The 230686-nt window shown below is 55.5% G+C and carries 205 protein-coding genes, 4 tRNA genes and 4 pseudogenes (2 of these 213 cut by a window edge); 130 read left to right on the top strand and 83 right to left on the bottom strand.

All coding sequences use genetic code 11. The features are described 5' to 3' along the window. Nucleotides 1-539 carry the 5' portion of a DUF4942 domain-containing protein gene (locus P349_RS11955; protein ID WP_032648611.1) on the bottom strand. Its footprint begins 295 nt before the window's first position, so 539 of the gene's 834 nt are visible here — the first part of the coding sequence; its start codon is at nucleotides 537-539; its stop codon lies beyond the left edge, outside the window. 521 nt (nucleotides 540-1060) lie between these two features. Here P349_RS11955 and P349_RS11960 point away from each other — a divergent pair. Beyond that, a complete protein-coding gene (locus tag P349_RS11960) occupies nucleotides 1061-2038 on the top strand; it encodes a glycosyltransferase (protein WP_050597499.1) in 978 nt (325 codons plus the stop codon). A 49-nt stretch (nucleotides 2039-2087) separates the two neighbouring features. Here the strand turns inward: P349_RS11960 and P349_RS11965 are convergent, their stop codons facing one another. From P349_RS11965 to P349_RS12020, 13 genes are all read right to left on the bottom strand, one after another. Further along, nucleotides 2088-2291, bottom strand: coding sequence for a DUF957 domain-containing protein (locus tag P349_RS11965; protein WP_032648613.1), 204 nt, complete (start codon nucleotides 2289-2291; stop codon nucleotides 2088-2090). Between the two features lie 29 nt (nucleotides 2292-2320). Next, nucleotides 2321-2812 carry a DUF5983 family protein gene (locus tag P349_RS11970; RefSeq protein ID WP_032648614.1) on the bottom strand — a complete coding sequence of 164 codons (492 nt, stop codon included), beginning with the start codon at nucleotides 2810-2812 and terminating at the stop codon, nucleotides 2321-2323. Then, nucleotides 2809-3186: a TA system toxin CbtA family protein gene (locus P349_RS11975; RefSeq protein ID WP_032648616.1), complete on the bottom strand. Its 378-nt coding sequence runs from the start codon at nucleotides 3184-3186 to the stop codon at nucleotides 2809-2811. Before P349_RS11975 ends, P349_RS11970 begins: the two co-directional genes overlap by 4 nt. A 51-nt stretch (nucleotides 3187-3237) precedes the next feature. Further along, the gene (locus tag P349_RS11980; RefSeq protein WP_032648618.1) at nucleotides 3238-3597 is read right to left on the bottom strand and encodes a type IV toxin-antitoxin system YeeU family antitoxin; all 360 of its coding nucleotides are present in this window, start codon (nucleotides 3595-3597) and stop codon (nucleotides 3238-3240) included. A gap of 22 nt (nucleotides 3598-3619) precedes the next feature. Further along, on the bottom strand, nucleotides 3620-3841 hold the full coding sequence (locus tag P349_RS11985) for a DUF987 domain-containing protein (protein ID WP_032648619.1): 222 nt from the start codon (nucleotides 3839-3841) through the stop codon (nucleotides 3620-3622). Nucleotides 3842-3855: 14 nt separating this feature from the next. Beyond that, nucleotides 3856-4335, bottom strand: a complete 480-nt coding sequence (radC, locus tag P349_RS11990) for a RadC family protein (RefSeq protein ID WP_032648621.1) — start codon at nucleotides 4333-4335, stop codon at nucleotides 3856-3858. Between the two features lie 11 nt (nucleotides 4336-4346). Next, on the bottom strand, nucleotides 4347-4826 hold the full coding sequence (locus P349_RS11995) for an antirestriction protein (protein WP_050597496.1): 480 nt from the start codon (nucleotides 4824-4826) through the stop codon (nucleotides 4347-4349). 90 nt (nucleotides 4827-4916) lie between these two features. Beyond that, nucleotides 4917-5177, bottom strand: coding sequence for a hypothetical protein (locus P349_RS25440; RefSeq protein ID WP_071995300.1), 261 nt, complete (start codon nucleotides 5175-5177; stop codon nucleotides 4917-4919). Then, nucleotides 5177-5995 (bottom strand): DUF932 domain-containing protein, encoded by an 819-nt coding sequence (locus P349_RS12000; protein WP_032648623.1) that lies wholly within the window; start codon nucleotides 5993-5995, stop codon nucleotides 5177-5179. The genes P349_RS25440 and P349_RS12000 overlap by 1 nt, the downstream gene beginning before the upstream one ends. Before the next feature lie 96 nt (nucleotides 5996-6091). Then, a complete protein-coding gene (locus tag P349_RS12005) occupies nucleotides 6092-6304 on the bottom strand; it encodes a hypothetical protein (RefSeq protein WP_032648625.1) in 213 nt (70 codons plus the stop codon). A gap of 84 nt (nucleotides 6305-6388) precedes the next feature. Further along, nucleotides 6389-6748 carry a hypothetical protein gene (locus tag P349_RS12010; RefSeq protein WP_032648627.1) on the bottom strand — a complete coding sequence of 120 codons (360 nt, stop codon included), beginning with the start codon at nucleotides 6746-6748 and terminating at the stop codon, nucleotides 6389-6391. A gap of 94 nt (nucleotides 6749-6842) precedes the next feature. Next, the gene (locus P349_RS12015; RefSeq protein ID WP_032648629.1) at nucleotides 6843-7355 is read right to left on the bottom strand and encodes a DUF4234 domain-containing protein; all 513 of its coding nucleotides are present in this window, start codon (nucleotides 7353-7355) and stop codon (nucleotides 6843-6845) included. A gap of 58 nt (nucleotides 7356-7413) precedes the next feature. Beyond that, nucleotides 7414-7881 carry a hypothetical protein gene (locus P349_RS12020; protein ID WP_032648631.1) on the bottom strand — a complete coding sequence of 156 codons (468 nt, stop codon included), beginning with the start codon at nucleotides 7879-7881 and terminating at the stop codon, nucleotides 7414-7416. A gap of 866 nt (nucleotides 7882-8747) precedes the next feature. Between P349_RS12020 and P349_RS12025 the strand changes: the two genes are divergently transcribed. Together P349_RS12025 and P349_RS12030 are read left to right on the top strand one after the other, a co-directional pair. Then, on the top strand, nucleotides 8748-9365 hold the full coding sequence (locus P349_RS12025; protein WP_032648632.1) for an inovirus Gp2 family protein: 618 nt from the start codon (nucleotides 8748-8750) through the stop codon (nucleotides 9363-9365). A 109-nt stretch (nucleotides 9366-9474) separates the two neighbouring features. Further along, entirely contained in the window at nucleotides 9475-9693 is a 219-nt protein-coding gene (locus P349_RS12030) for a helix-turn-helix transcriptional regulator (protein ID WP_032648634.1), read from the top strand. 390 nt (nucleotides 9694-10083) lie between these two features. On the opposite strand, the gene P349_RS12035 is transcribed toward P349_RS12030, so the two are convergent. Continuing rightward, a complete protein-coding gene (locus tag P349_RS12035) occupies nucleotides 10084-11682 on the bottom strand; it encodes a YfjI family protein (RefSeq protein WP_193745663.1) in 1599 nt (532 codons plus the stop codon). A gap of 154 nt (nucleotides 11683-11836) precedes the next feature. Here P349_RS12035 and P349_RS26815 point away from each other — a divergent pair, with 154 nt between their 5' ends. Then, nucleotides 11837-12397 carry a hypothetical protein gene (locus P349_RS26815; protein ID WP_238550737.1) on the top strand — a complete coding sequence of 187 codons (561 nt, stop codon included), beginning with the start codon at nucleotides 11837-11839 and terminating at the stop codon, nucleotides 12395-12397. 659 nt (nucleotides 12398-13056) lie between these two features. Here the strand turns inward: P349_RS26815 and P349_RS12040 are convergent. Next, nucleotides 13057-15783, bottom strand: a pseudogene (locus P349_RS12040) (hypothetical protein); the annotation flags it as partial. Between the two features lie 258 nt (nucleotides 15784-16041). On the opposite strand from P349_RS12040, the gene P349_RS12045 reads away from it, so the two are divergent. The 38 genes and pseudogenes from P349_RS12045 to P349_RS12215 all read left to right on the top strand — a co-directional run bounded on the left by P349_RS12045 (nucleotide 16042) and on the right by P349_RS12215 (nucleotide 66489). After that, complete coding sequence (locus P349_RS12045; RefSeq protein ID WP_032648640.1) at nucleotides 16042-16653, top strand: DUF2913 family protein; 612 nt, start codon at nucleotides 16042-16044, stop codon at nucleotides 16651-16653. Between the two features lie 681 nt (nucleotides 16654-17334). Next, nucleotides 17335-17835 carry a type VI secretion system contractile sheath small subunit gene (gene tssB, locus P349_RS12050; RefSeq protein WP_032664111.1) on the top strand — a complete coding sequence of 167 codons (501 nt, stop codon included), beginning with the start codon at nucleotides 17335-17337 and terminating at the stop codon, nucleotides 17833-17835. A gap of 33 nt (nucleotides 17836-17868) precedes the next feature. Continuing rightward, on the top strand, nucleotides 17869-19416 hold the full coding sequence (gene tssC, locus P349_RS12055) for a type VI secretion system contractile sheath large subunit (protein WP_032651245.1): 1548 nt from the start codon (nucleotides 17869-17871) through the stop codon (nucleotides 19414-19416). Between the two features lie 18 nt (nucleotides 19417-19434). Continuing rightward, entirely contained in the window at nucleotides 19435-20784 is a 1350-nt protein-coding gene (gene tssK, locus P349_RS12060) for a type VI secretion system baseplate subunit TssK (RefSeq protein ID WP_032651247.1), read from the top strand. Next, complete coding sequence (tssL, locus tag P349_RS12065) at nucleotides 20781-21518, top strand: type VI secretion system protein TssL, short form (RefSeq protein WP_032651250.1); 738 nt, start codon at nucleotides 20781-20783, stop codon at nucleotides 21516-21518. Before tssK ends, tssL begins: the two co-directional genes overlap by 4 nt. After that, nucleotides 21518-23200: an OmpA family protein gene (locus P349_RS12070; protein ID WP_032651253.1), complete on the top strand. Its 1683-nt coding sequence runs from the start codon at nucleotides 21518-21520 to the stop codon at nucleotides 23198-23200. Before tssL ends, P349_RS12070 begins: the two co-directional genes overlap by 1 nt. A gap of 4 nt (nucleotides 23201-23204) precedes the next feature. Continuing rightward, on the top strand, nucleotides 23205-23696 hold the full coding sequence (hcp, locus tag P349_RS12075; protein ID WP_032651254.1) for a type VI secretion system effector Hcp: 492 nt from the start codon (nucleotides 23205-23207) through the stop codon (nucleotides 23694-23696). Nucleotides 23697-23858: 162 nt separating this feature from the next. Then, complete coding sequence (gene tssH, locus P349_RS12080) at nucleotides 23859-26537, top strand: type VI secretion system ATPase TssH (RefSeq protein ID WP_032651522.1); 2679 nt, start codon at nucleotides 23859-23861, stop codon at nucleotides 26535-26537. After that, the gene (locus P349_RS12085; protein WP_032651256.1) at nucleotides 26530-28881 is read left to right on the top strand and encodes a type VI secretion system Vgr family protein; all 2352 of its coding nucleotides are present in this window, start codon (nucleotides 26530-26532) and stop codon (nucleotides 28879-28881) included. The genes tssH and P349_RS12085 overlap by 8 nt, the downstream gene beginning before the upstream one ends. A gap of 11 nt (nucleotides 28882-28892) precedes the next feature. Next, the gene (locus tag P349_RS12090; protein ID WP_032651258.1) at nucleotides 28893-31154 is read left to right on the top strand and encodes a pesticin C-terminus-like muramidase; all 2262 of its coding nucleotides are present in this window, start codon (nucleotides 28893-28895) and stop codon (nucleotides 31152-31154) included. 1 nt (nucleotide 31155) lies between these two features. Beyond that, nucleotides 31156-31689, top strand: a complete 534-nt coding sequence (locus P349_RS12095) for a hypothetical protein (protein ID WP_032651260.1) — start codon at nucleotides 31156-31158, stop codon at nucleotides 31687-31689. Nucleotides 31690-31752: 63 nt separating this feature from the next. Then, complete coding sequence (locus tag P349_RS12100) at nucleotides 31753-32127, top strand: lysozyme inhibitor LprI family protein (protein ID WP_032651263.1); 375 nt, start codon at nucleotides 31753-31755, stop codon at nucleotides 32125-32127. A 176-nt stretch (nucleotides 32128-32303) separates the two neighbouring features. Then, nucleotides 32304-32795, top strand: coding sequence for a hypothetical protein (locus tag P349_RS12105; RefSeq protein ID WP_032651265.1), 492 nt, complete (start codon nucleotides 32304-32306; stop codon nucleotides 32793-32795). A 121-nt stretch (nucleotides 32796-32916) separates the two neighbouring features. Next, the gene (locus P349_RS12110; RefSeq protein WP_032651267.1) at nucleotides 32917-33174 is read left to right on the top strand and encodes a PAAR domain-containing protein; all 258 of its coding nucleotides are present in this window, start codon (nucleotides 32917-32919) and stop codon (nucleotides 33172-33174) included. Nucleotides 33175-33176: 2 nt separating this feature from the next. Then, nucleotides 33177-34337, top strand: a complete 1161-nt coding sequence (locus P349_RS12115) for a hypothetical protein (protein WP_032651269.1) — start codon at nucleotides 33177-33179, stop codon at nucleotides 34335-34337. 27 nt (nucleotides 34338-34364) lie between these two features. Beyond that, entirely contained in the window at nucleotides 34365-37736 is a 3372-nt protein-coding gene (locus P349_RS12120; protein ID WP_032651271.1) for an ImcF-related family protein, read from the top strand. After that, complete coding sequence (gene tssA, locus P349_RS12125; protein WP_032651273.1) at nucleotides 37737-39356, top strand: type VI secretion system protein TssA; 1620 nt, start codon at nucleotides 37737-37739, stop codon at nucleotides 39354-39356. It abuts the gene before it with no gap. Nucleotides 39357-39439: 83 nt separating this feature from the next. Then, nucleotides 39440-41209, top strand: a complete 1770-nt coding sequence (gene tssF, locus P349_RS12130; protein WP_032651276.1) for a type VI secretion system baseplate subunit TssF — start codon at nucleotides 39440-39442, stop codon at nucleotides 41207-41209. Further along, the gene (tssG, locus tag P349_RS12135; RefSeq protein WP_032651278.1) at nucleotides 41173-42252 is read left to right on the top strand and encodes a type VI secretion system baseplate subunit TssG; all 1080 of its coding nucleotides are present in this window, start codon (nucleotides 41173-41175) and stop codon (nucleotides 42250-42252) included. Before tssF ends, tssG begins: the two co-directional genes overlap by 37 nt. 76 nt (nucleotides 42253-42328) lie before the next feature. Continuing rightward, complete coding sequence (tssJ, locus tag P349_RS12140; RefSeq protein WP_032651280.1) at nucleotides 42329-42856, top strand: type VI secretion system lipoprotein TssJ; 528 nt, start codon at nucleotides 42329-42331, stop codon at nucleotides 42854-42856. A gap of 4 nt (nucleotides 42857-42860) precedes the next feature. Beyond that, complete coding sequence (locus P349_RS12145; protein ID WP_032651281.1) at nucleotides 42861-45392, top strand: type VI secretion system Vgr family protein; 2532 nt, start codon at nucleotides 42861-42863, stop codon at nucleotides 45390-45392. After that, on the top strand, nucleotides 45392-46675 hold the full coding sequence (locus P349_RS12150) for a VRR-NUC domain-containing protein (RefSeq protein ID WP_032651283.1): 1284 nt from the start codon (nucleotides 45392-45394) through the stop codon (nucleotides 46673-46675). The genes P349_RS12145 and P349_RS12150 overlap by 1 nt, the downstream gene beginning before the upstream one ends. 9 nt (nucleotides 46676-46684) lie before the next feature. After that, a complete protein-coding gene (locus P349_RS12155; RefSeq protein WP_032651286.1) occupies nucleotides 46685-47911 on the top strand; it encodes a DUF3396 domain-containing protein in 1227 nt (408 codons plus the stop codon). A gap of 3 nt (nucleotides 47912-47914) precedes the next feature. Beyond that, nucleotides 47915-48097, top strand: a pseudogene (locus P349_RS25435) (type VI secretion system baseplate subunit TssE); the annotation flags it as partial. A gap of 2 nt (nucleotides 48098-48099) precedes the next feature. Then, nucleotides 48100-49491, top strand: a pseudogene (locus P349_RS12160) (DUF2345 domain-containing protein); the annotation flags it as partial. 1 nt (nucleotide 49492) lies between these two features. Beyond that, entirely contained in the window at nucleotides 49493-50950 is a 1458-nt protein-coding gene (locus tag P349_RS26630) for a hypothetical protein (RefSeq protein ID WP_238550762.1), read from the top strand. Next, nucleotides 50950-52029: a hypothetical protein gene (locus P349_RS12165; protein ID WP_032651288.1), complete on the top strand. Its 1080-nt coding sequence runs from the start codon at nucleotides 50950-50952 to the stop codon at nucleotides 52027-52029. Before P349_RS26630 ends, P349_RS12165 begins: the two co-directional genes overlap by 1 nt. Beyond that, the gene (gene tssE, locus P349_RS12170) at nucleotides 52029-52481 is read left to right on the top strand and encodes a type VI secretion system baseplate subunit TssE (RefSeq protein WP_032651290.1); all 453 of its coding nucleotides are present in this window, start codon (nucleotides 52029-52031) and stop codon (nucleotides 52479-52481) included. The genes P349_RS12165 and tssE overlap by 1 nt, the downstream gene beginning before the upstream one ends. Nucleotides 52482-52495: 14 nt before the next feature. Beyond that, the gene (locus P349_RS12175; RefSeq protein WP_032651293.1) at nucleotides 52496-52966 is read left to right on the top strand and encodes a hypothetical protein; all 471 of its coding nucleotides are present in this window, start codon (nucleotides 52496-52498) and stop codon (nucleotides 52964-52966) included. Nucleotides 52967-53068: 102 nt separating this feature from the next. Then, on the top strand, nucleotides 53069-54448 hold the full coding sequence (locus P349_RS12180) for a VasL domain-containing protein (RefSeq protein ID WP_032651295.1): 1380 nt from the start codon (nucleotides 53069-53071) through the stop codon (nucleotides 54446-54448). Between the two features lie 17 nt (nucleotides 54449-54465). Then, entirely contained in the window at nucleotides 54466-55254 is a 789-nt protein-coding gene (locus P349_RS26810; protein ID WP_238550763.1) for a hypothetical protein, read from the top strand. Beyond that, nucleotides 55238-55531 carry a PerC family transcriptional regulator gene (locus tag P349_RS12185; protein WP_071995299.1) on the top strand — a complete coding sequence of 98 codons (294 nt, stop codon included), beginning with the start codon at nucleotides 55238-55240 and terminating at the stop codon, nucleotides 55529-55531. Before P349_RS26810 ends, P349_RS12185 begins: the two co-directional genes overlap by 17 nt. A gap of 56 nt (nucleotides 55532-55587) precedes the next feature. Continuing rightward, a complete protein-coding gene (locus P349_RS12190; protein WP_032651298.1) occupies nucleotides 55588-56820 on the top strand; it encodes an ABC-three component system protein in 1233 nt (410 codons plus the stop codon). Further along, on the top strand, nucleotides 56801-57466 hold the full coding sequence (locus tag P349_RS12195) for an ABC-three component system middle component 1 (RefSeq protein ID WP_032651301.1): 666 nt from the start codon (nucleotides 56801-56803) through the stop codon (nucleotides 57464-57466). Before P349_RS12190 ends, P349_RS12195 begins: the two co-directional genes overlap by 20 nt. Then, nucleotides 57441-59774: an AAA family ATPase gene (locus tag P349_RS12200; protein ID WP_032651303.1), complete on the top strand. Its 2334-nt coding sequence runs from the start codon at nucleotides 57441-57443 to the stop codon at nucleotides 59772-59774. Before P349_RS12195 ends, P349_RS12200 begins: the two co-directional genes overlap by 26 nt. 443 nt (nucleotides 59775-60217) lie before the next feature. After that, nucleotides 60218-61597, top strand: coding sequence for a hypothetical protein (locus tag P349_RS12205; RefSeq protein WP_032664109.1), 1380 nt, complete (start codon nucleotides 60218-60220; stop codon nucleotides 61595-61597). A gap of 214 nt (nucleotides 61598-61811) precedes the next feature. Further along, nucleotides 61812-65150 (top strand): hypothetical protein, encoded by a 3339-nt coding sequence (locus tag P349_RS12210; RefSeq protein ID WP_152540102.1) that lies wholly within the window; start codon nucleotides 61812-61814, stop codon nucleotides 65148-65150. Nucleotides 65151-65499: 349 nt separating this feature from the next. Then, nucleotides 65500-66489 (top strand): hypothetical protein, encoded by a 990-nt coding sequence (locus P349_RS12215; protein ID WP_032651310.1) that lies wholly within the window; start codon nucleotides 65500-65502, stop codon nucleotides 66487-66489. 52 nt (nucleotides 66490-66541) lie between these two features. On the opposite strand, the gene P349_RS12220 is transcribed toward P349_RS12215, so the two are convergent. From P349_RS12220 to aspA, 7 genes are all read right to left on the bottom strand, one after another. Next, nucleotides 66542-67732 carry a tyrosine-type recombinase/integrase gene (locus P349_RS12220; protein ID WP_032651312.1) on the bottom strand — a complete coding sequence of 397 codons (1191 nt, stop codon included), beginning with the start codon at nucleotides 67730-67732 and terminating at the stop codon, nucleotides 66542-66544. A gap of 175 nt (nucleotides 67733-67907) precedes the next feature. Continuing rightward, a tRNA-Phe gene (locus P349_RS12225) sits at nucleotides 67908-67983 on the bottom strand. Between the two features lie 127 nt (nucleotides 67984-68110). Further along, complete coding sequence (locus tag P349_RS12230) at nucleotides 68111-68686, bottom strand: transcriptional regulator (protein WP_032651314.1); 576 nt, start codon at nucleotides 68684-68686, stop codon at nucleotides 68111-68113. 49 nt (nucleotides 68687-68735) lie between these two features. Further along, nucleotides 68736-70433, bottom strand: a complete 1698-nt coding sequence (locus P349_RS12235) for a protein-disulfide reductase DsbD (RefSeq protein WP_032651316.1) — start codon at nucleotides 70431-70433, stop codon at nucleotides 68736-68738. Then, nucleotides 70409-70732: a divalent cation tolerance protein CutA gene (gene cutA / locus P349_RS12240; RefSeq protein WP_014168278.1), complete on the bottom strand. Its 324-nt coding sequence runs from the start codon at nucleotides 70730-70732 to the stop codon at nucleotides 70409-70411. The genes P349_RS12235 and cutA overlap by 25 nt, the downstream gene beginning before the upstream one ends. A gap of 113 nt (nucleotides 70733-70845) precedes the next feature. Continuing rightward, nucleotides 70846-72147, bottom strand: a complete 1302-nt coding sequence (locus P349_RS12245) for an anaerobic C4-dicarboxylate transporter (protein ID WP_024907357.1) — start codon at nucleotides 72145-72147, stop codon at nucleotides 70846-70848. 115 nt (nucleotides 72148-72262) lie between these two features. Next, nucleotides 72263-73699: an aspartate ammonia-lyase gene (aspA, locus tag P349_RS12250; RefSeq protein WP_003855923.1), complete on the bottom strand. Its 1437-nt coding sequence runs from the start codon at nucleotides 73697-73699 to the stop codon at nucleotides 72263-72265. Nucleotides 73700-74034: 335 nt separating this feature from the next. Between aspA and P349_RS12255 the strand changes: the two genes are divergently transcribed. Next, nucleotides 74035-74499, top strand: a complete 465-nt coding sequence (locus P349_RS12255) for an FxsA family protein (protein WP_032651318.1) — start codon at nucleotides 74035-74037, stop codon at nucleotides 74497-74499. Between the two features lie 34 nt (nucleotides 74500-74533). Here the strand turns inward: P349_RS12255 and yjeH are convergent, their stop codons facing one another. Next, entirely contained in the window at nucleotides 74534-75775 is a 1242-nt protein-coding gene (gene yjeH, locus P349_RS12260) for an L-methionine/branched-chain amino acid transporter (RefSeq protein ID WP_032651320.1), read from the bottom strand. 179 nt (nucleotides 75776-75954) lie between these two features. On the opposite strand from yjeH, the gene P349_RS12265 reads away from it, so the two are divergent. The 3 genes from P349_RS12265 to P349_RS12275 all read left to right on the top strand — a co-directional run bounded on the left by P349_RS12265 (nucleotide 75955) and on the right by P349_RS12275 (nucleotide 78411). Further along, nucleotides 75955-76248: a co-chaperone GroES gene (locus P349_RS12265; RefSeq protein WP_003855929.1), complete on the top strand. Its 294-nt coding sequence runs from the start codon at nucleotides 75955-75957 to the stop codon at nucleotides 76246-76248. 31 nt (nucleotides 76249-76279) lie between these two features. Then, nucleotides 76280-77923 carry a chaperonin GroEL gene (gene groL, locus P349_RS12270; protein WP_023310114.1) on the top strand — a complete coding sequence of 548 codons (1644 nt, stop codon included), beginning with the start codon at nucleotides 76280-76282 and terminating at the stop codon, nucleotides 77921-77923. A 134-nt stretch (nucleotides 77924-78057) separates the two neighbouring features. Further along, complete coding sequence (locus P349_RS12275) at nucleotides 78058-78411, top strand: DUF4156 domain-containing protein (protein ID WP_024907354.1); 354 nt, start codon at nucleotides 78058-78060, stop codon at nucleotides 78409-78411. Nucleotides 78412-78477: 66 nt separating this feature from the next. Here P349_RS12275 and epmB read toward each other — a convergent pair whose 3' ends face one another. Further along, nucleotides 78478-79506 carry an EF-P beta-lysylation protein EpmB gene (gene epmB / locus P349_RS12280; protein ID WP_032651323.1) on the bottom strand — a complete coding sequence of 343 codons (1029 nt, stop codon included), beginning with the start codon at nucleotides 79504-79506 and terminating at the stop codon, nucleotides 78478-78480. A gap of 40 nt (nucleotides 79507-79546) precedes the next feature. Between epmB and efp the strand changes: the two genes are divergently transcribed. The 3 genes from efp to ecnB all read left to right on the top strand — a co-directional run bounded on the left by efp (nucleotide 79547) and on the right by ecnB (nucleotide 80557). Beyond that, nucleotides 79547-80113, top strand: coding sequence for an elongation factor P (gene efp, locus P349_RS12285; RefSeq protein WP_010427766.1), 567 nt, complete (start codon nucleotides 79547-79549; stop codon nucleotides 80111-80113). A 57-nt stretch (nucleotides 80114-80170) separates the two neighbouring features. Next, entirely contained in the window at nucleotides 80171-80302 is a 132-nt protein-coding gene (locus P349_RS0124385; RefSeq protein WP_024907352.1) for an entericidin A/B family lipoprotein, read from the top strand. Nucleotides 80303-80410: 108 nt separating this feature from the next. Continuing rightward, nucleotides 80411-80557 (top strand): lipoprotein toxin entericidin B, encoded by a 147-nt coding sequence (ecnB, locus tag P349_RS0124380; RefSeq protein ID WP_003025482.1) that lies wholly within the window; start codon nucleotides 80411-80413, stop codon nucleotides 80555-80557. Between the two features lie 37 nt (nucleotides 80558-80594). On the opposite strand, the gene P349_RS12290 is transcribed toward ecnB, so the two are convergent. Then, complete coding sequence (locus P349_RS12290; RefSeq protein WP_024907351.1) at nucleotides 80595-81194, bottom strand: helix-turn-helix transcriptional regulator; 600 nt, start codon at nucleotides 81192-81194, stop codon at nucleotides 80595-80597. Between the two features lie 261 nt (nucleotides 81195-81455). On the opposite strand from P349_RS12290, the gene sugE reads away from it, so the two are divergent. After that, entirely contained in the window at nucleotides 81456-81773 is a 318-nt protein-coding gene (sugE, locus tag P349_RS12295) for a quaternary ammonium compound efflux SMR transporter SugE (protein WP_008502938.1), read from the top strand. Here sugE and P349_RS12300 read toward each other — a convergent pair. Together P349_RS12300 and blaACT are read right to left on the bottom strand one after the other, a co-directional pair. Continuing rightward, entirely contained in the window at nucleotides 81770-82300 is a 531-nt protein-coding gene (locus tag P349_RS12300; protein ID WP_032651326.1) for a lipocalin family protein, read from the bottom strand. The two genes, sugE and P349_RS12300, sit on opposite strands and share 4 nt — an antisense overlap. Nucleotides 82301-82421: 121 nt before the next feature. Further along, nucleotides 82422-83567, bottom strand: coding sequence for an ACT family cephalosporin-hydrolyzing class C beta-lactamase (blaACT, locus tag P349_RS12305; protein WP_032651328.1), 1146 nt, complete (start codon nucleotides 83565-83567; stop codon nucleotides 82422-82424). Between the two features lie 132 nt (nucleotides 83568-83699). Here blaACT and ampR point away from each other — a divergent pair, with 132 nt between their 5' ends. Next, nucleotides 83700-84575, top strand: coding sequence for a LysR family transcriptional regulator AmpR (ampR, locus tag P349_RS12310; protein WP_024907348.1), 876 nt, complete (start codon nucleotides 83700-83702; stop codon nucleotides 84573-84575). A 29-nt stretch (nucleotides 84576-84604) separates the two neighbouring features. Here ampR and frdD read toward each other — a convergent pair whose 3' ends face one another. Genes frdD through frdA form a run of 4 tightly spaced genes read right to left on the bottom strand, consistent with a single transcriptional unit; the run spans nucleotide 84605 to nucleotide 87898 of the window. Next, on the bottom strand, nucleotides 84605-84964 hold the full coding sequence (frdD, locus tag P349_RS12315; RefSeq protein WP_032651329.1) for a fumarate reductase subunit FrdD: 360 nt from the start codon (nucleotides 84962-84964) through the stop codon (nucleotides 84605-84607). 10 nt (nucleotides 84965-84974) lie between these two features. Continuing rightward, nucleotides 84975-85370: a fumarate reductase subunit FrdC gene (frdC, locus tag P349_RS12320; protein ID WP_024907347.1), complete on the bottom strand. Its 396-nt coding sequence runs from the start codon at nucleotides 85368-85370 to the stop codon at nucleotides 84975-84977. Nucleotides 85371-85380: 10 nt separating this feature from the next. After that, nucleotides 85381-86115, bottom strand: a complete 735-nt coding sequence (locus P349_RS12325; RefSeq protein WP_023310124.1) for a succinate dehydrogenase/fumarate reductase iron-sulfur subunit — start codon at nucleotides 86113-86115, stop codon at nucleotides 85381-85383. After that, complete coding sequence (frdA, locus tag P349_RS12330) at nucleotides 86108-87898, bottom strand: fumarate reductase (quinol) flavoprotein subunit (protein ID WP_024907346.1); 1791 nt, start codon at nucleotides 87896-87898, stop codon at nucleotides 86108-86110. The genes P349_RS12325 and frdA overlap by 8 nt, the downstream gene beginning before the upstream one ends. A 310-nt stretch (nucleotides 87899-88208) precedes the next feature. Between frdA and epmA the strand changes: the two genes are divergently transcribed. After that, on the top strand, nucleotides 88209-89186 hold the full coding sequence (gene epmA, locus P349_RS12335; protein ID WP_023310126.1) for an elongation factor P--(R)-beta-lysine ligase: 978 nt from the start codon (nucleotides 88209-88211) through the stop codon (nucleotides 89184-89186). A gap of 195 nt (nucleotides 89187-89381) precedes the next feature. After that, a complete protein-coding gene (gene yjeM, locus P349_RS12340; protein WP_032651332.1) occupies nucleotides 89382-90881 on the top strand; it encodes a glutamate/gamma-aminobutyrate family transporter YjeM in 1500 nt (499 codons plus the stop codon). Nucleotides 90882-90918: 37 nt separating this feature from the next. Here yjeM and mscM read toward each other — a convergent pair whose 3' ends face one another. From mscM to rsgA, 3 genes are all read right to left on the bottom strand, one after another. Further along, nucleotides 90919-94242 (bottom strand): miniconductance mechanosensitive channel MscM, encoded by a 3324-nt coding sequence (gene mscM / locus P349_RS12345; protein ID WP_032651334.1) that lies wholly within the window; start codon nucleotides 94240-94242, stop codon nucleotides 90919-90921. Between the two features lie 19 nt (nucleotides 94243-94261). Further along, nucleotides 94262-95230, bottom strand: coding sequence for an archaetidylserine decarboxylase (gene asd / locus P349_RS12350; protein WP_024907342.1), 969 nt, complete (start codon nucleotides 95228-95230; stop codon nucleotides 94262-94264). Nucleotides 95231-95327: 97 nt separating this feature from the next. Continuing rightward, entirely contained in the window at nucleotides 95328-96380 is a 1053-nt protein-coding gene (rsgA, locus tag P349_RS12355) for a small ribosomal subunit biogenesis GTPase RsgA (protein WP_008502927.1), read from the bottom strand. Between the two features lie 107 nt (nucleotides 96381-96487). On the opposite strand from rsgA, the gene orn reads away from it, so the two are divergent. The 4 genes from orn to P349_RS12375 all read left to right on the top strand — a co-directional run bounded on the left by orn (nucleotide 96488) and on the right by P349_RS12375 (nucleotide 97529). Continuing rightward, complete coding sequence (gene orn / locus P349_RS12360; protein WP_008502926.1) at nucleotides 96488-97033, top strand: oligoribonuclease; 546 nt, start codon at nucleotides 96488-96490, stop codon at nucleotides 97031-97033. A 196-nt stretch (nucleotides 97034-97229) separates the two neighbouring features. Then, nucleotides 97230-97305: transfer RNA gene (locus P349_RS12365), tRNA-Gly, on the top strand. Between the two features lie 36 nt (nucleotides 97306-97341). Beyond that, a tRNA-Gly gene (locus tag P349_RS12370) sits at nucleotides 97342-97417 on the top strand. A gap of 36 nt (nucleotides 97418-97453) precedes the next feature. Next, nucleotides 97454-97529, top strand: a tRNA-Gly gene (locus P349_RS12375). 270 nt (nucleotides 97530-97799) lie between these two features. Here P349_RS12375 and queG read toward each other — a convergent pair. Beyond that, nucleotides 97800-98939: a tRNA epoxyqueuosine(34) reductase QueG gene (gene queG, locus P349_RS12380; protein WP_032651336.1), complete on the bottom strand. Its 1140-nt coding sequence runs from the start codon at nucleotides 98937-98939 to the stop codon at nucleotides 97800-97802. Here queG and nnr point away from each other — a divergent pair. The 14 genes from nnr to rlmB all read left to right on the top strand — a co-directional run bounded on the left by nnr (nucleotide 98938) and on the right by rlmB (nucleotide 114719). Next, entirely contained in the window at nucleotides 98938-100461 is a 1524-nt protein-coding gene (gene nnr, locus P349_RS12385) for a bifunctional ADP-dependent NAD(P)H-hydrate dehydratase/NAD(P)H-hydrate epimerase (RefSeq protein WP_032651338.1), read from the top strand. The two genes, queG and nnr, sit on opposite strands and share 2 nt — an antisense overlap. After that, a complete protein-coding gene (gene tsaE / locus P349_RS12390) occupies nucleotides 100454-100915 on the top strand; it encodes a tRNA (adenosine(37)-N6)-threonylcarbamoyltransferase complex ATPase subunit type 1 TsaE (protein ID WP_013095283.1) in 462 nt (153 codons plus the stop codon). Before nnr ends, tsaE begins: the two co-directional genes overlap by 8 nt. Before the next feature lie 16 nt (nucleotides 100916-100931). Beyond that, nucleotides 100932-102272: an N-acetylmuramoyl-L-alanine amidase AmiB gene (amiB, locus tag P349_RS12395; RefSeq protein ID WP_032651342.1), complete on the top strand. Its 1341-nt coding sequence runs from the start codon at nucleotides 100932-100934 to the stop codon at nucleotides 102270-102272. A 9-nt stretch (nucleotides 102273-102281) separates the two neighbouring features. After that, the gene (gene mutL, locus P349_RS12400; RefSeq protein WP_032651344.1) at nucleotides 102282-104126 is read left to right on the top strand and encodes a DNA mismatch repair endonuclease MutL; all 1845 of its coding nucleotides are present in this window, start codon (nucleotides 102282-102284) and stop codon (nucleotides 104124-104126) included. Next, nucleotides 104119-105069 carry a tRNA (adenosine(37)-N6)-dimethylallyltransferase MiaA gene (gene miaA, locus P349_RS12405; protein ID WP_032651346.1) on the top strand — a complete coding sequence of 317 codons (951 nt, stop codon included), beginning with the start codon at nucleotides 104119-104121 and terminating at the stop codon, nucleotides 105067-105069. The genes mutL and miaA overlap by 8 nt, the downstream gene beginning before the upstream one ends. 85 nt (nucleotides 105070-105154) lie before the next feature. Beyond that, a complete protein-coding gene (gene hfq, locus P349_RS12410) occupies nucleotides 105155-105466 on the top strand; it encodes an RNA chaperone Hfq (RefSeq protein WP_023334248.1) in 312 nt (103 codons plus the stop codon). 74 nt (nucleotides 105467-105540) lie between these two features. Further along, entirely contained in the window at nucleotides 105541-106821 is a 1281-nt protein-coding gene (hflX, locus tag P349_RS12415; RefSeq protein WP_023310136.1) for a ribosome rescue GTPase HflX, read from the top strand. A gap of 56 nt (nucleotides 106822-106877) precedes the next feature. Then, nucleotides 106878-108137, top strand: a complete 1260-nt coding sequence (hflK, locus tag P349_RS12420; protein ID WP_032651348.1) for an FtsH protease activity modulator HflK — start codon at nucleotides 106878-106880, stop codon at nucleotides 108135-108137. A 2-nt stretch (nucleotides 108138-108139) separates the two neighbouring features. Beyond that, complete coding sequence (gene hflC / locus P349_RS12425; RefSeq protein WP_024907333.1) at nucleotides 108140-109144, top strand: protease modulator HflC; 1005 nt, start codon at nucleotides 108140-108142, stop codon at nucleotides 109142-109144. A 71-nt stretch (nucleotides 109145-109215) separates the two neighbouring features. Next, nucleotides 109216-109413 carry a DUF2065 domain-containing protein gene (locus tag P349_RS12430; protein WP_003855996.1) on the top strand — a complete coding sequence of 66 codons (198 nt, stop codon included), beginning with the start codon at nucleotides 109216-109218 and terminating at the stop codon, nucleotides 109411-109413. 104 nt (nucleotides 109414-109517) lie between these two features. Beyond that, entirely contained in the window at nucleotides 109518-110816 is a 1299-nt protein-coding gene (locus P349_RS12435) for an adenylosuccinate synthase (RefSeq protein ID WP_024907332.1), read from the top strand. Between the two features lie 193 nt (nucleotides 110817-111009). Beyond that, the gene (nsrR, locus tag P349_RS12440) at nucleotides 111010-111435 is read left to right on the top strand and encodes a nitric oxide-sensing transcriptional repressor NsrR (protein WP_023334253.1); all 426 of its coding nucleotides are present in this window, start codon (nucleotides 111010-111012) and stop codon (nucleotides 111433-111435) included. A 38-nt stretch (nucleotides 111436-111473) separates the two neighbouring features. Continuing rightward, nucleotides 111474-113918, top strand: a complete 2445-nt coding sequence (rnr, locus tag P349_RS12445) for a ribonuclease R (protein WP_032651351.1) — start codon at nucleotides 111474-111476, stop codon at nucleotides 113916-113918. Nucleotides 113919-113984: 66 nt separating this feature from the next. Next, nucleotides 113985-114719 carry a 23S rRNA (guanosine(2251)-2'-O)-methyltransferase RlmB gene (rlmB, locus tag P349_RS12450; RefSeq protein WP_010427468.1) on the top strand — a complete coding sequence of 245 codons (735 nt, stop codon included), beginning with the start codon at nucleotides 113985-113987 and terminating at the stop codon, nucleotides 114717-114719. A 90-nt stretch (nucleotides 114720-114809) separates the two neighbouring features. On the opposite strand, the gene P349_RS12455 is transcribed toward rlmB, so the two are convergent. Then, nucleotides 114810-116084, bottom strand: coding sequence for an MFS transporter (locus P349_RS12455; RefSeq protein ID WP_032651353.1), 1275 nt, complete (start codon nucleotides 116082-116084; stop codon nucleotides 114810-114812). Between the two features lie 193 nt (nucleotides 116085-116277). Between P349_RS12455 and P349_RS12460 the strand changes: the two genes are divergently transcribed. Next, the gene (locus P349_RS12460) at nucleotides 116278-117900 is read left to right on the top strand and encodes an isovaleryl-CoA dehydrogenase (RefSeq protein WP_032651356.1); all 1623 of its coding nucleotides are present in this window, start codon (nucleotides 116278-116280) and stop codon (nucleotides 117898-117900) included. Here P349_RS12460 and P349_RS12465 read toward each other — a convergent pair. The 3 genes from P349_RS12465 to bsmA all read right to left on the bottom strand — a co-directional run bounded on the left by P349_RS12465 (nucleotide 117897) and on the right by bsmA (nucleotide 120754). Continuing rightward, entirely contained in the window at nucleotides 117897-119828 is a 1932-nt protein-coding gene (locus P349_RS12465) for a methyl-accepting chemotaxis protein (protein WP_032651358.1), read from the bottom strand. The genes P349_RS12460 and P349_RS12465 overlap by 4 nt on opposite strands. Before the next feature lie 172 nt (nucleotides 119829-120000). Beyond that, a complete protein-coding gene (gene yjfN, locus P349_RS12470) occupies nucleotides 120001-120288 on the bottom strand; it encodes a DUF1471 family protease activator YjfN (RefSeq protein WP_032645202.1) in 288 nt (95 codons plus the stop codon). Nucleotides 120289-120424: 136 nt separating this feature from the next. After that, nucleotides 120425-120754, bottom strand: coding sequence for a biofilm peroxide resistance protein BsmA (gene bsmA / locus P349_RS12475; RefSeq protein WP_024907326.1), 330 nt, complete (start codon nucleotides 120752-120754; stop codon nucleotides 120425-120427). Between the two features lie 137 nt (nucleotides 120755-120891). Here bsmA and yjfP point away from each other — a divergent pair, with 137 nt between their 5' ends. Next, nucleotides 120892-121614 carry an esterase gene (gene yjfP, locus P349_RS12480; RefSeq protein ID WP_032651360.1) on the top strand — a complete coding sequence of 241 codons (723 nt, stop codon included), beginning with the start codon at nucleotides 120892-120894 and terminating at the stop codon, nucleotides 121612-121614. Here yjfP and ulaR read toward each other — a convergent pair. Then, the gene (gene ulaR / locus P349_RS12485; RefSeq protein ID WP_024907324.1) at nucleotides 121611-122366 is read right to left on the bottom strand and encodes an HTH-type transcriptional regulator UlaR; all 756 of its coding nucleotides are present in this window, start codon (nucleotides 122364-122366) and stop codon (nucleotides 121611-121613) included. The two genes, yjfP and ulaR, sit on opposite strands and share 4 nt — an antisense overlap. A gap of 110 nt (nucleotides 122367-122476) precedes the next feature. Beyond that, entirely contained in the window at nucleotides 122477-123541 is a 1065-nt protein-coding gene (gene ulaG, locus P349_RS12490) for an L-ascorbate 6-phosphate lactonase (RefSeq protein ID WP_024907323.1), read from the bottom strand. Between the two features lie 358 nt (nucleotides 123542-123899). On the opposite strand from ulaG, the gene ulaA reads away from it, so the two are divergent. From ulaA to P349_RS12520, 6 genes are read left to right on the top strand one after another with little or no spacing between them, the layout of a single operon-like run. Then, nucleotides 123900-125300 carry a PTS ascorbate transporter subunit IIC gene (gene ulaA / locus P349_RS12495; RefSeq protein ID WP_024907322.1) on the top strand — a complete coding sequence of 467 codons (1401 nt, stop codon included), beginning with the start codon at nucleotides 123900-123902 and terminating at the stop codon, nucleotides 125298-125300. A 12-nt stretch (nucleotides 125301-125312) separates the two neighbouring features. Beyond that, nucleotides 125313-125618: a PTS ascorbate transporter subunit IIB gene (ulaB, locus tag P349_RS12500; protein WP_003856022.1), complete on the top strand. Its 306-nt coding sequence runs from the start codon at nucleotides 125313-125315 to the stop codon at nucleotides 125616-125618. A gap of 9 nt (nucleotides 125619-125627) precedes the next feature. Beyond that, nucleotides 125628-126095: a PTS ascorbate transporter subunit IIA gene (gene ulaC, locus P349_RS12505; RefSeq protein WP_024907321.1), complete on the top strand. Its 468-nt coding sequence runs from the start codon at nucleotides 125628-125630 to the stop codon at nucleotides 126093-126095. A 12-nt stretch (nucleotides 126096-126107) separates the two neighbouring features. Continuing rightward, nucleotides 126108-126758 (top strand): 3-keto-L-gulonate-6-phosphate decarboxylase UlaD, encoded by a 651-nt coding sequence (ulaD, locus tag P349_RS12510; protein ID WP_008502901.1) that lies wholly within the window; start codon nucleotides 126108-126110, stop codon nucleotides 126756-126758. A 9-nt stretch (nucleotides 126759-126767) separates the two neighbouring features. Continuing rightward, the gene (locus tag P349_RS12515) at nucleotides 126768-127628 is read left to right on the top strand and encodes an L-ribulose-5-phosphate 3-epimerase (RefSeq protein WP_032651370.1); all 861 of its coding nucleotides are present in this window, start codon (nucleotides 126768-126770) and stop codon (nucleotides 127626-127628) included. After that, nucleotides 127621-128307, top strand: coding sequence for an L-ribulose-5-phosphate 4-epimerase (locus P349_RS12520; protein ID WP_024907319.1), 687 nt, complete (start codon nucleotides 127621-127623; stop codon nucleotides 128305-128307). Before P349_RS12515 ends, P349_RS12520 begins: the two co-directional genes overlap by 8 nt. 141 nt (nucleotides 128308-128448) lie before the next feature. Here the strand turns inward: P349_RS12520 and yjfY are convergent, their stop codons facing one another. Continuing rightward, the gene (yjfY, locus tag P349_RS12525; RefSeq protein ID WP_010427445.1) at nucleotides 128449-128724 is read right to left on the bottom strand and encodes a DUF1471 family protein YjfY; all 276 of its coding nucleotides are present in this window, start codon (nucleotides 128722-128724) and stop codon (nucleotides 128449-128451) included. 341 nt (nucleotides 128725-129065) lie between these two features. Between yjfY and rpsF the strand changes: the two genes are divergently transcribed. Genes rpsF through rplI form a run of 4 tightly spaced genes read left to right on the top strand, consistent with a single transcriptional unit; the run spans nucleotide 129066 to nucleotide 130505 of the window. Beyond that, nucleotides 129066-129461, top strand: coding sequence for a 30S ribosomal protein S6 (gene rpsF, locus P349_RS12530; RefSeq protein WP_014068637.1), 396 nt, complete (start codon nucleotides 129066-129068; stop codon nucleotides 129459-129461). A gap of 6 nt (nucleotides 129462-129467) precedes the next feature. Beyond that, a complete protein-coding gene (priB, locus tag P349_RS12535; protein ID WP_008502895.1) occupies nucleotides 129468-129782 on the top strand; it encodes a primosomal replication protein N in 315 nt (104 codons plus the stop codon). A 4-nt stretch (nucleotides 129783-129786) separates the two neighbouring features. Next, complete coding sequence (rpsR, locus tag P349_RS12540; RefSeq protein WP_000135199.1) at nucleotides 129787-130014, top strand: 30S ribosomal protein S18; 228 nt, start codon at nucleotides 129787-129789, stop codon at nucleotides 130012-130014. A gap of 41 nt (nucleotides 130015-130055) precedes the next feature. Then, complete coding sequence (rplI, locus tag P349_RS12545) at nucleotides 130056-130505, top strand: 50S ribosomal protein L9 (protein WP_023310148.1); 450 nt, start codon at nucleotides 130056-130058, stop codon at nucleotides 130503-130505. Between the two features lie 68 nt (nucleotides 130506-130573). Here rplI and P349_RS12550 read toward each other — a convergent pair whose 3' ends face one another. Next, nucleotides 130574-131218 (bottom strand): OapA family protein, encoded by a 645-nt coding sequence (locus tag P349_RS12550; RefSeq protein WP_024907317.1) that lies wholly within the window; start codon nucleotides 131216-131218, stop codon nucleotides 130574-130576. A gap of 233 nt (nucleotides 131219-131451) precedes the next feature. Here P349_RS12550 and fklB point away from each other — a divergent pair, with 233 nt between their 5' ends. Beyond that, on the top strand, nucleotides 131452-132072 hold the full coding sequence (gene fklB, locus P349_RS12555; RefSeq protein WP_032651374.1) for an FKBP-type peptidyl-prolyl cis-trans isomerase: 621 nt from the start codon (nucleotides 131452-131454) through the stop codon (nucleotides 132070-132072). Nucleotides 132073-132383: 311 nt separating this feature from the next. Next, entirely contained in the window at nucleotides 132384-133793 is a 1410-nt protein-coding gene (gene cycA, locus P349_RS12560; protein WP_024907315.1) for a D-serine/D-alanine/glycine transporter, read from the top strand. 96 nt (nucleotides 133794-133889) lie between these two features. Here the strand turns inward: cycA and ytfE are convergent, their stop codons facing one another. Continuing rightward, nucleotides 133890-134552 carry an iron-sulfur cluster repair protein YtfE gene (ytfE, locus tag P349_RS12565; protein WP_032651377.1) on the bottom strand — a complete coding sequence of 221 codons (663 nt, stop codon included), beginning with the start codon at nucleotides 134550-134552 and terminating at the stop codon, nucleotides 133890-133892. 244 nt (nucleotides 134553-134796) lie between these two features. On the opposite strand from ytfE, the gene P349_RS12570 reads away from it, so the two are divergent. Then, a complete protein-coding gene (locus P349_RS12570) occupies nucleotides 134797-136446 on the top strand; it encodes a methyl-accepting chemotaxis protein (protein ID WP_032651379.1) in 1650 nt (549 codons plus the stop codon). Nucleotides 136447-136531: 85 nt separating this feature from the next. Here the strand turns inward: P349_RS12570 and P349_RS12575 are convergent, their stop codons facing one another. The 3 genes from P349_RS12575 to P349_RS12585 all read right to left on the bottom strand — a co-directional run bounded on the left by P349_RS12575 (nucleotide 136532) and on the right by P349_RS12585 (nucleotide 139490). Then, nucleotides 136532-137497, bottom strand: a complete 966-nt coding sequence (locus P349_RS12575) for a DMT family transporter (protein WP_032651381.1) — start codon at nucleotides 137495-137497, stop codon at nucleotides 136532-136534. Nucleotides 137498-137572: 75 nt separating this feature from the next. Further along, nucleotides 137573-138397, bottom strand: coding sequence for an AraC family transcriptional regulator (locus P349_RS12580; RefSeq protein WP_024907311.1), 825 nt, complete (start codon nucleotides 138395-138397; stop codon nucleotides 137573-137575). Between the two features lie 49 nt (nucleotides 138398-138446). Continuing rightward, complete coding sequence (locus P349_RS12585; RefSeq protein WP_238550764.1) at nucleotides 138447-139490, bottom strand: GlxA family transcriptional regulator; 1044 nt, start codon at nucleotides 139488-139490, stop codon at nucleotides 138447-138449. 176 nt (nucleotides 139491-139666) lie between these two features. On the opposite strand from P349_RS12585, the gene P349_RS12590 reads away from it, so the two are divergent. From P349_RS12590 to P349_RS12625, 8 genes are all read left to right on the top strand, one after another. Beyond that, on the top strand, nucleotides 139667-141565 hold the full coding sequence (locus P349_RS12590) for a beta-ketoacyl synthase (RefSeq protein ID WP_032651383.1): 1899 nt from the start codon (nucleotides 139667-139669) through the stop codon (nucleotides 141563-141565). A gap of 91 nt (nucleotides 141566-141656) precedes the next feature. Next, the gene (locus P349_RS12595; protein WP_024907308.1) at nucleotides 141657-142067 is read left to right on the top strand and encodes a membrane protein; all 411 of its coding nucleotides are present in this window, start codon (nucleotides 141657-141659) and stop codon (nucleotides 142065-142067) included. A gap of 25 nt (nucleotides 142068-142092) precedes the next feature. Then, complete coding sequence (locus tag P349_RS12600) at nucleotides 142093-142920, top strand: hypothetical protein (RefSeq protein WP_032651384.1); 828 nt, start codon at nucleotides 142093-142095, stop codon at nucleotides 142918-142920. Nucleotides 142921-142963: 43 nt separating this feature from the next. Then, nucleotides 142964-150697, top strand: a complete 7734-nt coding sequence (locus P349_RS12605; RefSeq protein WP_050597498.1) for a type I polyketide synthase — start codon at nucleotides 142964-142966, stop codon at nucleotides 150695-150697. Then, nucleotides 150694-151710, top strand: coding sequence for an arylesterase (locus P349_RS12610; protein ID WP_032651388.1), 1017 nt, complete (start codon nucleotides 150694-150696; stop codon nucleotides 151708-151710). Before P349_RS12605 ends, P349_RS12610 begins: the two co-directional genes overlap by 4 nt. Before the next feature lies 1 nt (nucleotide 151711). Beyond that, nucleotides 151712-152767 (top strand): 2Fe-2S iron-sulfur cluster binding domain-containing protein, encoded by a 1056-nt coding sequence (locus P349_RS12615; protein ID WP_032651391.1) that lies wholly within the window; start codon nucleotides 151712-151714, stop codon nucleotides 152765-152767. Next, a complete protein-coding gene (locus P349_RS12620) occupies nucleotides 152761-153930 on the top strand; it encodes an alkane 1-monooxygenase (protein WP_032651392.1) in 1170 nt (389 codons plus the stop codon). The genes P349_RS12615 and P349_RS12620 overlap by 7 nt, the downstream gene beginning before the upstream one ends. After that, on the top strand, nucleotides 153923-154870 hold the full coding sequence (locus P349_RS12625) for an alpha/beta fold hydrolase (protein WP_032651394.1): 948 nt from the start codon (nucleotides 153923-153925) through the stop codon (nucleotides 154868-154870). The genes P349_RS12620 and P349_RS12625 overlap by 8 nt, the downstream gene beginning before the upstream one ends. Here the strand turns inward: P349_RS12625 and P349_RS12630 are convergent. Together P349_RS12630 and P349_RS12635 are read right to left on the bottom strand one after the other, a co-directional pair. Continuing rightward, nucleotides 154838-155551: a 4'-phosphopantetheinyl transferase family protein gene (locus tag P349_RS12630; protein WP_032651395.1), complete on the bottom strand. Its 714-nt coding sequence runs from the start codon at nucleotides 155549-155551 to the stop codon at nucleotides 154838-154840. The genes P349_RS12625 and P349_RS12630 overlap by 33 nt on opposite strands. A gap of 96 nt (nucleotides 155552-155647) precedes the next feature. Beyond that, nucleotides 155648-156496, bottom strand: coding sequence for an SDR family oxidoreductase (locus P349_RS12635; RefSeq protein ID WP_032651398.1), 849 nt, complete (start codon nucleotides 156494-156496; stop codon nucleotides 155648-155650). Between the two features lie 84 nt (nucleotides 156497-156580). On the opposite strand from P349_RS12635, the gene P349_RS12640 reads away from it, so the two are divergent. After that, nucleotides 156581-156967, top strand: a complete 387-nt coding sequence (locus P349_RS12640; RefSeq protein ID WP_032651400.1) for a winged helix-turn-helix transcriptional regulator — start codon at nucleotides 156581-156583, stop codon at nucleotides 156965-156967. Between the two features lie 91 nt (nucleotides 156968-157058). Here P349_RS12640 and P349_RS12645 read toward each other — a convergent pair whose 3' ends face one another. Next, the gene (locus P349_RS12645) at nucleotides 157059-159002 is read right to left on the bottom strand and encodes a bifunctional 2',3'-cyclic-nucleotide 2'-phosphodiesterase/3'-nucleotidase (protein ID WP_032651401.1); all 1944 of its coding nucleotides are present in this window, start codon (nucleotides 159000-159002) and stop codon (nucleotides 157059-157061) included. Nucleotides 159003-159192: 190 nt separating this feature from the next. Between P349_RS12645 and cysQ the strand changes: the two genes are divergently transcribed. Continuing rightward, nucleotides 159193-159933 carry a 3'(2'),5'-bisphosphate nucleotidase CysQ gene (gene cysQ / locus P349_RS12650; protein WP_024907298.1) on the top strand — a complete coding sequence of 247 codons (741 nt, stop codon included), beginning with the start codon at nucleotides 159193-159195 and terminating at the stop codon, nucleotides 159931-159933. Here cysQ and P349_RS12655 read toward each other — a convergent pair. Beyond that, on the bottom strand, nucleotides 159927-160484 hold the full coding sequence (locus tag P349_RS12655) for a YtfJ family protein (protein WP_032651402.1): 558 nt from the start codon (nucleotides 160482-160484) through the stop codon (nucleotides 159927-159929). The genes cysQ and P349_RS12655 overlap by 7 nt on opposite strands. A 324-nt stretch (nucleotides 160485-160808) precedes the next feature. Here P349_RS12655 and P349_RS12660 point away from each other — a divergent pair, with 324 nt between their 5' ends. Then, nucleotides 160809-161015, top strand: a complete 207-nt coding sequence (locus P349_RS12660) for a DUF1107 domain-containing protein (protein ID WP_008501430.1) — start codon at nucleotides 160809-160811, stop codon at nucleotides 161013-161015. Between the two features lie 71 nt (nucleotides 161016-161086). On the opposite strand, the gene P349_RS12665 is transcribed toward P349_RS12660, so the two are convergent. The 6 genes from P349_RS12665 to P349_RS12690 all read right to left on the bottom strand — a co-directional run bounded on the left by P349_RS12665 (nucleotide 161087) and on the right by P349_RS12690 (nucleotide 168697). Beyond that, the gene (locus P349_RS12665; protein WP_023310162.1) at nucleotides 161087-162424 is read right to left on the bottom strand and encodes a hemolysin family protein; all 1338 of its coding nucleotides are present in this window, start codon (nucleotides 162422-162424) and stop codon (nucleotides 161087-161089) included. A 194-nt stretch (nucleotides 162425-162618) separates the two neighbouring features. After that, entirely contained in the window at nucleotides 162619-164166 is a 1548-nt protein-coding gene (locus tag P349_RS12670) for an MFS transporter (protein WP_032651405.1), read from the bottom strand. A 79-nt stretch (nucleotides 164167-164245) separates the two neighbouring features. Next, a complete protein-coding gene (locus P349_RS12675; RefSeq protein WP_032651406.1) occupies nucleotides 164246-165268 on the bottom strand; it encodes a Gfo/Idh/MocA family protein in 1023 nt (340 codons plus the stop codon). A 12-nt stretch (nucleotides 165269-165280) separates the two neighbouring features. Continuing rightward, nucleotides 165281-166348, bottom strand: a complete 1068-nt coding sequence (locus P349_RS12680; protein ID WP_032651407.1) for a Gfo/Idh/MocA family protein — start codon at nucleotides 166346-166348, stop codon at nucleotides 165281-165283. Between the two features lie 11 nt (nucleotides 166349-166359). Next, complete coding sequence (locus P349_RS12685; RefSeq protein WP_032651408.1) at nucleotides 166360-167529, bottom strand: Gfo/Idh/MocA family protein; 1170 nt, start codon at nucleotides 167527-167529, stop codon at nucleotides 166360-166362. A gap of 16 nt (nucleotides 167530-167545) precedes the next feature. Further along, nucleotides 167546-168697, bottom strand: a complete 1152-nt coding sequence (locus tag P349_RS12690) for a Gfo/Idh/MocA family protein (RefSeq protein WP_032651410.1) — start codon at nucleotides 168695-168697, stop codon at nucleotides 167546-167548. A 192-nt stretch (nucleotides 168698-168889) separates the two neighbouring features. On the opposite strand from P349_RS12690, the gene P349_RS12695 reads away from it, so the two are divergent. Further along, nucleotides 168890-169948, top strand: a complete 1059-nt coding sequence (locus P349_RS12695) for a LacI family DNA-binding transcriptional regulator (RefSeq protein ID WP_032651415.1) — start codon at nucleotides 168890-168892, stop codon at nucleotides 169946-169948. Here the strand turns inward: P349_RS12695 and msrA are convergent, their stop codons facing one another. Next, on the bottom strand, nucleotides 169949-170590 hold the full coding sequence (gene msrA / locus P349_RS12700; protein ID WP_032651418.1) for a peptide-methionine (S)-S-oxide reductase MsrA: 642 nt from the start codon (nucleotides 170588-170590) through the stop codon (nucleotides 169949-169951). Nucleotides 170591-170814: 224 nt separating this feature from the next. On the opposite strand from msrA, the gene tamA reads away from it, so the two are divergent. Genes tamA through P349_RS12715 form a run of 3 tightly spaced genes read left to right on the top strand, consistent with a single transcriptional unit; the run spans nucleotide 170815 to nucleotide 176668 of the window. Then, nucleotides 170815-172548 carry an autotransporter assembly complex protein TamA gene (gene tamA / locus P349_RS12705; RefSeq protein WP_032651421.1) on the top strand — a complete coding sequence of 578 codons (1734 nt, stop codon included), beginning with the start codon at nucleotides 170815-170817 and terminating at the stop codon, nucleotides 172546-172548. Then, nucleotides 172545-176321 carry an autotransporter assembly complex protein TamB gene (gene tamB / locus P349_RS12710; RefSeq protein ID WP_032651424.1) on the top strand — a complete coding sequence of 1259 codons (3777 nt, stop codon included), beginning with the start codon at nucleotides 172545-172547 and terminating at the stop codon, nucleotides 176319-176321. The genes tamA and tamB overlap by 4 nt, the downstream gene beginning before the upstream one ends. Before the next feature lie 2 nt (nucleotides 176322-176323). Further along, entirely contained in the window at nucleotides 176324-176668 is a 345-nt protein-coding gene (locus P349_RS12715) for a gamma-glutamylcyclotransferase family protein (protein ID WP_024907288.1), read from the top strand. Between the two features lie 317 nt (nucleotides 176669-176985). Here P349_RS12715 and P349_RS12725 read toward each other — a convergent pair whose 3' ends face one another. From P349_RS12725 to ppa, 3 genes are all read right to left on the bottom strand, one after another. After that, nucleotides 176986-177456, bottom strand: coding sequence for a hypothetical protein (locus P349_RS12725; protein ID WP_032651426.1), 471 nt, complete (start codon nucleotides 177454-177456; stop codon nucleotides 176986-176988). After that, nucleotides 177453-178037: a hypothetical protein gene (locus P349_RS12730; protein ID WP_023334293.1), complete on the bottom strand. Its 585-nt coding sequence runs from the start codon at nucleotides 178035-178037 to the stop codon at nucleotides 177453-177455. Before P349_RS12730 ends, P349_RS12725 begins: the two co-directional genes overlap by 4 nt. Nucleotides 178038-178262: 225 nt before the next feature. After that, the gene (gene ppa, locus P349_RS12735; RefSeq protein WP_010427397.1) at nucleotides 178263-178793 is read right to left on the bottom strand and encodes an inorganic diphosphatase; all 531 of its coding nucleotides are present in this window, start codon (nucleotides 178791-178793) and stop codon (nucleotides 178263-178265) included. 309 nt (nucleotides 178794-179102) lie between these two features. Between ppa and ytfQ the strand changes: the two genes are divergently transcribed. From ytfQ to P349_RS12760, 5 genes are all read left to right on the top strand, one after another. After that, nucleotides 179103-180059, top strand: coding sequence for a galactofuranose ABC transporter substrate-binding protein YtfQ (ytfQ, locus tag P349_RS12740; protein ID WP_014882271.1), 957 nt, complete (start codon nucleotides 179103-179105; stop codon nucleotides 180057-180059). A 132-nt stretch (nucleotides 180060-180191) separates the two neighbouring features. Then, a complete protein-coding gene (gene ytfR, locus P349_RS12745; RefSeq protein WP_032651429.1) occupies nucleotides 180192-181694 on the top strand; it encodes a galactofuranose ABC transporter, ATP-binding protein YtfR in 1503 nt (500 codons plus the stop codon). Nucleotides 181695-181704: 10 nt separating this feature from the next. Beyond that, nucleotides 181705-182730, top strand: a complete 1026-nt coding sequence (gene ytfT / locus P349_RS12750) for a galactofuranose ABC transporter, ATP-binding protein YtfT (RefSeq protein ID WP_193745662.1) — start codon at nucleotides 181705-181707, stop codon at nucleotides 182728-182730. After that, on the top strand, nucleotides 182717-183718 hold the full coding sequence (gene yjfF, locus P349_RS12755) for a galactofuranose ABC transporter, permease protein YjfF (protein ID WP_023334296.1): 1002 nt from the start codon (nucleotides 182717-182719) through the stop codon (nucleotides 183716-183718). The genes ytfT and yjfF overlap by 14 nt, the downstream gene beginning before the upstream one ends. A gap of 93 nt (nucleotides 183719-183811) precedes the next feature. Then, the gene (locus P349_RS12760; protein WP_032651435.1) at nucleotides 183812-185383 is read left to right on the top strand and encodes a methyl-accepting chemotaxis protein; all 1572 of its coding nucleotides are present in this window, start codon (nucleotides 183812-183814) and stop codon (nucleotides 185381-185383) included. Here P349_RS12760 and P349_RS12765 read toward each other — a convergent pair. Next, nucleotides 185355-185711, bottom strand: a complete 357-nt coding sequence (locus tag P349_RS12765; protein ID WP_024907284.1) for a helix-turn-helix domain-containing protein — start codon at nucleotides 185709-185711, stop codon at nucleotides 185355-185357. The two genes, P349_RS12760 and P349_RS12765, sit on opposite strands and share 29 nt — an antisense overlap. 150 nt (nucleotides 185712-185861) lie before the next feature. After that, the gene (gene fbp / locus P349_RS12770; RefSeq protein ID WP_024907283.1) at nucleotides 185862-186860 is read right to left on the bottom strand and encodes a class 1 fructose-bisphosphatase; all 999 of its coding nucleotides are present in this window, start codon (nucleotides 186858-186860) and stop codon (nucleotides 185862-185864) included. A 197-nt stretch (nucleotides 186861-187057) separates the two neighbouring features. Here fbp and mpl point away from each other — a divergent pair, with 197 nt between their 5' ends. Next, nucleotides 187058-188437, top strand: a complete 1380-nt coding sequence (gene mpl, locus P349_RS12775; RefSeq protein ID WP_024907282.1) for a UDP-N-acetylmuramate:L-alanyl-gamma-D-glutamyl-meso-diaminopimelate ligase — start codon at nucleotides 187058-187060, stop codon at nucleotides 188435-188437. A gap of 73 nt (nucleotides 188438-188510) precedes the next feature. Here the strand turns inward: mpl and yjgA are convergent, their stop codons facing one another. Then, nucleotides 188511-189062: a ribosome biogenesis factor YjgA gene (gene yjgA / locus P349_RS12780; RefSeq protein WP_024907281.1), complete on the bottom strand. Its 552-nt coding sequence runs from the start codon at nucleotides 189060-189062 to the stop codon at nucleotides 188511-188513. A 95-nt stretch (nucleotides 189063-189157) separates the two neighbouring features. On the opposite strand from yjgA, the gene pmbA reads away from it, so the two are divergent. From pmbA to P349_RS12850, 15 genes are all read left to right on the top strand, one after another. Continuing rightward, the gene (gene pmbA, locus P349_RS12785; protein WP_032651440.1) at nucleotides 189158-190510 is read left to right on the top strand and encodes a metalloprotease PmbA; all 1353 of its coding nucleotides are present in this window, start codon (nucleotides 189158-189160) and stop codon (nucleotides 190508-190510) included. 41 nt (nucleotides 190511-190551) lie between these two features. After that, the gene (gene cybC, locus P349_RS12790) at nucleotides 190552-190938 is read left to right on the top strand and encodes a cytochrome b562 (RefSeq protein ID WP_032651443.1); all 387 of its coding nucleotides are present in this window, start codon (nucleotides 190552-190554) and stop codon (nucleotides 190936-190938) included. A 44-nt stretch (nucleotides 190939-190982) separates the two neighbouring features. Next, entirely contained in the window at nucleotides 190983-191183 is a 201-nt protein-coding gene (locus tag P349_RS27045) for a hypothetical protein (protein ID WP_032664104.1), read from the top strand. Between the two features lie 397 nt (nucleotides 191184-191580). Next, nucleotides 191581-191919: a glycine dehydrogenase gene (locus P349_RS12795; protein WP_152540103.1), complete on the top strand. Its 339-nt coding sequence runs from the start codon at nucleotides 191581-191583 to the stop codon at nucleotides 191917-191919. Nucleotides 191920-191929: 10 nt separating this feature from the next. Continuing rightward, nucleotides 191930-192292, top strand: a complete 363-nt coding sequence (locus P349_RS12800) for an SFCGS family glycine-rich protein (protein WP_010427372.1) — start codon at nucleotides 191930-191932, stop codon at nucleotides 192290-192292. A 2-nt stretch (nucleotides 192293-192294) separates the two neighbouring features. Beyond that, complete coding sequence (locus P349_RS12805) at nucleotides 192295-192594, top strand: DUF4312 family protein (RefSeq protein WP_006810338.1); 300 nt, start codon at nucleotides 192295-192297, stop codon at nucleotides 192592-192594. Between the two features lie 22 nt (nucleotides 192595-192616). Further along, the gene (locus tag P349_RS12810; protein WP_008501408.1) at nucleotides 192617-193393 is read left to right on the top strand and encodes a DUF4311 domain-containing protein; all 777 of its coding nucleotides are present in this window, start codon (nucleotides 192617-192619) and stop codon (nucleotides 193391-193393) included. Nucleotides 193394-193406: 13 nt separating this feature from the next. After that, a complete protein-coding gene (locus tag P349_RS12815; protein WP_024907276.1) occupies nucleotides 193407-194048 on the top strand; it encodes a DUF4310 family protein in 642 nt (213 codons plus the stop codon). Nucleotides 194049-194090: 42 nt separating this feature from the next. After that, on the top strand, nucleotides 194091-195224 hold the full coding sequence (locus tag P349_RS12820) for an amidohydrolase/deacetylase family metallohydrolase (protein ID WP_032651452.1): 1134 nt from the start codon (nucleotides 194091-194093) through the stop codon (nucleotides 195222-195224). Continuing rightward, nucleotides 195208-196326 (top strand): DgaE family pyridoxal phosphate-dependent ammonia lyase, encoded by a 1119-nt coding sequence (locus tag P349_RS12825; RefSeq protein ID WP_032651454.1) that lies wholly within the window; start codon nucleotides 195208-195210, stop codon nucleotides 196324-196326. The genes P349_RS12820 and P349_RS12825 overlap by 17 nt, the downstream gene beginning before the upstream one ends. After that, nucleotides 196323-197063, top strand: a complete 741-nt coding sequence (gene dagF, locus P349_RS12830) for a 2-dehydro-3-deoxy-phosphogluconate aldolase (protein WP_024907273.1) — start codon at nucleotides 196323-196325, stop codon at nucleotides 197061-197063. Before P349_RS12825 ends, dagF begins: the two co-directional genes overlap by 4 nt. Nucleotides 197064-197088: 25 nt before the next feature. Then, on the top strand, nucleotides 197089-198225 hold the full coding sequence (locus tag P349_RS12835; RefSeq protein ID WP_032651456.1) for a lactonase family protein: 1137 nt from the start codon (nucleotides 197089-197091) through the stop codon (nucleotides 198223-198225). A 19-nt stretch (nucleotides 198226-198244) separates the two neighbouring features. Further along, a complete protein-coding gene (locus P349_RS12840) occupies nucleotides 198245-200155 on the top strand; it encodes a BglG family transcription antiterminator (protein ID WP_032651458.1) in 1911 nt (636 codons plus the stop codon). 77 nt (nucleotides 200156-200232) lie between these two features. Continuing rightward, nucleotides 200233-200475 (top strand): type II toxin-antitoxin system RelB/DinJ family antitoxin, encoded by a 243-nt coding sequence (locus tag P349_RS12845; RefSeq protein WP_032651460.1) that lies wholly within the window; start codon nucleotides 200233-200235, stop codon nucleotides 200473-200475. After that, nucleotides 200465-200749, top strand: coding sequence for a type II toxin-antitoxin system RelE family toxin (locus tag P349_RS12850; protein WP_032651462.1), 285 nt, complete (start codon nucleotides 200465-200467; stop codon nucleotides 200747-200749). Before P349_RS12845 ends, P349_RS12850 begins: the two co-directional genes overlap by 11 nt. A 3-nt stretch (nucleotides 200750-200752) precedes the next feature. Here the strand turns inward: P349_RS12850 and nrdG are convergent, their stop codons facing one another. From nrdG to treR, 5 genes are all read right to left on the bottom strand, one after another. Next, the gene (gene nrdG / locus P349_RS12855) at nucleotides 200753-201217 is read right to left on the bottom strand and encodes an anaerobic ribonucleoside-triphosphate reductase-activating protein (protein ID WP_032651464.1); all 465 of its coding nucleotides are present in this window, start codon (nucleotides 201215-201217) and stop codon (nucleotides 200753-200755) included. Nucleotides 201218-201322: 105 nt separating this feature from the next. Next, nucleotides 201323-203461, bottom strand: coding sequence for an anaerobic ribonucleoside-triphosphate reductase (gene nrdD / locus P349_RS12860; RefSeq protein ID WP_023334309.1), 2139 nt, complete (start codon nucleotides 203459-203461; stop codon nucleotides 201323-201325). A gap of 374 nt (nucleotides 203462-203835) precedes the next feature. Then, entirely contained in the window at nucleotides 203836-205479 is a 1644-nt protein-coding gene (gene treC, locus P349_RS12865; protein ID WP_032651466.1) for an alpha,alpha-phosphotrehalase, read from the bottom strand. A 52-nt stretch (nucleotides 205480-205531) separates the two neighbouring features. Further along, complete coding sequence (treB, locus tag P349_RS12870; RefSeq protein ID WP_023310193.1) at nucleotides 205532-206950, bottom strand: PTS trehalose transporter subunit IIBC; 1419 nt, start codon at nucleotides 206948-206950, stop codon at nucleotides 205532-205534. Nucleotides 206951-207078: 128 nt separating this feature from the next. After that, entirely contained in the window at nucleotides 207079-208026 is a 948-nt protein-coding gene (treR, locus tag P349_RS12875) for a trehalose operon repressor TreR (RefSeq protein ID WP_032651468.1), read from the bottom strand. A 391-nt stretch (nucleotides 208027-208417) separates the two neighbouring features. Between treR and mgtA the strand changes: the two genes are divergently transcribed. Next, entirely contained in the window at nucleotides 208418-211126 is a 2709-nt protein-coding gene (gene mgtA / locus P349_RS12880; RefSeq protein ID WP_024907265.1) for a magnesium-translocating P-type ATPase, read from the top strand. 222 nt (nucleotides 211127-211348) lie between these two features. Continuing rightward, nucleotides 211349-213733 carry a beta-N-acetylhexosaminidase gene (locus P349_RS12885; protein WP_032651470.1) on the top strand — a complete coding sequence of 795 codons (2385 nt, stop codon included), beginning with the start codon at nucleotides 211349-211351 and terminating at the stop codon, nucleotides 213731-213733. A gap of 50 nt (nucleotides 213734-213783) precedes the next feature. On the opposite strand, the gene ridA is transcribed toward P349_RS12885, so the two are convergent. The 4 genes from ridA to P349_RS25410 all read right to left on the bottom strand — a co-directional run bounded on the left by ridA (nucleotide 213784) and on the right by P349_RS25410 (nucleotide 215789). Further along, on the bottom strand, nucleotides 213784-214170 hold the full coding sequence (ridA, locus tag P349_RS12890) for a 2-iminobutanoate/2-iminopropanoate deaminase (protein WP_024907263.1): 387 nt from the start codon (nucleotides 214168-214170) through the stop codon (nucleotides 213784-213786). Between the two features lie 73 nt (nucleotides 214171-214243). Beyond that, the gene (gene pyrI, locus P349_RS12895; protein WP_023310197.1) at nucleotides 214244-214705 is read right to left on the bottom strand and encodes an aspartate carbamoyltransferase regulatory subunit; all 462 of its coding nucleotides are present in this window, start codon (nucleotides 214703-214705) and stop codon (nucleotides 214244-214246) included. 12 nt (nucleotides 214706-214717) lie between these two features. Next, nucleotides 214718-215650 (bottom strand): aspartate carbamoyltransferase, encoded by a 933-nt coding sequence (pyrB, locus tag P349_RS12900; RefSeq protein ID WP_032651472.1) that lies wholly within the window; start codon nucleotides 215648-215650, stop codon nucleotides 214718-214720. 34 nt (nucleotides 215651-215684) lie between these two features. After that, nucleotides 215685-215789: a pyrBI operon leader peptide gene (locus P349_RS25410; RefSeq protein ID WP_022646880.1), complete on the bottom strand. Its 105-nt coding sequence runs from the start codon at nucleotides 215787-215789 to the stop codon at nucleotides 215685-215687. Between P349_RS25410 and P349_RS26340 the strand changes: the two are divergent. Then, nucleotides 215769-215886 (top strand): annotated as a pseudogene (locus P349_RS26340) (hypothetical protein). The gene P349_RS25410 and the pseudogene P349_RS26340 sit on opposite strands and share 21 nt — an antisense overlap. A 3-nt stretch (nucleotides 215887-215889) precedes the next feature. On the opposite strand, the gene P349_RS12905 reads toward P349_RS26340, so the two are convergent. From P349_RS12905 to arcA, 5 genes are all read right to left on the bottom strand, one after another. Then, entirely contained in the window at nucleotides 215890-216369 is a 480-nt protein-coding gene (locus P349_RS12905) for an arginine repressor (protein WP_024907261.1), read from the bottom strand. Between the two features lie 80 nt (nucleotides 216370-216449). Beyond that, the gene (locus tag P349_RS12910) at nucleotides 216450-217853 is read right to left on the bottom strand and encodes a YfcC family protein (protein ID WP_032651474.1); all 1404 of its coding nucleotides are present in this window, start codon (nucleotides 217851-217853) and stop codon (nucleotides 216450-216452) included. Nucleotides 217854-217900: 47 nt separating this feature from the next. Then, complete coding sequence (gene argF / locus P349_RS12915) at nucleotides 217901-218905, bottom strand: ornithine carbamoyltransferase (RefSeq protein ID WP_032651476.1); 1005 nt, start codon at nucleotides 218903-218905, stop codon at nucleotides 217901-217903. Nucleotides 218906-218931: 26 nt separating this feature from the next. Further along, nucleotides 218932-219843: a carbamate kinase gene (gene arcC / locus P349_RS12920; protein ID WP_032651478.1), complete on the bottom strand. Its 912-nt coding sequence runs from the start codon at nucleotides 219841-219843 to the stop codon at nucleotides 218932-218934. A 10-nt stretch (nucleotides 219844-219853) separates the two neighbouring features. Further along, nucleotides 219854-221074: an arginine deiminase gene (gene arcA, locus P349_RS12925; RefSeq protein ID WP_008501384.1), complete on the bottom strand. Its 1221-nt coding sequence runs from the start codon at nucleotides 221072-221074 to the stop codon at nucleotides 219854-219856. A 675-nt stretch (nucleotides 221075-221749) separates the two neighbouring features. On the opposite strand from arcA, the gene P349_RS12930 reads away from it, so the two are divergent. The 5 genes from P349_RS12930 to P349_RS12950 all read left to right on the top strand — a co-directional run bounded on the left by P349_RS12930 (nucleotide 221750) and on the right by P349_RS12950 (nucleotide 228560). Continuing rightward, the gene (locus tag P349_RS12930) at nucleotides 221750-222202 is read left to right on the top strand and encodes a YhcH/YjgK/YiaL family protein (protein ID WP_032651480.1); all 453 of its coding nucleotides are present in this window, start codon (nucleotides 221750-221752) and stop codon (nucleotides 222200-222202) included. A gap of 236 nt (nucleotides 222203-222438) precedes the next feature. Next, nucleotides 222439-223347: a 2-keto-3-deoxygluconate aldolase gene (gene yagE, locus P349_RS12935; RefSeq protein ID WP_032651481.1), complete on the top strand. Its 909-nt coding sequence runs from the start codon at nucleotides 222439-222441 to the stop codon at nucleotides 223345-223347. A gap of 14 nt (nucleotides 223348-223361) precedes the next feature. Continuing rightward, the gene (gene yagF / locus P349_RS12940) at nucleotides 223362-225329 is read left to right on the top strand and encodes a xylonate dehydratase YagF (RefSeq protein ID WP_032651483.1); all 1968 of its coding nucleotides are present in this window, start codon (nucleotides 223362-223364) and stop codon (nucleotides 225327-225329) included. Between the two features lie 226 nt (nucleotides 225330-225555). After that, a complete protein-coding gene (locus P349_RS12945) occupies nucleotides 225556-226938 on the top strand; it encodes an MFS transporter (protein WP_032651486.1) in 1383 nt (460 codons plus the stop codon). An 11-nt stretch (nucleotides 226939-226949) separates the two neighbouring features. Next, nucleotides 226950-228560, top strand: a complete 1611-nt coding sequence (locus P349_RS12950; RefSeq protein WP_032651488.1) for a glycoside hydrolase family 43 protein — start codon at nucleotides 226950-226952, stop codon at nucleotides 228558-228560. 4 nt (nucleotides 228561-228564) lie between these two features. Here the strand turns inward: P349_RS12950 and xynR are convergent, their stop codons facing one another. From xynR to argF (P349_RS12970), 4 genes are all read right to left on the bottom strand, one after another. Further along, nucleotides 228565-229323, bottom strand: a complete 759-nt coding sequence (gene xynR / locus P349_RS12955; RefSeq protein WP_032651489.1) for a DNA-binding transcriptional repressor XynR — start codon at nucleotides 229321-229323, stop codon at nucleotides 228565-228567. 222 nt (nucleotides 229324-229545) lie between these two features. Beyond that, nucleotides 229546-229980: a DUF3828 domain-containing protein gene (locus tag P349_RS12960; protein ID WP_032651492.1), complete on the bottom strand. Its 435-nt coding sequence runs from the start codon at nucleotides 229978-229980 to the stop codon at nucleotides 229546-229548. Between the two features lies 1 nt (nucleotide 229981). Further along, nucleotides 229982-230344, bottom strand: a complete 363-nt coding sequence (locus P349_RS12965; RefSeq protein WP_032651494.1) for a CHAP domain-containing protein — start codon at nucleotides 230342-230344, stop codon at nucleotides 229982-229984. A gap of 277 nt (nucleotides 230345-230621) precedes the next feature. After that, nucleotides 230622-230686: the 3' portion of an ornithine carbamoyltransferase gene (argF, locus tag P349_RS12970; RefSeq protein ID WP_032651496.1), read on the bottom strand. 940 nt of this gene lie beyond the right edge of the window; 65 of the gene's 1005 nt are visible here — the last part of the coding sequence; its start codon lies off the right edge, out of view; the stop codon is at nucleotides 230622-230624.

Genomic DNA, 230686 nt, shown 5'->3' with positions numbered 1-230686 from the left:
CGGTCATGTTTCACGAGACCATTGACGATGATCTTTCTCCCAAACCGACACGGCGAGTTCGATTTGTAATCCCAGCTCAGCCCCTTAAACACGTTAATCACGCCACGTTCAAAGACTTCACCTTTATTCAGATGTAATTGTTTAAAAGTGCTAAGGATATTTTCTTCACTGATAGCAGGAATATCGTCTTTCTCCAGGCTGTTGTACCACTCGTTGCGGGCCTGCGCGTCCATGAGCGCCAGCATTCCAGACTTATTCATCAGGTCTTTCCAGATGCTGCGATCGATGTTGCGGGTAATGGCCTTCATCGCTGTTTCAGGTTTCTCCATCAACCAGCAGTCGTAACGGTATTGCCGTACTCCCCATTCATTGGCTTTACCGCCGCCGATGCTGCCGGTCAGTGTCGATATTTCGTCCAGTTTGCTGATAAGCGCTTCAATCTGTGCCAGCGCAGCGTTACGCCCGCTGACGATGCGTTCAATACTGGTGGAGCAAATCACGTCGGTATGGTCGGTTAATACTTCGGCTTCTGTCTGCATGTTAAATTCTCCATAAATAGAAAAGGCCCGTAATGAATGCGGGCCAGGTGTTGTGTGTCAGTGGGTTCAACGGGATAGCAGGTAAAACAGAAGCGGAATTATCGATCGATGATTCCGATCGATTTTCGAATATTGATCTGCAAAATGAATTATCCCGCTTGGTTGTCCCTGTGCCACAATCCCGAAAACGAATTTAATTGATTGTTTATCAATCCATTTCCTGTCTTAACGAGGGGCTGCCGCCTTTTGTTCTGCGAACACGGAAGCGAAATAACGTAACGGAGATGTGATGAAAAGATGCACGCGCTGTAATAAGAAAAGGGGTGTCCTGGACCGGATTTTTGGACTCGATAAAGATTACTGCGACGACTGCCTGATGACGGTTAACAAGGAAATCAGAGAAAAGCGCACCGTATCTGAGCCAGTCCCTAAATCGCCGGAACGATCTTCCTGACAATGGCGGCCATACGCCAGTGACTGACAGCGCTGACCACTTCATTTTAATAAAATTTACTTACCAGATGAAAAACACTATTAATATCAGCGTTATTATCCCTGTCTTCAATGCGGCTGGCAGTATTGGTACTCTTGTTCATACCTTGCTGAGTGAAACCACCATTCGCACGGAGGTGATAGCCGTGGATGACGGCTCTACCGACGGGACGTGGGATATTCTCAGTGCTATCACCGATGAGCGGTTGATTCTTATCCATCAGGAAAATCAGGGCGTGTATGCCGCACGTAACGCTGCGCTGGAAATGCACCGTGGTGAGTGGGTGGTGTTTCTGGACGCCGATGATCAGGTAGCCGACGGATTTTTGCAGGAACGATTGCACGCGGCTCATGAAGCTCAGGCCGATGTTGCCGTGTTCAATGGCTGGCGGGCCGACGGTACCGGTCACCAACTCGCCCCCGTACACCGCAAACAACCTTACGGTCAGACGCTCACCGGCCATGAGTGGATACGCCATTGCGTGAAACAGCGCGAATGGCCGCACTACCTGTGGCTACAGCTCGCTCGTTCGGCGTATATCCGCAAGCATGACCTGCGATTCCAGGAAGGTAAAAGCCACAAAGATATTCTCTGGACAATCCACCTCGCAGCCGGAAACGGCCGGTTTTATTTCGCAGATCGCAGGGACTACACCTACATAAGCAATCCCGCATCCATTACCCATCGTCAGGATTATTACGATATCCGCGCGGCCAGCTATATTGATGTGATCGCGGAGATTCTCGCTCTCAGTACGCAACAGCAACACAGTGCTACACGACGCGCCCTGGTCAGGCATGCTCTGGTAGAGTGCCGCCATTTTCTCGGACTCTACCGTCGCAGAGTCAGTAACCAGCAAGCGCTGCGTATCAGCTTTTACGCACGGATAACCTTTCGCCAGTTACTGCCCGGCATAAGCAGCCTGAGCGATGCTTTTTTCCTCCTGAAGCTGGCTCGTAAAATTTATTACTCTCCCGTTTCGTCAGGACAGCAACGATCGATATAAATCAAAGCGCCAGCCGTTGAGCTGTCGCGCTCAAAGTATAGTTTGCTGGCTAATCTGTCCTGGACTGTTGCAGAAGCTGAAGATGACGGAGATCGCGAACATCTTTGAGCGCCTGTTCAATCCAGGGCAACAGGGCTACTGAGTCGGTGTTATCTTCGTCGTTGTCGAAGATGATCTCCGTATCGCAATCGATATTGTCCCGCAGCCAGCCAATCAGAATGTTGAGAGCGGCTTCAGTGGTTAATTCTGGCATTAGAACTCCATGTGGTGATTGAGGCTGGGTTACCAGTCAAAGGTAGCAACGCCGGGCAACACTTCGCCACAGGCATCAAGGTGAATAATGCCAGCGGAGTAACGGCGCATCAGCGTTACCACCAGGCGACGACAGGCTTTCGACAGGCCGAGACGTTTGAGGCGTAATACCGGAAACGACCACGCCCCCAGGTGGAGCAGATAGCCCGACCCGGTGTACAGAATCCACTCGCTGTCGCCAAAGTCTTCGTTCTGGTGTGAAAGGGAAAACAGCAGAGTGTTATCGGCTTCGGTGATATGCGCGGTACTGCACTGGATACCGTTAACGCGGGCTATGGGCGGAAGCGGATCTTCAACGACCAGCTTTCCTGGAGCATCAGCAACACGAAGTGAATAACCGTTGTCACAGACCACATTGATCAGGTCAGCCAGTTCAATCCCATCGATATCCACGACGATCCGGCCTATGTTGAGGGCCAGTACATTGATGCTATCGGCCTCCACGGTGAAGGACAGCTTCATTGAGTCGCCCCGCTGTATTTGCCGGTAGTGATATCGGTCACTACTTTGTAATCGTTGCGGGTCATCAGCCCGGTGGCTTTGCGGGCGCGGAGAATATCGATACTGGTGAGAAGTGGCGACTGGGTTTCTGTGTTAAAACCACTGCGATCGGTACGTACCAGATCGTACTTTTCCACGATAAAATTCACGGCGTCGCACAGTGAGATACCGGCTTCGATATGTTCCTTGATCACACCATCATTGCCGAAAGGCGTGTCGTTGAGCGTCAGGCCGTAGTGACGATCCAGCAGGTGGCTCAGAAGCCGTTGCCAGATCTCCACCGGTGACGGGCGTGGTGAGGTCTCCCCCGTTGAGGATAGTTGTTGAGTTTGCATAGCTGGATCTCTTTGTTGATGGGTTAAAACGAAGATAAGTAGCAAGAAGATTTACGCGGTTGTTGCAGGTGTTGGGTAAAGCGCAATATAGACATAGCCGAAACTACCCAGGGTGTTGGCATCGCATGTCAGCCCTTTTGCGTAGAGCGTGACACCGTGCTGATGGCGGGGATTGAGTTCACCGGAAACCAGCATCAGTTCAAGCTGTTTAAGCAGCAGCGGAAATGTCTGGTCGAGATGGCGTAAATCCGCGTCACTAAAGGTGCCGGTGATACTGGCGCGGTCAGCCAGGTAATGCAGGTGGTTGTTCTCCTGCACCAGGCGGGCGCCAAAACAGGGCGTTATACTGCGTTTAAGCCCCCACCAGGGTTCAGGGATATCGTGGTTTACGGTTGTTATTGTATTCGACAATTTAGCTCTCCTTAAATTTGAGTTAATTCAGCGTGACGCTGCGTAATACGACATAGGGGCCGTTGCGGTCCTGACGACGTTCTGCGAAGACCGCGAGTACACCGCTGATATCCTGCACTTCCCGACCGGCGTAGTGGCAGATGCTGCCGGACCACGTGTATTTCCCGGTACAGAAGCGAAACAGTCGGGACTTAGGGTGCTGGCGGTATATCGCCATTGCCTGGCGTTTACTGATAATCTTCATCGCTATTTTCCACCTTAAAGCCAGCCTCTCTCAGAAAACGAGACGATTTCCATACCCCCCACCACCAGGTGGTCCAGCAGGCGAATATCGACCAGATCCAGCGCTTGCTGAATATGCGTAGTGACCTGACGATCAGCATTGCTGGGCTCAGCGTGCCCTGACGGATGGCAGTGAGCGACAATAATCGCCGCCGCGTTATGCTTCAGACCAGCCTTAACCACTTCGCGGGGATGGACCTGCGTATGGCTGATGGTGCCGGTGAACAGCGTTTCGTGAGCAATGAGGCGATGCTGGTTATCGAGGAAGAGCACGGTAAACTCTTCGCGCTCCAGTGAGGCAAGCTGCAGACGCAGCCAGTCACGGACGGCATGACTTGAGGTAAATGACGCGCCGGGTTCGCGTAACTGGCGCTCCAGCAGGGCCAAGGCTTCCCTGACTGTCTGCTGGTCGGCAGGGGCTAATTCACGGGCAAACAGTGGTAACTGTTGTTCCATAGCAGCTGACCTCAGTCGATGATGTGCATGATAGCGCTGCATTCCGCGTGGTTGAGCGCGTAGTCCCGCAGACGGTAATAGTGCTCCGTCATGGCGTCGCATTCGGTGCGCATGGCGTGGTGGCTGTAAGTCATCAGACAGACGGCTATTCCGGCGGCCTCACTGCTGAGTTCGCCACCGTTGCCATTCATGGTGTTGAACAGTGACCATTTATCATCGGCTTCCTCATTTGCTTCCGGGGCCATAAATGCGCCGCCGTTGCTCAGCGTATAAAAATTCCAGATGCCGCCGCTGTAGTCCGCGCAGAAGCGGTCCATCCAGGCAAAGACGGTGGGTTCAAGGATTATCCACTGCGGTATGTTGCCGAAGTGCTGTGGCCAGAAGCCAACACGCTGTTCGTCCTGTACGAGGGTGGCGGTCAGTGTGGAGACTTCACTGGCAGATTTCTGGCGTAACAGGTTGTTATCGTTAAGGTTGATAATGTCGGTCATGTCAGTTGTTCCTTTTGTAACGGTCATAAGCGCACTCCCGCTGAGCAGGAGCGTGTAAGTCGCTTGATTTTTGGTAACAGGCGCGCCGTTTTACCGGCTGGTGATATCTGCAGGTAGTGCGTTCAGGCGTAACTGTGGGCAGGATTGTGCATAGCCATCGGCATCGCACTGTGAGGGCCAGATGCCGTCAGCCACAGACAATCGGCACAAGCTGAGTTCGCCAGGCCGGTAGCAGAGATTCCTGCACCAGGCGCAGAGGTCATCGTCGGAGATGGAACGGCTGCCGGGCTGGTTTTGCAGGGAGACAGGCCAGATTTCTGCCTGGTGAGCATTAGCAGGAATGTGCTGCATCAGCTCAGGGCCTGCTGCAGTTCTTCCGCCATCACCCAGAGCGCACGGTTGAGCTTAACGTCGCCATCAATCCCGTTTACTGCGCGGGTGTGAGTACGTTTACCCTTTGCGGTGCGTCCGCTCAGTCCGCCTTTCAGCAATGATTCCTGAATACGGTTATAAACGGTCCACAGGTCGTCCTGACGATCTTCATATCTGCGGGGTGTCAGTATCTGCGTGGCGGTGACCGGCTGGTGTTCTTCACCAAAGCGGTAGGTCAGTGCGGCGTTTGCCAGGGCGTGTTGTGCAGGTGGTGGTAACAGCAGCGACTGCATGGCATCGCGTTTCTCTTCCACTCGATCAAAGACGCCGAGTACTTCATACGCACCTTCAATCACTTTCCCGGCCACATCGCCACGATGCGGTACACGAATTTCACCGAACGACTGTCCGCAGACGAGCCCGTTGGTGCAGATGGCCCTGAACAGCCCCGGCAGCATCTGGTATGAACTGCTGCCATCGTGTGAGTTAAGCAAAATGATTTCGGGAACCTGCTGACCGGTTATCTGGCCGGTACGACGCAGGCGCAGCAGGTGTTTGGTGTGCTCCCGGCGGCCCGGGTCTCGAACGCGTGACTGGCAGGCGAAGAAGGGTTCAAAGCCTTCGCGCTGAAGGTTTTCGAGCAGGGTAATGGTGGGTATATAAGCGTATTTTTCGCTCCTGGATCCGTGGCAATTTTCACTGAAGACGCTGGGAACGACCTGCATCAGTTCTTCACGGGTTAACGGACGATCGCGGCGGATCTGATTTGTTCGCCCAAAGTGGCTGGCTAAACGCATAGTTAATTCCTTATGGTTGATTTAACGGCATAAAAGCAAAAGCCCCTGCTCCGTGAGGAGGCAGGGGCGGTGTACATTATGGAAAACAGCTAAAATTCAGAGAGGGTCGAGAAGCTGTAGTATCTGCGTCATCAGTGCGGTTATCAGTGCGCTAACCAGAAGCGTCACGGCTTCCCTGGCGGCATCAATGCTGTCGTCATCGTAACCGGCCTGACGAAAGCGGATTTCAATATATTGTCGGGCCTGATGCCCGCCACACCAGGTCAGTGCCTGACCCAGGGCGGTCACCAGCATTTTCAGAAAGGTCATAGGATTGGCTCCGGACTGCGCAGAGGCAGCCCGTGGGTGATGTGACATTTTTTAACAGGTGATTTTAAATCAGAGCTGGAAGGCTCAGTGGTAGGTGTAACGCCATCCTCCCTTATCAGTAGTCACGATGACTTCTGAAGCCACGCAGTTATTATAAAAATTCACTTTGACTGACTGACCGTAGTGCAGGGTGGCAGGCAGAATAGTTTCTTTGTTCACGGAGGACATAAACTTTTTGTTATCGATGCGACAATTACCCCGGTTCACGTCTATGTTTTCAACTTTGATACTGTCATCCAGGGAGGTGACCACTACAGTGACGTAGCGCGTTCCGGCGGGGTGAACCTGATTACTGGTCTCCACTTTTATCGGAGGCGTCGGAGCGGCCATCACCGATGCCGGCAGTAAAAGTAAAGCGGGTATCAACCCGTATTTGATATTCATAATGTATTCCTTAGAGGAGCCACGCCAGAGCGCTGATACCCGTCTTTTGGGTTAAAGCTGATATAAGCGCAGCTGCGTGACAATGTGCTGAGGGTTACGGTTGAGGTGGGGTATCGGACGTCGTCTGAACCTGCTGATGAATAATGCGGTGCTTTGCCAGGGCCTGCGGCATATCGTTGATGCAGTAGTTGATGTAGAAAACGTTGAAAACCACGGTGTAGAACGCGTTCATCTTCAGGTCAAAGCGGAAGGTGTTCAGCGCATAGTGACGCAGTGCAGTACGGGCTTTGAAAGCCCAGACGACGTACATGACGGCACAGGCAAGTGACAGCACCGCACTTAACCCCAGCAGGGCATCGCTGGTCGGGTCGTAGCCTGCGAGGTCCGGAGAGGCCATTGCCGCCATCTGTCGCCCGACGCCAAAGCAGACGGCCAGCCAGATGATGAACAGATTGCCGTAAAGCGGATATCCCGTTGTCTCGCTGATAATCTCCTGCTTTTTGTACAGCCAGAGCAGCGGCCAGACACCGAAGGTGACGATGCTGAGCAGAACAAAATGCAGGGTGGGTGTTGCCAGTCGCTGGCTGAGGAGAGAAATATCGTTCATACAACATGTATCCTTACTGGTTTTAGTGATAAGTCAGACGATTGCCTGACATTCAGGGTCAGAGTGCGAATTTTGATACGCACCCGTGAGTGTTAAAGGCGGGCAGGACTTTACCGGCACCATTCAGTGTGAACAGGGCAGGGCGGACGCCATCACCGATGACCAGCACCTGCTTACCGGTGCGCAGTGCGTTCCAGGCAAACGTGAGGCCGTTATCGCCTGCATGATTGTCAGAGTCGCTGATGTCAATGGGTTCACCGCCGTCAACCCGGACCTGAAGCGTTTTGCCGCTGTCCATGCTGACCTGTAGTCCCGTGGCGTCCGTGAATATGACGCTGGCAGGCTGAGAGCCGTAATCATCGCAGGCCAGATACAGCTGTGACTGCCCCTTACCCAGAATCACAAACTCAGACGTCCCCTGGGCCCAGCCCTTGCTCCACGTCTCATGATTACCAAAGGCCTGTACCATGGTGGGCACCAGCGCACAGGTCAGCATTAAAGCGGTGTTTATTAGTTTTCTTTTCATTTCTTTATCTCCTTACCGGGAACCCGAAAGCACAGCTTCCGTACCGGGATTTTTATTTATCTGTATGATTTTTAATGAAACTCAGGTCGCTACAGAAAGCCCCTGAGGATTCTATAGCCACAAAAGTGCGGTGGATAACGATGAAATTCGATCGAACCGATCGACAAAATCGATCGTGGTTGAGCAAAATGCTTATCGAAAAGCAGGCAGATTTAACGATTACCTGGCCCTGTTGCAGAAGGGTGATGTGTATCTGAAAATTTGCTGGAAAGTGTGGGGCCTACAGGAAGGTGTGCTCAGTGGCATTTACGTTAAGCGGCCTTCGTCGCTGTGTGGATCCGGGGCATTATCTGTCGAATATCAGGTATTTTGCATGGCGTAAATGTTGCCTGTTAGACGGTTAAATTATGATCATATAGGTTGTTATATTATATGAGTGATTAACGTTAACTTGAGAGTAAAATAATCGATTTGTTTATCCTGAAATAACGTTGATTGATATTTTCTTCTTCTATTGTAGTTTTGTCGATATTAAGCTTTTGCCTGTCGGGTTGGTAATATACCTATATAGAAGGATATCACTGTATGGATGTTATTATCAGACTGTTGTTATTGAAATAAGAAGTGCAATTGACAGGGGGTTATTCTAAAGATTTCATTATAAGAATATCCTTATTCAACAAGTATTAAACACACTGTTTGCTGTGTCCAACTGAAGGGCATTACACCCACAGCATACTCCTGACAGTCATACAGTACGCAGGTGGTCTGGTCACAGACCTGCTATATCTCCTCATCATTCTTTAAAAGTAATTTATTACTCCAGTATTGTATCTTATTGAACAACTAACTTAAGGACATCACTTATGAGTTTCAATACGCACTACCACTACCCACTGAATCGGAACCATGTTAAACGTATTCAGGATACACTGAATAAATCACTTGATGAATATTCCCGTACATTAGTCCTGAGGGTCGATTTACGCCTGCCTGATTTCAATACTGCCTGTTATAACGCTGATTCATCGTTAATTACCCGATTCATTTCCTCCCTGAACGCTCAGGTTAATGCAAATTTACTGAACAGACAGAATGCAGGTAAGCGGGTTCACCCCCGCAGGATCCGTTATATCTGGACCCGTGAGTTCAGTAACTGTGGTAAGAAACACTATCATGTTGCACTGCTCCTTAATCGCGAAAATTATGCGTATCCGGGGAATTATCGGTCAGTGAACGGTGAGTATTCACACAATCTGGCCTTCATGATTATGGAAGCCTGGGTACGGGCACTGGAGCTTAACCATTCGCAGTATTACTCACTGGTGGAGTTTCCTGACAACGGTTATTACCACCTCAGTAAAAACAGTCCTGATTTTACTACGCAGTATGCTGTAGTGACGACTCGTATCAATTACCTGGCTAAAGAATACAGCAAGGACTATTCAGACGGTCAGCGTAATTTTGGCTGCAGTCAATACTAATTACGTATAAGTATTTTTTTATCCGTACCGCAGATGTTATGACAGAGTGCCGGATTAACATTTACCGGTGCTCCTGTCTTCCCTTTCCTTAAGACAGAGAGAAAACGTCATGACAACTGCTAACACTAATACCAGTCTGCTGAGTGATAAACTCGTGGATATGGCTTTTATCACTGAGTTCACCGGGTTAAGTGATAAATGGTTCTACAAATTAATACAGGAAGGACTGTTTCCTAAGCCGATTAAACTCGGACGTAGTTCACGCTGGCTTAAAAGTGAAATCGAAGCTTGGGTGCTGGAGCGTATTACAATCTCTCGCGATTTATAGCGGTGCTAACGCCTGTCGCAACCCGGTATAATGTTGCCAGAATACCGTTGTATATTCTTATAAAATAAATGGCATATTTATTTAAATATAATTTTACAGAGGTGTAGGGGATGGGAGTTGCACTCCTTCACCGCATTCTTGTGCTTTCGAATTTGAGAGTGTGGCGCATATCTTACAGAGAACGATTCTAAGGCGCGAAAGTAGAACGGCTGTTTTTTGAGCGTTTGTGTGTAATTTTTATAATTCAAACATATAAAAACCCGCTAAAACGTATGAAATAGCGGGTTTTAAGAATAAATAATACAGTAAAAGATAAATAATTGTTCGTTTATTGTACTGTCATGGCTGTGGTGCCCAGCCTTCATATGAAGGTGTTTTTGGTTTTGTAAATTATTTTTCTTTTAATCTGATATCTGATAAGTCGATGTGGAAACAGGGTCTGAAAGCTGTAGAGTCTGCCGCACGTATATTATGGGCGGGAGTGTTTCTTGGTTGCGGGTAGAGACCATCATGATTAAGTGCTGAAATATAAATGGTGTCGTTGGGTATTGAATTGTAGAGTATAACATCTCCCTGGCCAACGAGGTGATTCAGGACTGGCGTCAGCTTCTCCACCTTTCTTAGCTTATTTGGTCCATACTGTTCAATCTCACCTGTTGTTATGGCTCCGTTCTCTTTTTTAGAGCGGGACAGTATAAACTGGTACAGTTTAAGGACGTCCTGTGTAAATTCAATACGCTCAGGGGTGTCAAAGAAAATACGGTTAGTTGCATTCAGGTACCAGTCAGTGATTTCAATACAGTTATCCATGATATCTTCACTGATTTCATTTGCGCTCTCGTTGCAGATGTACTGAAAGATGGCAGCCATTCTTAGTGTATTTGTGCTGGATTTAACTGCATATTCGCGAATGTAATAAAGCTCGTTACCTGGTTTTATTTTATTTAATAATGACTCTCTGTGTTTCTTCCAGATATTAAGTGCATTATCTGACAGTGTTAACTGCGTTTTTGCTGTTTCATTATTATCAATGCGTTCTTTTTGTTTGCTAAGCAGTAAATCCAGCCTTTCATGAAATTCTCTGATTTCTGACCAGTGCTCTCCATGTGCTAATGCCTCAGCACCGTAGTGTTCAAGGTTATCCGTTCTGATGAATAAAAAACGGGATAAAAAGCCACTTTCTTTGAATATTTTACCGTGTACTTCCATAAAGCTTTCAAACACCCCGGGTTGTGTCATGAGTGACGCTGTTAAACAGGGCGTAAAATGACAGTCTATTGTTCCACCCCGACGGAAGTGATAGGAACTACCATCCCAGGCATTATTTAAAAAACCTATCTTGTTCTTGGGGCGATTACCAAAATAAGTTATCGCCTCATCGGTAATGAGCCCGGCATTGGGATATCGGCTGAGGCCATAAATCAGATCGGTTGCTGCAGTATCATTATAGATAATCTGAGGCGGTACTGGCTCCCAGGGTTTTGACCTGGTGTGCTCAACAATTTTTCTGGATTCGAATTCTCCATTGAAATTTTTGTCAATGGCCTTGCGGAGATTTCTAATGAGTGTTTTGTTCTTTATTTTCCACACCTCTATTTTTGCATCATAATCCGCTTTTTTATCACTGTATTCGTGCCGCATTCTTTCATCAAAATCATAGAAAGGTTTCATAATGATATTTTTGACAGTGGATTTCCCTGCACCAGATTCTGCAATTGAAAAAAAGTAGAGAGAGCAGGGTGTTGGTGTATTTGTGTGTGGCTGGATCACTTCAATGAGCGGCTGACAGGCAAGCGAAGCTGCGGTGAGTACGGTATTTGCGATTAACTCAACAGGGATTTGAGTGCCATGATGTAAGGCACCAAGAGGCTTCGATAATATTTCCGGGAAAAGATAGACCGGATAAGGAGGCAATGACCGTTCACTCGGATAGTCGGAAAGGTCAGGACGGGGGGCTCTGTCCACCCAGGTTAAATCATTTTTATTCACGTTGTACCCCTTGTTTATTTTCCTTTAAGCATAAAACAAAGGGCGGGTAAAATGCGATAGTGCTGTCTTTTAAGCGACCTGGATATCATCACGAATGTTCTCGTCGAAGGAAACTACTTTCATACTGGTTGCACTGGAGCGGGAGTTAACGGTTATGACCGTCATACTGACGGTACATGACGAAGTGCTGACCGAAGCCCCCGGCTATTTCCACGAATACCTGAGTACTCCGCCCGTCACTAGCCTCGCATGGACATTAGATCTGCCACTGTCTTCTGGTGAGTTCGGGGCTTACCATCACAAAAATAATCGATCTTTACATGCGCATGATTGGTGTGTATTGTTGTTTGTATACACACAAAACGGATGGGGTTCAGGTTGTATGAAAACACGTTCAAATATTATGCTGGATGATCAAATTAAACGCATCCTCAGCGAAATCGCTAAACAACAGGGCGACAGTCTGAGTGATCAGATTAATCGACGCTTATCGGCTTCTCTTACGTTAGAAGAGCGTATAGGGGAAAAACCAGAATGGATGAAACATATGGGACCCTATATTGCTACGCATTTTGCCAATATGGAGATCCCACTCCCACCTGAACTGCAGATTATCCAGGATCAAATGGATAACGCCGATAGTGCGATTTCGCAGATATTGCGGGTAAAAGACTACTTACGAGAGAAATTCAATGAAGTAGCTAAAACTATCTAACAATCACACTGTCGGGCAAGGATGTCTGTCTGTCCGTTGGTATAAGGGAAGTGGTCAGTGCACCGGAATGCAAAATAGTGCTGATGATGAACATGGATACGCCGGGCGTGGCGCAAAACGAATCATCCACTGATGGTGTGCAGCAGGAGGTGTATGCCATTATCGTCTTCAACGCTGGCCGATAATAACGCGTACTACAGGGCTGAGGGTAATGCGTTTCTCTGCAAAGAGGCCATATGCCGGTAAGACCAGCACATCGTCCTGCCAGTCCTGGTAGCAGATGCGCGATGTTAACCTGCGTCAGGTTAACCTCCCCAGCGTGGTGCTCCAGGTTCCTGCGTATCCCGCTGAATTCCACTGGTGTTATCCGCCTCCCCATAACATGCGCCCCCGCAACAGACTGAATCAACATCAGTATCAGCACGGGAGGTCGGGGCAGGGGGGCAGCGATTTTCGTCGGTATGCTGGTCATTCTGGCGGGCAGATGCCCGTGACCCGCCGCAACGAAAATTTCAGCGAGAGCGGTATTACCTGCTTTGACCCTGGTTTTTGCTGGCCTTGTTAATGACCCCGGTCCAGTAGGTTATTATGTTCCCAATGCGTTCGTGGTAAATGTTTTTGGCCGTGCGGGTATCGTCCAGGCTTCCCGGGAAACCATGAAGAAGAGCCTGCAGGTCCGCCGTCATATCGTCCAGAGACAGTTGCTGATAGACCGGCACCCATTCTTCTCCCTGCCGGATTTTTAGTGCCGGATTAAGAATATACTGCCCATGCAGCAGCCTCAGAAACAGCTTTTTGCCGTACGCATTTTTACTGCTGGCTTCGTGCTGTGAGAGCAGGCTGCTGATGTAACTCTGGCGTTTGCGGTTGGCGGGGAGAATGTCGTCCGGTAAATGGGCCACCCATTTTGCCAGCTGGGCGGCACTAAAGGCGAAATTGTGGATCAGCGCATTCCCCAGATGGGTATAGAACAGCGCCTGCATCAGCGTCACCAGGAACGTTTCCATATGCCGGTCGTCCAGTTTGATGAGCCGCTCGTTCACCTGCAGCGAGAGACTCTCTGGTTTCAGCAGCGCATACAACTGAGCGCTTTTTTGTTGTGCGTAACGCGGGGAGTGGATGGCGGTGGACAGAACGTGATGATAAGCCGCTAACCCGTCGTTGCCGGTTAAGCCAGGGTTGGCCCCCTTGTCAATGAGCTGCTGAACCAGCCCGGTGTTACCTACCCGGGCGGCGACCATCAGCGGGGTCAGGTTAAACGACGTGCGGTGATCGATGCCATAACGTTCAACATCCCGCAGTACGGCTGCCGGGTTGTTCATCGTGTACGTCCGGAAATACTTCTGCTCCAGCAATTGCAGGCTTTTTTCCCGTGGCTGCAGGGCGGGCTTAAAATCCGAGCGGTACAGGGCATTGAACATCGGGAACGCAGAATATATCAGGCTGTACTCCAGCGCCTGTAGCTGCGTGGCTTTGCTGGCGGTGCCGGTCAGTATCTGCGGCGTCCACTGGCGGGCTTCAGAAGGTTCAGTGATGTGCCAGGGCACGGGGCGCTGCTGGAGTATCTGCTCGCGGATTGCATCGGCCTGCTCCTGTTTCCCCTGCTTTTCCAGAAGATGGGCGGTTTTTTGCCATTCCTCAAGGCTTGACGCGGTTTCCTGAATATTCAGTTGCGCTTCCTCACGGGAGAGTGCCAGCAATGACCACAGGGGATGCTCCACATGCTGCTCGACGAGATACACGTTATGGGTGGCGCGGGTGAGCGCCACATACAGCGCGTTGGTGAAAAATTTATAAATTTCAGCCGAGCGGTCCTGTTTGTCGCGCGGGCGGGTATAACGCGGCGCTTCATCTTCAAGCGCCGCCGGGGTTATGCCCTCACAGATATCGTCAAACGCCTGGCGGGCATGGCTGACCATGTTGAATAAAATCACCGTTTCGTATTCCAGCCCCTTGGCTTCCTGGACCGAGAATATCAGCGGGGTGTTAAACCAGCGACGGGCCTGTTCTTTTTGTTCCTGATACATGACCACCACCGCTACGCGGTTTGAGCGTGCGGTTCTGGCGTTCAGTTCCTGTTTTATTGCCTCACGGTCTTCCAGCAGTCTGACGACGCCTTCCGCCTGACCGCAGCTTTTGACGAAGTGATGGCTTTCCCGGTCAATGGCGCTGAATCTCGCCTGCTTGAGTCGTAACAGACGGTTGGCAAGTGCGGTGACGTGCGGTGCGTTGCGGTAGTTTGCCTGTAAGATATTAATGGCGGCTTCATTGCCGCGATGCTGGTGGAAGAAAAGACTTTTGAGCGTACTCCAGGCAAAAAAGTTGGGGTGAACAATCTGATTGGCATCGCCGCAGAGCAAAAACTGGCCCGGGTGGCGTAAGGTTTTCAGGACCAGCAACAGCTGAACGGGGGTCATATCCTGGATTTCATCGATGAAAATAACATCGTAGCGGGGCGTTGCCAGCGGCAGGTACTGATGGCTGAGCAGGTTAGTATCAAAGTGCCGGGATTGTTTCAGCCAGGCAACGTAGCGCTCAAACAGCGAGTAGACCGTCTCTCGGTCATCGGCAGGGTAGAGCGACTGCCGGATACCCAGCGCCAGATAGTCCTCCCGGCGCAGCGGACCCGTATCAGACACGGTTGCCCCAATCACTCCCCGAAACTCTTCGTATAACGTATGGGCAGACCCCAGGGATGCCGTCGTCTTATTACGAGGCAACCAGTCGCTGAAAGCGCGGAAGGTCACCTCTTTGCCTTCCGGGATACGCAGGGTTTCCAGAAACTCACTCAGCGAGAGGAAGTCGATATTCTGTGCGCTATTTTCCTCGTGGCTGGTGGTATAGAGCGTACGGGCTTTTTCCACCAGAAAGGCGGAGAGGCTGAGATACAGAATGTCGCCGACGGCCTGCTTCATTTTCTCCAGTACCAGCGCTGTTTTGCCGCTGCCGGCCGAGCCGACAATCACCAGCGGCAGCGGGTGTTCGTACAACGCCTGCTGGTCATCATCAAACGACAGCATCTTATCCAGCCGGTGGAAGCGGCCATGCGACGGGTTAATGTACGTCAGGGGCTCAGCGTCAATATCATCAGGAGCCAGCACCGGCTGCAGTCGTTCTTCATCAATGACCACATTTTTGCGAATAAAACGCGACGTGTGGTAGGCATGGTTACGCAGATACTCCAGCACCAGGCAGACGGTTTCACCACGATAGCGGTAGAAGGAAAACAGCAGCCGGTCCCGGATGCTGAGGCGTGCCCGGTAAAGGTTAGTGTCAATTTTACGCACATCGGCCTGAATGAAATTATCCGCCGCGATGGCCTGCGCAAATTTTTTGTAGCCCGGAATACCTTCCGGATTGACGGTGTGGTAGAGGCAAATTTTCATGGCCGGTGACTCCGTGGCGAAAAAAAGAGCATTGATTTTACGGGGGAATAATCAGGTAAACAACCTCGTAAAGGTGCAGTATCCTGTTGCTTCGGCATCCCCGACATCAGCAGATTGACCACCGGAAGGTTCGTTCAGAAGGCTGCTTCTGAGCCACGTTCTCTCCCGTAGCCACGTCACATTCTCATCGACAGGCGGTTATTCCTCTCAGTCGCAACAGGTCTTCCCCGATCTCTGCTGCGCCGATATAATTTCTGAATGAAAAAAGTTCACGATACCTTACCCCCGGAACAAACCGTCACGGCACTGGCACATTTTGCATGGTGCGCCCTTGTCGCCTTACGTACCGCTCAGCAGGATGGTCAGGCGCTGTCGCCACTCAGCACGCACGCATTTTTGCTGCGCTGGCTTGCGACGGCACAGAAGCAAAAACGGTTTCCGCGTGCAATCGCATCCGATATTGAGCGTCTGGTGGTACTGGGGCGCCAGAAAGGTCCTGCCGCAAGCTTATTCAGCCGTCTGGAATATCTCTGGTCTTCGTGCTACGGACCGGTGTCTGCGCAGTCGGATTTGTACTGGTTGACGTATGCAATTGAACAGCTTAAATCGCAGGGCTGGGTCAATGCAGCGGTGAGTGACGGTGACTGGGACAATGAAGCGCTTCTGGTCCAGGAATACCGCGATACGGATGCACTGCTGGTAAGGAAGTCAGCACTGACCTGTGGATTTTCGGATGAGGGCAAACTGGTTGCACCGTTGGAATTTCTGGTGACGGGCAACCTGTCAGCATGTACAGAGGTTTTTCAGGCCCATGCCCTCCCGTCGGTCATGGTGGCGTTGAACCGGATCGTATTACAACCCGAGAAATAGAGCAAAAAACCTCAACGTATTACTCAATCTGATCACTGTCCATTCCCTGAATGGCAGGTATCCAGATCGTGCTCACCCCCTGGTATTAAGGTATGTGTTAAGGGCTGTCGTGAAATTTCCTTTCTTCTGACGAAAACAAATAAGCCCCGTTTAAATGAATAATAAGAAATGATGAAAACCTGAAAATGTCGTCAATTTTTCACTTGCTCAGTCACGTCTGTTTCTCATTTTTGATAAAAGTACAAAATCAGATATTTCACGTGATTGGTGGTATTTCGCACAGATATGTCCCCTAAGTTAAACTGATCATTTGCTGCACACCCTTATCCCATAAGGCTTGAAGGGGTTACGCAGGAAAATTATTATAAATCAGAAAGATGATCTTTTATTGTTAAAACATTAGAAACGTAAAGCTTTGTTACATTTTTTCATTTCCGATCTGGCAGGGAACGTTCCTACACTCCGGCTATTGGGTCTTATCCGAAATTTTCCATTTCAGACAAATGCTCAAAAATACAGTGTCGGCATGCTGGTGGATGGAATGCGCCCGCTTTTTAGTTCCGGGAATTTTATTTACGTCGGATGACGCGAACCGGAAAGTTGTTCTGGCAGGGTAATTTTTTCTTATTTATTTCTCACTGGCATTGACCGTTTCTATTACTCCATAGAACAGGGACAGCCATGTCTAACTCTTCCTTTCAGTCCGAAATCCCTAAAGCGCGTATTAATTTAAAACTTGATTTGCACACTGGTGGTGCGAGCAAGAAAACGGAGCTCCCCCTGAAATTGCTGGTGGCGGGCGACTTCAGTAATGGTCAGGAGTCTGCCCCCCTGTCTGAGCGCAAAAAAGTTGATTTGAATAAAAATAATTTCGACTCAGTGTTGTCCGAATATTCCCCGAACGTCAGTCTGACCGTTAAAAACACACTGGCTGATGACGGCAGCGAAGACAACATCAGCCTGACTTTCCGGAGCATGAAGGATTTCACCCCGGAGCAGGTCTCCCGTCAAATACCTCAGCTGAAAGCGATGCTGTCCATGCGCAATCTGCTTCGCGATTTAAAAGCGAACCTGCTGGACAACCAGGCTTTCCGTAAGGAGCTGGAAAAAATTCTGCTCGACCCGGCGTTAAGCGCAGAACTCCGCTCAGAGCTGTCTGCTCTCGCACCTAAACAGCCATAACGGTCACGATGATTTAACGGATTAAAAAGGAAGATGCTGATGTCTGTAAAAAATGAGAATGCGGCTGGTGGCGAAAGCGTGGTGCTGGAACGTCCTGCTGCGGACGGGGTTTATGCGTCCCTGTTTGAAAAAATCAACCTGAACCCGGTCTCTGAGCTGAGCGCGCTGGATATCTGGCAGGACGCGCAGGCGATGTCGGATGCGACTGCGGATGAACGTCTGACGGCGGGGATGCAGGTGTTCCTGGAATGCCTGACAAAATCGGGTTCAAAAGTTGAAAAACTCGACAAAAACCTGATTGACCACCATATCGCGGAGCTGGACTACCAGATTAGCCGTCAGCTGGATGCGGTCATGCACAGCGAAGAGTTCCAGGCGGTAGAGAGCCTGTGGCGCGGCGTTAAGTCGCTGATTGATAAAACCGATTTCCGTCAGAACGTGAAGGTTGAGTTGCTGGATATGTCAAAAGAAGACCTGCGTCAGGACTTCGAAGACAGTCCGGAAATCATTCAGAGTGGACTGTATAAACATACATATATCGATGAGTATGACACCCCGGGCGGTGAGCCGATTGCCGCGCTGATTTCTGCCTACGAGTTTGATGCGTCTGCGCAGGATGTTGCCCTGCTGCGCAATATTTCAAAAGTGTCTGCCGCTGCCCACATGCCGTTTATCGGCTCCGCCGGCCCGAAATTCTTCCTGAAAGACAGCATGGAGGAAGTGGCAGCCATCAAAGATATTGGTAACTACTTCGACCGTGCGGAGTACATCAAGTGGAAATCCTTCCGCGAGACGGACGATGCCCGCTATATCGGCCTCGTGATGCCGCGCGTGCTGGGTCGCCTGCCGTATGGCCCGGACACCGTGCCGGTGCGCAGCTTCAACTACGTTGAAGAAGTGAAGGGTCCGGATCATGACAAATACCTGTGGACCAACGCCTCGTTTGCCTTTGCATCCAACATGGTTCGCAGCTTTATTAATAACGGCTGGTGTGTACAAATTCGTGGCCCGCAGGCGGGTGGTGCCGTCCAGGACTTACCAATCCATCTGTATGACCTGGGCACCGGCAATCAGGTCAAGATCCCGTCAGAAGTGATGATCCCGGAAACCCGCGAATTTGAATTTGCCAACCTCGGTTTCATTCCGCTGTCCTACTACAAGAATCGCGATTACAGCTGCTTCTTCAGCGCTAACTCTACCCAGAAGCCGGCACTGTATGACACCGCGGATGCCACGGCCAACAGCCGTATCAACGCCCGTCTGCCGTACATTTTCCTGCTGTCCCGTATTGCGCATTACCTGAAGCTTATCCAGCGCGAAAATATTGGCACCACCAAAGACCGCCGTCTGCTGGAGCTCGAGCTCAACACTTGGGTGCGCAGCCTGGTGACCGAAATGACCGACCCTGGCGACGAGCTTCAGGCTTCCCACCCGCTGCGCGATGCGAAAGTGGTGGTGGAAGACATCGAAGACAACCCGGGTTTCTTCCGCGTGAAGCTGTATGCCGTGCCGCACTTCCAGGTGGAAGGGATGGACGTCAACCTGTCACTGGTTTCCCAGATGCCGAAAGCCAAATCGTAAGGCGAGGGGAAATCAGGGATGAAAATTCATCGTCCGTTATGGAACGAAGGGGCCCTGCTGGCCCCGCAGCAGTTCCAGCAGCAGTCTGAGTGGGACGCACTTTCCCTGGCCGGTGTTGCCGCCCGTGGCAGTGCGTTCCCCTGGGGCGTCGGTCAGATAGAGCTGGATGAGGCGATGCTGGCCTCCGGTCGGGTCCAGGCGCAGTCGCTGCGTCTGTGGCTTCCGGATGACACGCTGGTTGATACCCGGTTCAGCGACCTGCCACCGGAGCCGCGGGAAATCGAGGCTCCGGCTTCTGCCGGTAATGGCCCGGTGACGGTGTATGTGGCGTTGCCGGTTATGCAGGCCGGGATCGTGAATGTGCAGTCTGACACGGTGCCGGCAGAGCGTCCGCTGCGCTATCGGGAAGCCTGGGAGACGATCGCCGATCGTTTCGGCCAGGAAGAAGAGTCGATGGCGGTGGCCCGCTTTAATCTGGCCTTTCGTTTCGGACATGAAGACAACGGCGCATGGGATACCTGCGCCGTTGCCCGTCTGTTACGGGACGGGCAGGGGGGCTGGCGTCAGGATCCGGATTTTATCCCGCCAATGGCGCTGTTCTCGGCCAGCCGTGGATTGTGTGAGCGACTGGCGCTGTTAAACCGTCAGCTGCGCTCACGCCGTCAGCGTCTGATGTCCATGCGCCGCGAGAGTAATGACCGGATGGCCGATTTTGCGGTCGCCGACGTGTCGCTGTTCTGGCTGCTCAATGCCCTGAACTCTCATGCCCGTGTGCTCTCGGAATATGAGCGCTTCCCGGACCGACATCCTGAGCAGGTCTGGGCGGAGCTGGCGCGTCTTGCCGGCAGTATGCTGACCTTCTCGCTGGAGCATGACCTGGATGCCATTCCGGGGTATGACCACCGCCTGCCTGAAAACACCTTCCCGCCATTGTTTGATCTCATCAGCGAACTGCTGGAAGCAAGCCTGCCGTCACGCGTGGTGGCAGTCAGAATGGACCGGATGGATCCGGAAACCTGGAAAGCGGTACTGCACGATATCCGTCTGCGTGATGAAGCCGATTTCTATCTGTCAGTTCGTTCTAACCAGCCCGCCTGGCAGATTGCCGAACGTTTTGCGGAAGTCTGTATTGCCGGAGCCCCGGCAAATGTAGGTGAGGTCTCGGGCGTGGCCGTGGAAGGGATCGGCCTGATTGCGCTCAGCCGCGTACCAGCTGCACTGCCGGTACGTCTGGAGAATCAGTATTTTGTGCTGGATATGGAGAGCGATGCCGCGCGTGAAATGCTCGATCAGGGGGTTTGTGTGTTCTACGTTCCGTCCGTGCTTGGTGAGCTGGAGCTGGAACTGTTTGCGGTGCTGCGCTCATGAAAAAAGACACCGATATTGATGCCCTGATGGCTGAAACCTGGCTCACCGTGGCGCAGTTGCGTCACGGTGGTGAGGTCACCGATGGCCCGGCGCTTTACGCTGCCTGTAAAGGGCAGGTGGACAGCGTGCGGGAAGCGCTGGAGCGTGCCGGGTATGACAGTGAAAGCATTGATCACATCACCTATGCCCAGTGCGCCCTGCTGGATGAAACCGTCCTGAACCGCAAGCCTGTAGATAAGTCGCCTGCATTCGGGGCCGGTAAGCTGCCGTCGCCAGTGGCTGAAGAAGCAGACACCACTCCGGTCGTCACGCTGGATGCGGCCCAGAAAGCCTGGCGTTCAGCGCCGTTACAGACCGTCTACTTTGGCACCCTGCGTGCCGGTGGTGCGCTGTACGACCGTATCGCAGAAGTGTTGCGCCAGCCAGCTCCGGAGCCTGCGGTGCTGACGTGCTACCAGCGGGTACTGGCGCTGGGCTTCCAGGGGCAGTACAGCCTGTCCGGGGTGGGGCAATCCCGTCGTGATGAGGTGATCGCTGCACTTAATGAACGCGTCCCGGCGCTGGAAATTGCTGCCTCCCTGGTGGTGCACAAAACCGGACGACGTCGCTACAACCTGCTGCGCTCGGTTTGGTTCTGGATTGTGCTGGCCGTCGTGCTGACCGGTGCGGTGTGGCTGGGTGGTCATCTCTGGCTGCAGGACCTGCTGCACCAGCAACTGCCGGAGCTGCGCTGATGGGAGGACGAACGCTTGCCCGTGCGGCGTTACCGGTGCTGGTTTGTCTGGCTGCCGTGCTGTGGCTGGTATGGGGCTTTCTGGCCTGGGGGGGAACAGGTAAATCACTGCTGACGCTGGCGGCGCTGCTGGTTTGCGGGTGGATAATCCTCCGACGTTACCGTCACCTGCAGCCGGCTCAGCAGGTGGAGAATGCCGGTGACTTTCCACCGGAAGATCATACCGGACCGGTGGTGCTGGTCTGCGGGGATGTGGATGACAACATGTTCGCGCCGGGACCTTTCCGACGCACGACCCAGGGCTGGTACCTCCGGGTGGCAGAGCTGACTGAGCTGATGACGCTGGCCACCCGTTTGCTGGCTCGCTCCCCGGTAATGGCTGGTCAGCTGTCGGTGATGTACCGCTGCCTGCCGGACTGCCATGACGACGAGGCGCAGCTGCGGGCGTCCCTGAAAGCACTGCGCCTGCAGGTGAAGCAGCTTCGCGGACTGACCGGGTATGACGTTCCGGTGGTGCTGAATGCAGAATTCAGTGGCCCGGAGACGCCGTGGATAGTGGTACGGGGTACGACGTCTCTGGTGTGCCCGGAAGACGAACCGGCGATGACGCTCAGTGAGTGGCAGCGTACGGCACAGACTGCCACCGTTCAGCCGTTTCTCACCCAGGCCACCGCGATGCTTCACTCGGTCATGCTGGATGAACTGGGCAAATCCGACCGACTGTGTCCGGCGATACGCCCGTTTGCCGTCACACTGCGTCTGGGGCTGATACAGACTGCTGCCAGCGCTCTGTGGTCGCAGTGGCTGTTCCGCCTGACCCGCATTTCTCCTGCGATCCGTGTCTGTGCGCATGAGCAGCGCTGGCATTTTGCCGATCCGGTGTTGCCGCTGCTGATACCGTACACCACACCGTTACAGGGCGGTAAAACCGGACGTCTGGTGGTGGTGGTCCTGATGCTGTGCGCACTCGGTGCCCTCGCGCTGTCTGTTATGCATAACCAGACCCTCATCCGCCGGGTGGCTGCCGATCTGCACCGCTGGCAGGCCATTCCGATGGATCACTACGCGCCGAAAGCCCGGTCGCTGCACGCCCTGCAGCAGGATGCATTGCTACTGGAGCGCTGGCAGCGTCAGGGGGTTCCGCAACGCTATGGTCTGGGGCTGTATCCGGGCGAACGCCTGTGGCTCGCGGTTCAGCAGACGATTGATACGTATGTGCCACCGCCGCCGCCACCGAAGCCGAAACCCAGACCGGTACCGAAGATTATTCGTCTCGACAGCATGTCGCTGTTCGATTCCGGCAAGTCCGTGTTGAAGAGCGGTTCGACCAAAATGCTGGTCAATTCCCTGGTGGGGATCAAGGCCAAACCGGGCTGGCTGATTGTGGTCAGTGGTTACACCGACAACACCGGTAACCCGGAACTGAATCAGACGCTGTCTCTGAAGCGTGCTGAGTCGGTACGTAACTGGATGCGGGATACCGGTGATGTGCCGGAAAGCTGTTTTGCGGTGCAGGGCTATGGCGAAAGCCGTCCCGTCGCAACCAATGACACCCCGGAAGGGCGTACGCTCAACCGTCGTGTCGAAATCAGTCTGGTACCGCAGGCCGACGCCTGCCAGATACCGGGCAAACCCTCAGCGTCATCGCAGGATGATGACGCATCACAACACAATGGAGAGTAATTCCATGGCAATTCCTGTTTATCTCTGGCTGAAAGACGATGGCGGCGCGGACATTAAAGGGTCTGTTGACGTTCAGGATCGTGACGGCAGCATCGAAGTGGTGGCGCAGGATCATAACCTGTATATCCCGACCGATAACAACACTGGCAAGCTGACCGGTACGCGTATCCACACGCCGTTCAAATTCACCAAAGAAATCGACTCCTCCAGCCCGTACCTTTACAAGGCGGTGACCACCGGTCAGACCCTGAAGTCTGCGGAATTCAAGTGGTACAAAATCAACGACGCAGGTCAGGAAGTCGAGTACTTCAACACGAAGTTAGAAAACGTGAAAGTGGTGAAAGTGAATCCGGTCATGCATGACATCAAGGATCCTTCTTACGAGAAGCACAACCACCTTGAGCAGATCGAGCTGCGCTACGAAAAAATCACCTGGACCTACAAAGACGGCAACATTATTCATTCCGATTCCTGGAACGAACGCGCCACCGCGTAAGTCACGAGCGGACGGAGTCTCTCTGTCCGCTTTTTTGTTTTGCATAACGCCTGCCTCGCGGACGTTCTGCAAAGCAGCCATACATTTTATCAGCACTGACCTTATGGGCATCGGTTAACGGCCAGGGGCGGTAGCGTGTCAAAAAGAGAGGGAATGAAATCCATGGAAAATCCAGCCGTTCTGTTACGCCGCCTGAATCCTTACTGTGCCCGTGCGATGGAAGGGGCGGCCTCGCTCTGCCAGACCCGTGCGCATGCGGAAATCCTGCCTGAGCACTGGCTGCTGAAGCTGCTTGAGCAGGGTGAAGGTGACCTGACGGTGCTCGCCCGTCGCTACGAGTGGGATATGGATGCGCTGTGGCAGGATTTGCTCGGCTGGCTGGATAATCAACCGCGCTCGGTGCGCCACCGCCCACAACTCTCGGAAAACATTCAGATGCTGATGCAGGAAGCCTGGCTGCTGGCCTCTCTCAATGGTGAGGAGCACATTCGCGGCATTCATCTGCTGATGGCCCTGACCGGTAAACCGAAACTGCTGCGTTGTGACGGTCTGTGGCCGATGCTGACGCTGGGCCAGAGTCAGCTGGAGCGCTTGCGTCCACTGCTGGATGCGCAGTCGGACGAACGTCCGGAAGTGCAGCAGGAAGCGGAACTGGCCCACACGGGGGGCGATGTGGAAATGGTCGGCCGTCCGGTCGGTGCCAGTGATAACACAACCATAAAGGACGGTGAACTGTCACCGGCCCTGCAGAACGCGCTGGATAAGTTCACTCTCGACGTCACCGCCAAAGCGAAAGACGGCAAAATCGACCCGGTGTTTGGTCGCGACACCGAAATCCGCCAGATGGTGGATATTCTTTCGCGCCGTCGCAAAAATAACCCGATTCTGGTCGGCGAGCCTGGCGTGGGGAAAACGGCGCTCGTGGAAGGGCTGGCGCTGCGTATCTCCGAAGGTAACGTGCCGGAAAGCCTGAAAACAGTCGTTCTGCGTACCCTGGACCTCGGTCTGCTGCAGGCAGGCGCTGGCGTAAAGGGCGAGTTCGAACAGCGCCTGAAAAACGTGATTGATGCCGTGCAGCAGTCACCTGTGCCGATTTTGCTGTTTATCGACGAAGCGCACACCATTATCGGGGCGGGCAACCAGGCGGGCGGCGCAGATGCGGCCAACCTGCTGAAACCTGCTCTTGCACGTGGTGAACTGCGTACCATTGCCGCCACCACCTGGTCTGAATACAAGCAGTACTTCGAGCGTGATGCTGCGCTGGAGCGTCGCTTCCAGATGGTGAAGGTGGACGAGCCGGACGATGATACCGCCTGCCTGATGCTGCGCGGCCTGAAATCCCGCTACGCCGAACACCACGGCGTGCACATCACCGATGATGCAGTCCGTGCCGCGGTCACGCTGTCCCGCCGCTACTTGACGGGCCGCCAGTTGCCGGACAAAGCCGTTGATCTGCTCGACACCGCCAGCGCACGCGTGCGCATGAGCCTTGACACCGTGCCGGAAGCGCTGACGCAGTACCGCGCTCAGCTCACCGCGCTGGACATTGAGAAGCAGGCGCTGCTGGAAGACATCGCGCTGGGCAACAACCAGCACGGCGAACGTCTGGCGGCGATTGAACAGCAGCGGAACGACCTGATTGTCGAACTCGATATTCTGGAGAGTCAGTATGGTCGCGAGCTGAGCCTGACGGAACAGCTGCTCGAAGTGCGCCAGGACATCAGCCGTCAGACTGATATCAATCAGCTGCAAAATCAGCTTTCTGTACTGCAGGGCAATACGCCGCTGCTGTCACTGGATGTGGACACCCGCACCGTGGCAAACGTGATTGCCGACTGGACCGGGGTGCCGCTCTCCTCACTGATGAAAGATGAACAGACCGAACTGCTGGTGCTGGAAAATGAAATCGGCAAACGCGTGGTCGGCCAGGATGTGGCGCTGAATGCCATCGCCCAGCGCCTGCGTGCGGCCAAAACCGGCCTGACGTCTGAGAACGGTCCGCAGGGCGTGTTCCTGCTGGTCGGCCCGAGCGGTGTCGGTAAAACGGAGAGCGCGCTGGCGCTGGCGGATGTGCTGTACGGCGGCGAAAAATCCCTGATTACCATCAACCTGTCTGAATATCAGGAGCCGCACACCGTTTCGCAGCTCAAAGGTTCCCCTCCGGGCTATGTCGGTTACGGACAGGGCGGCATTCTGACCGAGGCGGTACGAAAACGTCCGTACAGCGTGGTGCTGCTTGATGAGGTGGAAAAAGCGCACCGCGACGTGATAAACCTGTTCTATCAGGTTTTCGACCGCGGCTTTATGCGCGACGGCGAAGGGCGTGAAATCGACTTCCGTAATACCGTTATTCTGATGACCTCTAACCTCGGCAGCGACCACCTCATGCAACTGCTGGATGAACAGCCGGATGCCAGTGAAAGCGACCTGCATGAACTGCTGCGCCCAATCCTGCGCGATCACTTCCAGCCCGCGCTGCTCGCCCGCTTCCAGACGGTGATTTATCGTCCGCTGAATGAGCCCGCTATGCGCACCATTGTGGAAATGAAGCTCAATCAGGTCAGCAAGCGCTTACAACATCATTACGGCCTGATCACCCATATCGGCGATAGCCTGTACTACACGCTTACTGCCGCCTGCCTGTTGCCGGATACCGGGGCACGTAATGTTGACAGCCTGCTCAACCAGCAAATCCTGCCGGTGCTGAGCCAGCAACTGCTCACACATATGGCTGCGAAGCAAAAACCGCACAGTCTGACACTTGGCTGGGATGAAGAAGAGGGCATCGTGCTGGAGTTTGATGCCGAGCAGAATACCCAACAGGAGGTGAACGATGACTGAACGCTTAAGCAGCCTGGCGCAGAAGGCGATTGATGAAGCCCTGGGTCTGTCACGCTACCGGGTGGATGTGCATGAGTGTCCGCATTTCCTGGACGTGCTGCGCTTTCGGGCCAGCGAATCACTCAGCCAGCCGTGGCGTTACGAGGTCACCGTTACCTGTGCGGCAAGTATTGCCAGCACTGAAGTCATGTTGAAACCGGCATCCTTCACCTTCCAGACACCTTTGTTTGATGGTACGCCAGCGGTGCCGGTACGCACAGTATACGGCGTGGTGGATATATTCCGTCGGATCTCGATGTCAGGGGATGAAATCACCTATGCCCTGCGCATCGTGCCGCGTATAGCCCTGATGCAGCACACTCATCGCAGCGAAGTGTATCTGAATCAGTCGGTGCCGGAAGTGGTGGAGCAAATTCTCCGCTCCCACGGTCTCGAAGGGGCGGACTTTGAGTTTCGCCTGTCGCAGCATTATCCGGTCCGTGAACTGATCACCCAGTGGCGCGAGACGGATCTCGAATTTATCCAGCGCCTGCTGGCGGAAGTGGGCATTTTCTGGCGTTTTGAGATGGACAGCCGCATTGAACAGGATGTGGTGATTTTCCAGGACAGCCAGATGCAGTATCAGTTTGGCGTAAAACTCCCGGTGATCCCGCCCTCACGCACCAGTGATAACGGTCAGGAGAGTGTCTGGGATATCAGCCCGGAAGACCATGTGGTCACCGGCAGCGTTTCGACCCGCGATTACAACTACCGTGAAGCGCTGACGCCGCAGGACAGTTCGGCGACCGTCCGTCAGGAAGGCGGGGCCACCACCGGCGAGACCTACCACTACGCAGAGCCGTTTTTGAGTGAGGGCGATGCTGACACCCCGGAAGGCGGTGCCTGGTTTGCCCGTCTCCGTCATGAGCGCGCACTCAATGCGCAACAGATTGTCACCGGGCGTTCCAGTAGTCCGGTTCTGGCCCCCGGCGAAGTGCTGGAAGCCCAGGGCAATGTCCCTGAATCGCTGAAAGATGGCATTGTCATCACCGGTGTTCATACCTCCGGGGCACGCGATAAAGGTTTTCAGCTGCGCTTCACGGGGATCCCTTACAGCGAAACCGTCTGCTATCGCCCGGCACTGTTGAAGCGTCCGGTTGTCGCCGGTACGTTACCTGCCCGGGTGGAAAGCGACGAGAAGGGCGACACTTATGCGTATCTGGACAACCAGGGCCGTTACCGGGTTCGTCTTGATTTTGACCGCAGTGAGACGGAGCAGGGATACGCCTACCTGTGGCTGCGAATGGCCAAACCCTATGCCGGAGACACCTACGGCTTTCACTCACCGCTGCTCGACGGGACTGAAGTCTCCGTGATGTTTGACAGCGGTGATCCGGACAGGCCCTACATCGCCCACGCCCAGCATGATTCTGAACACCCGGATCACGTCACCCGCGACAATTACACGCGAAACGTCTGGCGCACGGCGGGGGATAACAAACTTCGCCTGGAAGATAAGCGTCAGGAAGAGCATTTCAAGCTCGCCACCCCGTTTGGTAAGACCCAATTAAATGGTGGTCACGTCGTGGACAACCAGCGTGAGCAGCGCGGGACCGGTTTTGAGCTGCGTACCGATGAATTCGGGGCGCTGCGTGCAGGACGGGGAATGTTCCTGACCGCAGATGCACAGCCGGCAGCGCAGGGAAAAGTGCTGGACATGGCACCGGCTATTGAACGCCTGAACCAGTCAGCAGCAGAAATGAAGCGGCTCAATCTTCTCGCGCAGCAGGCTCAGGCGCTCACCTGTGACCTGGAAAGCCAGAACAGCCTGCTGGAAAACCGTCTGAGAGACCTCCAGTCAGCTGCACTGTTGGGGAGTGCGCCGCAGGGCGTTGCTTTCACATCGGGTGAGCACCTTCAGATGACCAGTAAACAGAACACTATCCTGAGTGCGGGTCAGCATCTCAATATGGGGGCGATGAAGAACATTACGCTGTCCGCCAGCGAGTCTGTCGGGCTTTTTGCCCATCAGTCCGGGGCAAAGCTGATTGCCAGTCAGGGAGATGTTGAGGTTCGTGCAGAGGCGAGCTCCATGGAGATGACCTCAGAGCTGCTGTTTACCATTAGCAGTAACAAGGATGAGCTGCTCATCAGTGCCCCTAAACTACGACTCAACGGCGGCGGCTCCAGTATCACACTTGACAACGGCGGCATTGTGGAAGAAACCCTGGGGGATTACCTGGTGAAATCTGCGCATTACCGCTCGCCGATGGCCGGGGGCAGCATGGACATTACTCCGCCTCAGTTCAGCCAGACAAACGCCAGCGTGACGCCTCCCAAAACACGTAATATCCCTTCACGTTAAGGATGACCGGAATGAAAATCTGTTTTCCTGCCCGAAAAGCGAATGGCGAGCAGTACGCCACAGTGGATGAAATGATGCAGCCGCTCTGTCAGGAGCCACACGGCTCCTGGCTGGCCGGAACAAATAACATGTGGCACGGCGGGATCCACATCACCCGTAAGAGCGCCCCGGGTTCCGTGCTGACAAGCGAGACGGCAGACACGGCGGTGCCGCTTCAGTTTATGGCGGGCGGCGAAGTGGTGGCCTGGCGTATTGATCAGGACTATCTGACCGGTAAATACATCAATAACCCGCTGCAGTATTCCAGTACGTTTGTGCTGGTCAAATCCACCTGTACCCCCGAGCCCGAAAAGAAGGATAACAGCCTTGATTTTTACTCGCTGTATATCGGGCTTGCTCCGCTGTCTGCTTTTCCGGAGCACAAGCTGTATCAGGTTACTGAGAGGGGTGATGGGCTGAGTCAGCGTGAATATACCGGCCAGGAAAAAGACGGAGATAAGGCACCGGTTGCGAAGGATAAACTGAAAGCGGGTAACTGCGTCATTGTGCTGCGTGAGATCTCTTTCGATCTGAAGGGGCAGACGCAGACGTTCGGGCTTGCCCGGATGCTGAACAGCAAATCCGAAATGACCGGCGGGGCGTTCTGGATGTCGCTCGATTCGCAATTTGTGACCCCCGTGGGTGAGCAGAGGGCACACCTGCCGGCCTGGATGCAGCAGGCGGTTACGCAGGGCACATTTGATACCGTCGTTAAACCGGCAACCAAAATGGAGGTTGCAGCAGGTGATGCCGTGGGGTACCTGGCGGAAGACATTGCCCCCTGCGACTTACACGGTGTGGAAAAAAGTGCTTTTGTGCATATTGAAGTACTCAGCACCGACAGCCGGATGATCGATTTTCTGAGCAATAAGGCACAGGTGAAGAGCGGTCCGAAATACGTTTATATCCACCCGGAAAGCTTCATTTATAGCCGTTCCGGCGATAACTTCACCCAAACCAGGGGGAAGGTGAAGAAAGATATTCACAAAATTATGCCGCAGGACAAATGCCATCCGTTCAAAGACAGCAACGGTAAGCGCTGGTTTGATATCGGGGACGGTGCATGGGTCAGTGATGCTGATGCGGACGCAGATATCGGCCAGTACGACCTGGATAAACAGGGCTTTAAAGCATTTGAAGAGCCGTCCACATCCGATATGACGAAATCCCTGCATGAAGGCTGGGTCAAAGATGGGTTCACCAGAATGGCGGAGTGGGTACGCCCTGAGCGCGGTATCCGGGAAAAGCAGGTGTCTGATTACTACAAAGCCCTGCTGCAGAAAATGGACAGCGATAACAGTGGCGACCTTTCCGGTGAAGAGCTGCGTCATGCGGTTAATTACGCGGAGCTGGATGTCAGGGATATTGCAGCAAGAATGGTGGTCAGACACGACAGTGAGTGGTTCGGTGGCAGTAGCCATCACCGCTGGAGAACATTTTTAAAGCAGATGGATCCGCTGTGTGTCAGCTATGTCAGACAGTGGTTTGACGACATGGAATGGATGAGCAAGGTGGAGGGATTCAGCAGTGGGGAACCTGTCTGGCATATGCATCCTATAGTGTTTTTAAATGCGATTGCTGAAAAATATGGCGATACTATTGATTTCAATACAACTTTAGGTATTTATCGGATATCAAAAAAATCAGCCGAATTCATTTTATCTTGGGAAGCATATGCTCCCAAACCCTATGTACCTGGTGGGGATCAGTCAAGTGGAGTGACTGTCGGATATGGTTATGATTTAGGGCAGCAGACAACATCATCAGCTCGCGAATTATTAAGTGTTTATTACTCAAATGCGCAAGTTGAAAGGTTGCTGACAGCAATCGGGAAGAAAGGTGATAATGCCAGAGCAATCGTTCATGGGTTGGCAGATATAATAATAAGTAAAGATAAAGCTTTAGATATGGCAATGGTTCTAAAGCAAAGGTATTGTCAGAAAGTTGTGGATGCTTATCCACAGGCCATTAATCTTCCACCTGATAGTGCGGGAGCAATGCTATCGCTAATTTATAATCGCGGGCCATCATTAGCACTCCCTAAACCAAATGATCCAATAGATAGCCGACGAGAAATGAGAGAGATTAGAGATGATTTCGCTCAAGGAAATGAAGTTAAAATACCAAGTCGTCTACGAAGTATGAAACGCTTATGGTCAAATCAGCGAGGTCTGATAAGACGACGTGAAGGCGAAGCCCAGATGATCGAGAACGAGTTAGGTAAAGGTGATTAAAATGAAAGGTGTTATAATTAAAGTCATAGCCTTAAGTATGCTTTTAGTATCATCATTGGTTTATGCTTGTGGTGATAATCCCAATGCAATGGTTCAGGGCCCATTCAAAGATAGCGCATTTAATAATGGGGTCATTTGTTTTCAAAACTCTCCAGATAAAAGAGATGTTGATTTTTATCAAAGTTATTCATCCGTTAACGGGAATGTTAACAACATAATTGATACATTTAGTTATTCTGATGCTCCCGTTGAGGTTTCCTCCGTATTCTTTACGACAATTGCTGGCAAGCGGAATGTGGTTGTTCTTCTGCGCTGGAATGTTAATTATTTCACTGATGGTGTCCAGTATTCATATCACTATGAAGTAAAAGCATATAATTTTAATAAAGACTCAGGTTATGAGTTATTCTTGGATTCAGATAGGGACCCAAATTTATCAGGCTTTCAAACAAAAGACGATGAAAAGGTATCTAACTATAAATTAGATAATGCGAGAAAGATAAAAAAATATTTACACAGTAAATATGGTGATTGATGTCACTATGCTAAGTGTCGGCTCGAATTGGGTGCTAATGATTAATTGATAAGGTGAATGTTTATGAAGAATAAGTATATTTCTTTAGCGCTCGCTGTGCTTATATCATCTCCAATTGCAAAGGCTGATTCTGCAAGTGAGCCAATTAATTACCAGAAAATAAAAGAAGCATATTCCAAGGCAGATGCTGAGCTAAACTCTGTATATAAACAGCAAATTCAGGAGTATAAGAAGGAGGGGGCGGAATTTTATGGGCAGAGTGAATCGCGTGATATATACCTTAAAAAATCCCAATTGGCATGGATAAAAATGCGTGACGCTAGTTGTGATTATGAAACTTATGAATCCAAAGCAGGGACTGCATTCTCTAGTATATATGAAAAATGCTTGTTGGATAAAACAAATGAGCGGATTGAATATCTCAAGAAATACAACTGAATTGTGTTGGGTCCGCATTTTCGTTTTGGGTAAGCAAAGAATTAAATGTATCTGCCAAAAACTTAAGTGTTTATGATGTGACATTTAAAGTAAATGGTGGGTATAACGGATATGATGATCGTCGGATTAGGTTTAACAAGGTTGCAGAACTGCTGAATATTAACAAGGACTAAGATATGTTTTCTAAGATACTTTTCAGCTTTTTATTTGCATTCTGCTCATTGCCTTCATATGGACAGGGGGAGGTGGTTCAGGGGCCGTTCAAAATTGACGGCGAAAAATCAATCTACTTTCAGAGAGAGCCAAACTCTGATTTCCCCCTTGGTTTGTACTACGATTCCGGAGCAAAAAAAACGCAAGTTGATAAATATGAAGTGGATGGGGATACCCCAAATATTGATACTGTGTTTTTTATGAAGATTCATAATGTAAAAAACGTTATTGTTTTAATCTCCTGGCACCAATTGCATCAAGCTGAGTCCATCAATGGGAATACTTATCAAGTCCATGCTTATAAATACAGTAATGACTCGTTATTTATAAATGACATGATCACAAAAGACCCTGCGCTAAACGGTATGGATGGTGAGTTTAATGGTGATGAGGTGCATTTTAACTATAAAAACGCAGCATCTATTAAACAATACATTAAAAATGAATATAACTAATTTGATTTGATAGGTTCGGTTATAATCCCATTTATTTAAAATTAGAAGATGATAAATTAAATTGTTACTTTGGAAGTAATGCCCGTGAATAATGAATTAAAGTCATTTCCTGGAGATGAATATGCAAGGAATAATCCGTCTCGGTGACAAAACCACACACGGTGGAGCTGTGTTGTCCTGCTCAACAACCATGTTCTTCGGTGATATCGGCGTGGCCCGTAAAGGTGATCGTGTTTCCTGCCCTGAGCATGGTGACACCACTATCGTCGAAGGTCACCCAAATTATCGCGATCGGGGTGTCCCTGTGGCGTTCCACGGCCACAAGTGTGGCTGCGGCTGCACGCTTATCAGCTCACTGCCCAATGCTCTGGTGGGGTAAACGTGCCGGTTGAACTTGAGCGCATTCCCGCGCAGGAGAAACTACCTCCTCGACCACGTTTTAAACGCTGGCTGCTCCTGGGCATTGTGATGCTGCTGGCAGGGACAGCGGCCACCTTCCTTTTATGGAAAGGCGAGCGTGCTGGTGCTGCTTTCTGGGGGCTGGCAACTGGACTACCTGTCGTGTTATGGGGCCTTTTGGTTGTCGGGCGCTATTTTGGCTACACACTCCTCCATGGGCGTTGTGAAAGAAAAAACGCCATAACCGCCGCCCGATACCGGGCAGACGTTGCGCGCGGACAGCGCTTTGCCTGGCTTATCGGTGAAGGCCTGATTAACGGGCTGGGGTCTGCCAGTCTGATGACGCATGAGGCTGTGTTAGCCAAAAAGCCCCTGATGATGCCCTGCGAACCCGTTAATGGTGGCAACCCGGTTCGTCACCGGGCGCTGGCCGCTACCGGAGAGATGGCTGACCGGGAAGCGCATTATTTTCAGGAGGTAATCGCCCATGTCCGGAATCTGGTGGCGTTGCTCCCTCCGACGCTGACCTGCTATCTGGCAGTGGATACCGGTGAACAGTTTTCGACACTGCCGTCGCTCCTGCAAAAAAGCGTTACTCATCCACTGGTGCGCATTCGCGACCTGACGGGGCTGGAAATCCTCGACTACTGGCTGGACTGCCATTATGACCGTGCTGCTGCGTTACTGGTGGTCAGCGCTCAGCTTTACGAACACCCGCCAGAGGACAGTGGCGAGGCTATTTCCGTGTTACTGCTGACCAACTGCCGTCTGAAGGATATCCCGGATGTGTCAGTCAAAGTTCACCGGCCGCAGATATGTCGCGATGGCAATCTGAATCTGGCATTTGAGCGCGTCATGATGTGGTCAGGACTGGAAAAAACTGCACTGAAGCAGGCCTGGACCAGCGGCGGCCAGATGGCCTCCGGCGATATCTTCAGCAAGGCCCGGGAGGCCCATGCCCCGGGGCTTAAAGCCGATAAAATTACCCATATTGATACGGTTGTCGGGTTTGCGGGCGTTGCCGCTCCCTGGCAGGCGTTACAGCTGGCAGCCCGTCAGTGTTTGAGCGGTAGCGAAGCCCAGCTAATTGTCACCGAACTTTCAGAAGACAACCGACAACTCTGTATTGTCACCCCGGAATAACTCTCAAGGGATTGCTCTCCTCTATCTATGAAAATCGCATCCACTTTTCTGCTTACGCTGCTCCTGGGCGCATTATCTGTCTGCCTCACTGGCGGCGCACTCTTGTTATGGCCGGAGTGGGTTAAGGACACCTTCAATATCGGGCCATTCAGTACGACCGGCATAGTGATTATCAGCCTGCTGCAGATGCTGGCAGCATTGATTATCGGCTGGGTGCTTGAAACCGTATTCACCAGGAATGGTGAGAAACAGGGAAAGCTGGATGTGGTAGCCTCCGGACAGCAGGCTACGGCATCCCAGCCTGAAGCAAAACATACCGACGCGGACACCTCCCGGTTTGTGGCAGAGACTCTGGTCGATCACCTGCGTCTGCGCTACCGTCGCCGCTGGAAAGCCAGAGTGCGTCTGCTGCTGGTACAGGGTACCGACAGCGATATAGAAAAGGTGGTACCGGGTCTTAAGCGCGATCACTGGCAGGAGAGTGACGGTGTGGTGCTTATTCACGGCGGTCTGGCGGAAAGCGTGCCGGATGACGAGTTCCTGTTCGTCCTGAAAGCGGTGCGAACACAGCGTCCGCTGGATGGCGTGGTGCAGGTGATGAATGCGGCTGCACTGCCCGATACGGCGAAGCAGGACACGCTGGTGCGTGTACGTCAGAAAACCGATACTCAGCTGGGCTGGCAACTGCCTGTCTGGCTGTGGCTTGTCCGGGAAGGCACCTGGGCCCATGACGGGGATGGTGTGCCCCCAACCGGCGCGTTATTTGGTCCAGGTGCGACAACGGAAGAGGTCCGTTCGACATTGACCTCACTCTCGTCAGACCTGCAAACCCCAGGCGTGTCGGCGCTGCTGGAGAACTCTCAGCACCACTGGCTGTTGAGCCTGTCAAAAGCCCTGCGCGGCTCGTTGCGACGCTCTCTGGTCCCGCTGCTGGCCACGCTGATGTCGGGGCCGGCCCCTTACCGTCTGCGTGGGGTGATGTTCAGTCCGGCATTGCCGGTAACCGAAACAGTACCGCATGCGCGCCTTTCACCGCAGGTCTGGCAGGAACTTGAGAATGACAGTCTGCAGGTGCATGCCCGTAAAATCGGTTTCCACTGGCAAAAGGTGCTGCGCCTGGTGCTGCTCGGTCTGGTACTGCTCTGGGGGGCGGGTACGCTACTGTCCCTGTCCGTCAACCGCACCCAAATCTGGCTGGCCCAGGATACGTCCCGGGTTGCCGCTGACACTAAACAGTCTCTGCCGGAGCGCCTGCGTAACCAGTTAGAACTACAGCAGACCATTGCCCGCCTGCAGAACCGCGAAGTGCATGGTGCGCCGTGGTACACCCGCTTTGGCCTGAACCAGGACAGCGACACGCTGAAGATGCTCTGGCCACTGTACGCCCGTAACAACCAGACGCTGATGCGTGATGCACTGGCCGAAGAGCTTCACCGCCAGCTCAATGCCTTTGTGCAGTTGCCGCCGGCAAGCGATGCGCGTACGTCTGCGACCCAAAAAACCTATAACCTGCTGAAAGGTTATCTGATGCTGGCGCGCCCGGACAAAGCAGATGCGAACTGGCTGGCCGGTAGTATGCTGAAGGCCTGGCCGCACCGCAGCGGGGTGCCGGACAGCGTGTGGCAGACCCAGGCCCCGAAGCTGCTCGGCTTCTGGGCGCAGAACTTACCGGCACACCCTGAGTGGAAAATTACCCCCGACCGCGAACTTGTGGGTACGGTACGCCAGATTTTGCTCAAACAAATTGGTCAGCGTAATGCCGAATCCGGTCTGTATCAGGAGATGCTCGGGCGCATTGCGCGCAACTGGCCGGATTTAACCCTGGCGGATATGACCGGCGATACGGATGCGTCAACCCTGTTCTCTTCTGAAGAAGTGGTGCCGGGGATGTTCACCCGCCAGGCGTGGGAAGAGCAGGTTGAGGACGCGATTGATGAAGTCGTGAAGACCCGCCGTGATGAAATTGACTGGGTGCTCACTGATAAAACCCATCAGCCGGGCAGTGATGTCTCACCGGAGGCGCTGAAACAGCGCCTGACCGGGCGTTACTTCACCGATTTTGGCAACGCCTGGCTCAACATGGCCAACAGCATTCAGTGGCACGAAGCGTCATCGCTTTCGGAAGCGATTGCGCAGCTGAACCTGCTGGCAGATGTGCGTCAGTCCCCTCTGGTGGCACTGATGAATACGCTTGCCTGGCAGGGACAGACCGGGGCGAAAGGAGAGGCGCTTGCAGACTCTCTGGTGGACTCGGCGAAAAAACTGGTGGGGCGTCAGAAGAGTGCAAAACAGTTTATTGAACAGGCGCAGGGGCCGAAAGGCCCGCTGGACGGCGTCTTTGGTCCGCTCACGGGCCTGATGGCCGGCAAGGACGGGACCGGCTCAAACGGTAACCTCAGCTTCCAGTCCTGGCTTGCCCGCGTGACTCAGGTACGTCTCAAGCTTCAGCAGGTGACCAGTGCCCCTGATCCGCAGGCGATGGCGCAGATGCTGGCCCAGACCGTCTTCCAGGGCAAAGCCATTGACCTGACCGACACCCGTGATTATGGCTCTCTGGTGGCGGCAAGCCTCGGGCAGGAGTGGAACGGCTTCGGGCAGGCGCTGTTTGTGCAGCCACTCGATCTGGCCTGGCGTCAGGTGTTGGCGCCAGCTGCAGGTAGCCTTAACGCCCGCTGGCAGAGCACCATTGTGTCACAGTGGAACACCGCCTTCGCCGGACGCTATCCGTTTAAGGCCACCGGCAGCGATGCTTCACTGCCACTGCTGGCCCAGTTCCTGCGCAGCGACTCCGGGCGTATCGCGGCATTTATCAAAACCAACCTCGGCGGCATGCTGCATCAGGAAGGCAGCCACTGGGTGGTGGATCCGGCTGCCAGCCAGGGAATGAGCATCAACCCGGCGTTCCTTACTGCCATCAATAAGCTTGCTGATATCTCCGATATTGTTTTTGCCCAGGGCGATGCCGGGGTTCACTTTGAACTGATGGCCCGACCGTCGCGCGATGTGGCCCGCACCCAGCTGACGCTGGATGGTCAGAAACTGGATTACTTCAACCAGATGGAAAGCTGGCAGAGTTTCACCTGGCCGGGTAATACGTATTACCCCGGTGTGGACCTGAGCTGGCGTTCAGTGAACACCGAAATGCGCCTGTATGAAAGCAACCAGGGGAACTGGGGCTTCATCCGCCTGCTGGATAAGGCGCTGCTCACTCCGCTCGACAGCAGCCGCACCCAGCTGGTGTGGATCACCCCGGACGGTAATCCGCTGAAATTTATCCTGCGCAGCGAGCTCGGTGACGGGCCGCTGGCGCTGCTCAAACTGCAGGGCTTCAGCCTGCCGCAGACTATTTTTTCCGTGGGCGCGACTGACGGCTCACTCACCCTTGCCGGAGACGAATAAATGGCGACTGCAGAAACGCTCCTGACCCTGTGTCTTCCGGATGCGTGCCAGCGTGCCGCACTGCTCGCTAAGAGCCGGGAATGCCTCTCTCTGTGGTCGCCGTGGCTGACACCACTCCCGACCGGTCATGGAGCCGGGGATGACCCGACCTATGAGGATGATTTCCAACTGATGCGCGAGGAGATCAACAAGCTTTCCGGCACTGATATCGACGTACTCAGCCGCCTGGCGGAAAGCATTCTGACCCGACATGCCCGCGATATCCGGGTGGCGACCTGGTATGCCTTTGCCCGCCTGCAGCGTGACGGCGATACCGGGCTGACGGAGGGCGTTCTGCTGCTGACGGCCATGCTGGAGCAGGCGGGGCAGCACAGCCACCCACAGCGCAGCACCGCCCGTTTAGCGGCACTCGACTGGCTGAACAGTGAGAAAGTGCTGGATGCGTTAGCACGCTGGCCGGATGCGACGCGGGAAGAGACCGCCAGAACGGCGGCGGCCCTGTGCCTGCTGGAAACAGCACTGGAACAGTTGCCGGAGACGGAACGTCCGATGTTTACCGGTCTGCTGCGCACGCTGGAAACCCGCCTGGCCGGTAACGGCGGGCTGGATACACCGGTGGCAACATCCGGCCAGGATCATGCAGGTGACAGCAACCACAGCACACCGACGTCAGGCGCAGCTGTACCGGAAACCGCAGCCGTCAAATCGGAAGTGGAGCTGGTCCGTCAGCTGCGCGTCCTGTCCGGCTGGGTGGTGGAGCAGCCGCAGGGCTGGCTGGCGGCTCACCGGATGATGAAGGCCGCCCGCTGGGATCTGGTGACGCAGTTACCGGCGCTCGATGCGAGCGGCCTGACTCGTCTACTGCCCCCGAAACCGGACTACCGTGCGCAGCTGAAACGCCTGTACCTGCAGCAGAGCTGGACCGAACTGATTGAACAGGTGGATGTGATGTTCACCGAAGGCGGCAACCGCTTCTGGCTCGATTTGCAGTGGTATCTGTGGCAGGGGCTGAGCCGCGCAGGGAACCCCTGGGAGCAATGGGCCGACTATATTCTGAGCGACCTGAAGCTGATGCTCAAACGTCTTCCCGGCCTGGAGACACTTGCCTGGAACGACGGCTCGCCGCTTGCCGATGAGGTGACGCTGAACTGGATAGCCGAAAAGGTCAACGATGACATGCCGGGATTCAGTGACGAGCCGGCAGTGGCCACCGCCGCTCAGGCAGATGACATTCTGGCACTGGAAGCGGAGGCGATGGAGAAGGGCGACAGTGAGGGGCCGGAGGCGGCACTTAGCTGGCTGCAGAATCGCCCGGACATGGCCTCACCCCGCAGCCGCTGGCTGCTCCGTCTGCTGATGGCAAAGGTGGCAGAGCAGTACGGACGTAATGAACTCGCCCTCCATTTGCTGGGTGAACTGACCGACAGCGCCCCGCAGCTGACCCTCAGCGAGTGGGAGCCTGGACTGCTGTTCGATGTACAGGCCCGCCGTCTTCGTCTGCTGCGCATGAAAGCCGGTCGCTGTGAAAGCGACAGAGCCCGTTTCGCCCCTGAAATGGACAGCCTGCTGGCCGGGTTGATTGCCCTCGATCCGGCGCGTGCGATGGTGTTGTGCGGTTAATCGTTCCCTGATATTGCTGGTCATCACCTCTGATGACGCTTTCTGTTTTTTTTTGATATTTTCTACACTCAGGAACTCCGTCCATGGATGATTTAACCCTGCGTTATTACGAAGCCGAAATGCGCTACCTGCGCGAAGCCGGTAAAGAGTTTGCCCGCGCCCACCCTGATCGGGCAGCCATGCTCAATCTGGATAAGACCGGGGCGCGTGACCCTTATGTTGAGCGCCTGTTTGAGGGCTTTGCCTTCCTGATGGGCCGCCTGCGTGAAAAGCTCGATGATGACCTGCCGGAACTGACGGAAGGGCTGGTGAGCCTGCTGTGGCCGCATTACATGCGCACCATTCCGTCGCTCTCCGTGGTGGCCTTTAGTCCGGAGTGGCAGCAGCTTCGCAAAATGGAAGTGCTGGAAAACGGCTTTTCCGTTCTGTCGCGTCCGGTCGGTCCCGATAACACGGTCTGTCAGTACCGCACCACCCGTGACGTACCGCTGCAGCCGCTGCATCTGAGTGAGGCCCGCCTGCAAACAGAGCCCGATGGACGCGCTGCCATTCGTCTGCGTTTCGAATGCCCCGACAAAGTGGACTGGTCAAAAGCCGGTATCGAGAAGGTAGCCATCTACCTCGATGCCGACAGCCCGGTGGCCTCGGCCCTGCACCTGGCGCTGACACGCCGGGTGCAGGCAATGTATGTCCGCCACGCTGAAACCCGCACCGAACGGGTCCGCTTCGACGGCTGGTGCAAACCAATGGGCTTTGACGATAGTGACCGCCTGTGGCCAAAGGGCGATTCTGCGTTCAGTGGTTACCAGTTGCTGCTGGAGTATTTCAGCTTCCGCGAGAAGTTTATGTTCGTGGAGCTTAAGGGGCTGGAGCATGCCGGGCTGAGTCAGAAAACCACCTGGTTTGAGACCGATATCGTGCTCGACGGCGGCTGGCCGTCAGACCTGCCGTTTGAGACCGAAAATTTCCGCCTGCACTGTGCGCCGGTGATTAATCTGTTCTCACTGGAAGCGGACCCGCTGACGCCTGACCCGCTGCAGAACGAATACCTGCTGCGCCCGATGCGTGTGCAGGACGGGCATACGGAAATCTACAGTGTGGATGCCATTCACGGGGCGGTGAAAAACGGCAAACACCCGTATGTGCCGTTCACCAGTTTCCGCCACCGTGGCGGCATGATGCGCCATGACGCGCCGGAGCGTTACTTCCACACCCGTGTAAAGCGCGGCCCTTCGGGGCTGTATGACACCTGGCTTATCCTTGGCGGTAAGTCATTCGAACTGGAGCAACTGTCACAGGCCCCGGAGTCGCTCTCCATCCGCATCACCGGTACCAACGGTCAGCTGCCGCGCCGATCGCTGGAGAGCACGCTGCTGGACAGGGTGGTGAAAGCGGGCAAAGTGCCGGTTCGGGTCATGAACCTGAAGGTGCCGACTTTGCCGCTTTATCCGCCTGCCAGTGACCGTTTCCACTGGCGGGTCATGAGCCATCTGGGCTCCAGTTTCTTAAGCATGATGGATAACCCGGAGGTGCTGCGCGGCACCCTGGCGCTGTATGACTGGACCGATGACGAGATGAACCGCCGCCGGCTGGATGCGATTGTGGCGGTAAAGCACACCCTAATCCGCCGCTTCGAGCGGGGCTTTATGCTGCGCGGGGTCGACATTGAAATTACCCTGAATGCCGATAATTTTGCCGGGGAAGGGGATGTCACGCTGTTTGGTGAAATGCTGCATCGCTTCTTTGCCCTTTATGCCGATGTGCACCTCTTCAATCAGCTCACACTGGTACTGCAACCCACAGGGAAACGACTGCGATGGAAAGAGAATTACAGCCAGCACATTCCGGGCTGACAGAAGCGCTTCGCGACGACATCTGGCGGGTTAATTTCTACCGCTTCTGTCAGCTGCTGGAGCAGGAAAACCCGGATGCGCCGAAACTGGGCAGTACCGAGAAACTGTCCGGCGACCCGGTGCGCTTTCGTCCGTGGCCGGGGATGGGCTTCCCGGTCAGCGAACTTAAAGCGGTTGAAACCGATGAAGATTACCCGGACCTGTCGCCTACGGTGCGTACCACGTTCCTTGGGATGTACGGCGTGGATTCACCGCTACCGACGGCGTACCTCGATGATATTGCGCAGCGCCGGGAAGGACACGAAGCCACCACCGCGTTTCTCGATATCTTCAGCCACCGCATCCACACCCAGTATTACCGTATCTGGCGTAAATACGCTTACCCGGCGACCTTCGAAGCTGGTGGTACCGATGACACCTCCCGGTGCCTGCTGGGGCTGGTCGGTCTTGGCATCCCGGGGACGGCGGAGCAGATTGCCACGCCGGTCTCCCGCTTCCTGGCGCTACTGGGGACCATGCGGCTGCCCACCCGCAACGCCGAAGGCATCCGCCAGCTGGTGAGTCTGCTGGCCCCGGACACCCGGACCACGGTTATCAGCCCGGACCCGGTGAAAGTTCCTGTGGAGAATCGCAGCGGGCTCGGTAAAGACAACCGCGTGTCGCTGTCACAGCGGGCCACACTTGGCAAAACAGGGAAAGAGGCCTGCAGCCGTATCCTGCTGATGCTGGCAACCGACAACCCACAGGAGGCACAGGGCTGGTTGCCCGGCGGTCAGTTGCACACTGACATGATGGTGCTGCTGCGGGTGTACATGGGGTACCGCTCCGATGTGCGTCTTCGCCTCATGGTGCCGGTGAGTTGCCTGCCTGAACCCCGTCTGGGTAAGGCAGGTCGTGTACAGCTGGGCCGCACCGGCGTGCTGGGCCTGAAGCGGGACAAACCTGCAACCCGCACGCACCTGACCGTGAGTCTGGGCACTTATGAAGGCCTGACCTGTGAGAGCCTGCGACCGGCACAACCCGGCGGCTACCGTTTCGACTGATATTCCGGAACGCAATACCCAACACCAGACACATTCAACACGCCCCTGTTTCTGAAGGCTGAAAAGGACTCCCCGAATGACTTTCGCTTCCCTGTCGCGCAGCGTCGCACTGATGCTGCTCTGTTTCCTGTTGACCGCATGTGGCCTGACTCAGGCCGTGTCGGACGGCACCGTCAGCGCCACTAAAGCCATCTTCTACAAAAAAATAAAGGTGCTGCACCTGGATTTCGAGCCGCGTGCCGCCGCCAATGCTGATGAAAGCCAGACGCCGCTTGCCACCATGGTGCAGGTGTACCAGCTCAAAGATCGGCAGAAAATAGATGCCGCCGACTACCAGAAACTGCTGCGTGATGCAGATAACACCCTCAAAGAAGAGATCGTCGCCAGCAAATCGCTGCTGGTGATGCCCAAAGGCAGCATGACCCTCAATATGCCGATGAACGAAGAGGCCAGTTTTGTGGCGGTGGTGGGGCTGTTTAATCGGCCGGATATCAAAAACAACACCTGGAAGCTGGTACTGAGCCGCGACGACCTCGACCCGGACAAGCCGCGCACTATCCAGCTCAACAGCACCGGGCTGACCCTGGTGCCGGTAAAGGAGTAAGTTCATGGACACCCTGCAGGATAACTGGCTGGCCCTGTTTGGCGGGCAGACCCGCTATACGCTTGAGATAAATGACAGCATCCTGAAGCCGGATGTGCTGAGCTTCCACGGGCGCGAAGCGCTGAATGCGCCGTCCGAATGGCGGATTGAGTTCACCACACCCCAGAAAGGCATTGCCCGTCAGGATGTGATGCTGAAGTATGCCACGCTCAGCATGCGCTCTGGCCGTGTGGTGCGGGGCATCATTACCGGCTTTAAGCATCTGAAAGACACCGCAGACCAGACGCATTTTGCGGTAACGCTCTCCTCGCGCCTGGCGTTACTCAGCCACACTCGCCGCTGTGCGGTTTACCAGAATGTCTCCGTACCGGAACTGGTGGAGCAGGTCCTGCGCAGCCACGGGCTGGAAGGAGCGGATTTTGAATTCCGGCTGGAACGCACTTACCCGGTCCGCGAACTGATTACCCAGTGGCGGGAAACCGACCTGCAGTTTATTCAGCGAATACTGGCCGAAGACGGCATCTGGTTCCGCACCGGGGTGAACACCACCACCGGGCTGGACACGGTGACCTTTGGCGACAGCCAGCTGCAATATCAGTTTGATGTGCAGTTACCGTACCGTGAACCTTCAGCGCTGCATGACGGCGCAGTCGAGGCCGTGTGGGATGCCAGAGTGTGGCACCACACGGTGACCGGTAGCGTTGTCTTCCGTGACTACAACTACCGTACGGCCACCACGCCGATGGATGCGCGCGTCAGCGTCAGAAACGAGGTCGCCACCACCGGTGAGCACTACCGCTACGCCGCGCCGTATCGTGAAGCGGGCGACACCACCACCTCCGAACCGGAAACCGAAAGCGGCGCGTTTTACGCCCGCATTAATCATGAACACGCCCTCAATAACGCCATCCGTCTGCATCTCTTTAGTAACGCCAGCCACCTGACGCCGGGCATGGTGCTGGAGACCGGCGACAGTGGCGTGCCGGAGCTGAAAGAGGGGATGGTGATTACACTCACCACCTTCCGCGCGGCCCGGGATACCCGTCTGCACGTTTCGGTATGGGGCATGCCCTACAGCGAGCAGTTTTGCTTCAGACCTGAGCCTGTACCACGCCCGCTGATTACCGGGACGCTGCCGGCCCGAGTGGAAAGCGACGAGAAGAATGACCAGTATGCGCACCTGGACAGCCAGGGCCGCTATCGGGTGAAACTGGATTTCAGCCGCGAAGATGCAGAGCCCGGTTATAACTACCTCTGGGTACGCCAGGCCAAACCGTACGCCGGGGATACGTACGGCTGGCACACGCCGCTGATAAATGGCACTGAAGTGGGGATTGCTTTTGACGGCGGCGACCCGGACCGTCCGTACATCGCCCATGCCTTTCATGACTCTGAACACCCGGACGTGGTCACCCGCGATAACCGCAGCCAGAACATCCTGCGCACCGCGGGTCAGAACGAACTGCGGATGGAAGATCAGCGCAAGAGTGAACATATCGCACTCAGCACGCCGTTCGGGGCCACGGCGCTGAACCAGGGGCATATCGTCGACACGGAAAACGAGCCACGGGGCACCGGGTTCGAGCTGCGCACCGATGAGTCCGGGGTTATCCGTGTGGCCAAAGGCTTACTGGTGACCGCCGACGGGAAAATGCGTGGAGAAGGTGAGGTGCTGGATATGGACGCGGCGCTGAAAGAAATTGAGGCGGTGAACCAGCAAATCGCGGCACTGGCCAGCGCCACCCGTCAGGCGAAAGCCCTGGAAGCGGACATCGCCAGTCAACAGGCGATGTTCAGCACCCGCCTGAAAACCCTCCATGAGATGATCCACTTCTCTGCACCTGAAGGGATAGCGTTCACCAGTGCTGAGCATCTGCATCTGGCGGCCGCGAAGAATGTCTCCCTTAATGCCGGTGGTGATATCAGTATTGGGACCCAGGGGCATATCACCGGACTGGCTGGTGACAGCGTGGGAATGTTTTCCCGGCACGGTAAGCTGAGCCTGATTTCGGCTCAGGGACCCGTACAGTTTCAGGCCCAGAACGGGATGATGCACCTGAGCGCGGAGCAGAAACTGACCCTTATCTCTGCCAGAGAGATGCTGCTGGCCGGGAAGAAGCGAATACGCCTGGTGGGTGGCGGAAGCTCCATCCTCATTGAGCAGGGACAAATCAAGTACGAGACTGCAGGTACCTATACCCGCAAGGCCAGCCGACTGGATACGGAAGGTGGGGGCAGCCAGCCACTCGTTTTCCCTGAGATGGGGATTTCACATGCTTATTCTGCTGTTTATCAGTTGCAGGATGAGCAGGGCAGGATCCTTGCAGGAAGACCTTATTACCTGAAGACTCCATCCGGGCAGGAGGCAAGCGGATTCTCTGATTCAGAGGGCCGGACCGTAGCGATATATACCCGTGAGCAGGAGGCTGTAGACCTGCATGTTGTACCGGACAAGCCGCAGCCGGAAGAATCCATGTGGTTTATCGGTGATGGAGACCAACAGCAACTGACAACCGAATACAGGGAGGATGTGTAATGGAGCTGCCCGATTTACCCGATACCCCGGGTGCTGACATCCCCACCGGGACCAATAATCAGCCGTGGGACTGTACGACAACCGGCGTTGAAATGGTGGAGAAACAGTCGCGCTTACCGACGACCAACAGCCGCCAGTATTTGCATATCAAGGTGGAGTACGCGATGCGTTTTCCACGGTTGTCTGCAGAAATCCGTCGCAACGGCAAAAGCTATCAAATGAGCCTGAAGCAACTGATGCTGAGTGGACTTATTCGCGTGGATGAGATCAAACGCGATTACCGGTGGTGGTATAAAGCCGAAGTCCCGTTTGATATGCGCACCACTCCGCCACGTCCGTTTCTCAGCAGCGCGTTACTGGGCGAAGGCGCTGGCAGGCGGCACACCACCAATCCTTTCCCGGTGCCGGGCAAGGGAATTTACCGCCGTCCGGATGTCATTATTGTCAAAAATATGAATGACCGCTGGCCGGGGCTCGCGGGGCCGGACACGGAAGGTCAGATGCACGCTGATAATCTGGAGCGCCTCGTGGAGGTCAAGTTTCCGGGGGATGTACTTAAGGACAGCCAATATAGAGATTACATGATCATCGTGGGTAGAGATCGTAATCGCATGACTATCCTAGAGATCCATGACTGTCGCACGGAAGAACAACAGTGGAGCGATCAGGTGGTGAACGTGACGATGAAAGCTTGGAAGACCAGCGGAGCTAAGTACTGGCCTCTATTCCTCTACCCGCCGATATTCACTCCTCGTCCACCGGCGACACCTACGCCAGCGAGAGTAGAGCCGTGGACCTGGGCCGGGAAAGCCGTAGCTGACCTCAGCGAAGGAGCTGTCAACAATATCGCCGCCGGCTGGCATGCGCTGTCAGAAGAGATGCAGCAAAAGCTCAGTCAGGCTGCGGGCTGGCTGAACGACAGTGGGGAATGGGTATATTCTCAGGGGAGCCAGGCATGGCGCTGGGTCAGTCAGACGGGACGCGCAGTGGCTTCTTGGACGGATGAACAGCTTCGGGCTGCATGGCTTAAAATCCAGAAAACCACCGATATGACACTGGATATGCTGAAACAGGTCGACTGGGTGCAGGTACTGACGGATGTGGCAATAACTGTCGGTGTGGTGCTGGTTGCTGTCGGCGTGGGTGTTCTGGTGGTCACACTCGGTATCCCGGAATCCTTACTGGCGGCATTTTTACTAATTGTGCGTCTGGCAATCACTGCCTGGGAAGCGCTGGCGTTGGCTCTCAGTGGTACCGCTGTTGGTACACTGGCAATCCAATAAGGAAAGATAATGGAACAGCAGGATTTTGATCTGAGTTATATCGAGAAGTGGCTGCCGGAAGCATCGGTAAAATACAAGGATGGTAGCCAGGCGGTGAATCTGGGGTTGATTATCACCGTTTTTTTTAAAGACGGTCATACAGCCGAGGTTCGTCGTAAAATGGTGGAGTGCGTAGATCGCTATTACGATGAATTTAAGCCACATCTCAAAAAAACACTTGCCCCTAAATGGGTATCTATAACAGACAAAAATTACAAAAGAAATCGCCTGGAATTTTTAGAACTGACAGAAGAAGAGACCGATTCGTGGTATTTGGGGAGTGCTGAGAAAGATTATTTGTCTCCTGATTACAGCATCTTGGTTATGAACACTCGGATTTTCCATAACGATAATGACCGCTCTGTCATTAAGCTGGTGTTCCCGTTAACACTGCTGAAAGAGCCTGAGGGTAAGGAACGTTATCAATCTTGGTTGATGTGGCTTTGTAATACCTTCAACGTTGAAAGCGGTTATGCGGGGTTGTCATTTATTCTTCCTTACGCTTTTGAGCGAATGTTTCCATACGAATACAAACTGGCTCAGCGCTTTCCGGGCGTGATGGTGGATTCTCTGGGAACCCTGGAAGGCGGTGAGGCAGTGGAGGGAGTAAAAGGCCCTTGTTGGTACACCATTCTCGGTAATCCCTGGCAGGAAAAGCTCGGTGGTACAGACACGTTGGCTCACCGTCTGAAGAAGACTCCTGAGATTGAACTGCTGTCCTATAACGGCGGCATTATCCTTAAGGCTGGAGCAATGCCGCCAGCGCTCGGAGAAACTAAAACCGAAGCTTTACCGCCATTACTGGTAAAAGTGAATCAGTTAATTAAACCTATTAGATACGACGGGCATAACGGCCTGCATTTCTACTCCGAACATGAAAATTTCCAGTTTGAGGAAGAATCCTCCATGGCATGGTTTGCTCGCTTCGATGGAGCCAGTGCTGCGCTGGATAAAGAAGATGAAGGTAAGTCCTGGGAGCCGGTCAGGATCACCTGCTGGAGTGGTGAAAAATCTCAGTTTGAAGGTCGATGGGCCACCATTGTTAACGGGACGACGCAGTACACCCAAACCCGCGACGGGCAGATTATGCCGGAGTTTGAAGATAAGCATGGTAAGAAGCACCCGGCCCGTTGGTCGCTGCTGGAAAGAGATGATGGTGGCAGCGTATTTGCTGTGACTCCAGATGAGGGAGATTGATTCATGTCGCGTAATTCGCCCTCATTATGCGAGATGCTTTACGGTAATTTTGTTGGCGATCTCGACCTTCAGCATATCAGTGAAGAAAATCAGGTCATCCTGTCGGTGCTGGATAATATGCAACGGATCCTTAACTGCCGTGCCGGCACACTGGCGCATCTAACGGACTACGGCCTGCCAGATTTGCCGGGACGCTGCCGGCCCGCGTTGAGAGCGACGAGAAGAATGACCCGTATGCGCACCTGGACAGCCAGGGCCGTTACCGGGTGAAACTGGACTTCAGTCGTGAGGATGCAGAGCAGGGCTATCACTACCTGTGGATACGTCAGGCCAAACCCTATGCCGGGGATACGTACGGCTGGCATACCCCGCTTATCACCGGTACGGAAGTGGGTATTGCCTTTGACGGTGGTGACCCGGACCGCCCGTATATCGCCCATGCCTTCCATGACTCAGAGCATGCCGATGTGGTCACCCGCGACAACCGTAGCCAGAACATCCTGCGCACCGCCAGGGATAATGAACTGCGAATGGAAGACCAGCGTCAGGCTGAGCATATCGCGCTGAATACGCCGTTTGGTGCCACCGCCCTGAATCAGGGGCATATCGTGGACACGCAGAACGACGTTCGCGGCACCGGGTTTGAGCTGCGCACCGATGAGTTCGGGGTTATCCGTGTGGCAAAAGGGCTGCTGGTCACCGCCGACGGGAAAACGCGCGGGGAAGGTGAGGTGCTGGATATGGACGCGGCGCTGAAAGAAATTGAGGCGGTGAACCAGCAAATCGCGGCACTGGCCAGCGCCACCCGCCAGGCGAAAGCCCTGGAAGCGGACATCGCCAGTCAACAGGCGATGTTCAGCTCCCGCCTGAAAACCCTCCATGAGATGATCCACTTCTCAGCACCGGAAGGGATAGCGTTCACCAGTGCTGAGCATCTGCATCTGGCGGCCGCTGACAATATCGCCCTGAATGCGGGCGGTGACATCAGTATTGGAGCTGAAGGGCATATCACCGGACTGGCAGGCGACAGCGTGGGAATATTTGCTCAACACGGCAAGCTGAGTCTGATTTCGGCTCAGGGACCCGTACAGCTTCAGGCCCAGAATGGAATGATGCACCTGAGCGCGGAGCAGAAACTGACCCTTATCTCTGCCAGAGAGATGCTGCTGGCCGGGAAGAAGCGAATACGGCTGGTTGGTGGCGGGAGCTCCATCCTCATCGAGCAGGGACAAATCAAATACGAGACTGCAGGTACCTATACCCGCAAGGCCAGCCGGCTTGACACAGAGGGTGGGGCTTCGCAGACGGTAAAAGTGCCCTATCTACCGGGGAAGGGAGAGAGCGACCTCGCTCTGAACTTCTTTGACGGGCAGGAGGCTATCCCGAAAGCACCTTATACCCTTCGTTTCGAAGGGGGAAGCGAACTGGCTGGCGTACTGGATGAGCAGGGATATGCCCTGCACAAAAATGTGCCGTTTGAGTCAGCAACCGTGACTTACCAGCTTCCACCACCTGAACCGGAAAAGCCGTGGACGCCGTGGGATTTACTGCTGGAAAAAACCAGCGTCAGGGAGGGATAAAATGATCGATCAGGAACTTCAGCACGCACTGGCTTTCTACCAGCCCCCGCCACAAAGCTGGTATGACGAACTGGCCGATAAAGCCAAAGCATCCGGAGAGTGGTTGTGGGAAACACTTCAGGGCGACTTTAACGAACAGCAGACGACCGGGCAGATTGTGACCGGAACGGTTATCTCAATGATCCCTCTGGTGGATCAGGTCTGCGACGTTCGCGACCTTATCGCCAACTGCAAAAAAATAAAGGAAAATGACACTGAGATATGGCCGTGGGTGTGTCTTGGTCTGACGCTGGTTGGCTGCTTTCCGACGCTGGGGTCTCTGGTGAAAGGCAGTGCGAAGGTGATGTTTTTGTCAGTCCGTAAAGCCCACTTCAATGAACTGAGCAAGGCCGGTAATTACAACCGTCTGCTTGACGGGAGTGTTACGCAACTTAACCGTTTTCTGGATACCCCTGCGGTTCGCGGCACGTTACGAACACTTCGTATCTACAATCCCTATCACTATCTGGCAGGCAAAATTGATGAACTGAAAGGCATGCTCAGTACATCTGCGCTGCTTGAGGTGATGGACAAACTGATGAAGGTGACGCGCAGTCTGTTCGATACAGTAACCAACTGGGGGCCATCCAGCCTGCAACGTCCGGTTGCTGAAGTCTGGGACACGCTGGTTGCGGTACGCAGTAAGGCGAACACTATGCTGGCGAAAGCCCTGAAGCCGCTGAACGACATTCTGGAGCGGCTGGCAAATCGTCTCAGAGTCGAAGGGGATAATGCTTTTCGTGCTCATGTGGGTGATAACGCTCACCATTATGGCGCGAAGCGAGCCAGTGAAGAAGTGGAGTATTTCAAGCGTGATAAGCCTGATTGGGTGGATGTAGGGGCAAAGGAACGTGCTTACCCAACGTTAGAAAAGTTTAATGGGCAAGAAGCTATCTCAGATGGCTGGCCCGATATCAGTGAGACCAGTAGAAATCCTGTACTAAAAGGGAAATTTAGCACCTTCGATAAATCCATGCAGCCAAAAGAAATTCCGCCTGGCACGGTTATTTATCGAGTCATTGACCCAAGCTCGAATGATAACAGCATCTGCTGGATGAATAAGGCTGAATTCGACATGCTGACCAGTAAAAGTGACTGGCGGCGGCGCTTTGCAGTCTGGAAAAGCTGGAATGAAAATGGTGAGTATGTGACCTACACTATCCCGCCGGGAAAACCACTGAAAGTCTGGGAAGGAAGAGCTGGAACGCAAGTTAATGAAAATGCGGAAGAATTTTCACTGAAAGGAGGGGCGGTGCAGATTGTACTCGACCCGTCACAACTGAAGAAAGAATACACCGGTCCCCGGCAGAAAACTGGCTGGGGATATGGCGATGCTGCCAATGACCCTGTTTATCCGTATCAGGGATTGCCAAAATTGGAAAATACTCATAACTGGTACGAATCAAAGGACAAAAAATAATGGCTGTCTTACATCCCCAGGAATGCTATCTGCTGGAGAAATTTATTTCCCCTGAGCATTACGCAGCCACGCGTGATGCCATTATTGCTTATATTGATGCCCATGAGGCAGCCTTTGCACGCTATCTGCGAGAAATGCCATTAAATAATCGCAATCTCCCTCTCTGGCAGCAGGCTGATATGGTATGGGGAAATCGCGTTCTGCCAAACATTCGACCGATGAAAGAACGTTATATCAATGCCTATATTCTGCGCACACACAATGATATTCAGGCATTTAATATCGGACATGCCATGAGCAATATTCGCAAAGGTATTACCGAATTCTGGGATGGGTGGATGACACAAGATGAAATCGAAACAATATCTGAACTGGGAAGTATAGCCGCAATTCTGGATAGGAGGTTATCAGCGACCCTGGGTGCAACTTGGGACGAGGGGGATTTAACTTATGACGGTTTTGGGCATGATAGCAATGGAGTTTATACAAAAAATGATATCCCCTCTAAGGTTCCTCTCTACGAACTCGACTCATCGGTGCGAATAGAATTAGGTGAGAATCCTGTGCAAACAGGTATTTATTTACCTGATATTGATTTTGCTCCAGCCCGATTTATACCTGCTGATTATGGGCAGCCTGTATCGGCACGACAAGGAGTGCAGCGAAGCGATTATATTACTAAGGACGGCGAGAGGATCTATAGCTGGGATGACTCTGAATGGGCTAAAACAGGCTGGACGCTGATTCGTCGTATCGAAGGCGAATTTATTGATGTTCCACCAGAAGGTTTTTTCCCTGAAGGCAAGCCTGAAGAATTATACAACTGGCCGCAGAGAGAAAAAGATCTACTGAAGGAAACAGGAGTACGCATCACGTGCTGGAGTGGCGATGTTTCACCATTCGATGGTCGCTGGGCGACTATCGTTAACGGCACAACACAGTATACCCGTACCCACACCGGACAGGTCATGCCGGAGTTTGAAGATAAGGACGGCAAAATGCATCGTGCCCGTTGGTCACTTCTGGAGAGGGATGACAACGGCAGCGTCTTTGTAATCAAGCCGGATGGGGCAAACTGATGACGTCAAGAAATACGCCTTCTTTGTACGAGATGCTTTGCGGTAACTTTGCTGGTGATCTCGATCTCTATCAGGTCAGTGAAGAAAACCAGGTCATCCTGTCTGTACTCGATAACATGCAGCGCATTCTTAACTGCCGTGCCGGCACGCTGGCACATTTACCCGATTACGGGCTGCCGGATATGACCACTATTCTGCAGGGCCTGCCCGGCACAGCACATAAACTGATGTCCACGCTCTCCGACGTGCTGCTGAAATATGAACCGCGCCTGAAATCGATTGACGTGGTGCTGCTTGATCAGAATATCCCCGGCGAGCTGTGTTATGCCATTGATGCTGAGCTGAAGGGCATTGGCCTCGTGTGTTATGGAACCGAGTTTATGCCGGAAGGGCGGGTTCTCCTGCGACATCTTAAGCAACAGCAGTATCTTGACACGACAACCCGTCTGTAAGGCCAGAGAACACGATGTCAGTAAAATCACAGTTCCTCAAAAAACTGCAGGCCAGACAGTCTGCCCCGGTCTCGTTTGTCAGCAAGACTCAGGCCGATATTGTGGAGTTTTGTCTGCGAATAGCCCGGCTTCAGAAGCAGATGGACGCCTGGCTGACGGGTACCGGACTGCATGTGGAGGCATTCACGGTATCCGTTACAGACCTGCTGGTGGAGGGCGGGACTTTTGAGATTTCTGGTATCGTTCTCCGTTACGACGACCGGGCCGTAAAGTTTACGCCGATATTTCTGTACGGTCAGGGTGTGACCGGGTGCGTGGAGGCGACCTTCCATAACGGTGAGAATGTCACTTCACTGGGGCGTTTATTCATGCGGCCAGGTATCGTGAGTGACTGGACCTTTACTCCGCCTGGCGCTTTATCCCGCCTCGCGCAGGGGTTTGATGAAAATACTTTTTTTGGTCTGATTTTAGCGCTTCTGCCATAGCGGCGAGTATTGCAGTACTCGACCCCTCTGAATATGCAGAAAGCGAAGCTGCATAAACGACAACCTTCAATAGTTCCTGATACGCCAAATGGACGACTGGTCATGAATGACATCAACCCACGAAAAATTAAAACCGGTGGCGACCCCAGGGCGCTGCCGGATTATGCCGCCCTGCGTGATGAGCTGAGTAAGTTGACACATCCGGCTCGCCCGGATGTGAACTGGCGTTATGCCGAAAAACTCTGTCTCTCACTGTTTGAGCAGAACGGTGTGGAATTGCAAACGGCGGCCTGGTATACGCTTGCGCGTACGCAGCTGGCCGGCTTATTCGGGCTCAATGAAGGGCTTACGATACTGGAGGCACTGATAAGCCATCAGTGGGGGGCGCTGTGGCCGCAGCCAGTCCATGCCCGCATGGAAATCCTCAGCAGTCTGAGTCAGCGCCTGCAGCAACGGATGCGTTCGCTGCCTCTGAATTACAGTGACCTTAGCCAGCTGTACCGTGCGGAGCAACTGCTTACAGGTCTGGGAGAGGTATTGCAGCGCCTGGAGCTAAAACATCTCAGCCAGCTCGATACGTTGCGTACCCTGATGCACAACAGTGCTGTCCGGCTGGAAAACAGTGATAACACAACCAGCACCGGGCCAAACATTCAGTCGGGTATCGTATTGCCTGCCACCATGATGAATGCTTCGACAGCATCCACGAGAGACTTTGCTGGTGGTCCGGATGAAGATACGCCAGCGAGTGCAGTGAAGTGGGTTTATGTTGCGCAACTGGAACCGCAGCCGAATGTGGAAGTACTGTCGACAATGCCTGCTCCGGTTAAAAAGTGGAAATTCTTCGCCGCCGGGATGTGTACCATGCTGGTGATAAGCATAGTCTCAGTGTGGAGCTGGCATTTTCTTCACCGTCCAGACCCTCTGCAGACTCAGCTTGCAGCTTCACTGGCTCCGTTCCCTTCACCTCTCACGTCTGAACAACTGGATATGTTGCGCCAGCAATCTCCGTCAGCACAAACTGTGATAGCACAGACACAACAGCAGATTGCCCGACTGGACAAGCTTCCTCCTGACTGGAATCTTGCTTACAGCCGAAAACTCACAGAACAGGCTCAGGCGCTGTGGCCGGAACAGGCTAAACCTCTGGCACAGCAGTGGCAGCAACAGATTAATATCTCAGTACTTCCTGTCGATACAATTAACGGCTGGCATGAAGGGATGACACAGCTTCAGGCACTTGCCGATAAACTGAATGCGCTAGATGGTCAGAGAGGAAAATACATTACCGTCAGTGAACTTAAATCGCAGGTCTTTGGCATGCTGACAAGCTTCCGGCAGACCGTGCCGGTGGAAGAACAGCTTCGGCAGTTGAAGCTACTCCCTGAAGATTCGCTGCAGCGTCAGCAGCAGGTCCAACAGGCTGAGCAGCACCTCCGGGCTCAAATCTCTACGCTGGCGCAGGAAAAACAACGCGACTGATACTAGGGAGGTCTGACATGGTGGATAAAACGCAGCGTCACCGTAATCACTGGACACCGTGGTCGGTTGCCGAAATTACGTTTGTGGAACAACACTATGGTCAGCTGTCTGCCCGTGAAATCGGGGAACGGCTTGGCAGGTCTACCAATGGGGTGGCCCGGATTGTTCAGCTTTCAGGTCTGTCCCGTGGCGTGACTCCACCCTGGTCGGAAGAGGAGCTGGCATTGCTCCGGACCCACTATACAGAAGGTATAGAGTATGTAATGTCATTGTTACCCGGGCGTTCACGCAAGGCTATCTGCCAGCAGGCATCCCTTGCAGGGCTCACTGGTCGCAGTAGCTGGAGCCTTGAAGATAAGTCCTTTCTGGAAAAGCATTACGGCAATCTGCCAACAAAAGAAATTGCCGCCAGACTGGGCAGAAGCGTCAGTGCGGTGAGGGCTGCAGTGGTCAAATTTGGCCTTGGAACATGGAAAAACAGACCCTGGACGGAAAGCGAGCTGATGTTGATGCAGGCACATTACAGTAAAGGGATTGATAAATTAAAAGCGTTGCTGCCAGCCCGTACCCGGGAGGCCATTTTTGCCCAGGCCGGAAAAATGGGGCTGACAGAGGCCCGGCTTTGGCTGCCTGATGAAGACAGCCTGTTAAGAGCCATATATCCTGAGTCTGGTGCCCGTGGGGTAAAGGAGAAGCTTCCCCACAGGACGATCCCGGCGATAAAACACAGGGTAACCAGTCTGGGGCTGAGGTCCTTCAAAAGGAAAAAACGGTTATCAAGGGTAAGACATGATGGTGGAGGATGAGGTTGCACAAAAGCTGGAGGCTGCTGGTCTCTGGCGCAGGGCTGCCAGTCGCTGGCTTGATGTGATGCAGCACCATGGGCTGACGGATCAGCAACGTGACCGGATACGTCAGCACAGAAAATATTGTTTTTCCTGCGCGAAGCCCATCAACTCCCCGGAGAAACTGGATGTGATGGAAATCGCGAGGGCTGCAAAGACTACTCAGGAGCGGATAGGACTGAGTCAGCCAGAAGGGGTCAATAAACGGTCTGATGTTAGAAATACGCATACGTCTTGAAAAGAAGTAATATCATTATACTAACTGGCTGCTCGCTAACGATAAAAGGAGATCATGTGAGCCAAGAAGATGATGAGAAGTATCCTGCCAGCGCCATCTCCTCGTGGAGCGGCTTCGTTTATCAAGGGAAAATTGCACTATATCATTCCCTTAAACTGATTCATGATGGCGACCTAGACTTCGAGCTTCAACTGGATAGTAGTGACGACTTCGCTATTTATAAAAACGAAAAACTACACACTGCCCATCAAGTCAAAGCTAAGATAAGTAAATATCGAAGTGGTTACACCAAAGCGCTGGAACAGTCTACATTAATCGAACACGACAAAACCAAGGGGACAACGCGTTACTTCCATGTATCTGTCCCACTAGATGAGACTGGCGATTACAGAGGCACTAATGGAGAAACAGTAAAATTCTACCGCTATGGAGACAACTACTATTGTGGCCTGGGTGAAATTGAAGGACTGACCAAAGAACTCATAAAAAAATTATGTGAGAAACAGTCCATCACTGTCAGTGATAACCTTATCAATTTTAACTACTGCCTACTGTCAGAAAAAATTAATTCTAAGGCAATACACAGCCATAAATTAAATCAAGTTGACGGGATCTCAGAAGACAAAGCCGCATACGAGGGTCGTATCATGGCCAGGAGTATTTTAGAGGAACTGCTGGCTGAAAACCCCTATCAGAATAGGGATTACTATGCAGTTGAATTAAAGGCCAGGCTCCAAACCCATTTAGAAGAAAGATTGGATCAGGAGTTACCAACAATGAGCGATGCGACTTATGAGAGAGCCAGACTTCTGAGTGAGCATATTCGCAAAACGCACTTCAACGAATTAAAAACCCTATGCCAGATGATGAAACCATCCGAGCGGTTTCAAGACGTTCAGAAGAACGACATCAGGCGATACACCAAGCTGATACAGGCTATTTCGATGGAACCTATATTCAACCATCTTCCGCACTATCTTGACAGCCAAAATCGGTTCTACGTACCTACCGCTCTTGACGTGGATGAAAGCGAAGAGTGTGAATTTGATATGATCCATGAAATGAAAAACAACGGGGATCTGCTGAGACTGCTTTTTGAGTACAACCATTTAATCGCCAGTAAAGCGGAAGCTTCATTCACCTTTAATACAAAATTCACGAACTCGAATAACTTCGACAACAAGAAGACCTCTGAAAAGATTGAGAGCAATATCACTAAGTCGCTATGCATTAGCGTCATAACAAAAGACGACGCGGAGGAACGACTGAATGATAAAACAACTCATTAATGAAGCACTTGTGGCCCATGACTTTGTCTGTAAACTCGACCTGGACAACACAAGTTTTTATATTCGCGAGTCTGGATCTGCTATCAGGTTCGCAGTCCTACATAATTTTGATGATCTCCCTGATCCTGCCGAACTGAATAACAGAATCAATCATCTTGCTCCTGACGAATTTATCAGAAACCCAAGCTTTAAGAAAAACTGCGATTTGATTTGTATTTATCGTCTTGATGTTCTTGCCAGGTTTAAGGATCACGAGGAAGAAATCTTCGCAATTGAGGAAGATCCGCACTTTTATAAAAAATATGTCCTCTATTACAGTGTTGCGGAGGAAAGTGCACTTACCAATTTCACCTACGAGAAACTGGTATCTGTAATTACTGACAAAAAGGAATTTCTTGAATATAAAGAAAACCCTCTTGTTGCAACACAATACAGTTTTGCTGCGAAGACCTTTATCAAGCTTCCATTCTTAGAGCTACCTAGTCATCAAGGGAACCTTGTGTCCTTGAGGTTGCAGGCAACTGAAGCTGTAGCCGAAGCCGACCTAAACGATATATATTCGACTATCCAGCAATTCACAGATAAAAATGCTGACGATTTTATCAAGGAAATGATTCGTAATGAAATGGCAAATATCCAGGATTGAAGTCTCTAGTTTCAAAGCATTCAAACATATTTTGCTGGATCTTGGCGGGGCGTCATTACTAACTCTTGACGGCCCAAATGGTTATGGCAAAACAAGTATTTTCGATGCCATCGAGCTGTTGCTTACTGGCCAGATCAATCGAATACAAAACCTATTCAATACATTATTAACCAGAAACAAGAGAGACTATGCAGACAATCTTTTCTGGAACAGTCGTTCTGGATATAACGATCTCTGCATCAAGATTGAATTCATTAATGATGGTCGAAAACTTGTTTTAGCCAGACATTGCCCTGCAGAGATATTCAAAAAACCAGCAAACAATCGTGCAGACAAATATGGAAACTTCAGGCTTTACGAGCTACCAGAATTCGAATCATCTGAATTCACTAAGAACAATTTCCGCGATAATAGTTTCCTTGACGAAATTTTCGGAAAAAATTTCAGGGAAAACTTCTCTTTTCTTAACTATCTCGAGCAAGGCCAAAACCGGCTTTTACACACTCGGGTAGACGATCGTAAGGAGAAACTTGGAAACCTCTTTAACATCAGCGATATCGAAGCCGAGATCGAAAGCTGCAACACTATATACACTAAACTTACAAGGTACATCAACAATGCAGAACGCACGGCAAAAGCTGTATCACTTAAAGAAGAGATAGTCACCCTAAAAGACACTTTGCAGGCAGAGGCTGGGATCATTGAGTACAAGAAGCTCTCGACGACTGATGTCCAACCTGGGTGGGACAAAGAGATACTGTTCTCATCGTATTCTGCGGTAGACCATGCTGCCTACCTGGAATCAGTTCGTAAGCTTATTGCCCTTCTGCCACTCAAAGCCACGATAAAAACCAGGATTCACAACGAGACAATCGATGCAGCCATCGAGCGTAATGAGGAATCACTGAGAAACCTGGCTAGGTTCGGTAATGACCTTGGCAAGCTTGATGGGCTTGAAGCTATCAAGCAGGAGATTGATGAATTAGAGCGTTCAGCAAACGTCATCAAACGCGGTGCTAAGGTCATCAAGGTCGAAGAAGCCCGATCACTACCAAACTGGAACGATGGGCGCCTTGAGTGGTTTGAGTTACAAATTGAATCCCGAAACAGACTAGCGGAAAAAAGCAGCACCAACGCGAATGTCGTAGCCGAATTGGAACATCTGAAAAAGCAACTGCTTGAGGAACATAAAAAGTCCTATCCCGACGATAAGATGTGCCCCCTCTGTGGCGCTGACTGGGAAGATCACAAATCAATGGTAGATGCCATTGAAGCAAAAACTAAGCAGATCTCTGATTCGCTAGGGCAGGACGGTAAAAACTTAGTTATCCTTATCGCTGCTATGGACGCTGAGCTGAAACTCATCAACACCCATATACAAGACCGCCTGAAACTTCTTACGCCTACCTTTGAACCAAATCTTCATGTGGCGCTGAGCAGAATTAAGCTTCGGCTCCCGGCAATTATCCAGCTACTGGAGAAGCTGCAAAGCGAAAAGATTCAATTTACTTATGCATTCACGGAAATTGATGACGTAGTAGATGAACGATTTGAAAAGCTTAAGGAAATTCTAAGAAACAAAAAACAGGTTGAAGCTGATGCCTTAGCGCTGCCGGAGGACTGGCGAGAAACCATAAATCGCGCTTTCAAAGACTTACAGGACTTCTATATAGTCACGGTTGAAGATCTGAAGGACAAAGAGAAGTTCATATCGATTAAAGCTAATGAGGCTCAAAATTCCAGGCTCCAAACCTGTATTACCGAGCTTAAAGTTATCGAAAAGGAAACTAAGGCAGCCCAAAAAGCACAAGATAAAATCGAAAAGCTCCGCAGTACACTGAAGAAGACAGAGCAAAGTTATACCGACCAGACAATTTCGGCTATTGAGTTCATATTCCACATCTACAGTGGCCGTCTGATCCAAAACTACCAGCGTGGCCTGGGCCTGTTTATCGAGAGCCGAGAAGGTACGCAATTAAGGTTCCTGACTGCCGAGAAGTCTGAGCACGATGCAGTGATGTCCATGAGTTCTGGGCAAGTGTCCGCCCTCAGCCTTGCCTTCTTCCTCTCGCTCAACAAAGTCTATTCACAGGTGCCTCTAATCCTGATTGATGACCCGTCTCAATCCCTGGATGAAGTCAACGTTGCATCCCTGACCGATCTACTCCGTTGTGAGCTCAAGCATTGTCAGTTGGTTGTCTCCTCCCACGAGGACGATATTTCAGCTTATATGCGCTACCGGTTCGACAGAGCAGGTTTGGCAACAAGTTCGCTCAACATGCAGCTTTTGGCGAAAGAAGCTTTGTAAATGCGACACATGACCACTTGGTAGAGCCTGGCGTCGCTACAAAGATCTTCTGACAGCCCTCGTAGTGAGGATAGAATTTGTCTATCTGGATCTTTACCGTCGACGCTGACATGAGGACGAAAACCGTATCCAGTAGAAATATTACGTGAATGAAGGCCCTCGTGTTGCCAGAAGACTGACCGGACGGACGAAATCTGCTGTTGTAAACCAGAGTTATGCTCTTGGTCTCCGCCGTCCGGTGAAGGTCAGGTGGTATGAGGATGAGCGGGATACTCAGCGAGGCATGGCGCACGGTGACGGGTACTGATAGCAACGTCACCAGTATGGCGTCTTTCATTATCAGTCGCAAAGAAAGGTGTTCATTATTCATGTTTTATCGCATGAAAATATAAAGCCGTCTGGCATATCGATATGTCCGTCAACTTCAATACAGGTGAGTCATAATGTCGTTGTATCAGCGAGTTCACTATTTTACTGTTCAGACATGCAAACGTGTTTTCCGACACCCTGAGTACGGAATCGTGCGGTTTGATGACATGATTGCAAACGCAGATGAGTATGGTTTTGAAGTTGTGTATGTTGCCGGCATTTCGTTTGAAAATTTACCCCTTCATTATCGCCATTTCTTCATTCCGGAAAGCATGTTTTCAGCTACCGGGTTTCTTTGCGATTTCTGGTCCCGCAGTTATTCAAACAAGTATGTAAAGGAAATAACCGGGAAGCCGGATGTACTGATTATTGATCGGCGACTTGAAGTATGTCTGGATGCTGCATTTTTCGACTGGCTGGAAAGGGAAGATATTGCGTATCAATATCCCGCCGGGGGAGATAAAAAATTTTCCTCAACGGTAAGGCATCATCAGAGTTATCCGCATATTTTTGCTCATGGGGAAGGCGTTCCGGAACTGGTGGGCGGAGTGAGGGAGCCCTGGCCACTTTCGCTAGAAAGGCTGAATGCTCAGGACGAAAAACGGACCCGCCTTAGCGATAATATGTCACCCGCGATCCGGGAGGCTATTGTGAGGTTATATCCGACAGGATATCGACCTGAATGGCCGCTAAGCCAGCCGATTCCTGATGATTTCCAGATAAACGAAACTTGTCTCTGCGTGGCATCCTCTAATGACGTCGCACTCAACTCTGCTGGCTGGCGTCCTGCCAGGCAAACGGCTTATGGTTTTGAATACGGGTATGCGGTTAATAACATTGAGGTACCGGATGATGATCCTGTCTCCGGCGTCTGGCAGAAGGAAATACTGATTGCGTTACGTTGCCTTGAGTCACAGTTTGACCGGCTGGCACGGGAACTAACCCGTCAATTTAAAGGTAATCATTATTCTGTCATTTTAAATCAGATTAAAAAGAATAAATACCGGACACTATTTCCCCTCAGCAGGGCTGAACAGAATGTACTCTTCGGACTGGTGGGACTGGTGGGACTGGTGGGACTGGTTACGGGCGATCCAACAGGGAATATTGTCTATGATCTGTCGAAAACTGGTGTAGCTGATACCGTTTCGTTATGGGAACATATTACTAATGGTGGCGATCAATACCAGTCTTTTGAAGTAAGGCCGAAATCGGGGATTGATGATCCGGCATACCGGTTATTTGCCGTTATCGGGCATTGTGCCTGGTATTATCTGATATCTCATCGGACTAGTCGCTCCTGCCACGCACTGGATAATGGCCGTTGTATCAACTATGAGCCAAATCAGTCTCTGAATGTTCGCAGCATGGATTACAGAAAATTGCTGAATATGGCGCTGAAGGGAGAGTCGGAGAAAATGGTTTCTATATTAAATGAGTACCTTGAATACTGATTTTTTCATTTATTAGATATCGCGTGAGAGTAATGTGGCGTGGGAATGAAAACACGTTTCTGAGTGCAACCGAACGAGAGAAGAGGCTTTCTGACAGGAATATAACTATGGTGGAAAAGTATCAGATAATTAAGGTTTAATGGGTAATTTAACTTCTTACCTCACATAGAATTTTATTTTTATTTGTCTGTATTGAATATAAGTGGGATATACATTGATAGACGCTAACGAAGAGCAGGAAACTTATCGCGATTTCCGGACCCGTCTCCTGAAATATTGTAAGTTGAATACAACAAGTTGTGGTCATCAGGTTTCATTTGATGGAACTATACCTCCTCATCCTTACGGGAGACTTCGAAAGCTGATTATTGAATTTCGCGAGCAAGTTTCTTTTCGCTACCTGAGAAACTCTGATGAAATAGGGTGTGAGCACCATGTTCGACGTGCTTTGGGGATCCCGCTATCTACTTCTCTGTATCCAAAACGTTGGTCACTGCTAAGACATATCGCGCAAATATTTGTCCCGCTACGTTTCACTATGCGTCAGATGCACTCAATTTTGCTTCAGGTGCGCACTTATGAGGGGCGGGAATATATATTCAATAAATATTTTTCGCGGATGTTTCCTCTGGAATCAGTGAGATTCACCGCTGGCATTGATTTCGCCTTAAGGCGTTTAGACCTCCCTTCTACATGGGAAGAATTTCAGGCGCTACAGCGTCTCGATCCTGACTGGATAAAGGCGACTTATGATGTAGGGATTCGTAATGTCAGCGACATCGTACCCTATGGTCAATATGGTCACTTTAAGTTGAGGGGGTATTTTGCCCGGATACTCGTCAAAGAGAAAATTGTGGCTACCCGGGAAGAGCTTGAATGGCTAAATTACAAGGGGGACGATTATTGTCGATACTATATTGACGATGTGGAGATTTATCCTCGTGCAAAGAATGTAATTCAATTATTGCTCAGCAGCGGTATTGATAGGGAATATATTGCAGGTGTGTTTCGTTATCCGTTAACTTCCTTTAACCCACCTCAACTTATTACAAACCTGAGCATCATGCATAAAAATGGCCAGGTTGATATAAGCGCTTTATTTGCTGAGGCTGGAGATATGTTCTGGCGCACCTCACCAGAAAATTGGTTCTTTGTTCTGAATATACTGGGTGCTGTATCAGCAACAGACGTTATGAAATTCAGAAGGTTACTCAATTCTCATCGTACGCTTTCTGTAGATTTTGCCGAAGAATTAAAAAAACTTGGCGCTGATATTAGTGGGTTGGCTCAATGCCAGTCGCTGATACTGACTGTTAGCGGTCAGGAAAATAGTCTAATTCCTGTAGAACAACTTTACATGCTTGCGGCAGAACCACATTTGATGAGTATTGAACAGATCTCGCTATGCGGTGATTATCTCTCTGAGCCAGAAAAATTATCGGACTTTCTGACCGTACTGACTAAATATGGATATGGGGCTGCCTCCGCCATACTTGCCTTCCAGGTTTGTTATAAAAACTCATCAGGTGACTTGCTGGATGTATGGTTAAGTATATTAGATGGTCGAGGAAAAGGTCAGGAGTTTGAAGTTATAGCCGATTGGGTGGCAAAGGCCCTGAGAGGGGGACATTCAGCAGGGTACATATATTTATTAGGTGTGGTTCCTGTTTCCGATTTTAAGCAATTACAGCAGATATCACCTGTTGTTACCCTCGGACCCAGTATGTTGACTTTTCTCGTTGAGAATTGTGGTTTATGCAGTGTTCAGGCGCTCAGAAACTGGTACTTCCATGCTCGTGGTATTCACGGGCTCGATCGTTGGTGGCGAATTGATGATGTCTATTATCTGCTGCTTGAAGATGCTTTTAATCGAAACAATTTCAGCTTCGTCAAGGGCAACCGACATTGTATTGTTGATGCTGTCACTACCCGCGTCAGAGGCGTTTTGGGGAGCCGGCCTTACCGCGCCGATGAAGAAATGAAGGCATCGTACGACAAAGCCTATGAGGCACAGTCTGCAAGTGAGTTACAGGCATTGCTTCCCGTTTTACCGCTGGTGCTTCAACAGACAGGCGGTATTCTCCTGAAGAGCGTTGTGGGTAGTGCATGGGATGCTCCTGAGATACTCAATGCTAAACTGACCGCGCTGACTCCCCTGATTAATGACTTACTTTGTGGTAAGGGGCCTTCATCACCCGTACTGGATGCGCTTGAGGTGGATGCAATAGCGCTATTGTACCGTTCTTCCATTGAATCGATTGGCATGCACTGGGCAAAACTAGTTGGATATGAGACTCACCTGGCAGGGATGAGACTTCGCAGCCATTATCCGATGGTGTGGCAGGGTTCAGTCCGTCAGTTGAAAAATTCGCTTGAACGAAAAAGCTTACTTGCGATGGCTGCAGCTGCGGCGTATAGCACGAAGTTCAGAAACGAGGAATATGGTGATATTTTTGTGGCATGTAAGCACCTGAAAGCAAGAAGATTATATCACGCCGCCAGTGACCCATGGGCTCTGGCGGCCCATCTGGGAGTGTTACTTTCAGCCGCGCAAGCCGATTCTGTAGTCGCTGAGTGGATTTCCAGAGATCTGGAGATTGTTGCTCATATGGCCGAAGAAGGGGAGCAAACGTTCGAACGGATTGAGCAACTGGAGAAGCTTTTTTACAGTACCCTGCCTGATGCCCTCAGTGAACATTCTGCCAGATTTCTCCGGCAATTCGACGACTCAGACGCTGCATTTCTTGCAGAGAGGCTTGCCGGAAATAGAGTATGTTCAGCGGGTGGTGGAGCAGAACAGTTGCTTGAAGGATTCCGGCTGGCTCAGGAGACAGTTTTGACAGTATGTCAGCGCTGGATAATCAGAGAGAAAAGCAAATTCATGCAGGATAAATCCGGGGAGCTTACAACAATGTTGTCTGCCTTTTTATCCAAACATCCTGCGGCCTTCTTTGCTAAACAGACAGTCGGTCTGTGTACGCGTAACAATACTCTAATGTGGGAAGAGCCCCGGCATGCCCATTTGGTAGTTTTTAACCAAAAGCAACGATGTGTGGCGGGTATGGCCCTAATCTACATTGAACCGATTAAGGCACTGCATTCAGATAAAAACTGCCTCATCATTCGGGCCATTAACCCAACTGACGAGATGCTGGCCACACACACGAGTTCGTCTATTGTTGATGCCTTTTTCGATGTGGCTATCCAGATTGCAAAAGATAACGCATTAGCGGCTGTGGCATTTCCATACCATAACGGTGTACACCTGCTATCGAATCATCCCGCCATCGAGAAGGATATTGATAAGCGCTATATTAAGCCTTCGGTAAGACAATTCTATGGACAACCTGATAATGAATATGTGGAATGGCGAATAAAACCACGTGCGATTGGTTCCACATTTTTTGCCTACGAACTGGGTGATGAAAAAGTCAGTGAGCTTTACGCTATTTGGTCCGGGGAAGTTAAAGAGGATAGCGCCAAGGGAGCACTTCTTCATAGGAATCATGTTGTTTCCGACCGCATTTCCGAAAAAGCATCTGAACGAAAATGAAGGTTATGAGCTGTTCGGTGGTGGCTAATCATCTGTTGTGAGCCTGCCATTCATTCTGTGTCATTGCCGTCGTATTGGGGGGAGTGCGTTCAGGCAATCACCGAATCCGATAACAAAACGATTAATTACCAGCCGTCAGTTTATGCATCTATGCGCGCTGCAGCCAACGTGGTGCCCGTATCCGCGCCTTTCGGGTTATCACTTGGCTTTTAGCGCTTACCCTGAATATCTCCTGTACTCTTCATTGCGTTACATGACGTAGTGTTGTTTTTATCGCCAATCGAGTGTATATTTAACCAGTGCTGTATACGATCCCAGTGTCAGAGTTTAATCCAGGACAGGAGAACTAATGACCACATGCTCTGAGCGTTTTTTAAGCTACGATGATATTTGTAAACGTCCTGCTTTTGATCAAAATTATGAGATCAGCCCTGATAATTTTCATAAACTCATTGGTAAATATTCTTTTAAGGAAAGGCATATTTGTCAGGTACGTACAAATAAAGGTATTTGTCGTCAGAAACACAATAATGGTTGGCTGGGTGTTTCTCTGGAAGGTGTTGAAGCACTGATTGGTTGTGATTGTGCGGTAAACTATTTTTCAGCCCATGATGACTTCATCCGGGAAAAGAATCGTGTTAATGATGAACTTGACCGGAAAGAAGCACTTGAGAAAATGTCATTATTACTCGAAAAAAAACTGGAAACGGCGAGTTTTATTGTGGACCTTGAAAAAACAGTCAAAAAGGTTGAAGGTAAACTAAGCGAAATTTATAATACCTTCCCCAATGAGGTTTTGCGTTTTTTCTATGATGCTCAGAGAACAAATAACTGGGATGTGTTTGTTGATGTGCAAAAATTCAAAACAGTTGAAGATGAAAATGGAGAAACATTCCCCCAGGAGAGCTGGATTAAAAGTAAACTGGGAAAAGTTAGTGCCATCTCTCCATCAATGGATTTAAAACGTCTTTTAGATAACGTGACAGATCTCAGGAAATTTTACAACTCATTCGCCACGGTCAGGCCTGATGATTTAGCTGATATAAAAACACCGAAACTTAAAAAACATGTTAAGCGACTTGGTCTGAAGGATGAATATGCACAGTTGATAGTGAAATATAATGAGGAAGTTAGCGCGTTTTTAAAAGAATCCAATATGGAACTTCTAATATATGTCTGTGATAGTAATAAAGAACAATTCTTAACTACGCAGGCGTTGATGAGATTGTCTGGTTTAAAAGCCACTCATAGTATCTATATTGATAAACGTTTGAAAAGTATTAAGGATAAAATGGAAAAATTATTCGGTGGCGATTACATACGGAAGAGTGTGCGCTAATTACTAAAAAAAGAATAACACGCTAAAGCTCAGCCCTTTATGGGCTGAGCTTTTATGCTGAGGTATTTGTACCTTCCAGCCTATCAATATAATCAGCGTACCATTGCATCATTTCACGGCGATTCTCAAGATATTGCGCGTGGTTGTAGGTTCCACGAATTGAGTTTTTATCCACATGAGCCAGTTGCATCTCGATCCAGGCTGTATTAAACCCCTGCTCATGCAAAATGGTACTCATGGTGTGGCGAAAGCCGTGTCCTGTAGCTTTACCATCGTAGCCGATACGTTTGATCACCATGTTAATACTAGCTTCACTCATTGGCTTGTTGATGTTGCATCGACCAGGAAATACCAGTTGATACTGACCGGTATAAGCACGGAGCTCCTGCAGGATCGACAGAACCTGGTCTGACAAAGGTACCAGATGCTTACGGCGCTTCTTCATGCGGCTTTCAGGGATTGTCCATAACGCGTTCTCCAGATCAAACTCATGCCATTCCGCAGCGCGTAGCTCAATAGTACGTACACCCGTCAGTAGCAACAGGCTGGTTGCCATACGTGTAATGCAACTGCCATGGTAATCAGCCAGACTGGCAAGAAATGCCGGTAATTCAGATGCCTGGAGGTGAGGGAAGTGTTCTGTCTTTGGTGCAGTCAGCGTACCGGTGAGTTCCGCTGCCGGATTAATCGTTGCACGCCCTATTGCGATGGCATAACGGAAGATCTGATTGCAGTACTGCCTGACCTTACGGAGTTTCTCCAGCGAACCACGCTTTTCAATCAGACGTAAAACCTCCAGCATCTCCAGAGGCAGGATCTCCGCGACAGGACGTTTGCCCACATACGGGAAAATATCCTTCTCCAGAGCCTCCTGAACGCTCTCTGCATAGCTTTCCGACCATGAGATACATTTATGCTTATGCCACTCCATGGCGAGCGCCCTGAAGGTATTTACGACGGATATCTTTTTGGCGAGTTTTTCGAGCTGTTTTTTCTCACTCGGATCGCCACCCTCAGCAATCACTTTTCTGGCTTCATCGCGTTTTACACGCGCATCAGCCAGAGAGACTTCAGGATAAACGCCGATAGATAACTTTTTCTCTTTGCCGGCGATACGGTATTTCATTCGCCAGTATCGTTTTCCTGTGGTGGTTACCAGGAGAAAAAGGCCACGTTCGTCAGAGAGTTTATAGTCTTTCTCTTTAGGCTTAGCGGTCTCGACCTGCCGGGCTGTCAGTGCCATATGGGGGCCTCAAATTTCATTGAACAAGAAGAGCCCCCTGAAAAGCCCCCAGATGCAACTTGATTTAGAGAGAGTTGAGTTGAGGTCAGTGGAGTTCGAAATGTCAGAAAGTGATGTATGGCAGTGATTATACTTGAGTTTTGTGGAGTTTGGGAGACGTACATAGAAGTGAAAGTGGTGCCCGGACTCGGAATCGAACCAAGGACACGGGGATTTTCAATCCCCTGCTCTACCGACTGAGCTATCCGGGCAACGGAGCGCATTAAACCGCAATCACGCTCTAGCGTCAACATTATTTCGGGAAAAGCTGTTCAACTGCTTAAGTTTGCGGCAATCTGGCGGTTTACGCGCCGAATACGTCGAATTTAACAGATTCGCTTACGTCAATGCCCCGCCCATACGGCACTGAGCAAAGCGCAGAATATCTTCCGCCAGTCGGTGCGCCGTATCTACGTCGGCCTGGCTACGGTTCACCAGCATGCGGCTCAGGCAGCCCTCCAGCACCAGCTCCATCTGTTTCGCCACCATTGCCGGGTCATCCACTTCCAGCGTGGTCAGTAGCTCGTGGGTGAAGTCATGTGCCGCCCGTTTTTGCTGATCCGCCAGCTGATGGACAGGATGGCCTGGGTCGGGAAAATAAGTGCAGGCGGCGATGAACAGACAACCCGGGTACCGGTTGTTGCTGACACATTCCGTCAGGGCGGTATAGCGCGCCAGCAGCTTTTGTTCCGCAGTCAGTTCTTCATTCAGCATCAGCTGCCTGCGCCAGACATCAACCTGCTGGCTGAGATAGCGCAGGGCATCATAAACGAGCGCCTCTTTATCCGGCCAGAAGCGCTTAAGATCATCCAAGGGGTAATCGATACGGTCGGCTACCATCTCAAGCGTGGTGCTGGCGATCCCTTGAATCTCAAGTAATTGCAGGGCTTGTCCCAGTACGTCTTCACGTTGCACGGTTATCTCCTCCGCTATTCCCAACGGTTTGTCCCGTTTAAAGTGTTGTTTACGGTTGGCGATCGCGCAAATGCGCGTTAAATGCCGCTGCATCCATAAACCCGGTTACACGCTTTTCTGGCTGCTCCTGGCCCTGCTGATTGAAGAACAGAATGGTTGGCAGCCCGAGCACGTTAAGCTGCTTCAGCAGAGCCTTATCCTGCGCATTATTGGCGGTCACGTTCGCCTGAAGCAAAACGGTCTCTTTCAGGGCGCTTTGCACCTGCGGATCGCTAAAGGTATATTTCTCAAACTCTTTGCAGGCAACGCACCAGTCGGCATAGAGATCGAGCATCACCGGTTTGCCTTTTGCCTGTGCGAGCGCGCTGTTGAGCTCATCAACGTTCTTAATCTGGATGAAGTTCAGATGCGCCTGCGTCTGGCCTACCGGCGAGCCGAACGCCCAGTCCTGAAGAGGACGCACGCTCACCAGCGCGGCGGCGAGCAGGAGGATTTGCACCAGGCGCATCCACGCTTTTTTCGCCCCCAGACTGACGATAAACGCCCAGGAGAAGAATGCTACGCCGAGCATCGCCCACAGACGCAAACCCCAGACGTCGCCGATGATACGCTCGAGGAGGAACACCGGCAGCGCCAGAATCACAAAGCCAAACGCGGTTTTCACCGTCTCCATCCACGGGCCGCTCTTCGGCAGAAGTCGATTGCCGAAAACCGTGACCAGAATCAGCGGCAGGCCCATGCCCAGCGCGTAAAGGTACAACGTACCGCCGCCAAGCCACAGATTCCCGCTCTGGGCAATATAGAGCAGGATGGCGCTCAGCGGTGCGGTGGTGCAAGGGGAACAAATTAAACCAGCGATGGCTCCCATCGCGAATACCCCACCCGCCGAGCCACCCTGCTGGCGATTACTCATTAGCGTTAAGCGAGTTTGCAGAGATGACGGTAACTGCAGGGTAAACAGGCCGAACATCGACAGAGCCAGCAGGATAAACACCACCGACAAGCCAATAAGGACGTAAGGATGCTGCAGTGCGGCCTGGAACTGTAACCCGGCAGCGGCAACCACAAGGCCAAGGGCTGTGTAGGTCAACGCCATGCCCTGCACATAAATAAAGGCCAACAGCAGGGCGCGGGCGGTGGAAAGCCGTTGCTTACCGCCCAGCACGATGCCAGAGATGAGCGGATACATCGGCAGCACGCACGGCGTAAAGGCAATGCCGATACCGATCAGCAAGGCCCACAGCGCGGAGAACGGAAGGTCTGACGCGGCTTCACTTTTACCGCTCTCCCCAGAGGGGAGAGGGGAGAAAGCGGCGGCAGCCTTAACTTCGCTGAGCGGAACGACCTTCGTTTCAGGCGGATAGCAGAATCCCGCGTCCGCGCACCCCTGATAGGTCACCGTCAGGGTCGCACCTTTATCCGCCTGATTCACCGTAACAGGCACGCTCAGGCGCTGGCGGTAGATTTCACTCTTGCCGTAGAACTCGTCCTCATGCCACTCACCAGAGGGCATCTGTAAAGCGCCCACGCTGGCCTGAGCAGGCGTAATGCTTACCTGCTTGCGATAGAGGTAATAACCCTCTTTCACCTGCCAGTTGAGCGTAAGGTCATGCTGGTTTTGCTGAAAATCGAAAACGAAAGCCTGGTCGGCAGGGATGAAGTTCGAACGGCCGGGCGCGTCAAACAACCCGGCAAAAGCTGACGTGCTGCACAGCAGCAGGATCAGCGTAAGGAAGCGTTGAGCCATGAGAGATAGTCGTTATCGCCATGAACCACTGGCAGGACCAGCAGCTCCGGGGTTTGGTAAGGATGATGAGATTTGAGGCAGTCCAGGAGAGCCTGCTGATTCGCCAGATTAGTTTTGAGCAACATCTGAACTTCGTACTCTTGCTCCAGCTTGCCTTCCCAGTAATAAAGGGAGGTGGCACCGGGGAGGAGCGTCACGCAGGCTGCCAGTTTTTCGGCCAGCACTTTGGCGGCGAGATCCTGGGCAGAGGCTTCATCAGGGGCGGTACACAGTACGACAACAGCATCAGGCGTGTTCACAAGTCGACCTCCTCATCACGAAAGTCTTCACTATATCACGCAAGGCGATTGGTCATTAATGAAACGGGCCGCAGAGCGGCCCGATTTTAACTATTTTTACAACTACTCACCGTTTACAGCACCACGCCGCCAATGATAAAGCCGAGGATCACGCAAAGCGAAATGGCAACCACGCCCGGGATCAGGAACGCATGGTTAAACACATACTTACCGATACGGGTTGAGCCTGTGTCGTCCATCTCCACCGCCGCCAGCAGGGTTGGGTAGGTTGGCAGAACGAACAGGGCAGAAACCGCCGCGAAAGAGGCAATCGCCGTCAGCGGGGTAACGCCCAGCATCAGTGCCGCAGGCATCAGCGCTTTGGTGGTCGCCGCCTGGGAGTAAAGCAGGGTAGCGGCAAAGAACAGCACCACCGCCAGCAGCCACGGATAGTTGTGCAGCAGGTCGCCTGCTACGGTCTGAATGTCGCTGATGTGCGCTTTCACGAAAGTATCACCGAGCCACGCCACACCCAGCACGCACACGCAGGCGCTCATACCGGATTTGAAGGTGCTGGCGTTCAGCACTTCGCTGGTGTCGATTTTACAGGTGATGCTAATCAGCGTCGCGATGGTCAGCATGAACACCACAATCGCTTCGTTACGCGGCAGGACCGGGTTCTGGATCAGGCCCACGGTATCGCTGATAGCCGTCGCATAGAACATGACGGCGACGATACCGATCAGGAACAGCAGCACGGAGCGTTTCGCATGTGGCTTCAGTTCGAAGACCTGGCTGCCGCGCAGGCTCACTTCACCTTTTGCCAGACGCTCCTGATAAACCGGATCGTCTTTCAGTTCAGCGCCGAGGAAGTTACACAGCACGGCAGTGATCATCACCGCAATCAGCGTCACCGGGATACAGATCGCCAGCAGCGTCAGGTAGCTCACGCCCATCGGCTCAAGGATACCGGCGAAGAAGACCACCGCAGCGGAAATCGGCGAGGCGGTAATCGCAATCTGGGACGCGACGACGGCAATAGAGAGCGGACGAGACGGACGGATACCCTGCTCTTTCGCCACTTCGGTAATCACCGGCAGCGTGGAGAAGGCGGTGTGGCCCGTACCGGCGAGAATGGTCATAAACCAGGTCACCAGCGGGGCAAGGAAGGTAATGTATTTTGGATGGCGGCGCAGCATACGCTCCGCCAGGCTCACCAGGTAGTCCATACCGCCTGCCACCTGCATGGCGGCGATAGCGGCAATAACTGCCATGATGATTTCGATAACGTCAAACGGGATTGCGCCGGGTTTAATCTGAAAGATAAGGGTAAGAACGAGCACCCCGAGACCACCAGCAAAACCGATGCCGATACCCCCGAGTCTTGCTCCCAAATAAATCGCCAACAAGACGATGACGAGTTCTGCTCCAAACATAAGGACCTTCCTTGCTTATTAACAAGTTGATATTGAATTGTTGTATTTCGGTAACGCCTAAAAAGAAAAAAGGCACGTCACAAGTGACGTGCCTTAAGAAGCCTAGCCTGAACGGTTACTGTTCGCTTTCATCGGTATATCGTTTTGCTTTATATGCCGGGTGCATCAGGTTCTGGGCCGAGAAGATATCGTCCAGCTCCGCTTCGGTCAACAGCCCGCGCTCCAGCACCACTTCACGTACGCTCTTACCGGTTTCGGCGCAAATCTTACCGACGATGTCACCGTTGTGGTGACCGATGAACGGGTTGAGGTAGGTGACGATCCCGATGGAGTTATAGACATAACCCTCACAGACTTCTTTATTCGCTGTGATGCCGTTAATGCATTTTTCCAGCAGGTTGTAGCAGGCGTTGGTCAGGATGTGGATAGATTCAAACATCGCCTGGCCAATCACTGGCTCCATCACGTTCAGCTGCAGCTGACCCGCTTCAGAGGCCATGGTCACGGTTGTATCGTTACCGATGACTTTGAAGCAAACCTGATTCACCACTTCTGGCACAACCGGGTTCACCTTGGCCGGCATGATGGACGAACCCGCCTGCAGCTCTGGCAGGTTGATTTCGTTCAGGCCAGCGCGCGGACCGGAGGAAAGCAGGCGCAGGTCGTTACAGATTTTGGACAGTTTCACTGCCAGACGTTTCAGCGCGCTGTGTACCATGACGTAGGCGCCGCAGTCGGAGGTCGCTTCAATCAGGTCTTCTGCAGGCACAACCGGCAGGTTAGAGACTTCAGCCAGCTTCTGTACCGCCAGCTGCTGATAGCCATCCGGGGTGTTCAGACGTGTACCGATGGCGGTTGCGCCAAGGTTCACTTCCAGCAGCAGCTCGGAGGTGCGCAGCAGGTTTTTGGTCTCTTCGTTAAGCAGCACGTTAAACGCGTGGAATTCCTGGCCGAGGGTCATCGGCACCGCGTCCTGCAGCTGGGTACGACCCATTTTCAGGATGTCCTGGAACTCAACCGCTTTACGCTGGAAGCCATCACCCAGTTGGTTGATCGCATCCACCAGTTTCACTACAGAGGCATACACCGCGATACGGAAGCCGGTAGGGTAAGCGTCGTTGGTGGACTGGCATTTGTTAACGTGGTCGTTCGGGTTAAGGTACTGGTATTCACCTTTCTGGTGACCCATCAGCTCCAGGCCAATGTTTGCCAGTACTTCGTTGGTATTCATGTTGACGGAGGTGCCCGCGCCGCCCTGATAGACGTCAACCGGGAACTGGTCCATGCATTTGCCGTTGTTCAGCACTTCATCGCAGGCTGCGATAATCGCATTTGCCGCGCTTTTAGGAATGGTTTGCAGCTCTTTGTTGGCCAGGGCTGCGGCTTTCTTCACCATCACCATGCCACGGACAAACTCAGGGATGTCGCTGATTTTGCTGTTGCTGATGTAGAAGTTTTCAATCGCTCTCAGAGTGTGAACACCGTAGTAGGCATCCGCTGGAACTTCCCTGGTACCCAACAAGTCTTCTTCGATACGAATGTTGTTTAACATGTGAACCTTCTTTTCAAGCTGCCGATGGATTGTACTAAACACACAGTATTTATGTGGTTTTGAATATTTTCTGGCCGACGATTATTCCCTCAATCAGCCAGATGTTCGAGATCATATGCTGATGATAGCGAATTGCCGTAAGCTGGATCACTTATTATCGAGCCGATTCCATGATAATTATTAATCTGTGAAATGGGTCACCGCTTTAATATTTCCAAAAAAAATATCCGTGCAAACTGATTGAATTTTCGCTAACCGTCACCATCTCATACAAACGCGCGTCGCGAACACATTCAGACAGGGGCCCGTCGGCCCTTGCCACACAGGAGATGCCAGTGCGCTGGATACCGTTTATTGCTTTCTTTCTCTATGTTTACATTGAGATTTCCATTTTTATCCAGGTTGCCCATGTGCTGGGCGTCCTGCTGACGCTGATTCTGGTGATTTTCACCTCCGTCATCGGCATGTCGCTGGTGCGTAATCAGGGTTTCAAAAATTTCCTGTTAATGCAGGAGAAGATGGCCGCAGGCGAAAGCCCGGCAGCGGAGATGATCAAAAGCGTATCGCTGATTATTGCGGGGCTGCTGCTGATCCTGCCGGGGTTCTTCACCGACTTCCTCGGCCTTCTGCTGCTTCTGCCGCCGGTGCAAAAGCACCTGACCATGAAGCTGCTGCCGCATCTGCGCTTTAGCCGTATGCCCGGCGGTGGGTTCAGCACCGGGCCAGGCGATACCTTTGAAGGGGAATATCAGCGTAAAGATGAACAGCACGACCGTTTAGACCATAAAGACGATCGGTGATAGATTTGCCCGGTGGCGCTTCGCTTACCGGGCGCTACTGGTGCGCATCGCGCTTCGGTAAAAACAGCCACAGTCCTGCCAGCATGACAATCGCGTACAGACTCTTCCATCCCACCATCGCCAGCAACAGCAGGCAAAGCCCACCCCCGATGACCGCCAGTGTTTTATAGCGACCTTGCAGCAAACGACATCCCGCCAGCATGCACAGCAGGTAGATCATAATAAAAATACCGTTGGCGTAGACGATCAGCGCGTCCAGATTGATCTTCAGTGCGTAAATACACAGCGTGCTCAACACGCAGCAGCCCAGCACGGCATTCAGGGCATTCAGCGGAAGCTGGCGTTTAGACAGGCGAGCGAGGCGATTCTCAGTTTTGTCGAGCGCCTGCGACCACACCAGCCGGGCAAAGCTCTGGATATAAATATTCAGGCTGGCAAAACAGGCCAGATAGCCGATGACGCAGGCGATCCACAGCGCCTTCACACCAAACAGATTAACCACGATACCCGGCAGCGATGCCGCGGCGGCGAGATCCGCGCCGAACGCGTGGAAGTGCAACACCAGCACGGTACACGCCCAGTAGACCGTGCCTGCCAGCAACAGGCCTATCATCAGCGCCCGGGGGAAATCGCGCTCAGGCTGCTTAAATTCAGAGGCAAGATGGGCAAAGGCTTCCAGACCCACAAAACACCAGAACATGACGGAGAGCGCGGCGAAAAGCTGTGAATGATCGACGTCTGTCACTGCCGGGAAGGGAATTTCCTTGATCGTGATATCGCCCGCCCACCAGATAGCGGCAATGAGCGCGACAATCAGCACCGCAACCAGCGTCTGCAGGTTGGCGCTGGAGCGGGCTCCGCGAGAGCCCACCCACCAGACGATAGCCAGCGTGCCCAACTCGGCCAGCAATAACTGCTCGTTATGCCAGCCAAACAGCGCCTGACCAAAGCCGGTCGCAATATGCAATGCCGCAGGAAGGCCAACCGGAATGACGGAGAGAAACAGCCAGCCGGTGACACGCTGCAGCCGCGGCCCAAAGGCCAGGCCGACAAAGTGTGCCACGCCGCCCGCGCTGGGGAAATGCCGCCCCAGGATGGCAAACACAATGGCTATCGGGAAAACCAGTACAATCAGCGCAGGCCACGCCCACAGGCTATTATTTCCCGCGACCAGCGCCGCCAGTGCGGGCACGGCAAACACGCCCGTACCTAACAAGGAGGTTGAGAGCAGCCCAACGCCCTGCGCCAGCCCTAACTCCTGCTTGAGTCCACTCATTGACATCGCCCTGCCAGTACCAAAAGAGAGGCGATGGTAACACTTTCGCAAATTTTTTTTTCAACTCCCCCTTGAAGGGGTAAAAAGCTATCCCCATCTCTCAGGGCACTAGTCGGAAAACCGCTTGCGGGCCGGCGTCATCCATAACTGATAATGACTTTCTCAAAGGAGAGCTATCAATGAGTATTCGTCCGTTACATGATCGTGTGATCGTCAAACGTAAAGAAGTTGAAACCAAGTCTGCTGGCGGCATCGTTCTGACCGGTTCTGCAGCAGCCAAATCAACGCGTGGCGAAATCATCGCTGTCGGTAAGGGCCGCATCCTGGAAAACGGAACTGTGCAGCCGCTGGACGTTAAAGTTGGTGACATCGTAATTTTCAACGATGGCTACGGCGTGAAATCCGAGAAGATCGACAATGAAGAAGTGTTGATCATGTCCGAGAGCGACATTCTGGCAATTGTTGAAGCGTAATTTACGCACGAGAATTTGAGGAAATAAGAACATGGCAGCTAAAGACGTAAAATTCGGTAACGACGCTCGTGTAAAAATGCTCCGCGGCGTAAACGTACTGGCAGATGCAGTTAAAGTGACCCTGGGCCCGAAAGGCCGTAACGTAGTGCTGGATAAATCCTTCGGCGCGCCAACCATCACCAAAGATGGTGTTTCTGTAGCACGTGAAATCGAGCTGGAAGACAAGTTCGAAAACATGGGCGCGCAGATGGTGAAAGAAGTTGCCTCTAAAGCGAACGACGCTGCAGGCGACGGTACCACCACCGCGACCGTTCTGGCGCAGGCTATCATCACTGAAGGTCTGAAAGCCGTTGCTGCGGGCATGAACCCAATGGATCTGAAACGTGGTATCGACAAAGCTGTCGCCTCCGCTGTTGAAGAACTGAAAGCGCTGTCCGTACCGTGCTCTGACTCTAAAGCCATTGCTCAGGTTGGTACCATCTCCGCTAACTCCGACGAAACCGTAGGTAAACTGATCGCAGAAGCGATGGATAAAGTCGGTAAAGAAGGCGTGATCACCGTTGAAGACGGTACCGGTCTGGAAGACGAACTGGACGTGGTTGAAGGTATGCAGTTCGACCGCGGTTACCTGTCCCCATACTTCATCAACAAGCCAGAGACTGGCGCTGTTGAGCTGGAAAGCCCGTTCATCCTGCTGGCTGACAAGAAAATCTCCAACATCCGCGAAATGCTGCCAGTGCTGGAAGCCGTTGCTAAAGCAGGCAAACCGCTGGTTATCATCGCTGAAGACGTTGAAGGCGAAGCGCTGGCAACTCTGGTGGTTAACACCATGCGCGGCATCGTGAAAGTCGCTGCGGTTAAAGCACCTGGCTTCGGCGATCGCCGTAAAGCGATGCTGCAGGATATCGCTACCCTGACCGGCGGTACCGTGATCTCTGAAGAGATCGGTATGGAGCTGGAAAAAGCGACCCTGGAAGACCTGGGCCAGGCGAAACGCGTTGTGATCAACAAAGACACCACCACCATCATCGATGGCGTGGGTGAAGAAGCTGCTATTCAGGGCCGCGTTGGTCAGATCCGTAAGCAGATCGAAGAAGCGACTTCCGATTACGACCGTGAAAAACTGCAGGAGCGCGTAGCGAAACTGGCTGGCGGCGTTGCGGTAATTAAAGTCGGTGCGGCGACCGAAGTTGAAATGAAAGAGAAAAAAGCACGTGTTGACGATGCCCTGCACGCGACCCGTGCTGCGGTAGAAGAAGGCGTGGTTGCGGGTGGTGGTGTTGCGCTGGTGCGCGTGGCCGCTAAACTGGCTGGCCTGACCGCTCAGAACGAAGATCAGAACGTGGGTATCAAAGTTGCGCTGCGCGCAATGGAAGCGCCTCTGCGTCAGATCGTGTCCAACGCCGGTGAAGAGCCATCTGTTGTGGCGAACAACGTTAAAGCGGGCGAAGGTAACTACGGTTACAACGCTGCAACCGAAGAATACGGCAACATGATCGACTTCGGTATCCTGGACCCAACTAAGGTAACCCGTTCTGCTCTGCAGTATGCGGCCTCTGTTGCTGGTCTGATGATCACCACCGAGTGCATGGTGACCGACCTGCCAAAAGGCGATGCGCCTGACTTAGGTGCTGCTGGCATGGGCGGCATGGGCGGAATGGGCGGCATGATGTAATCGTGCGCTCTACGTCGTAGAATGTGAAAAACCCCCGGGCAGAAATGCTCGGGGGTTTTTCTTTTGGCCATCTTTTAGGTATAAGATTTACACACGGACAACTACTGTCCAGCTTATTGAAAACGAGGAATAACATGCGCGTAAAAGTCTGTGCAGGGATTGTAGGGGCAGCATTGCTGCTGGCGGGTTGTAGCTCCAGCAATGAGCTGTCGGCAGCGGGCCAGGGCGTTCGCTTTGTGGAAGATAAGCCTGGCAGTGAATGCCAGCTGTTAGGCACGGCAACCGGTGAGCAAAGCAACTGGATGTCTGGTCAGCATGGCGAAGAAGGTGGCTCTATGCGCGGTGCGGCGAATGCCCTGCGTAACCAGGCTGCGGCAATGGGTGGCAACGTGATTTACGGCGTAAGCAGCCCAACGCAGAGTATGCTGTCCAGCTTCGTGCCGACCGCCAGCCAGATGAGCGGCCAGGTCTACAAGTGCCCAAACTGAGTTAACTTGCTGATGGCGCTGCGCCCGGACCCCGTAGGGCAGGTAAGCGTAGCGCCACCTGCCTTTTTAGTGCTGCCGCAGCTGCAAATCCAGCGGCGTCTTGCTCGGCTCTCCGCCAATCTCGCGTGCCAGCTTCGGCACCATATAGCCTGAAACCAGCGTTAACAGTTCGCGCATAATCTGCCGGGCTTTTTCGTCCGTCACCATGAAATGGGCCGCGCCCTGAACGCGATCCAGCACGTGCAGGTAATAGGGCATCACGCCCGCATCAAACAGGGCATTGCTCAGATCGGCCAGCACGCGGGCGCTGTCATTGACGCCGCGCAGCAGCACGCTCTGGTTCAGCAGCGTCACGCCCGCTTTGCGCAGTCGCGCCATCGCCGCGCGAAACGCATCGTCAATTTCGTTCGCGTGGTTAATATGGTTCACCAGCAGCACCTGCAATCGGGACTGCTCCAGGCGTGACACCAGGCCGTCCGTGATACGTGCCGGAATAACAATCGGTAAACGGCTGTGAATGCGCAGGCGCTTAATGTGCGGGATGGCTTCAAGCTGAGTCAGCAGCCAGTCCAGCTCATGATCTTTTGCCATCAGCGGGTCGCCGCCGGAAAAAATAATCTCATCCAGCTCCGGATGGGCGGCGATATAGTCCAGCGCGACCTGCCAGTTACGTTTATTGCCCTGGTTTTCGGCATAAGGGAAGTGCCGACGGAAGCAATAACGACAATTTACCGCACAGCCGCCTTTTACCAGCAGCAGGGCGCGGTTGAGATACTTGTGCAGTAAACCGGGCACCACGCTGTTCTGCTCTTCCAGCGGATCGGTGCTATAACCCGGCGCGGTGACAAACTCATCCTGCGAAGTAAGCGTTTGTTTTAATAGCGGATCGTCGGGATTGCCTTTCTCCATCCGCGCCACAAACGCGCGGGGAACGCGCAGGGCGAACAGGCGCTTTGCCTCGCGGCCTGCAAGCAACTCTAGGTGCTGATCGAGGTCTAAAAGACGCAGCAATTCATCAGGACTGGTGATTACATCGGCAAGTTGCGATAACCAATCTTCTCTGGACGGGGTGTTTAGGGTTACAATATGCGCCATTTTGTGGCTTAGCTACCAGTTAACAAATTTAGAGGGCCTTATGGCAACGTACTATAGCAACGATTTTCGTGCTGGTCTTAAAATCATGATGGACGGCGAACCGTACGCGGTTGAAGCCAGCGAATTCGTTAAACCAGGTAAAGGCCAGGCATTCGCACGCGTTAAGCTGCGCCGTCTGCTGACCGGTACCCGTGTTGAGAAAACCTTCAAGTCTACTGACTCCGCTGAAGGCGCTGATGTTGTTGATATGAACCTGACCTATCTGTACAACGACGGTGAGTTCTATCATTTCATGAACAACTCCACTTTCGAACAGCTTTCTGCTGATGAGAAAGCGGTAGGTGACAGCGCTAAATGGCTGCTGGATCAGGCTGAGTGCATCGTGACCCTGTGGAACGGCCAGCCTATCGCTGTGACCCCACCAAACTTCGTAGAACTGGAAATCGTTGAAACCGATCCAGGTCTGAAAGGTGATACCGCAGGTACCGGCGGTAAACCAGCCAAACTGTCTACCGGCGCCGTGGTTAAAGTGCCACTGTTCGTACAGACTGGCGAAGTGATCAAAGTGGATACCCGCTCCGGCGAATACGTGTCCCGCGTGAAGTAATTTACGTATGATTGAAGGCGCAGCGCCCGCTGCGCCTGATTCTTGCAGGCAGGGATGATGAAACGTACCGTTAAAATTCTGCTTCTGTTAGCGCTTTCCAGCGCATTGCTTTCCGGCTGTAACACCACGCGTGGAATGGGACAAGACATCCAGGATCTCGGTCATATCATTTCTCACGCCGCCAGCTAAGTTCGTCTAATTTTCCTAAAAATGCGTCCTTTTCCGTCAACCGGCGGGATCTTGTCTATTCTTAAGTTGCTATACACAAAACAACTTTGGCTATAAAAGGAAGATATTATGGTTAAGAAGACAATTGCAGCGATCTTTTCAGTCCTGGTACTTTCTTCAGTGTTAACGGCCTGTAATACCACGCGTGGCGTCGGTCAGGATATTTCTGAAGGTGGTAGCGCAATCTCTGGTGCAGCAACAAAAGCTCAGCAGTAATGAATAAACGGTACGGGACCAGCCGGGTTTCGTACCGTCAGCTTTCCGATTCCTGCAGGGATAAAAACGGAGAAAAACGCGTATCCATATGCAATTTCATGCGGATATTGCGTTTATAGGTATAGACCGTTTTTCCGTTGATACTCAGGTGAGCGGCAATTTTTTGATTGCTCGCGCCGTCCATCCACAATGTCAGCACCTTCTCTTCCTGCCGGGTCAGCAAGGGGGCGGCCGCCGCTGGCCTTTCTGCGCATGAGCGTGAGATCAATGCGTCGTTGATAACCGTCGCCACTTCTTCGAGGCTGGCGTTTTTCAATAATGACGACCACACCGGGAACTGTCCGAGCCAGTCTGTCATGCCGCTGTCCTCTCCCGATTGCAGCAAAATAAACGGTAATCGTTCACTGGCGTTAAGCAGGGACGAGAGCTGCTGAAAATGGTGAATGTCCTGCCTGAAGCCGTACAGGTCAGCAATAACCAGCGTAGGTTTCCATTGCAGAATGTGTTCTCTGGCAAGAAACAGATTATTCAGCCCGGTCACAACGTAGTGTCCCGGGAACAAACCGGAATGATTGAGCCATGCTTCAAACCCCGTGCGGGTGAAGTGACAACGGTCAATCAAAAGAATTTTGAACATATTTTATTCGCAGTCGGCTAGTGGTTTGGCTTCCTGCCATCAGAAAGCACATCATCATAGAGAAGTCGGATGAGTGCTAAAAGCCGGAACTCCGCGCCATACTGCGGCTATTTCTTGCCTTAACGTGTTCAGCAAAAAATGATTGAAAAAAAATAGCACGCTAACCACAATAGGTGGCGTAATCTCTGCCTTACGGGACGACCCGTAAGCGTTTCTTTCACCGGGGACGGCCCCAACTTGTATTAAGTTAAGGAGCCTGACATGTCCTGGATCATTCTTTTTATTGCTGGCCTGCTCGAAGTGGTATGGGCGATTGGTCTCAAGTACACCCACGGATTTACCCGCCTGACGCCCAGCGTCATTACCGTTACCGCCATGATAGTCAGTATCGTTCTGTTATCCTGGGCGATGCGCTCTCTGCCTGTGGGAACGGCTTATGCCGTCTGGACGGGTATTGGCGCGGTGGGTGCCGCTATCACCGGCATTTTGCTGCTGGGAGAGTCAGCGAGTCTGGCGCGTATCGCCAGCCTCGCCTTGATTGTGGCCGGGATCGTTGGGCTGAAGCTCAGCACCCATTAATGGGGTTGTTTCACCCAGATAAGTTTTGACACATCAAACCCTTGCCGGGTCGCGACGTCCAGCATCTGCTGCTTCATTTCTGGTGAAAGTGTTGGCGTGCGGGAAAGTATCCATAGATAGTCGCGATCCGGCCCGCAGACCAGCGCGTGACGGTACTCTCTGTCGAGCGCGATCACGTTATAGCCGCCATAAAACGGGCCAAAGAACGAGACTTTAAGCGCGGCCCGCCGCGGGTCGCCCGTGAAGTACGCTTTCCCAATCGACTGTTGCCACATCTCCCGGTCGGGGTTATAGCCCCGGTTGATCACCTGAATACCGCCATCATCCATCGGGCTGTAATTCGCAGTGACCTTCTCTAAGCCCTGCTCAAACCGGTGGTCGAGGCGAGCGATTTCATACCATATTCCAAGGAAGCGTTGTGCATCAAAAGGCGTGACGACGGTAACGCCAGGCGGTGGGGTAGGGGAACTGCAGGCAACCACTAAAAACGCGGCTGTCACCGCGGCGATAACAGGCAAAATGCGCATAGGAGTTTCCTTACTGTTTTTTGTTAAGTGTAGATGACGGCAAGGAAAATGTGGTTTTTGTACGGCGTCACACCGTGGATTTTGTAGGCCGGGTAAGGCGAAGCCGCCACCCGGCAATGTTTTACTGCAGCGCGTCGAGGATGCGGTATGCCGCATCAACGCGTGCAGGGTTCGGATAGCTTTTATTTGCCAGCATCACAATGCCGAGCTGCTTTTCAGGTATAAAGGCCACGTAGCTGCCAAATCCGCCGGTAGAGCCTGTTTTATGGACCCAGGAGGCCTTAACCGGCGGTGCCGGAGGATTTACTTCTCTCGCAGGCAACGGTGCCAGCGCCACCTTATTGTCGCTACCTTCAACTACGGTTTTGGCATCGACCGGCCAGTTAAGCATTTCCCAGCCTAACCCCTGATACATGGCCCCCACGCGCCAGTAGCGAGACTGCGCCAGGGCAATGCCTTGCCTGAGTGAAGTATCCTGAAGGGAGTCAGGCTTCATGTTCACCATCACCCAGCTCGCCATATCCTTCACGTTAGTTTTTACACCATAGGCTTCCGCGTCGAGCATGCCTGGCGAAACGTGGACCGCTTTACCGTCACGGTATCCCCAGGCGTAATGCGCCTCTTCCGCTTTCGGAACGTTAATCCACGTATGGTCCAGCTTGAGCGGCTTAAAGACCCGCGCCGTTATGGCCTGCTCATAGCTCATGCCGGAAGGTTTGACCGCAAGCGCGCCAAAAAGACCAATGCTGGTATTGGCATAAAGACGCGTGGTGCCCGGCTTCCACTTCGGCTGCCAGTTTTGATAAAAGCGCAGCAGGGAGGCGGTATCCGTGACCTCATCCGGCACCTGCAACGGCAGACCGCCTGCGGTATAGGTTGCCAAATCCAGCATGCGAACCCCCTGCCACTGCTTGCCCGTCAGCTCAGGCCAGTACTTTGTCACCGGATCGCCGAGCGATATCTCACCGCGAGCAATGGCATCGCCACCCAGTACGCCGGTGAAGGTTTTACTTATAGAGCCCAGTTCGAACAAGGTTTGTGGGGTGACAGGTTTGTTTGCCGCAACATCGGCTTTACCGAAGGTAAAGTAGTGCGGCTGACCCTGATAAATCACCGCCACCGCCATACCCGGGATGGCCTGCGCTTTCATCAACGGCGTAACGGTACGTTCCACCACCTCAGCCAGCTGTTTTTCTGACATCGGTGCAGCCAATACCGAGCAGGAGGTGCTGAGCAGCAGGGCACAGCTTAGGGATTTTTTCATCATCAGTTATCTTCCGTAATAGCGGTTCAAGGGAGTGTCCGGGCCCGTCAGACCGCTGTAGTCTGTTGGATTTGACTATGGCTGACAAACGGTTAAATTTAGCATTAGCTGTTAATTTTTCTAACGGACGAGACTATGACGCGCAGCTATCTTCCTCTTAATTCCCTGCGGGCGTTTGAAGCTGCTGCCAGGCACCTCAGTTTTACGCATGCCGCTATCGAGCTGAACGTCACCCATTCCGCGATTAGCCAGCACGTAAAGGCGCTGGAGCAGCACCTTAATTGCCAGCTGTTTGTCCGCGTTTCGCGCGGGCTGATGTTAACCACCGAAGGCGAGAATTTGCTGCCGGTGCTGAATGACTCGTTCGATCGTATTGCCGGGATGCTGGATCGCTTTGCCAGCCAGCGCGCTCAGGAGAAGCTCAAAATAGGTGTGGTAGGGACCTTTGCCACGGGTGTTTTATTCTCAGAGCTCGCGGACTTTCGCCGCTGCTATCCGCATATTGATCTTCAGCTTTCCACCCATAACAATCGCGTCGATCCGGCGGCTGAAGGACTTGATTACACCATTCGCTACGGTGGCGGTGCGTGGCATGGAACCGATGCTGAATTTCTTTGCGCCGCGCCGCTGTCTGCGCTCTGTACACCCGATATTGCCTCTTGCCTGAAAAGCCCGGCAGATATCCTGAAGTTTACCCTGCTTCGCTCCTACCGACGCGACGAGTGGGCTGCGTGGATGCAGGCAGCGGGTGAACATCCTCCCTCGCCGACGCACCGGGTGATGGTGTTTGACTCGTCCGTGACCATGCTGGAAGCGGCTCAGGCAGGCGTCGGGATTGCCATTGCGCCTGTCGACATGTTTACCCATTTACTCAGCAGCGAGCGCATCGTGCAGCCGTTTGCAACGCAGATTGACCTCGGCAGCTACTGGCTGACAAGACTACAGTCACGGACAGAAACGCCCGCAATGCGCGAGTTTGCCCAGTGGCTGGTGGGGAAGATGCAGAAATAAAAGGCCCGCCGGATGGCGGGCCTGAAGCGTCAGATGGTGACCACGGCAATCAGCGTCACCACGGTCAGGATGGTCGCCAGACCGTAGAACACCCATTTCCCGCTCGGGACATGGATTTTCAGGTCATGCATCGCATGGTGAATACGGTGCAGACCACACCACAGCGGCAGGACGATCATCAGGAAGATGAACACGCGACCGATAAAGCTGCCCGCGAACGCCAGTACGCGCTCGTAGCTCAGCGCATCGCCCGGGAACAGCCCCAGCGGCAGCATAATGCCGATCAGCAGGATGATGACGGGGGCGATGATGGCGCTCCACATGCCGCCTGCGCCAAACAGGGCCCAGAAGACCGGCTCGTCAGAACGTTTTGGATTTGGATTGATCACAGGTGTCTCCTTACCAGAACAGTGCGACAAACAGAATGACCACAGTGACCAGAATCGTCACCGCCCAGAGCCCTTTAATCACCGGCTCTGGCCCCATTTTTTCGTCTTTAACGATGATGTTCGCCGCTTTTGGCGCCAGTTCAAACCACGTTTTGGTATGAAGCAGCGCGGCCGCGAGCACGATCAGGTTCAGCACAACGATGATCGGGTTTTGCAGAAAACCGACAAAGTTGGCCCAGGTTTCCGGACCGTGCTTGAGGGCAAAAACGCCGTACATCAACTCAAGGCTGAACCAGACCGCCGGTACCGCCGTGCCTTCACGCAGCATATAGAAGCGATAAAACGGCAGGTTTTTCCACCAGGTGGACGGCATTGGCCGCACATAGGCTTTGCGTTTAGTCGTCATCATGCACTCCTTAGCGTGGTTTCAGGGTTGCGATAAGAAAGTCTTTCGAGCTTTCCACTTTACCCTGCTGAATAGCGGCGGCCGGGTCGACGTGCTTCGGACAGACTTCGGAGCAGTAGCCCACAAAGGTACAGCTCCAGACGCCGTTCTGGCTGTTAAGCTGCGCCATACGTTCTTTTTTACCGTGGTCGCGGCTGTCCTCGTTATAGCGGTGCGCCAGGGTAATGGCGGCCGGGCCGATGAACTCCTTGTTCAGGCCAAACTGTGGACAGGCGGCGTAGCAAAGACCGCAGTTGATGCAGCCGGAGAACTGATGATATTTCGCCATCTGCGCCGGGGTCTGGGTGTTTGGCCCCTGATCCGGCGTGCGCGGGTTACCAATGATGTACGGCTTAATGGCTTCCAGGCTTTCGATAAAGTGGGTCATATCGACCACCAGATCGCGTTCAATCGGGAAGTTGCCCAGCGCTTCGACCTTAATGCCTTTGGTGTACTCGCGCAGGAAGGTCTTACAGGCCAGCTTCGGCACCTTGTTGACCATCATGCCGCAGGAGCCGCAGATCGCCATGCGGCAGGACCAGCGGTAGCTCAGGTCTGGCGCCAGGTTGTCTTTGATATAGCCGAGCGCGTCCAGCAGGGAGGTTTGCTCGTCATAAGGCACTTCATAGAAAGCGCTGTGCGGTGCGGCGTCCACTTCCGGATTGTAGCGCACCACTTCAACTTTCATTTTTTGCATCTCAGCCATTCGCCTTCTCCTTCTTCTCGGCGGCTTCTGCTTCTGCACCGTACACGCGTTTTGCCGGCGGCAGCGTGGTGATTTTCACGTCGCTGTAGTCCAGACGCGTGGTGCCATCCGCATCGCGCCAGGCGAGAGTGTGTTTCAGGAAATTGACGTCGTCACGTTCGGTACAGCCTTCGTCCAGACGCTGGTGGGCCCCACGCGACTCTTTGCGCGCCAGCGCAGAGTGCGCCATACATTCCGCGACGTTCAGACCGTGGCCCAGCTCGATGGTGTAGAGCAGGTCGGTGTTGAATACGCTGGAGGTGTCGGTGATGCGCACGCGCTTGAAGCGCTCCTGCAGTTCCGCCAGCTTGTCGACGGTTTTTTGCATCAGCTCAGGGGTACGGTAGATACCGCAGCCTTCTTCCATCGACAGGCCCATCTCGTCGCGGATCTTAGACCAGTTCTCGTTACCCTCCTGGTTCACCAGATCTTTCAGGCGTTTTTCAACGTCTGCGACCTGCGCATCCAGCGCGGCACCGTTGGCTTCACCTGCGGTTGCCGCCCGCTCCATTGCGCGCTCGCCCGCCATGCGGCCAAAGACAACCAGCTCTGCCAGCGAGTTAGACCCGAGACGGTTAGCGCCGTGCAGGCCAACGGAAGAACATTCGCCGACGGCGAACAGCCCTTTAATGCGGGTTTCGCACTGCTGATCGGTTTCGATACCGCCCATGGTGTAGTGCGCGGTTGGACGCACCGGGATCGGCTCTTTAACCGGATCCACGCCAACGTAGGCTTTCGCCAGTTCGCAGATGAACGGCAGACGTTCCAGCAGTTTCTTCTCGCCCAGATGACGCAGGTCGAGATAGACCACATCGCCGCGCGGCGTGGAGATGGTGTTGCCTTTGCGCCACTCGTGCCAGAAAGCCTGAGAGACTTTGTCACGCGGGCCGAGCTCCATGTATTTGTTCTTCGGCTCGCCGAGCGGGGTTTCCGGGCCCATGCCGTAATCCTGCAGATAGCGATAGCCGTTTTTATTGACCAGAATACCGCCTTCACCGCGGCAGCCTTCCGTCATCAGAATGCCGGAGCCCGGCAGGCCGGTTGGGTGATACTGCACGAATTCCATATCGCGCAGCGGCACGCCGTGGCTGAGCGCCATGCCCATACCGTCGCCGGTAACGATGCCGCCGTTGGTGTTATAACGATAAACGCGGCCCGCACCGCCCGTCGCCATTACTACCGCGTTGGCGCGGATCTGGACGAGCGTGCCTTCCATCATGTTCATCGCCACCAGGCCGCGCGCCTGTCCATCATCCACCAGAATGTCGAGGACGAAATGTTCATCGAAGCGCTGGATTTGTGGGAACTGAAGGGAGGTCTGGAACAGGGTGTGCAGCATATGGAAGCCGGTCTTATCGGCGGCGAACCAGGTGCGTTCGATCTTCATGCCGCCGAAGCGGCGAACATTGACGCTGCCGTCCGGACGGCGGCTCCATGGACATCCCCACTGTTCAAGCTGGGTCATCTCCGTTGGACAATGGTGCACAAAGTAGTCAACGACATCCTGTTCGCAAAGCCAGTCGCCCCCTGCAACCGTGTCGTGGAAATGGTATTCAAAGCTGTCATGATCCTGCGCAACGGCGGCGGACCCTCCTTCTGCTGCCACTGTGTGACTACGCATTGGATAGACTTTTGAAATCAATGCGATTTTAGCGTTGGGATTAGCTTGTGCTGCAGCAATCGCAGCACGTAATCCAGCCCCGCCTGCGCCTATTACGGCAAGATCGGCTTGAAAAGTTTGCACGACATTCCTCCAGATTTTTGTTATTTCGCAACGCGACAAACTAAAGGTAGTTCACCCGTCCAAAAGGACGATTGCGAAAGCGTTTCCACTGCTCCTTTATGGGTAAAACAGTATAACCGTGTAGATGTCAGGGAAATTTGACGTGTTCGATTTTTTTGCTGTTCTGTCAGACGATTTATCATGAAGATTGATGAAATACGTCACGCAATTGTTCACCTAAATGAAATGCGCTTTTTTACTGCACAAAATTTGTCTCTGCCCCGGCTAACGAGTAGACTTCGTGCCCTTGTCTGAAATCGGAGAACAACTCATGAGCGAAACGGCCACCTGGCAGCCGAGCGCATCCATCCCTAATCTGTTAAAACGCGCTGCAATTATGGCGGAAATCCGCCGTTTCTTTGCCGACCGCGGCGTCCTGGAGGTGGAAACCCCGTGCATGAGTCAGGCAACGGTAACGGATATTCATCTGGTCCCGTTTGAAACCCGTTTTGTTGGCCCCGGCCACTCTCAGGGCATGAATTTGTATCTGATGACCAGCCCGGAATACCACATGAAACGCCTGCTGGCAGCGGGGTGTGGTCCGGTGTATCAGCTGTGCCGCAGTTTCCGTAATGAAGAGATGGGTCGTCACCACAACCCGGAATTCACCATGCTGGAGTGGTACCGCCCGCATTATGATATGTACCGCCTGATGAATGAGGTGGACGATCTGCTGCAGCAGGTCCTGGACTGCTCGGAAGCCGAAACCCTTTCCTATCAGCAGGCCTTCCAGCGCCATCTGGAAATCGATCCGCTGTCGGCGGACAAAACCCAGCTGCGCGAAGTGGCGGCAAAACTGGATCTGAGCAACGTGGCGGATACCGAAGAGGATCGCGACACGCTGCTGCAGCTGCTGTTCACCTTCGGCGTTGAACCGCAGATTGGCAAAGATCGTCCGACGTTTGTTTATCACTTCCCGGCAAGCCAGGCCTCACTGGCGCAGATCAGTACCGAAGATCATCGTGTCGCAGAGCGTTTTGAGGTCTATTACAAAGGTATTGAGCTGGCGAACGGCTTCCACGAACTGACCGACGCTCGCGAGCAGGCGCAGCGCTTCGAGCAGGATAACCGCAAGCGCGCCGCGCGCGGTCTGCCGCAGCAGCCTATTGATGTTAATCTGCTTGAAGCACTAAAAGCAGGTCTGCCGGATTGCTCCGGCGTGGCGCTGGGTGTTGACCGTCTGGTCATGCTGGCCCTGGGCGCAGAGCAGCTTGGCGATGTGATTGCCTTTACGGTCGATCGCGCCTAATAAAATGCCGGGTGGCGCTGCGCTTACCCGGCCTACCATTCCTGTCAATTAACCTTTCCATTTCAGCACGACAACATTAAAAACTGCCACATTCCCTATACACGGGTCTTTTTCTTAATTTGCCCCGTATAGCCACAATATCTGTCTGGTCTTCTGCTACCATCCGCGCAGTTTAATTCCTTTTCGGATGGTTCTATGTCCCAGTCACTCAAAAAGATGACCCTCACCGGGCTCATCCTGATGATATTTACCTCAGTCTTTGGCTTTGCCAACAGCCCGTCAGCGTTCTATCTGATGGGCTACAGCGCGACGCCGTTTTATATCGTTTCTGCTCTGTTCTTCTTTATCCCGTTTGCGCTGATGATGGCGGAGATGGGCTCGGCTTACCGGAAAGAAGAGGGCGGGATCTACTCATGGATGAATAACAGCGTCGGGCCGCGCTATGCGTTTATCGGCACGTTTATGTGGTTTTCATCCTACGTCGTCTGGATGGTGAGTACGGCGGCCAAAGTCTGGGTGCCGTTCTCGACGTTTCTTTTCGGTGCCGATAAAACGCAGGTCTGGTCTTTGGCCGGGCTGAGCTCCACGCAGGTCGTTGGGATTCTGGCGGTATGCTGGATGGTTGTCGTAACGCTGGTGGCGTCTAAAGGTATCAATAAAATTGCCCGGATTACCGCCGTGGGCGGGATCTCGGTGATGGGATTGAACCTGGTGCTGCTGCTGGCGAGCATCGCTATCCTGTGCCTGAACGGTGGTCATTTTGCACAGGATGTTAGCTTTGCCTCCTCGCCGAATCCGGGCTATCAGTCCGGGCTCGCCATGCTCTCCTTCGTGGTGTTTGCCATCTTCGCTTACGGCGGTATTGAAGCCGTAGGCGGCCTGGTTGATAAGACGGAAAACCCGGAAAAGAACTTTGCGAAAGGCATTATTTTTGCCGCCATCGTGATTTCCATCGGCTATTCGCTGGCGATTTTTCTCTGGGGCGTCAGCACCAACTGGCAGCAGGTGCTGAGCAACAACACCACTAACCTTGGCAACATCACCTATGTGCTGATGAAAAGCCTGGGGATGACGCTGGGGCAGGCGATGAACCTGAGTCCCGAGGCGGCATCGGTAATGGGGGTCTGGTTCGCGCGTATTACCGGCCTGTCGATGTTCCTGGCCTATACCGGCGCATTCTTCACGCTGATCTATTCGCCGCTGAAAGCGATTATTCAGGGTACGCCAAAAGCGCTGTGGCCTGCGCGTATGACCCAGCTGAACACCGCAGGCATGCCTGCTAACGCCATGTGGATGCAGTGTGTGCTGGTGTGCGTGTTCATTCTGCTGGTGTCATTTGGCGGCGATACGGCGTCTGCGTTTTACAACAAGCTGACCCTGATGGCGAACGTGTCGATGACGCTGCCGTACCTGTTCCTGACCCTGGCGTTCCCGTTCTTTAAGGCGAAGCAGGATCTTGAACGTCCGTTTGTGATTTTTAAAAGCCGCGCGGCAACGCTGCTGGCCACCACGGTGGTGGTGCTGGTGGTGGCGTTTGCGAACATCTTCACCATTATCCAGCCGGTAATTGAGGCGAACGACTGGAACAGCGCGCTGTGGATGGTGGGCGGCCCAATCTTCTTCTCGCTGCTGGCGATGGGGATTTATGAGAATTACCGTCGGCGCGCGATGGCGTACGTCGCAGAAGTGGCGTAGCGGGAATATTCCCCTCCCGAAAGGGAGGGGAGACGCGTTATAAACTGCCCGCCGGGCGCGTACGCGCCGCTGACGTCAGCGTTCTTCCTGTTTTACGCCCGTCCAGGCTTTCCAGACGCATCTGGAACGGTGGGAACGGCATATCAATACCGTGCTCGCGGAAGCCCGCCAGAATCAGCTGGTGGATCTCATGGCGCAGCGGCATACGGTGTCCCATTTCGGCGGCGTAGATACGCAGCTCGAAAATCTGGATCCCCTGCTGTAAATCCACAAGGAAGACTTCCGGTGCCGGGTTGTCGATCACCAGCGAGCAGCGCTCAGCGGCGGTGTAGAGGATCTGGGTGACCTCTTCGCTGTTGGCGTCCGATGGTGCCGGTACCGTCAGCACCACACGGGTAACGGAGTCTGACAGCGACCAGTTGATGAACTGCTCGGTGATAAACGCCTTGTTTGGCACGATGATCTCTTTCCGATCCCAGTCGCTGATCGTCGTCGCACGGGTGTTGATCTTCGTGATGCTGCCGGTCAGATCGCGGATCGTGACGGTATCGCCAATACGGATCGGTTTTTCGAACAGAATGATCAGGCCAGAGATGAAGTTGGCGAAGATCTCCTGTAAACCAAAACCTAACCCTACACCGAGCGCTGCCACCAGCCACTGGAGCTTCGACCACTCAATACCGATCATCGAGAAGCCAACCAGCCCGCCAAACAGCATGATCAGATATTTGGTAATGGTCGTAATCGCATAGCCCGTACCCGGCGTCAAATCCAGATGCTGCAGCAGCGCCAGCTCCAGCAGCGCCGGGAAGTTACGCACCAGCTGGGTGGTGATGATCAGCACCAGAATGGCAATCAGCACCGCCCCCAGGGTAATCGGCTCCAGGCTTTCAACACCCTGCACCGTGGACGTCACGTCCCACAGCGAGATGTTCTCCAGGAAGCCAAACGCGGAGTGGATCTCCGACCACAGGAAGATGACCGAGAGGAGGGCAATCAGCATCAGGATGGAACGAACCAGACGCAGGGACTGGGTGCTGATGGCATCCAGATCCAGCTCGACCTCGTCCGCTTCCGTTGTGCCTTCCGTACTGTTGACGTGGTTTGGCTCTTCCTCACCCCGCGCGCGCTGGGCGAGGATCTCCGCCCGGCGGTGCTTGGCACGGTCAAACGCCAGACGTCGGCGCTGGATCAGCATCCAGCGGCGGATCACGTGGTACACCACCAGAAGCAGGAACCAGATGGCCACCGAGGTTTCCAGCCTCGCCAGAAGCGCCTGCGCGGTTGCCAGATAGCCCACCGCGGCTGCCAGCATTGCAAACAGCGGCGCGCTAAGCAGCAGGTTCCAGAGCAGCCGGTTGAACATGTTGTCGCCGCTGCCGGATTTATCCAGATAAAGCGGAATACCCGCGCGTTTCAGGCTGAGCGTGACGATGGCCAGCGCCCCGCATATCAGCATAAAGCAGAGGCGGCCCAGCGAGCCTGAGAATTCCCGGTCGTTGAGATTATCGAACATGATCAGCGCCATAATCAGCGGCACAATCAGCCCGATGCTCATCAGGTAGTAACGCATGGCGCGCGCAACGCGATTACGCGGCCAGCCAAAGTGGGTGATGAACAGGCCATTGGGGCGCGCGAAGGTGGCGCATATCATCACCACCCACAGCAGCGGCACCGTGGCGGTGACGCCATCGCCAATCGCTACCGCGAGCGGATAGGGCCAGGCTTCCCGCAGGCCATACCCCAGCGTCATCCACAACACCGGCAGCGGAGAGGCGACAAGAATCGACCAGAATACGGTGCGCAACGTCAGCCAGAAGTGATCCTGGGTGACTTTCCCGACCCTGGAGCTGGAACGCTCGAGGAAACGGGTGAAATGTCTGCGCGAGTAGATGCTGAAGCCCACCAGAATCAACGCCCCCAGCAGCGGGAAAATGGTCTCTTTGCTGGTGAACATCATCACGCTGGCCTGTCCCAACTGGCTGAAGGTATCCAGCGAAATCAGGCGGCGCAGGTCCTGGACAATCTCAATCGGCCACGAGAAGGTCATCGGACGCACGTCGGACGTCCAGAAGAGATAACGGTGCGTCGCCTCGTTCACCTCTTTCAGCGCATCTTCCAGTTGGCTGTTAGAAACCTTCAGCTTGGTCAGCTCCAGAATCAGCGTATCCCCGCCCTGCAGCAGAGAGTTCAGCAGTTCACGCTGGGTACGCAACTGGGCTTCCAGAATACGGTTTTGCTCGCTGGTCAGCGGCTGTCCATCAGCCTGACGGATCTGGCGGATTTGCGGCTGTTTATTGAGAAGATCTTCAAAGTGCAGGCGCTGAACGCGCAGCTGGGCCATCTCGGTATCCAACTGCTGCGGCTTTGGCATTTCCGGCAGGCGCGCGACCTGGGCGCGCAGCGCTTCGCCCAGCAGGTTTGATGACCCGAGCCACTGGGACTGCTCGCGCAGGGTGTTTAACGCCTGACGAACCTGCAAGGTTTGATTGGTCGCCTGACGCTGCTGCGAGGCAACCAGATCCATACGCTGCGCCTGCTGATTCAGCGCGGCAGAAAGCTCACGGTTGACCTTAAACTGCTGGACGATGCCGGCAGGCAGGTTATCGCTGTTTTCTGCCAGCAGTTCGGTACTTTCCAGCGCGCGCTCCGCTTCACGCTGGCGCTGACTGTTGAGCTGATTGCGCAGGGCCTGAAGGTAAGCGTCCAACTGCTCGCTTTGCTTCTGAGCGAGTTCAGAGCGCATTCGCGACAGCTCCTGGCGGTTATTGGCGGAAAGCTGCGCCAGCTCCAGTTCATCGACAAGGGCCTTCAGGCGAGCCGATTCTGCCTGCAGGCCCAGATTTTGGGCCTGCGCCTGTGGCGTGTTGCCGTTTTGCGTACCCACGCGGCGCTCAACTTCATTAAGCTGGCGACGGGCGTCGGTTTGCTGCTGCGGAAGCTGGCTGAGGGAGTCGGCAATTTCACGCGCTCGCTCCTGCTCCTGCTGAGCAAGGCGGCTCTTTTCCAGAAGCTGGCTGCTGACCTGCAGGATCTCCTGGTTCAGCGCGTCGGAGGTCATGCCTGCCGGCACATCGCGCGGTTCGTCACGCAGATTATTGAGCTGCGCGCGCAGCGTCTGGGAGAGTTTGGGGAAGTTGTCGATAACCTGCTGATACTGCTGAGCGCGCTCAAGCGAGCCTTTCCGCTCCTCAAGTGCGTTCAGGGCAGCCTGGAGCGACTCGACGGTCTCTGGCTGAGCGGGTTTTGCCGCTTTTGCCTGCTCCAGTTCCTGGGTTATCTGTTTGGCGTCGGGAGCTGTCGCTGCGTACGCCCCCATGCTGAGGCACCAGGCCATCAGTAGAACGATAATCGGGCGCACGTCAGCGATCCTTCTGTTGTTAGCCTTCGTCTTTTTTGTCGTCAACCAGCGGGCTGGCGTCGTGCTCGGCCTGGATCTCTTCCTGTGACAGCGGAGCAGGTTCTGCCTCTGGCGTCACGAAGGTTTCTGTCGAGACCGCCAGCGGCTGGCCCAGTTTGGTGACCGACAGGCTTTCGAGTTGTTCAGCCAGCTTCACTTTGCCTGGCGCAAACAGGTTGATCACGGTGGAGCCCAGCTTGAAGCGACCCATTTCCTGACCTTTCAGCAGGGCCACAGAGCCTTCCGCTTCACCGGCAGGCCAGGTCCAGCGTTTGATCACGCCTTCACGCGGTGGAGTGATGGTGCCGGCCCAGACGGTTTCAATGCTGCCTACGATGGTTGCACCCACCAGAATCTGTGCCATAGGGCCAAATTCAGTATCGAACAGACAGATGACGCGCTCGTTACGGGCAAACAGGTTAGGCACGTTCTGCGCGGTCAGGTGGTTCACGGAGAACAGGTCGCCCGGGACGTAAATCATCTCGCGCAGGATACCGTTACACGGCATGTGCACGCGGTGGTAGTCGCGCGGTGACAGATAGGTGGTGGCAAAGGTACCGTTGCGGAACAGATCCGCCATCAGGTAGTTACCCGCCAGCAGCGCTTCCAGGCTGTAGTTATGGCCCTTCGCCTGCAGGATTTTGTCGTCTTCGATGTTACCCAACTGGCTAATGACGCCGTCTGCCGGCATCACCAGGACGTTAGGGTCGGTGTTCAGCGGGCGCACGTCGTCACGCAGCGGGCGCACGAAGAATTCGTTGAAGGTGCGGTAGCTGGCGGTGTCCGGCTTCTGCGCCTCTTTCATATCGACCTTGTAATATTTTACGAAAAGGTCGATGACCAGTTTGGTCAGCCAGCCCGCGCGTTTGCTTGCGCCCCAGCCCGCCAGGCGAGTGAGCCACAGTTTTGGCAGAATGTATTGAAGCGAAAGTTTAAATGCGTTTAACAAGGTAGCCTCCAGGCCATTGTTTTGTCGTTCCTGATCCGGCGTTATGCCGCCGGAACCTGAAAAAAGGGGACGATTTTAGCGATGCTTAGCTTAGTTGTCAGTTATCAGAATCAGAAAAGTTTTTACGCGTTTTTACCTGATCCATGCTCTCAAGAATACGGTGGTAATTCTCGAAGCGGGTCTCCGCGATCTCGCCTTTCTCAACCGCTTCACGGATAGCGCAGCCTGGGTCGTTATCGTGTTTACAGTCGCGGTACTTGCAAGCGCCTAAATAATCATGGAATTCGACAAATCCGTTAAAGATTTGTTCCGGCTCCAGGTGCCATAAACCGAACTCTCGCACGCCCGGGGAGTCGATGACATCGCCCCCGTGCGGGAAGTGATACAGGCGTGACGCGGTGGTGGTGTGCTGGCCCAGGCCCGAGACATCAGAGACATCGTTGGTGAGGATCTCTTGCTGAAGGCCAAGCAGGTTGTTCAGCAGGCTCGATTTGCCCACGCCGGACTGGCCCGCAAAGATGCTGATGCGATCGGTAAGCGCCTCTTCCAGCGGTTTCAGGCCATCTTTGGTATAGCTGGAGACCATCAGAACGCGGTAGCCAATCTTGCGATAGATATCCATCTGCTCATTGACGAAGGCCATGCCGTCGTCGTCCAGCAGATCGATTTTGTTCAGCACGATAATCGGTTCAACCTGCAGCGTTTCGCAGGCGACGAGATATCGGTCGATAATATTGAGCGACAGTTCGGGCAAAATCGCCGATACGATAACAATCTGGTTAATGTTGGCGGCAATCGGTTTGACCCCGTCGTAGAAATCGGGACGGGTTAATACGGACGTGCGCTCATGGACCGCTTCAACGATGCCTTTTACCGTCACGCCTTCCGCCGCCTCTTTACCCGGCCGCCAGACGACGCGGTCGCCGGTCACCAGAGAACGAATGGTCCGGCGGATGTTGCAGCGGTGAATCGCACCATCGGCGGATTCCACGTCAGCGTGCATACCGAAACGGCTGATGACTACGCCTTCCGTTGGGTCGCCAAACAGGTTGTCGTCGTAATCGACCTTCTCCGCAGTGGTTTTAAGACGGCGCTGGTGATTGGCATTCACGCGGCGCTGCTGCCCTTTGGAGAGTTTATTTTTACTCAATCGCACTGGCTCCTGGTCGCCCGTAGGGGGCAAAACCTCTATGATACACTCTAATTAATACTAGTTAACCTGCTACTGCCGGTTATGCGAGAAGGGTGGAAAATAACATGAGCGCGGATGAAAACAACCTGATTTGGATCGATCTCGAAATGACCGGGCTGGATCCCGAGCGCGATCGCATTATTGAAATTGCAACCCTGGTGACGGACGCCAACCTGAATATCCTGGCGGAAGGGCCAACGATAGCGGTGCATCAGTCCGATGACCAGCTGGCGTTGATGGATGAGTGGAACGTGCGTACCCACACTGGCAGCGGTCTGGTGGAGCGGGTGAAGGCGAGCACCATGGGTGACCGAGAGGCGGAGCTGGCGACGCTTGAGTTCCTGAAACAGTGGGTTCCGGCAGGCAAATCGCCAATCTGTGGGAATAGCATCGGCCAGGATCGTCGTTTCCTGTTTAAGTACATGCCGGAGCTGGAGTCTTACTTCCACTACCGCTATCTGGACGTCAGCACGTTGAAAGAGCTGGCGCGTCGCTGGAAGCCTGAAATCCTCGACGGCTTTAAAAAGCAGGGGACGCACCAGGCGATGGACGATATCCGAGAGTCCGTGGCGGAGCTTTCCTACTACCGCGAAAACTTTATTAAGCTGTGATTTTGCGATCCGGCGCCTTGCGTGGCCGGGTTTTTGTCGTTAAATTGTTCAGCTTGCCGATTAAATAAGCATTTGAACTTAATTTCGAAAAAATCGCTTTAAGGGGGGTTGCAGCTAAAAGGATTTCTCGTATAATGCGCCTCCCGTAACGACAGAGAATTACACGTTACGACAGCAACAAAAGCAGTGCAGATTTGCGGGAATAGCTCAGTTGGTAGAGCACGACCTTGCCAAGGTCGGGGTCGCGAGTTCGAGTCTCGTTTCCCGCTCCAAAATTTGAAAGTGCTTCCACAGCACAGACTGCCCAAGCGGGAATAGCTCAGTTGGTAGAGCACGACCTTGCCAAGGTCGGGGTCGCGAGTTCGAGTCTCGTTTCCCGCTCCAAAATTTGAAAGTGCTTCCACAGCACGGACCACCCAAGCGGGAATAGCTCAGTTGGTAGAGCACGACCTTGCCAAGGTCGGGGTCGCGAGTTCGAGTCTCGTTTCCCGCTCCAAATTCTTCTTCATCTCTAAAATATCCACAGTGAAAAGCATCGCTGGGGACGTTTTCTGTTGTCTCTGAAATACTCTTGTGAACAGAGTTATCCACAGAAACTGCGCTTAATCGAAACCGAGTTAAAACTTAGCAGGGTGAATAATATCTTCATAACGCACTGTATTTACAGTATAAAATTTGATTTCAAAATGTTATTGAGATCACTTGACCTCTTCTCCAGCCCAGATGGCGCTTGAGTTTGTAATTTTATTCACAGGCTGTGAATAGTTCAGGCATCCCGCGGAAGCCCTTTTTCAATCACCCTCACCAGACGCTGTTTCTTCGGGAGCTGCACCTCGACCACGCAGGCATTACGTTTCTCAATTTGCTGCGCAATCGCCCATTCTATGTGCTCATCAAGAAGTGGGTGCTCACCTCTACGGCTTTCAAGCGCCCGCACGTTCGCTTCATCCCATGGGGCATTACCCAGCGCGACGGCCACATTTCGCAGCCAGCGCAGATGCCCGATACGGCGAATGGCCGAACCTTCCGTCACCTTCAGGAACCAGGCCTCGGTCCAGGCGAACAGCTCGATGAGCGGCGGCGCATGGAGCGCCTTACGCGGGCTGAAATCCTCTTCGTCCGTAAGCTGCGAATAGCGGTTCCACGGGCAGATGAGCTGGCAATCGTCGCAGCCGTAGATGCGGTTGCCGATAAGCGGTCGGAACTCCTCTGGAATGGCCCCTTCCAGTTCGATAGTGAGGTAGGAGATACAGCGACGGGCATCAACGGTGTAAGGCTCGACGATGGCACCCGTTGGGCAGATGGTCATACAGGCCACGCAGCGGCCACAGTCTTCCTCTACCGGGCCGTCTACCGGCAGCGGTAAATCAATCAGCAGTTCACCCAGAAAGAAGAACGAGCCGGCGTCGCGGCTGAGGATTAGTGAGTGCTTACCTGTCCAGCCAAGCCCGGCTTTTTCGGCAATCGGGCGCTCAAGAATAGGCGCAGAATCGACAAAGGGTCTAAAATTCAGCGAAACACAGTGCTGCTGAATAGTTTCCCCGAGTTTTTTTAAACGGTTACGCAAAAGCTTATGGTAATCACGTCCCAGGGCGTACCGGCTGACGTAACCCAAAGAGGGATTTTTTAGCGTGCGCGCAAAGGCCGCGTTGGCAGGCAGATAGTTCATGCGCACGCTGATGACGCGTAATGTGCCCGGCAAAAGCTCGTGTGGACGGGCGCGCATCATGCCATGACGCGCCATCCAATCCATTTCGCCGTGGTATTGTTTGTCCAGCCAGGCCTGCAGTTTCGGCTCGCTGGCGGAAAGGTCGGTATCGGTAATGCCCACCTTCTGGAAGCCAAGCTCAGCACCCCACTGTTTTATTTTTTGCGCTAATTCATTGAGATCGAGGGGCTGTGACATGACGGACCATACGGTGAAGAAAAACCCCGCAAGTATACCACATTCCATCTGGCATGCGGATGACCTCCGGCGCGCCGAAAAAGAGGCCGCAGACAGCCTCGGGATTACCCTGTATGAACTGATGCTGCGCGCGGGTGAGGCGGCGTTTAACGTTGCCCGCAGCGCGTACCCGCAGGCCGCCCACTGGCTGATTCTGTGCGGTCACGGCAACAACGGCGGCGATGGCTACGTCGTCGCCCGTTTGGCGGTTGCGGCAGGTATCCGCGTGACCTTGCTGGCTCTCGAAAGTGATAAACCGCTGCCGGAAGAGGCCGGCGCGGCGCGGGAGGCGTGGCTTAACGCAGGCGGTGTGATCCATGCGCCTGATATCGTCTGGCCGGAAGAGGTGGATCTGATTGTTGACGGGCTGCTGGGCACGGGGCTGCGCAGCGCGCCTCGTGAGAACATTGCCGCACTCATTGAACACGCTAACAGACATTCCGCGCCGATAGTCGCCCTGGATATTCCCTCTGGCCTGATTGCACAAACCGGCGCGACGCCGGGGGCGGTGATTCAGGCTGCACATACGGTGACCTTCATCGCCCTCAAGCCGGGGTTACTGACCGGTAAAGCGCGGGATGTCGTCGGCGTGCTGCAACACAGTGCGCTGGGGCTGGAGAGCTGGCTCGCCGGGCAGGAAATGCGCATCGCGCGTTTTGATGCATCGCAGCTTGCAGCGTGGCTCCCGCCGCGCCGGCCGACCTCCCATAAGGGCGATCACGGCAGGCTGGTGATTATTGGCGGCGACCATGGTACGGCAGGTGCGATTCGCATGACCGGCGAAGCGGCTCTGCGCAGCGGTGCCGGATTAGTGCGAGTACTCACTCGCATCGAGAATATTGCGCCGATCGTTACAGCCCGACCGGAGCTGATGGTGCATGAGCTTACGCCCCAGGCGCTTGAAGAGAGCCTCGAATGGGCGGATGTGGTGGTGATCGGTCCCGGGCTTGGGCAACAGGCATGGGGTAAACAGGCCCTGCAAAAGGTCGAGAATTTTCGTAAACCGATGCTGTGGGATGCCGACGCGCTTAACCTTCTGGCAATAAACCCGGATAAGCGTCACAATCGCATTCTGACGCCACACCCCGGCGAAGCCGCGCGGCTGCTTAACTGCAGCGTGGCAGAAATTGAAAGCGATCGCTTACTTTCTGCTCAGCGTCTGGTAAAACGTTACGGAGGTGTTGCTGTTTTGAAAGGGGCAGGAACCGTTGTCGCCAGTGAGGAGACGCAGGGCATTATTGATGCCGGAAATGCGGGCATGGCGAGCGGCGGCATGGGCGATGTGCTTTCCGGCATCATCGGCGCATTGCTTGGACAGAAACTTCCCCTTTATGATGCAGCCTGCGCGGGCTGCGTGGCTCACGGCGTTGCGGCGGATAAACTGGCTGCGCGTTACGGTACACGCGGTATGCTGGCCACCGATCTTTTTTGCACGCTGCGGCGTGTTGTTAACCCGGATGTGATTGACGTAGAAAATGACTAATCGAGCGATTCCTTTACCTGATGAACAAGCCACTTTAGAACTCGGCAAGCGCGTGGCGCAGGCCTGTCAGGGGGCAACCGTCATTTATCTGTATGGTGATTTAGGTGCGGGTAAAACCACCTTTAGCCGGGGTTTTTTGCAGGCGTTAGGGCATAACGGGAATGTCAAAAGCCCAACCTACACGCTGGTCGAACCGTACACCCTTGAAAATCTCATGGTGTACCACTTCGATTTATACCGCCTTGCGGATCCTGAGGAGCTGGAATTTATGGGGATCCGTGATTATTTTGCCAACGACGCCATTTGCCTGGTGGAGTGGCCGCAACAAGGTGCGGGTGTGCTGCCTGACCCGGATGTCGAAATTCACTTAGATTACCAGGCACAAGGGCGTGAGGCACGCATCAGTGCTGTTTCCTCATCAGGCAGTTCCTTACTGGCGCGACTGGCCGGTTAAGCGTAGGGATGACGGGATGATAAATCGCGTTAAAGGTTGGTTGTTGGCTGCCACCGTGCTGCTGTGCGCGCAGGCCGGGGCGGCAAACCTCTCAGATATTCAGGTATCGAACGGCGAAAGCCAGGCCCGGATCACGTTCAGCTTTATGGGCGATCCTGAATATGCGTTTTCACAGCCAGACAGCCACAGCGTGGCGCTGGATATCAAACAGACAGGCGTGATTCAGGGGCTGCCGCTGCGGTTCAGCGGTAACAACCTGGTGAAAAGCATCCGTTCGGGAACACCGCAGGATAGCCAGTCGTTACGCCTGGTGGTCGATCTGACCGAAAAGGGCATAACGAAGGCGGTGAAGCAGCAAAATGGGGCGAACTATACGGTGGTCTTTACCATCAATGCCGACGCACCGTCACCGCCTCCACCGCCGCCGGTCGTAGCGAAGCGCGTGGAAGAACCGGTATATACGCCGCGTCCTTCTGAACCTGCGCGTAATCCGTTTAAATCGCAGAACGATCGCATTACTGCGGCAACCAGCAGCAATACGGTGACGCGTCCGGCTGCCAGCGCGCGACGCGCGACGGCCAGCGGTGACAAAGTGATTATCGCCATTGATGCGGGTCACGGCGGGGAAGATCCGGGGGCGATTGGCCCTGGCGGTACGCGAGAGAAAAACGTGACGATCGCTATCGCGCGTAAACTGCGTTCGCTACTCAATGACGACCCTATGTTTAAAGGCGTGTTGACCCGCGATGGGGATTACTTTATCTCCGTCATGGGACGCTCGGATGTGGCGCGTAAGCAAAACGCGAATTTCCTGGTCTCCATTCATGCGGATGCCGCACCGAATCGTAGCGCCACCGGCGCCTCGGTTTGGGTGCTGTCGAACCGTCGCGCCAACAGCGAAATGGCCAACTGGCTGGAAGAGCATGAGAAGCAGTCTGAACTGTTAGGCGGCGCGGGCGACGTGCTGGCGAACAGCCAGTCCGATCCGTACCTCAGCCAGGCGGTGCTGGATTTACAGTTCGGTCATTCTCAACGCGTCGGGTATGATGTCGCCACTAACGTATTGAACCAGCTGCAAAGCGTTGGCGTGCTGCATAAGCGTCGTCCGGAACATGCCAGCCTCGGCGTTCTGCGCTCGCCGGATATTCCGTCCATCCTCGTCGAGACGGGCTTTATCAGTAACAACGGTGAAGAGCGTCTGCTGGGAAGCGACAGCTACCAGCAGCAAATTGCCGAAGCGATTTATAACGGTCTGCGTAAATACTTTGATGCCCATCCGCTGCAGTCTGCGCCACAGAGTGGTGCTGGCCAGACGGCCAGCGCAGCGCTGCCGGGTGAGATGACCGCGACCAACTAAGGAGAATTCATGCCGATTCAGGTTCTACCGCCGCAGCTCGCGAACCAAATCGCCGCCGGTGAGGTGGTGGAACGCCCTGCGTCGGTGGTGAAGGAGCTGGTGGAAAACAGCCTCGATGCGGGCGCAACCCGCATCGATATTGATATCGAACGCGGTGGCGCGAAGCTTATTCGCATTCGCGACAACGGCTGTGGCATTAAAAAAGACGAGCTCGCGCTGGCGCTGGCCCGTCACGCCACCAGTAAAATTGCCTCTCTGGATGACCTGGAGGCGATTATTAGCCTCGGTTTTCGCGGTGAAGCGCTGGCCAGTATCAGCTCGGTTTCGCGCTTAACGCTGACCTCCCGTACCGCTGAACAGCAGGAAGCCTGGCAGGCTTACGCCGAAGGGCGCGATATGGATGTCACGGTTAAACCCGCAGCACACCCTGTCGGCACGACGCTTGAAGTATTAGATCTCTTCTACAACACCCCCGCCCGACGCAAGTTTATGCGTACTGAGAAGACCGAGTTCGGCCATATCGACGAGATCATCCGGCGTATCGCACTGGCGCGATTCGATGTCACCATCAACCTCAGCCACAACGGCAAGGTGATGCGCCAGTATCGCGCGGTGGCAGAAGGTGGACAGAAAGAGCGTCGTTTGGGGGCGATCTGCGGTACGCCGTTCCTGGAACAGGCTCTGGCCATTGAGTGGCAGCACGGCGATCTGGCGCTGCGCGGCTGGGTTGCCGATCCAAACGCGAGCAGTGCTGCGTTTGCGGAGATCCAGTATTGCTACGTCAACGGCCGCATGATGCGCGACCGTCTCATCAATCACGCGATTCGCCAGGCCTGCGAAGACAAACTGGGTGCCGATCAGCAGCCTGCTTTCGTCCTTTATCTGGACATCGACCCCCATCAGGTGGATGTGAATGTCCATCCCGCCAAGCATGAGGTGCGGTTCCACCAGTCACGTCTGGTTCACGACTTCATTTATCAGGGCGTGGCCACCGTGTTGCAGCAGCAGGCAGAGCCAACGCTGCCGCTGGAGAACGACGCTCCTGCACCGCGTCCGCTGCCCGAAAACCGTGTGGCGGCAGGGCGCAACCATTTTGCGGAGCCTGTCGTCGCGCGTGAACCGGAAGCCCCGCGTTACTCCCCGGCTGGTAGCGCGCCGCGTCCAACGGGCGCGAACTATCCGAATGCCCAGCCTGGCTATCAGAAGCAGCAGGGCGCGTTGTACCGCAAGCTGCTGGAAACGCCAGCCGTGGAGCGTAAAGAGCACATTCCGGCCGCTCAGCCTTCTCTGGACGGCCATAGCCAGAGTTTTGGCCGGGTGTTGACGATTATCGCGCCGGATATGGCACTGCTTGAACGTGATGGCAAATTGATGCTTCTGGCACTGCCGGTCGCCGAACGCTGGCTTAAGCAGGTGCAGCTCACGCCTGGCGAAAATGCCGCCTGCGCGCAGCCGTTGTTAATTCCGGTTCGCCTGAAAATATCCCCTGATGAAACAAGGGTATTGCAGCGCGCCGAGTCGCAGCTGGCGCAGATGGGTATTGAAACTGTGCTCGAACCACAACATGTGACAATTCGTGCAGTGCCTTTACCCTTACGCCAACAAAATTTACAAAACTTGATTCCTGAACTGATAGGCTACCTGGCGCAGCAAACAGCGTTTGATGCCGCCAACACCGCGCAGTGGATCGCCCGCCATCTGGCAAGCGAACACACGCCGTGGAGCATGGCGCAGGCCATTAGCGTGCTGGCGGAGGTGGAACGCCTCTGTCCGCATCTGGTGAAAACGCCGCCGGGTGGGTTATTACAACCTGTTGATTTACAAACGGCGATGAACGCCCTGAAACATGATTGACGCAAGTAAGGCGAGCCTGCCTAAGGCAATTTTTTTAATGGGCCCAACGGCCTCCGGCAAAACGGCGCTCGCCATTGAGTTGCGTAAAGTTTTGCCTGTAGAGTTGATTAGCGTCGACTCCGCCCTCATCTACCGGGGGATGGACATCGGCACGGCGAAGCCTGACGCAGAAGAGCTGCGTGCGGCACCGCACCGTTTGCTGGATATTCTCGACCCGGCTCAGGCGTACTCCGCAGCGGATTTCCGCCGGGATGCCTTAGCCGAGATGGCCGAGATAACGGCGGCGGGACGTATACCGCTGTTGGTTGGCGGAACCATGCTCTATTTCAAGGCGTTGCTGGAGGGGTTGTCACCCCTGCCATCCGCGGACCCGGAAATAAGAGCGAAAATTGAGCAGCAGGCGGCAGAGCAGGGTTGGGACGTTTTGCATCAGCAACTGGCGGAAATTGACCCGGTTGCCGCAGCACGGATCCATCCAAATGATCCGCAAAGGCTTTCCCGGGCACTGGAAGTTTTTTTCATTTCGGGTAAAACTTTAACGGAACTGACGCAAACGTCAGGAGACGCTCTGCCGTATCAGGTGCATCAGTTCGCCATCGCCCCGGCGAGCCGTGAACTGCTCCATCAGCGAATTGAGCAGCGTTTTCATCAGATGTTAGCTTCAGATTTTGAAGCAGAAGTGCGGGCGCTATTTGCCCGTGGAGATTTGCATACGGACATGCCTTCCATTCGTTGTGTGGGATACCGCCAGATGTGGTCGTACCTTGAAGGTGAGATTTCATACGATGAAATGGTTTATAGAGGTGTTTGCGCCACGAGACAGTTAGCGAAGCGCCAGATCACCTGGTTGCGCGGTTGGGACGGCGTTCACTGGTTAGACAGTGAAAAACCGCAACAGGCGTTAAACGAAGTGATTGAGGTTGTTGGTGATATCGCTCACTGAATGTGTACAATTGAGACGTATCGTGCGCAATTTTTCAGAATCGCAAGGTTCTAAGTACAAAACAAGCATATAAGGAAAAGATAGAATGGCTAAGGGGCAATCTTTACAAGATCCGTTCCTGAACGCATTGCGTCGGGAACGTGTTCCAGTTTCTATTTATTTGGTGAATGGTATTAAGCTGCAAGGTCAGATTGAGTCTTTCGATCAGTTTGTGATTCTGTTGAAAAACACGGTCAGTCAGATGGTCTACAAGCACGCTATTTCTACTGTTGTTCCGTCCCGTCCGGTATCTCATCACAGCAATAACGCTGGCGGCGGCACTGGTAGTAACTACCATCATGGCAGCAGCGCGCAGGGCTCTTCAACGCCGGCGCAGGACAGCGACGAAACCGAATAAGGTTTCGCACTGTTATCCACACGGGGAGCCAGGGATCCTGCGTTCCCCGCTGATCTTTTTAGAGAGGTTTACGCTTGTTTGACCGTTATGATGCCGGTGAGCAGGCGGTGCTGGTACACATCTATTTTTCGCAAGACAAAGATATGGAAGACCTCCAGGAGTTTGAATCTCTGGTCTCTTCCGCCGGTGTCGAAGCAATGCAGGTGATTACCGGTAGCCGTAAAGCGCCGCACCCAAAGTATTTTGTTGGTGAAGGTAAAGCAGTCGAAATTGCGGATGCCGTAAAAGCAACCGGCGCGTCAGTCGTGTTGTTTGATCATGCGCTGTCTCCAGCCCAGGAGCGCAACCTGGAAGCCCTTTGCGAATGCCGTGTTATCGATCGCACGGGTTTGATTTTAGATATTTTTGCTCAGCGTGCACGTACCCACGAAGGGAAACTGCAGGTTGAGCTGGCGCAGCTGCGCCATCTGGCAACGCGTCTGGTGCGTGGCTGGACACACCTTGAAAGACAAAAAGGCGGGATTGGTTTGCGCGGCCCGGGTGAAACCCAGCTCGAAACCGACCGTCGTTTGCTGCGTGGCCGAATTACCCAGATCCTCTCACGTCTGGAACGTGTAGAGAAACAGCGTGAACAGGGACGTCGGGCGCGAACGAAAGCCGACATCCCGACGGTGTCGCTGGTGGGATATACCAACGCCGGTAAATCCACCCTGTTTAACCAGATAACCGAGGCCCAGGTGTATGCCGCAGACCAGCTGTTTGCGACCCTGGACCCTACGCTGCGCCGTATTGACGTTGCAGACGTTGGTGAAACGGTGCTGGCGGATACCGTAGGGTTTATCCGCCACCTGCCGCATGACCTGGTGGCGGCGTTTAAAGCCACCCTGCAGGAGACGCGACAGGCGACTCTGCTGCTGCACGTGATTGATGCGGCAGACGTGCGCGTGCAGGAGAACATCGACGCGGTAAACGTGGTGCTCGAAGAGATCGACGCCCATGAGATCCCAACGCTGTTGGTCATGAATAAGATCGATATGCTGGACGATTTCGAACCGCGTATCGACAGAGATGAAGAGAACAAACCGATTCGGGTCTGGCTTTCTGCCCAGACCGGTATTGGTGTGCCACTGCTTTTCCAGGCTTTGACAGAACGTCTTTCCGGTGAGGTAGCTCAGCACACGCTGCGACTGCCGCCACAGGAAGGCAGGCTGCGCAGCCGGTTTTATCAGCTTCAGGCGATAGAAAAAGAGTGGATGGAGGATGACGGCAGCGTGGGGATGCAGGTGCGTATGCCGATCGTTGACTGGCGTCGCCTCTGTAAACAAGAACCTGCGCTGGTCGACTATATCGTCTGATCAGAAAGGGGATGCCTGAATAATTCGCCCTTGCATAACAAATATGGAGCATATACATGGCGTGGAATCAGCCCGGTAATAACGGACAAGACCGCGACCCGTGGGGAAGCAGCAAACCTGGCGGCAACTCTGAGGGAAATGGCAACAAAGGTGGTCGCGAGCAGGGGCCGCCGGATCTGGATGATATCTTCCGCAAGCTGAGCAAGAAGCTTGGTGGCCTTGGCGGAGGAAAAGGTTCTGGCTCGGGTGGCAATTCCACTCAGAGTCCGCGTCCGCCGATGGGTGGCCGCGTAGTGGGCATCGTGGCTGCTGCGGTGGTCATCATCTGGGCAGCCAGCGGGTTCTACACCATTAAAGAAGCAGAACGCGGCGTGGTCACCCGTTTCGGCAAGTTCAGCCATCTGGTTGAGCCAGGTCTGAACTGGAAGCCGACCTTCATTGACGACGTGACCGCGGTAAACGTGGAATCCGTCCGTGAACTGGCCGCCTCTGGCGTGATGCTGACCTCTGACGAAAACGTGGTGCGCGTTGAGATGAACGTGCAGTACCGCGTGACCGATCCTGAGCGTTATCTGTTTAGCGTGACCAGCGCCGATGACAGCCTGCGTCAGGCGACCGACAGCGCCCTGCGCGGTGTGATCGGTAAATACACCATGGACCGTATCCTGACCGAAGGTCGTACCGTTATTCGTAGCGATACCCAGCGCGAGCTGGAAGAGACCATTCGTCCGTACAACATGGGTATCACCCTGCTGGACGTCAACTTCCAGGCTGCGCGTCCGCCGGAAGAGGTGAAAGCCGCATTTGACGATGCGATTGCTGCCCGTGAAAACGAACAGCAGTACATCCGCGAAGCAGAAGCGTACACCAACGAAGTTCAGCCACGCGCTAACGGTCAGGCGCAGCGTATTCTGGAAGAAGCGCGCGCGTATAAGACCCAGACCATCCTGGAAGCTCAGGGTGAAGTGGCTCGCTTTGCGAAGATCCTGCCGGAATATAAAGCGGCACCGGAAATTACCCGTGAGCGTCTCTATATCGAGACCATGGAAAAAGTGCTGAGCCACACCCGCAAAGTGTTGGTTAACGACAATAAAGGCGGAAACCTGATGGTTCTGCCGCTGGATCAGATGCTGAAAGGCAGTTCTGCGCCAGCAGCGAAAGGCGACACCAGCGGCGCGAACAACCTGCTGCGTCTGCCGCCAGCCTCAACAGGCAGCGCCAGCACGAACACAACGCCTTCTTCGAACGATGGTGACATTATGGACCAACGCCGTGCTAACGCGCAGCGTAACGACTACCAGCGTCAGGGGGAATAAGGATGCGTAAGTCAGTTATTGCGATCATCGTCATCGTACTGGTCGTGCTTTATACCTCGATCTTTGTGGTGAAAGAAGGCGAGCGTGGGATCAAATTCCAGTTCAGCAGCGTCGTGCGTGATGGCGACAAACGCCCGGTAATTTACGAGCCGGGCCTGCACTTCAAGGTGCCGTTCATCCAGTCAGTGAAAACGCTTGATGCGCGTATCCAGACCATGGATAACCAGGCTGACCGTTTCGTGACCAAAGAGAAGAAAGACCTGATCGTTGATTCCTATATCAAATGGCGCATCAGCGATTTCAGCCGTTACTTCCTGGCAACGGGCGGTGGCGACGTTTCTCAGGCAGAAGTGCTGCTGAAACGTAAGTTCTCTGACCGTCTGCGTTCCGAGATTGGTCGTCTGGATGTGAAAGACATTGTGACCGACTCCCGCGGTCGTCTGACCCTGGAAGTTCGCGATGCCCTGAACTCCGGTACCGCGGGCACGGAAGACGAAGTTTCAACCCCGGCAGCAGATGATGCGATTGCCAAAGCGGCTGAACGCGTTCAGGCGGAGACCAACGGTAAAGTGCCGGTGATCAACCCGAACAGTATGGCTGCGCTAGGTATCGAAGTGGTTGACGTGCGTATCAAGCAGATCAACTTGCCAGCAGAAGTGTCTGAGGCGATTTACAACCGTATGCGCGCCGAGCGTGAAGCGGTAGCCCGTCGTCACCGTTCACAGGGCCAGGAAGAGGCTGAGAAGCTGCGTGCAGCAGCGGATTACGAAGTCACCAAGACGCTGGCGGAATCTGAGCGCCAGGGCCGTATCCTGCGCGGTGAAGGTGATGCCGAAGCGGCGAAGCTGTTCGCTGATGCCTTCAGCCAGGATCCTGACTTCTACGCCTTTATCCGTAGCCTGCGTGCTTACGAGAATAGCTTCCAGAGCAACCAGGATGTGATGGTGCTCAGCCCGGACAGCGATTTCTTCCGTTATATGAAGACGCCGACTAACGCAACGCGATAAACTCAGGCTCGTTTGAGTATTCAAACCACCGCTCTTAACGGAGCGGTGGTTTTCTTTTATAAGGAATAAAAATGAATTCAACGATCTGGCTCGCACTGGCTTTGGTCCTGGTGCTGGAAGGCCTTGGACCGATGCTCTATCCACGCGCCTGGCGTCGAATGATCGCCACGATGAGCCAACTGCCGGATAATATTTTGCGTCGTTTTGGCGGTGGTCTTGTGGTTGCGGGCATCGTGATCTACTACATGTTGAGGAAAACGATTGGCTGATCAAAAAGTAGGCGCAATCGGCGTATTTTGAGGTCAAAAAGTGCTGTATATCTGAAAAAGCGATGGTAGAATCCATTTTTAAGCAAACGGTGATTTTGAAAAAAATGGGTAACAACGTCGTCGTACTGGGCACCCAATGGGGTGACGAAGGTAAAGGGAAGATTGTTGATCTTCTGACTGAACGGGCTAAATATGTTGTACGCTACCAGGGCGGTCACAACGCAGGCCATACTCTCGTAATCAACGGTGAAAAAACCGTCCTCCATCTTATTCCATCAGGCATTCTTCGTGATAACGTCACCAGCATCATCGGTAACGGCGTTGTGCTGTCTCCTGCTGCGCTGATGAAAGAGATGAAAGGTCTGGAAGACCGTGGTATCCCTGTTCGTGAGCGTCTGCTGCTCTCCGAAGCCTGCCCGCTGATCCTGGATTATCACGTGGCGCTGGACGTTGCGCGTGAGAAAGCGCGCGGTGCGAAAGCGATCGGTACCACCGGTCGTGGCATCGGCCCGGCTTACGAAGATAAAGTTGCACGCCGCGGTCTGCGCGTAGGTGACCTCTTCGACAAAGCAACCTTCGCTGAAAAACTGAAAGAAGTGATGGAATATCACAACTTCCAGCTGGTGAACTTCTACAAAGCTGACGCTGTTGACTACCAGAAAGTGCTGGATGACGTCATGGCGATTGCAGACATTCTGACCGGTATGGTTGTTGATGTGTCCGATCTGCTGGACCAGGCGCGCAAGCGTGGCGATTTCGTCATGTTCGAAGGCGCGCAGGGTACGCTGCTGGACATCGACCACGGTACCTATCCGTACGTTACCTCCTCTAACACCACTGCAGGTGGCGTGGCGACCGGCTCTGGCCTGGGTCCACGTTATGTGGATTACGTTCTGGGCATCATCAAAGCGTACTCCACTCGCGTGGGTGCGGGTCCATTCCCGACCGAGCTGTTTGATGAAACCGGCGAGTTCCTGTGCAAGCAGGGTAACGAGTTTGGCGCGACCACCGGTCGTCGTCGTCGTACCGGCTGGCTGGATGCGGTTGCAGTACGTCGTGCAGTGCAGATCAACTCCCTCTCTGGCTTCTGCCTGACCAAGCTGGACGTACTGGACGGCCTGAAAGAAGTGAAAATCTGCGTAGGCTACCGTATGCCAGACGGCCGCGAAGTGACCACCACTCCGCTGGCAGCTGACGACTGGGAAGGCATTGAGCCAATCTACGAAACCATGCCGGGCTGGTCTGAGACCACTTTCGGTGTGAAAGAGCGTAGCGGCCTGCCGCAGGCGGCGCTGGATTACATCAAGCGTATTGAAGAACTGACCGAAGTGCCGATCGATATTATTTCTACCGGCCCGGATCGTACTGAAACGATGATCCTGCGCGACCCGTTCGACGCATAATCTTCGTGAATGCTGGCCTGCGGGGAGACCCGTAGGCCGGATAAGCGTAGCGCCATCCGGCGAACGCTCCTGGATCTCCGCTTTTTCGCCCCGTCTGTCAAATAAATTAGCCGCTAACTATCTGGCTGGTTTATCATCATTAATGAATATCTCTGCGGTTTGACCGCGTTTTCCCTTTTTTCCTGAGGTTGATGTGCAGTTAACAAGTTTCACCGATTACGGCTTACGTGCGCTGATTTACATGGCGTCGTTACCCGAGGGGAAGATGACCAGTATCTCTGAAGTTACAGAGGTCTACGGCGTATCCCGTAATCATATGGTCAAAATAATCAATCAACTTAGTCGTGCCGGATACGTTGCTGCCGTCCGCGGGAAGAATGGTGGGATCCGTCTCGGTAAACCGGCACAGAGTATTCGTGTGGGCGACGTGGTACGTGAACTGGAGCCGCTGTCTCTGGTGAACTGCAGCAGCGAGTTCTGCCACATCACGCCCGCTTGCCGCCTGAAAAAGGCGCTTTCAAAGGCCGTGCAAAGTTTTCTCATGGAACTGGATAACTACACGCTGGCCGATTTGGTTGAAGAGAATCAACCGCTTTATAAATTATTGCTGGTGGAATGAAGAAAATTTCCACCGGAGCTGACAACGGAGGAACCGACATGTCACATGATCCTTTCCAGGAACGCGAAGCCGAAAAATACGCGAATCCTATTCCCAGCCGCGAGTTCATCATTGAACACTTAACAAAACGCGAAAAACCCGCCAATCGTGAAGAACTTGCCGTTGAACTAAACATTGAAGGTGAAGAGCAAATTGAAGCCCTTCGCCGCCGCCTGCGCGCAATGGAGCGTGACGGGCAGCTGGTCTTTACCCGCCGCCAGTGCTATGCGCTGCCAGAACGTCTCGATCTGCTGAAAGGGACCGTCATTGGTCACCGCGATGGCTTCGGCTTCCTGCGCGTGGAAGGCCGTAAAGACGATCTGTACCTCTCATCTGAACAGATGAAAATGTGCATTCACGGCGACCAGATCCTGGCGCAACCGCTGGGCGCTGACCGTAAAGGTCGCCGCGAAGCGCGCGTGGTACGCGTTCTGGTGCCAAAAACCAGCCAGATCGTTGGCCGCTACTTTACCGACGCGGGCGTGGGCTTCGTGGTGCCGGACGACAGCCGTCTGAGCTTCGACATCCTCATCCCACCTGAAGAGGTGATGGGCGCCCGCATGGGCTTTGTTGTTGTGGTGGAACTCACCCAGCGCCCAACCCGTCGCACTAAAGCGGTAGGTAAAATCGTCGAAGTGCTTGGCGACAACATGGGCACCACAATGGCCGTTGATATGGCGCTGCGTACCCATGAAATTCCGTACATCTGGCCGAAAGCGGTTGAAGAGCAGATCGAAAGCCTGCGCGAAGAAGTGCCGGAAGAGTCCAAAGCGGGCCGCGTGGATCTGAGCTCCCTGCCGCTGGTCACTATCGACGGTGAAGACGCCCGCGACTTCGATGACGCCGTCTACTGCGAGAAAAAACGCGGCGGCGGCTGGCGCCTGTGGGTCGCTATTGCAGACGTAAGCTACTATGTTCGTCCGCACACTCCGCTGGATAACGAAGCGCGCAGCCGCGGTACCTCGGTCTACTTCCCGTCCCAGGTTGTGCCGATGCTGCCGGAAGTGCTGTCTAACGGCCTGTGCTCCCTGAACCCGCAGGTTGACCGCCTCTGTATGGTTTGCGAGATGACCATCTCCACCAAAGGGCGCTTAACCGGCTACAAGTTCTACGAAGCGGTGATGAGCTCGCACGCGCGTCTGACCTATACCAAGGTCTGGCATATGCTGCAGGGCGACCAGGATCTGCGCGAACAGTACGCGCCGCTGGTTAAACACATCGAAGAGCTGCATAACCTTTACAAAACGCTGGATCAGGCGCGCGAAGAGCGCGGCGGGATCTCCTTTGAGAGTGAAGAAGCGAAATTCATTTTCAACGCGGAACGCCGCATTGAGCGTATCGAGCAGACCCAGCGTAACGATGCGCACAAGCTGATCGAAGAGTGTATGATTCTGGCGAACATCTCGGCGGCACGATTCGTCGAGAAAGCCAAAGAGCCTGCGCTGTTCCGTATTCACGATAAACCGTCGACGGAAGCCATCACCGCGTTCCGCTCCGTGCTGGCCGAACTGGGTCTGGAGCTGCCTGGCGGTAACAAGCCAGAGCCGCGCGATTACGCCGAGCTGCTGGAGTCCATTGGCGATCGTCCTGACGCAGAAATGCTGCAGACGATGCTGCTGCGCTCAATGAAGCAGGCGATTTACGATCCGGAAAACCGCGGTCACTTCGGCCTGGCGCTGCAGTCTTACGCCCACTTTACGTCGCCTATCCGCCGTTATCCTGACCTCTCTCTGCACCGTGCGATCAAGTATCTGCTGGCGCAGGAGCAGGGCCATAAAGGGAACACCACCGAAACCGGTGGCTACCACTATTCGATGGAAGAGATGCTGCAGCTGGGCCAGCACTGCTCCATGACCGAACGTCGTGCTGATGAAGCAACACGTGACGTGGCGGACTGGCTGAAGTGTGACTTTATGCTCGATCAGGTGGGTAACGTCTTCAAAGGCGTGATTGCCAGCGTGACCGGCTTTGGTTTCTTCGTTCGTCTGGACGAGCTGTTCATCGACGGTCTGGTGCACGTCTCCAGCCTGGATAACGACTACTACCGCTTCGACCAGGTCGGGCAGCGCCTGATTGGCGAATCTGGCGGCCAGACCTATCGTCTGGGCGACCGTGTGGAAGTGAAGGTTGAAGCCGTGAATATGGACGATCGTAAAATCGACTTCAGCCTGATCTCCAGCGAGCGTGCGCCGCGTAACGTCGGGAAAACCGAGCGTGAAAGGGCGAAAAAAACCGGTAACGGTAAACCAGGTGGCGGTAAACGTCGCCAGGCGGGCAAGAAGGTAAACTTCGAGCCGGACAGCGCGTTCCGCGGCGAGAAGAAGCAGAAGCCGAAGGCGGCGAAGAAAGAAGCCCGTTCAGCGAAAAAACCGTCCGCGAAAACGCAGAAAATAGCGGCTGCCACCAAAGCGAAGCGCGCGGCCAAGAAAAACCAGGCGGAGTAAAGTCTCCCCGCACCCTGACCCTCTCCCTAACCGGGAGAGGGGAAATACTTATTACGAGAACCATCAATGAGTGAAATGATTTACGGCATCCACGCGGTGCAGGCCCTTCTCGAGCGCGCACCGGAGCGTTTTCAGGAAGTGTTTATTCTGAAAGGGCGTGAAGATAAGCGTCTGATGCCGCTGATCCACGCCCTGGAAGCGCAGGGCGTGGTGATCCAGCTGGCGAACCGCCAGTTCCTGGATGAGAAAAGTGAAGGTGCGGTTCACCAGGGGATCATTGCCCGCGTGAAGCCGGGTCGTCAGTATCAGGAAAACGATCTGCCGGATCTGATTGCCGAGCTGGATAACCCGTTCTTCCTGATCCTCGATGGCGTTACCGATCCGCACAACCTCGGCGCGTGCCTGCGTAGCGCCGATGCGGCGGGCGTGCACGCGGTTATTGTGCCGAAAGATCGCTCCGCGCAGCTGAACGCAACGGCGAAGAAAGTGGCCTGCGGCGCGGCGGAAAACGTTCCGCTGATCCGCGTGACCAACCTGGCGCGCACCATGCGTCTGCTGCAGGAAGAGAATATCTGGATCGTCGGTACCGCCGGTGAAGCGGATCATACTCTGTACCAGAGCAAAATGACCGGCCGTCTGGCGCTGGTGATGGGGGCAGAAGGCGAAGGCATGCGTCGTCTGACCCGCGAGCACTGTGACGAGCTGATCAGCATCCCAATGGCGGGCAGCGTGTCGTCCCTGAACGTTTCTGTTGCGACGGGTATTTGCCTGTTTGAAGCGGTGCGTCAGCGGGGAGAATAAACAGCAAGGCCGTCCACAGGACGGCCTTTTGTGTTTTCTCCCTCTCCCCGTGGGAGAGGGCCGGGGTGAGGGCACCAGACGGTGACAAACTCACTCCTCTAACGACCGCAAATGGTCATCCTTCCTCAGCGTCATCAGCGCGAAAATACTCACTACCGCCGTCGCCATCACGTAATACGCCGGAATATCCAGGTTACCCGTCTGCTTAATCAGCCCGGTAATAATTAACCCCGCACAGCCTGAGAAAATCGCGTTCGACAACGAGTAGGCCAGCCCCAGGCCCGTATAGCGCACGCGCGTCGGGAACATCTCAGATAGCATCGCCGGGCCTGGCCCTGCCAGCATCCCGACCAGACCGCCCGCAATCAACACCACAACAGCCTTCACCGCCAGCGTACTCGACTCTGCCTGAAGAATTTTCAGCAGCGGCAGGGCGAGGATCAGCAGCAGCGCGGTGGCGATAATCATCACCCTGCGACGCCCGATCCTATCGCTCAGGATCCCCGACGGAATGATGGTGAGTGCAAAACCAATATTTGAAATCACCGCTATAAGCAGCGCCTGGTTAAACCCGGTATGCAGCGCCGACTGCAGATAGGTCGGCATAATCACCAGGTAAGTGTACCCCGCCGCAGACCAGACCATCACGCGCCCAATCCCCATCACGATGGCCCGGAGCGTGGCGGCAGTATCCGCCTGAGCGACAACCGGTTTATCCTGCTGCTGCACAAAGCTGGGTGTCTCTTCCATACTGACCCGAAGCCACAGCGCAACGACGCCCATGGGTAACGCCAGGAAGAACGGAATACGCCAGCCCCAGTCGTGCAGGGCTTCCGGTGTGAGGAGGGCAGAGAGCAGCGCCACGATGCCTGCGCCCGCTAACAGCCCCAGCGCCACGGTAAACGACTGCCACGCGCCATAGAGCCCACGCTTGCCGCGCGGGGCAAACTCCGTCATCAGCGAGACCGCACCGCCGTACTCACCCCCCGCGAACAGTCCCTGCAGGATGCGCAGCAGCGTAATAATGAGCGGCGCGGCAATCCCGATGCTGGCATAGACCGGCACAATGCCGATGGCGGCGGTAGCGAGCGTCATCAGTACCAGCACAATAATGAGCGTCGGTTTACGGCCAATCCGGTCGCCGATGCGGCCAAACACCACCGCACCCAGCGGGCGGAAGAAGAAGGCGATGGCAAACGAGGCGTAGGTGAGGATCAGGCTGGTGAGCCCCGCTTCCCCTTCAAGCTGGAAGAAGTTCTTCGCAATGACGGTCGCCAGAAAACCGTAGACCGCAAACTCATACCACTCGATAAAGTTACCAATGGAGCCGGCAATTAATGCTCGCTTGTGCGCATCCGGTTGCATAACGATCCTCACTGAAAAGGGTAAGAATAAATTATTCAACAAAAGCGAAGTCATGAAATAGTTTATTCTTATGTTCTGTGAGCTATTTCACGAATGATATCAGCGGGATCGTGAACGTGTGACTCCCCTCCCATGCAGCGTGTGCGCGGTCTGTCCATACTTATCGTCATTGCCACTGAAGGAGGGAGGCAGCATGCACTGGCAGACCCATACCGTTTTCAATCAACCTGCACCGCTTTCCAACAGTAACCTTTTCCTCTCCGACTGCGCCCTGCGCGATGCGGTCGCGCGTGAAGGGGCCGAGTGGGATATCGAACTCCTCGCCAGCATTGGTCAGCAGCTGGGTACGGCGGAGTCGCTGGAGCTGGGCAGGCTGGCGAACGTGAATCCGCCGGAGCTACTCCGTTATGACGCCACCGGGGAGCGGCTGGATGACGTCCGCTTTCACCCGGCATGGCACCTGCTGATGCAGGGCCTGTGTGCCAACCGCGTGCATAACCTGGCGTGGGAAGAGGAGGCGCGTAAAGGGGCGTTTGTCGCGCGGGCCGCACGCTTTGTGCTTCATGCTCAGGTGGAGGCGGGCACGCTGTGCCCTGTCACCATGACGTTTGCCGCGACACCGCTCCTGCAGCAGGCGCTCCCCAAACCCTTTCACGACTGGCTGACGCCGCTGCTCAGCGATCGCTACGATCCTCATCTTGCGCCCGGCGCGCAAAAGCGCGGCCTGCTGATCGGTATGGGGATGACGGAAAAGCAGGGCGGCTCGGACGTGCTGAGCAACACCACCAAAGCGGAAAAATGCAGCGACGGCAGCTACCGGCTGGTGGGACATAAATGGTTTTTCTCCGTCCCGCAAAGCGATGCGCATCTGGTGCTGGCCCAGGCGAAGGGCGGACTATCCTGCTTTTTTGTGCCGCGCTTTTTACCTGACGGGCAGCGCAACGCCGTCCGGCTGGAGCGCCTTAAGGACAAGCTCGGGAACCGCTCCAACGCCAGCAGCGAGGTGGAATTCCTTGATGCCTCCGGCTGGCTGCTGGGGGAAGAAGGCGAAGGGGTACGGCAGATCCTCAAAATGGGCGGCCTGACGCGCTTTGACTGCGCGCTGGGCAGCCACGGACTGATGCGCCGTGCGCTCTCCGTGGCGCTGTACCATGCGCATCAGCGCCAGACCTTCGGCAAAAATCTTATCGATCAACCGCTCATGCGCGAAGTGCTAAGCCGGATGGCGCTGGTGCTGGAGGGGCAAACGGCGCTGCTGTTCCGCCTGGCGCGGGCGTGGGATAAACGCGCGGATCCGCAGGAGGCGGCATGGGCACGGCTGTTTACCCCGGCCGCGAAATTTAGCGTGTGTAAAGCGGGCATCCCGTTTGTGGCTGAAGCGATGGAGGTGCTGGGGGGAGTCGGGTACTGCGAGGAGAGCGAACTTCCCCGCCTGTATCGCGAGATGCCGGTGAACAGCATCTGGGAAGGGTCCGGCAACATCATGTGCCTGGACGTGCTGCGCGTGCTGGCGAAGCAGCCGGGTATACACGATCGGCTTGCCGATGAGTTTGCACAGGTCAAAGGGCAGGACAGACACTTCGACCGCAGCTGGCGACAGCTTCAGCAAAAACTGCGTAAACCGCAGGAGGCGCAGGGGCGGGAGATCGCGCAGCAGCTTTTCTTGCTGAGTGCCGGGAGCGAAATGCTGCGGCACGCATCGCCTCCGGTGGCGCAGGCGTGGTGCCGCATGATGCTGGATACCCGTGGCGGAACGGTGATGAGCGAGCAGGTGCAAAGTGACCTGCTGCTGCGTGCGACGGGCAGAGTCGGCTAGCCTTTTAGCTGGAACAGGCTCACCAGCTGAGCCAGGTGTGAACCCTTCTCGCGCAGCGTTTGAGCCGTTTGTTCGCTGCGTGAGATGCGGTCGGCATTGATATGCGACGCTTCGCCAATGTGGGTCATGGCGAGGTTCACCTGACCGATCCCGGCGGACTGCTCGCGTGAGGCATGGTTAATCTCGGTGACCAGCTGGCTGATGTTATCGATATGAACAATGATGTCATCCATCGCCAGGCGCGTCTGTTCAGACAGCGCATGGCCCTCACTCACTTTCCTGAGCGTATCGCCAATCAGCTGTTCAATCTCCTTCACCGCGTTAGCGCTGCGTCCTGCCAGGGCGCGAACTTCCTGCGCGACGACCGCAAACCCTTTTCCATGCTCGCCCGCGCGGGCCGCTTCCACTGCCGCATTCAGCGCCAGGATATTGGTCTGGAAAGCGATGGACTCAATCACGCGCGTGATGTCTGCGATGCGTTTTGACGCTTCGCGAATGTCGTCCATGGTCGACACCGCGTGGGTGACCGTCTCACCGCCCTGATGAACCGCGAGCGAGGTTTCACCCACCAGCTGCTGCGTTTGCTCCATGTTGGCGGCATTTTGCTGCACGGTGGCGGCCAGCTGCTCCATGCTGGCGGAGGTCTCTTCCACGCTGCTGGCCTGCTTGTTGATCTGCTCTGAAATCTCGCCGGTATCGGCGGCCAGCGCGTTGGTACCTGAATGGATTTCGCCTGCGGCCTCGCGGACCTGCAGGACAATTTTTTGCAGGCCGCCACCGATGCCGTTGATGGCGTCGATCAGCTGGCCGACTTCGTCCTGACGCGTCACGGGCAGGCTGGAACGGAGATCCCCTGCGGCATATTGCCGGGCAAGATGGATCACATTGCGCAGTGGTCGGGTCAGCACCCGGCGAATCAGGACTACAAACAGGCCAGCAAACAGGATGGATAAGGCCGTACCGGCGAGGAGGAAACCGTCGCGCATGGCGGTGACGCTTGAGAGCAGTACCGATTTATCCACTTCACCCACGATAGTCCAGTTCCAGCCTGGCAGCGGGGTATAAGCCATTTTCAGCGTGCGGCCGTCGTCGCTTACGCGCTCCAGCGTGCCGGGTTTATCACTCAGAAGCTGTTGCTGCGTCGTGCCGTCCCACTTCGGCAGTTTTCCCTCTTCGCTGGCGTGGAAAAGGTATTGCCCGCGCGTTTTGCCGTTGCTGCGATCCAGCACGAAGAAGTGACCGCTCTCGCCCAGGCGGCGGTTGAGGATTTTCTCACGCATGACGTTCCAGGAGTGGGTGATGTCCACCCCGACAAAGACGATCGCAATGACCTGTCCTTCGGCGTTTTTAACCGGCTGGTACTGGGTGATGTAGCGTTTGCCAAACAGCAGCGCCAGGCCGCGGTAGACTTCACCTTTGTTGACGGCGGCAAAGGCCGGGCTGGCGTTATCCAGAACGGTACCCATTGCCCGCTCGCCGTTCTCTTTACGCAGGGAAGTGGCTACGCGAACAAAGTCGTTACCGCTGCGTACAAACAGCGTTGAAATGGCTCCCGTGCGGTTCAGGAACGCGTCCGAAAGCGTGTTGTTTTCATGCAGCCCGGTATCTCCGCCTTTCAGAAGCGGAACGCTGAGCCCGTTAATTGTCTGGGTTTGGGAAGCATCAATGTTCAGGGGCTGCGGTAAAAAGGTGGTGAACAGACGGGTATAGCTCTCAACCTCTTCACTCAGGCTGGTGTTAAACATCTGCACCATGTCGACCATGCCGGTGGACTGATTATGCAGATCTTCTACCGCAAGGGCTTCAAGCTGCTGGCTGGCTTTTTGACTGAGCAGAAAAGTGAAAAGCAGAAACAGCGTGGCGACACTGACGCCCGTAAGCAGTGACAGCTTCGCACCCAGGCCTGCGCGGCGAAAAATGTTGATCATAAATTGCTCATCATTGAAAAGGTATGGTTCTTCAACGGCAGAGCGGGGATTACGTTTACTGATTTAATGTAACAAAATGTTATTTTATTGTTCTTGATTTGTTTTTTATAAAATAAAAAATTTGCAAAAACGAAAAGCCACTAAAAATAAGTGGCTTTTATCAGGAGGGAGATTACACGTAGAGAATGGCCTGTACCCGCCAGTGGTCGATATGGTTATCTTCCTGCATCTGGATGATGCGATACCATGAAGCACCCTGCTCATCGGCCTTTAATGCCACGACACGTTCAACGTCTTGCGGGCTCCCCGAGATATTATTCACGGAGATCTGGCCAATTTCATTCAGGCCAGTCACACAATCAGCACTGGCGAATTCTGCTGACTGCGCGGTGGTGCTCAGCAGGCCTGCTGAGAGCAACAGTGAGGTCAAAGCAAGAGTTCGTTTCATCGTCAGCTCCATTTCACATATATCCGGTATCCGCCGGGCAATCCTTCGCAAATAAACTCCCTTCCATTGACGCGGGCATGGAGTTTATTGTGGACAGGAAAATGTCTATGGACGCAAAGCAGTGTAAATATCGTTCAAAGGTAAACCATTATTTACGGTACAAAATGGCCTGTGAATACCACTGTCCCGTTATGATGGTTTCGTCGATCATAATGATGACGTAATAATCTGCTTTGGCGGCGACGGCCTGTGCTTTTATTGCCGCTTCTGCGTCATCCGGAGAGCCGCGAACCAGCGCGGAGATGGTGCCCATTCGTTGTAATCCTTCCGTCTGATTACGACGAATCTCCTGTGGATGATCGGCGACCGGTGGAGCGGGTTGCGGCGTTCCCTGCAGCGCGCTACAGCCACTGAGCAGAAACACCAGCAATAAAGCAGCAAACCTGCGCATAACCATATCTCGTTTCCTGATAGCCATAGTGTAGTTGTCTGTGAATTTAGTTTTGGGGGAATGTTCCCGAAGTGTTATCTGGGACGTATATTTCGAATGAAAATGACGTGAAAGCGTAACCCAGTTCTCAACATTATGAATCATACATTCGCACAGGGTCGACAATGATTGAAATTGAAATACGCCACCTCGGCGACCATGAAATTTTACACGCGATGCCAGCGGGTAAACGTGATAAACCGCTGCCTGTTGTGGTTTTTTATCATGGGTTTACCTCATCGAAGCTGGTTTACAGTTATTTTGCGGTCGCGTTGGCTCAGGCGGGTTTCCGCGTGGTGATGCCGGATGCACCCGACCACGGCGCACGCTTTTTGGGTAACGAACAGGCGCGTCTTGGGCAGTTCTGGCACATTCTGCACGGGAGTCTGACCGAGTTTGCCGGGCTGCGTGATGCGCTGTATGAGGCAGGGCTGGTGGCCGACAATCGTCTGGCTGTCGCCGGGGCGTCGATGGGCGGTATGACGGCGCTGGGGATTATGACGCATCATCCTGAAGTGAAGTCTGTCGCCTGTCTGATGGGCTCGGGCTATTTTACGTCGCTGGCGAAGACGCTCTTTCCCCCTCAGGATTTAGCGGAAATCACCGCGACGCTCGAAGAGTGGGACGTGACCCGGGCATTGCCGCGCGTGGCGGATCGCCCGCTGCTGCTGTGGCACGGTGACGCGGATGATGTGGTCCCGCCCGAAGGAACCTTCCGCCTGCAGCAGGCGTTAATGAGTGAAGAACTGGACGGTAATCTGACCTGTCTGTGGGAAGCGGGCGTCCGCCACCGCATCACGCCAACGGCGCTGGATGCCACGGTAGCTTTTTTCCGCCAGCACCTTTAAACGCGCAGCACTTTTACGCCCTGATCTTCCAGCTTCTGGAGGATCTCAGGGTTGGCGCCTTTGCCGGTGATCACCATGTCGATCTGTTCGGCACGGCTGAATAACATCCCTGCGCGCTCGCCCACTTTGCTGCTGTCGACCAGCACAACGAGCTTGCCCACAACGTTAAGCATGTTTTGCTCCGCCATCGCGGTCAGCATATCGGTTTTATACAGGCCATCTGCCGTCAGGCCTTTGCCACTGGTAAACATCCAGTGCCCGGCATAGAGACTGTTTTCGCTGTCCTGAGGGCTAAGGGTGATGGACTGGCTTTTGTTGTACTGCCCGCCCATGATCACCACGCTCTCATGCTCCTGGTCGATGAGATAGTTGGCGAGCGGTAAGTAGTTGGTGATGATTTGCACCGGCTTGCCGCACATTTCACGGCCCAGCAGAAACGCCGTGGAGCCGCAGTTGATGACCACGCTCTCGCCGGGATTTACCAGCTGCGATGCGGCTCTGGCAATCCGCACTTTTTCATCATGATTCTGCGCCTGATGAATATTCATCGGAGACCAGCGAGGGCGCTGCTGGCTGATCGCTTCCGCGCCGTTGCGGACCTTTTTCAGCTTGCCGCTTTCATCCAGCTTGTTGATATCCCGCCGCGCCGTTGCCGGGGAGATGCCTAAACGTTCGATCACTTTCTCGACGGTGATAAACCCGGTTTGCGCCAGGAGTTCCAGGAGAATTTGATGCCGTTGCGCTTCCGTCATGAGCTATTCCGATAAGAATTGATTTGAAAAGATGATATTTGAAATAGCGTGAAATTACTAAAAGAAATATGACATCGCCAGACATGATGTCTGGCGATGCGGCTGCACAATCAGAGGAAGGACTTGAACGGCAGGTCTGGCTCAATGGTGAAGCAATCATCGAAACCACGTGGGTAGTGATATTCGAAATTATCTTTGTCCAGTGGCCAGGTGAACTTGCCGCCGACCTGCCAGATGAACGGCTTGAAGCCATACTTCAGGCGGTCTTTTTTCATTTCCCACAGCACGCGGATCTCCTGCGGATCGGCCTGGAAGTTTGACCAGATATCGTGGTGGAACGGAATCACCACTTTGGTATTCAGCGCTTCCGCCATGCGCAGCATGTCGGCGCTGGTCATTTTGTCGGTAATACCGCGCGGGTTCTCGCCGTAGGAGCCCAGCGCCACGTCAATCTGATGCTCGTTACCGTGCTTCGCGTAGTAGTTGGAGTAGTGAGAGTCGCCGCTGTGGTACAGGGAGCCGCCAGGGGTTTTAAACAGATAGTTAACCGCGCGCTCATCCATACCGTCCGGCAGTACACCCGCGGCTTTCTGATCGGCAGGCAGGGTGATCAGTGCTGTACGGTCAAAGGCGTCCAGCGCGTGAATTTCAATATCTTTAATTTTCACCACGTCCCCAGGCTTCATCACGATGCAGCGCTCTTTCGGCACGCCCCAGCCGATCCACAGATCCACGCAGGTCTGTGGCCCGATAAACGGCACATCGTCAGCACAGTTTTGCATCACCGCAGCCGCCACGTTCACGTCGATATGATCGTTGTGATCGTGAGTAGAAAGGACGGCGTCGATCTGGCGAATGGCAAACGGATCGAGCACAAACGGTGTGGTACGCAGGTTCGGCTGCAGTTTTTCCACGCCCGCCATGCGCTGCATCTGATGGCCTTTTTTCATCAGCGGGTTGCCGTGGCTCTGCTTGCCGGTGCCGCACCAGAAATCGACACAGATATTGGCGCCACCCTCTGATTTCAGCCAGATACCGGTACAGCCCAGCCACCACATTGCAAACGTGCCAGGAGCAACCTGTTCCTGCTCGATCTCTTCATTCAGCCAACTGCCCCACTCCGGGAAGGTGCTCAGAATCCATGACTCACGGGTGATGGTGTTCACTTTACTCATCGTTTTGACTCCTGGTTTAATCAAAAGTAATCACATTGTGATTTGTTGTGATTAATGCTGGCACCATTTGATGCGCTTTGCAATGGCAAAAATGCGGAATTTTATCTGCGCAACTTCACGTACTCTGCACTTATTCCTTGTTAGACTATCCAGTATTAAGCATTAATTGCATGAATTATAAAGGTTAATTTATTTCTCATATACGGTAGTGAAAATCATTACTAACACCATGGAAATAAATTGCGTGATACGTCACAAATAATCAAATGCAATCTTGTGGTGATTATTTGTGATTAATAGAGTGATGACACCAACCACACAGGGATTGCCCCTCGTGTTCTCATTTCTGGAGAGAGTTATGGAGATCCTCTACAACGTCTTTACCGTGTTCTTTAATCAGGTAATGACCAACGCCCCGCTGCTGCTGGGTATCGTGACGTGTCTGGGTTATATCCTGCTGCGCAAAAGCGTCAGCGTGATTATTAAAGGCACCATCAAAACCATTATCGGTTTCATGCTGTTGCAGGCGGGGTCAGGCATTCTGACCAGCACCTTTAAGCCGGTCGTCGCCAAAATGTCGGAAGTGTATGGCATCAACGGTGCCATCTCTGACACTTACGCCTCAATGATGGCGACCATTGAACGCATGGGTGATGCCTATAGCTGGGTGGGGTATGCGGTGCTGCTCGCCCTGGCGCTGAACATCATCTACGTTCTTCTGCGCCGTATTACCGGCATTCGCACCATCATGCTCACCGGCCACATCATGTTCCAGCAGGCGGGGCTGATCGCGGTTTCTCTCTATATCTTCGGCTACCCAATGTGGACCACGATTATCTGCACCGCGGTGCTGGTCTCGCTCTACTGGGGTATCACCTCCAACATGATGTACAAGCCTACTCAGGAAGTGACTGACGGCTGCGGTTTCTCCATCGGCCATCAGCAGCAGTTTGCCTCCTGGATTGCCTATAAAGTTGCACCGTACCTGGGCAAAAAAGAAGAGAGCGTTGAAGACCTCAAGCTGCCGGGCTGGCTGAATATTTTCCACGACAACATCGTTTCAACCGCGATTGTGATGACCATCTTCTTCGGCGCCATTCTGCTCTCCTTCGGTATTGACGTTGTTCAGGCGATGGCGGGTAAAACGCACTGGACGGTTTATATCCTGCAGACCGGCTTCTCTTTCGCAGTGGCCATTTTCATCATCACTCAGGGTGTGCGTATGTTCGTCGCCGAACTGTCGGAAGCCTTCAACGGCATCTCGCAGCGCCTGATCCCTGGTGCGGTGCTGGCGATTGACTGTGCCGCTATCTACAGCTTCGCGCCAAACGCGGTGGTCTGGGGCTTTATGTGGGGCACCATCGGCCAGCTGATTGCGGTGGGCATCCTGGTCGGCTGCGGCTCCTCAATCCTGATTATTCCTGGCTTTATCCCGATGTTCTTCTCCAACGCCACCATCGGCGTCTTCGCTAACCACTTCGGCGGCTGGCGCGCGGCGCTCAAGATCTGCCTGGTAATGGGCATGGTGGAAATCTTTGGTTGCGTGTGGGCGGTGAAGCTCACCGGTATGAGTGCCTGGATGGGCATGGCGGACTGGTCAATTCTGGCACCGCCGATGATGCAGGGCTTTGCCTCCGTCGGGGTGGTCTTTATGGCCGTCATCATCCTGATTGCTCTGGCTTATATGTTCTTCGCTGGCCGTTCGCTGCGAGCTGAAGAAGATGCGGAAAAACAAACAGCAGAAGTCTCTGCTCATTAAGGAGTTTCGATTATGACCGTACGTATCCTGGCTGTGTGTGGCAATGGGCAAGGCAGCTCCATGATCATGAAGATGAAAGTGGACCAGTTTTTAACCCAGTCAAACATCGACCACACGGTGAACAGCTGCGCGGTGGGTGAATACAAAAGTGAACTCAACGGCGCGGACATCATCATCGCCTCTACCCATATCGCCGGCGAAATTAGCGTGTCGGGCAATAAATATGTGGTGGGCGTGCGCAACATGCTTTCGCCTGCGGATTTCGGACCAAAACTGCTGGAAGTGATTAAAGAGCACTTCCCACAAGACGTGAAGTAAGGACGCCACATGAAACTACGTGATTCGCTGGCAGAGAATAATTCCATCCTTTTACAGGCTGAGGCCAGCACCTGGCAGGAAGCGGTGAAGCTGAGCGTGGATCTGCTGGTTAAGGCTGACGTTGTCGAGCCGCGTTACTACCAGGCCATTCTTGATGGCGTCGCGCAGCACGGCCCTTATTTTGTGATAGCGCCAGGGCTGGCAATGCCGCATGGGCGTCCTGAAGAGGGCGTGAAGAAAACCGGCTTCGCGCTGGTGACGCTGAAAACGCCGCTGGTGTTCAACCACGAAGATAACGACCCGGTCGACATCCTGATCACCATGGCCGCCGTGGATGCTAACACCCACCAGGAAGTGGGCATCATGCAGATCGTCAATCTGTTTGATGACGAAGCTAATTTCGACCGTTTACGCGCCTGCCGTACCGAGCAGGACGTGCTGGATTTAATTGATAACGCCACAGCGGCGGCAGTCTAAGAGGAATTGAACATGTCATTACCAATGTTGCAGGTTGCGCTGGATAACCAAACTCTGTCCCACGCTTACGAAACCACCCGCCTGATCGCGGAAGAAGTCGATATCATCGAAGTGGGCACCATTCTGTGTGTGGGCGAGGGCGTGCGCGCCGTTCGCGACCTGAAGGCGCTCTATCCGCATAAAATCGTGCTGGCAGATGCCAAAATTGCCGACGCAGGGAAAATCCTCTCCCGCATGTGCTTCGAAGCGAATGCTGACTGGGTCACCGTGATCTGCTGTGCGGATATCAACACCGCCAAGGGCGCGCTGGACGTGGCAAAAGAGTTTAACGGCGACGTGCAGATTGAGTTGACCGGCTTCTGGACCTGGGAGCAGGCGCAGGAGTGGCGCGATGCGGGCATTCAGCAGGTGGTGTACCACCGCAGCCGCGACGCGCAGGCCGCAGGCGTGGCGTGGGGCGAAGCGGATATCAGCGCGATCAAACGTCTGGCGGATATGGGCTTCAAAGTCACCGTCACCGGCGGTCTGGCGCTGGAAGATCTGCCGCTGTTCAAGGGCATTCCGATTCACGTCTTTATTGCCGGTCGCAGCATTCGTGATGCGGCGTCTCCGGTGGAAGCGGCGCGTCAGTTCAAACGCTCAATCGCTCAGCTTTGGGGCTAAGGAGCGGGTATGTTGTCAAAACAGGTCCCGCTTGGCATCTATGAAAAGGCACTCCCTGCGGGGGAGTGCTGGCTGGAGCGGTTACAGCTGGCAAAACAGCTGGGCTTCGATTTTGTCGAAATGTCCGTGGATGAGACGGACGAGCGTCTCTCTCGCCTCGACTGGAGCCGCGAACAGCGCCTGGCGCTGGTGAGCGCCGTTGCTGAAACGGGCGTGCGCGTGCCGTCCATGTGCCTGAGTGCCCACCGTCGTTTTCCGCTCGGCAGCGAAGACGATGCCGTACGCGCGCAGGGGCTGGCGATCATGCGTAAAGCCATTCGCTTTGCGCAGGATGTCGGTATCCGCGTGATCCAGCTGGCGGGTTATGACGTTTACTATCAGGAAGCCAACGATGAAACGCGCCGTCGTTTCCGTGACGGCCTGAAAGAGAGCGTTGAGATGGCAAGCCGTGCACAGGTCACGCTGGCGATGGAGATCATGGACTACCCGTTGATGAACTCCATCAGCAAGGCGCTGGGCTACGCGCACTATCTGAATAACCCGTGGTTCCAGCTTTATCCCGATATCGGCAACCTGTCGGCATGGGATAACGACGTGCAGATGGAGCTGCAGGCAGGCATGGGGCATATCGTGGCGGTGCACGTCAAAGATACCCGTCCTGGCGTGTTTAAAAACGTACCGTTCGGCACCGGGGTGGTGGATTTTGAACGGTGCTTCGAAACGCTCAAAGAGACAGGCTATTGCGGGCCTTACCTGATTGAGATGTGGAGCGAGACGTCGGACAACCCGGCAGCGGAAGTGGCGAAGGCGCGGGACTGGGTGCGCGAACGTATGGCGCGGGCAGGGTTGCTGGAGGCTGAACATGCTTAAGCTTAAACAGCAGGTCTTTGAAGCCAACATGGATCTGCCGCGCTATAGCCTGGTCACCTTCACCTGGGGCAACGTAAGCGCTATCGACCGCGAGCAGGGGCTGATCGTGATTAAGCCGAGCGGCGTGGCGTATGACACCATGAAAGCAGACGATATGGTGGTGGTGGATCTCGACGGAAACGTCGTGGAGGGAAAATGGCGTCCCTCTTCAGATACCGCAACCCATCTGGCGCTGTACCGGCGTTATCCGTCCCTTGGCGGCGTGGTGCATACCCACTCCACGCACGCGACGGCCTGGGCACAGGCGGGGCTGCCCATCCCGGCGCTGGGCACGACCCACGCGGACTACTTCTTTGGCGACATCCCCTGCACGCGGGCATTAACGCAGGATGAAGTGGAAGGGGAGTACGAGCTCAACACCGGTAAGGTGATTATCGATACGCTGGGAGAATGTGAGCCGCTGCATACGCCGGGTATTGTGGTCTATCAGCACGGTCCGTTCGCCTGGGGAAAAGATGCCCACGACGCCGTTCATAATGCGGTCGTCATGGAGGAAGTGGCACGCATGGCGTGGATTGCCCGCGGCATCAACCCACAGCTTCAGGGCATTGATGATTACCTGATGAATAAGCATTTCATGCGCAAGCACGGCCCGAATGCCTACTACGGGCAGAAGTGAATAAGCGCTCTGGAATACCGAAAAACAGTTGTAACCGGTGGTATTCCGGGGCCATTCACAAAAAAAAGCCCCCGGGCAGGGGGCAACGTCAACTATGGCTATGTTCTCGTTGTTGGCTTTCCTGGTGCTAGCGTTAAAGCGTTATCGGTAAATATCTGCACTGGCGTGCATGTTGCCGTTGCTGCCGGGCTCACGGGTTAACATCACGTGGTAATAGGTTGCGCCCTGCGCATCGGTTTCTTCATTAAGGGCCTGATCTGCTTCACTTTCCGTGGCGAAATTATGATTGATGTAAATGACGCCCAAGCTTTGCACATCATCCATGTTTCTGGCCTGTCGGCTATCTATCTTGATGGCTGCCATCGCGTTTGCACTGAGCAAAAGCGCCGCCATTATGGCTAATGCGATTTTTTTCATGATATGCGCTCCACGACTACGTGCTGCGAGAGGGGGGATGCTCCTTCTTTAATTCAGGTGATCTCTGATTAAAGTGTAATCACTCATCCGGCGGGGATGCGTGACCATTTCTGATGCAGTTGTTCAAAAAAACAACGCTTCCGGGTGTGACCAATTTTAAATCACCCACTTAGACCCGCTTCGCGCTTTGTGCGAATTATTTGTGCAATCAGCTTGAGTTTCCAGGGGCGCACAAGTATTATGACGCGTCAATTTTTCAGCCGACCTTTAACACGTTCCTTGCCTCCCCGGGCCTCGGCTGACCCAGACAGGAGGCTGAATAATCCGTAAGGAGCAATTCGATGCGTCATTACGAAATCGTTTTTATGGTCCATCCTGACCAGAGCGAACAGGTTCCGGGTATGATCGAGCGTTACTCTGCTGCCATCACTGGTGCAGAAGGTACGATCCACCGTCTGGAAGACTGGGGCCGCCGTCAGCTGGCTTACCCGATCAACAAACTGCACAAAGCACACTACGTTCTGATGAACGTTGAAGCGCCGCAGGAAGTGATCGATGAGCTGGAAACTACCTTCCGCTTCAACGATGCCGTTATCCGCAGCATGGTTATGCGTACCAAAAACGCAGTTACCGAAGCATCTCCGATGGTTAAAGCGAAAGACGAGCGCCGTGAGCGTCGCGATGATTTCGCAAACGAAACCGCAGATGATTCTGATGCTGGGGATTCTGAAGAGTAATTTCTGATGACCAACCGTCTGGCGTTGTCCGGCATCGTATGCAGGGCTCCCCTTCGAAAGGTCAGTCCATCAGGAATTCCGCATTGCCAGTTCGTGCTTGAGCATCGTTCTGTGCAAGAGGAAGCCGGGTTTCACCGGCAGGCGTGGTGCCAAATGCCCGTTATTATTAGCGGACACGAAAACCAGGCCATTACTCACAGTTTAACGGTCGGTAGCGCAGTAATCGTTCAGGGGTTCATCTCTTGCCACAAGGCAAAGAACGGCCTGAGCAAAATGGTTCTGCATGCCGAGCAGATTGATTTGATAGATTCTGGAGACTAGCCATATGGCACGTTATTTCCGTCGTCGCAAGTTCTGCCGTTTCACCGCGGAAGGCGTTCAAGAGATCGACTATAAAGATATCGCAACGCTGAAAAACTACATCACCGAAAGCGGTAAGATTGTCCCAAGCCGTATCACCGGTACTCGTGCAAAATACCAGCGTCAGCTGGCTCGCGCTATCAAACGCGCTCGCTACCTGTCCCTGCTGCCGTACACTGATCGTCATCAGTAATCGGGCACGGTCCATTAATACGACTTTAAGAGGATAAGGTAATGCAAGTTATTCTGCTTGATAAAGTAGCAAACCTGGGCAGCCTGGGTGATCAGGTTAACGTTAAAGCGGGTTACGCACGTAACTTCCTGGTTCCACAGGGTAAAGCTGTTCCAGCTACCAAGAAAAACGTAGAGTTTTTCGAAGCACGTCGCGCTGAACTGGAAGCCAAACTGGCTGACGTTCTGGCGGCTGCTAACGCTCGCGCTGAAGCAATCAACGCACTGGGCACCGTTACCATCGCGTCTAAATCTGGCGACGAAGGTAAACTGTTCGGTTCCATCGGTACCCGCGATATCGCTGATGCAGTATCTGCTGCAGGCGTTAAAGTGGCTAAGAGCGAAGTTCGTCTGCCGAACGGCGTTCTGCGTACCACTGGTGAGCACGAAGTTGACTTCCAGGTTCACAGCGAAGTGTTCGCTAAACTGGTTGTTAACGTTGTAGCTGAGTAATTTTTTACTCTGCTCACGTTGAAACGCCGGCCTTGTGCCGGCGTTTTGCGTTTTAGAGATCCGGGCTCTTAACGCGCCCTGATAAAACTGCCGTCTGGCTGGCGGGTAAACAGTACCTGTTGTCCACTTCCCGTATCAATCGTTAACCCTGTCACCACCCCGCTGGCATTCTGGCGAATCTGTACCATCTGACCATTCTGCAGGTTACTGAGCGGTTTACCCGCACCTTCCACCTTCGCCATGGCATACACGTCGGTTGGCGGCAGGTTGTGGTCGCGGAACAGCTGTGCCAGGGTTTTGCCCGGCTCTACGCGATAGGAGCGCCACTGTTGCTCAATGCCGGTGGGCTGCTGCGTCTGAGGCTGAGACGGGGTGGCGGCTTGATCCTGCGGCTGTTCATCCTGAATGGGCTCTGGCTCAACCGGCGCAACCTGACCCGGATCGTTAGACGGGGAGACGAGCTGCGTCTGCATCGGCTGTGCGTCAGGCTGCGGCCGCGTCTGCGACTGAATGTCCAGTTGGGCATTGCGGGTGACGGGTGCGGTATCGACATCATCGCCCCCGGAAGGAAGCAGGAAGCCCACAATCACCATCAGCGCACCAATGATGATCCCTCTGCGATGCAGAGGAGGCAGCGGGTCCATGATGCGAAAATTGTCCGGCGCCTGCCAGATTTTCGCCAGGGTAGGTTTCAGTTCAAATCGCCCGGGCATGGCACTCCTCCTGCTCCGCGTATTTTTTATCCTGTGCCCCGAAGTATAGTTTGCTAACTGCCTGAACGGCGTAGTAAACCCGACATCCGTGACATCAGTTCGGGATTAATCCTGGTTCTCTCTATTGTTTCTGTTTCGTCGCGGTTTGTCACCTTAACTTCAGACAAAGTTTTACCCATAAGGGCATGGCTGATATGCTGCCCGCTACTTTAAATGTGATGGAAGGAAAACCCATGACCACCCCGACTTTTGACACTATCGAAGCGCAGGCAAGTTACGGTATCGGCTTGCAGGTAGGACAGCAGCTGAGCGAATCCGGCCTGGAAGGTCTGTTACCAGAAGCGCTGGTGGCGGGTATCGCTGACGCGCTGGAAGGCAAACAGCCTGCCGTTCCGGTTGACGTCGTGCACCGTGCGCTGCGTGAAATCCACGAACGTGCTGACGCCGTGCGTCGTGCGCGCTTTGAAGAGATGGCCGCCGAAGGTGTGAAATATCTGGAAGAGAACCGCGAGCGTGAAGGCGTGAACAGCACCGAGTCTGGTCTGCAGTTCCGCGTGATCAATCAGGGCGACGGCGCAATCCCGGCGCGTACCGACCACGTTCGCGTGCACTACACCGGTAAGCTGATCGACGGTTCCGTGTTCGACAGCTCCGTGGCGCGCGGCGAACCGGCTGAGTTCCCGGTAAATGGCGTTATCGCAGGCTGGATCGAAGCCCTGACCCTGATGCCAGTGGGTTCCAAATGGGAACTGACTATCCCGCACAACCTGGCCTACGGCGAGCGCGGCGCTGGCGCGTCCATCCCGCCATTCAGCACCCTGGTCTTTGAAGTCGAGCTGCTGGAAATTCTGTAATCGAATTTTCTTATTTCCTCTCCCCGGTTGGGGAGAGGAAAATAGTGTAAAAACCTATAGTTACGGTGCTATCAACATTTTATCTTGCAAACGAAACTGTTGCGTGTATTTTTGTGAGCTGTTTCGCGCTGTATGAGTGATATGACACTCACTTTCAACATATTATTAACATAATATCTAAATCATAGTATTCATCCCGCCGATTCTTACCTAATATCGATTAGCCCTTACAAGGGAACGTCATCTTTTGACGTATTTAAAGGCCAGAAGAGCCTTAACAACACAGACAGGCATAAACAGGAAAATATCACATGGTAGATCAGGTCAAAGTCGTCGCCGACGAAGAGGCGTCGTCCGAACAGTCGCTACGGCGCAATCTCACAAACCGTCATATTCAGCTCATTGCGATTGGGGGTGCCATCGGTACCGGGCTGTTTATGGGGTCAGGCAAAACCATCAGTCTCGCCGGACCGTCAATCATATTCGTTTATATGATTATCGGTTTTATGCTGTTCTTCGTGATGCGTGCAATGGGTGAACTGCTGCTCTCGAACCTTGAATACAAATCCTTCAGCGACTTCGCTTCAGACCTGCTCGGGCCATGGGCGGGCTATTTTACCGGCTGGACCTACTGGTTCTGCTGGGTCGTCACCGGTATGGCGGACGTCGTGGCGATTACCGCCTATGCGCAGTTCTGGTTCCCGGGGCTGTCGGACTGGGTGGCCTCGCTGGCGGTTATTGTGCTGCTGCTGAGCCTGAACCTCGCCACCGTCAAAATGTTCGGTGAGATGGAGTTCTGGTTTGCGATGATCAAAATCGTGGCCATTGTTGGGCTCATCGTGGTGGGCCTGGTAATGGTGCTTACCCACTTCCAGTCACCAACCGGCGTTCAGGCGTCGTTTACCCATCTGTGGAATGACGGCGGCTGGTTCCCGAAAGGCATCAGCGGCTTCTTTGCTGGTTTCCAGATTGCGGTGTTCGCGTTTGTGGGGATTGAGCTTGTCGGAACGACCGCTGCGGAAACCAAAGATCCGGAGAAGTCCCTGCCGCGCGCCATCAACTCCATTCCGGTGCGTATCATCATGTTCTACGTCTTCGCGCTGGTCATCATTATGTCCGTGACGCCGTGGAGCTCCGTGGTACCTACCAAGAGCCCGTTCGTCGAGCTGTTCGTGCTGGTAGGCCTGCCTGCTGCCGCGAGCCTGATTAACTTCGTGGTGCTGACCTCTGCTGCCTCGTCTGCCAACAGCGGCGTATTCTCCACCAGCCGTATGCTGTTTGGTCTGGCGCAGGAAGGCGTGGCGCCGAGCGCGTTCGCCAAGCTCTCTAAGCGTGCGGTACCGGCAAAAGGGTTGACCTTCTCCTGCATGTGCCTGCTGGGCGGTGTGGTGATGCTCTACGTGAACCCAAGCGTGATTGGCGCGTTCACCATGATCACCACGGTCTCTGCGATCCTGTTTATGTTCGTCTGGACCATCATCCTCTGTTCATACCTGGTGTACCGCAAGCAGCGTCCACACCTGCATGAAAAATCGATCTACAAGATGCCGCTGGGCAAGCTAATGTGCTGGGTGTGCATGGCGTTCTTCGTCTTCGTGCTGGTTCTGCTGACGCTGGAAGATGATACCCGCCAGGCACTCATCGTCACGCCGCTGTGGTTTATCGCGCTGGGGCTGGGCTGGGTGTTTATCGGTAAGAAACGGATGGCAGGCGTAAGGTAAAAGTAAAACGGCAACGTCAGTTGCCGTTTTTAGTTTTTGCACCCTCTCCCACAGGGAGAGGGCTGGGGTGAGGGCATCAGGCCGCAGCGGCCTTTTTTATTCCCCCGCTAAAGCCCGCGGGAACAGAACGTTGTTCTCAAGACTGATGTGTTCCATCAGGTCGTCGATCGTTTCGTTAATACCGTTGTACATCGCTTTCCACGTTGTGCACGCTTCTGGCGGCGGCGTGACGTTGTGGGTGGTGTGTTTGATCACTTCCAGCAGTTCACCCGCGTCATCGTGCTCGCTTTCCATCACGCTGATGGGTCCCATCGCCTGGCTTCCCATTCCCTGTTTAATCATCGGGAAGAGGATCTGCTCTTCTTTCATCATGTGGCTGGAAAGCTCTTCGTGCAGCAGGGTCAGGTACTTTGCCAGACCGCGCGGTACCGAAGGTTTGTCGGCATGGACGCGCTCGACTTTGGTCGCCTGCAGGATCAGCTCCGGCAGCTGTTCACGGTGACGGTCATGGTATCGCACGAGGATATGGTCGATGATTTCCGCGAGCGGGGCGGTTCGCCAGTCTTTGTCGACGGGCTGCTCGGCCAGCAGCGCCAGCTCTGCTTCAATCACCTCAACGTCCAGCTCTTTGCGTGAAGCCGCACGCGCCAGGGTTTGCTTACCGCCGCAGCAGTAATCCATATCGTATTTACGGAACAGCGCAGAAGCGCGAGGAATGGAGAGCGCCAGCTCGCCAAGAGGTTGGTCGCGAAAGGCCATAGCAGTTACCTCGTCATTAATAATATAAGGTGCATATTAAATGCATCTTTAAACCGACGCTATAACCCTTTAGAGGGACGGGTAAAAGTGAGATGTGGATCACAAAAAAATATCCGATTTAACTCTCTGAATGGGTTCAGGAAAGTGGTTTCGAAACTTTTTAAAGGTGGAGAAACAGTAAACAACCCGCTGCGCCTGCCGATATATCCACGTCAGACAAACCTGCATATAACAAAGGCAACGCATGTTTAAACGTATAAAAGTCATTACCCTTTTGATTTCGGTGCTGCTCGTGCTCGGCATCATGCAAGTGATTTCCGCCGGTATCTTTATCAACGCCCTGAACAACGATAAAGACAACTTCACCGTGGCGCAGCTCTCCAGCAAGAACGTGGCGGAGTTTACCGATGCGTGGATCAGTCTGAACCAGGCGCGCGTCACCCTGAACCGCGGGATGCTGCGCCTGCAAAGCAGCATGGCCTCTCAAATTAACGGCGGTCAGTTGAATGAGCTGGTGACCACGGCGAAAAATCTGCTGACTGAAGCGCAGGTTCATTACGATAAATACTATGCCTTGCCGAATACGCCAGGCCTGGATGAGAACCTGACGAATCGCCTTGAGGAGCAGTACCGTCATTACTCTACAACGCTGACCCAAATGAACGTTCTGCTGAGCCAGGGCAATCTGGAAGATATGTTCAAGCAGAATGCCGAACAAAAACAAAACGCGATGCAGGCGGTTTATCGTGAATGGCGTGAAGCGCAGGCTGCGCTCACCGATAAAGGCATTCAGGATAACGAAAGTGATTACAAGCACATCCTGTGGCTCCTCTCTGCGGTCATGCTGCTGGTGATTGTAGTGATTATCTCCAGCTGGATTGCTATGCGCCGCGTGCTGCTGCTGCCGCTGGAAGAGGTGATTAACCATATTCGCGCCATTGCGGCAGGGGATTTAACCCAGCCGATTCAGGCTGACGGTAAAAATGAGATGGCCATCCTGGCGCGCAACGTTCAGGAGATGCAAACCTCACTGGCGAACACGGTGGGCGTGGTGCGTGAAGGCGCAGATACGATTTACACCGGTGCAGGCGAAATCTCTGCGGGCAGTAACGATCTCTCTTCCCGTACCGAGCAGCAGGCCGCTTCTCTTGAAGAAACGGCAGCTAGCATGGAACAGCTGACAGCAACCGTGAAGCAGAACGCCGATAACGCGCGTCAGGCGTCCCGTCTGGCGCTGGACGCCTCCTCAACGGCGAAGAAGGGCGGTAACGTGGTTGAAGGCGTCGTACGTACGATGGATGAGATCGCCACCAGTTCCAGCAAAATCGCGCAAATTACTAACGTGATCGACGGTATTGCCTTCCAGACGAACATTCTGGCGTTGAACGCGGCGGTAGAAGCGGCGCGCGCGGGCGAGCAGGGCCGCGGTTTTGCGGTGGTGGCAGGGGAAGTGCGTACCCTCGCACAGCGCAGCGCTCAGGCGGCGAAAGAGATCAAAGCGCTTATTGATGATTCCGGTGAGCGCGTGAACGCGGGCTCTCAGCTGGTTAACGAAGCCGGGGCCACGATGGCCGAGATCGTTAATGCGGTTACCCGCGTCACCGACATTATGGGCGAAATTGCCTCGGCCTCTGACGAGCAGAGCCGCGGTATCGACCAGGTGGGCCAGGCGGTAGCCGAGATGGACCGCGTGACCCAGCAGAACGCCTCGCTGGTGGAGGAGTCTGCGGCCGCGGCGGCGGCGCTGGAAGATCAGGCTGCACGCCTGAACGAAGCGGTAGCGGTGTTCAAAATCACCCGCAATCAGGCGGTTAAAGCGGCACCGGTGAAAACCTATGTGCCAAAAGCGCAGCCCGTAGCGACGGTGCCTGAAGCGAACTGGGAAACGTTTTAACATCATGCCGGGTGGCGCTGCGCTGACCCGGCCTACAAAACCGTTCCATGTAGGCCGGGTAAGGCGTAGTCGCCACCCGGCAAAATCACATCTCCGACGCCGGAATAACCCGCGGTTTTTCCGGCTTCGCTCTCACCGCCATCACCACCCCCACGACCAACAGCACGATCCCGCAGGCCGTGAATAACGGCGGCACGCTCTGGCGCATCAGGAAGGTATAAAGCAGTCCGGCCAGGGTTTCGAAGACAATCAGCGGCCCTAAGATCACCGTCGGCAGCTTCTGGCTGGCAATGTTCCAGCACAGCGCGCCCACCCATGAACACAGCACCGCAATCGCCACCATCAGGCCGATAAACACCCACGGTCTTGGCCCGAAGGGCTGGGTGAAGTCCGGCTGCTGATGGCCCAGCCAGAGGCATGCGCCGAGATACCCCACGACGGATACGGGCAGCGTGACCAGCGCCTGCGCCGTTGCCCACATCATCGGATGCTTGTCCGGGTTCTCCCGCAGCCAGCGCGCATTGCGCAGGGCATACCATGCCCAGCACGCCACGGAAATGAACGCCAGCAGAATGCCAGAACCGTAACGCCACAGGTCAACATCCGCCTGCCCATGACGCAGCTCGGCAATATTGACGCATATCAGCCCCAGGGCGGTGCAGATCAGCGCCGGTACCATTTTTGACCACGCCAGTTTGCCATCGCGGTGGCTGTAGAGCAGGTTAGCAAAGACGGGGATGACGACCGGCAGCGTGCCGATAATCATGGTCGATACCGGCGCACCGGTACGCTGAATGGCACTCGCGAGGCAAACGTAATAGATGAGATTGCCCATCATGGTCAGCGCCAGCGCGGTCCCCCAGTCCTGACGGCTGAGCTGACGCAAGCGCGCCCGTCCCAGCCACGCCAGGGGCAGGGCAATCAGCCCCAGCGCCAGATAACGGCCGGTCGACTGCAGTATTGCCGGATACTCGGGTACGATCAGCGGGCCGACAAAAATCAGCCCCCACATCATCCCGGCCAGCAGGGCATACAACACTCCACTAATCATTTTTCCATCCACAGGTATTTACGCTGTTCTCAGTGTAGGCGGGGCAAATGCGCGCGTATTGTATGAGGTTGCGCATTAGCGCCGGGTGACCTGCTTCTGGTAGCGCACGGGGGTAATGCCGTAGCGGTGGGTAAACGCGCGGGTCAGATGCGACTGATCGGTCAGCCCGGTTGCGGCGGCGACCTCTGCCGCGGGCATGCCGTGCGTGAGGAACGCTTTGGCGCGCCAGAGGCGAATGGCCATCAGCATCTGATGTGGCGTCACGTGAAAATGGGCTTTGAACTGGCGCTGGAAATGATATGGGCTGAGTGAAACGACGCTGGCGAGCTCGTCCAGCGTCAGAGCGCGCATATAGTTGTCGTGCAGATACTCGCGTACCCGTTCAAAGCGGTGCGCGCCTTCCTGAACCCGCGGCGCGTGATGAGCAAACGGCTGGAAGGTCTCAATCAGATCCAGCAGTAATCCTTTTTGCGCAAGCGGATCGTCCGTGTGCCACAAGCCGTAAATGAGCCTGCCGATTTGCTGCGAGCGCAGCGGGTCATGACGCGTTACGTCGCTAAACCACCAGTGTCGGAGGCCGGTAACCTCTTCCAGCAGGTCGGGTTCGATATAGACCATCCGGTAGCGCCAGCCGCCCTCGGTGGCGGATTCGCCGGTATGGATCTCGTCCGGGTTCATGGTAACGACGGATTTTTCCGCCGCGAGATGCTGGGTACCGCGATAGCGAAAGCGTTCGGCACCGGTTTCAATCGTGCCGATCCCGAAGGCTTCATGGGTGTGAGGCTCAAAGGCGTAGTCAGAAATATGGGCATGATAAAGCTCCAGGCCCGGCAGCTGCGCCAGATGGCGAAAGCGCGCGCTATCTCTTTCATCATTAAACTGTTCCGGTACGCCTTGCACGGTGAGCCTCCTCGCGGTCATCTATTTTATTATCAGAGATGACCGGCGTTTATGCACTAAACATCTTTGCCCGGACCGTCTTACGATAATCCCCCGGTGACACCGTGGTTTTATGCTTAAACTGGCGGTTAAAGTGCGCAATATCCTGATATCCAACCGCATTGGCGATCTCCTGAATGCTCAGATTGGTGGATTGCAGCATCGTCATGGCGGATTCAATTCTGGCGGTTAATAAATACTGCAGGGGGGACATGTCGGTGGCATTTTTAAAGCGACGGTTGAAGTTGCGCAAACTCATGCCAGCCATATCGGCAAGATTTTGCATGGATATATCTGAGGCGCAGTTGGCTTTTATCCAGATTTGAATTTGAACAATATCTTCATCCGGATGCGGTTTGTTTTCTTCACTGTAACACTGGCGATCGAACTGACTTCGAATTTCATGGAAAAAGGTCCGCTGGGTATGTGTGGCTACACGTTTCCCGTATATCGTTTCGATGAAATGGATGGTCAGATCTGAGAGGGCTTTGACGCTGGCGGCACAGTAAATATTATCGGCCTGCGTGAGAAAATGTTTGGTTTGTAATTTTACGTTGGGGTAGTCGCGCGAGAACTGTTTGAAGTAGTGCCAGTGGGTGGTGGCAGGTTTCCCGTTGAGCAATCCCGACTCCGCCAGGAAACAGCAGCCCGTTCCGACGGCCGCGATGCGGGTCCCTCGCGCCGCCTGTTCGCTAAGCCATGCCAGGAGTTCAGGCTGTTGTCTGACCACCGCGCGAGGATTGCGCCACAGGGCGGGAAGATAGATAACGTCATAGTGCCTGTCTGCGGCAAGGGTGGTATCGGCGGTAATGCTGAAGCCACTGTGCGTCAGGATGGGCTCGTTATTTATGCCAATAGTATGAACTTTCAGTATATTCTCCGGACGACAGAGCCTGAATGAAGACGTCTCCGGTTTGTGCGTGTCTGCGTGGGATGTTGTTTTTTGCTCGGCTAAATAGCTACTGGCTGCGGCTTTCCACATTTCAATCGGAAGACTGAGACCGGAACTTAGCATGCGTTCACATAACACAAATCCTATTTGTGTAATTGTCATTTTTGATTAATACCTGTTTTGACTATTATTTTTGGTAGCTCATCGTTGTCCTGGCCAAAAAAGTCAGCATTTTGGCTGGATTTTCATATTAGCTTTTGTTGGTAATTTGTAAACTAATATCTGAAATTATCGCACTTACTTAACAAAATAAATCCACGACCACTACAGGATGAATTATGGCGAAATTACCCGTAATAACGGCTTTTGGCGGCTATGGTCCAGCTGGTCGTAGTTCTTCACATCATGCATTTCGTCGAATGATTATTGAGTCATTATCGGAAGATGAAAGGCAAGCGACGTTATTATCGTTAGCCATTCTGATGGGCGTGCTTAAATATGATGAGGGCGGATATTGCGACATTTCCGGTAAAAGATTTACACCTTCTCAGGCTGCCGCGAAGATAAAAGACGAGGCGCTTGAGGGAACCCTTATCCGAAAAATTACGCGCGACTATTTTGATGTCGATGCTATCGTCAGCCATGCAAAATTGAATATGGTTTCAGGCGAAGAGGGATTCAGTTTTAATATATCTTCCAGACAATTACCTCAACCCTTACCGGCGGGATGGCACGTTGAAGAATTAGCGGATCAGCGTGTGCGTATTACCGTTAAGGGAGAGATGGACTGTAAAATTGAGGCATTGTTGCGCACGGAGGTTCAGGCTGCAGGTTTGCTGCCGCAGGGATTCCGCCCGGGTGACCATTACAGTTCGCAGTTCCATCCGCGGGCGCTACAAATGGCGATTGTCGGAGCGTCAGACGCCATCAACGCCCTGGGGATCCCGTGGCGAGAGATACAGGCCAACATCACGCCGGATCAGCTCGGGGTCTATTCGGGCAATATCATGGGACAGCTCGACGATTATGGCTTTGGCGGTATGCTGCAGTCGCGCCTGAAAGGGCATCGCGTCAGCGCCAAACAGTGTCCGCTGGGCCTGAACAGCATGTGCGCCGATTTCCTCAATGCGTATGTGCTGGGTAGCGTCGGTCATACCAGCGCCACGCTGGGGGCATGCGCCACGTTTCTGTATAACCTGAATGCGGCAGTTGAAGATATTAAAGCGGGGCGCATTCGCGTTGCCGTTGTGGGCAGCGCCGAAGCGCCGGTCACCTCAGAGGTGATTGAAGGATTCGATGCCATGGGCGCCCTGGCAACGGAGAGCAAGCTTAAGCATATTGATGAAACGGATACGGCCGACTGGCGCAACAGCAGCCGCCCGTTTGGCAACAGCTGCGGTTTTGTGATCGCAGAATCCAGCCAGTACGTCGTGTTAATGGACGACGAGCTGGCGCTGCAGCTTGGGGCAGAGATCCACGGTTCGGTGGGGAATGTCTTCATCAACGCTGACGGCTTTAAGCGTTCTATCGCGTCACCGGGGCCGGGGAACTACATCACCATGGCGAAAGCGGTAGCCTCAGCGGTATCGATGGCGGGGATAGAGACGGTGCAGAAGGGATCGTTTATTCAGGCGCACGGTTCAAGCACGCCGAAGAATTGCGTCTCCGAGGCGGATATTTTTGACCGCGTTGCGCAAGCCTTTTCGATTCGCGACTGGCCGGTGACGGCAGTGAAATCGTATCTTGGTCACTCCCTGGGGCCCGCCAGCGGCGACCAGCTCATCAGCTGCCTCGGCGTCTTCCGCTATGGTATTTTGCCAGGAATTAAAAGCGTGTCGCACATTGCGCCACAGGTGAACAACGCACGCTTAACCATACCTGTTCAGGACTGCAAATTAGAGGAAGGCCAGGGGCAGATTGCCTTTATAAATTCAAAAGGCTTTGGCGGTAATAATGCCACGGGGGTGGTTTACTCGCCAAAGCTTACCCATCAATGGTTGCGCAAACGCTATGGGGAAGCGGTGTTTGCGGAGTATCAGCAGCGTAACCGCCAGGTGCGACGTCAGGCTAACGCGTATGATGAGGCGGCTTCGCAGGGTGAACTCAATGTCATTTATCTGTTTGGCCAGCAGGGGATAAATGAGGAAGATATTAAGATTGATATGAATGGCATCACCATTCCTGGATTTGAAAAACCGATTACATACGCGACGGATAAAGAATACCCGGATTTTTAATCGTTATATCTGATTTTATTTTTAATAAATAAAGGTGCTTGTATTTTCTCAGGCGCCTTACCTTTGTGCACCACTAAACAGGAGAAAAAAAGTGGCTAATCTCAGTGCAATACTGATTGCCTTTGGCTGGAGCGGTATTGTCGTCGGCATAATGATGGGCGGGTTAATGGGGATGTATGCTTTTAAGGGACCCTTTCGCGCACCCAAAGGACATGAAAACTATACCGATTTAAATCGCAGAATGTTAAGGCTGGCACATATTGCCTTTATTATGCTGCCGTTAATATCCATGCTCTATGGCATGTGTATTGATGACCTCGCCGTGTCTTATACCTATAAATATTATGCCGTTATTTGCATGATGATACTTTCGGTGGGGATTCCGGTTCTGCTGATTGCATCGTGTTTTTATCTGCCATTTAAATATGTGCAAGTTATACCGTTTAGCTGTGGAATGTATGCGTTAGTTGTAATGGCAATTGGCAGGGTTTCCGCCCTGTAAACTATCACCTACCTGAGAAATAAAAATGAAAACGTTACTGAATACCCGCCAGCTGGGTCGGGACGCTATTGTCGCGACCGTAGATAAGCACGTTTATACCGAAAACCGCGCCTTTGCCAACAGGCTTATTGACCGGATTGAATCCCATCCGCTGATGCGCAGCCCTATTTTGGCAAAAATGAACAGCGGCGAAGTTGATATTCAACAGATGCGCGTATTCCATCTGGAATTTTATCACGCGTTTGCGCAAGTCTTTACCGATGCCGTTATTGAAGCGTTAAGCGCGGCGAAACAGCTGGAAGCGCCGCTGGGCGCGCAGGCGAAAATGGCGGCCCGTTTTCTGCTGCAAATCAACCTATTGGATGAACTGGGCTTCCACCCTGGCGAAGACGCCGAGGGCAATTACAACGGCCAGCCCGCGCTGGCGCACTACGTGCAGTTCTTTACGACCATCCAGCAGCTGGGGATGACGGAACACGAGGTGAAATCCTGGCTGCCGATGTCCAGCTCTCTGGCCTGCCGCGCAACCTTCGAGAATGCCTATGGCGACTATACCCAGCTGGTGGGTTTGCTGGCCGTGGCCGAGACCGTCTTCCATGACTTCGCCACGCCGTGGGCAAAAGGTGTTGATAAAGCAACGGATATTGACGTCACGAAGGGCTATCACAGCATCCATGTAGAAAGCGAAACGGGAGAGTCCATTGAAGATGGTCACTCCGAAGATGCATGGATCCTGTTCTGCCAGGCGCTGACGGAAGACCGCTACGCCGAGATGGAACAGCGCGTCGATCTGTGGCTGAAGGTCTGGAACGACTTCTGTAACGATCTGCTGGCTGGCCGCGCCGGAAAATAATCTTTTCACCCTCATTACATTTGAAAATATAGAGCGAATTATGATGCCGTCTCATCAGTTGTTTAACAGGGGATATCATTCCTTCAACCAGCTTTTGCCCGAACTTGCTGTTCAACAGACTACTCAGACGGCATTTGAATTCGTCCGCAGCGCCAGTGAAATTCACAGCCAAAGCTATGACCAGCTACACCAGCGCGCCGCGTCGCTTGCAGAGGCTTTAATGCAGTACGGGCAGCGGGGCGACAGGGTCATATTGCTTTATCCGGATGGTGAAGATTTTATTGGCGCTTTTTTTGGCTGTCTTTACGCCGGCAGGGTGGCGGTTCCCGTCCCGATGCCCGCAAAATCGTCAGGAAGCGCGTGGGAGCGTTTTGCCGGCGTATTACATAATGCGCAAACGGACTGTATTGTTACGACAGCCAGGGGGGCAGAAACGCTAGGCCAGCTATCACTTCCGTTATCCCCGCTTATTTTTACCTTCGACAAACCCGACACGTCCGCGCTTCCTGCGGGTTATCGTCTGCATCATCTTGAACGCACCTTCTCCGGGGCATTTCACCCCGTTCCGGTGGCAGACAACGATCTGGCTTTTTTACAGTACACCTCGGGTTCGACGGGCTCCCCGAAAGGCGTGATGGTGACCCATGGCAACCTGTGGGCTAACTCACATGCTATTCACCGCTTTTTCGGCCACCACAGCGAAAGCCGGGGCATGATCTGGCTGCCGCATTTTCATGATATGGGGCTTATTGGCGGGCTACTGCAGCCCGTGTTCGGCGCCTTCCCCTGTCGGGTGATGTCGCCCATGATGTTAATGAAAAACCCCCTTAACTGGCTCAAACAGATTTCCGACTATCAGGCCACGACCTCCGGCGGCCCTAATTTCGCCTACGAGCTGTGCGTGCGTAAGATTGGCCGAGAGCAGGTTGAGGCACTGGATCTTTCGCGCTGGGATGTGGCCTTTTGCGGCGCAGAGCCGATTCGGCCCGCCACGCTAGCGCAGTTTAGCGAACACTTTGCGCCTGCAGGGTTCCGGCCCGGCGCGTTCCTGCCCTGCTACGGCATGGCGGAAACCACGCTCATCGTCACCGGAATGGACAAAGGGCAGGGGCTCCGCGTGTCGTACGAGGCCGGTGCGGTGAGCTGCGGGCAGGCTCTGACTGATACCGAGGTGCGTATTGTCGATCCTGACCACCATCAGCCGCTTGCTGACGGTGAGAGCGGAGAAATATGGCTGCGTGGTCCGAGCGTTGCCGCCGGATACTGGGCCAATGATGCCGCCACGCGCGAAACCTTCCGGGCGTCTCTGGCAGGCGATCCGCACCCGTGGCTGCGCAGCGGCGATATGGGTTTTCTCCAGTCCGGCCATTTGTACGTCACCGGACGGCTCAAAGAGCTGCTGATTATCAACGGCCAGAACCACTACCCGACGGATATTGAAGAGACGATCCGCCAGTCCGCTCCCGCGCTGGTGGAAGCGACGGTCTGCGTGTTTGCCAGTGAAGACGAGCGCCCGGTAGCGCTGCTTGAGCTGATGACGCGCCATAAAAATGATCTCGATATGGCGACGCTGGCGCCGTCCGTGACCGCGGCGGTGGCGGAGCGCCACGGCATTACGCTGGATGAACTGCTCCTTGTCGAACGAAGGGCAATCCCCCGCACCACCAGCGGGAAATTACAGCGCACCCGCGCGAAGATGATGTATCAGCAGGGGACCCTGGACGTGTCCTGGCGCAGCCGCCAGGACGCGTCGAAACCGGTTGAACACGCGGGGGAAACCTCTCCCGCGCTGGCGGCGCTGATTGCCGGGATAATTGGCAATACGCTGAACACGACGATCGGCGAATCCCGGTGGGATGACGCGTTTACCGGCTTTGGCTTGAGCTCTTTGCAGGCGGTGGGCGTCATTGGCGAACTTGAACAGCGGCTGGGCCGCGAGCTCTCTCCCGCGCTGATTTACGACTATCCCACCATCAATCAGCTGGCGGTCGCGCTGGGAGAACCGGCTGCGGTCCGGCCGGTTAGCGCCGCCGTCGCGGAAAGCGCCATTGCGGTGATTGGTATCGGCGTGGAGCTGCCGGGGCATAGCGGCGTGGAGGCGCTGTGGTCGCTGCTGCAGCAGGGCCACAGCACGACCGGCGAGATCCCGGCGCAGCGCTGGCGTACCTCGTCCCTTGACGGCTTTAACCGTAAAGGCAGTTTCTTTGACGAGGTTGACGCCTTCGACGCAGGCTACTTCGGCATCTCTCCCCGCGAAGCCGTCTATATCGATCCGCAGCATCGTCTGCTGTTAGAAACCGTTCAACAGGCGTTCACCGATGCCGGCCTTAAGGCATCCTCCCTGCGCGGGAGCGATACGGCGGTTTATGTCGGGATCAGCGCCAGCGACTATGCCCTGGCCTGCGGCGATAACGTCTCGGCCTACAGCGGCTTAGGCAACGCGCACAGCATCGCGGCCAACCGAATTTCTTATCTTTATGATTTAAAAGGGCCAAGCGTCGCTGTCGACACGGCATGCTCTTCCTCGCTGGTGGCGATAGAGGGGGCAATGCAAAGCCTGCGGGCCGGACGGAGTTCTCTGGCCATTGCCGGAGGCGTTAATCTGGCGCTGACGCCGCATTTGCAAAAAGTCTTCACCGATGCCCAGATGCTGGCCCCCGACGGCCGGTGTAAAACCTTTGACGCCCGCGCCGATGGCTACGTTCGTGGCGAAGGGTGTGGCGTCGTGGTGCTCAAGCCGCTTTCGCAGGCGCTGGCGGATGGCGATCGGGTCTATGCCACGCTGGTGGCGAGCGCCGTGAACCAGGACGGCCGCAGCAACGGCATTACCGCGCCAAATGGCCCATCGCAGCAGGCGGTCATCCGGCAGGCAATGGCGGATGCCGGAGTGGACAGCGACAGCATTGACTATATCGAAGCGCACGGGACGGGAACGGCGCTGGGCGATCTGATTGAATATCAGGCGCTGGAAGCGGTATTTGCGGACCGGAAAAAAAACGCACCTGTTCAGGTGGGGTCGATTAAAACCAACATTGGCCACCTGGAGGCGGCGGCGGGCGTGCTGGGCGTGGTGAAAACGTCTCTGATGTTGCACTACCGACAATACGTGCCGCACCTCAACTTCCAGCATAAAAACCCGCATATTGCGGCGATTAGCCGTCATGTTGAGGTAAGCGGTGCGCAGCCTGCCTCATGGCATGCCGATGGTGATGCACGCTACGCGGGCGTAAGCAGCTTTGGCTTCGGCGGTACCAACGGTCACGTGATTTTGCGCAGCGCGCCAGCGGTGGAAAAACGGCAGGAGCCTGCTGCGCCCCACGGCCTGCTTCTGATCGGTTCACATGATGAAGGGGCGTTTACCCTTCAGCGGGAGGCGGTCAAAAAAGGGTTATCGACATGTCAGGATAGCGATATCGCCACCTGGTGTCGGCTGGTGAACACCCGCTACGACGCGGCCCGCTATCGCGGCGTGGCGTATGGCGCGGACCGCGCCCAACTGGCGGACAGCCTTGCGCAGCTCACGGCCTGCAAAGCAGGTAAAGCCCAGCCTCAGGTCTGGCTCTTCCCGGGGCAGGGCACCCAGCAAATCGGCATGGGGGCCGAGCTGTATCACCATCTGCTGCACTATCGCACCCAGTTTGACGCGCTGGCGACGACCATCCGGCAGCGTTATCAGATTGATATCACACAGGCGCTGTTTGCCCGTGACGATAGCTGGCAGCGCTGCGCCAGAACCTGTCAGCTCTCCTTATTTGCCTGTAGCTACGCGCTTGCTCAGAGCATGATGCAGTTTGGACCCCGTCCGGCAGCCGTGATGGGGCACAGCCTGGGAGAGTACTGCGCGGCGGTCATCGCAGGCTATCTCTCGCTCGACGACGGGCTGGCTATGGTTCATCAGCGCGCGCTGTTGATGTCAGCCCTGACGCAGGAAGGGGCGATGGCGGTTGTCTTCAGCGGTGAAGCCGAGGTGTGCCAGCTGATTTCACCCTGGGCGGGTGACATTGATATTGCCGCATTCAACACCCCGACGCTGACCACCATCGCAGGTAGCCAGACGGCGATTGACGCCTGTCTCCAGACCATTTCTGCTCAGGGTGGCCACGCCAGAAAAATTAAAACCGCCAGCGCATTTCACTCCTCGATGATGGATCCGATCCTCGGTGCCTGGCGTGAGTGGCTGGTCAACAACGTCACCTTCACCCGCGGGACGATCCCGTTTTACAGCAACCTGAACGGCGAGGTGTGCGACCAAACCGACGCCGACTACTGGACCCGGCAAATTCGCCAGCCCGTGCGTTTCCTTCAGGGCGTGCAAAACGTGCTTGCGCAGGGTGAGTTCACCTTTATCGATCTGAGCGCGGACAGTTCGCTGGGCAAATTTGTGACCGCCACCGACCGCCGTCACCGGGTGCTGGCCGCAGGCGATCGACGACATGAGTACAAATCACTGCTGACGCTGCTGGGAACGCTGTGGCAGCACGGGCACGACATCAACTGGAGCGGGCTGTACCACGCGACCACGCGGGAGGCGTTAAACCTGCCTGCCATCCAGTTCTGCCGCAAACGTTACTGGCTGGCGGATGAGACGCCAGCGCAGACCCCATCTGCAAAAGAGGACGCTATGTCAAATCAACACCATTTAGCCGCTGAAATAAAAGCGATTATTGCCGGTTTTCTTGAGGCGGATCCCGCCACGCTTGACGACGAACTGCCCTTCCTGGAAATGGGGGCGGACTCGCTGGTGCTGCTGGATGCCATCAATACCATTAAGGACCGCTACGGCGTGGCCATCCCGGTGCGGGCGCTGTTTGAAGAGCTCAATACGCTGGACGCGGTGATCGGTTATGTGGTGGAGCACGCGCAGCCAGCGGCGGCTGTTCCGCCGAGCGCGACCGAAACCGCCGAGCAGGCGGCGCAGCCTGTCGTAGCCATGCCGGAAACCAGCAAGCCGGTGCCTGGCGCGGTTCAGGATCTGATTGCCCGCCAGCTGGAGCTTATGTCCCAGCAGCTCACGCTGCTCAACGGCGCGGCGCAGACTCTCCCGATGCCCGTCGCGCCAACGATGTCGGATGTCATCGCGCCAGCGCCTATCGCGACCCCGGCTGCACCGGTGAAGGCCAGCGCGCACAGCAGCTGGTTTAAAAAAGAGACGAAAAAGGTCTCCCTGGGCACCGAGCGCGACCAGCATCTGGCGCAGCTCACCCAGCGGTTTGTCGATAAAACGGGCGGGTCGAAACGCAATGCCCAGCAGTACCGCGCCGTGCTGGCGGATAACCGGGCCTCTGCGGGCTTTCGTTTATCCACCAAGGAGATGCTTTACCCCTTAGTGGGGGAACGCTCTCAGGGCTCGCGCATCTGGGACGTTGATGGCAACGAGTATATTGATTTTACGATGGGGTTTGGCGCCAACCTGCTGGGGCATGCACCGGACTGCGTGCAGCAGGCCGTTGCCGACCAGCTGGCGCGGGGCATGCAGATCGGGCCGCAAAGCGCGCTGGCGGGCGAGGTGGCAACGCTTATCAGCGAGCTGACCGGCCAACAGCGGGTGGCATTTTGTAACTCCGGCTCTGAAGCGGTAATGAGCGCCGTGCGCCTGGCGCGCGCCGTGACGGGGAAAAATAAAGTCGCGCTGTTTAGCGGCTCATATCACGGCGTGTTTGACGGCATTCTGGGGCGGCAGCAGGGCGGAGAAACCCCCGAGCGCGCCACGCCGATTGCCGCAGGCACGCCGCCATCGCTGGTGGACGACCTGCTGGTGCTCGATTACGGCAGCGAAGAGAGCCTGGCGCTTATCGCCCGCTATGCCGCCGAGCTGGCGGTAGTGATCGTCGAACCGGTGCAGAGCCGTTATCCCGATCATCAGCCGCGCGAATACCTGCATACCCTCCGCGAGCTGACGACAACCCACAACATTGCGCTGATGTTTGACGAGGTGATCACCGGTTTCCGTCTGGCGGCCGGGGGCGCGCAGGCCTATTACGGCGTTCAGGCGGATATCGCCTCCTACGGAAAGATTGTCGGCGGCGGTATGCCGATCGGCGTGATTGCAGGCTCTGCCCGCTTTATGGACAGTATCGACGGCGGATTCTGGCAGTATGGCGATGACTCCTGGCCGCAGGCTGAACTGATCTTCTTTGCCGGTACCTTCTCCAAGCATCCGCTGACCATGGCGGCAAGCAAAGCCGTGCTGGAGTACATCAAAGCCCATCCGGCGCTGTATGACGACATCAACCAAAAAACCGCGCGTCTGACGATGTCGCTAAATAACTGGTTCTCTGCAACCGGTACGCCGATTGAGATCGTCTCTGCCGGCAGCCTGTTCCGTTTCAAATTCAACGGCAACTACGACATCCTCTTCCACCACCTGATGCTGCGCGGCATTTTCATCTGGGAAGGGCGTAACTGCTTTGTCTCGGTCGCGCACACGGACGAGGATATCGACCGCTTTATTGCGGCGGTAAAAGAGAGCGTTAACGCTATGCGCGTGGACGGCTTCTTTGGGCAGGCCGGATTGCGCCCCGACACGCGCTATGCCGTTGCAGACAGCCAGCAGCGTTTTCTGCAGCTGGCCGCGCGGGATGAAAGCGGGCGGTTGGCCGGGACGATCGGCGGCGTCATTGAAACGCCGCGCAACGTAGACAGCGAGATCATGCTTGCCGCCTGGCAACTGCTGTGCGAGCGCCATGACGCGCTGCGTATGCAGTTCACTGACGCAGGCGAACTTCAGGTGGCCCTGGCGCCCACCGTCGATATCAGCGAGGAATACGCAGCGCCTGCCGCCTGCCTCGCTGAGTTTGCCGCGCGTCCCTTTGACCTGACCGCCGCGCCGCTGGCCCGACTGCTGCTGGTCCGCCATGAGGGGAAAACCACGCTCGCCATCGCGGCACATCATTCGGTGGCGGACGGCTGGTCGTTCATGGTGATGCTGCGCGAGCTACTGCATCTTTACGATGCCCTGGCGTCGGGTAAACGTCCTGACCTGGCGGCTGCGGCAAGCTATCTGCAGGCAATCCGTGCGCAGAACATCGTCAGCGAGGCAGCGCTACCTGCGCGTCTTGCGGCGCTTCCTGCCCGCCGGGCAACGCCAGACGTCCTTACCGTAATGGCACCTTCCCGGACGTATCAGGGGCAGCGGTTGGTACAGCGCTTGTCGTATCCGGGCCTGACCGCGCAGCTGCGCAAAGCCTCCGCCGAGCTGCGGGTGACCCGCTTCGCGATGCTGAATGCGCTCTTTACCCTGACGCTTGAGAAGGCGGTCGGTCATTCCCCGGTGCCGGTCGGTGTGCCGGATGCCGGGAGGGATTTCGGGCAGGGCGATGCGCTTGTCGGCCAGTGCGTCAGGCTATTGCCGCTGTGTATCGACAGCGCCGCCTGTGCGTCGTTATCTGATGTCGCCAGGGCAATCCATGACGGCATCCTCGCGCAGCGCGACGAGCGCGCCCTGCCGTCACGCTGCTTCCACGGTCAGGATGCGCCGATTCCGCTGCTGGCGACCTTTAACGTCGAGCCGCATGCTCCGCTGGCAGAGCTGCGGCAGTGGGAGGCCAGCCTGTCGCTCCTCCCGATCGGCGCCGTCGAATTCCCGCTGATGGTTAACATTCTCGAGACGAAAGAGGGGCTGTCCGTCGAGCTGGATTACCAGATGCGCTATTTCACCGAGGCGAGCGCCCGTGCGTTGCTGGAGCACTTCCTCAAGGCGATCGCCGTGCTGGCCGAGCAGGGAGAAGAGGCTGCCGAAGCATTATTCTCGTCGTCAGAGGTACTGGCCGCATCATGAAAAAGCTGACGATTATCGTCCTCGCGGGCGCCGTGCTGGCGTTCGTGGTTAATCTGCTGATCGATGCCGGACTGTTTTATCAGGTGCAGGAGCGCGGCGGTGAACAGTGCCAAAAAATCACCGGCATTGAGGGCGCGGAAGATATCGCGCCCTTATCGGATGGCGGGGCAATAGCCAGCAGCCTCAACCGACACGGCAGCGCGCCCGGGGCGCTCTATTACCTCAACGGTAGCGACAGGCCGCAGCGATTAGCCGGTGACTATCCGGATGCCTTTTTCCCGCACGGTATCGATGTCTGGCAGCAGGAGGGCGAGACGTGGATCTACGTGGTGAACCACCGTCCCCAGGAGGACAGCATTGACGTGTTTCGCTTTAATCGCACGCAGATGCGTATTGAGTATCAACCCGCCCTGTCGCGCGCGGTCGGAAACAACATCAATGATATCAGCGTCATTGATAAAACCCGCTGGCTGCTGACGCGGGACCACCGGTGGACGGGCTTCGCGGGACGCGTGGAGGACTATCTGCGACTGCCGCTCTCCAGCGTCCTGCTGGCAGACGAGGCGGGGCTGCATACCCTGATCGATGACCTGCATTTTGCGAACGGCATTTACTACAACCGACAATTGGGGCGTCTGTACGTGGCGGAAACCACCCGCGGCGCGGTGAGCAGCTGGGCGTGGCAGCCGAATGAGGCTGCGCCCGTCCTGCTGGGGCGCTTCAGCGGTCTGCATGGCGTCGACAATATCCTGCCGGACGGGCAGGGAATGCTGGTGGCGGCGCACCCGCAGCTTCTGAAGCTGGCCGCCTATCAGAAAGATGCCCAGGCGCGTTCACCGTCCATGGTGTGGCGGCTGACAACCGGTGCACAGGGTGAAATCAGTCAGGCCACTATTTTCTATCAAAGCCACGGTGCGTCGCTGGCGGCAGTCAGCGTTGCCGCGCCCATGGGCGGAAAAGTGATGATGGGCAGCGTCTTTGACGACGGGCTGCTGCTGTGCGGGGAGCAATAAGATGCTGAAGAGATGGTTTTCCCGACGTGGTCATTTTCAGGGGACGCTTGAGGGACATGAATTCCCCTTGCCGTCCGGCCATACGCTCCTCGAAAGCGCGATCAACGCCGGCGTTTCCCTGCCGTATAACTGCCAGGTCGGCTCGTGTAAATCCTGTCTTTGCCGGGTAACGAGCGGCAAGGTGCGTTCGCTTGTCGACCTGAGCTATTTGCTCAGCCAGGAGGAGATTGCCGCCGGTCACGTGCTGGCATGCCAGTGCCTGCCAGAATCGGATTTAACGCTGGCCGCGGCATCCGCGTCCTGGACGCCTGCGCGAGTTAAGCAGGTTGTTGCGCTCTCATCCACGGTATGGCGCGTGACGCTGCTGGCGGAGCAGACGTTGTCCTTTCAGCCAGGACAATACGTTCAGGTCGGTCTCGAAAAGGATAAGGATATCCGGAGCTTTTCCGTGAGCTGGCCGAGCAAGGGGCGAGAGATTGTTCTGGATATCACGCGCCGTGAAGAGGGGCGGTTATCCCCACTGCTGTGTGATGAACAGGCGACTGGACGGAAGGTGTGGCTCTCAGACTGCCGGGGGCAGTTCGGCCAGCGGGATGACGGTAACGGTCCTCTGCTGGCTATCGCCAGTGGATCGGGACTGGGAACGACGCTGGGTCTGGTCCGCGCCGCGCTGGCGCGTCATCCCCACCGCGAGGTCATGCTGATCCACGCGGTTCGCAGGCGGCAGGACACATTCGACCTGCAGGAACTGCAGCGTCTGCGTCAGCACTATCCCGGTTTTCACTATCTGCACGCGTTATCCCGGGAGCGTGAGGTTCAGGCGCTGGAGCTGGCAGGACGCATTACCTGCTGGCTGGACGACTGGCGCGCCCTCTATCCCCGCCGGACGGCGGTAGCCGAATGGCGCGTCGTGATTTGCGGCAATCCCGCGCTGGCGCAGGCGTGCCGGCAAAGGCTGCTTGCCGGAGGGGTGATGAGCCACCTGCTTGAAATGGACTGCTTCTCCCCGCCGGTCGGTGCAAAAAACAGTCATAACAATAAGGAGCCCGTATGTTGAGTTACCTGAGATTTGCCCTTGTCCCCTGCGTTTTTTTTCCGCTGACCGCGCTCACAACCGTGCTCGGCGGCGTGTGGATCGTCGTCTCTATCCTCTGCGTGACGCTGAGCTATCTCCTATTCGATAACGCAACCACGCACGACACCGCCGATCGCCACTACCGGCTGCCGGCGCTGCTGGAAATCATCCCGTATTTACAGCTCCCGGCCGCGCTGCTGGCGTTGTTCGCCCTTATCTGGCAGGCCGCGCCGGGCGATCTGCTCGGGTTTGGCGCATGGCTTTCCGCCCTGACCGGTCACAACATCATGGCGCTGCATCACCTTACCCAGCCTGAGCTGCTGCTTGCGGCGGCCTCCACCGGCTATACCATGAGCACCAACACCGTGGTGGCCCATGAGCTTATCCACAAAACCCACAGCCTGGCGGCGATGATGGTCGGGCGCTGGCTTCTGGCGCTGGTCGGCGATGCGCAGTTTTCGATTTCACATGTCTATTCGCATCATCCTAACGTGGCGACCCCGGCGGACGGCGCGACGGCGCGTCGTGGGGAGAGTGTGTATCGCTTCTTTATCCGTTCTTCTCTGTCGCAGTATGTTGAATCCTGGCAGGTGGAAGCGCAGCGGCTGTCGCTTCAGAACCGAGGCGGCGCCATGCTGGTGAACCGGGTGGTGAGCGGGGTTCTGATGAGCCTGCTGATCGTGGCAGTCTGCTTTACAGCGGCGGGCGTCCGGGGCGCGCTGGCGTGCCTGGTGACCATGCTGGTCTCTAAGTTCCTGTTTGAAACGGTGAATTATATCCAGCACTACGGTCTGGTTCGTCTGCCCGGCACGCGCGTGGAGCCGCGACACAGCTGGGATTGCAATAACCGGGCCTCGTCGGCCGGTCTGTTGAACCTGACGCGCCACTCCGATCATCACACCCATCCGCGTCGTGAATACTGGAATTTGCAGGCGCACAGCTACGCGGTGGGAATCGAAAAAGGGTATGTCGCCCATATTTTTTACGCGCTGATCCCGCCGCTGTGGTTTAAGCGAATGGAGGCAAAACTCGCGTACTGGGACGAACACGTTGCCAGTGACGCAGAGCGTGCCCTGATCCGTCAGTCTGAATCATCCGCGGTTAAGTCCACTGTTCCCTGTGTTTCCGGAGAGTCCCATGAGTGAGCAATTTGATCGACTGATTGAGCAAGCCTACCAGCAGTATCGTGGCCCCGCCTACCTGCGCTCGCCGATGGTGTCATGCGTGAAGGCCGGTATCCGCCTGATGGATCGGGTTGTGCCGGGGGCGACCGCCGACTGGCTGGGCAATCGGTTTTTTACGCCGCGCCGGGTGCCGACGCGTGCAGGCGATAAAGAGATGACGGCGCTGGCGAGCCGCATTGAGTCTCTCCCTTTGAGTAATGGTAAACATGCGGTGGTGTACCGCTGGGGCAGCGAGGGACCTACCGTGCTGTTAGCCCACGGCTGGGAGTCGAGGGCTTCCCACTTTGGCAGGCTGATCAAGACGCTGGTCGAAAAGGGGTTTCAGGTCATCGGGTTTGATGCCCCCGCACATGGCAACGCGGCTGGACGTCAGAGCAGCATCGTCGAGTTCATTGAAATCATTGAACAGCTGGCGCAGCAGGAAGGGGGTTTTGACGCGATTGTGGCGCACTCGTTTGGCGGGTTATCCGTTATTAATGCGGTAAAGGCGGGATTGCGGACCCGCGCGCTGGTTATCGTGGGGGCGCCGACGCACTTTAGCGGGCTGGTCACCAAATATGCCGCGATCCTGAATCTCCCGGGTCGTCAGCAGCAAAGGCTACGACGGTATATTGAAGGGTACTTTGGTATTGGCGAGGCGGTCTGGCAGCGCTTTAACGCCTATGAGGGGCTGCAGCAGGTCGATCAGCCCGCCCTTGTTATTCACGACAGCAGCGATGACATCGTATTGCGGGTCGAAGCGGAATGCCTGGTCAACGCCTGGCCTGGCGCGAGGCTGGCAGAGACCCACGGTCAGGGGCATAACCCGCTGCGCCGTCCGGGGGAGGGCATCGACATGGTGATGGCGTATCTGGCTCCCTTGCTGGCGTCAGGCAATGATCGTGATAACCCTGTCGCCTGAGAGCTGATAATAGCCCTGGATCCGGCTGCCCTTTACGCGTTGAGGTGACAGCGTCTGGGTCAGCTCCAGGGTGATCCTCTGCTGTTCAGGCGCGATGAGACACACGCGGGCCGCGTCAAAATCGAGGGCGCGGCCAACCTCAGGATAGAGAGCTTTATAGAGACTCTCTTTCGCGGAAAAGGTGATGAGTAGCGCGCTGGCCTCGTCGAACGGGCTGGCGGCAAGACATTCCCGCTCCTGCGGTGTGGTAAACAGGTGCGCTGTCCGCTGCATCATCCCGGGGGCAAAAAACTCAATGTCGACGCCCGGCGTCAGGCCAGACGCCTCAGGCGCGATGACCGCCAGCGCCCATTCATGAGAATGTGACAGGCTTCCCCGCCAGCCGGAAGGCCACACCGGAGAACGATCCGGTGCGCTGCCCGGCGTAGTGTCACAGCCGAAGGATCTCAACACCCGCTGCGCGGCGTAACGCGCCGCAAGATACTCCGCCCGGCGTTTTACCACGGCGCTGTTGAGCGGAACGGGAAAGGGGATACCCCATTTATCAAAGAGCCCGTCATGGTACTCGTGCACGGTGAATGAGACCAGGCAGTAGCGCAGTGCGGGGAAAGGGGCGACGTTGCCCATCTCAACGGAGTGAATAAAAGGGGGCGCGGAATCCGTGTTTATCGCAGTAAACATAGCAGGGTTTCGGTATCTGTCGGGAGGACAGAATGCCATATAAGTGCGTGCCGGGTAAGGGGAATCACCCGGCCGCGGGAGAAAACGGTCAGGCCGTTACAAAATGTCTTTGATGCTCTGCGCCAGCGGCGTCGTTGCGCGCCCGATCAGTTTGCTCAGCGTATGGCTATCGTCAAAAAGTCCCCCTTTGGAGGCACCGACATCGGAGTCCGCCAGCATATCGGCCAGCCCGGCAGGCAGGCCGACGCTTTTCAGCGCGGCGGCAAAATCCGCTTCACTGAGATTCTGGTAGGTGACCGGCTTCCCGCTCTGTTTGCTGAGTTCAGCCGCCAGTTCGCTCAGCGTCCAGCCGTGGTCGCCCGCCAGTTCATACACCTTGCCCGCATGGCCCTCTTCAGCGATCACTTTCGCTGCCGCCGCGGCATAGTCTGCGCGGGTGGCAGAGGCAATTTTGCCTTCGCCTGCCGCACCAATAAACACGCCGTGTTCCAGGGCAGGCGGCGCGCTCGCCAGATAGTTTTCGGTATACCAGCCGTTGCGCAGCAGGGCATAAGGAATACCGGACGCCGCCAGCGCTTTTTCAGTGGCAACGTGTTCAACGTGCAGGCCGAGCGGGGATTTGTCCGCGTGCAGCAGGCTGGTGTAGGCGATAAATTTCACCCCTGCCGTTTTGGCGGCGTTAATCACGTTCTGGTGCTGGGTTGCGCGCTGGCCGACTTCACTGGAAGAGATCAGCAGCAGTTTATCCACGCCGCTCAGCGCGGCGGCGAAGGCGGCTTCGTCCGTGTAGTCTGCCTGACGCACCACAATCCCCTGCTGGCTTAAGGCTTGCGCTTTCGCCGGGTTACGTACGATGGCCACAATCTGGCTGGCCGGTACGGTTTTCAACAGCTGTTCGATAACGAGATGGCCAAGCTGGCCTGTAGCGCCGGTAATCGCGATCATGGTGAATCTCCTTCGTGTTTGTCTGATGTTGTGGCACACTAGCACCATAGCTAACTTTTAGTAAGTACGTACAAAAAGGTAAGTATGAAAACAACGATACCGACGCTCAGCGAACAAATGCGCGATGGCAATCTTTTCGCGGAGCAGTGTCCTTCACGCGAGGTGCTCAAACACGTGACCAGCCGCTGGGGTGTCCTGATCCTGCTGGCCCTGCGCCAGGGAACGCATCGCTTTAGCGATCTGCGCCGTAAAATGGGCGGGGTGAGCGAAAAGATGCTGTCCCAGTCGCTCCAGGCGCTGGAGCTGGACGGGTTTGTCGATCGCGTGTCGTATCCGGTGGTGCCGCCGCACGTAGAGTATAGCCTGACGCCGATGGGTATTGAGGTCAGCGAAAAAGTCGCCGCGCTGGCGGACTGGATTGAGGTAAATACGCCGAAGGTGATGGCGAATCGGGACGATCGCGCGGCGTAAAAGCCGGGTGGCGGCTTCGCCTTACCCGGCCTACCCGTACTCTTTCATCCCGTAGGCCGGGTAAGCGAAGCGCCACCCGGCACAATCGCCGCTACTTGCTTAAATCCACCTGATAAATCGCGAACCCAATATCATCCGTCGCGACCTGTTTCATCGGATATTGCGCCTTCTCCTTGATAAACGCGGCTGCCTTGTCGGACGGTGACGTTTCAAAACGGATATCCAGCGGCGTATCGCTGTGGATCGGCGCCAGACGCCAGTTGTTATCCACCGCCGGATGAATTTCTCCCGCCTTTTTCGACTCCGCGCTGATCCACGCCGCCAGCACCGAGCGGTTCTCATCTGGAGAAGCAAAGGCGATGTGGCTATCGCCCGTACCGGCAAACTTACCGCCGTAGGCACGATAGTTATTGGTCACCACCAGGAAAGTGGCATTCGGGTCGATCGCCTTGCCGTTGAAGGTCAGGTTTTTGATGCGCTCCGCCTGCGGGTTGATCGCCTGACACTCGCCGTCATATTTCGCCGGCTGGGTGACGTCAATCTGGTAGTTCACGCCGTCGATCACGTCGAAGTTGTAGGTACGGAAGCCGTCCCAGTTAATCAGCGACTGCGGCTTGCTGCTGTGCGGATCAATCTGGTTAAACTGTCCGGCAGAGCACTCCAGCCACTCTTTCACCTCTTTCCCGGTGGCTTTAACCACCACCAAAGTATTCGGATAGAGGTAGAGATCGGCGGCGTTACGGAAGGTCAACTGGCCCTTTTCGACCTCCACATAGCTTGCCGGGTCATTCTTACGTCCGCCCACTTTGAATGGCGCTGCGGCCGACAGGACAGGCAGTTTTGCCAGATCCGGATCGCCCTGCACAAAGTGTTCGGTATAGGCTTTCTGCGCCATATTGACGACCTGAACGGTCGGGTCATCCTGCACCAGCGCCAGGAAGCTGTACATGTTGTCGGCGGATTTGCCGATCGGCTTGCTGACGAATTCGCGCGTGGCGTCGTGATCGTGCTTCAGCACGTCGACCAGTTTTTTATCTTCAGCCGCCAGTGATTTTTTAGCCGCAGCGTCGTAAATCGGGCGCGCTTCAGCTTTTGACTGCGTCACCTTCCAGCTGCCGCTGTCGTTGTTCAGCACCAGGTCCACCACGCCCAGATGGTCGCCCCACATGCCCGGCATCACCGACGGCACGCCGTTGAGCGTGCCTTTCTCAATGTCCGCCCCTTTGATGCCGGCGAAATCTTTGCCCGGGAAGACCGCGTGGGCATGGCCGAAGAGGATCGCGTCGACACCCGGGACCTCACTGAGGTAGTAAACGGAGTTTTCTGCCATGGCCTGGTACGGATCGGCGGAGAGACCCGAGTGGGCGACAACGACCACCAGATCGGCGCCTTTTTTACGCATTTCAGGCACGTATTTGCGCGCGGTTTCGGTGATGTCGTTCACGGTCACTTTACCGTCGAGGTTGGCCTTATCCCACGTCATGATCTGCGGCGGGACAAAACCGATATAGCCGATTTTTAGCGTCTGTTTTTTACCGTCCTTGTCGACGACGCTTGTCTCTTTAATCAGGTAAGGGGTAAAGAGCGGCTTTTGGGTCTTAACGTCGATGATATTGGCATTAACGTACGGGAATTTCGCACCGGCCAGGGCGTCATGGAGGTATTTCAGACCGTAGTTGAATTCATGGTTGCCAAGGTTTCCGACGGTATAATCCAGGGTGTTCATCGCTTTATAAACAGGATGGGTCTCGCCTTTTTTCAGCCCTTTGGTCGCCATGTAATCTCCGAGCGGACTGCCCTGAATGAGATCGCCATTGTCGACCAGCACGCTGTTTTTCACTTCGCCACGTGCGGCATTGATCAAACTTGCCGTACGTACCAGTCCGAATTTTTCCGTCGGGGTATCTTTGTAGTAATCGAAGTCCATCATGTTGCTGTGCAGATCGGTCGTTTCCAGAATACGCAGATCTACCGTCGCCGCCTGAACGCTCGCTGCAATCAGCGTCGCCAGAAGCGTTGCACTAAACTTAATCATTAGAGGAGTCCTTTTTTCGATGCAGACCACAAAAGAGTATGTATCTATAGCTTGTTGCTTACAGAAATGTGAATCCTGACAGAAAAATGTAACCTGAAACCGGAATTGCTTCACAGATAGCGGAATTGTTCACATTACGATATAACTAAAACAAAGAGTTAACCTCACTGCGTTAACAAAGAGGTGGAAAATGCTAGATAAAATTTGTCAGCTCGCGCGGGATGCGGGAGATGCCATCATGCAGGTGTATGACGGTAGTAAACCTATGGAGGTGGTCAGCAAAGCCGACGACTCTCCGGTCACGGCGGCGGATATTGCGGCACATAAGGTTATCCTGAAAGGGTTACAGGCCTTGACGCCGGACATCCCCGTCCTGTCAGAAGAAGCGCCGCAAAGCTGGGAGGAGCGTCAGCACTGGCAGCGCTACTGGCTGGTCGATCCGCTGGACGGGACAAAAGAGTTCATCAAGCGCAACGGTGAATTCACCGTCAATATCGCCCTGATTGAAAAGGGAAAAGCGGTGCTGGGTGTGGTCTATGCGCCGGTCATGAAAGTGATGTACAGCGCCGCAGAAGGGAAGGCGTGGAAGGAAGAGTGCGGCGTGCGCAAGCAGATCCAGGTGCGCGATGCGCGTCCACCGCTGGTGGTGATTAGCCGCTCGCACAGCGACAGCGAGCTGCAGGAGTATCTGCAACAGCTGGGTGAACACCAGACCACCTCGATTGGCTCATCGCTGAAATTCTGTCTGGTAGCGGAAGGTCATGCGCAGCTCTACCCCCGCTTCGGGCCAACCAACGTCTGGGATACCGCCGCCGGGCATGCCGTTGCCGCGGCAGCCGGGGCGCATGTTCATGACTGGCAGGGCAAGCCGCTGGACTATACCCCGCGCGAATCCTTCCTCAACCCCGGCTTCCGCGTCTCGATTTATTGAGCCAGCAGCTTATGCAGCAGGTCAACAACCTGCTGCACCTCTTCCTGGGTTAACGCACCGTCTTTCACCCACTGAACGCGACCTTCTTTATCCAGCACGATAATGGCGGAGCTCTCTTCTTCCAGTTGCCAGGCCTTACGGGTGACGCCGTTGCTGTCGACGATAAACTGCGACCACGGGTAGAGCTTTTTATTGCTCTCAAGGCTTGAGCGCACAAACATCCCGGAGCCCGGAATGGCGTCATCGGTATTCACGATCGTGGTGGTCTGGTAGCGGTCGTGAGGGAATTTTGCGGCCTTGATCGCTTCCACCAGGTTGGCATTTTTCTCTTTTGCGGATGTACGACCGGCAATATGTTGTACAACTCTCACTTTGCCCGCGAGCTGCGCGCTATTCCAGGCTTTGTAGCTAAACTTATCATTGTCGAGAATCAATTCTCCCCGGTCAGCAATGCCGACTGGCGGTACACGTTGTCCTTTTTCAATGCTGTGAGCGGAAGCCCACAGGGGCAGCAGCAGGCAGGCTGCTGCAAGGATATTACGTAGGGTCATGGCGTTTCCTTATTATTTGCAGGTGATCCGACCACTTGGTCTTGCGCTTTTAATGATAAGTGCGATCAATGTGGTTTTCCCGCAATCCCGATGCCAGTTTGCGGGTGAACGCACATATCCATGAAAAAACGACGGCTTATACTGCTCTCAGTCACGCTTTGCAAAGATTATTCTGAATAATTGTAATCAAACGGTAAATAAACTTATGCACACTGGGTAACACCGTAGTTCTGGTCTATAGTCATTGGGCATTAAAATTTGCGCTCAGGACAGTCGGGCCGATTGTGGCACCGCAAGAGCGTATGATTCGCAGGAGATACAAGAATGAAAATTTTCCAACGCTACAACCCGCTTCAAGTGGCGAAGTACGTGAAGATCCTGTTCCGTGGACGGTTGTATATCAAGGATGTTGGCGCTTTTGAGTTTGATAAGGGCAAGATCCTTGTCCCAAAAGTGAAGGACAAACAGCACCTGTCTGTGATGTCCGAAGTCAACCGTCAGGTTATGCGTCTGCAGACTGAGATGGCTTAACCAACGTGCTATGCAGTAGTTAAAAAGACGGCTCCCGATGGGAGCCGTTGATGTTTGTAGGGGCTGGAACGTTACGCCGACACCTTCTCTTCCGCGTCCGGCAGCTTCGGCACCAGTACGGTCGGTTTGTTGTCGATGCGCGTCACCAGCAGCTGGTCGATGCGGTAGTTATCAATATCCACCACCTCAAACTTGTAGCCGGAGAACTTCACCGAGTCGGTACGTTTCGGGATCTTACGCAGCATAAACATCATAAAGCCGCCGATGGTCTCGTAGTTGCCGGACTGCGGGAACTCGTCGATATCCAGCACGCGCATCACGTCTTCAATCGGCGTGCCGCCATCAATCAGCCATGAATTATCGTCACGCTGAACAATCTGCTCTTCCAGCCCCTGGCCAACCAGGTCGCCCATCAGCGTGGTCATCACGTCGTTCAGGGTGATAATACCCACCACCAGCGCGTATTCGTTCATGATAACCGCGAAGTCTTCCCCGGCGGTTTTGAAACTTTCCAGCGCTTCTGAGAGCGTCAGGGTGTCCGGCACAATCAGGGTATTGCGGATCTGCACGCCGCTGTTCAGCGCCAGGCTCTGGTTCGCCAGCACGCGGTTCAGCAGGTCTTTGGAGTCGACGTAACCGATGATGTGGTCGATATCTTCATTACAGACCAAGAACTTGGAGTGCGGATGCTGCGCCACTTTGTTCTTCAGGCTCTGCTCATCTTCATGTAAATCGAACCAGATAATACTTTCACGGCCCGTCATGGAAGACGGCACGGTACGGGATTCCAGTTCAAATACGTTCTCAATCAGCTCGTGCTCCTGCTTGCGCAGCACACCGGCCAGCGCGCCGGCTTCCACGACCGCATAAATGTCGTCAGAGGTGATGTCGTCTTTACGCACCATCGGCAGCTTAAAGATGCGGAAAATCACGTTCGCCAGGCCGTTGAAGAACCACACCAGCGGACGAAACACGTACAGACAGAAGCGCATCGGGTTGATGATACGCAAAGCCACAGCTTCTGGCGCAATCATACCGATGCGTTTCGGGGTCAGGTCGGCAAAGAGGATAAACAGGCCGGTGACCAGCGAGAAGGAGAGGATAAAGCTCAGCTGTTCGGCCAGCTCAACGGACATGTACTTAACAAAGAGGCTATAAAACGCCGGGGAAAACGCCGCATCACCCACGATACCGCCGAGAATGGCGACCGCGTTGAGGCCGATCTGCACCACGGTGAAGAACATGCCGGGGTTTTCCTGCATTTTCAGGATGCGGGTGGCATTGATGTTGCCTTCATCGGCAAGCAGCTTCAGTTTGATTTTACGGGACGCGGCCAGCGAGATCTCAGATATCGAGAAAAATGCACTGACGGCAATCAGACAAAGTATTACTAAAATACTGTTTAACATAGTTTATCCGGCTTCTCGCCAGATCCTCAGAAGGGGAATTGATACCATTTGTGTGAAAACACATTGAACGTCAGCTCGTAGCGTTGAGCCGATTATTTCAGCGGGTAGTATAGCGTAAAGAGATGTAAATCTGCCAGAGGTCACATTTTTGGCATAAAACAGACCGGACAGCGGGCGCTGTCCGGTACATCGCGTTATTTCACGGTAGACAGGCGGGCATCGCCCACCGCCCGACGGGTAGCATCGCCTCCCCACACCTGGTCATACTCATAGCCTGTGAGCTGTTTGATCACCACGCGGGTCCCGGCGTCGCAGTCGCGGTAATCCCCACCCAGCTTACGGCGCGCAATCTCCTTCAGAAGCAGCTTGTGCGTCTCACGGGTGAGCTTGAACCTGTAGGTGGTGAAGAAGCTGACCGCCAGCAGGGCTGCCGTTGCGAAGATCATCAGGCCGATAATCGCCCCCAGCGCGCTTTCAGGCTGCACGCCGCTGCCCTTCACGAAGCCGGATTCCTGCAGCACCAGGCCAATGATCATGATGGCAATCGCCACGGTGCTCTTGCGGGTCAGGACCATCACCCCGGCAAAAATGCCCTCGCGGCGCTGCTGGGTCACCATCTCGTCAATATCCGGAATGAAGCTGTAGATATTCCACGGAATATAGTAGAGGCCAGAGCGGGCGGCACCGAGCAGAATAAAGACCGCGGAGAACAGCAGCGTCGGGACCTGCGTTTTGGTGAGGTAAACCGTAAACAGGAAGGCCAGCACCAGGAAGATACAGCCGTAGGAGAGCCGCAGGGCGGCAGACGGCGTGACGTTCAGCCGGTTCAGCAACAGCATAAATCCATAGGTACCCGGTACTGAGGCAAAGGCGGCAATACTCAGCCAGCCGGAAACCGCCGAGGCATCCTGACTCAGGCAATACACGACGTAATAGGTAAAGACCGAACCGAACACGTCCATCGCCGTGAATGAAAAGATGTAAATAATGATATGCAGGCGAAACGCGCGAATACGGAATGAAGAAAAGAGATCCAGCACCAGATATTTCAGGTGATTGAGTATCCCGCCGCTGCGCTGGTTGTCCACTTTAAAACTGGATTCCTGCTGCACATCCTTCGCTTCCCAGGTGGTGTACCAGGTAATAAATACCGCAAGGCAGAACACGCAGGAAAATATCAGCCCAGTGAGGGTATAGGTAAACGGATTATCTTTACCCGTAAACTGCATAATCACGCCGGGAACCGAAACCGCAAGAAAACCGCCCAGCTGGGAGCAGATCATCCGCACGCCGGACAGGCGGCTACGCTCTTCATACCGGTTCGTCATCTCAGCCGCCAGGGTCTCCCAGGGTACCAGCACCATCGCCGACAGCAGTTCAATAGAGAGGTAAGTGCCCAGGTAGTACCAGTAACCCATGTCCGTCATCCACAGCAGGGCATACAAAAACATGAGCGGTGAGCTGAGTAATAAAAAGAAGCGGCGACGGCCAAATTTACGCCCGAGCCAGGTATCCCCGAAGTTATCGGTGATATAGCCCATAATCGGGCTTAATAGCGCATCAATCACGCGGGCAATGGCGAATATAGATCCCGCTTCAATGACTGAGAGTCCGCAATAGGTGGTGTAAAAAAATAACAGCCAGGTGCCGATAATGGTAAACGCACCCCCGCCAAAAAGATCGGTTACGCCGTAGCCGAGCGCCACGCCATAACCCACTCTACGTTCAGTTGGTTTGACCATAATAATATCCAGTGTAGGGTAATGATTAACCCGTTTTTCCGGGTCGTTTTTTATTGAGTGCTGGAATACAAATTACGTTCTAGTTATTGATATCTATCCATTGTCTTAACTGAGATGAGCGGTAAATAGCCTCCACAAGGGTGAGTGATTTTCCGGCTTCATGGATGTCGGTGTAATCCGTGTTTCCGGGATGAGAAATAGCATGATAAAACCGGCGGATCGCCTGCTCGTGCCCCAGACCCCAGTAGCTTTTGACCGAGCCGTCGGGAGAGTCATCGCTGGCCAGCCTGAGCCGCTCGCCGCGGGCGATGCACCAGAGGACGTTGTTATGCAGCAGCAGCGAGCCCTGTTCGCAGTGGATCTCCATCAGAAGCGGGGAATCGGTGGTATTGCAGTTGCTGGCGTAAAACAGGCCGCGGGCACCGTTGGCAAAGTGCAGTGTGGCCATCGCGCTGTCTTCCCCTTCGGTCACGTCCGCCAGCTCGCCGCTGTCCACCACGCCTTTCACGCGCGTTACGCCGCCTGCGAACCACTGCATCAGGTCGAGGGTATGAATGGCCTGGTTGATCAGCAGGCTGCCCCCTTCCGTTGCCAGCCGCCCGCGCCACGGGCTTTCGGTGTAGTACGCGCCCGAGCGTGACCACGTCAGCACGGCCTTAATGCTGAGCATTTTTCCCAGCTCGCCGTCCTCCAGCATCTGGCGAATGCGCAGGCTGGTGGGGTTGAGGCGGTTCTGGTAGCACACGCCGAGCAGACCCGACGCCTGTTCGGCGGCACGGGTGATGTCCACGAGTTCGCTGCTGTTCATGCCCACCGGTTTTTCGCAGAAAACATGCTTCCCGGCGGCGAGCGCCGCCAGGATCATGTTCTTATGCTCGAAATGCGGCGTGCAGATGTGGACCACGTCGATGGCATCATCCAGCAGCATTTCCCGGTAATCCTGATAGAAGCGGCACTGATAGCGCATTGCCAGCTCCAGCCCTTTGACGCTGTCGATGTCCACCAGCGCGCGTAGCGCGACGTTGGGGAGCAGGCGCAACGCGTTCACGTGGCAGCCGTGAATCGCTCCGGCACCGATAACCGCCGTGTTCAGGATCGTCATTGTCGCCTCCCGTTATTCCGTCGCGTTGGCCAGCATCTGGGCCTTCACGCAGAGCTCCGCCGCTTTGAAGGCGTGCGCCTGCGTCATGGCGTTTTCGGTACGATGCAGACAGTCGAGGATCAGTTCGCCAAAGAACGGGAATCCGACCTGTCCGGCGACCGGGTAGCGGAATTCCCCCTCTTTATTGACGAGATAAACCACGTCCTGCTCGCCGCGGGTGAGATCGACATATTTGCGGATCTCGATATACCCGTCGGTGCCGAGCAGCGTCAGACGGCCGTCGCCCCAGGTTGAGAGCCCGTCCGGGGTGAACCAGTCGCAGCGGAAATAGCCGCTGGCGCCGTTTTCGCCTCTGATCGTCGCGTCGCCGAAATCTTCAAATGCCGGATGCTGCGGATGGTTGAAATTGCGTGCCTGGCTGGCGACCACGCATGCCTCACTGTTGCCCGTGTAAAACAGAAATTGCTCAATCTGGTGGCTGCCGATGTCGCACAGAATGCCGCCAAAATAGCGACGATCGTAGAACCAGTCCGGGCGGCCGGTCCCTTCCCGGTGCGGGCCGGTTCCCAGGGTTTGCACCACGCGGCCAATGGCCCCCTGCTGCACCAGCTGTCCGGCAAACACCGCACTCTCCACGTGGAGACGTTCGCTGTAGTACACGGCGTATTTCCGCCCGGTTTTCTCAACCATCGCTTTGGCATCCGCCAGCTGTTCGAGAGTGGTGAGCGGCGCTTTATCCGTGAAGTAGTCCTTGCCTGCGGCCATGGCTTTCAGCCCCAGCGCACAGCGCTCGGAGGGGATGGCCGCACCGGCCACCAGGCGCACCTCGTCGTCGTTGAGTATCACCTCCAGCGACTCCGCCACTTTTGCCTGCGGGTATTGCTGGATGAATTTATCCACTTTGGCCGGATCGGGATCGTATACCCACTTCAGCGTGGCTCCGGCTTCTATCAGACCGTTACTCATGCCGTAGATATGGCCGTGGTCGAGCGCGGCAGCGGCAAAAACAAATTCCCCCTCGCAGACAACCGGCTGGGGTTTACCCACCGGGGCGTAGTTCATTCCGTCATTTTTGTTCATGGTGTCACTCCTTAATCCAGATCTTTGCCAAGGGGGATCGCACCCACTTCGCTGAAGTTGGCGACGCTTGCGGATTTTTCATAAAAACGGGGGGCGAGGGCATTCGTCCCGCCGGTACGGTAAAACGGGTCGTCGCGCTGAATCGGCAGCGAGACCACGGTGCGGGTAATGGCAGATTTGTAGATCGCGGTAATCAGCTCCAGCGAGCGTTTGCCCTGCAGGCCATCCACTAACGGCGCCGTGCCGTGCTCGATGGCGGAAAGCAGGTCGTTAATCTGCCCGGTGTGCAGCGTCCACTCGAGCTTCGGCGTCCCCTGAAAAACGGCGTTGAGCTGCGCTTCTCGCGTCAGATCGTTAGTCTCCTGCGGGAAGCCGTTATCGGCGCTGACGCTGGCAAAGGCCTGCCACGGCGCAGAGATACGTGCCTTGTCACCCTGAATAATGATTTTCTGGTCTTCCCCGTGGTGCACGACCGAGGCGGTAAGCTGGGTGAGCGCGCCGCTGGGGTATTTGAAGATCGCGGCGCTGAGGTCTTCGACTTCAGCGTTGTCGTGCGCCACGTTGGTCATCATCGCCACCACCTCGGACGGGAAGCCGAGCATCCACTGAATGGCGTCGATGTGGTGAACCGCGTGGTTAAGGGTGCAGCCGCCGCCCTCTTTTTCCCAGGTGCCGCGCCACCACAGGTCGTAGTAGCAGTGTCCGCGCCACCAGAAGGAGTCCACCTGCGCGTGGCAAACCTTGCCCGCAAGCTCCGAATCCAGCGCTGCTTTTAAGCGCCAGAAGGCATCGGTAAAGCGGTTTTGGGCAATGATGGAGAGCGTTTTGCCGCTGGCCTTTTGTGCGGCGATCATCGCGTCGCACTCCTCCAGCGAGGCGGCCATCGGTTTTTCGCACAGCACGTGGTAGCCCGCGTTCAGGGCATCAATGCCGATCTCTGCGTGGACGTAGGGCGGCGTGCAGACGTCGACGATATCGATATCCGGCTCTGACGCCAGCATCTGCTGGTGGCTGTCATACACCCGGGCGTCCGTCAGGCCGTAGCGCGTTTTTTTCTCGTGGGCTTTTTCCGGGTAAATATCCACCAGCGCGACGATCCGGCAGCGCTGACCAAACTGCAAATAGCCCTGAATATGGTTGTGCGAGATATTCCCTGTTCCCACGATAGCGACATTTAACATCGATTCTTCTCCGGAGTTACCAGGTGCCGGAGGCATCCAGCGTGACGCTGGCTGTCTCTTTAGCCACTGAGGTGCTGATGCGCTGCTGAAGCAGGCGCAAATACTGTTTTTCGTTGAGCGGGAGTTCGACCCAGTCGTCGGTCCAGGTAGAGAGGTGCATGGCATTGGAGAGCGTCAACCCGCGGATCCCTTCCAGACCCGGCGCAATGAGCGGTTCGCCGCGCAGAATGGCGGCACAGAAGTTGGCGGTAATAACGTGATGTTCGCTGCATTCCGGGGCGACGGGAAGCGTGACCTCCCAGCATTCAGGCTCTCCAAAACCGTTTTGCCAGCGGGCGTTGAAGGCGGTTTCAGATTCCCGCAGCCGCCAGTAGCGCAGCTTGCCCTCTTCGACGACCACCTTGCCGCGATCGCCGACGATTTCCAGCCGGTTGGTGCCCGGCGTTTCCGCCACGGTGGTGATAAACACGCCCGTTGCGCCGTTGGCATACTCGGCGTAGGCGGTGACCTCGTCTTCCACTTCGATTTGACGATGCTTACCGAACTGGCAGAACGCGCGCAGGCGGACCGGCATGCCGACCAGCCACTGCCAGAGATCGAGCTGGTGCGGGTCCTGGTTAAGCAGCACGCCGCCGCCTTCCCCTTTCCAGGTGGCGCGCCAGCCGCCGGAGTTGTAATAGCTCTGCGAGCGATACCAGTTGGTGATGATCCAGTTGGAGCGGCGGATCTCACCCAGCTCGCCGCTGTCGATCAGATCTTTCACCTTCTGGTAGAGCGGGTTCGGGCGCTGGTTGTACATGATGCCGAACACCACATCGCACGCCTGGGCGCAGGCGTTCATCTCCTGCACCTGGGCGGTATACACGCCCGCCGGTTTTTCACACAGGGTGTGGATGCCGTTGCGCATCGCCAGCATCGACAGGCGCGGATGCTCGTAGTGCGGCGTGGCGACAATCACCGCGTCGATAAGCCCGCTCTGGAGCATCTCCTGCGCGTCGCTGAATAAGGGGAGGGTGCCGACCAGCTGGCGAATAGCCGGATGCTTTTCCGGTGCATTATCACAAACCGCCGCCAGGCAGGCGTCGCTGACCGTACCCGCCAGTAAATAACGCGCGTGGACCGTACCGATATTCCCTATTCCAATAATGCCAAAACGTACCTTCTCCATGTCACACCTTAATTTCAGTTGAAATGAGTGATGACCGGAAAATAGGAAAGGGGAGCGGCAGCGACAATGTGTTTTTGTGAGAATACTCGCAAGGTGATTAAGTAATCTCCAGGCTTTCTGAAATTTAGTTTTAAAATCAACGGACTGTTTCTGCAAATATTTGCAAAAACTGAATGAGAGCGAGGTCACACTATGCCGGGCAAGTTAAAAATGGAGGAAATTGCGGCCCTGACGGGCTATTCCGTCAGCACGGTTTCGCGGGTATTAAGCGGCAAGTCTTACACCAGCGATAAAGCCAGGGAGGCGATCGTTCGCACCGCGCGAGAATTAGGCGTGCTGGAGTCCATGGCCAGCGGAAGACTGTTAATTAACGGAATCGCTGTTTTTGCGCCGGAAAGAACCTTTCAGGGACGCGGGGATATTTTTTATCTGGAAGTGACGAAAGGAATTGCGGAAGCCTGCGCGCGGCATAATGTGTGGGTCACGTGCTGTGGTTTAGAAGAACAGCACGCCGATGTGAAAGTCTTTATGGAAAAGGCCAGTCATAAGAATATCAACGCGATAATTATTATTGGCACTGATGATTCCACCATATTTAAACTGGCCAGCACGCTGAATAAGCCCTGCGTGTTGATTAATTCCGTCGATCGGGATCGGGTGCTGGATGCTGTGTCGCCCGATCACCGGGCGATTGGCTTCACCGCCATGCAGTACCTTTTCGAGCAGGGTCATCGCCGCGTGCTCACGCTCACCTGCCTGCGTCGGGATACGCTGTACGCGCGTCTGGACGGCATCAAAGAGGCGTATCGCCATTTTCACGTCGCCTTTGACCCGCAGCGCGATTTGCTCGTGACGGAGTGGTTTACCGCGGAAGAGGCCGAGCAGGCGCTGGATGCGTGGTTAGTGAGTCATGACCGATCCCAGTGGCCGGAGGTGATTTTTCCGAACAGTACCCGCATGGTGGAAGGGGTGGTGAGGGTGTTAACGCGCCACGGGCTGCGCATTCCGGAAGACATTTCGCTGATTACGACCGATTTTGCATGGAATTTAGCGCACCGTCTGGAAAAACCGGTCACCGGCGTCACGGTACCCTGCCGCGAGCTGGGGATTGAGGCCGTTCACCTGCTGCAAACGCGGCTCAACCGACCGCAGGCAGCGGTCTTTAACCTGCTGTTACAGGGCAAAATGATGGATTACGGGTCGGTCAGCAACGCCACGCGCCACGCGGCTCGCGTGGCGCTGGATGAGTAATCAGGCCAGCTGTGGCGGCAGGCAGACGCCGATGCCCCCGATGCCGCAGTAGCCGTACGGGTTTTTATGCAGGTACTGCTGGTGATCGTCCTCGGCGTAGTAGAACGGTTTCGCCGTCGCGATTTCCGTGGTCACCTCGCGCGTATCGCCCGCTTCACGCATGGCCTGCTGGAAACGCTCCAGGCTGGCGCGCGCGGCGGCATCCTGCTCAGGCGTGAGCGGATAAATGGCCGAACGGTACTGGGTGCCGTGGTCGTTGCCCTGACGCATGCCCTGCGCCGGGTCGTGGTTTTCCCAGAAGACCTGCAGGAGCTGCTCGTAGCTAATCACCGCAGGGTCATAGACCACGCGTACCGCTTCCGCATGCCCGGTTTCGCCGGAGCAGACTTCGCGATAGGTCGGATTCGGCGTGTAACCGCCCGTGTAGCCAGCCGCCGTGCTGTAAACGCCGGGCAACTGCCAGAAGAGGCGCTCAACGCCCCAGAAGCAGCCCATGGCGAACAGGGCGATTTCCATTCCCTCCGGCACGTTGGTTATGGAATGGTTATTGACGGCGTGTAAGGTCGCCACAGGCATAGGGGTGTTGCGTCCCGGTAATGCATCGGTTTGTGAAACCAGATGCTTTTTGTCGAATAAACTCACGATGGGGCCTCCCGGGGTGCGATGTTTCAGTTAAGGTTGTCACGAAGCGTTTAATTGAACACAATAAATGCGCTGAATGAGTCTAGATTTAATCATAAGAAATATTTGGGTGTTACACCCATTTTCAACCCGCGATTCGGGTTTTTGGCCAACAGGCCGTATTTTGCCGCGGAGCGGCACTTCATTTGCTTCCAGGGTGGAAACAGGGATATTCAGGAGAAAACGTGACAAAAATCCGCCAGTTATGTTTAGTCAGTGTGTTGCTGACAAGCGGGATTGCCAGCGCGGCGAATGTCCGTTTGCAGGTTGAGGGGTTATCCGGGGCGCTGGAAAAAAACGTGCGTGCGCAGCTATCGACCATCCAGAGTGATGAGGTGACGCCGGACCGGCGTTTTCGCGCGCGCGTCGATGATGCGATCCGTGAAGGGCTGAAAGCGCTGGGGTATTACGAACCCACCATTGATTTTGATCTTCGCCCGCCGCCAAAGAAGGGGCGCCAGGTCCTCATTGCCCGCGTTTCGCCGGGTGAGCCGGTACTGATTGGCGGCACGAACGTTATCCTGCGCGGCGGGGCGCGTACCGACCGGGATTACCTGGACCTGCTCAGCACGCGGCCAAAAGTCGGCACCGTGCTCAACCACGGTGACTACGACCATTTCAAGAAAGAGCTGACGAGTGTTTCCCTGCGTAAGGGCTACTTTGACAGCCAGTTTAATAAAAGCCAGCTGGGCATTGCGCTGGATCGACGTCAGGCCTTCTGGGATATCGACTACGACAGCGGGGAACGCTACCGCTTTGGCGACGTGACGTTCGAAGGTTCGCAAATTCGTGAAGAGTACCTGCAAAACCTCGTGCCGTTCAAAAAAGGGGATTACTACCAGTCGAGTGACCTCGGAGAGCTGAACCGACGCCTCTCAGCTACCGGCTGGTTTAACTCCGTGGTTGTCGCGCCGGAATTTGATAAGTCTCGCAAAACCAAGGTGTTGCCGCTGCATGGCGTTGTTTCGCCGCGCACCGAGAACACCATTGAGACCGGTGTTGGCTACTCGACGGATGTGGGACCACGCGTGAAAACCTCGTGGAAAAAACCGTGGATGAACTCGTACGGTCACAGCCTGACTACCAGCCTGAGCCTCTCTGCGCCCGAGCAGCAGCTGGACTTCAGCTACAAAATGCCGCTGCTAAAAAATCCGCTTGAGCAATATTACCTTCTGCAGGGCGGTTTTAAGCGCACCGATTTAAACGACACAAAGCAGGACTCTACGACGCTTGCCGTCTCCCGCTTCTGGGATCTCTCCAGCGGCTGGCAGCGCGCCATTAACCTGCGCTGGAGCCTGGACCACTTTACCCAGGCCAACGTCACCAATACCACTATGCTGCTTTATCCGGGCGTGATGATCAGCCGTACCCGCTCGCGTGGGGGCCTGATGCCGACCTGGGGCGACTCGCAGCGCTACTCCATAGATTATTCCAACTCCGCCTGGGGCTCCGACGTGGACTTCTCCGTCATGCAGGCGCAAAACGTCTGGATCCGTACGCTGTACGACAAACATCGCTTTGTGATGCGCGGCAATCTCGGCTGGATTGAAACGGGAGACTTCGAGCGCGTTCCGCCGGACCTGCGCTTCTTCGCCGGGGGCGACCGCAGCATTCGCGGGTATAAGTACAAATCGATCTCACCTGAGAACGAAAAGGGCCAGCTGACCGGTGCGTCAAAACTGGCGACGGGCTCGCTGGAGTACCAGTACAACGTCAGCGGAAAGTGGTGGGGCGCGATGTTTGTTGACGGCGGTGAAGCGGTAAACGATATCCGCCGCAGCGACTTTAAAACCGGCGCGGGCGTCGGCGTGCGCTGGCAGTCACCCGTCGGGCCCATCAAGCTCGATTTTGCCGTGCCTGTCGGCGACAAAGATGAACACGGATTACAGTTTTACATCGGTCTGGGGCCTGAATTATGAGTTTATGGAAGAAAATAAGCCTCGGAGTGCTGATCTTTATCGTGCTGCTGCTCGGGACGGTGGCGTTTCTGGTAGGAACGACGACCGGGCTGCATCTGCTGTTTAACGCCGCGAACCGCTGGGTGCCGGGGCTGGAGATTGGTCAGGTGACGGGCGGCTGGCGCGACCTGCGCCTGAAGAACATCCGCTATGAGCAGCCGGGCGTGGCGGTCAACGCCGGGGAGTTCCATCTCGCGGTAAAGCTGGGCTGTCTGCGTGACAGCAAGCTCTGCGTCAACGATCTGTCGCTAAAAGATGTCAACGTGGCGATAGATTCAAAGAAAATGCCGAAGTCTGCGCCGGTTGAAGAAGAAGACAGCGGCCCGCTGAATCTCTCCACGCCGTACCCGATCGCGCTTTATCGGGTGGCGCTCGATAACGTCAATATCAAAATCGACGACACCACCGTGTCCGTGATGGATTTCACCTCCGGCCTGCGCTGGCAGGAGAAAAACCTCACCCTGACACCAACGTCCCTGCAGGGCTTGCTGATCGCGCTGCCGAAAGTGGCCGACGTGGCGCAGGAAGAGATCGTCGAGCCGAAGATCCAGAATCCGCAGCCGGAAGAAAAGCCGCTGGGCGAAACGCTGAAAGACCTCTTCTCGAAGCCAGTGCTGCCGGAAATGACCGACGTTCATCTGCCGCTGAACCTTAACATCGAGGAATTCAAAGGCGAACAGCTGCGCCTGACCGGTGATACCGACCTGACGGTCTATAACATGCTGCTGAAGGTCAGCAGCATTGACGGCAACATGAAGCTCGACGCGCTGGATATCGACACCAACCAGGGCTCGGTGAATGCGTCGGGTAATGCGCTGCTGCGCGACAGCTGGCCGGTGGATATCACGCTGAATAGCACCCTGAACATCGACCCGCTGAAAGGCGAGAAAGTGAAGGTCAAGGTGGGCGGAGCGCTGCGCGATAAGCTCGATGTTGGCGTGAATCTCTCCGGCCCGGTGGATATGGCCCTGCGTGCGCAAACCCAGCTGGCGGAAGCCGGGCTGCCGCTCAATCTTGAGGTTGTCAGCAAGCAGCTTTCCTGGCCGTTCACCGGTGAAAAGCAGTTCCAGGCCGATGACCTGAAGCTAAAGCTGAGCGGCAAGATGACTGACTACACGCTCTCTTTCCGCACCGCGGTGAAGGGGCAGGGCGTGCCGCCCGCGAACATCACCCTGGATGCGAAGGGCAACGAACAGCAGGTCAACCTCGACAAGCTGACCGTCGCGGCGCTGGAGGGCAAAACCGAGCTGACCGCGCTGCTCGACTGGCAGCAGGCGATCAGCTGGCGCGGCGAGCTGAAGCTGACGGGCATTAACACCGCCAAAGAGGTGCCGGACTGGCCGTCGAAGCTGGATGGCCTGATCAAAACGCGCGGCAGCCTGTACGGCGGCACGTGGCAGATGGACGTGCCGGAGATCAAGCTCACCGGGAACGTGAAGCAGAACAAGGTAAACGTTGAAGGCTCGGTGAAAGGCAACAGCTATCTGCAGTGGGTTATCCCGGGCCTGCACGTGGCCCTGGGTCGCAACACGGCGGATATCAAAGGCGAGCTGGGGGTGAAAGATCTCAACCTTGACGCCACCATCGACGCGCCGAATCTGGATAACGCCCTGCCGGGGCTTGGCGGTACGGCGAAGGGGCTCGTGAAGGTGCGCGGCACGGTAGATGCGCCGCAGCTGCTGGCGGATATCACCGCCAATAACCTGCGCTGGCAGGAGTTGAGCGTTGCCCGGGTTCGCGTGGAGGGGGATGTGAAATCCACCGACCAGATCGGCGGTAACCTGAACCTGCGCGTGGAACGTATTTCTCAGCCGGACGTGAACATTAGCCTGGTCACCCTGGACGCTAAAGGCAACGAGAAGCAGCACGACCTGCAGCTACGCGTGCAGGGCGAGCCGGTCTCCGGCCAGCTGCACCTGACCGGCAGCTTCGACCGCAAAGAGGAGCGCTGGAAAGGGACGCTGGATAATACCCGTTTCAACACCCCTGTTGGGCCGCTGGCGCTGTCGCGCGCCATTGCCCTGGACTACCGCAACGCCGAGCAGAAGATCAGTATTGGGCCACACTGCTGGACCAACCCGAATGCGGAGCTGTGCGTGCCGCAGACCATCGATGCGGGCGCGGAAGGGCGCGCGCAGATCAACCTCAACCGCTTCGATCTGGCGATGCTGAAGCCGTTTATGCCGGATACCACGCAGGCCAGCGGCGTCTTCAGCGGGAAAGCCGATGTCGCCTGGGACACCACCAAAGAGGGGCTGCCGCAGGGCAGCGTGACGCTCTCCGGGCGTAACGTGAAGGTAACGCAGGAGGTCAACGACGCGCCGCTGCCGGTGGCGTTCGACACCCTGAACCTGAGTGCCGATCTGCATAACAATCGCGCACAGCTGGGGTGGACAATCCGCCTGACCAATAACGGTCAGTTGGATGGTCAGGTCCAGATTACCGACCCGCAGGGACGGCGTAATCTGGGCGGCAACGTTAACATCCGAAACTTCAACCTGGCGATGGTGAACCCGATTTTCGCGCGTGGGGAAAAAGCCGAAGGCATGCTGAACGCTAACCTGCGCCTGGCCGGCAACGCGCAAAGCCCTCAGCTGTTTGGCCAGCTGCGCCTCAGCGGCGTGGATATCGACGGCAACTTTATGCCGTTTGACATGCAGCCCAGCCAGATCGCGATGAACTTCAACGGCATGAGCTCGACGCTGAGCGGCTCGGTACTGACGCAGCAAGGGCAAATCAACCTGAGCGGCGACGCGGACTGGAGCCAGCTCGACAACTGGCGCGCCCGTATTGCCGCGAAGGGCAGTAAGGTGCGCATCACCGTACCGCCGATGGTGCGCCTGGACGTCTCGCCTGATGTGGTCTTTGAAGCCACACCAAGCCTCTTCACGCTTGACGGTCGCGTCGACGTGCCGTGGGCGCGCATTGTGGTTCACGACGTGCCGGAAAGTGCGGTCGGCGTCTCAAGTGATGAAGTTATGCTCAATGAAAATCTGAAACCTGTCGAACAGAAGAGCGCTGGCATACCGATTAATAGTAATCTTACCGTGCACGTGGGGAATAACGTGCGGTTGAATGCGTTTGGGCTGAAGGCGAGGCTCACGGGCGACCTGAAAGTGGCGCAGGATAAACAAGGGCTTGGCCTGAACGGGCAGATCAACATTCCTGAAGGGCGTTTCCATGCCTATGGTCAGGATCTGATTGTTCGTAAAGGCGAGCTGCTGTTCTCCGGCCCACCGGATCAGCCCCTGTTAAACATCGAAGCGATTCGTAACCCGGAAGCGACGGAAAACGACGTTATTGCTGGCGTTCGCGTCACCGGTTCCGCCGACGAACCGAAGGCGGAGATCTTCTCTGACCCGGCGATGTCGCAGCAGGAAGCCCTCTCTTATCTGCTGCGTGGACAAGGTCTGGACAGCGGACAAAGCGACAGTGCGGCGATGACCTCGATGTTAGTGGGTCTGGGGGTTGCACAAAGTGGGCAGGTTGTGGGTAAAATCGGCGAGACGTTCGGCGTAAGCAATCTGGCGCTGGACACCCAGGGCGTGGGTGACTCCTCGCAGGTGGTGGTCAGCGGCTATGTACTGCCGGGTCTGCAGGTAAAATATGGTGTGGGGATCTTTGACTCACTGGCAACACTCACGCTACGCTATCGCCTGATGCCTAAGCTATATCTGGAAGCAGTGTCCGGCGTAGACCAGGCACTTGATCTGCTCTATCAGTTTGAGTTTTAGCAATGCGAATATTTGTCTACGGCAGTTTAAGAACCAGGCAAGGCAACAGTCACTGGATGACCAATGCCCTGCTGCTGGGGAATTACAATATCGAGAACTACCAGTTGTACAGCCTGGGCCACTATCCAGGCGCGGTTCCGGGCGAAGGAACAGTACAGGGTGAAGTCTATCGTATTGATAACGCGACGCTTGCCGAACTTGATGCCTTGCGCACCAGGGGCGGTGAATACGCGCGCCAGTTGATCCAGACGCCGTACGGAAGTGCGTGGATGTATGTCTACCAGCGTCCGGTCGAAGGGTTAACGCGGATTGTAAGCGGTAACTGGTTAGACAGAGACCAGTACTGAAAAACGACAACGCCACCGTGAGGTGGCGTTGTTTTTTTTTGCTCCTTCAACTCTCTTCTGTATCCCGGCGCCGGGTTAAAAACAGAGGAACGAACAGCATGATATAGGGGGCAATAAGCCATAACAAACACAGGGCGCGTGAACGGCCATAGTAGTTTATGCACCGCGTATTGCTTGAAATGACGGGCAGGAAAAACAGTAAAAACAGCAGAATCGCATAATCGCTTCGATAAGGGATCCATAAGTAAAACAAAAACCAGGCAAGCTGGAATGTCATGATGCAGAGATACTGCCATTTGCTGTCTTTGCCGTAACAGTCAAACGCCTTTATGTAGCCCATCTTTATGCTTTGAAGAAAGAAACTTAGCATGTATAACGCTCACGATCGCGACGGTCAGGAGTGTGCTCGTCAGCAACGCCCCTAAAAAATAGCTGTGGGTAATATCAGTAGCACCCGAGCCTAAAGTATGTAATTTACTATATCCTCTATCTACTGCAACAAAAAGCGTATACAGCCCGATGTTAATACAGAACTGAAGCAGACAAGAAGTGATAATATTTCCTGGGATTCTTTTTAATAGAGTAAGTGACGCATAAATAATACTTGCTGATAGAGCGAAGTAAAGCCCGTTAAATAAACTGGATAGTAAAGAACTATTTATTTCGCTGAATATTAAATTATCGCTTCCATAGTACCATGACAGATATTCAACATACGTACTTCTGCCAAAGATAAAGGAGGCAACAATAAGGATGAATAGGCTCACAATATGGCTTTTCTTACTCATAATTTTGCTCCTTTAGATAGCAGTTCCTTCATCGTTTTACTGGCTTCTAGCTGATCTTTGATTATGGCAAGGTCACGAGTATTGTGGTTATATTTTGCAATAGCGGTTGGCGTACCTTTACCACCATTGTCCATAAAGAAGACAATATCCTTACGACCATAAAGAAGAACTTGTGGGATGGGATCCCGCCCATAGCTCACCGCCTGTGGCAGGGAGTGGATAGACTCTGTCGTGAGGAACCGAGGAATATTTTCATGCTCAATATTACCTAAAGGCGTTGTGGCAACAAGAGAGCCAATAAAATCGGTCGTATACACTAACGCATCTGTATCTTTGGTCGTTACTTTTGAACCCGTAATATATTTTATCTGTTGCCAAAGGGTAATATCTTTAGGGGAAACCTTAACGCCATCCATAAACATATCTTGCTTGCGTTTTAGCTGAATGACAGTACGGTGCACCTGTGTTAAAGAGGGGCTGATTTCCCCAATAGAAGGCATAAGACCATCGCGGGAATAAAGCCGTTCAATGATAAAATAAATCCCAGTTGGGCGGGCAACGTCAATGTTAATGGATGACATATGAATCCTGTAAGGAAGGGGGATTAATGTTCATCATGACAGTATGTTGCGAACAGCCTGGCTATTCAACCACTCCCACCATAAATGATAGGGCGTCTTTGCTTTTTTTTAATATCCAAATCAAAAAGGAATGGGATTTTTCTTAAATAATCTGTTTGTGCCGCTTTTAACCAACGAAATAAAAAAGCCCCGATCAGCGGGGCTTTCATCAATCAGCAGTAAGAATTACTTCTTAGCAGCGCGTTCGAAAGAGGCGATGATTTCCGCTTTCGCCGCTTCTGCGTTGTCCCAGCCGTCAACTTTAACCCACTTGCCTTTTTCGAGGTCTTTGTAGTGCTCGAAGAAGTGAGTGATCTGCGCTTTCAGCAGCTCTGGCAGGTCGTTCACATCTTTGATGTGATCGTATTCTTTGCTCAGCTTGGTGTGCGGTACCGCAACCAGCTTCGCATCTTCACCGGATTCGTCGGTCATTTTCAGCACGCCAACTGGACGGCAGCGAATGACGGAGCCTGGCTCCAGTGGGTATGGCGTTGGGACCAGCACGTCAACTGGGTCACCGTCCAGAGACAGGGTGTGGTTGATGTAACCGTAGTTGCACGGATAGAACATCGCGGTAGACATGAAACGGTCTACGAACAGGGCGCCGCTCTCTTTGTCCACTTCGTATTTGATCGGATCTGCGTTAGCCGGGATTTCGATAACTACGTAGATGTCTTCTGGCAGTTCTTTACCCGCTGGGACGTTGAGTAAGCTCATGTCGGTGTCCTTTAAAATGGATGGTAAACAAGTGGCAGGTATTATAGCCAACTCGCGCTGAATGTCTCCGCCTGTTTTCGCTTTATCTCCCCGCTTTCTCCACTTTTCAGACCGATTCCATGACAGGAAAATCCATAAACTCAGCCGCATTTTTCATGGCGAAATGAAAGCGATTACAAACTTGTGATTAACGTTTTATTCACTTTTCTGAAGTGTGATGTAACGCAATTCGTTACATATTTCATGGGCTATAGTCATTCCGCAGAACATCTTTTAACCAACAATAACTCACCCTACGAGGACGTTCATATGTGGAAGCGCTTACTCCTGGTCACAGCAGTTTCGGCAGCCATGTCGTCTATGGCGATGGCCGCTCCCTTAACCGTAGGTTTTTCGCAAGTCGGCTCTGAATCTGGCTGGCGAGCGGCAGAAACCAACGTGGCGAAAAGCGAGGCTCAGAAACGCGGCATTACCCTGAAAATCGCCGATGGTCAGCAAAAACAAGAGAATCAGATCAAAGCCGTGCGCTCCTTTATCGCCCAGGGCGTGGATGCCATCTTTATTGCACCCGTCGTGGCGACCGGCTGGGAACCCGTCCTGAAGGAAGCGAAAGACGCTGAGATCCCGGTCTTCCTGCTCGACCGTTCCATCGACGTCAAAGACAAATCCCTCTATATGACCACCGTCACCGCCAACAACGTGCTTGAAGGGCAATTGATTGGCGACTGGCTGGTGAAGCAGGTCGACGGCAAGCCGTGTAACGTCGTTGAGCTGCAGGGTACCGTCGGGGCGAGCGTGGCCATCGACCGTAAAAAAGGCTTTGCTGAAGCCATCGCGAAAGCGCCAAACATTAAGATTATCCGCTCTCAGTCCGGCGACTTTACCCGTAGTAAAGGTAAAGAGGTTATGGAGAGCTTCATTAAGGCTGAAAACAACGGCAAGAACATCTGCATGGTTTACGCCCACAACGATGACATGGTGATCGGTGCGATTCAGGCGATTAAAGAAGCGGGTCTGAAGCCGGGCAAAGATATCCTCACCGGCTCTATCGACGGCGTGCCGGACATCTACAAAGCGATGATCGACGGCGAAGCCAACGCCAGCGTGGAGCTGACGCCAAACATGGCGGGTCCGGCATTCGACGCGCTGGAGAAATTCAAGAAAGACGGCACGATGCCGGAGAAAGTGACGGTCACCAAGTCCACCCTCTACCTGCCTGATACGGCGAAAGAGGAGTTAGAGAAGAAGAAAAATATGGGCTATTAAGACCCGCGCCCCTCACCCCAGCCCTCTCCCCGGAGGGGAGAGGGAGAAAGGCAGGGCGGAGCTGGATATTAACAATTGGCACGATCAATCCCCTCTCCCCTCCGGGGAGAGGGTCAGGGTGAGGGGGAAACCATGACCACTGAACAACACCAGGAAATCCTCCGCACAGAGGGCTTGAGTAAATTCTTCCCCGGCGTAAAGGCGCTGGATAGCGTTGATTTCAGCCTGCGGCGCGGGGAGATCATGGCGCTGCTGGGCGAGAACGGCGCGGGAAAATCGACGCTGATAAAATCCCTGACCGGTGTTTATCACGCCGACCGCGGCACCATCTGGCTGGAAGGCAACGCCATTTCGCCCAAAAACACCGCCCATGCCCAGCAGCTGGGGATCGGGACGGTGTACCAGGAAGTGAACCTGCTGCCGAATATGTCGGTGGCGGATAACCTGTTTATTGGCCGTGAGCCACGCCGTTTTGGCCTGCTGCGCCGCAAAGAGATGGAAGCGCGGGCGACAACGCTGATGGAATCGTACGGCTTCTCCCTCGACGTCCGCGAGCCGCTGAACCGCTTTTCCGTGGCGATGCAGCAGATCGTCGCCATTTGTCGCGCGATCGATCTCTCGGCAAAGGTGCTGATCCTTGACGAACCCACCGCCAGCCTCGATACCCAGGAGGTGGAGATGCTCTTTACCCTGATGCGCCAGCTGCGCGATCAGGGCGTCAGCCTGATCTTCGTCACCCACTTCCTCGAACAGGTGTATGAGGTGAGCGATCGCATTACGGTGCTGCGCAACGGCAGCGTTGTCGGCTGCCGCGAAACCCGCGAGCTGCCGCAAATCGAGCTGGTAAAAATGATGCTGGGCCGCGAGCTGGAGACCAACGCCCTCCAGCGTGCAGGGCGCACGCTGCTGAGCGAGAAACCGGTCGCCGCGTTCAGCGATTACGGCAAAAAAGGGGTGATCTCGCCGTTTAACCTTGAGGTGCGGCCAGGCGAAATTGTCGGGCTGGCGGGCCTGCTGGGCTCCGGCCGGACCGAGACCGCCGAGGTGATCTTCGGGATCAAGCCTGCCGACAGCGGCAGCGCGCTGATCAAGGGCAAACCGCAGACCCTGCGATCGCCGCATCAGGCCTCCTGTCTGGGCGTCGGCTTCTGCCCGGAGGACCGGAAAACGGACGGCATTATTGCCGCGGCCTCGGTGCGGGAAAATATCATTCTGGCGCTACAGGCGCAGCGCGGCTGGCTACGGCCGATCCCTAAGCGCGAGCAAAACGCCATTGCCGAGCGCTTTATCCGCCAGCTCGGCATCCGCACCCCGAGCGCGGAACAGCCCATTGAATTCCTCTCCGGCGGTAACCAGCAGAAAGTGCTGCTGTCGCGCTGGCTGCTGACCAAACCCCAGTTCCTGATCCTCGACGAACCGACCCGCGGCATTGACGTAGGGGCGCACGCCGAAATTATCCGGCTTATCGAAACCCTGTGCGCGGACGGCCTGGCGCTGCTGGTCATTTCCTCCGAGCTGGAAGAGCTGGTGGGCTATGCCGATCGCGTCATCATCATGCGCGATCGCAAGCAGGTGGCAGAGATCCCGCTGGATAAGCTGTCCGTTCCGGCGATCATGAATGCCATCGCGGCATAAGGAGTGAATCGTGATGCCCCGTTCGCTTTCGCAAACCGGTGAGTCAAAGCGCCGCTTCAGCTGGCCAACCGGCACGCCGCAAATCGCGGCGCTGCTGGTGGTTCTGCTGGTGGATAGCCTGGTCGCGCCGCATTTCTTCCAGATCATCGTGCAGGATGGCCGCCTGTTTGGCAGCCCGATAGACATTTTAAACCGTGCCGCGCCCGTGGCGCTGCTGGCCATCGGGATGACGCTGGTCATCGCCACAGGCGGGATTGACCTCTCCGTCGGCGCGGTGATGGCTATCGCCGGGGCTACGGCCGCCTCCATGACCGTGGCCGAACATAGCCTGCCGGTGATCCTGCTGGCAGCCTTAGGCACCGGCGTGCTGGCAGGATTATGGAACGGTATTCTGGTGGCGGTACTGAAAATTCAGCCCTTCGTTGCCACGCTGATTTTAATGGTGGCCGGGCGCGGCGTCGCGCAGCTGATAACCTCCGGCCAGATTGTGACCTTCAACTCCCCGAGCCTGGCGTGGCTCGGTAGCGGCAACCTTCTGTTCTTCCCGACGCCGGTGATTATTGCCCTGGTCACGCTCGTTGTCTTCTGGCTCTTCACCCGCAAAACGGCGCTGGGCATGTTCATTGAGGCCGTCGGGATCAACATCCGCGCCGCGCGGAACGCCGGCGTCAACACCCGGCTGATGGTAATGCTGACCTACGTGCTGAGCGGCGTCTGCGCCGCCATCGCCGGGGTCATCGTCGCGGCGGATATTCGCGGGGCCGATGCCAACAACGCGGGACTCTGGCTGGAGCTGGACGCGATCCTCGCGGTGGTGATCGGCGGCGGGTCGCTGATGGGCGGGCGCTTTAACCTGCTGCTCTCGGTGATCGGCGCCCTGATCATTCAGGGCATGAACACCGGGATCCTGCTGTCGGGATTCCAGCCGGAGCTTAACCAGGTGGTGAAGGCGGTGGTCGTGCTCTGCGTGCTGATCGTCCAGTCGCCGCGCTTTGTCAGCATCATTAAGGGGATCCGTGGCCATGATAAAACGTAATTTACCGTTAATGATCACGCTGGGCGTGTTTGTGCTGGGGTACCTCTACTGTCTGACGCAGTTCCCCGGTTTTGCCTCGACGCGCGTGATTTGCAATATCCTGACCGATAACGCCTTTTTAGGCATTATCGCCGTCGGTATGACCTTTGTGATCCTCTCCGGCGGGATCGATCTCTCCGTTGGGTCGGTGATCGCGTTTACGGGCGTGTTCCTCGCGAAGGCAATCGGCTTCTGGGGCATCTCTCCGCTGGTGGCGTTTCCGCTGGTGCTGGCGATGGGCTGTGCGTTTGGTGCTTTTATGGGGCTGCTGATCGACGCGCTGAAAATCCCTGCCTTTATCATCACCCTCGCCGGGATGTTCTTCCTCCGTGGGGTGAGCTATCTGGTGTCGGAAGAGTCGATTCCAATTAACCACCCCATCTACGACACGCTCTCCAGCCTGGCGTGGAAAATTCCCGGCGGCGGCCGCCTGAGCGCGATGGGGCTGCTGATGCTGGGCGTGGTAGTGATTGGCATCTTCCTCGCTCACCGTACCCGGTTTGGCAATCAGGTTTACGCCATCGGCGGTAACGCCACGTCGGCCAACCTGATGGGCATTTCAACCCGCAGCACGACTATTCGCATCTATATGCTCTCGACCGGCCTGGCGACGCTGGCGGGTATCGTCTTCTCGGTGTATACCCAGGCGGGCTATGCCCTTGCAGGCGTGGGCGTCGAGCTGGATGCGATTGCTTCTGTGGTTATTGGCGGTACGCTGCTCAGCGGCGGCGTGGGCACGGTGCTGGGGACGCTGTTCGGCGTGGCCATCCAGGGGCTGATACAAACCTATATCAACTTTGACGGCACGCTCAGCTCCTGGTGGACGAAGATCGCCATCGGCATTTTGCTGTTTATTTTTATTGCCCTGCAGCGGGGGCTGACGGTGCTCTGGGAGAACCGTCAAAGCTCGCCTGTTACCCGTGTAAACACATCGGTAACAGAGCGATAACACGCTGAATTTGCTTAAAGTCTAAACATTTTCCGGTAGCGGCCGATACTCTTTTTTTATGCCCAGAAATATCTCGCTACCGGAAATAATATCATGCTTAAAACGCTATCGATTCGTACCGGCTTGCTCTCTTTACTGGCCGTTATGACCCTTCTGCTGCTGATTGTCAGCGGCATTGGCATTTATGCCCTCACACAGAGTTCTTCTTCGCTGCAGCGTATTAATCACCTTCAGGGTGAGCAGATGGTGCAGCTTAATTCAGGCTATACGCTGCTCCTGCGCGCGCGCAATGAAGCGGGTCAGGCCGTCCGCATGATGGAAATCGGCATGCTGGACGATGCGGCCAACGCGGTAAAAAACATCAATCAGGAAGTTGCCCTGGCCCAGAAAACGCTGAAAGGGGTAATCGAGGGCGGCGTGGCTGACGAGCAGGGACAACAGTTGCTCGATAAAGTGGCGGCCAGCCTGGCGACGTATAGCCAGCAGGGGATCAACCCGATGCTGAAAACGCTGAATGACCAGAGCGCGGACGGGTATTACGATCTGCTCGAGAAGACGTTGATTCCGGTGGCGAAGCAGTTTGATAACGATATGCAGGCGTTTCAGAAATGGAGCGAAGCGCGGGGTCAGGCGGAAGTGAGCGCCGTGCAGTCGAGTAAAACCCGCGTCCTGATCCTGATTATCGTCGCAGCGCTGCTGACGGCGGGCATTATCGTGCTCGCCTGGCTGGTGCTGCGCCATATGCTGCTCAAGCCGCTCTCGGCCTCCATTGCTCAACTGGAGAACGTGGCAGCGGGGGATTTAACCCATACGCTGAATGCCCCCGCGAGCCAGGAGTTTAACCGCCTCAACGCGGTGATAGAGGAGATGCGCCAGTCGCTGATGAACTCGGTTGTGCGGGTACGCGATGCCAGCGCGCAAATTGACACCGGTAGCCGCGAGCTGACGCTGGGAAACCGCGATCTTGCCGAACGTACGGAATCCACCGCCACGTCGCTGGAGCAGACGGCGGCCAGTATGGAACAGATCACCGCCACGGTGAAACTCAACGCCGATAACGCCGAGCAGGCGCACCAGCTGGCGAAATCGGTGTCCGACACGGCCGATCACGGCAGCGAGATGGTCTGCTATGTGATTGAAAAAATGCGCGATATTTCCGGCAGCTCGGCGCGCATCGCCGACATCCTGAGCGTGATCGACGGCATTGCCTTCCAGACCAATATCCTGGCGCTTAACGCCTCCGTGGAAGCGGCGCGCGCGGGCGAGCAGGGGCGCGGGTTTGCCGTCGTCGCAGGCGAGGTGCGAAACCTTGCAAGCCGCAGCGCCGACGCGGCGAAAGAGATCCGAACGCTAATCAGTGATTCGCAGACCCACGTTAACGAGGGGAGCGAGCTGGCCCAGCGGGCTGGTGAAACGATGGACGAGATCGCAACCGAAGTGCTGCGCATGACCAAACTGATGCGAGAGATTGCGACCGCGTCTCAGGAGCAGAGCCGGGGCATTGAGCAGGTGAATATTGCGGTGAACCAGATGGACGAAACCGCGCAGCAGAATGCGGCGCTGGTGCAGCAATCCTCCGCCGCGACCCGCTCCCTTGAGGAGCAGTCGCGTCAGCTGATGGAAGCCATGTCATCATTCAAAGTGACGACTCAGAACGCGGCATAATATTACCCAGCCCCGGTACGTTCTGTGCCGGGGTTTTATTCCTTCCGGAATTAAGCGCCCCGATATTATCGTGAATTTCGCCCATTAATATTTCCAGCGAGCTGGTTAAGGCTAACGCTTTTTCAGTCGGTTCAAGGTATAAACCTTTACGGAAAAATAACGGCTCATCAAAGAGTTGATTAAAGCGCTTTAATGCCAGACTCACCGCAGGACGGGACATCTCCAGACGCAAAGAGGCCTTTGCCATGCTGCCGCAGCGGACGATTTCAATAAATACAGGGATAAGATTTAAATCAATGCCGGTATTAGCACGGGAATAATTTTTCATTGCAATTCTGCTCCACGAAATATCTGTCAAACTGTTATGGAAATAATGCAGGAGCAGTGGTGAATATTAAAGCATGTTTTTTATAAACACTTATACGGTAAAATATATAAATGACAAGGGGAGCCGGACAGGCTCCCCTGAAGAGAGGGATTACGCGTCCGGGTACTCACGGATAAAACGTTCAACGTCTTCAACCATGTGGTTGTTGCCGACGAAGAATGAACGGCGCTGGTGAAGGCTTTCCGGCACGATGTCCAGAATACGCTCTTTACCGTCGCTCGCCTTGCCGCCCGCCTGTTCAGCAAGGAACGCCATCGGGTTGCATTCGTACAGCAGACGCAGTTTCCCGTCCGGGTGGCTGGCGGTGCTTGGGTAGAGGTAGATACCGCCTTTCAGCAGGTTACGATGGAAATCCGCGACCAGAGAGCCAATATAACGGGACGTGTACGGGCGCTGGGTCGCTTTATCTTCTTCCTGGCAGAATTTAATGTACTTCTTCACGCCGTTCGGGAATCGGATGTAGTTGCCTTCGTTGATGGAGTAGGTGTTGCCCTTCTGCGGGAAGCGCATGCGTTCCTGGCTCAGACAGAAAACGCCCAGTGATGGATCGTACGTAAAGGCGTGAACCCCGCACCCGGTGGTATACACCAGCATGGTGGAGGAGCCATAAACGACGTAACCGGCAGCAACCTGATTAATGCCCGGCTGCAGGAAATCTTCTTCGGTCACCGGCGTGCCAACAGGCGTGACGCGGCGGTAGATGGAGAAAATGGTACCGACAGAAACGTTAACGTCGATGTTTGAGGAGCCGTCGAGCGGATCCATCAGAACAACGTATTTAGCGTGTTCACACCCTTCGAAAACAACAATTTCATCTTCTTCTTCAGAGGCGATACCCGCAACGATGTCGCGCGCGCGCAGTGCAGCTTTCAATTTTTCATTTGCGAACAGATCGAGCTTCTGTTGAACCTCGCCCTGAACGTTCTCGGCACCGCTGGCACCCAGGATATCGACCAGACCGGCCTTGTTGATATCACGGTGGATGATCTTAGCGCCCAGCTTTATTGCCGACAGCAAAGCAGTGAGTTCACCGGTAGCATGAGAGAACTCGTGCTGCTTTTCGACAATAAATTCACCTAACGTTTTCATAACACTTTCCCTGCATCTTTGTGAGTAGAGCGATTGTATGTTCACTAAAACGACTAAAGCCCAACAATCTTAACAAACATTCAAATATTAGCGCAGAGGTGAATCGCGCCAGCAACATACGGATTTACCTGAAATGCGTTTCACAGCCGCTAACATGTGAGTAAAATGTGCGCCACATTGAAGAAGGATAGTGACGTATGCGCATTCATATATTGGGGATTTGTGGCACTTTCATGGGCGGACTGGCAATGCTGGCGCGCTCGCTGGGCCATGAAGTGACAGGTTCGGACGCCAATGTGTATCCGCCGATGAGCACACTTCTGGAGAAACAGGGCATCGCTTTAATTCAGGGCTACGATGCCAGCCAGCTGGATCCCGAGCCGGACCTGGTGATCATTGGCAACGCCATGACCCGCGGCAATCCGTGCGTCGAGGCGGTACTGGAACGCAATATTCCGTTCATGTCCGGCCCTCAGTGGCTGCATGACTTCGTCCTGCGCGACCGCTGGGTGGTTGCCGTTGCCGGTACCCACGGCAAAACCACGACCGCGGGCATGGCTACCTGGATCCTCGAAGCCTGCGGCTACAAGCCGGGCTTCGTGATCGGCGGCGTACCGGGTAATTTCGACGTCTCTGCGCGTCTGGGCGATAGCCCGTTCTTTGTGATCGAAGCCGACGAGTATGACTGCGCGTTCTTCGACAAGCGTTCTAAGTTCGTGCATTACTGCCCGCGCACGCTGATCCTCAACAACCTTGAGTTCGACCACGCGGATATCTTTGACGACCTGAAAGCGATCCAGAAACAGTTCCACCACCTGGTGCGCATTGTTCCGGGTCAGGGCCGCATCATCCTGCCGGAGAACGACATCAACCTGAAACAGACGATGGCGATGGGCTGCTGGAGCGAGCAGGAGCTGGTGGGCGAGCAGGGCCACTGGCAGGCGAAGAAACTCAACGCCGATGCCTCCGAGTGGGAAGTGCTGCTCGACGGTGAAAAAGTGGGTGAGGTGAAGTGGGGCCTGGTGGGCGAACACAACATGCACAACGGCCTGATGGCGATTGCAGCAGCGCGTCACGTGGGCGTGCTGCCTGCGGATGCAGCCAATGCGCTGGGCTCGTTTATCAATGCCCGCCGCCGTCTGGAGCTGCGCGGTGAAGCCCACGGCGTTACCGTGTATGACGATTTCGCGCACCACCCAACGGCCATTCTGGCCACGCTTGCTGCCCTGCGTGGCAAGGTCGGCGGTACCGCGCGCATTCTGGCGGTGCTGGAACCGCGCTCGAACACCATGAAGATGGGCATCTGCAAAGATGACCTCGCGCCGTCGTTAGGACGTGCCGATGAAGTCTTCCTGCTGCAGCCGCAGCATATTCCGTGGCAGGTGGCGGAAGTCGCCGATGCCTGCATTCAGCCTGCGCACTGGAGCGCGGATGTGGATGCGCTCGCGGATATGGTGGTGAAAGCCGCTCAGCCTGGCGACCACATTCTGGTGATGAGCAACGGCGGTTTTGGTGGGATCCATCAGAAGCTGCTGGACGGTCTTACGAAGAAAGCGGAAGCGGCCGCCGACGCGTAAAAAAAAGCCCGGTGGCGCTTGCGCTTACCGGGCCTACGTTCTTTTCTCCCTCGCCTCTCTGGGGAGAGGGGGATTACTCTTCGTTCTCAGACAGCTCGCGCAGATACTGGAAAATCAGGCGCGCAGACTTCGGCGGCTTATTCCCTTCTTTCTCTTTCTTCGCGTTGCGGATCAAGGAACGCAGCTGCTGGCGGTCGGCATCCGGCCACAGGTTCAGCACTTCCGGTACGGCGTCATCACCCTGTTCAATCAGGCGATCGCGGATCTGCTCCAGCTTGTGGAACAGCGCAACCTGCTGGTTGTGGCGGTTTTTCAGCTTGTCCAGCGCCTGGCGGATCGGATCAACATCGCGCTGACGCAGCATTTTCCCGATAAGCTGAAGCTGGCGACGACGGCCTTCTTTTTTGATTTTCTGTGCCAGTTCAATGGCATCACGCAGATCCTGGTCGAGCGGGATCTTGTCCAGCGCGTTTTTACCCAGTTCTACCATTTCCGCGCCAAGGTGTTTTAACTCTTCGGCGTCACGTTTAATTTCACTTTTACTGACCCAGATGATCTCATCATCTTCGTCTTCGATGTCATCACCGGGAACGTCGTCGAGCCAGTCTTCGGGCTGCTTAGTCATGTCAGGCTCCTTAAAAAAAGAGGCTAATGTTACCAGTTAAGACGCGCACTGAAAAACGGTTCTCTGTTAGACTTCAGATAACTCTCTCTTACAGTATGGCATTTGCGATGAAAGTAACCTCACAAGTTGAAGCGCAGCGTAAGATTCTTGAAGAAGCCGTCTCCACCGCGCTGATGCTTGCTTCAGAAAAATCAGATGGCGCCGAAGTGGCGGTCAGCAAAACCACCGGCATCAGCGTGAGTACCCGCTATGGCGAAGTGGAGAATGTCGAATTCAACAGCGACGGCGCGCTGGGGATCACGGTGTATCACCTGAATCGCAAAGGCAGCGCGTCATCCACCGATCTCAGTCCGGATGCCATTGCCCGTACGGTGCAGGCGGCGCTGGATATCGCCCGTTATACCTCCCCGGATCCTTACGCAGGCGTGGCGGATAAAGAGCTGCTGGCGTTTGATGCGCCGGATCTCGATCTTTTCCACCCGGCGGAAGTGACCCCGGACGAAGCGATCGAACTGGCCGCGCGCGCCGAGCAGGCTTCCCTGCAGGCGGATAAACGCATCACCAATACCGAAGGCGGCAGCTTCAACAGCCACTACGGCATCAAAGTCTTCGGCAACAGCCACGGCATGCTGCAGGGCTACTGCTCCACCCGTCATTCGCTCTCCAGCTGCGTCATCGCCGAAGAGAACGGTGACATGGAGCGTGACTACGCTTACACCATTGGCCGCGCGCTGGGGGACTTGCAGTCTCCGGAGTGGGTGGGTAAAGAGTGTGCCGAACGCACGCTGTCTCGCCTGTCGCCGCGCAAACTCTCCACCATGAAGGCCCCGGTTATTTTTGCTAACGAAGTGGCAACCGGTCTGTTTGGCCATCTGGTGGTCGCTATCGCGGGCGGCTCGGTGTATCGTAAATCGACCTTCCTGCTCGACTCGCTGGGCAAGCAAATCCTGCCTGAATGGTTGACCATCGAAGAGCATCCGCACCTGCTGAAAGGGCTGGCCTCCACGCCGTTCGACAGCGAAGGCGTGCGTACCGAACGTCGTGACATCGTCAAAGACGGCGTGCTGACCCAGTGGCTGCTGACTAATTACTCCGCGCGCAAGCTGGGGCTGAAAAGTACCGGACACGCTGGCGGCATCCACAACTGGCGCATTGCCGGGCAGGGCCTGAACTTTGAGCAGATGCTGAAAGAGATGGGTACCGGCCTGGTCGTCACGGAGCTGATGGGCCAGGGCGTAAGCGGCATCACCGGAGACTACTCTCGCGGCGCTGCGGGCTTCTGGGTGGAAAACGGCGAAATCCAGTATCCGGTAAGCGAGATTACGATTGCCGGCAACCTGAAGGACATGTGGCGCAATATCGTTACGGTCGGTAACGATATTGAAACACGTAGCAATATACAGTGTGGTTCTGTACTTCTGCCGGAAATGAAAATCGCCGGCCAGTAATACCCGTAAAGGCGTTTTAATAATAAAAAAGGAAGTGAGCAATGCGTAAACACCTGTTAGCGATCGTCGCGGCTTCAACGCTGGTTCTTGGATCTTCTGCGTTTGCTGCCGATCTTGAAGACGACATGGGCATCCTCGGTCAAAACCTGAAGGTGGTGCAGAAAACGGACAATGCGGCTGAAATGAAAGACGCGCTGACCAAAATGCGTGAAGCGGCGCTGGACGCCCAAAAAGCGACCCCGCCTAAGCTGGAAAGCAAAGCCGCAGACAGCGCAGAGATGAAAGACTATCGCCACGGCTTTGACGTGCTGGTCGGCCAGATCGACGGCGCGCTGAAGCTGGCTAACGAAGGCAAAGTGAAGGAAGCCCAGGCGGCGGCCGAGCAGTTTGCGACCACGCGCAACACGTACCACCAAAAGTATCGTTAATTGGGTGCCTGAGCTGTACGTCCTTTGCCCGTATGCGGAGGCGCATGACGCGCCCCCGCATCCTTGCTCCCTACTGGCCGGAGCGACAATCCATCCTCGCTGTCACTGCAAAAGAATCGTTTCGAAAACTGATCTCGCACAGTGTTTTCCGCGTCACCAGCGTTAAGATGATTATTGTCAAAGCAATAATCATCAAAACTCCAATGCCTGGGTTTTGGCGTTTCATGGATGCCTCCTTGCTTTAAAGCGGGCGAGGTAGCGAACTCCACGGTCCGACGTGTCGTTTCGAGCCCCCGCCCTGATTTTCTATCAGGCGGGGCTTTCCACTTACCGTCCCATGCCTGAGACGGTCAGTCTCAAGCACCCGTTGCCACTCTAGCGGATCCCCATAAGAAAACCTTATCCACGTCACATTTCTACGAGCCCGCTCGTAATCTTTTCCGCTTTGCTTGCCCCGTTTTGGCCGCGCAATAGCGTGATATTCATCACGTAAATGCAGCGGTTTATCCAGATTCACCGCATTTATGTGGCACAGATCACTGCCGCGGCTCGCCTTTCCACTTCGAAGTGGAAAACAACTCGCTACAAACAATTCCCCCCCAACGTTAGTTTTATTCCAGAGCCATTAACGGGGTAAGACCAGTGATTAACGGAGCGGTAATGAACGACGTTGGGGAACAGGCAGAGCAAACAGAACAGCTCGCAAACACCATGCTGCAGCAGGTTTATGCCCTGCTGGCCCGGAACAACATCATCCCCAATGCGGTACAGGAGCAGATGCTCACCTCCCACGTGCGCGCCATGGCGCACCGGTCCGTGACCGGCGAGCCGCTGCCGGAGGTTGAAGCAGACCTGTTTGACGAAATTTCACCGGATTCAATGCGGCTCGCCCGTGAAGTGGTCGCGCAGTTTGGCAATCTTCCTGATGAAGAAGCCTGGCTGCTCTCCGTTCACTTTGAAGTCGCGAAAGACAACCTTTAAGGAGCAACACATGGAACAGATTACAGTCGTGATTGGCGATCGCCTGGGTAAAGGTCAGAAAGTGGCTGCCGGTGTGGAAAAAGCAGGTGGACGCGCGGTGGTTGTGCCGGGCATGGCGGCGGACATGAAGCTCGGCGACATGATGAAAGCGGAAAACGCCACCTTCGGCATCTCCTTCTGCGGCAGCGGCGGCGCGGGAGCCATCACTGCCCAAACCAAATATGGCTACAAAGCCAAATACGGCATGCGTTCCGTGGAAGAGGGCGTGACCGCCATCAACGAAGGCTGCAACGTGCTGGGCTTTGGCTTTATGGATAAAGAAGAGCTGGGCGAGCGTCTGGTACAGGCGTGGCAGAAGAAATACGGCGCATAAGCATGAAAGAACAGTTCACAACCACGGTGAGAGTGAAGGGGAAAGGCGACGCCAAAGCGCGCGCCTTTGCCGACGCGCTCAACCACGTTCAGGCCGCGGTGATGAAAGCTTCACCGCATATCTTACTGCGTATTGAGCCACAGGATGTGCAGGTTGTTCAGGCGCAAGAAGCGGTGCGTAAAGAAGCGTTTCTGTTCTTCTTTCTGCGCCGGGAAAGACGCACCTACAGCGTGGAGCTGGATGTGACCGTCAACGTGACCGCTATCAATCTTGACCAGGTGGATTTCGTCACGCAACGCTGATTATTCATAAAAGGGCAGACTGATGTTCTTAATTATATTAATAAAATCGCTCATCATTGGCGGCCTGGTTGGCGTCGGTGTCGGCGCCGGGGCTGCACGCATGTTTCATGCGCCTACCACACAGGGTATGGGCGCGTTTCGTACGTTGGGGGAACTGAACTCCTGTGAAGGGGATCCGGCGTCCCACTTCTCCTTTGGGTTAGGTTTCTTCTTTAACGCCTGGGCCTCTTCCGTGGCCGCAGGTGCCTTCACACAGGACGTTGACCACCGCATCATCCCGAACTGGGGTGCTGCTGCACTGATGATCAAAAACCGTAACGTCGGCGAAACGCTGCACGACCCGCGCAAAATGGCGATTGCCTGCGGCGTAATCGGCATGATCGTCGTGACCTTCCTGAACCTGACCGCCTCCTCCGTTCCGGCAGCGCTCCAGGTCACCGCCGTGAAGGTGCTGGTGCCTGCGGCTAACCTGCTGGTGAACACCGTGATGCCGGTGATCTTCTGGCTGGCGGCCATCGACGCGGGTAAAAAATCGGGCTTCTGGGCCACTATTTTCGGCGGCGCGGCGCAGCTGATTATGGGCAACGCCGTACCGGGCCTGGTGCTGGGGATCCTGATCGGTAAAGGCGTGGAAGAGAGCGGCTGGAACCACGTCACCAAAGTGATGATGGCGGCTATCGTCCTGCTCTTCGTGCTGAGCGGCTTCTTCCGCGGCTTCGACATGAAGATGATCGAATCCTTCCATCTGACCGTGCCGAACTGGCTCGACATGATCCACAACTCGCTCAGCGGTAAATAACAGGAGCCTCTAAATGGAACAGAATAAAGGTTTTTGGTATGCCGACTGGTCGTTTCCGATCTTTGTTGGCCTGCTCTCCTCCGGCGTCTTCGCCGGGACGCACATGTATTACCTCTACGGCATCGGCGCGTTTAACGAAGTGGCCTTCGTGGCGATGCTGAAGGCGGGCATTGATACCGGCGTCTACGGCGCGGTGGCGGCGTTCGGCGCGAGCTTCCTGTTCGCCCGTATTATCGAAGGGTCGCTGGTCGGTATTCTCGACATCGGCGGTGCGATCCAGACCGGCGTGGGCCTCGGGGTTCCGGCGCTGCTGCTGGGCGCGGGGATCATGTTCCCGGTGACCAACTTCATTGCTTCGCTGATCACCGGCCTGGTGATTGGTCTGGCAATTGGCTACGTCATCATCCTGGCGCGTAAGTTCACCATCAACCAGAGCAACTCCACCTACGGCGCAGACGTGATGATGGGCGCAGGTAACGCCTCCGGCCGCTTCCTCGGGCCGTTGATTATCCTGAGCGCCATGACCGCCTCCATTCCTATCGGCGTCGGTTCCCTGCTCGGTGCGCTGGTGTTCTACATCTGGCAGAAGCCGATCACCGGTGGCGCGATCCTCGGCGCAATGCTGTTGGGCTGGCTGTTCCCGGTCGCCCTTTAATACCCGCGGGCGCTCCGGCGCCCGCCTTATCAGGAGATCCTCATGTTTGATTTACTCCTGCGCCGTGCGCGCCTTGCCGACGATACCCTGACCGATATCGCCATTCAGGACGGGAAGATCGCGGCGCTGGGCGACATTGACGCCCCCGCGCATAAAACGGTTGAGCTGAACGGCGACGTGTTCGTCAGCGCAGGCTGGATTGACTCCCACGTTCACTGCTACCCGAACTCCCCGATTTACCACGACGAGCCCGACAGCGTGGGCATTGCCACCGGCGTCACCACCGTGGTGGATGCGGGCAGTACCGGTGCCGACGACGTGGACGATTTCTACGACATCACCCGCAGGGCCTCCACCGAGGTGTTTGCCCTGCTGAACATCTCCCGCGTGGGGCTGATTGCCCAGAACGAGCTGGCCAATATGGCCAACATCGACGCCGACGCGGTGAAGCAGGCGGTGAAGCGCCACCCTGATTTTATCGTCGGCCTGAAGGCGCGCATGAGCAGCAGCGTGGTCGGTGAAAACGGCATTACGCCGCTGGAGCGCGCCAAAGCCATTCAGAAAGAGAACGGCGACCTGCCGCTGATGGTGCACATCGGCAACAACCCGCCGAACCTCGACGAAATTGCCGAACTGCTGAGCTCGGGCGACATCATTACCCACTGCTATAACGGCAAACCCAACCGCATTCTGACGCCCTCCGGCGAGCTGCGCGCCTCCATCACCTCCGCCCTGAAGCGCGGCGTGCGTCTGGACGTCGGCCACGGTACGGCGAGCTTCAGCTTTGAGGTGGCGAAACGCGCCATCGCGATGGCCATCCTGCCGCACACCATCAGCTCGGATATCTACTGCCGCAACCGCATCAACGGCCCGGTGGGCTCGCTGGCGAGCGTGATGTCGAAATTCCTCGCCATCGGCATGTCGCTGCCGCAGGTGATTGACTGCGTGACCGCGAACGCCGCCGACGGCCTGCGTCTGGCGCGCAAAGGCCGCATTCAGCCGGGTCTCGACGCCGACCTGACGCTGTTCACGATTAAACGTCAGCCGACGGTGCTGACGGATGCCGAAAACGACAGCCTGCAGGCTGAACACATTCTGGTGCCGCTTGCCGCGATCCGCGCGGGCAAGGGCTACATGACCGAACAAGGGAGCACGGAAAATGCCTTCGATTTATGAGAAGTACCGCTTAAAGCAGGTAATCAACACCTCTGGCCGCATGACGGCGCTGGGCGTCTCCACGCCGCGCCCGGAAGTGGTGCAGGCGGCGATGGACGGCATGAATCACTATTTCGAGATGAAGGATCTGGTCAACAAAACCGGGGAATACATCGCGAAGCTGCTGGACGTGGAAGGGGCGACGGTCGTCTCCTGTGCGTCGGCGGGCATTGCCCAGTCCGTGGCGGCAGTGCTGGTCAAAGACAGCGACTGGCTGCTGGAAAACCTGCACGTGACCCCGATTGAGAACAACGAAATCGTCCTGCCGAAAGGCCACAACGTGAACTTTGGCGCGCCGGTGGGCACCATGGTGGCGCTGGGCGGCGGTAAGCTGGTGGAGGCGGGCTACGCCAACGAATGCTCTGCCGATCAGCTGGCGGCGGCGATCACCCCGCGCACGGCGGCGATCCTCTATATCAAATCGCACCACTGCGTGCAGAAAAGCATGCTCAGCGTCGAGCAGGCGGCAGTCGTCGCACGTAAACACGATCTCCCGCTGATCGTCGATGCCGCGGCGGAAGAAGATCTGCACGTGTACTACCGCTCCGGCGCGGACCTGGTGATCTACAGCGGCGCGAAGGCGATCGAAGGCCCAACCAGCGGGCTGGTGATCGGCAAAACCCAGTACGTAGAGTGGGTAAAACGCCAGACGGCGGGCATTGGCCGTGCCATGAAGGTGGGCAAAGAGGGCATTCTTGGCCTGACCTGTGCCATCGAACACTACCTGACGGCGACCAAAGAGAGCGGTGCGGAAATGGTGGCGAAAATGACGCCGTTTATCGAGGCGCTCAACACTCTGAACGGTGTGACCGCGCGCGTGGTCTGGGACAGCGCCGGACGCGACATCGCCCGCACCGAGATTAAGTTCGACGAAGCCGCAACGGGCGTCGGCACGGGTGACCTGGTGGCGAAGCTCAAGCAGGGCGAATACGCCATTTACTTCCGTGGCTACAAGGTCAACGAAGGGATTATCGAGGCGGACGTGCGCAGCGTGAATGCTGACCAGCTGAACATCGTGTACCGCCGCATTAGCGAAGTATTAGGACAGGAGAAAAAAGCATGAAACTGACCCCCAACTTTTACCGTGACCGCGTCTGTCTGAACGTGCTGGCAGGCTCCAAAGCCAACGCCAGCGCCATTTACGAGGCGGCGGAAGGTCACGTGCTGGTGGGCGTGCTCTCCAAAAATTACCCGGACGTGGCGAGTGCCGTCGCCGATATGCGCGAATACGCCGCCCTGATTGATAACGCGCTCTCCGTTGGCCTGGGCGCGGGCGACCCGAACCAGTCGGCAATGGTGAGTGAAATCTCCCGCCAGGTGCAGCCGCAGCATGTTAACCAGGTCTTTACCGGCGTGGCTACCAGCCGCGCGCTGCTGGGGCAGAATGAATCCGTGGTTAACGGTCTGGTCTCTCCGACTGGCACCGTCGGCATGGTCAAAATCTCCACCGGACCGCTGAGCAGCGCGGCGCCGGACGGCATCGTGCCGGTTGAAACCGCAATTGCCCTGCTGAAAGATTTCGGCGGTAGCTCAATCAAGTACTTCCCGATGGGTGGCCTGAAGTGCCGTGACGAGTACAAGGCGGTGGCGGAAGCCTGCGCCCGTCACGACTTCTGGCTGGAGCCAACCGGAGGTATCGATCTGGAAAACTATGAGGAGATCCTGCAGATCGCCCTCGACGCGGGCGTGAGCAAAATCATCCCGCATATCTACAGCTCAATTATCGACAAAGCCAGCGGCGATACGCGTCCGGAAGATGTGCGTACCCTGCTGGCGATGACGAAGAAGCTGGTGAAGTAGAACTCACACATATACAGGAGCCACCATGCACACCCGTACCCTGCTTGTCGCTTCACTTTCTTTACTGACCACTGCCGCGATCGCCCAGACGCAATACGCCTGGGTGGGCACCTACAACCCCAACGGCGAAGGGCTGTACCGCTTTACCGTTGATCCGCAAACCGGCGCGCTGGCGAATAAAACGCTGGTGAGCAAACTGCCGAATGCGGCGCAGTTGACCCTTTCACAGGACGGCAAAACGCTGTATCTGGCAAGCGAAGTGGAGCAGGGCGTGGTGCAGGCGCTGCGCGTCGGCGATAACGGTGCGCTGAGCGAGCTCAATCAGGTGGCCTCCGGCGGTGCGGGGCCGGTTTACCTGTCGCTGACGCCGAACGGTCGCCATCTGCTGGTGGCCAACTACGTCAGCGGGTCGATTGCCGTTTTGCCGATCAAGGCAGACGGCAGCCTGGGGGACGCCACGGACAAACGTCAGGATCAAGGCGAACCGGGCGCGGCGAAGCCTGAAGCCGCTGTGGAGGGTAGTTTCGCGATCAGCGATCATAATGGCCCCCACGCGCATATGATCGCCGCCGATCCGAGCGGGAAATATGTGTTTTCCACCGATCTGGGGCTGGATCGCCTCTACCAGTACAGTTTAGACGATCGAACCGGGAAGCTGACGCCGAACGATCCGCCGTTTATCAGCGCTTCCTCGAAAGGCGCCGGGCCGCGCCACTTTGTCTTTACGCCAAAAGGCGATGCCCTGTGGCTGATTAACGAAGAGGCGTCTACGCTCACCCATTATACCGTGAACGCCAACGGCACCTTAAAAGAGGGCAAAACGCTTTCAGCCCTGCCGGAAGGCTACAAAGGCACCAGCTTTGCTGCCGGGCTGGCATTAAGCGCTGATGGCAAACAGCTGTATGTGGCTAACCGTTTGCATAACAGCATCGGGCACTTTACCGTAACAGCGGAGGGTACGCTGACGCATCAGGACGATGTGTGGACGCGTGGTGATTATCCCCGCACCCTGACGCTCGATAAACAGGGGCGCTGGCTGTACGTCATGAACCAGCGGAGCGACAACATTACCCGTTTCCGCGTGGGTCAGGACGGCAAGCTAAGCTTTGAGCCAGACTATACCCCGGTCGGCAGCCCATCCCAGATGGTCATTTCACCTTAAGCCGTAAGAGGACAAACCCGTGCGATTTCCGAACCAACGTTTAGCGCAACTTTTCGAACTGTTGCAAAACGAGACGCTGCCGCAGGACGAGCTGGCGCAGCGGCTGTCGGTCTCCACGCGAACCGTCCGTGCGGACATTACCGCCCTTAACGCGCTGCTGGCCAGCCACGGCGCGCAGTTCATCCTGAGCCGGGGCAACGGCTACCAGCTCAAAATTGAGGATGCCGGGCGCTATCAGCAGCTTCAGGCATCCCACCCGCGCGCGCTGCGTGTCCCGCGGACCGGGCCGGAGCGCGTGCATTATCTGGTGGTGCGTTTTCTCACCTCGGCGTTTTCTCTTAAGCTGGAGGATCTGGCGGACGAGTGGTTCGTCAGCCGCGCCACGCTGCAAAGCGACATGGCGGAGGTGCGCGAGTGGTTTCATCGTTACAACCTGACGCTGGAAACCCGTCCGCGCCACGGCATGAAGCTGTTTGGCAGCGAGATGTCGACCCGCGCCTGCCTGACCGATCTGCTCTGGGAGCTGGCGCAGCAGGACAGCCTGAACCCGCTGGTGACCGACGTGGCACTGAATGCGGGCGTGGCGGAGCAGATGGTGCCGGTGCTGCACGACGCCCTGACGCGTCACCACATTCGCCTGACCGATGAAGGCGAGCTGTTCCTGCGCCTGTACTGCGCGGTGTCGGTACGTCGCATCAGCGAAGGTTACCCGCTGCCGGAATTCCATGCCGAAGACGTGGAAGAGAACGTGCGCGAGGCGGCGAAGGATATCGCGGTGACCATCCAGCAGCTGGCGGGCAAAACGCTTTCGCCGTCGGAGGAGAGCTGGCTGTGCGTGCACATTGCGGCGCGGCAGATCCAGGAGATCGCGCCCAGCGCGATTAATGCCGATGACGATGAAGCGCTGGTCAACTACATCCTGCGCTACATCAACACCCACTATAACTACAACCTGCTTAGCGACGCGCAGCTGCACGCGGATCTGCTGACGCATATTAAAACCATGATCACCCGCGTGCGGTATCAAATCATGATCCCCAATCCGCTGCTGGATAACATCAAGCAGCACTACCCGATGGCGTGGGACATGACCCTCGCGGCGGTGTCGAGCTGGGGCAAATACACGCCGTATGTGATCAGCGAAAACGAGATTGGTTTCCTGGTGCTGCATATTGGCGTCGGGCTGGAGCGTCACTACAACATTGGCTACCAGCGTCAGCCGCGGGTGCTGCTGGTATGCGACGCCGGTAATGCCATGGTCCGCATGATTGAGGCGGTGCTGCAGCGTAAATACCCGCAGATTGAGGTCACGCGCACGCTCACCCTGCGCGAGTACGAGCTGGCGGAAACGATTGGCGAAGACTTTGTGATCGCCACCGCCCGCGTCAGCGAAAAGTCAAAACCGGTGGTGATGATTGCCCCGTTCCCGACCGACTATCAGCTGGAGCAGATTGGCAAACTGGTGCTGGTGGATCGCACCCGTCCGTGGATGCTGGATAAATACTTCGACGCGGCCCATTTCCGCATTATCGACAAGCCGATCGATCAGCAGACGCTGTTCCGCGAGCTGTGTGAACAGCTTGAGGCAGAAGGCTTTGTTGGCGCGGAGTTCCTGGATTCCGTCGTCGAGCGTGAAGCCATCGTCAGCACCATGCTCGGCGACGGTATTGCGCTCCCGCACTCACTCGGCCTGCTGGCGCAGAAAACGGTGGTCTATACCGTGCTCGCCCCGCACGGCGTCCAGTGGGGCGACGAAACCGCGCACGTCATCTTCCTGCTCGCCATCAGCAAAAGCGAATACGAAGAGGCGATGGCGATTTACGATATCTTCGTCACCTTCTTGCGCGAGCGGGCGATGTCGCGGCTCTGTAGCTGCGAGGATTTTGCCGGATTTAAGGCGGTGGCAATGGAGAGTTTGAGTCGTTTTTGAGAGACGTTATCCAGAATTCGATGTAATGCGAATGTAATGCTAAATTGCATTACACATTCGATTTTACTGGAGTCATAATGGCCACGCTAAACGTCCGTCTGGATGACAAACTCAAAAACGAGGCTTATGCCGTGCTGGAAAAACTCAATATTACCCCAACGGAAGCGGTGCGATTGCTGTTTCAGTACATTGCTGAAACGGGGCGCATGCCGGTGAAAACGGTCACCATTAGCGACAGCGAAGATGCGCTGATACAGACAGTCCGGGAGCGACTGGCTAATCCACAAAAGGGTATAAAGGTTCGTCTGGATGACTTATGAACTGGAATTTGACCCGAGGGCGTTAAAGGAGTGGAGCAAGCTAGGGGATACGGTCAAACAACAATTTAAGAAGAAACTTGCCGGGGTGTTGGTAAACCCCAGGGTCGAATCCGCCCGCCTGCATGGGCTGCCGGATTGCTACAAAATCAAACTCAAGGCGTCCGGCTATCGCCTGGTTTATCAGGTTCAGGACAGCGTTATAACGGTATTTGTTATCGCCGTTGGGAAAAGAGAAAAATCAGCCGCTTATCATGACGCAAACAAACTGCTCTAACGCTCACCGCAAATGATGCACAACCTGGTTGCTGCTGCCGCGCCAGATGAGCGCCGGGTCTTTTAAATCCTGCACGAACTTGCCGTCGACCAGCACGTTAATCAGATCCACGACTTCCATTTGCTGCGCGTTCAGTTCATCCAGCTTGTAGCCTGTCCAGACCCAGATATCTTTTCCCGAGCACTCGCGGCGAATGCGCTTCACCAGCTTCAAAATATCCGGCACGTTTTGCGGATGCAGCGGATCGCCGCCGGAGAGCGAGATTCCCTGGCGGTGAATGCGCGTGTCGTTCAGGTCGTTGACGATCTTGTCTTCCATCTCCGCGGTAAACGGCATGCCGGAATTTAAGCGCCAGGTGCTTTTGTTGTAGCAGCCAGGGCATTCGTGGACGCAGCCTGACACGAACAGGGTGCAGCGGGTGCCGGGACCGTTGACGATGTCGACGGGGTAGTACTGGTGATAGTTCATCGCGAATAACCACGCCGGGTGGCGCTGCGCTTACCCGGCCTACAAAAGAGAGCGGTCCGTAGGCCCGGTAAGCGCAGCGCCACCGGGCATTAACGTGGCAGCGGATTACCCGATCTGCCCATTCCCCAAATGCTTCACGCGACGCTTCACCTCTTCCTGCTTGCCCGCGTTAAACGGACGCGCGTCCGGACTACCGAGGTAGCCGCACACGCGACGGGTCACGGAGACGCGGGCCGCGTCGTGGTTGCCGCATTTCGGACAGGTAAAGCCTTTACTCGTACACTCGAACTCTCCGGTAAAGCCGCACTCGTAGCACTCGTCGATAGGCGTGTTGGTCCCGTAATACGGCACGTGCTGATAGCTGTAATCCCACACGTCTTCCAGCGCCTTCAGGTTGTGCTGAATGTTCGGGTACTCGCCGTAGCAGATGAAGCCGCCGCTGGCGATCGGCGGATAGGCAGCTTCGAAGTCGATCTTGTCGTACGGATTCACCTTCTTCTCCACGTCGAGGTGGAAGCTGTTGGTGTAGTACCCTTTGTCGGTCACGCCTTCCACAATCCCGAATTCAGCGGTGTCCAGACGGCAGAAGCGGTCGCACAGGTTCTCGCTCGGCGTGCTGTAGAGGCTAAAGCCGTAGCCGGTTTCCTCTTTCCACTGGTCAACCGCGTCGCGCAGGCGCTGAACAATGGCGATGCCTTTCTCACGCAGGGCTTCGCTGTCGTACATGTGCGTGTCGCCAAACAGCGCGTTGATGGTTTCGTGGATGCCGATATAGCCCAGCGAAATGGACGCGCGGCCGTTTTTGAAGATCTCAGACACGTCATCGTCCGCCTTCAGGCGCACGCCGCAGGCCCCTTCCATATAGAGGATTGGCGCGACGCGGGCTTTCACCCCTTCCAGACGGGCGATACGGGTCATCAGCGCTTTCCGCGCCAGCTGCAGACGTTCATCCAGCAGTGTCCAGAATTCAGCTTCATTGCCTTTCGCCTCCAGCGCGATGCGCGGCAGGTTGAGGCTGATGACGCCCAGGTTGTTACGCCCGTCGTGGATCTGTTCGCCGTTTTCATCTTCGTACACGCCGAGGAAGCTGCGGCAGCCCATAGGCGTTTTAAACGAACCGGTGACTTTGACGACCTGATCGTAGTTCAGAATGTCCGGGTACATGCGCTTGCTCGCGCACTCCAGCGCCAGCTGTTTGATATCGTAGTTTGGATCGCCAAACTTGTGGTTCAGGCCGTCGCGAATCGCGAACACCAGTTTCGGGAACACCGCAGTTTTGCGGTTTTTGCCAAGGCCGGAAATACGGTTGCGCAGGATGGACTGCTGAATCAGGCGCGATTCCCAGCTGGTGCCCAGGCCAAAGCCGAAGGTCACAAACGGCGTCTGGCCGTTGGCGGTGTGCAGCGTGTTCACCTCATACTCCAGCGACTGGAAGGCGTCGTAGCACTCTTTCTCGGTGCGGGAGTGCGCGTAGCCGTCAGCGTCAGGGATCTGCCACTCTTCAGCCGTTTTACGATGCTTGTTGAAGCTCGCCGTGACGAACGGAGCCAGCACTTCGTCAATGCGGTTAATGGTGGTCCCGCCATAAATGTGGCTGGCGACCTGGGCGATAATCTGCGCCGTGACCGCGGTGGCCGTGGAGATCGACTTAGGTGGTTCAATCTCGGCGTTACCCATTTTAAAACCGTGGGTCAGCATGCCTTTCAGGTCGATCAGCATGCAGTTGAACATCGGGAAGAACGGCGAATAGTCGAGATCGTGGTAGTGAATTTCGCCGCGCTCGTGCGCAGACACCACGTCGCGCGGCAGCAGATGCTGACGGGCATAGTGTTTGGCGACGATACCGGCCAGCAGATCGCGCTGGGTCGGGATCACTTTACTGTCTTTATTGGCGTTTTCATTGAGCAGCGCAGAGTTGGTCTGCTCGACCAGGCCACGGATCTCCTGGTTCAGACGGCCGCGTTTCTCGCGCTGAACGTCACGATCGTGGCGGTACTCAATATAGGCGCGCGCCAGCTGCTTGTAAGGTCCTGCCATCAGCTGGTTCTCAACCGCGGTCTGGATCTCGTTGATATCGACCTGGCTGCGTTCGTTCATCTGGCTGCTAACGACTTCTGCGACGGTGGCGCAGTAATCTGCGTCATCGACTCCCGCTGCTTTAGCTGCACGCAGAATGGCTTCCTGGATGCGCTCTGATTTAAACGGCACTTTACAGCCATCACGTTTCATCACATGCGGTGTCATGATCACTCCATTTTTGAAAACAGGTTATCCACAGAGGTGGAGAAGTATTCACCGGACGCATTTCCCGCCAGGCCAAAGACTTCCCGCGTTCCCAGCTCGTGTTATCCACAATTCCGGCCAGCGTAAGCGCCGTCTTGTTGTTGGAATAGTAGACGATAAATACAAGATGTTGGGTCGGCGTGCATTTTAAGTTCTACATATAGTGATTTGCATCAAACATGTTTGCGATTTATTTGATTCAGAACAAAGTAAAAAGGCGAGAGTACAAACGGCGGGCGCTACAGCATTTGTAAAGGCGAGCGAGAAAAATCTGATTAATTATTCAACAAAAACAGTAAAGTAAGCCGGGTGCAGGGCTGCACCCGGCAGGACGGTTACTGTTGCAACCACCAGACGGCTTCAAACGGACGCAGCGACGTCGTTTGCGGTGTCGGATAGTTACTCATCAACACCTGCAACTTACCGCTGAGAAGGTCTGTCTGCCATTCCTGAGGCGTATTGCTCAGGTTTGCCGCAACGATCAGGGTCTGTCCCTGCCACTGGCGACGGTAGCACCACAAAGAAGGGTGTTCCGGCAGGAGATCCTCATAATCCCCCCACGTCAGCACCGGCAGGGTTTTGCGCAGGCTAATCAGCGACTGATAGGTATAGAAGACGGAATCCGCATCGTCGAGCGCCGAGCGGGCGTTCACGGTTTCGTAGTTGTCGCAGACGCCAATCCACGGTTCGCCCTCGCTAAAGCCCGCATTGTGCGACGCATCCCACTGCATTGGCGTACGGCCGTTATCCCGGGACTTACTCGCCAGAATCGCCAGTAATTCATCCGGATCGCGGCCGTTGGCGCGCAGTTCGGCGAACATGTTCAGGCTTTCCACGTCGCGGTAATCGGTGATGCGGCTGAAGTGCGGGTTCGTCATCCCCAGCTCTTCGCCCTGATAGATATACGGCGTGCCCTGCATACCGTGCAGCACCATGCCGAGCATTTTCGCGGCGTGAAGCCGGTATTCTCCTTCGTCACCGAAGCGCGACACGATGCGCGGCTGGTCGTGGTTACACCAGAACAGCGCGTTCCAGGCTTTGTTATGCATCCCCTGCTGCCAGTGGCGGAAGAGGGTTTTCAGCGCCACGAAGTCCGGCTTGGCCTTCGTCCACTTTTCGCCGCCGGGATAGTCCACCTTCAGGTGGTGGAAGTTAAAGGTCATCGACAGCTCGCTTCCGTCGATCGACGCGTACTGCTGGCAGTTCTCCAGCGAGGTCGAGGACATCTCGCCTACCGTCATCAGGTTGCGCGGGGTAAAGACGTCGCGGCTCATCTCCTGCAGATATTCATGGATGCGCGGCCCGTCAGTGTAGAAGCGGCGACCGTCACCCGTCTCGTCATTCGGGAAATCCTGATCTTTCGAAATCAGGTTAATGACATCGAGGCGCAAGCCGTCGACGCCGCGGTCGGCCCAGAACGCGCACACCTTTTTCAGCTCGGCGCGCACTTCAGGGTTCTCCCAGTTGAGGTCCGCCTGCTCCGGCGCGAACAGGTGCAGATAATACTGCTCGCTCTCCGCGTGCCAGCGCCAGGCGTTGCCGCCAAACTTGGAGCGCCAGTTGTTGGGCAACTGCTCAGGCGTGCCGTCGCGCCAGATGTAGAACTGGCGGTACGGGCTCGCGTTGTTCAGCGATTCCCGGAACCAGGGGTGCTGGGTTGAGGTGTGGTTGAACACCATATCCAGCACGATGCGAATGCCGCGCTGGTGCGCCTCGGTGACCAGCTCGTCAAAATCATCCAGCGTGCCGTACGCCGGGTCGATGGCGGTGTAATTCGCCACGTCGTAGCCGTTATCCACCTGCGGGGAGATATAAAACGGCGTCAGCCAGATGGCGTCGATGCCGAGGGTTTTCAGGTAGTCCAGACGCTGCGTCACGCCGCGTAAATCGCCTGTGCCGCTGCCGGTGGTGTCCTGGAAACTCTTGGGGTAAATCTGGTAGATAACGCCGTTTTGCCACCAGTGAGGAAGGGTATTCATAGTATGTTCCTGCAAATGCGAAGGGGCGCAACTGCGCCCCGAAAGAGAGAGATTAAACAATCTGCAGCGAGCCCTGACGGAACTTACGCTGGTAAACCACGGTAGTCAGCGCCATTGGGACGATAATCGCGATGGCCATTGCCAGGGCGAACACCTGCCAGTAAGCGGGCTGGATGGAGAGGATGCCCGGCAGGCCGCCGACGCCAATCCCGTTTGCCATTACGCCGTTCAGTCCGCACACCAGGCCCGCCAGACCGGAACCGATCATCGCGCAGAGCATCGGGAAGCGGTATTTCAGGTTGATACCGTACATCGCCGGTTCGGTGACGCCGAGGTAGGCGGAGATGGCCGCCGGAACGGAGATCTCGCGTTCGTTGTGCTTGCGGCTGACGATGATGATGCCGGTCACCGCGGACGCCTGAGCAATGTTAGACAGGGCGATAATCGGCCAGACCGGCGTTCCGCCGAGGCTCTGGATCATCTGCATATCAATGGCCAGCGTGGTCTGGTGCACGCCGGTGATCACCAGCGGAGCGTACAGGAAGCCAAACAGCGCGGCGCCAATCGGGGCGAAGCTGCCGGTCATCAGGTGACGGACCGCGAAGGCCACGCCGTCGCCAATCATGCGGCCAAACGGACCGATAAAGGCGTGTGCCAGGAAGACCGCCAGAATCAGCGAGCAGACCGGCACCACCACCAGATAGAGGTAATCCGGCACGATGCGTTTTAGTCGGGTTTCAATAAAGCCCAGCGCCAGGCCCGCCAGCAGGGCCGGAATGACCTGCGCCTGATAGCCCACTTTGGCGATGGTAAACAGGCCGAAGTTCCACACCTCAGGCACCTGCTGACCAAGTAAGTAAGCGTTCATTAACTGCGGAGAGACCAGCGTGACGCCCAGTACGATACCGAGGATCGGCGTACCGCCCATCTTGCGCACGGCGGACCAGCAGATCCCGACCGGCAGATAGAAGAAGATCGCCTCGCCAATCAGCCACAGGAAGTCGTACACGGTTTTCAGCGCCGGATACATCTGCGCCAGGGTTTTGCCGTCGCTCATCGGCACGTCGCCGATGACGTTACGGAAGCCTAAGATCAAGCCTCCGCTGATCAACGCCGGCAGGAGCGGGAAGAAGATCTCCGCGAAGTGGGAAATCAGCTGCTCGTGCCACTTCATATTCTGACGCGCGGCCTTCTTCGCCTGCTCTTTATCGGCGGAGGAGTGCCCGGTCGTTGCCAGCAGAGCCTGATAGTAATCGCCCACTTCGGTACCAATCACGACCTGGAACTGACCGGCGTTGGTAAAGCAGCCTTTAACCATGGAAAGTTCTTCAATGGCCTTCGGGTTAGCTTTGGCCGGATCGTTCAGCACGAAGCGCAGGCGGGTAATGCAATGGCTGACGGTAGCGATGTTTTCGCGGCCGCCGACCAGGACGATCAACTGATCAATATCTGCTTGTTTGACTTTACTCATCATGAAACCTCATGACAGATGGTGAGGGGGGTAATGACCTGAGCGCAAGCCTACTCCTTCAGCGTGACGGCGAAAATGGGAACGTTCCCGAAATCGGGCGAAGATCACAATAAACCGTTGAGCGGGGGTTAAGAAAGGTGGGCAGGAATAACGATCTGACGCGGCTCAGCGCGCCCGTTGATCTGCTCGATCAGCTGCGCGGCGGCCTGTCTGCCGGACTCGGCGTAGCCCGGGTCGACGGTAATAATTTCCGGGTGCAAAAACTTCATCAGCGGCGTGCTGCCGACGCTCGCCACCTGCAGGTTATCGATGCGCTGCTCCTGCAGATATTTGCTGGCACCCAGCGCCAGGGTATCCGTGGCGCACACCAGCGCGGTGGTCTGCGGCGTCAGAACGCTGGCGACCTGCTCGTAGCCCTGCTTCATGCCCAGCCCCGGCAGGGAGGCCACGGCGGAGAGGTTGTGCTTTTTACAAAAGGCCAGATAGGCCTCATGGCGACGCTTGCCGGTGGTGACGTCCGCGTGCGGTACGCCGAGGAAGCTAATATGGCGATGGCCTTCGTCAAACAGGCGCTGCATCAGGGTGATAATCGCGCCCTCGTCGTCATAGCAGACGGAGGCGAAACCGTGGGCATCGCGCGCCAGCAGGACCAGCGACGGTTGCCAGGGTTTTAGCATCTCGTCTTTGATGCCGGTAAAGCCGAACAGCACCACGCCATCAATGTTGCGCCGCTGGAGCATGCCCAGATGCTCTTCCACCAGCTGTGGCGAGAACTGGCTCTCCATCATGATCGGGTCATATCCCTGCTCATAGAAGGCGGGCAGCATGGTCTGCACGGCGAGGTTTTCAGACAGAGAGTCCAGACGCGAAACAATGATGGCGACCACTTTGTCACTCTGCCCGCGCATGGCGCGCGCGGAGCGGGAAGGGGAAAAGCCGTGCTGATTCATGACCGCCTCAACGCGCTCGCGGGTGCGTTCGCTGACGCCGCTTTCGTTGTTCAGCACGCGTGAGACGGTTGATTTCCCCACGCCGCTTAAACGCGCGATGTCTTTAATCGTAAGGCGGTTCTGCATGCTGTATTCCCTGTAACAACGACAAAATGGTCAATTGAGCCTAATGCTATAGCGCGATTTCGCTATGGGCAAAGTCTGGTTTACGTTCGGTTTATTTGCAGGGGGGTATAATACCGCCCGAATCGTCACAAAGGGTACGCTTAAATCCTTATACTGCGCGGCGACACCCTACTTTTTACTTACCGGAGGCTTCATGGATCCCGATCCCACACCTCTCCTGAACGGGAGAATACGTTCTTTCCGGTAAGCCAGCCTGTTGCTGACTCACCGGTGATGTGAGGCAGCAACGTCCCAAACGTTCCTGCTTGAAAAATTGAGTGCCTCTCAGGTACGGCCTTGCCACGCCTGAAGGAAATGCTGCGTCCGCATTCGCGGATGCGGAGGAATGACTATGTTTAAAAATATCACCCGGCAGCTGCAGGCCCTGCTGAGCCGCCACCTGCCACACCGTCTGGTTCAGCGCGACCCGCTGCCAAACGCCAAAAACATGGCGGGGGCGGCGATTCCCGCGTCCCTGACCGAACGCTGCCTGAACGCGGCGGCGATGGATGAAAACGAAGTCTGGCGCGCCTTTGGCGGACACCCGGAAGGGCTGAACGCGTTAGAAGTGGAAAAAATCCGCGCCGTGCACGGCGATAACCTCATTCCGGCACAAAAGCCGTCTCCGTGGTGGGTGCATCTGTGGCTCTGCTACCGCAACCCGTTCAACCTGCTGCTGACCGTGCTCGGCCTCATCTCCTACGCGACGGAAGATCTGTTTGCCGCAGGGGTGATTGCCCTGATGGTGGGCATCTCCACGCTGCTGAACTTCATTCAGGAGGCCCGCTCCACCAAAGCGGCGGACGCCCTGAAGGCGATGGTCAGCAACACCGCGACCGTCTCGCGCGTGATCAACGATCTCGGCGAAAACGCCTGGGTGGAATTGCCTATCGACCAGCTGGTGCCGGGGGATCTGGTGAAGCTGGCCGCGGGGGACATGATCCCGGCGGATTTACGCATCATCCAGGCGCGCGATCTCTTCGTCGCGCAGGCTTCCCTGACCGGGGAATCCCTGCCCGTTGAAAAGGTGGCGCGCAGCCGCGACCCGCAGCAGATGAACCCGCTCGAGTGCGACACCCTGTGCTTTATGGGCACCACGGTCGTCAGCGGCACCGCGCAGGCGATTGTCACCGCCACCGGAGGCAACACCTGGTTTGGTCAGCTTGCCGGGCGCGTCAGCGAGCAGGAGAGCGAGCCGAATGCCTTCCAGAAAGGCATTGGCCGCGTCAGCATGCTGCTGATCCGCTTTATGATGGTGATGACGCCGATCGTGCTGCTGATCAACGGCTACACCAAGGGAGACTGGTGGGAAGCTGCGCTGTTTGCGCTCTCCGTGGCGGTCGGCTTAACGCCGGAAATGCTGCCGATGATTGTCACCTCCACGCTGGCGCGCGGGGCGGTAAAACTGTCGAAACAGAAGGTGATCGTCAAACACCTCGACGCCATTCAGAACTTTGGCGCGATGGACATTCTCTGCACCGATAAAACCGGCACCCTGACGCAGGACAAAATCGTGCTGGAGAACCACACCGATATCTCCGGCAAAACCAGCGAGCGCGTGCTGCACAGCGCGTGGCTGAACAGCCATTACCAGACCGGGCTGAAAAACCTGCTCGACGTCGCGGTGCTGGAAGGGGTAGATGAAGAGTCCGCCCGTACGCTCTCCGGCCGCTGGCAGAAAGTGGATGAGATCCCGTTCGACTTCGAGCGCCGCCGTATGTCGGTGGTGGTGAGCGAGCAAACGGACGTGCATCAGCTGATCTGTAAAGGCGCGCTGCAGGAGATCCTCAACGTGTCGACGCAGGTACGCTATAACGGCGACATCGTGCCGCTGGACGACACCATGCTGCGCCGCATCAAGCGCGTCACGGACAACCTGAACCGTCAGGGGCTGCGCGTGGTGGCGGTGGCGAGCAAGTTCCTGCCGGCGCGTGAAGGGGACTATCAGCGTATCGACGAATCCGATCTGATCCTCGAGGGTTACATCGCCTTCCTCGATCCGCCGAAAGAGACCACCGCACCGGCGCTGAAGGCGCTGAAGGCGAGCGGCATTACCGTCAAAATTCTCACCGGCGACAGCGAGCTGGTGGCGGCCAAAGTGTGCCACGAGGTGGGGCTGGACGCGGGTGACGTGGTAGTGGGGAGCGATATTGAACATCTCTCTGATGACGAGCTGGCGAAGCTTGCCCAGCGTACCACGCTGTTTGCCCGCCTGACGCCGATGCACAAAGAGCGCATCGTCACCCTGCTTAAGCGCGAAGGGCACGTGGTGGGCTTTATGGGCGACGGCATCAACGACGCGCCCGCTCTGCGTGCGGCGGATATCGGTATCTCCGTAGACGGGGCGGTCGATATTGCCCGCGAAGCGGCGGATATCATTCTGCTGGAAAAGAGCCTGATGGTGCTGGAGGAGGGCGTCATCGAAGGGCGCCGTACCTTCGCCAATATGCTCAAGTACATCAAGATGACCGCCAGTTCCAACTTCGGTAACGTCTTCAGCGTGCTGGTGGCAAGCGCGTTTCTGCCGTTCCTGCCGATGCTGCCGCTGCACCTGCTGATCCAGAACCTGATGTACGATGTCTCTCAGGTGGCGATTCCGTTTGATAACGTCGACGACGAGCAGATCCAGAAGCCGCAGCACTGGAACCCGGCAGATCTTGGGCGCTTTATGCTGTTCTTTGGCCCGATCAGCTCCATCTTCGACATTCTGACCTTCTGCCTGATGTGGTTTGTGTTCCATGCCAACACCCCGGAACACCAGACGCTGTTCCAGTCCGGCTGGTTCGTGGTCGGTCTGCTGTCGCAGACGCTGATTGTGCATATGATCCGCACGCGCCGCATTCCGTTCATCCAGAGCCGTGCCGCATGGCCGCTGATTGTGATGACGGGGATTGTAATGGCGCTCGGCATCGCGCTGCCGTTCTCACCGCTGGCGAGCTACCTGCAGCTGCAGGCGCTACCGCTGAGCTACTTCCCGTGGCTGGTGGCGATCCTCGCGGGGTATATGGTGCTGACGCAGATGGTGAAAGGGTTCTATGCGCGTCGGTATGGATGGCAGTAAAAACATACCCTCACCCTAACCCTCTCCCTGAAAGGGAGAGGGGACCGCTCGGTGACGCCTTTCCCCCTCGCCCCTTTGGGGAGAGGGCCGGGGTGAGGGGACTGGCTTTCCTCCCAAATTCAACAACCTGTGATCTCCGTCGGCGCATTCGCTTGACGACAAATTGAGCACATGTTAACAGAATGTTTTGCCTTTATTTGGCCCGTCAGATAAGGAACATTCATGTTACGGTACAGTCTCTTAACCGCCGGGCTGATGCTCGGCGCCTCTGCCTTTGCCGCCCCGGCAGGGGATCTCCCTTTAATGCCCTGGCCTGCGAAGGTCGAACGCCCGACGACCCAGGGCGCGCTGGTGCTTAACGATAAAATCTCTGTCAGCGTCAGCGGCGACGATCTGGGCGACGCCGTCAACCGCCTGCGTCAGCGCATCGCCCTGCAAACCGGCTGGACGTTGCAGCCTCAGGCTGAAAAGCCAGACAAACCGACTATCCGCATTGCCATCGCGAAAAAGGTGAAGCCGCAGCCGCTGCCGGACAGCGATGAAACCTATAAGCTCACGGTGGATGCTAACGGCGTGACTATCTCCGCCAACACCCGCTTTGGTGCCTTGCGCGCCATGGAAACCCTGCTCCAGCTGATGCAGAACGGAGCGGAAAACACCTCGCTGCCGTGGGTTGCCATTGAAGATTCGCCGCGCTTCCCGTGGCGCGGGCTGCTGCTGGACTCGGCGCGTCACTTTATCCCGCTTCCGGATATTAAACGCCAGATCGACGGTATGGCCGCGGCGAAGCTCAACGTGCTGCACTGGCATTTGACCGACGACCAGGGCTGGCGCTTCAGCTCGAAGCGCTACCCTAAGCTGACGCAGCTTGCCAGCGACGGGCTGTTCTACACGCCTGAACAGATGCGCGAGGTGGTGCGTTACGCCGCCGAGCGCGGCATTCGTGTGGTGCCGGAGATCGACATGCCGGGCCACGCCTCGGCGATTGCCGTGGCCTATCCGGAGCTGATGAGCGCGCCGGGACCGTACGCAATGGAACGCCACTGGGGCGTGCTGAAGCCGGTGCTGGATCCGACAAAAGACGCAACCTATACCTTTGCCGACGCGATGGTCAGCGAACTGGCGGCGATCTTCCCCGATCCGTATCTGCATATCGGCGGCGACGAGGTGGACGACAGCCAGTGGAAAGCGAATCCGGCTATCCAGCAGTTTATGCGCGACAACAGGCTGGCGGACAGCCACGCGCTGCAGGCTTACTTCAACCGCAAGCTGGAAACGATCCTCGAGAAGCATCACCGCCAGATGGTCGGCTGGGATGAGATCTACCATCCTGACCTGCCGAAAAGCATTCTGATCCAGTCCTGGCAGGGGCAGGACGCGCTGGGGCAGGTGGCGCAGAGCGGTTACAAGGGCATTCTGTCGACCGGCTTTTATCTCGACCAGCCCCAGTCCACCGCCTATCACTACCGCAACGAGATCGTCCCGCAGGGCTTAAACGGCGTGGACGTGATAGCGGACACCGACAGCGCCCAGAGCTGGGCCTTCTCCATGCCGCGCCTGAAGGGCAAGCCGGTGGAGGGGAGCTTCACGCTAGTGAAGGGGGATGCGGGCTGGCGCGGGTTTATTGATTTTGCCGGGAAATCCCGCCGCGCGGTGCAGAACATTGAATGGCGGGATGACAGCCTGGTGACGTTTACCGTCGATACGTGGATGGGCGAAACGCGCCCGGTCGTCACCGTCGATAACGACAAGCTTTCCGGCTATTTCCTGGTGGGGAATACGCGCTACCCAATCAGCGGCACGCGTCTGGACGACGTGCCGAAAGGCGTTCCGCCGGTCGTGCCGGACGTGGCGAACCAGGGCAACCTGCTCGGCGGTGAAGCGGCGCTGTGGGCGGAAAACGTGGTGGCGCCGGTGCTGGATATCCGCCTGTGGCCGCGCACGTTTGCGGTGGCGGAGCGGCTGTGGTCGGCGCAGGACGTCAACGATGTCGACAACATGTACACCCGCCTGCAGGCGATGGACAGCTGGTCGACGGTGTCGGTCGGGCTACAGCAGCATACCCAGCAGCAGGTGCAGTTCACGCGCCTCGCCGGTAATGCCGACACCCTGCCGCTGCAGATCCTCGCGCAGGCGGTAGAGCCTGCGCAGTATTACACCCGTCAGCACCTGAAGTTCCAGGCCGGAAACTATCATCAGTTCGAGCCCCTCAACCGCTTCGCCGATGCGCTAAACGCCGAAAGCGCCACCGTGCGCCAGATGCACAAATGGGCGGACCGTCTGGTGAGCGATGCGGAGGACACGGAAAGCGCCGACGCCCTGCGCCACGTCTTTAACCGCTGGCAGAGCAACACCAGCGACGCGCTGGCCTTAAGCGAAAACAGCTATCAGCTGAAGGCGATGAAGCCGGTGATCCAGGAGGTGGATAAGCTGGCCTCAATTGGCCTGCGGCTGACGGATCTGGTGGCGCGCCAGGGCACGCTGGATGACAAAGAGATTGCGTCGATTCAGAGCGAGCTGGATAACGCGGCAAAGGTGCAGGATGAAGTGGTGATTGCGGCGGTCTATCCGCTGGAGACGCTGCTTCGCGCCACGCGGAATCAGTAGCGGGCCATAAAAAAAGGCAGCCCAGGCTGCCTTATCATCGACAAAGCGAATTAGCGACGTACGGCAATCGCTTCGATTTCAATTTTCACGTCTTTTGGCAGACGCGCCACTTCCACGCAGGAGCGCGCCGGGAAGGTGGCGTTGTGCTCGGTGAAGAACGCTTCGTAGGTGGCGTTAACGGTCGCGAAGTCGTTCAGATCTTTCACGAAAACGGTGGTTTTGACGATGTCGCCCACTTTCAGGCCCGCTGATTCAACGATAGCCTGCACGTTTTCCAGCGACTGACGAGCCTGTGCTGCCACGTCGGTCGGCACTTCACCGGTTTTTGGGTTTACGGGGATCTGACCTGAAGTGATGATCATGCTGCCCAGATCAACGCCCTGAACGTAAGGGCCGATAGCGGCTGGTGCATTTTCCGTCGCGAGTACTTTGCTCATGTTTTCTCCAGAATTACAGCGTTAAGAATGTTCCCGGCCATTATAACAGCCGGGATTTCATTACCAACCTCAATTAGTTGGCCAGCACCACATAATGAGAAAACTCTTTTTCGCAGTATTTGCATTTGAGCGCGATGTCATCGGCGCGTTTTTTCACTGCAAAGCTCGAGGAAACCGGCTCGGCATGGCTGATGCAGTTGCTGTTCGGGCAGACCAGCACGCTTTCAATGCGATCCGGCAGGCTCGGGCGGGATTTGCCGACCACTTCATACTCGTCGATGCGGTTGACGGTGGCATCCGGCGCGTACAGCGACAGCTGGTTAACCTGCTCGTCGGTCAGGAAGGTATTCTCGATTTTGATCAGATCCTTGCGGCCCATTTCACCTGACGGCAGGTTCAGGCCGATGGTGATGCGCTGGTCGGTTTCGGTCAGTTTGAACAGCGTCAGCAGCTTAAAGCCCACCTGCGCAGGGATGTGGTCAATCACGGTGCCACGCTTGATGGCTTCAACCTGGAGTTTGTTATCGTGTGTCATGGTCGTTTCCCCTTACAGTGCCAATTCGCGATTCAGAACCAGTGCCAGTAACGCCTGGCGGGCGAAGATGCCGTTTCCGGCCTGCTGGAAGTACCAGGCGTGCGGCGTTTTATCCACGTCTGTGGTGATCTCATCGATGCGCGGCAGCGGGTGCAGCACCTTCATGTTGTCGCGCGCGCCCTCGAGGTCGCTGGCACGCAGCACGAACTGCGCCTTCACGTTGGCGTATTCGGACGGATCCAGACGCTCTTTCTGCACGCGGGTCATGTACAGAATATCCACGTGGCTCATCACCTCTTCGATGCTGGCGTGCAGGCTCCACGCAATGCCTTTCTCGTCCAGCATGTCGAGAATGTACTGCGGCATCGCCAGCGCGTCCGGGGCGATGAAGTAGAAGCGGTTGCCGTTAAATTTCGCCAGCGCCTGGGTCAGGGAGTGGACGGTGCGACCGTACTTCAGGTCGCCGACCATGGCGATATTCAGGTTCTCGAGCTTGCCCTGGGTCTCCTGAATGGTGAACAGATCCAGCAGGGTCTGGGTCGGGTGCTGGTTGGCACCGTCACCGGCGTTCAGTACCGGAATGCCGCCGGAAAACTCGGTCGCCAGGCGCGCCGCGCCCTCCTGCGGATGACGCATCACAATCGCGTCGACGTAGGTGCTAATCACTGAAATGGTATCCGCCAGGGTCTCGCCTTTTTTACCCAGCGACGTGTTGCTGCTGTCCGAGAAGCCCACCACGCTCGCCCCCAGGCGGTGCATGGAGGTCTCAAAGGAGAGGCGGGTGCGGGTCGAGGCTTCAAAGAAGCAGCTCGCAATCACCTTGTGCTTCAGCAGCTCCGGTTGCGGATTGGCCTTCAGTTTTGCCGCGGTTTCCAGAACCAGTTCCAGCTCTTCGCGGCTGAGGTCGTTTATGGAAATGATGTGTTTTTGATAAAGCGGATTCATGTTTATCTCCTGACGCCGGGCAAAAAAAAGCCCCTCAAATGAGGGGCTCTGGGAATAGGTTTAGCAACGGGAAGAAAAACGGCAGGCCAGCGTCTGATTTCAGACGCGGTAAGACGTTATGTCGTACACGCTTGACCATGCTTCCTCCCGGCAAATTGTCGGGCATTATACGCAGCTCGCTTTTCGGATCAAGCGATTTAATGCACGCTTTACTCAATGCAAACGGTTCTTTATGAATATTAATTCGTTCTGAGTAAATAATTAATTTGCTTATGCACCAGCGCGGTGCGCTTCACGACCCGGGGAGCGACCCAGACGATACTGCTGCCAGCCACCACACCTAAAATTTCCGGCAGCTGGTGATAATCCAGAATACGCGCCACCGCGCGGCCATATCCGGCGACGGTATGCACAAGGATAAACTCGCTATTATGCTCGACGCTGACCACCATTTCTGACACGGTACGCGCGGCGTCGGGGGCAGGGCGCAGCTGGGGATTCAGCGAATAAATCTTTAGCCCTTTGGCATTTCGAATTTTTATGACACCGAGCAATTTAAGCAGACGTGAAACGGTGGACTGGCTGATGGTCTCAAAACCACGCTCCTGCAAATCCCGGCGGATCTCCTCCTGGGAGAGATAGCTCTTTTCTGCTATCAGACGCTGGCAGACCGTCAGCTGTAGTTGTTCTTTGGGAGAGTACTCTTCGTAATCCATCATAGTTCCCATATCAGTTCCCGAAATAACCGGTGGCACCGCACCGATCCGTAGGCCGGATAAGCGCAGCGCCATCCGGCAAATCACAACAAGGCACCCAGGCTCAACGCCACCATGATCACTACCGTTAATATTCCCAGCAGCGGCGCTACCCATTTCAGATAGCGCACGTAGGGCACGCGGGCGATCGCCAGCCCGCCCATTACGACGGCTGAGGTGGGAGTGACCAGGTTAACGATGCCGGAGGCCGACTGGTAAGCCGTAACCACCAGGTCGCGGTTGACGTTAGCGAAATCGGCAAGGGGCGCCATGATCGGCATCGTCAGAACGGCCAGGCCGGACGAAGAAGGCACAAGAAACGACAGCACCACTTCCAGCCAGTACATCACGTTGATGAACGCCACCGTCGATAACCCGGTAACCATCCCCTCGGCGCTGTGCAAAATGGTGTGGGTAATCATGCCCTTATCCATGATCACTACGATACCGCGCGCGATGCCGATAATCAGCGCGACGCCCAGCAAATCTCGCGCGCCGTTGATAAACGTCGAGGTCAGCTCCTCTTCGCTCATGCGGGCGATCAGGCCGACGATAATCGCGCTGGCGAGAAACACCGCCGAAATCTCCGCCATCCACCAGCCCAGCACCGCCACGCCGTAGATCATCACCGCGAAGGCGAGGGCGAAAATCACCAGGATGATTTTGCGCACCGGAGTGAACTCCAGCGACTGTTCGCCCTTGTTGCCGAGGAAATGGGCGCGGTTCTCTTCCTGCTTGTCTGCGACGATAGAGAGGGACGGATCCTTGCGCACCTTGCGGGCGTAGCGCATGACCCACGCTACGCAGATGATCCAGCCGATGATCAGCAGCGCCACGCGCAGGGCGATGCCGTTGGTGAAGGGGATCCCGGCGGCGTTGGCGGCGATGACCGTGGCAAACGGGTTGATGGTGGAACCCAGCGTGCCGATCCCCGCCCCGAGCAGCACGGTGGAGGCGGCGACAACCGGATCGAACCGGGCGGCCAGCATCACCGGCACCAGCAGGGTGTAGAACGGCAGCGACTCTTCGGCCATGCCGTAAATGGTGCCGCCCGCGGCAAACAGCGCCATCAGGATCGGGATCATCCACTCCTCGCGTCCGCGCAGCCGGGTGGTGACGCGCTCGATCCCGGCGTCAATCGCCCCGGTTTTGGTGACGATCCCGAGGAATCCCCCGATGATCAGAATAAACAGCGCCACGTCGATCGCCCCGGCCTGGCCGGAGACCGGATCGTACAGCCCGGCGATGGGCGCCATCAGGACGGAAACCAGCCCCTGCGGATGCGCCGCCACGTGCGCGTAGGTTCCGGCAATCGGCACTTCTTTACCGAGGGTCTCGTTCATCGCCATCTGGTACTGACCGGCGGGAACGACCCAGCTCAGCGCCGCTACAACGGCAATCAGGAAAAAGAGAATGGTGTAAGCGGAGGGAAACTTAAACTTGCCCATGATGTGCTCCTTAAACCCGGCGCACCCCGCGGCGCGCCGGGCGGTGATTAGTCGCCGAGTGTCGCCACCATGACCGCTTTAATGGTGTGCATGCGGTTCTCTGCTTCGTCGAAGACGATCGAGTTCGGTGATTCGAAGACCTCTTCCGTCACCTCCAGCCCCTTCAGGCCGTACGCCATCTCGATCTCGCGGCCCACTTTGGTATGTTCGTTGTGGAACGCCGGCAGGCAGTGCATGAATTTGACGTTCGGGTTGCCGGTGGCCTTCATCACCTGGGCGTTAATCTGATATGGCTTCATCAGGCTGACGCGCTCGGCCCAGGCTTCCTTCGGCTCGCCCATGGAGACCCACACGTCGGTGTAGAGGAAATCGGTCCCCCGCACGCCTTCTTCCACGTCGTCGGTGAGGGTGATGCGCGCGCCCGTCTCTTTGGCGATGGCGCGGCACTGCTCAACCAGCCCGGCTTCCGGCCAGAAGGATTTCGGCGCGACGAGGCGGATATCCATCCCCATCTTGGCCGCGCCCACCATCAGGGAGTTGCCCATGTTGTTGCGCGCGTCGCCGAGATAGGCAAAGCTCAGCTCCGGCAGGGTTTTGCCCGGCGCATGCTCCAGCATGGTCATCAGGTCGGCGAGGATTTGCGTTGGGTGAAACTCGTCGGTCAGACCGTTCCACACCGGTACGCCCGCGTACTCGCCCAGCTCTTCGACGATGGCCTGACCATAGCCGCGGTATTCGATGCCGTCGTACATGCGGCCCAGCACGCGGGCGGTGTCTTTCATCGACTCTTTATGGCCGATCTGCGATCCGCTTGGGCCGAGATAGGTGACCTGCGCGCCCTGGTCGAACGCGCCGACTTCGAAGGCGCAGCGGGTGCGGGTGGAAGTTTTTTCAAAGATCAGGGCGATGTTTTTCCCGACCAGGGTTTGCTTCTCGCGCCCGGCTTTTTTAGCGGCCTTCAGCTCAATGGCGAGGTCGATCAGGTACTGGATCTCGGCCGGGGTGTAGTCCAACAGTTTCAGGAAGTTGCGGTTTTTCAGGTTGATGGTCATGGGTAAATCCTTTTTAAAATGAGTGTTCAGTTACGAATCAACGTGCCTTTCTCGCCCGCGAGGATCTCCGCGCCGTCGGCCAGCGCGCCGATCCCGGCAATGCCGTTGCAGGCTTCAACAAACTCGCGGCAGGCGGCCACTTTCGGCCCCATCGATCCGGCGTCGAACTGCATGCCTCTGAGCAGCTCCGGCGTCACCTGTGCCAGCGGACGCTGGGTCGGCTTGCCCCAGTCGAGGTACACCGCGTCGGCGTCGGTCAGGATCAGCAGGGCATCGGCTTCGATCTGCCTCGCCAGCAGGGCGGCGGAGAGGTCTTTGTCGATCACCGCCTCGATCCCGCGATAGCCGTTGGCGTGTTCCACCACCGGCACGCCGCCGCCACCGTTGCAGATCACCAGATGGTCGCGCTGGATCAGCGCCGTGATGGCGTCGTTCTCGACGATGCGCTTCGGCTGCGGCGACGGCACCACGCGGCGGAAGTAGCTGCCGTCGGCCTTAAACACCCAGCCTTTCTCCGCGGCCAGCGTTTTTGCCTGGGCTTCGCTGTAGACCGGGCCGATGTACTTGGTCGGGTTGCTGAAGGCCGGGTCGGCGGCGTCCACTTCCACCTGCGTGAGCAGAACGCTCACCTCCCGCTGCGGCAGGCTGTTTTTCAGCGCCTGCTGGAGCATGTAGCCGATCATTCCCTGGCTTTCGGCGCCGAGAACGTCCAGTGGGTAGGGCGTGACTTTGTCGTAGGCGCTGTTTTGCAGCGCCAGCAGCCCGACCTGCGGCCCGTTGCCGTGCACCAGCACCACGCGCCACTGCGCCGTCAGCCCGGCGATGGTGCGGGCGGCCTGCTCGATGTTCTGGCGCTGGATCTCCGCTTCCAGCGGCTCGCCGCGCTTGAGCAGCGCGTTGCCGCCCAGGGCCACAACCAGAGTGGGTTTTCGTTCCATGATGGCTCCTTTAAATTCCGTCGCGTTCAAGCGGGCAGCTCATGCAGCGCGCGCCGCCGCGGCCGCGTCCGAGTTCGTCGCCCGGGATGGGCAGCACGGTGATACCCGCTTTGTCGTACTTCTCGTTGGTCCAGACGTTGCGCTCGTAGCCGATCACCACGCCGGGGCGGATGGTCAGCACGTTATTGGCGTCGTTCCACTGTTCGCGTTCGGCCTCAAAGGCGTCGCCGCCGGTGGTGATCAGGCGTACCTGGTTAATGCCGAGCGCTTTCTCGATGGCGTGCAGCAGGTCGGTTTCCTGCGTGCGCAGCAGGCCGCCGCGTCCGTCCGGGGTGAGCGTCCAGCACTGGGCGTCCTTGCGCACCACTTCCGGGTAGACGGAGAAGGTATCCACGTCGATGTGGGTCATGACGGTGTCGAGGTGCATGCAGGAGCGGTGTTTTGGCAGCTCAACGGCGATCACGCGCTCGGCCTGGCGGTGTTTGAACAGGCTGTTGGCGAGGAATTCCACGCCCTGCGGCGTCGTGCGTTCGGACATGCCGATCAATACCGCGCCGCGGCCAATCACTAATACGTCACCGCCTTCCAGGGTGGCATGGTCGTAATTAATATTCTCGTCGCCGAAATACTTAATAAAATCGCCGTCGGCGAACGCCGGGTGCCAGCGATATATTGCCCGCAGGTTATTGGTTTCACGCTGACGGGCCGGTTTGGCCATTGGGTTAATAGAGACGCCGTTATAGATCCAGCAGGAGGTATCGCGGGTAAATAAATGGTTCGGCAGCGGCTTCATAATAAAATCATTCGCCGTGTGGGTATCCACCACCATATTTTTAATGGCCGCCGGAATTTCACCGTAGGTTAATCCGCCGCTTAATCTGCGCGCCAGTTCACGGTGCGGCATATCCGCCAGCCAGCCGCGCACGTCGCCGGCAAAGGTGGGGCCGAGGCGATAGTCAGAGATTTGCGTCTCCAGCAGCCAGGCTTTCGCCTCAGCAATATCAAGGGTTTGTGTCAGAAGGTCGGTCAACAGCAGGACTTCCACACCCTGCTCGCGCAGCGTGTTTGCGAAGATGTCATGCTCCTCACCCGCCCGCTCAACCGAGAGCACGTCATCGAAAAGCAGCTCCTGACAGTTTGATGGCGTGAGACGCTTCAGACTTAAATTAGGGCGGTGCAGCATAACGCTACGCAATTGACCAATTTCAGAACCGACGTAATGCTTTTCCATAATTATTCCTTTAACTGTTTTTCAGAATAAAAAGGGCATGCGCCATGTAACGTATTTAATTTCATGGCGGCTAAGCTCAATTGATTTCGTAATTCATACTAGGCAGTTAAATAATCCGTATTGTGATATTGCTCACGCGAAAATGGATATTAGGCGGTTTGTTTTCATTTGCATGATTCGCATCAGATAATGATTGATTTCATATTAGTGAGGGATGAATAGCTAAGCAGGATCCGGTGGCATTATTTGGGTTTGTTATTATTTTGTAGATTTTAATCTTTTGACATATATTGTTATGTGACTGATTTTAAACGATAAGAGTCATGGGTGAGAATGGCTATGCAATTAACGTAATTAACTATTTTTGACTTAAGAAAAATCAATAAATAATTATGGTTTTTTAGAGCAAATTATCAAAACAGTAAAGTGTGAGGCGGCAACAGGTTTTGTTAATTAGAGAGCATGATCAAGAGGTTAGAGCAGCCGTGCGATAAGCGCCGATCGAGGTTATGCATAACCCCTGCATAAATGCCCGGGCAGGATTAACAGTGAATTAACACCTTTCCCGATAAACATGCGCTCGCGCAAACCTCGTCCAAAAAGGGCTGGTATGGCAGCCGGGATTCTCGTATAAAAGATAAAAATGAAACATTGTTTTATATTGAGGGTTGAAACATGATTATCGGCAACATCCACCATCTGCAGTCCTGGCTGCCTGACGATCTGCGCCAGGCGATTGAGCACGTTAAAGCCCACGTCACCGACGCGACGCCGCTCGGGAAACACAACGTCAACGGCAACAGCCTGTTTTATCTGGTCTCTGAAGACATGACCCAGCCCTTCTCCGAGCGCCGCGCGGAGTTTCATGCGCGCTATCTGGATATTCAGATCGTGATGAAGGGCCAGGAGGGGATGACCTTCAGCACCCTGCCGCCCGGCACGCCCGACACCGACTGGCTGGCGGAGAAAGACATTGCCTTCCTGCCGGAAGGCGGGCAGGAGAAAACCGTGGTGCTGAGCGAAGGGGATTTCGTGGTGTTCTGGCCGGGTGAGGTGCATAAGCCGCTGTGCGCGGTGGGAGCGCCTGCTAAGGTCAGGAAAGTTGTTGTTAAAATTCAGGTAGAGTAACCCCTCACCCTAACCCTCTCCCCACAGGGGAGAGGGGACTGCTCCGAGCCGTCTTTTCCCCCTCGCCCCTTTGGGGAGAGGGCCGGGGTGAGGGGCAATATGTGATCCAGCTTAAATTTCCCGCACTCCCTCTTCATCTCTCATTTACCTGCGCTTTTCCTGCGTCATAGTATGATCGTTAAATTAATGAACGCTGTTCTATAATGTAGAACAAAATGATTCAGCAAGGAGATCTTATGCCGCAGTCCGCGTTGTTTACGGGAATTATTCCCCCTGTCTCCACCATCTTTACCGCCGACGGCCAGCTCGATAAGCAGGGCACCGCCGCGCTGATCGACGATCTGATCAAAGCAGGCGTTGACGGCCTGTTCTTCCTGGGCAGCGGCGGCGAGTTCTCCCAGCTCGGCGCCGAAGAGCGTAAAACCATTGCCCAGTTTGCGATCGATCATGTCGATCGTCGCGTGCCGGTCCTGATCGGCACCGGCGGCACCAACGCCCGGGAAACCATTGCGCTCAGCCAGCACGCGCAGCAGGCGGGGGCGGACGGCATCGTGGTGATCAACCCCTACTACTGGAAAGTGTCGGAAGCGAACCTGATCCGCTATTTCGAGCAGGTGGCCGACAGCGTCACGCTGCCGGTGATGCTCTATAACTTCCCGGCGCTGACCGGGCAGGATCTGACCCCGGCGCTGGTGAAAACCCTGGCCGACTCGCGCAGCAACATCGTCGGCATCAAAGACACCATCGACTCCGTCGCCCACCTGCGTAGCATGATCCATACCGTCAAAGCCGCTCACCCGCACTTCACCGTGCTCTGCGGTTACGACGATCATCTGTTTAATACCCTGCTGCTCGGCGGCGACGGGGCGATTTCGGCGAGCGGCAACTTTGCTCCGCAGGTGTCGGTGAATCTTCTGAAAGCCTGGCGGGATAAAGACGTGGCGAAAGCGGCTGAGTATCATCAGACCCTGCTGCAAATCCCGCAGATGTATCAGCTGGATACGCCGTTTGTGAACGTGATTAAAGAGGCGATTGTGCTCTGCGGCCGCCCGATCTCCACGCACGTGCTGCCGCCCGCTTCACCACTGGACGCGCCGCGCAAGGCGCAGCTGAAAACCCTGCTGCAACAGCTCAAGCTCTGCTGAGCCGGACGATAACCATGACCATCGAGAAGATTTTCACCCCGCAGGACGATGCGTTTTATGCGGTGATCACCCACGCGGCGGGGCCGCAGGGCGCGCTGCCGCTGACCCCGCAGATGCTGATGGAGTCCCCCAGCGGCAACCTGTTCGGCATGACGCAGAACGCCGGGATGGGCTGGGACGCCAACAAGCTGACCGGCAAAGAGGTGCTGATTATCGGCACCCAGGGCGGCATCCGCGCCGGGGACGGACGCCCGGTCGCGCTGGGCTACCACACCGGACACTGGGAGATCGGCATGCAGATGCAGGCAGCGGCGAAGGAGATCACCCGCAACGGTGGGATCCCGTTTGCGGCCTTCGTCAGCGATCCCTGCGACGGCCGTTCTCAGGGCACGCACGGCATGTTCGACTCCCTGCCGTACCGCAACGACGCGGCGATCGTGTTTCGCCGCCTGATTCGTTCCCTCCCGACGCGTCGGGCGGTGATTGGCGTGGCCACCTGTGATAAAGGGCTGCCCGCCACCATGATTGCGCTGGCCGCGATGCACGACCTGCCGACCATTCTGGTGCCGGGCGGGGCGACGCTGCCGCCAACCGTGGGGGAAGACGCGGGCAAGGTGCAGACCATTGGCGCGCGCTTTGCCAACCACGAACTCTCCCTGCAGGAGGCCGCCGAGCTGGGCTGTCGCGCCTGCGCCTCGCCGGGCGGCGGGTGTCAGTTCCTCGGCACGGCGGGCACCTCACAGGTGGTGGCCGAAGCGCTGGGTCTGGCGCTGCCGCACTCCGCGCTGGCCCCGTCCGGGCAGGCGGTGTGGCTGGAGATCGCTCGACAGTCGGCGCGCGCGGTCAGCGAGCTGGATAACCGCGGCATCACCACGCGCGATATCCTCACCGACAAAGCCATCGAAAACGCCATGGTGATCCACGCGGCGTTCGGCGGCTCCACCAATTTACTGCTGCACATTCCGGCCATCGCCCACGCGGCGGGCTGCACAATCCCGGACGTAGAGCACTGGACGCGCGTTAACCGCAGGGTGCCTCGCCTGGTGAGCGTGCTGCCCAACGGCCCGGACTATCACCCGACCGTGCGCGCCTTCCTCGCGGGCGGCGTGCCGGAGGTGATGCTCCACCTGCGCGATCTCGGCCTGCTGCATCTGGACGCCATGACCGTCACCGGCCAGACGGTGGGCGAGAACCTCGACTGGTGGCAGGCGTCCGAACGCCGGGCGCGCTTCCGCCAGTGCCTGCGCGCGCAGGACGGCGTAGAGCCGGATGACGTGATCCTGCCGCCGGAGAAGGCAAAAGCGAAAGGGCTGACCTCGACGGTTTGCTTCCCGACGGGCAACATTGCGCCGGAAGGATCGGTGATCAAGGCCACGGCGATCGATCCGTCGGTCGTCGGTGAAGATGGCGTTTACCGCCACACCGGTCGGGCGCGGGTGTTTGTCTCGGAAGCGCAGGCGATCAAGGCCATCAAGCGGGAAGAAATTGCGCAGGGCGATATCATGGTGGTGATCGGCGGCGGGCCGTCCGGCACCGGCATGGAAGAGACCTATCAGCTCACCTCCGCGCTGAAGCATATCTCGTGGGGCAAGACGGTGTCGTTAATCACCGATGCGCGCTTCTCCGGCGTATCGACAGGCGCCTGCTTCGGCCACGTGTCGCCGGAGGCGCTGGCGGGCGGGCCGATTGGCAAGCTGCGCGATAACGACATCATCGAGATAGCCGTCGACCGACTGACATTAACGGGCAGCGTGAATTTTATCGGCACCGCGGACATCCCGCTGACGCCGGAGGAGGGGGCGCGCGAGCTGGCAATGCGGCAGACGCACCCGGACCTGCGCGCCCACGACTTTTTGCCGGACGATACCCGCCTGTGGGCAGCACTGCAGTCGGTCAGCGGCGGCACCTGGAAAGGCTGTATTTATGACACCGATAAAATTATCGAGGTAATTAACGCCGGTAAAAAAGCACTCGGCATTTAATTATTTTCTTAGAGAAAACCGTCTGCGGGAAATATTCCGCGGACGGTTTTGTTGTGTCTGTTATTTATTAATTTAAACAATAAGTTGCGATATATCGCTGGCGTCACAAAAGCAAAATAACGTAATTCAGAAATAAGATATGACCATTGCTGGTTAATTGAACAGCTCATTACACTCCATTAACACGATGTTGTAATTCAGCACACTACATAAGGGTGTAATTCTGATGACGCAATTAACCATGAAAGACAAAATTGGCTACGGGCTGGGTGACACCGCCTGCGGCTTCGTCTGGCAGGCCACGATGTTCCTGCTGGCCTACTTCTACACCGACGTCTTCGGCCTGTCGGCGGGGATTATGGGCACGCTGTTTTTGGTCTCCCGCGTGCTCGACGCCGTGACCGACCCGCTGATGGGGCTGCTGGTAGACCGCACCCGCACGCGTCACGGCCAGTTCCGCCCGTTCCTGCTGTGGGGCGCCATCCCGTTTGGCATCGTCTGCGTGCTGACCTTCTACACGCCGGACTTCTCCGCGCAGGGCAAAATCATCTACGCCTGCGTGACCTACATTCTTCTGACCCTGGTCTATACCTTCGTTAACGTGCCCTACTGCGCCATGCCCGGCGTCATCACCGCCGACCCGAAAGAGCGTCACGCCCTGCAATCCTGGCGCTTCTTCCTGGCGGCGGCGGGATCGCTCGCTATCAGCGGCATTGCCCTGCCGCTGGTAAGCATCATCGGCAAGGGGGACGAGCAGGTGGGCTATTTCGGCGCCATGTGCGTGCTGGGCCTGACCGGCGTGGTGCTGCTCTACGTCTGCTTCTTCACCACCAAAGAGCGCTACACCTTTGAGGTGCAGCCGGGCTCGTCGGTGGCGAAAGATCTCAGGCTGCTGCTCGGCAACGGCCAGTGGCGGATCATGTGCGCGTTCAAGATGATGGCGACCTGTTCCAACGTGGTGCGCGGCGGGGCGACGCTCTACTTCGTCAAATACGTGATGGATCACCCGGAGATGGCGACCCAGTTTTTACTCTACGGCAGCCTCGCCACCATGTTTGGCTCGCTCTGCTCCTCCCGACTGCTGGGGCGCTTCGACCGCGTCACCGCCTTCAAGTGGATCATCGTCGCCTACTCGCTCATCAGCCTGCTGATTTTCGTCACCCCGGCGGAACATATTGCCCTGATTTTCGCCCTCAACATCCTGTTCCTGTTCGTCTTTAACACCACCACGCCGCTGCAGTGGCTGATGGCCTCTGACGTGGTGGATTACGAGGAGAGCCGCAGCGGGCGCCGCCTCGACGGGCTGGTGTTCTCTACCTACCTGTTCAGCCTGAAGATTGGCCTGGCGATTGGCGGGGCGGTGGTGGGCTGGATCCTGGCGTACGTGAACTACTCCGCCAGCAGCAGCGTGCAGCCGGTGGAGGTGCTCACCACTATCAAAATTCTGTTCTGCGTGGTGCCGGTGATGCTCTACGCGGGCATGTTCATCATGCTGTCGTTCTACAAGCTCACCGACGCCCGCGTGGAGGCCATCAGCCAACAGCTGATCAAGCACCGCGCGGCGCAGGGCGAGGCCGTTCCCGACGCCGCGACAGCCGCATCCCATTAACCGGAGGCACTATGCAAATCACTAACCCCATACTCACCGGCTTCAACCCGGATCCGTCCCTGTGCCGTCAGGGCGAGGACTACTACATCGCCACCTCGACCTTCGAGTGGTTCCCGGGCGTGAGCATCTACCACTCCCGCGACCTGAAAAACTGGTCGCTGGTTAGCACGCCGCTGGACCGTGTGTCGATGCTGGACATGAAGGGCAACCCGGACTCTGGCGGCATCTGGGCCCCGTGCCTGAGCTACGCCGACGGCAAATTCTGGCTGCTCTACACCGACGTGAAGATTGTCGACTCGCCGTGGAAAAATGGCCGCAACTTCCTCGTCACCGCGCCGTCCATTGAGGGGCCGTGGAGCGAGCCGATCCCGATGGGCAACGGCGGGTTTGACCCGTCTCTGTTCCACGACGACGATGGCCGCAAATATTACCTCTACCGCCCGTGGGGGCCGCGCCACCACAGCAACCCGCACAACACCATCGTGATGCAGGAATTTGACCCGCAGACCGGGACGCTCTCGCCCGAGCGTAAAACGCTGTTTACCGGCACGCCGCTCTGCTACACCGAGGGGGCGCATCTGTATCGCCACGCGGGATGGTACTACCTGATGGTGGCCGAAGGCGGCACCAGCTACGAGCACGCCGTCGTGGTGCTGCGTTCCAAAAATATCGACGGGCCGTACGAGCTGCACCCGGACGTGACGATGATGACCAGCTGGCACCTGCCGGAGAACCCGCTGCAGAAGAGCGGCCACGGCTCGCTGCTGCAGACCCATACGGGGGAGTGGTACATGGCCTACCTCACCAGCCGCCCGCTGCGCCTGCCCGGCGTGCCGCTGCTGGCCTCCGGCGGGCGCGGCTACTGCCCGCTGGGCCGCGAGACCGGCATCGCCCGCATTGAATGGCGCGACGGCTGGCCGTACGTGGAAGGCGGCAAGCACGCGCAACTGACCGTGAAAGGCCCGCAGGTGGCGGAGCAGCCTGCAACCGTTCAGGGCAACTGGCGGGACGATTTCGACGCCAGTTCGCTTGACCCTGAACTGCAGACCCTGCGCATTCCGTTCGACGACACCCTCGGCTCGCTCACCGCGCGCCCGGGCTACTTACGGCTCTACGGCAACGACTCGCTCAACTCGACCTTTACCCAGTCGACCGTGGCGCGCCGCTGGCAGCACTTTGTCTTCCGGGCGGAGACGCGGATGCAGTTCTCACCGGTCCACTTCCAGCAGAGCGCGGGGCTGACCTGCTACTACAACAGCAAAAACTGGAGCTACTGCTTTGTGGACTACGAGGAGGGGCAGGGCAGAACGATCAAGGTGATCCAGCTCGACCACAACGTGCCGTCGTGGCCGCTGCACGAGCAGCCCATTCCGGTGCCGGAACATGCGGAGAGCGTCTGGCTGCGCGTGGACGTGGATACGCTGGTCTACCGCTACAGCTACTCGTTCGACGGCGAGACGTGGCACGCCGTGCCGGTGACGTATGAGGCGTGGAAGCTGTCGGACGACTACATCGGCGGGCGCGGCTTCTTTACCGGCGCGTTTGTGGGGCTGCACTGCGAGGACATCAGCGGCGACGGCTGCCACGCAGACTTCGACTACTTCACCTACGAGCCGGCATAACGGCTCAGGCCGGGTAGCCCAGCGCGCGTGACAGCGCGAGCCCGGCCTGCTGAAGCTGCTCACGGAAGCGGGCCAGCTCGGCGTCGTCCACGCGGGAGGTGAGCGTCGACAGGCTCAGGGCGGCGATGACGCGGGATTCGTGGTTCCACACCGGCACCGCCACGCAGCGCACGCCCTGCTCGTTCTCTTCGCTATCCAGGGCGTAACCCTGCTCGCGGGTCTGCGTCAGGGCGGTCATTAACGCTTCGCGGGAGGCGAGGGTAGCGGGCGTAAAGGTGGTGTACTGATAGCCCTCCAGCAGAGCGTTCAGCTCGGCCTCGCCCAGCCAGGCAATCAGCACCTTGCCGATGGCGGTGGCGTGAACCGGCAGGCGGCGGCCGATGCGCGAATAGGCGATAGCGGCCAGCTTGCCTTCAATCTTCTCGATATAAACCCCTTCACGCCCGTCCAGGATCCCCAGATGGGTGGTCTGCCCGGTACGCTGGGACAGATCCGTCAGCCAGCCTTTCGCCTTCTGACGAATATCGATGGAGCCCACGACGAAATGACCGCGCTCGACCAGCTTCATGCCGAGGCGATATTTGCCGTTCTCCGGGTTCTGATCGATATAGCCGTGAAGCTGCAGGGTTTTCAGCAGCGAGTGGAGGGTACTCTTGCTCAGCCCCATCAGTTTGCTGATGTCGGTGATCTTAAGCTCGGTGGCCTGCTCGTTGAACAGGTCGAGGATCTGCAACGCACGTTCAACAGACTGAATAATCGGCATAATGCTGGTATGTCCACGCTGGAATTAAGGCGAAAACGTACCTTTTTCGGGGTGAAAAATCAATTGAGTAGAGCGGGTTGTGGGAGAGGAGGGCATCAAACCGCATCGTCGCCTGATTCGCCCGGCGGCGCTTTGCTTGCACGGGCCTACGGGTTGTGTAGGCCGGGTAAGCGCAGCGCCACCCGGCAACAAAGGCGGCTACATTATTGTTAGCGGGGGACATCAATTATTATCCCGAGCGGCGACAGACTGGATTTTCCAGACCCCATCTTCTTTAACCATGCAATCAATGACTGTGTGCTGGGTCTTTTTGCCAAACGTGATATTCACGTTTACACAGACCGGGTCTGAATCATACGAATCAATAGCCACATTCTCAGCCCAGTCCTCGCCGATATATTGCGATTTCATAAAAAAATCAGCCTCGTAAAATTCAGCGTCGGCATAACGGGGATCGGCTGCATGACGTAATTTTTTCATGGTGCTGGCCGTAACGAACTTATCGATTTCATTTCCCTGTTGGATGGGATAACGATCATTGTTCACTTGTTTAATGTACCAGCGATTGAATTCAAGAGCGCGCTGCATCGGTATCTGAAAATCTTCGGCCCCCAATGCGGCTGTACTGAATAACACAATTAAGATGAGCTTATTCATATTAATAATGCCTGTATAAGGTTACGGCTGGCTGGAGTTGGCGATAGGTTGGCCCCGGGTACAGTGTTCTCTGTTTAAAATCTGAATACCAGGTTCCAGCGCCATCGTAAATACAGACATGCCCGTACTGGTTCGGGCCGGGCAAGGCATCAATCACCGCGATATCCCCCTCTATGGGGGTGCCATAGACTTTTTTGAACCCTGCTTTTTCAAGAGAACGCCAGAAATCCTTAGCGTTGGCCCCTTCGATTTTAAGCCCTCCGGCTCGAATGGCGGCGGCGATTGCTCGAGCGCAATAGTGTCCAGTATGGGTTAGTGCGTGGCTACGGGCGTATGACACAGCTTCATGCTTATTCCATGACATAATTAATCCTTATTAACGAAATGCAGCAATAAGGAAATGTTACGCCGATAAAATAAGGTATTTTGTAATTGATAATGACCTGATGTTAACCACTATCTACTCAATAAATAATGGTTAATAAAAACATAAATACTTATTATGGCAAATATCTCTCTGAGAAAGCGTCAGTAAAATGTATTTTTCTGCCAGACGATAACGCTGTTGTCGTTTTTAGGGTTTTCTCCCTCTCCCTGTGGGAGAGGGCCGGGGTGAGGGCACCAGACCGCAGAGGAGTCAATCACTCCCCAAGCGTCGCCACCATCACCGCCTTAATCGTATGCATCCGGTTTTCTGCCTGGTCGA

It is taken from the genome of Enterobacter sp. DC4 (assembly GCF_000568095.1).
Taxonomy (GTDB): domain Bacteria; phylum Pseudomonadota; class Gammaproteobacteria; order Enterobacterales; family Enterobacteriaceae; genus Enterobacter; species Enterobacter pseudoroggenkampii.
This window is presented reverse-complemented; position numbering and strand designations above follow the sequence as displayed.

Bases quoted from the DNA above. Each gene is read 5' to 3' on its own strand.
- P349_RS11960 (WP_050597499.1), top strand. From the start codon at position 1,061: ATGAAAAACACTATTAATATCAGCGTTATTATCCCTGTCTTCAATGCG.
- P349_RS11965 (WP_032648613.1), bottom strand. From the start codon at position 2,291: ATGCCAGAATTAACCACTGAAGCCGCTCTCAACATTCTGATTGGCTGG.
- P349_RS11970 (WP_032648614.1), bottom strand. From the start codon at position 2,812: ATGAAGCTGTCCTTCACCGTGGAGGCCGATAGCATCAATGTACTGGCC.
- P349_RS11975 (WP_032648616.1), bottom strand. From the start codon at position 3,186: ATGCAAACTCAACAACTATCCTCAACGGGGGAGACCTCACCACGCCCG.
- P349_RS11985 (WP_032648619.1), bottom strand. From the start codon at position 3,841: ATGAAGATTATCAGTAAACGCCAGGCAATGGCGATATACCGCCAGCAC.
- radC (WP_032648621.1), bottom strand. From the start codon at position 4,335: ATGGAACAACAGTTACCACTGTTTGCCCGTGAATTAGCCCCTGCCGAC.
- P349_RS11995 (WP_050597496.1), bottom strand. From the start codon at position 4,826: ATGACCGACATTATCAACCTTAACGATAACAACCTGTTACGCCAGAAA.
- P349_RS25440 (WP_071995300.1), bottom strand. From the start codon at position 5,177: ATGCAGCACATTCCTGCTAATGCTCACCAGGCAGAAATCTGGCCTGTC.
- P349_RS12000 (WP_032648623.1), bottom strand. From the start codon at position 5,995: ATGCGTTTAGCCAGCCACTTTGGGCGAACAAATCAGATCCGCCGCGAT.
- P349_RS12005 (WP_032648625.1), bottom strand. From the start codon at position 6,304: ATGACCTTTCTGAAAATGCTGGTGACCGCCCTGGGTCAGGCACTGACC.
- P349_RS12010 (WP_032648627.1), bottom strand. From the start codon at position 6,748: ATGAATATCAAATACGGGTTGATACCCGCTTTACTTTTACTGCCGGCA.
- P349_RS12015 (WP_032648629.1), bottom strand. From the start codon at position 7,355: ATGAACGATATTTCTCTCCTCAGCCAGCGACTGGCAACACCCACCCTG.
- P349_RS12020 (WP_032648631.1), bottom strand. From the start codon at position 7,881: ATGAAAAGAAAACTAATAAACACCGCTTTAATGCTGACCTGTGCGCTG.
- P349_RS12025 (WP_032648632.1), top strand. From the start codon at position 8,748: ATGAGTTTCAATACGCACTACCACTACCCACTGAATCGGAACCATGTT.
- P349_RS12030 (WP_032648634.1), top strand. From the start codon at position 9,475: ATGACAACTGCTAACACTAATACCAGTCTGCTGAGTGATAAACTCGTG.
- P349_RS26815 (WP_238550737.1), top strand. From the start codon at position 11,837: ATGACCGTCATACTGACGGTACATGACGAAGTGCTGACCGAAGCCCCC.
- P349_RS12045 (WP_032648640.1), top strand. From the start codon at position 16,042: ATGAAAAAAGTTCACGATACCTTACCCCCGGAACAAACCGTCACGGCA.
- tssB (WP_032664111.1), top strand. From the start codon at position 17,335: ATGTCTAACTCTTCCTTTCAGTCCGAAATCCCTAAAGCGCGTATTAAT.
- tssC (WP_032651245.1), top strand. From the start codon at position 17,869: ATGCTGATGTCTGTAAAAAATGAGAATGCGGCTGGTGGCGAAAGCGTG.
- tssK (WP_032651247.1), top strand. From the start codon at position 19,435: ATGAAAATTCATCGTCCGTTATGGAACGAAGGGGCCCTGCTGGCCCCG.
- tssL (WP_032651250.1), top strand. From the start codon at position 20,781: ATGAAAAAAGACACCGATATTGATGCCCTGATGGCTGAAACCTGGCTC.
- P349_RS12070 (WP_032651253.1), top strand. From the start codon at position 21,518: ATGGGAGGACGAACGCTTGCCCGTGCGGCGTTACCGGTGCTGGTTTGT.
- hcp (WP_032651254.1), top strand. From the start codon at position 23,205: ATGGCAATTCCTGTTTATCTCTGGCTGAAAGACGATGGCGGCGCGGAC.
- tssH (WP_032651522.1), top strand. From the start codon at position 23,859: ATGGAAAATCCAGCCGTTCTGTTACGCCGCCTGAATCCTTACTGTGCC.
- P349_RS12085 (WP_032651256.1), top strand. From the start codon at position 26,530: ATGACTGAACGCTTAAGCAGCCTGGCGCAGAAGGCGATTGATGAAGCC.
- P349_RS12090 (WP_032651258.1), top strand. From the start codon at position 28,893: ATGAAAATCTGTTTTCCTGCCCGAAAAGCGAATGGCGAGCAGTACGCC.
- P349_RS12095 (WP_032651260.1), top strand. From the start codon at position 31,156: ATGAAAGGTGTTATAATTAAAGTCATAGCCTTAAGTATGCTTTTAGTA.
- P349_RS12100 (WP_032651263.1), top strand. From the start codon at position 31,753: ATGAAGAATAAGTATATTTCTTTAGCGCTCGCTGTGCTTATATCATCT.
- P349_RS12105 (WP_032651265.1), top strand. From the start codon at position 32,304: ATGTTTTCTAAGATACTTTTCAGCTTTTTATTTGCATTCTGCTCATTG.
- P349_RS12110 (WP_032651267.1), top strand. From the start codon at position 32,917: ATGCAAGGAATAATCCGTCTCGGTGACAAAACCACACACGGTGGAGCT.
- P349_RS12120 (WP_032651271.1), top strand. From the start codon at position 34,365: ATGAAAATCGCATCCACTTTTCTGCTTACGCTGCTCCTGGGCGCATTA.
- tssA (WP_032651273.1), top strand. From the start codon at position 37,737: ATGGCGACTGCAGAAACGCTCCTGACCCTGTGTCTTCCGGATGCGTGC.
- tssF (WP_032651276.1), top strand. From the start codon at position 39,440: ATGGATGATTTAACCCTGCGTTATTACGAAGCCGAAATGCGCTACCTG.
- tssG (WP_032651278.1), top strand. From the start codon at position 41,173: ATGGAAAGAGAATTACAGCCAGCACATTCCGGGCTGACAGAAGCGCTT.
- tssJ (WP_032651280.1), top strand. From the start codon at position 42,329: ATGACTTTCGCTTCCCTGTCGCGCAGCGTCGCACTGATGCTGCTCTGT.
- P349_RS12145 (WP_032651281.1), top strand. From the start codon at position 42,861: ATGGACACCCTGCAGGATAACTGGCTGGCCCTGTTTGGCGGGCAGACC.
- P349_RS12150 (WP_032651283.1), top strand. From the start codon at position 45,392: ATGGAGCTGCCCGATTTACCCGATACCCCGGGTGCTGACATCCCCACC.
- P349_RS12155 (WP_032651286.1), top strand. From the start codon at position 46,685: ATGGAACAGCAGGATTTTGATCTGAGTTATATCGAGAAGTGGCTGCCG.
- P349_RS26630 (WP_238550762.1), top strand. From the start codon at position 49,493: ATGATCGATCAGGAACTTCAGCACGCACTGGCTTTCTACCAGCCCCCG.
- P349_RS12165 (WP_032651288.1), top strand. From the start codon at position 50,950: ATGGCTGTCTTACATCCCCAGGAATGCTATCTGCTGGAGAAATTTATT.
- tssE (WP_032651290.1), top strand. From the start codon at position 52,029: ATGACGTCAAGAAATACGCCTTCTTTGTACGAGATGCTTTGCGGTAAC.
- P349_RS12175 (WP_032651293.1), top strand. From the start codon at position 52,496: ATGTCAGTAAAATCACAGTTCCTCAAAAAACTGCAGGCCAGACAGTCT.
- P349_RS12180 (WP_032651295.1), top strand. From the start codon at position 53,069: ATGAATGACATCAACCCACGAAAAATTAAAACCGGTGGCGACCCCAGG.
- P349_RS26810 (WP_238550763.1), top strand. From the start codon at position 54,466: ATGGTGGATAAAACGCAGCGTCACCGTAATCACTGGACACCGTGGTCG.
- P349_RS12185 (WP_071995299.1), top strand. From the start codon at position 55,238: ATGATGGTGGAGGATGAGGTTGCACAAAAGCTGGAGGCTGCTGGTCTC.
- P349_RS12195 (WP_032651301.1), top strand. From the start codon at position 56,801: ATGATAAAACAACTCATTAATGAAGCACTTGTGGCCCATGACTTTGTC.
- P349_RS12200 (WP_032651303.1), top strand. From the start codon at position 57,441: ATGAAATGGCAAATATCCAGGATTGAAGTCTCTAGTTTCAAAGCATTC.
- P349_RS12205 (WP_032664109.1), top strand. From the start codon at position 60,218: ATGTCGTTGTATCAGCGAGTTCACTATTTTACTGTTCAGACATGCAAA.
- P349_RS12215 (WP_032651310.1), top strand. From the start codon at position 65,500: ATGACCACATGCTCTGAGCGTTTTTTAAGCTACGATGATATTTGTAAA.
- P349_RS12220 (WP_032651312.1), bottom strand. From the start codon at position 67,732: ATGGCACTGACAGCCCGGCAGGTCGAGACCGCTAAGCCTAAAGAGAAA.
- P349_RS12235 (WP_032651316.1), bottom strand. From the start codon at position 70,433: ATGGCTCAACGCTTCCTTACGCTGATCCTGCTGCTGTGCAGCACGTCA.
- P349_RS12245 (WP_024907357.1), bottom strand. From the start codon at position 72,147: ATGTTTGGAGCAGAACTCGTCATCGTCTTGTTGGCGATTTATTTGGGA.
- aspA (WP_003855923.1), bottom strand. From the start codon at position 73,699: ATGTTAAACAACATTCGTATCGAAGAAGACTTGTTGGGTACCAGGGAA.
- yjeH (WP_032651320.1), bottom strand. From the start codon at position 75,775: ATGAGTGGACTCAAGCAGGAGTTAGGGCTGGCGCAGGGCGTTGGGCTG.
- P349_RS12265 (WP_003855929.1), top strand. From the start codon at position 75,955: ATGAGTATTCGTCCGTTACATGATCGTGTGATCGTCAAACGTAAAGAA.
- groL (WP_023310114.1), top strand. From the start codon at position 76,280: ATGGCAGCTAAAGACGTAAAATTCGGTAACGACGCTCGTGTAAAAATG.
- P349_RS12275 (WP_024907354.1), top strand. From the start codon at position 78,058: ATGCGCGTAAAAGTCTGTGCAGGGATTGTAGGGGCAGCATTGCTGCTG.
- epmB (WP_032651323.1), bottom strand. From the start codon at position 79,506: ATGGCGCATATTGTAACCCTAAACACCCCGTCCAGAGAAGATTGGTTA.
- efp (WP_010427766.1), top strand. From the start codon at position 79,547: ATGGCAACGTACTATAGCAACGATTTTCGTGCTGGTCTTAAAATCATG.
- P349_RS0124385 (WP_024907352.1), top strand. From the start codon at position 80,171: ATGAAACGTACCGTTAAAATTCTGCTTCTGTTAGCGCTTTCCAGCGCA.
- ecnB (WP_003025482.1), top strand. From the start codon at position 80,411: ATGGTTAAGAAGACAATTGCAGCGATCTTTTCAGTCCTGGTACTTTCT.
- P349_RS12290 (WP_024907351.1), bottom strand. From the start codon at position 81,194: ATGTTCAAAATTCTTTTGATTGACCGTTGTCACTTCACCCGCACGGGG.
- sugE (WP_008502938.1), top strand. From the start codon at position 81,456: ATGTCCTGGATCATTCTTTTTATTGCTGGCCTGCTCGAAGTGGTATGG.
- P349_RS12300 (WP_032651326.1), bottom strand. From the start codon at position 82,300: ATGCGCATTTTGCCTGTTATCGCCGCGGTGACAGCCGCGTTTTTAGTG.
- blaACT (WP_032651328.1), bottom strand. From the start codon at position 83,567: ATGATGAAAAAATCCCTAAGCTGTGCCCTGCTGCTCAGCACCTCCTGC.
- ampR (WP_024907348.1), top strand. From the start codon at position 83,700: ATGACGCGCAGCTATCTTCCTCTTAATTCCCTGCGGGCGTTTGAAGCT.
- frdC (WP_024907347.1), bottom strand. From the start codon at position 85,370: ATGACGACTAAACGCAAAGCCTATGTGCGGCCAATGCCGTCCACCTGG.
- P349_RS12325 (WP_023310124.1), bottom strand. From the start codon at position 86,115: ATGGCTGAGATGCAAAAAATGAAAGTTGAAGTGGTGCGCTACAATCCG.
- epmA (WP_023310126.1), top strand. From the start codon at position 88,209: ATGAGCGAAACGGCCACCTGGCAGCCGAGCGCATCCATCCCTAATCTG.
- yjeM (WP_032651332.1), top strand. From the start codon at position 89,382: ATGTCCCAGTCACTCAAAAAGATGACCCTCACCGGGCTCATCCTGATG.
- orn (WP_008502926.1), top strand. From the start codon at position 96,488: ATGAGCGCGGATGAAAACAACCTGATTTGGATCGATCTCGAAATGACC.
- nnr (WP_032651338.1), top strand. From the start codon at position 98,938: ATGACGGACCATACGGTGAAGAAAAACCCCGCAAGTATACCACATTCC.
- queG (WP_032651336.1), bottom strand. From the start codon at position 98,939: ATGTCACAGCCCCTCGATCTCAATGAATTAGCGCAAAAAATAAAACAG.
- tsaE (WP_013095283.1), top strand. From the start codon at position 100,454: ATGACTAATCGAGCGATTCCTTTACCTGATGAACAAGCCACTTTAGAA.
- amiB (WP_032651342.1), top strand. From the start codon at position 100,932: ATGATAAATCGCGTTAAAGGTTGGTTGTTGGCTGCCACCGTGCTGCTG.
- mutL (WP_032651344.1), top strand. From the start codon at position 102,282: ATGCCGATTCAGGTTCTACCGCCGCAGCTCGCGAACCAAATCGCCGCC.
- miaA (WP_032651346.1), top strand. From the start codon at position 104,119: ATGATTGACGCAAGTAAGGCGAGCCTGCCTAAGGCAATTTTTTTAATG.
- hfq (WP_023334248.1), top strand. From the start codon at position 105,155: ATGGCTAAGGGGCAATCTTTACAAGATCCGTTCCTGAACGCATTGCGT.
- hflK (WP_032651348.1), top strand. From the start codon at position 106,878: ATGGCGTGGAATCAGCCCGGTAATAACGGACAAGACCGCGACCCGTGG.
- hflC (WP_024907333.1), top strand. From the start codon at position 108,140: ATGCGTAAGTCAGTTATTGCGATCATCGTCATCGTACTGGTCGTGCTT.
- P349_RS12430 (WP_003855996.1), top strand. From the start codon at position 109,216: ATGAATTCAACGATCTGGCTCGCACTGGCTTTGGTCCTGGTGCTGGAA.
- P349_RS12435 (WP_024907332.1), top strand. From the start codon at position 109,518: ATGGGTAACAACGTCGTCGTACTGGGCACCCAATGGGGTGACGAAGGT.
- rnr (WP_032651351.1), top strand. From the start codon at position 111,474: ATGTCACATGATCCTTTCCAGGAACGCGAAGCCGAAAAATACGCGAAT.
- rlmB (WP_010427468.1), top strand. From the start codon at position 113,985: ATGAGTGAAATGATTTACGGCATCCACGCGGTGCAGGCCCTTCTCGAG.
- P349_RS12455 (WP_032651353.1), bottom strand. From the start codon at position 116,084: ATGCAACCGGATGCGCACAAGCGAGCATTAATTGCCGGCTCCATTGGT.
- P349_RS12460 (WP_032651356.1), top strand. From the start codon at position 116,278: ATGCACTGGCAGACCCATACCGTTTTCAATCAACCTGCACCGCTTTCC.
- P349_RS12465 (WP_032651358.1), bottom strand. From the start codon at position 119,828: ATGATCAACATTTTTCGCCGCGCAGGCCTGGGTGCGAAGCTGTCACTG.
- yjfN (WP_032645202.1), bottom strand. From the start codon at position 120,288: ATGGAGCTGACGATGAAACGAACTCTTGCTTTGACCTCACTGTTGCTC.
- bsmA (WP_024907326.1), bottom strand. From the start codon at position 120,754: ATGGCTATCAGGAAACGAGATATGGTTATGCGCAGGTTTGCTGCTTTA.
- yjfP (WP_032651360.1), top strand. From the start codon at position 120,892: ATGATTGAAATTGAAATACGCCACCTCGGCGACCATGAAATTTTACAC.
- ulaR (WP_024907324.1), bottom strand. From the start codon at position 122,366: ATGACGGAAGCGCAACGGCATCAAATTCTCCTGGAACTCCTGGCGCAA.
- ulaG (WP_024907323.1), bottom strand. From the start codon at position 123,541: ATGAGTAAAGTGAACACCATCACCCGTGAGTCATGGATTCTGAGCACC.
- ulaA (WP_024907322.1), top strand. From the start codon at position 123,900: ATGGAGATCCTCTACAACGTCTTTACCGTGTTCTTTAATCAGGTAATG.
- ulaB (WP_003856022.1), top strand. From the start codon at position 125,313: ATGACCGTACGTATCCTGGCTGTGTGTGGCAATGGGCAAGGCAGCTCC.
- ulaC (WP_024907321.1), top strand. From the start codon at position 125,628: ATGAAACTACGTGATTCGCTGGCAGAGAATAATTCCATCCTTTTACAG.
- ulaD (WP_008502901.1), top strand. From the start codon at position 126,108: ATGTCATTACCAATGTTGCAGGTTGCGCTGGATAACCAAACTCTGTCC.
- P349_RS12515 (WP_032651370.1), top strand. From the start codon at position 126,768: ATGTTGTCAAAACAGGTCCCGCTTGGCATCTATGAAAAGGCACTCCCT.
- P349_RS12520 (WP_024907319.1), top strand. From the start codon at position 127,621: ATGCTTAAGCTTAAACAGCAGGTCTTTGAAGCCAACATGGATCTGCCG.
- yjfY (WP_010427445.1), bottom strand. From the start codon at position 128,724: ATGAAAAAAATCGCATTAGCCATAATGGCGGCGCTTTTGCTCAGTGCA.
- rpsF (WP_014068637.1), top strand. From the start codon at position 129,066: ATGCGTCATTACGAAATCGTTTTTATGGTCCATCCTGACCAGAGCGAA.
- priB (WP_008502895.1), top strand. From the start codon at position 129,468: ATGACCAACCGTCTGGCGTTGTCCGGCATCGTATGCAGGGCTCCCCTT.
- rpsR (WP_000135199.1), top strand. From the start codon at position 129,787: ATGGCACGTTATTTCCGTCGTCGCAAGTTCTGCCGTTTCACCGCGGAA.
- rplI (WP_023310148.1), top strand. From the start codon at position 130,056: ATGCAAGTTATTCTGCTTGATAAAGTAGCAAACCTGGGCAGCCTGGGT.
- P349_RS12550 (WP_024907317.1), bottom strand. From the start codon at position 131,218: ATGCCCGGGCGATTTGAACTGAAACCTACCCTGGCGAAAATCTGGCAG.
- fklB (WP_032651374.1), top strand. From the start codon at position 131,452: ATGACCACCCCGACTTTTGACACTATCGAAGCGCAGGCAAGTTACGGT.
- cycA (WP_024907315.1), top strand. From the start codon at position 132,384: ATGGTAGATCAGGTCAAAGTCGTCGCCGACGAAGAGGCGTCGTCCGAA.
- ytfE (WP_032651377.1), bottom strand. From the start codon at position 134,552: ATGGCCTTTCGCGACCAACCTCTTGGCGAGCTGGCGCTCTCCATTCCT.
- P349_RS12570 (WP_032651379.1), top strand. From the start codon at position 134,797: ATGTTTAAACGTATAAAAGTCATTACCCTTTTGATTTCGGTGCTGCTC.
- P349_RS12575 (WP_032651381.1), bottom strand. From the start codon at position 137,497: ATGATTAGTGGAGTGTTGTATGCCCTGCTGGCCGGGATGATGTGGGGG.
- P349_RS12585 (WP_238550764.1), bottom strand. From the start codon at position 139,490: ATGACAATTACACAAATAGGATTTGTGTTATGTGAACGCATGCTAAGT.
- P349_RS12590 (WP_032651383.1), top strand. From the start codon at position 139,667: ATGGCGAAATTACCCGTAATAACGGCTTTTGGCGGCTATGGTCCAGCT.
- P349_RS12600 (WP_032651384.1), top strand. From the start codon at position 142,093: ATGAAAACGTTACTGAATACCCGCCAGCTGGGTCGGGACGCTATTGTC.
- P349_RS12605 (WP_050597498.1), top strand. From the start codon at position 142,964: ATGCCGTCTCATCAGTTGTTTAACAGGGGATATCATTCCTTCAACCAG.
- P349_RS12610 (WP_032651388.1), top strand. From the start codon at position 150,694: ATGAAAAAGCTGACGATTATCGTCCTCGCGGGCGCCGTGCTGGCGTTC.
- P349_RS12615 (WP_032651391.1), top strand. From the start codon at position 151,712: ATGCTGAAGAGATGGTTTTCCCGACGTGGTCATTTTCAGGGGACGCTT.
- P349_RS12620 (WP_032651392.1), top strand. From the start codon at position 152,761: ATGTTGAGTTACCTGAGATTTGCCCTTGTCCCCTGCGTTTTTTTTCCG.
- P349_RS12625 (WP_032651394.1), top strand. From the start codon at position 153,923: ATGAGTGAGCAATTTGATCGACTGATTGAGCAAGCCTACCAGCAGTAT.
- P349_RS12630 (WP_032651395.1), bottom strand. From the start codon at position 155,551: ATGTTTACTGCGATAAACACGGATTCCGCGCCCCCTTTTATTCACTCC.
- P349_RS12635 (WP_032651398.1), bottom strand. From the start codon at position 156,496: ATGATCGCGATTACCGGCGCTACAGGCCAGCTTGGCCATCTCGTTATC.
- P349_RS12640 (WP_032651400.1), top strand. From the start codon at position 156,581: ATGAAAACAACGATACCGACGCTCAGCGAACAAATGCGCGATGGCAAT.
- P349_RS12645 (WP_032651401.1), bottom strand. From the start codon at position 159,002: ATGATTAAGTTTAGTGCAACGCTTCTGGCGACGCTGATTGCAGCGAGC.
- cysQ (WP_024907298.1), top strand. From the start codon at position 159,193: ATGCTAGATAAAATTTGTCAGCTCGCGCGGGATGCGGGAGATGCCATC.
- P349_RS12655 (WP_032651402.1), bottom strand. From the start codon at position 160,484: ATGACCCTACGTAATATCCTTGCAGCAGCCTGCCTGCTGCTGCCCCTG.
- P349_RS12660 (WP_008501430.1), top strand. From the start codon at position 160,809: ATGAAAATTTTCCAACGCTACAACCCGCTTCAAGTGGCGAAGTACGTG.
- P349_RS12665 (WP_023310162.1), bottom strand. From the start codon at position 162,424: ATGTTAAACAGTATTTTAGTAATACTTTGTCTGATTGCCGTCAGTGCA.
- P349_RS12670 (WP_032651405.1), bottom strand. From the start codon at position 164,166: ATGGTCAAACCAACTGAACGTAGAGTGGGTTATGGCGTGGCGCTCGGC.
- P349_RS12675 (WP_032651406.1), bottom strand. From the start codon at position 165,268: ATGACGATCCTGAACACGGCGGTTATCGGTGCCGGAGCGATTCACGGC.
- P349_RS12680 (WP_032651407.1), bottom strand. From the start codon at position 166,348: ATGAACAAAAATGACGGAATGAACTACGCCCCGGTGGGTAAACCCCAG.
- P349_RS12685 (WP_032651408.1), bottom strand. From the start codon at position 167,529: ATGTTAAATGTCGCTATCGTGGGAACAGGGAATATCTCGCACAACCAT.
- P349_RS12690 (WP_032651410.1), bottom strand. From the start codon at position 168,697: ATGGAGAAGGTACGTTTTGGCATTATTGGAATAGGGAATATCGGTACG.
- P349_RS12695 (WP_032651415.1), top strand. From the start codon at position 168,890: ATGCCGGGCAAGTTAAAAATGGAGGAAATTGCGGCCCTGACGGGCTAT.
- tamB (WP_032651424.1), top strand. From the start codon at position 172,545: ATGAGTTTATGGAAGAAAATAAGCCTCGGAGTGCTGATCTTTATCGTG.
- P349_RS12715 (WP_024907288.1), top strand. From the start codon at position 176,324: ATGCGAATATTTGTCTACGGCAGTTTAAGAACCAGGCAAGGCAACAGT.
- P349_RS12725 (WP_032651426.1), bottom strand. From the start codon at position 177,456: ATGAGTAAGAAAAGCCATATTGTGAGCCTATTCATCCTTATTGTTGCC.
- P349_RS12730 (WP_023334293.1), bottom strand. From the start codon at position 178,037: ATGTCATCCATTAACATTGACGTTGCCCGCCCAACTGGGATTTATTTT.
- ppa (WP_010427397.1), bottom strand. From the start codon at position 178,793: ATGAGCTTACTCAACGTCCCAGCGGGTAAAGAACTGCCAGAAGACATC.
- ytfQ (WP_014882271.1), top strand. From the start codon at position 179,103: ATGTGGAAGCGCTTACTCCTGGTCACAGCAGTTTCGGCAGCCATGTCG.
- ytfR (WP_032651429.1), top strand. From the start codon at position 180,192: ATGACCACTGAACAACACCAGGAAATCCTCCGCACAGAGGGCTTGAGT.
- yjfF (WP_023334296.1), top strand. From the start codon at position 182,717: ATGATAAAACGTAATTTACCGTTAATGATCACGCTGGGCGTGTTTGTG.
- P349_RS12760 (WP_032651435.1), top strand. From the start codon at position 183,812: ATGCTTAAAACGCTATCGATTCGTACCGGCTTGCTCTCTTTACTGGCC.
- P349_RS12765 (WP_024907284.1), bottom strand. From the start codon at position 185,711: ATGAAAAATTATTCCCGTGCTAATACCGGCATTGATTTAAATCTTATC.
- fbp (WP_024907283.1), bottom strand. From the start codon at position 186,860: ATGAAAACGTTAGGTGAATTTATTGTCGAAAAGCAGCACGAGTTCTCT.
- mpl (WP_024907282.1), top strand. From the start codon at position 187,058: ATGCGCATTCATATATTGGGGATTTGTGGCACTTTCATGGGCGGACTG.
- yjgA (WP_024907281.1), bottom strand. From the start codon at position 189,062: ATGACTAAGCAGCCCGAAGACTGGCTCGACGACGTTCCCGGTGATGAC.
- pmbA (WP_032651440.1), top strand. From the start codon at position 189,158: ATGGCATTTGCGATGAAAGTAACCTCACAAGTTGAAGCGCAGCGTAAG.
- cybC (WP_032651443.1), top strand. From the start codon at position 190,552: ATGCGTAAACACCTGTTAGCGATCGTCGCGGCTTCAACGCTGGTTCTT.
- P349_RS27045 (WP_032664104.1), top strand. From the start codon at position 190,983: ATGACGCGCCCCCGCATCCTTGCTCCCTACTGGCCGGAGCGACAATCC.
- P349_RS12800 (WP_010427372.1), top strand. From the start codon at position 191,930: ATGGAACAGATTACAGTCGTGATTGGCGATCGCCTGGGTAAAGGTCAG.
- P349_RS12805 (WP_006810338.1), top strand. From the start codon at position 192,295: ATGAAAGAACAGTTCACAACCACGGTGAGAGTGAAGGGGAAAGGCGAC.
- P349_RS12810 (WP_008501408.1), top strand. From the start codon at position 192,617: ATGTTCTTAATTATATTAATAAAATCGCTCATCATTGGCGGCCTGGTT.
- P349_RS12815 (WP_024907276.1), top strand. From the start codon at position 193,407: ATGGAACAGAATAAAGGTTTTTGGTATGCCGACTGGTCGTTTCCGATC.
- P349_RS12820 (WP_032651452.1), top strand. From the start codon at position 194,091: ATGTTTGATTTACTCCTGCGCCGTGCGCGCCTTGCCGACGATACCCTG.
- P349_RS12825 (WP_032651454.1), top strand. From the start codon at position 195,208: ATGCCTTCGATTTATGAGAAGTACCGCTTAAAGCAGGTAATCAACACC.
- dagF (WP_024907273.1), top strand. From the start codon at position 196,323: ATGAAACTGACCCCCAACTTTTACCGTGACCGCGTCTGTCTGAACGTG.
- P349_RS12835 (WP_032651456.1), top strand. From the start codon at position 197,089: ATGCACACCCGTACCCTGCTTGTCGCTTCACTTTCTTTACTGACCACT.
- P349_RS12845 (WP_032651460.1), top strand. From the start codon at position 200,233: ATGGCCACGCTAAACGTCCGTCTGGATGACAAACTCAAAAACGAGGCT.
- P349_RS12850 (WP_032651462.1), top strand. From the start codon at position 200,465: ATGACTTATGAACTGGAATTTGACCCGAGGGCGTTAAAGGAGTGGAGC.
- nrdG (WP_032651464.1), bottom strand. From the start codon at position 201,217: ATGAACTATCACCAGTACTACCCCGTCGACATCGTCAACGGTCCCGGC.
- nrdD (WP_023334309.1), bottom strand. From the start codon at position 203,461: ATGACACCGCATGTGATGAAACGTGATGGCTGTAAAGTGCCGTTTAAA.
- treC (WP_032651466.1), bottom strand. From the start codon at position 205,479: ATGAATACCCTTCCTCACTGGTGGCAAAACGGCGTTATCTACCAGATT.
- treB (WP_023310193.1), bottom strand. From the start codon at position 206,950: ATGAGTAAAGTCAAACAAGCAGATATTGATCAGTTGATCGTCCTGGTC.
- treR (WP_032651468.1), bottom strand. From the start codon at position 208,026: ATGCAGAACCGCCTTACGATTAAAGACATCGCGCGTTTAAGCGGCGTG.
- mgtA (WP_024907265.1), top strand. From the start codon at position 208,418: ATGTTTAAAAATATCACCCGGCAGCTGCAGGCCCTGCTGAGCCGCCAC.
- P349_RS12885 (WP_032651470.1), top strand. From the start codon at position 211,349: ATGTTACGGTACAGTCTCTTAACCGCCGGGCTGATGCTCGGCGCCTCT.
- ridA (WP_024907263.1), bottom strand. From the start codon at position 214,170: ATGAGCAAAGTACTCGCGACGGAAAATGCACCAGCCGCTATCGGCCCT.
- pyrI (WP_023310197.1), bottom strand. From the start codon at position 214,705: ATGACACACGATAACAAACTCCAGGTTGAAGCCATCAAGCGTGGCACC.
- pyrB (WP_032651472.1), bottom strand. From the start codon at position 215,650: ATGAATCCGCTTTATCAAAAACACATCATTTCCATAAACGACCTCAGC.
- P349_RS25410 (WP_022646880.1), bottom strand. From the start codon at position 215,789: ATGGTCAAGCGTGTACGACATAACGTCTTACCGCGTCTGAAATCAGAC.
- P349_RS12905 (WP_024907261.1), bottom strand. From the start codon at position 216,369: ATGATGGATTACGAAGAGTACTCTCCCAAAGAACAACTACAGCTGACG.
- P349_RS12910 (WP_032651474.1), bottom strand. From the start codon at position 217,853: ATGGGCAAGTTTAAGTTTCCCTCCGCTTACACCATTCTCTTTTTCCTG.
- argF (WP_032651476.1), bottom strand. From the start codon at position 218,905: ATGACCATCAACCTGAAAAACCGCAACTTCCTGAAACTGTTGGACTAC.
- arcC (WP_032651478.1), bottom strand. From the start codon at position 219,843: ATGGAACGAAAACCCACTCTGGTTGTGGCCCTGGGCGGCAACGCGCTG.
- arcA (WP_008501384.1), bottom strand. From the start codon at position 221,074: ATGGAAAAGCATTACGTCGGTTCTGAAATTGGTCAATTGCGTAGCGTT.
- P349_RS12930 (WP_032651480.1), top strand. From the start codon at position 221,750: ATGATTATCGGCAACATCCACCATCTGCAGTCCTGGCTGCCTGACGAT.
- yagE (WP_032651481.1), top strand. From the start codon at position 222,439: ATGCCGCAGTCCGCGTTGTTTACGGGAATTATTCCCCCTGTCTCCACC.
- yagF (WP_032651483.1), top strand. From the start codon at position 223,362: ATGACCATCGAGAAGATTTTCACCCCGCAGGACGATGCGTTTTATGCG.
- P349_RS12945 (WP_032651486.1), top strand. From the start codon at position 225,556: ATGACGCAATTAACCATGAAAGACAAAATTGGCTACGGGCTGGGTGAC.
- P349_RS12950 (WP_032651488.1), top strand. From the start codon at position 226,950: ATGCAAATCACTAACCCCATACTCACCGGCTTCAACCCGGATCCGTCC.
- xynR (WP_032651489.1), bottom strand. From the start codon at position 229,323: ATGCCGATTATTCAGTCTGTTGAACGTGCGTTGCAGATCCTCGACCTG.
- P349_RS12960 (WP_032651492.1), bottom strand. From the start codon at position 229,980: ATGAATAAGCTCATCTTAATTGTGTTATTCAGTACAGCCGCATTGGGG.
- P349_RS12965 (WP_032651494.1), bottom strand. From the start codon at position 230,344: ATGTCATGGAATAAGCATGAAGCTGTGTCATACGCCCGTAGCCACGCA.